The following is a 230,686-nucleotide window of genomic DNA, read 5'->3' as shown; positions in this document are numbered from 1 at the left end:
TGCGTGCATCATGATGCTGGGGCACTCGGTGCCGCTGTTCCTGGACAGGTATGGGTACGGAGACTTCAAGCCCTTCAAGAAATGGGCTGTAACGCCATTCGTATGAGCCATAATCCACCCGCTCCGAATTTACTCGATTTATGCGACCGGATGGGATTTCTCGTCATTGATGAAGCGTTTGACGAGTGGGAAGGCGTCAAACACAAATGGTCCACGGGGCACAATGTTTACCCGCCTAAGCATTTCGGTTACTATGAGGAATTCCCTCAATGGGGTGAGGTGGACATAAAGGAAATGGTTTTGCGGGATAGGAACCATCCCTCCATCATTTTATGGAGTATTGGAAACGAAGTGGATTACCCCAATGACCCTTACTGCCACCCGTATTTTCAAACGATGACGGGCAATAACGATGCCAATAAACCTGCGGCTGAACGCGAATATGATCCGAATAAACCGCAAAGTGATAGATTGACCACGATTGCCAAAAATCTTGTGCGCTATGTGAAAGAGTGCGATACAACTAGACCCGTCACTGCCGCTCTGGCTTTTCCAGAACTAGCGAATTTGATTGGCTATGCGGATACGTTAGATGTGGTGGGCTACAATTACAAGGAGCATCTCTACGAGGAGGCACGGCAGCAATATCCGAATCGTGTTACATTTGGCAGTGAAAATGGCGCTAGTCTAGAGGCATGGCTTGCTGTCAGGGACAATGATGCGATCTGTGCGCAGTTTATTTGGACAGGAATCGATTATATGGGCGAGGCGAAAGGCTGGCCTATTCGCGCATCGCAAGCTGGGTTCATGGATCTTGCCGGCTTTAAAAAAGCCAGCTACTATTTCCGTAAAAGCCTATGGAGTCAGGAGCCCATGGTGTTCCTTGCAGCTGCAGGTAAAGAAGATCCCGCGTATTCAGGTAACAAAAGGTGGCATGGCGGCGCTCCCCATTGGAATTGGAAACAGGGCGAGCAGCTAGATGTGATCTGTTATACAAATTGTGAAGAAGCGGAGCTTTTCCTCAATGAAAGATCGCTCGGAAGCAAGCGGCTCAATGATTCACCACAAGGCTATCTAGCTTGGGAAGTGGGTTTTGAAGAAGGCACCTTACGAGTTGCGAGCAAAAGCAATGACGGCACCCTAACCACCTTTGCATTGCAAACGGTCGCAAAACCAGAAAAACTGGCCATGCGCGTAGATGCTACTGAATTAAGTGCTAATGGACAGGATGTTGCTCATGTTGAGATTGAGATCACAGACAGCCATGGTAAGCACGTTTATCTGGCAGAGGATCTCATCAAGCTATCTATCGAGGGTCCTGGTGACATTATTGGCTTAGAAAACGGCGATGTACAGGATGTAGAGCCGTATAGCTCTACATTTAGAAAAGCCTATCATGGCAAGCTGCTTGCCTATGTTAGAGCTCGCACCGCGCCTGGCCAGATCATCGTGAGAGCAGATGCGCAAGGCTTAACATCAGCTCAGTTCATCATTGCTGTGAAATAGAAGATGATAAATGAGGGGGGGCCCACGATACACTTTAGCATCTTTGACCATTTACGTTTACTCGTAACTATTCTGCCTCTGTAAGTGTGTTTTTCACTGTTACAGCACGGTGAGCAGGCGATTCAGGCCCATATGCAAAACACAAAGGAGCTAAGCGCAAACACGCCTCTTAGCTCCTTTTCAATTCCCTTATATACGCGGTTTCTTCACACGAGGTCCCCACCAATTCCATTTGCCAAGAATGACCATTAGTGCTGGTACAAGCACCAACCTGATCACCGTCGCATCGATAAAAATGGCAGCTGCAATACCCAGACCTAATTGCTTCACACCAACAACGTCTCCGAATGCAAAAGGCAATGTGACCGCAATCATAATAGCGGCGGCGGAGTTGATAATCTTACTTATTGACCCTAAACCGACAAGCACAGATCGCTCATTATCTTGCGTCCGCTGATACTCCTCATAGATGCGCGAAACTAAGAAAACGCCGTAATCCATCGAGATCCCAAACGCCAGTCCAAAGATAAACACAGGAATCATAATGGCAATCCTGCTCGGTTCTAAGCCGAAATGCCCCTGCTCAAATAGCCACGTTAGAATCCCAAAAGAGGCGCCTAAGCTCAACAGGTTCATTAGGATTGTCTTCAAGGGAATGAGAATCGAACGGAAAGCGATGAATAAGACCGCATAATTAGATACGAGTATGAACAGCAGCACATCTGGTAAATGATCATAAATATCATCGAAAATCTCCTGCTGATACTTCGCTTCCCCGCCTAGAAGAAAGGGAAGTTCGGCTGATTCTCCTTCTCTTTCCCAACGTTTCAGCCAATCCCTCACTTGTTGGGAGGAGGCTTCACCTTTTAATCGAACTTGAACGAGCATTTCATTCTCATGTACAAATGCTTGAAGGATTTGCTCGTATTTCGCTCGTGCAGTTCGGTTTTTGGTTAAGGCATACAGTTGATCATAAGGCACTCGCATTCTTGCAAAAACAGAATCTACCCTTTCAACGAGTGGTTCCTTCTCTAATTTTTGTATGAGCAAGGAGGCGTTCTTCCAATCACTCTGGGTCAGTAAACCTGTTCTTCCAGTGGCAAGCAGATAGACTTCTGAACTTGTTTCACTACCGAAATGGGTTTGATAAGCCTCAAAGGCTTCTCGGGAAGCATAGCCCTCCGGTAAAGAGGTTGCGTTTGGAATCGCCACTTGCATCTTCGTTAGTGGCAGAAAACAACACATGAGGATGCAAGCCGCGAGTAAAGACATGTGGACGGGCCTTCTCATCACAAATCGGGCTATGCCAAACCATATATTTCTCCTACTTTTTGTCGTATACAGAGGTCTACGTTCAGCTCGAATGGCAGGCCACCACAAGGTCAGAAGTGCTGGTACTAAGGTTAGCGTTAGCCATACAGAAACAGCTACAACGGTCATTGCGCCTAAAGCTACGGTCGAAAATATCGGAAGCGGAATGAGCAAAATGCCCATAAGGCCTAAGAAAACACTAAGCGCCGAGAATAAGACGGCTCTTCCCGCTGTTGACATCGTGATTAGGATGGCTTGTCCCACAGGGTGCAGATGAATTTCTTCGCGAAATCGACTAACCATCATCAAGGCAAAATCGATGCTAAGAGCCAGCCCCACCATCGGAATAACATTCAATACAAAGTTAGATAAATCGATTCTTGTTCCCAATCCGTACATGATCCCCATCGTGCTTCCAACGCCAATAATACCAACGAGTATTGGGATCAGAGCCGAAGTCATGCCGCCAAAAGCAAGCCAAAGAATTAGAAAAGCCGCTGGGATGCCTAAGCTTTCCGCGTTTCTCAAATCAAGCTGACTCGCTCGATTTACATCTTCTTGCACAACAGACTTCCCTGTTAATTTCACCGACATCTCTCTATGCTTCGGCAAACGTGTTTGAAGCTCGTTCAGTACGGATTGCATCTCATGTGGACTTTGCTGGAATCCAAGCAGCGCGTAAGCATAATCTCCGTGAAACATCCCCTCTCTTTCGAGGGGAGATACGATTTCTTTCAACCCTTGTATGCCGCGCAAAGATAACAAATCTTGCTGAATGTACCGCTCAAATTGCCGGGGGTCTATCTTGTTATTTTTCTCAAATACAAGAATGATAGGATTTGCTGGAATATGAAAATCAGAGGCTAATGTTTCTTGAACTTTGGCAAAAGCACCGTCCGAGATTAAACCGTGATCCTTCAAAACGGTAGGGAGCTTGGGGGCGTAGAACCCTAAACAGAGGAAGAACATGACCCAGATGAGGAGGATGATTTTGGGATATCGAAGGGAAATCATGGCAAGTTTATGCAAGGTCATGACTCCCTTCTCAAAACTCGGCTTCGTTTAGCCTTGTCGCTCGAACAAATTTATCTGCTAATCTAGGTGTGTACCTAGCTGCAGCAAACATCATGCGTGGTAAATACGGCACAGTCAACATTCCCTGCAACAAATGGCCCCACATCAAGGGTCCCTTGAATTCCCGGTGAATGGCTTGCGTATACGCCTGCTCCCACTCTACTAGGGTGATGTCACCCTTTAGATACCGAGATGCCAACGGCGCACATAGCGCTGCTGACCGCAGCGCCATCGACATCCCATCTCCACAGAGTGGTGGTAACATCATGGCGGCATCCCCTAGACATGGCATCTCATACCAGGCCATGGGTTTGCGTGTCAGTTTTACTGGCGCAACAGCCACTTGTGTCCCAGGAACAGGTTGTGCAGTCGATAGCCGCTCAGACAGCTTACCATGCCTGGCACAGGCCGCTTCGATCAAACCGAGAATGGATTTCTCAGCATGCGGAAACTTTCCTCGCTCCAGCAAGGCTGCCAAATTCACCCGCCCATCTTCAATCGGCGATAGGCCCAGGTAACCGCCTTCAAAGAAGTAGAGCTCTACAACCCCGCCCATGTCTACCCCTTCATAATGTGATTTCACTCCTAGATGCGCCGCTTGAGTGGATCTAACATCGCTTGTATGTTGATTATGAAATGGGGGAAGGCCAGTTCCGCCGCAAGCAGCAATAACAGCCCGCACTTGATAGGCATGTACGTCCCCATGCTGTTTGGTTTCAATGAGGTATCCCTGCTCACTTGGTTTCACTGAAGTCACCGTTGTTTCTGTCTGCACCTGGACACCTGAGCGCAAAGCCGCATGGTGAAGAACGGCATCAAGCTGGAATCGGCTTACTCCCCATGCTGTTCCAGGAAGAGTGATTTGCAGTGGCTTTCCCCGACTTAGGATCAAGCTTGTCCGCAGGATCGTACAAGGCTTTAGGGATGCCACTGCTTCACGCAGTCCAAGCTTTTTTAGCATCGTAAGGGATTCTGGGGATAGAAACTCCCCGCAAACCTTATGCCTTGGGAATGCCTTACGATCGAACAAAACGGTATTCCAGCCGTGATCAGCTAAGGACTTGGCCATCACACTGCCTGCGATACCTGCACCAATAACGGCGACATCATAGCTATGAGTCATCATGCCTGCTCCCTTTTTGCAATCACAACAGCATACCGGAACAAAGGTCTCCAAGAGACCAACATATCAGAGATTCCCAGAGATTTACGGAGGTCTGCCCAATCCCCAGCACGGAAGCCTTTTGCTACCGACAAAGGCCCATCATTCAAAATATAACGATTCTTGGATATGATGCGAGCTGTAACCCACACAGCCGCCCAAGCGATCCAATGCCGATGAATATCATTAATAACGATACCTAACCGAGAGGCTTTCAGCATACAGTCCACTACCTGAGGAAGCTCCGTATTCGTAAAATGATGCACAAATTGCGTGCCGGTCGTGATATCGACCCCATTTTCCGGAAGCTGAAATAAACTGCTTCGCATCACACGCACACGCGGTTCGGAGTGGAATAGCTCTCGTGCCTCGGCACAAGCTTCCTCGGTTATATCAACCAGCGTTATGCTAAGTGCTACCCCATGCTCATCCGCCCAGCGTAAGAGCTGCCGATTGACATCTCCCGAGCCAGAGCCTACATCAAGAATCGATAAAGTCTTCGGTTTGCCTGCTTGCAGCCACAAGTGCTTAAAGCCAAATAACGTCGGCCCTGCAGCACCGAAAATACGATTAAGCAGGCGCAAATGCTGCAAAGCTTGCCGAAGCTCGGGGCCTCCTGACGAGAAGTCATCCATTAATTCATGCTGATCTGCGCGTTGTTTGAGCCGTTTAAACATACGATTCATCTAACTTCGTTTCCTGCATGGCGGCGATGCCTTGATAGGTGAATTGAATCATTTCACACGTAAGTCCTGGTCCGAAGGCAAGGGATATCCCGCTTGTCGGTCCTGCTTTGCGTTTCACCAGTTCCTGCCTTGTTTCTTCTAACACGAAAAGAATCGTTGCCGAGGACATATTCCCATAGTCGCGCAAAACAGTCCGACTAGGCCTCGTTTCATCCGCAGTTAAGCCGTAAGCCTCCTCCAACGCATCAATAATCCCTTTCCCTCCTGGATGAATCGCCCAAAGCTCCGGCTTAGGGCCTCCACCAATTAGATGCTCTACTTGTGCGGGGATCCAAGTCCCAATCAATTTAGGGATATTTGGCGACAGATACAGATCAAAGCCGTGATTTCCTACATCCCATTTCATTTCATCCGCGCAATCTTGTAAGAGAATCGAATGATCGTTCCCTAATTGGAAAATGGGTTTATGCAGATCACTAGAAACACCAACCACACAAGCGGAAGCACCATCTCCGAAAAAGGAAGCTCCAAATAACGCTTCACGATCACTTGATGGCTGAATGTGCAGCGTACATAGTTCCACACAGACGACTAATATGTTGGCTGTCGGATTATTCGAAGCAATTTGACGGGATAAGCATACGGCTTTCAATCCAGCAGCGCAGCCGAGGAAATTGAAAGGAATCCGATTCACATTGGCAGCTAGTCCCAATTGATGCGTCAATGCGGCATCCAGTCCAGGGAGAAACTGTCCTGTACAGCTTACGGTGATCAGATGCGTAATGTCAGACACGTCAACATGAGCATCACGAAGCGCTTTCTCAGCCGCCTGTAAGGCTAAGGGCACAGACTCACGCTTGTACGTCGTCATCCGATCCGAAGTAGATGGCGCTTGGTGATTGGTCTGTGAAAAGTACCGGCAATTCTCGGCCGTTTCCAGCAGATTCGGTTCACAAGTATATCTGGTTTCTACGCCACATTGCTTGAAAATTTTCTTAGCCCAACGGGCGGAGTTGGGGTTGTCACGCAATGCTTCCGTTAATCGCCCAGAGGTATCGGCTTGATCCAGACGGAATTCAGGCACAGCGGTGCCTATTCCAAGAATTGCAATGATCTCATCTTCTCGTTTCATTTCGACTACGCAACCCCTTCACTCCCATATTTCTTAGTTGGACATACATATCACTTTACACATATGTATTCAAGGGCGGCAGCGGATATGAGAAAATTTCCCATGACAGGATAAAAGATATCAATATTGCCTTTTTGCAGACTACTATCAACAAAAAAAGCCTTGCAGCAGCAAGACTTCTTTCATTTCATTTAGTTATTAATATAACGTTCGAAGATGGCACCGAAATCCTTAACCTTCAACTCCGTATGCTTAGCTTTCAACCAATTGTAAGTAGATTCGTTAATCGCATCGAATTGGGTAACCGGAGAAGTTGTTTGTGTTGAGATACGACCTGTGGCTTCCTTGGCAACAGCTACGCTTTGCTTGGCGTATTCAAACAATTCCTCATTATGCGCGACTGTCTCCGAAATTTTAATCAAAGCTTTATACAAGTCTTTGATTTGTTCAATTTGCTTCTTATCTACATCAATGGAGAAGTTCGTATGACCGATAATGAACTTGATCTCAACGTCAAGATCGATTGTTCCTGCCGTCTCCATATACACTTCGGATATGGCATGTGTATGGTAGCTGTAACGCTTCAGCACTCGCTTAGAGCTAATGGCACTATCTCCGTCCAAATGAATGAGGGCAAGATTGGTAAAGCAGTATTCGTCCTTCTTGGACTTGATGATGAAGAAGATTTTCTCGCCATCCTCATGCATGACATAATCATCAGAATCGACTTTATCAAAATCTGCTGGACTAATTACTTTGCCGATATCGCTTAAGCCTAATGCATCTGCTGCAAACTTTTTGAACACGTGAATCATCCTCTCACTGATTGAAATGAATGTAGACTAATCCCATTATACGTTATGGGTAGAATTTACATAAGTAGCAAATTGTTAGCCATTCTAACGCTTCTCTTTTTGACGGAATCTACCAGGGGGCACCTTTTTCTCCATGAGAAATATACGTGAGAAATAATGAACCGAAGAAAACCCTGTCATCTCAGCAATTTCTTTGATGGGTAAATCGCTGCTTAGCAAGAGATGGGCCGCTTGGCGAATACGTTCACTCCGAATGAAATTGGTGAAGCTCTCATGAATTCCCTCCGAGAATAGGCGTGAAAGATGACGCTCCGACACGCTCAAATAGTTGGCAACATCTTTGAGTTGGAGTGCTTGGGAGAGATTATCGCGAATATAAAGCTTGGCTCGCCGCATCAAGACATGTGTACTTTTATGACGAATGACTGGCGACTTCGTTAGTGTCCCGAATACAGCTGGAAAGGACACCAGTAAGGCATAAGCCACAGAATGTACAGCCGCATAAGGTAAACTTCCATGGCCATCGCGGATCAGAAGCGACAACCATAATTGAACCGTTGGCTGATCTTCAGCCTCATAGAGGATGACTTCCCCCTGCATGGCGAGATCGTGATATGCCTCGCGTATCGTATCCTCACTTATGCTCTCGTCTAATTCAAATGCGATATATACAATGTTCAACCCTTTTTCCGTACGAATTTGGTGGGTAATTCCTGGTTTTGAGCAAAAAAGTGTACCTGCACGAAGTGGATAGATCGTGTCTTCCTCTGAATATTGCCCTTCTCCATCCAAAACGTAACAGATCTCGAAAAAGGAATGCTTATGAGGTTGATTGTCATACAAACAAGGATTAACACCCCAATAATGCACTTTAAAGACAGCCTCCGCTCCTTGGATGACCGTTAAGGCTTCATTCAACATCAAAAATGTTTCCTTATACTGATACATGAGCTTCACCTTTCGGAAAAAATGGCCTTATTGTGCAAAAGTATGTCCTCTGTTGAAAAAGATTACACCGACGCTATCTCCTATAATTATAAATAGAAAGCGGTTTAATGAGCAACCACAAAATGGAGGCATGGAACCATGATACAATCCAAAGATGTTGATTTTTACAAAGAAAATGGTTATTTGCTAGTCAAAGGGGTATTTAACGAAGGGGAAGTTGCTGAGATGAGAGAAGCTGTGGATAAAATTATTCAGCGTGCAGCACTCGCGAAAGCAGATAGTAATGCAACCTGGCAAGGTGACTATCTGCCTGCTGAAGAGCTGAAAAAGCTCGTTCTCAAAGGATTTCATGATGTGCATTATCACGATTCTGCCTTCATGCGAGCCGTCATTCATCCGAATATGGTAGCGGTTTTGAGACAAATCATCGGGCCCAACGTTCAGCTTCATCATTCGAAAATGCTAGTTAAACCGCCAGAAAACGGTGCTGCCTTCCCGATGCATCAAGATTATCCCTATTTCCCGCATGAGAAGCATACGATGTTAGCGGCAAGCGTTCACTTGGATCGCGCGGATGAAGAGAATGGCTGTCTGTGCGTTATTCCAGGCTCTCATAATGCGGGAAGCTTACCCCATGTCGGCACCTACTACCTGAATCACAAAGAATATCCAATTCATATGGGAACACCTTGTGAAGCGGAAGCAGGCGATGTCTTATTCTTTAATTATTTAACCATTCATGGATCTTCCTCAAATAAAAGTACAAGAACGAGAAGAAATGTGTTGTTTCAATATCGGGAGGCTAGTGATTTCCCAATTAATCAGGATCACTTTGACTGGGGCATGGGGTTAATGGTCAGCGGTGAGAATCCTAATTTCAAGAAAGTGAAACCGAACTTCCACATTATCAAAGAAGCTTAATGCATGAAAGAATGGGTTGTCCCCTACTTGCGGGACAGCCCCTTTGCATCTAGGTAACTACACTAACTTGCATGGTGAACTTTTTATGCTCAAAGGGACCAATCGAACCCGCTGAGCCGTTGCAAATAGCCTCTTCAATGCCATAGGTAGGGTAACCTGCAAATGGCTCAAGCCCAATATTATAATGCCTTCCATACCACGGATAGCTTGTGGTCGCGCCAAACTCCTGCCAGTACCATAGATAGGGAAGCGTCCTAGCGTCCCATTCTACTTTCATGCCCAATCCCTTGTGTCCGTTAACGATCGAATACCACCCGTTATTGCCGAAACCAGTCAAATAAACGATATCGGAAGGCGTCCCTTTCGGAGGAAGCTGCGATAAATCAACAATCTCACCAAGTTCATTACATGCAAGCGGCCATTCATATTCATTCCCACGTTTTACACGACCCGATGGATTTTTGCTCGCATCTTCTGTGATTATGCGCACCCCAGCTGGCATATGTATGAGACAGTTTTCATCTAGAAAGGGTTTACCCAAAGCGATATGCTGTCCCCACATATACCGTTGTGAATAACCGCTTAAATTTTCCACTTCTTCTTCGATATACAGCTTCGCATCCCCACTTACAAGTGACATCGTTTTTGATATTGAGAAAGGTACTTTCTTTGTCCGAACACTGAATCTAACTGTAATTCTCTCCGCCCTATCCTCGACGATTTCATAATGCCAAGGCATGTGTGCGACTTCGCCGTGCTGGCCGAACTGAGCTCCCTCATAGCTGCTCGAAGAACCGCCATTAGGAAATACTTCCTGCCACCCGCCAGGGTAATAATCAATGAATGCCGCGATCGGATCATCTGAAGTGGATAAGTAACTGTTCGGATTTTGCACGCCATTCTCGGTCAACCACATGAAGTCCATATCGATTGGTTTATATAAGAATTCGAAGATTTCAGTGCCTTTATCCACCAAGATGGAGATGCGCAAGAGTTCATTTTCAATGACAACCGTACGCATTCCGTAATAACTAAACCCATCCCGAATGCGACAGCCATAATTTCGCTGAGGACGATAAGGATTCAAAGTTGGTCACCTTCCTCTTCAAAATAAAGACCGCTGCATTAATCAAGCAACGGTCTTCTTCGTTCTAGATTTACTTACGTTAGTTGACTCCAACCTTATCTTCCCTTACATAAGATGTCTGGTTCCATAGTGTACGATATTCTAGTTGATGACCCGAACGCCAAGCATCCAGATAGAAAGGTACTGTGAAGAATTCGTAATGCCAGGTTGAACTAAACTGCTGCCTTGTTATCGTTCTGGAAGCGAGGACTGCCCCTCCATCACTAGCATCGACGACTTCCAAGGTGACAACGTCTAAATTATCCGCATTGTTGTTGTCGACCATCAATTTCCAAACTACCGTATTTTCACCAACATTCGTAACTGTCGTGTAAGGCCCGTATTGCATGTAGTTTGGCGAATCCAAGCCCGTGTCTGCCGACCAACCATCCGCATCCGCCCTGCCAATGACATGCCCCAGACTTTCAGCTTCCCAAGAATTCGTGATCCCACCGTTCAATTCATTCGCGATGCGAGCACGTCTCGTATGATTGTCTGATGAGCCGCCGCCTGGTACAACGCCACGGTAATAAATATAAGGTACCCCGCTAACTGTGATGAAAGCTGGACCGTCATTACCGTAATAATTTTGAGTTTGGGGCAAAATTGGATTTTGCGAATATTTGCTCCAGCTGATCAAATTCGAGGAACGGGCCAAGCCGCTAGACCATTTGGCCGAGCCAAAAGGCGCATCTGTACTGCCTTCATATACCATGTAGTAATATCCGTTCTCATAGATGATGTCCCGTTTACCAACAGTACCAGAATCCCAACCGTTGCTGGATGTGTCAAGGATTGGATTGGCAGCGTTCCTGCTTAAGCTAGTTAACGAGGTTCCCGTCGCAACTCCGACACGGCAGTCCGTCCAGTCGTATCCGTGATAGAACAAATACCAGGTTGATCCGACCTTATAAAGACTTGGTGTGCCAACATTCGCGGATTCCCAGCCAGAAGTATTGTGCGTAAGTATGCGTCCCTGCCTAGTAAAACTCGTTCCGTTCGTGGAAGTGGCGAGTCCTATATCGCCCGCTGATCCGTTACCCGTTCCTTCATATACCAGATAGAAGGTTCCATTGTCGTACCAGATACCGGGGAAGCTGGCCATGTTGTCGTCCCATTGTCCGGAAGAGCCTACATCTAGCACAAGACCTTGATCCGTCCAGCTCGTGCCATTCGTAGATTTGGCTAAACCGATTCCCAATTTTCCAGATCCATTGAGTTTAATGTAATAAGCCCAGATTGTTCCGCTGATCGTAACTGTAGATATATAATGCATATCAAAGCTAGCACCCATGTTGTTATTCGTTTTATCCAGTTTCGCGAACGCCTCGTTCGCATTGAACATCGTACTAACGGAAGCTGTATAACTACTGTTTGTGGCGAAGGATGCGGAACTTACTCCGAATAGTAGTGTGACTATGAGCAGCAGGATCGTTACTGACCTTCCGAACCGAAACCGAACCTTCATGAAATCACCCTCCTAATGAATTTAAAATGAAATCTGGATGCTGATAATTTGCTTGGCCTTCGCTGCTACGGATACGACATCCTCTGTGAATGACGCCTGCGTTTGCAATTCTTCATCCAAATTAACGTAATGTGCGCTTACTACTTTACGATCAAACGTGATTGATCCCTCCACATATTCGTCCGAGATGTTGAAGAGACGGATCACATAGCTATCGTTCCGTTCCTCGGACACTTTGATGGCGCTTACGATAAGCTCAGCTGAGCTTACTTGAAGAAATGAATGGCTAAGTGATAAATCAGCTTCGCGCCGCTGCAATGATTCATACACGACTTTTCCTAGTTTTCTGTCGACAGAACGAATTCCCGCCACGAATTGCTGATGTTCATGCCAAAGGCGACTTGTATGTGACTCGGTTACGGCAAATGGGCTGATCGCGTAATGAAATTCTAGCTCTGTGAGAAGCTGGCCACCGTCCCCGCCATCCGAGAGAACTTCTTTGCCTGTGCTGCGAAATAACGTCAGAGCAACCGTTCTCAGTTCATCGTTGCGTACTGCTGCTTCATACAACCCTTTGCTGTAGATCGCCAAACCACATCTGCCATCATCGATGGTAAGGATACCTTGATGCGGAACCACGTCTCGCGCCTTTTCCATATAGCCCGTATAGTCCGGTGGCTGAATGTTTCTTTTCACATAATCAAAAGGTGTACTCGTGTAAAAATGCTCGGTTTGCAGCCCTGAAGGAAACAACAGCCGTAGGCGGTGATCGCGCGCGCGATTGTTAATCACAGTTCGGCATCGGAGAATCGGATCATTCTTCCGTAATTCTAGAAAAGTCGTGACCTCCATCGCGACTACAACTTCACTTCTTCTCGTTTCCTGAGGATGAATGGCATGGGGAATGCTTATCGAAGTGCGGATACGAATACGTGTCTGCAGCGGTCCGTCATAGACAACCGATATCTGTGCGCTCGAACCGTAGGATGTAAATACTTCATTCGTTACCGGGCTCACATGATTCCAACCCTCACCAATATCGGCCTCATCCTCAAGCAGCAGCAGGCCGGAATAACACCGTCCCGTCTGAACATCCGTTACATCAATGGTGCCGTTCGGAAGGACTGCCACTCGCAATCGCCCATTTTCCCATGTATTGGCGGTCATCCTCATGAATCCAAGTAAACGTACGGGAGCCGTTAAAGTAGGTGCATGGTAGTCACCAGGACCAGGGTTGGTTAACGGCTTCTTCTGGGTTACATAGACCGCATATCCATAAGACGGAACCTGGGCTTGGAAAGCTATACGGCACCGATCCACTTGCTCCGAATAAGGAATATCCCGATACGGCCTCCACATGCGCGTACTATTTTTGCTCAGCTCCAGCAGCTGATAAGGAATCTCATTTCCTTCATGGTCATATAAACGGAAAGAAGTGCCGCCCAAGTGAAACATCGTCGCGACTGCGTCTGACAGGGTAGGTATGGCGAACTCGACTTCTATGACGCCATCTATTGGGCTCTGAGAAGCGTTAAATACCGTGATAATTTGATCTCCGTCGATATCAGATAACCCGTGATGATTGGATATAAAAAGGAGCTGCTCTCTAACCATTCCTTCGGCGATGAGTCTGCTCTGATCAAAGCGATACAACATATCGCGATGCACTTGATCGATCGAACAACCGCATATGGAATCATGCGGATGATTCTGAATCAAGTACTCCCAAGCTTTCGCTAGTAAAGTTTTGGGATAAGATCGCCCTTTCAGCGCTGTGAATACGCCCCACGGTTCGGCCCATTTCTCAAGGAGCACTTCACAAGCCTGATTATTCATTTTCAAATGAATCCGCGAAGAAAGCACATTAGCAAGCACCCAATTATTTACACCGTTAAACCCAGGTGATCTTTGCTCGCCTTGATAAATTCGGAGTTCACCAATTTCCCCACGTAAAGCACTGACATACTCTGCTAAGGAACAATGTTCGAACTTGGCATCCAAGTCAGCCTCATTTAGCGTTTCCAGTATCCATGGAAGCTGGGGTTCAATCTCGATATGATCAACCCCGTCAAACCCAGCAATGATAGAGGTTGTAGCACGTTTGGATTTGTAGTCCAACATCGCTTTTGCCCGCGTGATCAACTCCTCGCGATCATACTGAAATTCCCGATCCGCAAACGGCCACCGGATAAAAAAGTAAAAGTCCCCGTAAGAACGATCCTCATCAAGTTTAAGCCCCAATACCCGGCTGCCGTCAGCACCCTCCCACCACATCTCCGACGCGTCAGCATCACCATAAAATCCACGGAATAATACAGCGTTATTAATCTCGAAGCCTTGCAAGATTTGTGGAAACTGACTATTGTGACCAAAAATATCGGTGATATACCCGGATTTCATCGGCTGGACGCCGAAAGAGCGTGATCGGCGATGACCAATTTGCAAATTTCGTATCAAAGACTCCCCACTGACAAGAAATTCATCCGGCATGACATACCAAGGACCAATGCTAATTCGACCGTCCTGGATAAGCTTGAGAAGCCTCTCTCGATTCTCTGGTCTTATGTCTAAGTAATCGTCCAAAACAATCGTCTGACCGTCCATCATAAAATGGCGATAGGCTCCATCTTGCTCCATCTTATCAATGAGCTCGTCAATCAAATAAATAAGACGTATGCGATAGCCTTGGAAATCCTGATACCATTCGCGATCCCAATGGGTGTGAGAAATTACATAGACCTTTTCAATTTTTTGAGGCATATCGCTCGATCTCCTTTATACAAAATCAGACGGACATTCCGCCACCAATCTCAGATTGTCCGCCTGATTCCTGTTCGTGCCATGCCTATTTTTTACTAGCCATAAATGCATCCAGCTGTTTCTGAACTTCAGCTATCGCTTTATCAATGCCAGCCTGTTTCATTTTTTCTTTGAATTGCGGTAACACTTTATCTACATCGGCAGTACCGCTTTTTAAGACCGTTCCATATTCAGCAAATACGCTATCTAGCGAAGCAACCTCTGTTTTAATTGGGCTTGTATCGAAGAGGAAGCCCATCGCAGGGAATCTCAATGTCACATCTTTATCATAGTCTTTATAAGCTTCAAAGAACCCCTTCACATCCGTGCCTTTGGACTTCATAAATTTCGGGTTTTGCCAGATCCATTCAAACGGCAAGTAAGGAGGTTTAGCAGGATCAACACCAGCAGGGAAGTTCACCGCACCGTCTTTGATGACATAATGTTTGCCCTCAACACCCAATGTTAAGAGGTCATAGTTTTGCTGATTCTTCTGGAACCAGTTAAGGAACGCCACCGCTCTCTCAATATTCTTGCTTCCTGCAGCAATACTTTGGTAGTTCCAGGTTGTCACCTCTTGGAAAACCTTAGGCGTGATCTGAATTCTAACGAACTCGACTTGTGCACCTGGAATAGCGGATACAGTCCTCGCATTGATATTGTACTCAGGTAGATCTCCTATTACGGAAGCTGCTTTACCTGCGGCAAAAGCTGCCCGAAAATCCTTGATGGATAGAACATCCTTCGAGATATACCCCTTATTGAACAGTTCCCTGTGGAAATCCAGACCTTTTTTGTAAGCAGGCGTTTCCAGCATATTCTCAGCCTTCATGGTGTTCATATCGATTCCAACACCGCTCGGCAATCCACGAACAAATACTTCTTTGAAATTTAAATCAAAGGAGGTGTTGCCCTGGCTAAGCGGTATGATTTCAGGATTGTTTTTCTTTACTGCTGCGTAGAAGGCTAACATATCATCTAATGTCTTGATCGCCGGCAACCCGTATTTCTCTCTTAAATCTTTTCTAATCGTGAAAGTAGCATAGCCGGCAGCCGTACCGATCTGAGCGGCTGGCACACCGTAGGTTTTCCCCTTCACTTGAACGACTGGCCAGTAGTAATCAGGAATATTCGCTTTTAGATCCTTACCTACCTTAGCGATGGCATCGTCAAGAGCTGCGACGGAATTGGAGCTGATCAATTGAGCAAGCAGCTCTGGATGTGTCCAGAGAATATCTACGTTTTCACCTGTCGAAGTCATCACTTTGACTTTTGTTGCATAATCGCCCCATGGCACGTACGTATAATTGAGTTTCACATTCAGCTCATCTTTGACTGCTTTTTCAATCGCTGCATTGACAGTCGTTTGATCTGGCTGCGGATCTCCAGGGAATACAATGTTTAATGTAACTGGTTCAATTGGCTTTGCTGTTGCGACAGGCGTGTCTGTCGCTTTCGCTACCGTGCTGGCGGCAGGCGTAGCTGGTGCAGGAGTGGATTCAGACGAATTGGAAGAACAGGCTGCAAGTGTGGCCATCGTAGTAATCATCATCGTGGAAACCAATATCTTGGAACCTTTCGTTTTTTGTCCTGACATGTTTTGAACCTCCCATTTTTTATTGGATCGAGACGACATAGGGATCTTTGATCGGAGATCAAAGTCTCACCATAATTTATATAAACGGTGGTTAACCGCATATATCGAATCTCCGAACTAACCTTTTACGCCGCCAACCGTTAAGCCCTTGATAAAATATTTTTGCACAAAAGGGTAAACAAAGATGATCGGCCCGATTGTCACAATCGTAATCGCCATTTTGATCGACTCTGCCGGTACAGCTGAAGCCGCATACGTGCTTCCAACACCTCCAGATGAGATATACTGCATACTGGATAAGACCATGCGCAGCAAGTACTGTACGGGATATAGCTTCTGATCGTTAATCAACAGAAGTGGAAGCCACCAATCATTCCAATATTGCAGTGCATAGAACAATCCGACCGTCATAACGCCAGGCAAGGCAAGCGGGAATACGATTTTGAACAAAATGTTGACTTCATTAGCACCGTCTATTCTTGCTGATTCCAACATCGCATCATCAATCGTCGAGAAAAAGTTCCTCAGCAGAAACATGTTCCATGCGTTCACCGTATAGGGCAAAATGAGACCCCAAATCGTATCGCCAAGATGCAAATACTTCGTCGTAACGATATACCATGGTACCAGCCCCCCGTTGAAAAGAATCGTAAAGAAGACCATGAACGATAAGCTGTTCCGAAATTTCAATTCTTTTCTGGACAGTGAATACGCAAGTAATCCCGTTATGACCATACTGAAAGCGGTACCAATTACAGTTACAAAAATGGTCACCCAATACGCCTTCCCTATCGATGAGTTTCCCGAGAAAATGTATGCGTATGCCTTTAAGGAAAATACATGAGGGAGAATGCTGTAACCATGCAACTGCAAATATTTCTCATCCGTTATGGAGCCAGAGAACATGATGAAGAAAGGAATGACGCAGAGCAAGGCAAGCAATGATAGAAACGTATACGCTGCGTACGTCACAATTTTATCCTGCACATAGTTATTTTTCATGCACAATCTCCTAAACGTAGTTAGAATAATGAGCCTTCACTTCTGTACTTTTTGACTAATGCATTGAATCCTAGAACCAGGATAAATCCTACCACGGATTGATATAGCCCCGCCGCTGAGGACATGCCTGCGTCACCAATGGTTCGTAAGGAGCGATAGACGAACGTATCAATGACATCCGTTGTCGCATACAGACTCGCATTATCACCAACAAGCGCATAGATCATCCCAAAATCTCCGTAAAAGATCCTCCCGACTGACAACAGCACCATGATCGTTATGGTCGGTGAAATAACTGGCAGCGTAATATACCGAATTTGTTGTAATTTCGTAGCGCCATCCAAGGCTGCGGATTCAAAATACTCCGTATTCACGCCCGTTATTGCGGCAATGTAGATCACAGTCAGAAATCCTGCATACTTCCAAATTGAAAATAAAACCAGAATTCCCGGCCATAAATCGGCGCGCTGACCCCAAGCTACCTCGGGAATATGGAGATATGCAAGAATACTATTGAGCAGACCACCTTCCGAAGCAAACAAGTTGTAGGCAAAAACACTGACGACGATCCATGAGATGAAATATGGTAAAAAGATAAAGGACTGCGTCACTTTTTTGAACAACTTGGAACTGACTTCATTGAGGAACAGCGCTGTGACTATGGCGATTGCTTGTTGAAAAAAGATAAACATGGCATTCAAAAATACCGTGTTCCATGTAACTCGAAGCACTTTATCGCTGCTGAATAGGAATTTAAAATTATCAAACCCCACCCATTTACTGCCCATGATGCCCAAATTTACTTTGTAATCCTTAAATGCAACGATGATGCCGGCCATAGGTAGATAAGCAAACAAGATGAAGTACAACAACCCAGGCAACATAAACAGATATAACACTTTGTTTTTTGAAATATCGAGCAGCAATTCAATCGCGATGAATTTTCTCTTTCTGATGTAGCTCTCCACCTTTCTCCGGCCTCGTGTTGCTTGGCTGTTTACACCGTTAGTCTATAAGCATTTGAGCAAATGTTGAAGTTAAAAGAGTATACATGGTTTATATTTGCATACTTCTACGCCGATAAATTGCATACCAGGGTTGCTAAATCATAGCTTTTAGACTTTTTGTTTATTTCGATATTCGCTCGGGGACATTCCGGTATGTTTTTTGAATAACGTGACGAAATAGGACGGGTTGTTAAAACCGACTTTAATGCCGACTTCTTTGATGGCGATTTGATCTTGTTCCAAATAAGTCTTTGACTTATTTAATCTTAATTCCGTGATGTATTCGGAGAAGGATTGGTTAAATAACTCTTTAAAGAGCCGCCCAAAATACATCGGATTATAGTCAAATCGATTCGCAACCAACTCCACGGACAGCTCCGTATTGGCGTAGCAGCCTTCAACGAAACTTCGTATCCGCTCTAGGAGATCAGAATTAAGGTGCTTTCTTTTCTCCTTAATTCGTTGCATGTCATGAAGAATATATGGAGCAAACCAAAGCTTCATCTGCTCTAAGGTCTCCAATTTCCTCAGTTTGCTAACTGCATTGTTAAAGTTTGTTAGGAGGTCATCTTTTACATCATGGATCGAAAGCTCCGTCGTAATAAACACCGTAAGCAAGAGATGATTGACCGATAGCTTAATTAATTCGAATTGGCATTCTTTAAAAGCATTAAAAATATCATCCAGTGCTCCCCCAATTAGTTCTTCCTTACCTAACTTAATGGCATCCAAGAGCGTTTTTAACTGCTGCTGCGGATACTCAAATTCCTGTTTGAAATTTGCAAAGACCGTTTCATACGTTAGAATGCTGCCTAAGCCGTACACAATTCGATAATCTGCGGCTTCTAACGCTGCTTGATAGGAGGCATGATAATTCGCCCAATCATTCACGAATGTCCCCCATGCTGCTGTGACGGAGGTATCCATCGATTGTTTGAACTGTTCTTGCAGCCTCGACAATAAACCCGCGAGAATTTGTTTATCGTTGAAAGCGTTGTCATTATTGATTAACAGGACAACATCTTTGTTGATTTCAAGGGATTCATAGGCATAATACGGGTGCATAAGCTCATATACCAAATTCAGTAAACTTCGCCTCATTTGTTTGTGAATATCTTCAGAAAACTCTTCGACTTCTAAAATAGTTGCATCAAATAGCTCATCAATTCGAAGGATCAGGATGCTCGTACCCTTATATAAATCAACACGCAATGAAAATTCGTGTTCGCTGGAAGGGTGCGGCTCCTTTACTCCCGTGAGGACCTCTCTTAAATAATCGACTTTCAGATTGTTCTTCGATTTCTCTTTCATTTGCTCTAATGTTTCAACAAGTCCGCGTAACGGCGATGAAAGCTTCCCGCTCACAAACAATGCGGCTATTCCGCTTAAAGCAAATAAGATCAAACTTATCCAAATCACAGTGTTTCTAAGTTTGCTAATACTGGTGACCGCTGCTTGATACGGGACAACATGAAGAAAATGCCAACCCAGTTTCTGAGAGAAACTATGTGTTACCAATACTTTCTCACCACTTGAGCTAATATCAACAAAACTGTTTGTACCCGACTCGGTCAGCATCTTCTGGATGGAGCCTACTGTGGAGTAGTCCTTCAAAAATTCGCCGCCAGTCGGATCCGAAATAACCGTGCCGTCTGAATCTACAATGAGAATATTACCCTGATCTAGCCTATCATCCGGATTAATGCCTTTACGAACTGCTTCTTCTTTCACATTTACAATTAGCGCATTGAGAATGGCATTGGTTGTTTTATCTCGATTGTAGTAAAAAATGGAATACACATTTTCTTCTTTATTCTTGCTAGAAATCAGTTTTAATTTTCGGGGTACAAGCCGGATTTTCGTTTTGGGATCGGAGTTTTTCAACATTTCTATTGCTTCGTTATCGATATTCGGGTAGTCACTTGTCAAAAATGAAGCATTATTCCCATTGTAGATACCGATCGAATAAATACTTTCATTGATGAAGATGATGTCGCTCAGCTTTTTCAAAGAATTATTTTCAACAATCGGATCACTCACAGCCGTATTCATTTGTTGAATGATCGGATATTCGAAGGAAAGCTGTGCGGATACTTGCATGGCTTGATTCATCAGATACTCGGTAGAATTCTGGCCTTGCATCAGTGTCCGTTCGGAGAGCTCATTAATTTGGCGAATAGCGCTGTTTGAAAAAATGTGAAACAACCAAATTGAAATACCTGCTATTGCAAGCGTTAACAAGAGAAGACATGCAAAGAAAAACTTGGCAAACATTGTTTTGACAGGAAACCTAGTTTGAATGACCATGACACCCCCGCCTTATATCTAAAAATTTTCTATCTCATCTTCTTTTTACCACATAAGAATTTATGAGTTTCCGGTACTCGGAAGAACAAATTCTTAGTGGTAAACAATGAATAAGCCGTTAACTCTTGCTGCAGCAAAGTTGACGGCTTTTCCTAAGAAGATCATGGGATTTAAATACTTGTCATAATGTTCACTGTTTCTTCCTTGAAGGCGTCTTCTAACCCCTGATCAGGAAATTGGTCCGTAATAATACGGTCTATAGCCTTTATGCTTGCGAAGGAGAACAAGTCCTGCCTTCCAAACTTGGAATGATCCATCACAATATTCACTTCGGATGACTGCTGGATCGCAAGACGCTTGATCTCCGTCTCGTGCATATTGGAGTTACTGAAGCCATGCTTCAAGCTCACGCCTGTTGTTCCAATAAATGCCCTGTTAAATGCCATTTTCTCCAAGGCCTCCGTTGCAACTGGTCCTACAAGTGTTGAGGTTTGGCCCATCAGCATGCCGCCAATAACGATCGTCGAAATCTGCTTTCCTTGCAGCTCCGCAGCAATGTTGAGTGCATTCGTCACAACCGTAATATGCTGGTTCACCTGGATAAACCTAGCTACCTGGAGCGTTGTTGATCCGCCATCAAGAAAGATAGACTCCCCAGGCTGAATCAGCTGCGCGGCAAGTTTGCCAATCCTTATTTTTTCTTCAATAAAGACGCCGGACCGTTCGTTCAGCGTAATATCATTGCCGACTAATATCGCGCCGCCGAATGTTCGCTTAATGTACCCACCTTGTTCCAACTTCTCCATATCTCGGCGCAGAGTCATCTCTGTGACCTCGAACATTTCTTTTAATTCGGCCATTTTGACTTCACCATCGACAGCCATCCGATCCAGAATTTGTTGCTGTCGTTGATTAATTGGGTTATGCATGTTGAAAGCCTCCGTGTTAGTTCTGATCTTACTAGTCTTCTTCAATACGCGGCATCCGCTCAATTCGCGGATCGGTGAATAGGTCAAACTCATCTCGACTGGTGCTGGAAAATTCAGAAACAACCGCACCCTGGTCCCCTGCTTGAAACCAATGTTTAATGCCGGGCTCAATGGTATACTGCTCACCTGGAAGTAATTCAATTTCGTGAAATACCGTAAAGTAAGCCTCACTTCCGGCAGGGATTTCTGCTTTAATTACAACAGGTGCTTCACCCTCCACATATAACCAAACGCTTCCTGAGCGGCAGCGAAACGTTTCCATTTTACCGGGATCATTCCCTACTGGAGGATGTAGATGCTCTGGGCAGGTCTGCCTAGGGAACAAGACTAATTCCTTCGCGCAATATCGGTCTGTATTTACATAGGTAACTAACTCAAGACCCTGAACTTCCAATTGCTCTAGCCCGAAACCTGCTACTTCAATGCCCCGAATTTCATCCTCCGTCAACACAATTCCGCTTAACTTCAATAGGTGCGCCGTGCGCTCCTGCGCTTGACGAATTTGGCTTCTTTTCATGGATTATCGGCTCCTCTGGCATTTTTTATGGTGCGGCCCGATCCATACGAGCTGCTCATTCATGACCCAATTAGGTAAATCCAACTTCATCTCATGTTTAGCCCAACCGTTATTTATTCGTTCCCAAACCTCTGAACCCGTTCGAATTCCGCTTAACGCATCTGCCTGCTCCACATTGCAAGCACCTACACCTACTGCGGTTTGCAGGATATGTTCAAGCTTCATTCCCTTCATAAGACTATATAAAAAACCTGCAATCGTGCAATCACCAGCTCCTGTTGTGCCAACAACATCAACTTGATAACAGGATGAAATGACTTCGTTATCCAACCAATTCTCACGCATATCTTCCGAAGGTGAACATCTTCCCATTGCGGACAGACGAGCTTCGTCCCCAGTCGTACGAACATACAGTCCATGCTCGCCTAACTTTAGTCCGACGATTGCTACGCCCATTGCCAACAGTTCCTCCGCTACCTCAGAAAGAAAGTCTCCTGTAGCATAAGGAAGCAAATCACCTGAGTCTGATTCACGCATCCAAACTTCATAACGATCCCGATGAAGCATATAAACAATCTCTTCAAAGCTGGGCAGAAACACATCCACATAGGGAAGCGCTTTGGTTAATATCGTACGCCAATCTGCGCGCCCTGCATCGGATGCAGGGTCAGGCTTTGCCATATCAAGGGATACTGTCACCCCATTGCTCTTAACCATTTTCAGCAAAAAAGCCAGCTCATCACCATTATTCTGATACATGCTGCGCATCAAAGGCGGATACCCAAAATGGAATAACCGAGCAGCTTCAAGCTGATCTACGTGAAGGTCAACTGCTGCATACGTATCGTTAGCTCCCGTCGAATGCAGAAAGATCCGGTCGGTCTGCGGCGGACTAATGACAATGGAATAAGAACTATTTTCACCAGGAGCTATGATCATGCCCGTTGCTAATGATGGATTGTGCCCGCCAAGAATCGATAGTATAGCTTCACCAAATAAATCATTGCCCACTTTACCCATTAGACTAACAGTACTGCCAAGGCGATAAAGCGCTATCCCCGTATTGGAAACAGCGCCTCCTGTCGAGATCACCGCCTTGCCAACATCAACAAGCTTACCCGGTACAAATAACGCATCCAAAGCTATATGCTGGCCACGAATCGTTGGGATAATATCCAAACAAATATGTCCGGCTACAATCACTTCCGCTTGGCTCTGCCTGGACAAGTTTAGTTCCTCCAGTCAATGGGTATCGTTTGACCTGTTCGATGGGATGCCAATGACGCTGTAAAAATGATATGGCTATCCCCCGCTTCCTCCGGAGTAGCGCAGTAAAACGGTTGTTGAATCGCCTTATTGTGAACCAGCTCATCGCAGAACGCTGCCCACATTTGGAGAATAGAATCAGAGAAGCCAAATTCGAAAATGCCCCCTGTAATCGTAGCGTAGGCTGATTTATATGGCGCATCTGCCACATGCCAAGCTTGAACGCCTCCTGGTGTATAGGGTAAGTATGCTACCTGCTTGGGATTTTTCGTCGTAAATTCGGCAGAAAATGCCGTTCCCGTAATACGAATAAACCAAGTATTGGCATGGCCTGGCGCAATTCGTTTCGTAGACAGGACCATAGGAAACTGCTGGCTTTCCGTCTGAACATCACAGGCGAGAATGGCATTATCCCACGTTTCACATGGCACCATAACTCCATTCCCGTCAGGTCGGTTAGGTACAATTTTGGACAAGAGCGCTCTCACTGATTGGGGCTTCCAACCAAACCGCAATGGCAAATGCAGGACATGCATGCCTAAATCTCCCATACATCCATATTCGCCATTCGTAGCGATTCGCCTTTTCCAATTAATCGTTTTAGTTGGGTCCAAATCACTAGAATGCCAAAAGCCAGCCTCTACCTCAATGATTCGTCCGAATTTATTTTCTTGCACCCATGCCGCAATTTGCTGCGCTCCCGGGAAAAATGGAAATTCCGAAGAGCATCTAACGATAACATGCGGATTCTCTTGAATAGCTTGCTGGATAAGAGAATTCGCCTCTTGATCTATACCGAACGGCTTCTCCCCTAGCAGATGTTTGCCAGCTTCGATAATATCGATATAAATTTGAGCATGCAGATTATGCGGAACGGCACAGTAAATCGCATCCACATTCGGATTAGCCAGTAACTCTTTATAGTCCGAATAAGCAGCTTCCACGCTGGGGACATTCTCTTGAAACCACTGGGTAGCGGAAGCGTTTGCATCACATACAGCTATGATGCTTGGCGCAAAATCTACCTGTGTCAAATGACACCAACGTGCAGCTGCGCTTGCGAATTCCTTGCCCATGAGTCCACAGCCAATAACACCAAAGCGAATGATCGTTTTCGACATGCGTACATCCTCCTTATGGATGAGTTGGCTACATTTAGATGGACAACTGGGCAAGTGCTTGCTCGGCTGTTGCACCATGATGAACAATGGACATTAAGGCCTTGGTCATGCCAGCAGGATTCGGATGTTGAATGACATTACGCCCATATACAATTCCCGAAGCGCCTTGCCTCATCAATTCAACCGTACGCGTCATGATTTCTTCATCACTTGCTCGGCCACCCCCGCGGACTAATACAGGTATACCTGAAGCAATCTCAATGACGCGGGCATATTCCTCAACGTGATCGCATGGATCTGCTTTAATAACATCTGCCCCAAGCTCAACCGCCTGCCTAACTAGTGGGAGAATTTTATTGATATCTCCATCTACCATATAACCACCCTTTGCTTCGTTCGCCAACATGACAAGGGGTTCTACCATCAAAGGCATGGCATACTTTTCACATTCCGTTTTGAGGAGGGAAACGTTCTGAACACATTGATAATGAAGCTCTGGCTGATTCGGCAATAAAAGTAAATTGACGCAAACCGATACGGCATCCATGCGAACGGCTTGCTCGATAGCCTGATGAATGAGTTCACTAAACACAAAACGAGGAAGAACATTTCCGTAGATGTTAGCTGCGTCAGTACGAAGAACAAGCCCTGGCTTATGCCCGCCTGGAATCGATTGGAGATGTCTAGCTTGACCAATACTGAGCTGAATACAATTCGGTCCTGCTTCTACAATCGTTTCAATCGCTTGCTTCACGTTTTCAATACCTGACAAGAAACTAATTTCGTTAAAAAAGCCATGATCAATCGCAACATCAAAGCATTTGCCCTGCTTGCTGAACATTCGGTTAAGTCTAGGTTTTAATGACATCTTAACGTTTCACCTCACTCGTTTTAATGTTATTTTATAACAATAAATGTTCGTTTACAACATAAATTAAATTACTTTGCAACAAAAAATAAGGAGATAGTTACACAGCAACCTGCTCCTTTTTTTTGAATTATAAACCCGCTCGGCAATTTGCATGAAAAACAAAAAAAGCCCTACGTGTTCATGTAGGGCTTTCGTTAATTGAGGTTGACGTTTCCCTTACCATGTCTATTTCACCATGGAGAAATGTCGCTTACTTTACAATAATGAGGACCGCTTTAGGTGGGAGTGTAGCTTCATTTTCAATGAAATTCCCGGAAATTAAATCCGTCCCTTTCAAGTCCCCAAGCGCAATCGTAGTAGCTTGATCATTATGATTCAAGATAAAGACGAATGACTCATTCTGTTCATTGATCCGTGTAGAAACCTCAACCCCAGGTACAGGTGGGATTGGTGCAGTAATCCCTCTATCTTGGCACAAATTGCCAAGCAAACCTTGTAGGAAGGCTGGCTCTGGACTGGAAGTTACGTACCAAGCTTGACCCGCTCCGTATTTGTTTACAGTCAGCGCAGGCATGCCTTGATAGAAATCCTTGCCATAAACAGCTTTCACTTCAGCGCCTTCAGCATGGATTAAATCGCACAGGATCCCGCATTGGTAGCTGCCATTCAAGCTGCCCCATTGCTCATTTAGCTGAATTTGGTTGCTCTGATCGGGAAATAGCGCATCGATTTCCTCTGCCCAAATACCTAGAACATTACGCAGCTCACCTGGATAACCACCGAGGGTTACGCGATCATGCTCATTGACGATACCGCTGAAGAAGGTCGTAAGAAAGGTACCACCGGCATGAACGAACTCTTCCACTCGTTTCGCGTATCCCGTTTTCACCATATACAGAACGGGTGCAATGACGATATCATAGCCCGTGAGATCCGTATCCGTACCGATGAGATCAACTTGAATATTTTGCTGGAACAGGGCGTCATAATATTTATGAACTTCATCTACATATTTCAGGTCGATTGTCGGACCGCTTGAGAGTTCAACCGCCCAGCGGTTTTCCCAATCGAAAACAATGGCGACACGCGCTTTCACTCTTGCGTCCAGTAACTTATCAGATAAACGCACCAGCTCATGCCCTAACTCCGCGCACTCACGGAATACTCGTGTATGTTCATGTCCAACATGCTCAATGACTGCCCCATGGAACTTCTCACATGCGCCTGCTGATCGGCGAAGCTGGAAGAATAGAATGGTATCCGCGCCACGAGCAACCGCTTGATAGCTCCAAAGCTTCATAACACCAGGACGTTTCAACGAGTTATACTTCTGCCAGTTCTGTTGACTTGGTGTTTGTTCCATCAGCATGAAAGGTTGACCGTCCTTTAATCCACGCATCAGGTCATGCGTCATGGATGTCAGACTGACCGGCGTATCCAAGGAAGGATAGTTGTCCCATGAGATCACATCCAAATAGGGCGCCCATTTGAAATAGTCTAATGGTTTGTAAAGTCCCATCAAATTCGTTGTTATTGGCAGCTGAGGGGAATGCCGTCTGATCGCGTTATACTCCAATTTATAGCAATCTAGTAAACTATCAGACATGAATCGGCGATAATCTATTGAAATAGATTGAAAAAACGAACGATCGCCGGGCTCTTCCTCTGAAAGCGCATTAGGCGGAACGATTTCTTCCCAATCGTAAAAGGTATGACCCCAGAACCCAGTATACCAAGCTTTGTTTAACTGTTCTAACGTCGTATATCGTTCTTGCAGCCAAGTGCGAAATGCCCCAGCGCAATTATCACAATAACAATACCCACCATATTCATTCGATACGTGCCAAATTAGAACAGCCTCATGATCTTTATAGCGCTCCGCTAATTTCTCTGCTATTCGCTCCGAATAGGTGCGATAAGTTGGACTATTGGGACAAGAGTTGTGTCTCTTGCCAAATTTATGTTTACGTCCTTCAAAATCCACACGACAAACGTCCGGATATTTCCTTGCCATCCATGCAGGGTGAGCTCCCGTACTCGTAGCTAAACAAATATAGGTTCCATTCGCATGGAGACGATCAATGATGTCATCCAGCCAAGTAAAATCGTAGGTATCTTCATTCGGTTGTGACAATGCCCACGAGAATACATTGATCGTCGCAACATCAATTCCCGCAAGGTTAAACATGCGTAAATCCTCATCCATAACTTCTTTATCCCATTGCTCTGGATTGTAATCTCCACCGTACCAAATTTTTGGCAGCTTAGTATGTATCACGATTCGCACCTCTTCGTTTAAATTCATATAAGAATAAGTACATTATATTGGATTCGTTTTCATGTTAAAATATAATATAATTGCAATCTCATATAAGAAAATGGAACAGGATGATTCGTTATGCACACCCGATTTCTTTTAACGCCTAGTACGGCCCAGCCCTACCCCATATTCATAGATAGCATCGGTCATCACGAAGATCAGGAGAAGCTCAACAGAAAGGCAGGCTTCCCATACTATCATTGGCTGCAAACCTTTTCAGGCGAAGGGGAATTTGAAATGGGTAACAGGAAAGTCCGTTTATCGAGAGGCTCTGGTGTCCTCTTGCTGCCTGGTGTACCGCACGCTTATTATGCAGTCACAGATACCTGGTGCACACAGTATGTCACGTTCGGAGGCAACAGTGTGCATACGATCTTAAGCACATTAGATATGCTGGAATCTGCCGTCTTCCGTTGGGATGAGGAAGGCCCTTTAAACCTAGCGCTTAGCCATATTTTGAACAAGCTTGAGACGCAAGCCGATTATTCCGGCTATGATGCTTCCGCAGATTTATACCATTTCTTGATTCAGATTAAAAAGCACGCACAAATCAACAATCGTACCTCGATTACGAATCAAATGCTTCATTTACAGCCGCTAACGGACTGGTTAGAAGATCACTATCCGAATCCGGATATCGGGATCGAAAAGATGGCGGCAGTCCTTGCGATTACACCACGACATTTGAATACGTTGTTTCAGCATGCTTTCGGTCTTTCTCCGTATGCCTATCTCATCATGATACGACTTCGCAAATCCAAAGAGATGCTGCTAGCCGACAGACATCAAGCCATTAGAGAGATTGCCGCGCGTGTAGGTTTTCGGGATACGAGCCATTTTATTGCCAGCTTCCGCAAACAAATTGGCCTTACACCAGAACGATTTAGAGAGTTGAATTAAGGGCTGCGTGGCGGAATCTGAGCGGGCTTTGGCGGTGATATCTGCGTGATGGCGCATGGTGGCGGTCAAACGATACGTAACTCAGCCTAATTGAGCGAATACCGGCAAGGCTGCCCTACTTACTGGAAAACCTCCAGTTAATTTTCCAGTTTCAGCTTGTTATTTCGTAATAAATGGAATATGTACATGTAATTCTTGGCATACTTCCGTTTTCGAGGATATCCATTGAAAATAACTGTATTTTTTACATTTATTCAATCTAAAGATAGAAATCAAGCGAAATTACCTGTATGTTTTACAGCTAATACGTTTTCACTTTCACCTCACGCAGAAAAAGGGATCGTCGGATTGTCATTAGGCGGATGAAGCAATTGTTCCCATATTTTTGACATAAAAACCTCCGAAAGTAGTTGTAGGCGAAAGGCAACATCGCGTCACTTTTCACTCACTTTACCTACTCCGGAGGTTCTCTTCAATCTACAATTCTTTGTTCAATTAACATGCATGCCGATCCTATTGGTGAACCTTCCGATAATCCCCCGGCGTTGTGCCAATCATTTTCTTAAAAGCGCGAATGAAAGACATTTGATGTAAGTATCCTACGCGTTCCGAAATTTCTTGGATAGGCAGAGGTGTCGTTCTTAGCAATTCCTTGGCATACTCCATCCGTATTTGGCAGAGATAAACGACGAACTTCTCACCGAAATCCTCTTTAAAAATCGTACTAAGACTGGACGAATTCATGTTGAATTGTTCACTTAGGCTCGATAAAGATAAATCCGGATCACTGAAATTAGCTTCAATATAATCTTTTACTTTTTGCACGACACCGTGATTGCCCTTGCTGACACGAATCGCTTCCATCTTTTTCGCACAAGAAGAGATCGTTTCCAAATAAAAAGATTCCAGTTCATCCAGTGTTTCTAACGTCTCCATATTCTCATCCCAAGGTGTCCGGAATTCCCGATTCCACAATTCTTGATACTCAGGAGGCAGCTCCATCATTTCACGATAGAAATAATAGTTCATGTAACTAAGAATGCCGCTTATCTCTTCTTTCGGAAGCAAAAGACGACGTAAACCCTCAAATAGCAGCTTCAGCTGCTCCTGCCACCCATCGTTGCCGACTCGAAAAGCTTGAGCAATTGTCCGCACATACTGCAGGTAAACGTATAGATCATCATGCGACAACAGCTCGATTTCCCAATGGCCGATCACCCGATTGCTGCCGAGCGCCGACTTATAGTCCAGCGCCCTTGCCGACGATTCATAGGACTGGGAGATCGCCTGAACATCATGTACCGTAAAGCCCAAACCGAATGTCACGGTCAGCTTCAAATTATTCTGCATCCATTGACGGACTTGATCCGTTAGCGTCAAAATCATCGACTCCAGTGGAATCTCTTGCTGCTCTTCAAGAAAAATAATACACAACCGATGATTCGTGACCCATTCCTGCCAAATGCGCAGACCACAGGCTTCTGCCGATTCTTCCACTACTTTTTTCAAAATATACTTAAAAAGCCCCTGATCCTCACGGGAATACCCACTAATAAACTCGGTATATTTATCAATTTCGACGATGCTGACGGCGGCACTTCCCAATTGCTTCATGCCAAGATCCATCATTTCGTTATTCCAATCTGCCTGAACTAGCTGGCGACTCCCATCAATAATCTCGTGGAATAACTGAATTCGGCGATACTTCTGATTCACGAGACTCTGATTTTGATACTCCTGACTAACTTCAATGATGTTGCTCAATGTGTAATCAATATAACTAAGCTCATCGACCGTCGGACCTTGTATCGGATGCTCTTTATGCACCTGATTGTATTTTTCAATTCGTGACATAATCGTTTCAATTGGCTTGTAGTTTTTACGGGTAATATACACAATCCAGCCTATCGCTAGCAGCAGCCCTAGGAATCCAACAATAAACCAACCGCTCTTCATATAGTTAAAAATATTACCCAACTCTTCCTTCTTAAGCGAGCTCGTATACATCCAGCCTGTATAGTTGGATATGATCGTAATATCATTAACCTTCGGATCCTTGCCATTTTGCTCGAAAATCATCTGCCCTTGACTATCTTTAAGTGCAATCTGATTCACTTCTGATATGCCGTATTTACTTAGAAACTCTTGAATGGCGCCCACTTTCACATTAATTACGAGCATGGCGATCCCTTTACTTTGCAAAGGAATACCTTTGGCAATGGAGATGACGGTACCTTCCAAATTCCCATCTTTAAACATCCGATAGGGACGGGGAAGACTCCAGCTATCTAGTTCAGGATTATTTATATGACTTTCTATAAATGGCTTATCTGCAAATTGCTCTATATTCAGCTTTGTTTTATCACTAAGGACCGTCCCATCACCCGCCCGATACAAGTAGGCAGAATCAATCCACGGATTGGTAGCGGTTAGACTCTGAAGCAACTGAGAAAGCTCGATGAAGAAGACTGTATCACTTTGCATCCCTGCGAAGGTCGTTATTTTCATATTGCGCGTTATCGATTCCAGCATCATCATTTCAATAGAGTTCAGCGACATGTCGATGCTGCTCTGAATATTTTGCACATACACGCCACTGGATTTCAGGGCTTCTTTGCGGGACAAATCATTGAGCTGAACGACTCCGATAAATATGAATAAACAAACGATAAGAATAAGCACAGGCACATAGGAAAGTAGCAAGCGATGGAACCAATTTCTTCTCAAGTTGGGCTCTCTCCTTCATGATAAGAGGGTGTTTATCTTACCATTCTATCCCCGATGTGATGATGGAGCAATATACAACCTTTCGCGTAGTTAACATGTGGCTGGCTCGCAACCTTCTAAGTCAATTTTTTCGACATAGCCGACGCTTTTCAACTACGCATCAGCTTCATAACGAAAATCTGAACTCATTCCGCCCCTCTTTCAAGGCATAACTTTCATCGCCCCAAACCAACGTGCCGGGCAAACCATGGGGTAGTGCAACTTCGACGAGCCAATGGCATCCCTGGCACTCCACTTTCGCTTCGATAAAGCCATTCGGGTGCGGAAGCTTTCCCTGCAGACACGTTAAAGATCCTGGCTGCGGACGAATCACGACCGATGTAAAACCCATCGATGCCGGGCGAATGCCAAGCAAGTTAGTGTAGAGATGGTAGATCGGATGAGCGCCCCAAGCATGACAGTCCGAACGCGTCGAATCTAGGAAAACTTCCGGCGTCGTCTTAAGACCATTCGCCTCCATACCGAACCAAGGCTCGAGTCTGCCCAGCAGTGTATCAATTCGACCGTCAGACGCTAGAGCTTCGAACGTATAATGATCGAAATAAACACTTGTGCGCATCAAGTCGGTAGCCGTCTTCAGTAATTCAGGTACGAGGCGACAGTTCACTCCGGGTGAAATCGACTCACATAATAACGAAAGTACCTGAGGATGCTCCGAATAATACTGATGGCCGGTATCGTCCGCAAATAGCCCTCTCTCCTCATTCCAAAACAGTTGCTGGGCCACGTTGCTCAATTCTTTTGCCAACCGTCTGGCACGTGATTCCAGTTCTGTTTCACCCAAGTAGGCTTCAAGCTTGGCGACCAGCTCCAACGTATGAATCATCTGCAGATTGTAGGCCGCATTCAACCGATCTGCTCCATGCGGCGGGGTACCCGAGCTCCATGCATCCGAAGGCGCAGTCTGCCAGTCCAAGAAGTTCCATGAAACAGGCAGCTTTACCGCCCCATTCGACGAACGATTTTGCAATAACCGATCCAACTCATCCCGGACGCTGCTCATCATGAAACGAATCCATTCCGAATCTCCTCTCCACAGGGCATAATCGTAGACCATCGCCACCCACCACAAGGAGAAGGAGGCAATATGTTTTCCGCCTTGATCCGGGTAAGCACAGTTCACAAGTCCAAGATGGTTGTTTCGGGAAGCTCGGAACATGTCCAGCGCTTTGCGCGGTAATCGATCGTCGAGCGTGCTCACATAGGTAATAAGCGACTGAATGCGTGTGTCCCCCACATACATGAGCTGCTCCCAGTAAGGGCAATCCATGTACGTTTCATGTGCACACATTTGCAGCGTCCTGAAAGACGGGGGAACGATTTGATTTAAGCGTTCGTCACTACAATTAATTGAACCTTCCATTTCCAAGGGATATCTCGTCTCCAGCAGTCTAAAATCATTAAAGTAAAGCGCTTCGCTTTCCGTTTCCACGATCAGCTCGCCATAACGTCCCGCATGCCACCACAGCGTATCAAAACTTCGGCCGGGCCCTCCATCCGGACGAAAAGTATCGCCGATACCTTTGAACCATTTGCCCTCAATCTCGTTCCGATTCGTCTTGCGTCTGCCTTCCGCATCATCATATAAGGATTCCTCCCAGTGAAGTCGAATGACAGCACATTTCCCACCCGATACAACAAGCTCAGGATAGAAACAATAATAATCACCTAAATCGATAATGATCCGTCTTCGGGTATAGGCTGGAATGTACATCGGTTGTCCTGTAAGTAAATCATGCCAACTGTCATGCTCATCTAGGACATCGCGACTTGCGTCGATCGGTTGTCCCTCTGATTCTAGGCTACCGGCTTGCTCAACAAACCGAACAGCGTGCGGCGTAAAACGAACCTCTTGCATCGCAGGCAAGGTAGCAGGGCTCATAAGACGCTGTACCGACGTAAAATGATAATTATCCGTCCTGTGATAGACTTTCTCACTCGATTGTACCGGAAGCCAACCGTCGCCTCCCCCGGACATGGCATCCCAATCAAAGGTTACACCGTCTATATCCAGCTTTGCGCCAGTACCGATACCGGAGTGCGTTGGAATAAACCGATAGCCCGGCATTGGTTTCGCTTCCCACTGAGCAACCCCGGTACCCATTAATGGTGCGAGAGCTTCATCATCCGGGCTTAGCAGAAAGCCTGGCTGCACGCTGACCTGCGCCCACGGCTTATGCTTACCAATCGCCCAGCAGCGCGCAATCCATTGATGTTCTCCTGCCGGAATCTCGATTTCATACGTCTCGTAAAACCAATTGGAGCGATCTCCGCGTTCGCTGCCCCCGCCTATTTTTTTTTCATCCAGAAACAGCTCATACCTTTCGTCGCCTGATACGTGTACCCTTAAACGCAGAGCTTCACTTAAAGTGAACTTGCAACGATAAACGATGACAAAGGGAGGTTTACCGGCCTCGCTGCATGTCACCCAACGGCATGGCCAACCCGTAGCCTGTTCCCACGGTTTTTGGGTTTGATTTTGTTCAATTTGTCCACTATAGGGTAAGTCAGAAAGCAATACGCGCAATCAGAACACTTCCTTCATTATCGGATATCATTCAAAACGTATAGTTCGATATTGCGGATATTCATCTCTTCCAACGTAGCTGCCGGCTTCGTGCTGCCCGCTCAGGTTTAACATACCGAGTTTGCTACACCTCATCAATCTACATTTCTTTGCAGGATTAACATGCATGCGTGATAAACAAAGAAACCTGAGGTATCCTCAGGCTCCTTTGTTGCAAATTATGGATTATAGCTCACCTTGGCATCATCAACGCTCATCGAGCTTGCGTTGCCGCCAATGGCTGAACCCAGCCTATCGACCTTGGTCAGACCCGTATAGCGATAGTTCCACTGTGAGCCACGCAGCTCGCCATTCACGTAGACATCGAACTTCTTCGTTGCTGTGTTGATGATGACTTTTAGACGGTAAGATTCCCCGTTCGTGATCGAGGTCAGCACGTTCGTTTGGGTACCACCGTTATAGCCCCAGATTCTGCCGTTCTGCATGATGAGATGGGCGGCAATGTTGCTCGAAGTGAGACTGCTGTCAGATATGACTAAGGCATTTTTCCAGTTGTTGTCATCAGCGGTTACAGTCGCTTCTGCGATGACCGTGCTGTTTGCTGGTGCGGTAAACCCCTGATAGGCTTCGGCTTTGCCGGAAGTGGACGTTGTTGTCAGTTTAACCGCTTTGTTCGATCCGCTCACCGTCTGTACCACTCCCGTATTCCCCGTGATGCCGCCGTTGTCGAATACCCAACCGCCTTGCCCATTCAGATTGCCGAGCGTCATGCTGTTAAAGTTCTCATCAAGCAAGCTCGTTAAAGTAAGTGGCTTATAGGATACTTTCACATCGTCTACGCTCATCGAGCTGGCATTGCCTGCGATGGAGGTAGAGAACTTGTCGAGCACGGTCACGCCCGAGAATCGATAATTCCAACCCGAGGCGAGCAGTGCATCGTTGACGTAGACGTCGTATTTTTTACTTGACGCATTCATCACGATCTTCAGGCGATAAGGCTGGCCATTGCTGATTCCTGTTAAGACATCCGTTTTGGTGCTGCCGTTGTAGCCCCAAATTTTGCCGCTTTGCATGACCAATTGAGCCGCTACGTTATTGGCAGTTAAGCTGTTGTCCGCGATGATTAAAGCATTTTTCCAATTGCTGTCATCAGCCGTCACAGTAGCTTCGGCAGTGATGTACCCGCCTTGAGGCGCATTAAACAGTCGGTAAGCTTCGGCACCTCCGCTTGTTGAGCCTGTCGTTACTTTCAGCGATTTGTCCCCGCTCACGCCATTCTCCTTCTGCACAACAACGGCATTCTCAGCCACGCCTGCGTTATTGAAAATCCAGCCATTTTGACCGGTCAGCGCGCCAGGCAGCATGTCGTCAAAATCTTCGTTTACCGTGTAGCCGGCAATCGGAACGCCAGTAGGCGTTGCAAAAAACGCCTTGATGCTTTTACCGCCAGCACCATTCACATTGACTGTGAGGGTAGTCGTACCGCCGCTCGTGCTGGTTGTTATGCGTGAATCTTTATAAGCAACCGGCCCCAGATTTTGCGCAAGCGTAAGTTGAATGGTGCCCGTATTAGCCAAAGTGGGGTCGGACACGGAAACTTCCGTTCCGTTCTCGGTTGTACGGACCATGACGGATGCCTTCTTGTTGCTGGTGACACCGCTCACTGTTTTCGAAGCATCATTCCAGAAGTTAATACCTAGAATGCCAAGTGCATTTTCTTGCACTGCCTGTGCAGCGGTTGAATTCTCAATCACCGTAATGTCCGGGTTAGCTGCATACGTATCCAACTGCCCGCTGGACTTACCTGGCAGCAGTACATAAGCATACCCAGCATTTGTCGGATTCGTGCCGTGATCGAACCACAAATTCATAAAATTGCGTGTATAGTTCGTCGTGTATTCCGTACCTGTATAGTACTGATTAACGCTCGACCATGAATCTGTTCGCACCTCGCGCACTCCCTTGATTGTCGCCGCTGTCGGGAAATAGTAACCAACATCCGAACCTGGTACATTCCCGGCCAAGTGAATCTTATTCACGCCAGTCATGGTTTCAGTCCAACTTAACTCCGTTGATTTTGTGGTACCGTTTACAGTAAGCCCATTGTTGCCGCTGCTGTTAAGCTTACGATTTTCGACGATGGATTCCACAACTTTGTTGTCTGTAGACGTAATACCAGCACCAAGACTCACAATCTCATCATCAAACATGAACCATGATTTCTTCGCTGTCAGTGTGGCGCTATTAGCTGTGTACTGCATACCTGTGATCCCGTATTGTCCGGATATTTCCGTGCCTCCGACCCAAGAATTCGGATTTTTGGCATTCGCTGCTGCTGTCGTGTTCTGATTAACTGTCGTGCCAGGTAAACGATAGCTGTTTACGGTAGGCCAGTAAGAATCCTTATACTGCGTCAAATCGGAATCATAGAGATAAGTCATCCCGTCCCCAGTATGCCAGCCTTTTAAGTTCTCATTATTAACAATTTCAAAATTCCCGATTTTATTGGATGACATACTGATGCCAAAAGCAAATCCTGGTCTATGGTGGATGGTCCTAGCCATATTCGGGTATTGTTTGTTAATGACAAGCGCATCTCTCGTAGTAACGGATGGATCGCTCATGATTTGTTTCGTTTGCACGATAGAGCTGATCATAACCAAATCGGCATACTTGGTAGGAGACGTTGCGTCCGTCATCCATTTTTTAATCATCGATTTATACGCTGCACGATCGTCAGCGGATGGAGCGGACAAAGCCATCCTTGCCACGGAAGCTCCAAGCGCTCCCATTGACGTTAACCCCATATCATCGCTGGCTTTTCTTGCAATGTTTCGTCCTCTGACCATATCAACCATGGAGGTATTATAAAATAGCGGTTCAAAGGCATCATAAACCCATTGATAAATATGATCCACATCTGGATCCGTAATGTCCCAGGTAGAACCTGCTACGATATACATGACCTTCGTCAAATTATCAATTAAGCTTATGCCATATCCACCGTTGTAAGGAATTAATGCGGTATGTTGAAGAAACGATCCATCGCTATACATGCCCTCACCGGAAGTCACATAATCAAATACCGAACTAAGTTGGTCCCTGCCTTCGATAATTTTGGCGCTGTTCTTAACAATAATCCCGCTTGTAATTTTAATGTTGCAAGCCCATACGCGATTAGCTCCGGTCAGCCCAGCTCCCCAAGTAAGGGCTTGATAATCGATGACAGCGTGCCAATTGTTAATCTGTGTCGAACTTAAACTAGAATAAATCCATGTCGTAATGTTATTAATACTGAGTGGCGAAGAGATTTGCCAATCAAACCAATTGTCATAGCCTCTAAACGGTACGCTAGTGTTATATCGGTTCGTGTACATCCAATCCATGGCACTTTTAATATCGGCTAGCAAAGTTGCGTTGTTCTGAAGCGTTGAACCTCTAGTAACATAAGCCAGCGTCATTGCTTCTAACCGTTGGTAGCTTCCGGAAACATGCTCCGATTCCGTTGTTGTTGCCATGTCACTCCATAGGTAGGTTCTTCCTGCGCTCTTATTCATCGTATCCCAGTTTGTCTGAGCAAGCGTCGTAATATTGGTGATCTTTCCGCTGATGTCTGGATCAACCGGATCGTACGTCGGGCCACCAGTGGTAAAATTATAAATTTTCGATCTCAATGTGTCATACTCATCTGCGGCATAGGCAGGGTTCATTGGCAGTGCAATTAGGTTAACAATCATAGCTAGAACCAATAAAAGCGCTTTCAATAAACGGAATTTATTAAACATTAATAATCCCCTTTCTGTTGTAAAAAAAAAAATGCTTCCCTCCCGAACATATTTGCTGCAGGAAGGAAGCGCATGATGAATGACTTAGTTGAATTCCCTATTTCTTATTTCGTCAACAATTTATAGTAATCTTTTGTGAAGATAACGTCTTTTTTGTTATCTGTATAGGCTTTTGTATAGAAGTCATCGACTTTCTTACCGCCGCCTTTGTCCCAAGCATCTTGTGCATCTTTCATCGCTTGATCAACCGTATAACCTGTTCCACCAACAACTGCTTTTGTATAAATATTCGTTAGTGTATTCTTCAACGTGTTTTTAATGACCGTCAAATCATCCGTCAATGTAATTGGAAGTACGATTTCTGACGTTGTTGGGCGATCCGGTGTGATATAAGCCGCTCTACCTTGTTTAATCAGCTCGATATACGCTTTATCATTCGGCTTCGAAGGATCCAATTGGTTCGTATAATCCACACATTTGCCCATTGTACCTGTTTGAGACATCATTTGGAAATCGCCATTCCAAGTTAATTCTTTCTTGTTTTTCTCAGCATCTATTGGTTTCGGACAACCATCTACCATCTTATAATGAACGCCTTCAATTCCATACATTAACGTCTGTTGAACTTCTGGTGTCATTAGCCAGTCGACATATTTCACAACGGCTTCTACGTTTTTGGCTGTTGCATTAATAGCAGATGTAAATTGCATAGGTACAGCACCTGCAGGTGAGAATTGACCAAATTCAGACTTCGGAAGCGGTAAAATCGTTACTTTTGCATCCGGATTATTTTTGATCAGCGTATTGTAGACTTCAAATCCTTTAGCACCTTCTAACACATCTGAACCATAAATGCCAAGCTTGCCATTTACCCAATCTTGCTGCATTTTAGCACCATTTTTATCTGTGAAAGTGTCTTTATCTACAGTACCCGCATCATATAGAGCTTTCTTAAACGCGAGATCTGCCTTTGGACGATCCCATGTCCGTACATATTGATCATTGTTCAGATGATAGGACGTGATCATCGGTAATGTCTCATCACTTGCTTGCCCTAATTGGAAGAAATAGTCCACATCGTAGAACGTCGAACCCAGAGTATCCTTCTTGCCATTACCATCAGGATCCTGCTCTGTGAACGCTTTGGCTACTTGGAGATATTCTTCTGTAGTTTTTGGCATTGGAAGCTTCAATTTATCCAACCAATCCTGACGAATCATCACATAATGGTTGGCTGAAAATGGCAAAGTGCGACCGAAAAAGAACGTTTTGCCATTAAATCTCGTTAATTTCTGTAAAGTCTCATTGCCTGTGATTACCTTCTTGTAATTCGTGGAATACTTCGAAATGGCATCATCAATCGGAATAATTTGCCCTTTGGACGCCAAATCCTTCATATAGGGATTCGAGAATTCCATGATTAAGTCAGGAGCTTGACCAGCAGCGAATAGGACGTTCCACTTCTCCGAAGAGTTCGTACGTGGAACAGGGATAAACTCAACTTGCACGGGTGCATTCTCATTAATCCACTTTGTCCAGCGATTATTCGTTATCGTTCCTTCCCCTTCAGGTACATTGTTTCTATCATAAATAGAAACCGTAATTTTCGGCTTAGGTCCTGCTGGTTTCGCACTTGCGGCAGCCGTGCTTGCAGCGCCTGGCGTCGTTGTTGCACTATCTGTCTTTTCTTTATCCGATGCACAAGCCGCAAGTAGCGTCGTGCTTGAGATTGCCAAAGCTAAGGTAATGGATGCCGCTTTCTTTTTGCTAATTCTGTTCATATAAATAAGTCACCCCTCAAGTTATGTACGTGCAGTTTTAAGATAACCCCGATGAATACATCTACTTGTAAACTAAAGACTATCATGTTTAGCGCTTCACATCACCCCCTTCAAAAATTTACCATTATCCTTTCACAGCGCCGATCATAACACCCTTGACGAAAAATCGTTGCAAGAATGGATATACGATCAACATCGGTAATGTCATCACAATGACACCTGCCGCTTTAACACCTTCCGGCGTAATCATTGCGGCCATTTCTGGCTGTGTTTGTGTCAATTCCTGCATCAAGCTTTGATTCTGAATCATTTGTTGAATGAGTACCGCTAAATTCAGCTTTTCGGAATCATTGATATAAATAAGCACATTCATGAAAGCGTTCCAGTGTCCGACCCCATAGAACAGGGATAATGCAGCTAAGACTGGCAATGACAATGGCAACACGATTTGAATGATCAAGCGCCATTCGGAACATCCATCAATACGCGAAGCCTCCTCCAACTCTTCCGGTAATCCTTCAAAAAAGCTTCTCAAAACCAAGAGATTCCACACCGTAATCAAACCAGGCAGCCACAGAGCGCCGTAACTATTGATGAGCCCCAATTTTTGGACTAGTAAATACGTAGGAATGAGACCCGCTGAGAAGATCATGGTGAAAATAATAGCAAATGAATAGAAATTGCGTCCGATAAAATAACGCTTTGACAAGGGGTATGCAGCTAGGATTGTGAATACCATGTTCAGGAATGTCCCTACCACAGTAATAATCACACTATTGGTAAAATCCTTGATGATTGGGCTTTCCTTGAACAGCGCCTTATAGCCATCAAAGCTCAAGTTAACAGGCCAAAAGCTAACCGTTCCTGACATTAACGCATGCTTATCACTAAGTGACAGCGCTAAAATATGAACGATAGGTAACAAACAACTGAGACCAATGATCAGTAAAACTATATAGTTGAGGGCGTAAAATACCTTCTCTCCTCGTGTATGTTTCATAAGCTTCTCCTTCTTAACGTTTGTCAGTGCGTTATGTGCTCGCCTACCATAAGCCTTGTCCGAAGCTGCGTGCAATGCGATTGGCTGCAAGCACCAAGATTAAACCAACCAAGGATTCAAACAATCCCATTGCTGTCGCAAGACTGAAATTCGCCTGCTGAATACCGATTTTGTACATAAAGGTACTAATAACCTCGGAGATTTCAGAGACGGCGTTATTCTGTAGGACAAATACTTGATCAAACCCTAATTCCATCAGATGTCCAATCTTCAGAATCAACATAATAATGATGGTTGGCAGAAGCGCAGGCAATGTAATACGTATGGTTTGCTGCCATTTATTGGCCCCATCAATGCTCGATGCTTCATATAAGCTTTGGTCAATGGCTGTCAGTGCAGCGAGATAAATAATCGCGTTCCAACCAGCTTCCTTCCACACACCCGACGCCAGAAAGATGGCAATCCAGGAATACTCTTTATATAAGAACGGATATGTCTCCCCAAAAATCCTTTCAATCAGATGATTGAGTGTACCTGTGCTTTGCGAAAAGACGGTAACAACAATGCCGCCAACAATGACCCAGTTGAGAAAATGCGGCAGATAGACCAGCGTCTGTACCAACCGTTTAAACCGAATCTTCCAAACTTCATTTAACAGCAGAGCTAATATTATAGGCATGGGGAAACCAATGATGATGCTTAACCCACTTAATTTTAAGGTGTTCCACACGATTCCAAAAATTTGCTTAGTCTGAAAAATCATTCTAAAGCTATCCAAGCCTGCCCAAGGGCTGCCCCAGATCCCTTTAATGAAGCTGTACTTCTTAAAGGCAATGACGAGTCCCGTCATCGGGTAGTATTTAAATATAAGGAAGAAAAGGATGACAGGCACAAACATGATGTATAACGGAATGTTCTGTTTTAATACGCGTTTGCCGTACTTCCTTACTAGCCAATTACTTTTGTTTTTTTCTGTACTCGCCTTCTGATTAACCATCGCTGATGTTGAAGGAGGGAGTGTCTGACTCATCGGTGTCACTTCCTTGCTCTGTAATTTGAACTCATCGTACCTGCTCATCCGTCATCCGTACAATATACATGATTTCGATCAGTTAACAGGCTTATATATCGCGGATTTTTGCTGTCTGATATACACTTTTTCTTGGGATATACATGCGTATAATGCTTGCTATATTAGGCTTTGGATGCTCCTATTTCCCAGAAAGAAGAATGTCCTTGCAGTTTCGCCAATGCTTCCATGTAATAGTAATCACCGTAGATGAGCGGCTTATTGATATTCTGATTCATCGGCACGTTGCCGGTACCTGAGAGCAAGATTGCTTCTTCGGAATCATCTGCCGAATAATGGTTTGCTAAGGACTGCAAGATCGCACACGCTTGTTCCATATAAAAGAGTGCCCGATCTCTATCGCATACTCCTGCAAGATCGAGAAGTCCGCTTGCCGCAATCGCTGCGGCACTCGTATCGCGCGATGCCCCCTCGAAGGTAGGCAATCGGAAGTCCCAATACGGCACCTTATCCTCGGGTAAGTGTGCTAGGAAGAAAGAGGCTGCATGCTCCGCTGCTGCCAGTAAGTCGGCACGGCTGGTATGGCGGTAGCTGAGCACCGAGCCATAGATTGACCATGCCGAACCACGTGCCCATGCGGACTCTTCCGCATAGCCTTGGCCACCGAGAGCGCCGGTGCGTTCACCCGTCTCTGGGTCAAAGCAGACAATATGATACGCGGAGCCATCCTCGCGAATAAACTGCTTGGCTGCCATTCCGGCGTGCGCCTCTGCGATATGCTTAAAGCGAGGGTCGTTTGTTTGTTGCGACGCCCAGTAGAGCAGCGGCAAATTCATCATGCAATCGATGATCGCCCACCCTACGCGTTCTGGGCTGTTCCACGCTCGGATGAAGCTTCCCTTGATGTTGAATCGCCCCGCCAGATGACTGGCAATCTTCATAGCTCGGCGTTTGGACTGCTCGTTGCCTGTGAGGTGCCAATTCGCTATCGAAGTTAGCGTCCACATGAAGCCCATATCATGATCTAGGGGCTCATAGGCCTCGATTACCGCATCCATTTGTGTTTCACAACGCTCTGCCAAGAGACGTAATTGTTCATCTTGGTGATCTTGATAAATGAGCCATAAGATCCCTGGCCAGAAGCCAGCTGTCCAGTAATGTGGTGAGGTCAATTGAAATTGTCCCTCATTCGATCCGTGAGGAAATGCTGCACCTACTCGCAGGCTCGTGTTCTTTACTTTACGGACACCTTGTTCCCAGGCGTCTCTTATCCATTGTTCTTGTGTCATTCTCTGTCCACTCCCTCCGTTGAATGTCCCAAGCATATCTACATCGAACAGTTGGCTCAATATACATGTTTTCGTTGGGTTAACAGGATTGGTGTGAGCTTGCTGACTCCATCATTTTGGAACAGCTCCTTTCGTAAAGGAATCCGAAATTCTGTGGAACATATACTCGTCCTATCCCTAGACAATAATAAACGGGAGACCTCTTTCTTTTGAGCCTCCCGAATCAAAGTCAAACCAAGCTATACACTTTCGTCCATAGTCTCAATACGCTGAAAATTTATAGATGGATATTTGCTTGTAAATCTGACCTGGGAGCAATTCAGTACTAGGGAAATTAGGATGATTAGGCGAGTCAGGAAAATGTTGGGTTTCCAAACAAAGCCCGGCATATTGGTTATAAGCTATGCCACCCTTCCCGATTTCACTTCCATCCAGATCATTTCCTGAATAAAACTGCACAGCTGGCTGTGTGGTATAGACCTCCATCAGCCGGCCCGAATTTGGTTCAAAGACGCTTGCTGCCTTAACCATAGCGGCACCGCTTGGATTCAGGACATAATTAAAATCATAACCACCTCTTGCATACTCCATCTGTGGATCTTTGGCGTGGATCCGTGCACCGATAGCTATCGGGTTCCGAAAGTCAAGCGGTGTACCAGCAACACTTTGAATTTGCCCTGTCGGAATGAGATCTGGCTTAATCGGCGTAAACCGATCGGCATGAATCGTAAGCACATGACCAAGAATATTCCCGTTGCCCGCGCCTGCCAAGTTGTAATAATTATGATGGGACAGATTTACAACGGTCTTCTTATCTGTCATAGCTGCATAATCAATGATGAGCTCATTGTTGTCTGTCAGCGTATAAATAAGTTTTACACCAAGATTAGCTGGGAACCCCTCTTCACCATCTCTGCTCGTGTAGTATAGTGCAACTCCAACTGCGTCATCGTGGTAGACCTCTTCTGATGCCCAAACCCTTTTATTAAATCCCCTTTTTCCGCCGTGAAGCGTATTTGGTGGTTCATTAACGGATAGCCGATAGGTCACACCGTCTAGCATGAATTGCCCCTTTGCAATGCGATTTGCATATCGTCCAATGGCCGACCCGAAGTATGGTTTATTCCCGGTTCGCAGGAACTCTTCCAACGTCCCATAACCAAGGAGGACATCTGCCATTGCACCGCCCCGATCCGGTACTTTGAGGGTCAGCATAATCCCGCCGTAAGTCATGATGGAGGCTTGCATGCCGTGTTTATTGGTTAATGTATAGAGATATACCTGTTCACCCTCAGGGGTTTCCCCGAAATATTGCTTGGATATGCTGCCGAAAGCCATATTCGTCTGAGCGGGTAAATGAGGCACTTCTTTGCATATTTTCTCAAGCGGTCGCATATATCCGTACACAGGTTCTGCTCCATGGGGTGACGCGGCCCAATTCACTGCATTCGCAATAACCCGCAAAATATATTTGTTGTTATAGGTAGGGTATTCTTCGTGTCCTGGCCGGAAGTAAAAAATTTTCCCAAGTCCACGCCTATAGGTACAGCCGCTGCGAAATACTTCTCCTCCTTGAAACCAGCTGACAAATACAAGCTCCTCGGGAGCAGGGATATCAAAAAACTCTCCATACATCTCTTCCGAATGCAATTCGATAAATTCGCCAATTCCTTCTGTAATCGGGTGAGAAGGGTCGACAACCCACAACCTTTCCCGCTCTGCAACTGTTCGCCATTTCAAATCACATGATGTCCCCATTAATTTTCGGAAAATTTTCGAACGATGGCCAGAATGAAGTACGATGAGACCCATGCCTTGCAATACCCTTGCTTGAATTCTATCGACGATCTCATCCGATACCACATCATGAGCCAGATGCCCCCACCAAATCAATACATCCGTATGGTTAAGCACCTCCGTCGTTAATCCGTGCTCCAACTGATCCAAGGTTGCTGTTTGAATTCGAAATCCGTACGGTCCAATACCAGCAGATATCGCTTGATGAATTCCTTTTGGATAAATGAGGGCTACTTGCGGGTCTGTTCTCTCATGAATAAATTCATTCCATATGGTAACTCGGATCGGTTTCATCTCAAACATCTGTCCGCTGCCAATCCTTACTTTCATCCTTTCATCCCTCCATTTTTCATATACCACGTTATTAATTTAAGTATTGGGAGCATATATGTTATTTAGAAGGAAGTGATTATATTGAAGATCTATATTGCCGATCGCGGGGATACCCTTATTAAAATTTCTCAAAAATTCCAGGTAGGATTACTGCAAATGATGTCGGTTAATCCACATATCGCAAGGCCCGATACCATTATCACAGGTGAGCGCGTTAACCTTCCTTCCATGACCATGCCTGAAGCCGAAAACCGAATCTTTACGGAATTTTGCCCGCCTCTGCCAGAGTCGGATTTTCTTCGCGAGTGGATTCCCCTCACTTCCGCAGAACAAATGGCTCAAATCGAATACGATGTGCTTATTGTGGGGACAGGAGCCGGTGGAGCAGCTGCCCTATGGCGGTTGGCGGAACAGTGGGGGGACAACGGAAAGAAGATTGGCATCGTGGACAGAGGAGACAGTTACCTGCCAACCAATGCAATGAATATAGCAACTATAAATGGCGATAACTTTAGAATTTTAAGACCCTACCAAATAACTTATCCGATTGGAGATCGGCTCCCGCAATATCCCGGCGCAAAGCTTATTTATGCTTTAGGCGGACGAACCTTGCTCTGGGGGGCGATCACTCCGCGCATGTCTGATCACGTCATAGCCAAATGGCCGGTTTCCATCCAAGAAATGAATTTTTATTACAATATCGCTGAAGAATTGATGAGCGTCACCCGCTCTTATACGAAAGATTCGTCGATTACCCAAATCCTGCTCAAGCGTCTTCGGGAAAACGGTTTTTACAATGCAGCAGATATTCCAGTCGCCGCCGATCTGGATCAAACCAGATTCGGTAAAATTCATTCAAACGTTTTTTACAGTTCCATTGTTGCTTTGGCGAGAGCATTAGCTCGACGTCCTTTTGATTTGGCCGTTAATACGTATGCTACAGAAGTGGTAACGGATGGTGGCAAAGCAGTCGGAGTTCGTGTGATGACCCCAGATAAGAAATCCCATTTCATTAAGGCGAAAACGGTCGTTTTATCGGCAAGTGCATTACAAACCCCTCGGATATTGCTTAACTCTAAGATTCCAGGAAAAGCAATCGGCCGTTATCTCATTAACCATTCGTACTTGATTGCCACAGCAAGCGTAAATACCCGAGGATTCTCTGAGCCGCTAGGTGTATTGGGTATTATCATTCCGGAGCTTATGGGGCAACCCTATCAGCTTCAATTACAAGGACCGGAACAATTTTTTAATTATCAATACGAACAAAAGCCGATCAAGGACATATGGAAAATCAGCTTTTTCGGCGCTTCCGGCGAGGTGGAATCACGTTACGAAAACAGAGTGTACGTGGATCCGAGCAGTCGAGACGAATACGGTGTACCAGAAATACAAGTCAATTTCGCATATAGTGAAAAGGATGAAGCGGTTATTCGACAGATGTCGATAGCCTTACAACAAGCTGCCAGCGTTATGAAGTTGGACCTGGCAACCACCAAGAACGGTGTTCCCGAGATTTGCTTAATGCCGATCGGAACCGATAACCACGAGTCAGGAACATGCAGGATGGGGGATGACCCGAATACTTCCGCCACGAACAGATACGGACAAATTCACGGCGTATCTGGCCTTTACATAGCGGACAGCAGCGTGCTGCCCTCCATCGGTGCAGCGAATACTACCTTAAGCATTATGGCTATGGCGATTCGGACAGCGGATTACATTATTAAGTCGCTACAAGAGTAAGCAGCGATGCTGGAATAAGAGGAGTCCACGTCTTTCCAGGCGCTACGGCGTTAACACGGATTCCTCTCTTGATAAGCGATAACGCTATTGAGCGGGTAAAGGAGGCAACTGCTCTCTTCGTCGCGGAATAATCGATTAATTCTTCAACGTACGCTCAAGCTGTTCGGTGGCATTATTGATCAGAATATCAATGCTTCCCAGCTCGGTCAAAGTCATCATCTCCATGCTCATTCAAATAAACGACAACGATATCCGCGCCCTCCTTGACAAAAAGATAGGCAATTGCACGTCCAATACTGCTGTCTCCCCCCGTAATAATCGCCACTTTATTTCGTAATTTTCCGTTTCCGATATGATTGGGGTCTTCAGTTCACCATAGCTATTTTGCATAATGAACGTCTCCACTAGCATTAGTTCCCTACAGATTATTCTTCGTTGCGCCAATGGGTGATAGCCTAAAAATTTTACAGTAATGCCCTTCCTGCGAATTACTTTCCAGTATTTTGGGGAAAATAATACAATTCTCAAGGAAGGACTTGTCTCATGAACCTATTCAAAAGGCTTACTCAAAGACGTTATCGTGACAATACGCCTTTGCATACCGTTCAGAATGAACCGGTTTCTACAATTACCCCTGTGTCTCAACGAGCACTTGCAGATGTTGATGATACTGCTATCTCTGAACATTTATTGGACAACTTGGTGAGAGTGAAGTCCGTTTTCAATCACTGCAGCGACATTGTCATCCTGGAGTGGCGCTACGGTCCACAAATGAAGTATGCCGCATTCTCCGTCTATTCGGACTCACTGATTCAGAAAAAAGAACATAACTTCTTTAAAGAATCGCTTCAGGATCTGATCACACAAGAAATTGGACCGGGAACGATGGTTACTCCAGACGATATTGACTATTTTTTCAGCCATCATGTCGCATCAGCGCAAAGTGCCTCATTAATTGAAGATTTTAATGAGGCCATAAATAACGTATTATTTGGCAGTCTGATCATTTTCTTTGACCAATGGAACAAAGCCCTAAGTTATCACGCCATAGGTCTTGAAACCAGACAAGTTACTGAATCGGTCACTGAACCGGTCGTTCAAGGACCTCGCGAAAGCACCGTTGAAAATTTATCAAAAAATTTAGGCATGCTGCGACTTAGGTTAAAGACCCCGGATTTTAAAATTGAAATGCTACCCGTCTCAGGGCAAACGAAAACGAGAGTTGCCTATGGATATTTGGAGGGAACGGTCAATCCGGACATGTTAGCCGAATTTCAAAGGAGAATGACTCGTCTTCAAGGCAAAGAAATATTAGAAACCTCGTATATCGAGGAAGCTATTGAAGATTCAACGTACTCTCCTTTTCCTCAATACCGTTACACCGAAAGACCAGATGTAGCCGTTGCCTCCTTACTAGAAGGGAAAATTGTCGTGTTGGTTGAAGGGACAGGATCCATGCTGATTTGTCCCGGTTTGTTAGCCGAATTGCTGCAATCCAGCGAAGATTATTATCAAAGAACCGTGGTTGCGAGTCTTATCCGTATATTGCGATTCGCAGCCTTATTTATTGCCGTGGGTTTGCCCAGTGTATATATTGCTTTATCCACTTTTCATCCAGAATTGATTCCGACCGTTCTCCTGCTCGCCCTTATTAATTCCCGTGAAGGGATTCCATTCCCCGCTGTCTTCGAAGCATTCATTATGGAATTTTTCTTTGAACTGCTTCGGGAGGCCGGAATTCGTCTGCCGCGTCCAGTCGGATCAGCGGTGAGCATTGTAGGTGCGCTTGTAATCGGAGAAGGGGCCATCAATGCCGGCATCGCATCCCCGATTATGGTAATCACGGTTGCCCTAAGCGGCATTGCATCTTTTGCCGTACCCCAATATAACATGGCCATAGCACTGCGTATTTTACGGTTCCCTGTCATGCTATTCGCAGCAGCGTTGGGCATATTCGGCATATTAATCGCATTCATGCTCATTTGGCTTCACTTGGCGAATTTACGCTCTTTAGGCCAACCTTATCTAGGCTCGCTCGCTCCTTTTAGACCAGCACAAATGAAGGATACGCTCATTCGTGCACCCCTTCGTATATTAATGCGCTCACCGCGAAACCCTCGTTAAGGCATCCTTGGAAACTATCCAACTCGTAAAACAGGAGTGAACAAACATCATGAAAAGGCAGATATGGATATTGTTCATAAGCTTATCGGCACTTTTCGTCTTGACCGGCTGCTGGGATCGGGCTGAGCTTCCTGAGAAAGGGTTTGTGATGGGGATTGCTTTGGATAAAGCCGGAAATGGGGATATTTCGCTGACTACTCAAGTATTTAAGCCAACCCAGGGTCTTGGTTCGATTGGCGGTAAATCGACCAATGAAAGCTATGCCAATGTGACGACAGTCGCGGCTACCCTTCCCAGAGCCATTCGGGATATTCCCATTAATCTCGGTCGCAAAACCCAATGGAGTCATACCCGTCTGATTATTATCGGAGAAGAGCTTGCTCGTGAACAGGAGATATTCCCTTTACTCGAATTTTTTTATCGGGATCACGAGCCCCGGCTGACAGTTTCCATCATGATCACACAAGGAAGAGCTGACAAATATTTGAATATTAAGCCGATCATCGAGAATACGATAAGTCAACAATTATTTCAAAGCGAAAAATCATCTGCATATACCAGCGGCAAAACAATAGATACCAATTTGCTGAAACTGGGTCTGCAAATGAAAAGCGAGGTCGGTAATGCTACAGTTCCCTATCTGTATTTATCCAAAGATGGAAAGACAGTCACGAACATTGCTGGTGTTGCCATGCTTAAAAAAGGGAAATATGTGGGTAAAATGGAACCATCTAACGTAGAAATGGTACAAATGCTTCTTAACAAATATAGAAGTGGGATGATTGAAGTCCCCTGTCAGAATCCGTCCAAGCCCAAACAGAGCAATGAAGTCATTGAAATCATCTCCCTCAGAAGTAAATGGCAGCCTACTGTGATGAATGAGGATTCGCTGAAAGTTCAAGTTAAGGTTAACGCAGAAATAGCTCTCATGGAATTGTCCTGCTCTAACCTGGAAGCGGTAGATGATGAAATAAAGTTTGCCAAACAAGTGGAGGAGACGATCAAACAACGAATTGAAGAAACAACTCGTTGGTTAAAAAAAAATAAATTCGATGCCATCGGCCTGGGCAACAAAATTTATCAAAAAAAACCGACTTTGTGGAAGGAATGGAAACCGCAATGGGATGACCGCTTTGCAACCACTCAGTTTGATATCTCAGTTGATGTTAAGGTCATCAACAGCGGAACATCCATCGGCAATCCAATTTTCCAAAAATAGAAGGGACAAGACCAATGTCGATCAAGATCTTCCTGCTGCTTATGATTTACGCGACTTTTTCAATGGCAGATATACCGAGACTTAAAAAGCTGACCAGTCGCGAGATCATTGCTTATTCCGCAATGCTGCTGATTTCTCTTTATCTCGGCATTAGTTATGTATTTAACCTGAAATGGCCTTTTCTGGAAGAAGCCGCCGCTGTACTCATTAGTGATCCTGCCCGTCGCATTGTTGAATTTTTAAAGGTTCCCTCTTAACTAATCGAAATCGCAACTGCGGGGGTGTAGTGATGAAAGCCAAGGAACAGATTAGCTCCTCACAAATGGTAGTCTTATTTTTTTCGTTCATGACGGGATCTTCCATCGTAAATATCCCAGGACCCCTAATCGGCTACGCCAAAAACGGAGCATGGATGTCCCTTCTCCTCTCCATAACTGCTGGCGTATTGTTCCTATCCTGCATTCTATTTTTGTACCAAAAATTTCCAGATCTTACTTTCATAGAAACCAGCAAGGCTTTAATCGGCAAATGGATGACAATCCTTCTTTTTATTCCCTTCATTTCGTTTCAATTCCACATGACATCTGGAATTGTCCTCGATATTGGGTTGTTTATGACAAGTTCCATGTTGCGCGAAACCCCGTTGTATCTATTTGTACTTACTGTATTTGTTGTCATCGCTCTAACCGTACGTTCAGGGATTGAGACGATCGCCCGAATGCTCTTTGTTCCTATGGCGTTGGTCCTCAGTTTCGTCATTCTTATTCTTGTATTATCTTCCAATAATTATCAGGTTGATCATCTTCTCCCTATCCTGCCGGATGGCATCAAGCCAGTCCTTCTTGGTGCATATTTCTCATATGGTTTCCCCTATGTCGAACTTGTGCTTATGGCTATGCTGCTTCCTTACGTGCGTAAAGAAGATCGGCCACATGTAAAGAAAGGCATGTATTTCGCCTTATTTTTGAATGGTTTTTTTTTAATAGCCGTAACGCTCAGTACCATACTGGTGTTCGGTCCAATGGCTGGCGAACGAAAATATTCGATGTTCGAGGTCGCCCGAATCATTGACCTGCTTGAAGTCATTCAAAGAATTGAGTCTCTGATCGGCATCTCCTTGATCATGACTTCTTTTATAAAAGCAACGATCACCCTCTTGATATTGAATTTGACACTCACGAAATTTTTCGGTCTTCGCGACGATCGAATCCTTGTCTTTCCTCTTGCGCTAATCTGCTTTCTCTTTTCTCTGCATCAAATTGAAAATGGAGCCACCCCTTGGATTTATGCGGTCTCCGTCATTCATGCGTTATGGGCCACTTACTCTTATTTGTTGCCGTTACTTGTCGTTACTGCAGCAGCAGCAATAAGAAAAAAGGTTAAATCACCAATACCCTCACAAACAGAGCACGATGAGTTAACCTAATATTACCGCTACATCACGGAAGGCGATGCTCATCTCCTTCGACTCAACTCATTTTTATGACAGTGAACGCATTAAAATAAATTGTTTTGCTAGAAAATGCGGGGTATACGGCATATCCTTTCGAAGCCAAGCAACAATCGTTCCGATCAAGGCTGAAGATCCATACCAAATGGCAATGTCCTTTTGAATACCTGCTTTAGCTAAAATGGATTCATCCCCCATTTTCTCTATTCTTGCCGTTATCAATTCCGTTAACAGTCTTAACATACGTTCTGTAAAGATTGGAGTACGTCTCGAGGCGAGTACGACTTTATAAAACTTAGGATGTTCTGCAAAATGTTCGAGCAATTTCACCAACATCGGCCAGTCTTCTTTAGTAGAATCCTGACAAGCCGAAGCATTGTTCAAAATTCGATTAACGTCCTCGATCATTTCATCCGCCATCTTCTCCAGCATATCCGGAATGTCTCGATAATGCAGATAAAAGGTAACACGGTTAATGGTGGCGCGCTCTGCCATGCGATTGACCGATATTTTCTCGATGTCCATCTCCTGAAGTAATTCGACAAAAGCATCTTTAAGCAATTGACGTGTTCGGAGGATCCGAGGATCTATACGGGGTATTCGATTATCCATGCATTCAAATTCCTTTTCTATTACGTATTAAGTACATCAACATGAGTGATTACTTTATTCTAATACACACTTCGCAAAGTATACTACAATATGTAAATTTAATCCAATGAGCACTTTAGTAACACGAATTCGTAAGCTTACATGACATGTAAATTTTGATTGCCCAAATGGCTCGAATAAGGTAAAACTATACTAATAAACTTTTTTATTATATTTGAAATGCGAAGGTGGATGACAGTGTGTTAGTTCAAGTGGACAATGAAGTAGCTGCAAGAGAATATGTACATGGCATTTACGAAACCGTAGTCAAACGTAATCCGAATGAAACTGAGTTCCATCAAGCTGTTAAAGAGATTATCGAATCTTTAATTCCTGTTCTCTCGAAGCAGCCGAAGTACATGAAACACGGAATTCTTGAGCGGCTCGTGGAGCCAGAGCGTTTAATCACGTTCCGAGTACCCTGGGTAAATGACCAAGGAATTACGCAAGTGAATCGCGGTTTCCGTGTGCAATTTAACGGTGCAATTGGCCCCTACAAGGGTGGTTTGCGTTTTCATCCTTCCGTTAACGCTAGCATTATCAAATTTCTTGGATTTGAGCAAACACTCAAGAACTCCCTTACTGGCCAGCCGATCGGTGGCGGTAAAGGTGGCTCCGATTTCGATCCCAAAGGAAAATCAGATAATGAAATTATGCGATTTACACAAAGTTTCATGACTGAGCTTTATAAATATATTGGGCCGGACACTGACGTGCCAGCTGGAGACATTGGTGTAGGTGCGCGCGAAATTGGTTATATGTTCGGTCAGTATAAGCGAATTAGCGGTGCTCACGAGTCTGGTGTGTTAACGGGGAAAGGCATTATCTATGGCGGCAGTTTAGGCCGTACAGAGGCGACTGGTTATGGCTGTGTTTACTTTGTAAATGAGATGCTGAAATCTAAGGGCCTTAGCTTCGAGGGAAGCACAGTCGTCGTTTCCGGATCCGGCAATGTGGCTACCTATTCCATTGAAAAAGCAGTACAATTAGGCGCTAAGGTCATTGCTTGCAGCGATTCCAATGGTTATATCCATGATAAAAACGGAATCTGTCTCGAGACTGTTAGACGTCTGAAGGAAGTTGAGCGGACGAGAATCAGTGAGTATGTGAAGGAACATCCGACTGCGACTTATCATGAAGGTTGTCACGGCATATGGTCCATTCCATGCGACATTGCGCTCCCTAGTGCAACACAGAACGAGATCAATGAGGAGTCGGCAAGACTTCTTGTAAGTAATGGGGTAAAAGCCGTAGGGGAAGGCGCGAATATGCCATCTACTTTAGAAGCGATTGATGTATTCCTGCAGGCTGGCGTTTTGTTTGGGCCAGCCAAAGCAGCGAATGCAGGCGGTGTTGCCGTTTCCGCACTAGAAATGTCGCAAAACAGCATGAGATACTCCTGGCAGTTCCATGAGGTGGACGATAAGCTCCATACGATTATGAAAAATATATACAGAAGCGCCGTCCAAGCTGCTGAGGAATATGGCCATCCCGGCAATCTCGTAGTTGGCGCCAATATTGCAGGCTTTACCAAAGTGGCCGACGCCATGATCGCTCAAGGTGTCGTTTAAGACGCCAAAAGCCGCTTAAAACTAATAATGGAGCTAAGCATGTTCAAGCCGCTTAGCTCCTTTTTCATCCAAATATTATTCCTTTATGCCAGTTGAAATCCGATTCGATGTCGCCCAACCACAGCCCCTAAGCTGTTAAGAATTTCATCCGGGCACAACTCCCGGAGTCGCTCAATTGTAGTTCCATCTTCGTATCCAATTTGTGAAAGAATGGCGGCCACGATATACGCCCACTTATCTTCGCTCCCATCTGCAACCTTTAGAGCAAAAGCCAATCCCTCTCGTTTCAGCGCAAAGCCGTATATGCCTTTGGCTCCGCCTTTCGCAACAATATTCGCGTCCCGGAGCAACGCTGGACAGATGAGCCCCGTCCCTGATACCCAATCCGGGCAGGCATTCATTGCGGTGGTCAGGTCCCGTGCAGCAGCAGAAGTAGCAGCATCCTCCATGATTTCGGGATGTGCGAGCCTCTGAAATGCTTGCGCCACATGATACAAAGGCATCGCGTAAACAGGAAGACCGCAGCCGTCTATGCCGAGCTGTAAGCGATCCCTGTTAAGCCCCGCCATTTCGCATATGATCGCACGCAACTCCTGCTGCAGCGGATGGTCGTCCTTTTCATAGCCTTGAAGTGGATATCCCTCTGCCTGACATACCGCAAGCAAGCATAAGTGCTTCCCTGAACAGTTGTGATAGAGTTTCCTTTCCAGATGACCATCATGCAGCAGCCGATAATGACTTGGCGTATGCAAGGGATAGGATGCCCCGCAAACCAATTGCCCTTCATTTAAACTAAGCTTATCTAGCAATGCTTCTAAAGTGTTCACATGAAATGACTGTCCTCGATGAGATGCTGTCAGAACAGCCTGTTCCTCCAACGTTAGGCCATATTTCTTATGAAGTTGTCTGCGAAAAAAGGGGATCGCCTGGAAAGGCTTTGCCGCCGATCGTAAATACGTGACATGGTATGAATCGCCTACCTGATATCGAATGTTACCTTGCAGGTCGATCCCAACCACATGTCCCCAAAATTCACATTCCACTAGATGCCCACGCCTTTCTTCTACAAGCAATGCCGCATTCGTCATTCGTAGCTTAGTACCTCCCTATGCCTCATGCCTCCTGCCACAACCGCCTTGTATTGTCCATCGCGATCTTCGAGGCTTCCCTGCATTCCTCCATACCTTCAAATTCAATGGTAAGATAACCATTGTACCCGGAATCCTTAATGAGCTTCATGATTCGACGCATGTCGATATCTCCTTGACCAACAATCGCTCCTCTTAGATAGTTGCCATTCGCCGTTGTAAACCATGCGCCTTCGCCGGGATGCTCATCATACGGTCTGAAATAAAAATCCTTCACATGGATAAGTGACGCATAGGGTAAATTTTTACGCACACCGATAAGCGGCTGCTCATCTACACACATGAAATTGCCAATATCCAATGTCGTCTTGAAATTAGGGCGATTTACCTCCGTTAGAACGCGCTGTACACGATCGCTTGCCTGTACGCTGAAGCCGTGGTTTTCTATGGTCGTCGTAATCCCATATTGGGAAGCATAATCGGCTATGATGCGGCTCCCTCTTACCATCGCGTGTAAATTCGCTTCGAACCATTGAAGTGTCATCTTTTCAGGCGGTAAAGTAAAGGCAGTCACATCATGCCGCATATGTGTCATGCCAAGGCTTTTGACCAAATCAACATGCTGCTTGACTCGCTCTATCTCAGCTTCGAAAGCCTCTTCCGTCTCCTGGACGAAGTCGGCCGGCATCGAATAGTTGGATAGTTCGATACCTGTTTCCTTAGCCTTCTCACGAACTGCAGCTGCTAGCTCGGGTTTATCGATAAGTGTAAAGCCATAGGGGACGATTTCCATATGCTCGCCGCCGTGATCCGAAATCCACTGAATGACGTCTAAGACTGTCATCTCCCCAGTTTTTAATGCACCCAGCAAGCTATATGTGCTAAGACCGATTTTCAATGCTTATTCACCTCTGCCACTTATTCGATTTCCAGTGCGATCACAGTATCCACGTCATCTGGGAGCTCGGCGCCGGTCAAATGAATGAATGCCCCGCTTTCGGTATCCGAATAATGTTCTGCCATCCATGGTGTGGAAACCTTAAGTTCTGAGCCGTCCGCGAGGAGTCTCGCCTTTTTGATTTTCCCCTTTAGCCCCTGGAAATAAATCGGTCCGATGCCGCGATCAAATACGTGGGCATATAACATATTCCCATTTTGCGTATAGCGTCCCCATTCTGGCTTCAGAAGCGAGGATGCTCCGCATCCATAAATGCTTTCGCCATTACGCCGCATCCATTCACCAACCGACGTCAATATTTGAATGGACTCAGTTGGAATTTCTCCTCTTGCATCTGGCCCGACATTTAGAAGCATATTGCCGTTCTTACTGATGCATTCGACTAAAGCTCGCACAACCTGCTTGGGTGATTTGTAGGCATAATCCTTCGCATGATAGCCCCAGTTGTCGTTAAGCGTAATACAGGCCTCCCATGGTACGTTTAGTCCGTTTTCGTCGACAATACCGCCGGGAGGAACGATTTGTTCAGGGGAATAAAAGTCGCCAGCATACACCTCAGGTTCTGACTTTTTAATATCTCCGCCAAGCCGGTTATCAATAATAATGTCTGGTTGCAAGGACCGAATCATGTTAACAAGCTCAGTTGCCCTCCACTTCTCACCCGTCATATCGTCGTAAGAGAAATCGAACCACATTACATCAATTTTACCATAATTTGTAAGTAATTCTTTCACTTGTGCATGTAAATAATCCACATATCGCTCGAATTGGATAGAACGGTTTTCATAAGCTCCATTGTCTCTCATCGGATGAATGCGATCCCCATAGGCAGGATAATCATCGTGATACCAATCGATTAGTGAATAATAGAAACCGACCTTCAGTCCCTCTTGGCGAAATGCTTCCACATATTCCTTGATCAAATCCCGCTGCGCAGGTGTGTTCGTCGCTTTGTACGCCGTAAACTCGCTGTCAAATAGACAGAAGCCATCATGATGCTTTGTCGTTAGGACAGCGTACTGCTGTCCCGCCGCCTTTGCTGCTCTCGCCCAAGCCCGCGGATCATAGCGGTCTGGTCGAAACTCTCGGAAGTACGGTTCGTACTCCTCATTACTCAGCTTCTCGACACTTCGGACCCACTCCCCTCTAGCGGGGATTGCATACAATCCCCAGTGAATAAACATGCCGAAACGTGCTTCCCGGAACCAGTCTGTTCGCTCCCAACGCTTGTTCATGTTTTCCCTCCAATTTCGAGAATCGTTACCTGCAATCACTTTTTATACACTTTATCGTAGGCATCCTGATAGATTTTGATGAATTGATCCATACCGGAATCTTTCAGACCTTTCACGTAAGCGTCCCAATCTTTGTCAATGCTTTTGGCTCCCATGATGAACTGCAGCATAGACTGTTTGACGTAATCTGTAATAATCGGCTTCAATTGTTTAACTTGATTAGCCTGATCGTTCGTCAAGAAAATATCCGTAGGGAATTCTTCTTTCGGTTGGTGTCCTTCATACAATTCTTTGGTAGCTTTGTACAGACGGGTTTCCAAACCATCCATCGTATAGATGTCCTGACTAGCTGCATAGGCAGTTTCTCGATATTCGGAGGAACGAAGGCCCGGTCCCATTTGATTCCAATGGTCATTTTGCACCTGACCTACACCATAAGTCGTTTCTTTCACCTTAAACTTGGCTGCGGTTCCGCGTGTGTTTTTATCATTCGCATCCGCTTTCACCCAGTTGCGACCTTCTTCCCCAAAGTTGGACATTGTCGTGCCCTCATCTGTGTACAGATAATCGGCTAGACGAATTGCTGCTTCCGGATTTTTGTTTTTATTCGTCACGGCAAACACCGAGTTCCCAATGCCAATGTAGTGAGCCGCGAACGATGCTCCGTCTGGACCCGTAAGCGGCGCAATCGGATCATAGTCCTTGTGGCGCGTTGCCGTTGGCGAGGCATCTGTGAATTCGCCGAACCAGCCTGCTGGAATCGCGCCGGCGATCGCTGGACCAGGACTATTCCCTTTTTGAGAAAGCGCATCCGATTTCTGCGTAAAAGCTTCCTTATCAATCAAGCCTTCCGCATACAATTTGTTCAAGAATTGCAGACCTTTTTTGAAGCCTGGTTGGTCGACTGACGTTGCCAGCTTGCCACCGTTCATCATGAAATAATTGTTGTCCGCATTGAAATAGACGAACGAGTTCATAACGAATGTCTCAATATCCGTATGCCAACCGGTCGGTGAACCCGTGAACGCAATTTCATCTGCTTTGCCATTCCCATTCGGATCCTTTTCCTTAAACGCTTTGAGCATATTGTAGAAATCATCGGTCGTCTTTGGTGCGCTAAGGCCGAGCTTTTGCAACCACTTCGTATTCACCCACATTTTGGCAGAAAACTGGCAGTGATAGCATTCATTCACGGAAGGTATCGCATAAATGTTGCCGTCCGGCGCAGTGATCGCTTTCTCCAAATACGGAATGTCTTTGAATGCTTTCTTAATATTCGGTGCGTATTGATCGATTAACTTATTTAACGGGAGAAGTACGCCTTGTTGACCGTAAAGGAGCTGTTCCTCTTTCGTTAAATTACCTTGCATGAAAATATCAGGATAGTCGCCACTAGCAAGTAGCAGCTGTTTTTTCTCATTCAAAGCCGCTGTTTCGCCGGGCACAAGCTGCCAGTTCAAATGAATATTCGTCTTTCCTTCCAAATATTTGGTAAACCAATTCGAATTCAAATCGGCAATGTTTGCAGATTGTGGCGCGAAAGCACTCATTGTAATTTTATTTTTAGTAATAGGAAAGCCAGTAGCGTTAAGTTCTTTTCCACCGCCTGAGCTTCCAGCCTCTGTAGGACTAGCACTACCCTGTGGGTCATCATTATTGGACGTGCAGCCCACTACAGGCAAAGTTATGAATAAAATCAGGACCGCCGATAACCAAGTTTTTCTGGTTCCTTTACTAACCATGCGCAAACCCTCCTTGTTTTTCATAGACATTCAATTTCCATATGGTTAAAACCTGGTCAAATCCCCGGCATCCCTCCCCTCAATGTGTAACTGGATTCAACCTTTCAGAGAACCAATTAGTAGTCCTTTCACAAAATGCTTTTGTACAAAAGGATATAACATGAGAACAGGCGCACTCGCTACGACGATTAGTGAATATTTAAGAAGTTCCTTTAAGCCTTGCCGATCTGCTAGTTCTTTAACATCCTTTATCATCGTTGGATCAATGGAGTTCAGGATTAGAATGTTTCGTAAAATAAGCTGCAAAGGATACAATTCAGCTGATTTCAAGAAAATTAACGCTTCAAAATAGGAGTTCCAATAGCCAATGGCATACATAAGCACGAGAACGGCAATGATCGGTTTGGACAGCGGGATGACAATTCGGAGTAGGAACTTAAAATCGCTGCATCCATCCAAATGTGCCGCCTCCGTTAGTTCCGAAGGAATAGATGTTTGGAAAAACGTCCTCGCCAGAATAACTTGCCAAACCGATATGGCACCAGGAATAATCATTGCCCATCTCGTGTCCAGCAACCCCATTCCTTTGACTGTCAAATAATAGGGAATCAAGCCCCCGTTGAACAGCATTGTAAAAATAAACAGTGCTGTGATGACATTGCGTCCATAAAAGTTTTTGCGTGAAAGTGGGTAAGCCGCTGTTATCGTCAACGTCACGCTAATCAGTGTCCCGAAGAATAGATAGAACAAAGAGTTCCCGTAACCCGTCAAGATTTGCGGATTCTGAAATACGGCTTTGTACCCTCGAAGGGTAGGCTCAACAGGGAACAACCACACTTTGCCTGAGATCACAGCTGACGATGAGCTGAATGATGAACTAATGATATAAATGAGCGGATACGCCACAATGATTAAACAAATGACCAGAAAGACATAGACAAAGAACAAGTACATTCTGTCGACACTATTTTCAAGAATGCGTGTTGGTGCCTTTCTCGCTTTGAGAAGCACGGTTTGCTCGGAATTAACCATATCATTTGCCTCCTACCACAAGCTTGTCTCGGAATTTTTCTTGGCCACATAGTTGACCACAATGAGCAGCAATAAATTGACAACCGAATTAAAAAGTCCGACAGCTGCAGAGAAACTGAAGTTCGCTCCGACCAATCCCATTTTGTAAACATACGTAGATATGACCTCTGACGCTCCAACATTAATCGCATTTTGCATCAGATACACCTTTTCGAATCCAACGTTCATGATTTGACCAGCATTCAGAATGAGTAAAATCACCGCCGTCGGCATAAGGCTCGGCAAATCGATATTTATCATCCGTTGAAACCGTGACGCACCGTCTACTTTCGCCGCCTCATACAAATGCGGGTCTACCCCTGCCAGAGCGGCAATGTATATGACCGAGGCATATCCTGTAAACTGCCATACGTCCGAAAGGACATAAACGGTTTTGAAATACGCCGGCTTTGACATGATATTCTCCGCTGGAAAACCAAACTTATCAGCTAAGAGATGAACGAAGCCGAGCTGTGGTGAAAGGAACAGCATAATGATCGAGACCATGATAACCGTAGAAATGAAATACGGGGCAAAGGTGACTAACTGTACAGTCCTTTTAAAGATCCCGTTTTTCAGTTCATTCAAAGCTAGAGCAAGTATGATCGGTGCCGGAAAGCCGACAAGAAGTGAGTAAAGACTGAGCAATGCCGTATTTTTGATCACCCTCCAAAAAATGGGCAGATGGAAAAAGTCAACAAAATGCTTGAAACCGATCCAATCACTTCCCCATATTCCTTTCGTGACCATAAAGTTTTTAAAAGCGATTTGTACGCCAACCATCGGTATGTATTTAAAAATGATCAAATAAACAAGTGACGGCAGAATAATCAGATAGAGTTGCCAGTTTTTCTTTACCATTTTAAGTGCTATACTCATGGTACTCCCCCTCGATGCAGTGACTATCCGCTTGTATTAAGCGCTTACAAATCCAATAATAACGAAATATGTCTCATAATTATAGGGATCATTTTTAAGCAGGTAGTGTCCGTTTATAAGGTGGTGATCCGTGAAAATGAAGCCTGCTTTCAACTATCAGAATTTGTCGATTGTGAAAAAAATGGCAATAGGCTACATCTTCATCATCTTCATTCCGATTATTTCATTCGGCTTATTCCTTTATAACCAAAACTACAATAGCTTTCTCGAAGAATATGCGCAAGGCAGACAAAAAATTGTGAATCAAGTCCTTAATAACGTCAACGTAAGTACGGTACAGATCGAATCTGCGTATCAGCTATTCCAAAATAATTCGAACACGATTGCCTATTTAAGCGGGAACTATCGAAGCGATTTTGAGCAAGTTTCCAATTTTTTAACCTACATCAGACCTTTGTTTTCTTATATTTTGTCATCTAATCGAATGATCGATGGGATGACCATTTACATGGAGCAGCAGAACGGTATGATTTTCCGACCAGAAATGGCCAAAATGAACGAGTTCAAGCTGGATGAGAGCATTAAAAAGCTTCCACTAGGTGTAGGTAAATGGATTACGTTTACTAATGGCTCGGATCAAAACCTCAATCTTCATTATTTCCACAAAATTGGAAACCGGAATTTTGAGCAGGACATCGGTCTTCTCGATATCAAGGTAACCTCAAATTTCATTAAACCATTATTGGAATCGCTTAATTTGAACAGTAAAAGTAATTTATATGTGCTTGATCAGGATTATCAGGTCATTTCGCATATTGAAAAGATCCCCTTATCCCAAGATTCAGAGAAGGCCTTACTTGCCCAAGCTGTTGTGCCAAATGCAAAATACTCGTATCACACGGTTAATGGAAATAAAATGCTGATTGAATCGTTTTATGCTGACAGTCTTAAGCTGCAGTTTGTGATGATGGAACAAGTAGACACCGTCTTTATTGGAATCAAAAAAAATAAGTATATTCTCCTAATGATCGTCGCCCTGCTATTATTACTTCTTTCCGGCATCTACTATTTGATCGCCAGTTCGATTACGAAACGCATTCTGAAACTTTCAAAACATATGCGGCAGGTTGACGAAAATCATTTCCCTATCTATCGCGGGGAGATTAATAAAGACGAAGTCGGACATCTGACCTCCTCTTATAATGCAATGATCAGACGCATGGATGAGTTGGTTAATACCGTGCATCGTTCGGAAATGCTGCGTAAGGAATCGGCCTATCTCATGATGCAAGCACAAATCAAGCCTCATTTTCTATACAATACGCTTGAGTCAATTCGCATGATCGCAGAAGCCAACGATGACCCCGAAGCAGCTGAGATGTCCTATACGCTAGGCAAGCTATTCCGCTACAGCCTATCTGGAGCGAAAAACGAGACTTCGCTGCGAGAAGAAGTGGAAAATGTCAAAGACTATATCAAAATCCAACAAATTAGATTAGCTGACCGCCTGAAAGTAACGTTTGAGATCGACGCGGCTATCGATAATTTTCAATGTCCCCACTATATGCTGCAGCCGATCATTGAAAATAGCATCGTTCATGGGATTGCAAATGTAAGAAAACAAGGCTCACTTTCGATACGCATTTGGGAAGACGCTGCATTCATGTTCATTACCGTTGTTGATTCTGGTACTGGTATTGAGAAAGAACGACTTGTACTCATCCAAGGGGTGTTAAACGGCACCATGGATGTCCATCGTTTGCAGAAGGATGGCGGAGGTCTCGGAATTATGAATGTAAACGAACGTGTAAAAATGTTTTTTGGCGAACGTTCAGGTATTCAACTGGAGAGTCAGCATAATGAGGGGACGACATGTATACTCAAGTTAGCTAAGGGGGCAACGGCATGAGGTTGATGGTAGTCGATGATGAACCTATCATCTTAAATGGGATTATCCGTATGATTGAGAAAGCGCATACACCATTTATCGAGATCATAGGTGCTGCTGACGGCATTGATGCAATGAATAAGCTAGCGACCTTTCAGCCAGATTTGATCCTTACCGATATTCATATGCCTGAAAAGGACGGACTCACGCTGATTAAGGAAATACAAGCTCTAAACCTTTGCAGCCGCTTCGTGATCTTAACTGGCTATGGCGATTTTGCTTATGCCAGACAAGCGCTTCGTTATCAAGTCATCGACTATTTGTTGAAGCCGATTAACAAGGATGAGCTCATCAGCTTACTAGGAAGAATCGGGAGAACCATTCAGGAGGAACAAAAGCAAATCATCGAGCATGACCTACTTCTGCTTAAAGAACATATCCTATTCAATACGCAGTTGGAAGACTTGCCGCTTAAACCTGAACAGTTGTACACCCTGCTTCCTGATCCTTATACAACAATAATCGTATTCCAAGCAAATGAACATGAACCTATTTTGACGGCCGATCGACTCGCTGGCATCGAACCCATTTTGGCACGTATTTTCCAGATTACGTATATCGTTCAATCTCGATTTTTGCGGCAAACGATCATGATTGCGAATAGTGTCCATTGCCCAACAGATGAAGATCTACAGCTTGCATGTGACGAGTTGTTCGATACTGCTAGAAAGCAAGACAGCGGATTTTGTATTGGGGTCAGCATTAAAAAGAACGATAACGCGCATATACGCGATTTGTATATTGAGGCAATGGCAGCGATGTTATTCAATCGGTACTTTTCTTCCAGCAGATTAACTATCTATCAACCAGAGTCAGAAAACATACATCATCACTTTGAGCATCTTGTACAATACATTGAGCATTCAATTGACAAGCAGCTTAATTTCGAACAGATTGAAAAGGATGTGCAGTCCATACTGCCTCATTTCCCAGGCAATACGGAAGGTAATAACAAGCTTCGGGAGCAGTTTCTTATTTGCATTGGTGTTTACTTGCAAAGTGTTGGTCTAACACCTGAAACTATCTGGGGTGAACATGCAGCAACCAAGCTATTTGTATCGAACAATACGTTACATGCAGATATCCAGATCTCGGAGATCATCGCTCAGCTCATTCAATATACCCGCTCCACTGAGCAAAGCCAACCGAATTTACTTACAATTGATAAAATAGTCGCTTTCGTGGAACAAAATTACAAACAGGATTTATCGCTCGATGCGGTTGCCGATCATGTGCAAATGCACCCCAATTACATCAGCATGTTGTTTCGTAAAGAGATGGGACTAACTTTCCTTCACTACTTGCATACCTTTCGACTTACCAAAGCCAAACAAATCATGCAAGAGAATCCGGAATGGCCGATCAACACGATTGCGGAGCTAGTTGGTTACGAAAACCCTCGGCATTTTTTCAAGGTTTTCAAAAAATTCGAGAACATTACACCTGGGCAATACAGGCTTGAAAGTGCTTCTTTTTGAAGTTCGGTTCGACCAAAGCTCCCAGATTCACTGAAATGGGGACAGATCTCAAATGGATCTGTCCCCTAATTTGTCCAAACTATTCATTTACATGCCAAGCACCCTCAGCTTCCCCTCGACCTCTTCGATCTTCAGGAAAAGTGGACGCTCATTCGGCGTTTGATTCGGCGTGTGGACAGCCAACATCAAGCTTCCGTCGAATGCATGGAACAGCATCCCATGTCCACCATCGCTCCGAAAGAGCGCCTCTTCCTCCTGCACCCAAGGGCCCAGCACGGTCCCTGAGACTGACGTAGCAACTCCCAGTGCATACGTGTTGTTAATAAAACTTGCCCACAACATCAGCAACACGCCTTCAGCTGTTCGATACAGCGATGGCCCATCGGTCACATAGTTGTCTTGTCTTGGATAACGAGCATGCTGAAACGCCGTTGGCCATGAAGCTTGCGATGCGGAAAAGAGCACGACGGGCTCACCGATTGTTCCCCTAAGATCCTTAGTCATTCTTACAGCGCACACCTGACCGTCCGCAACCTGCTGCCATTCCCGGCAAAATACGATCCACGGCAATCCCTCTTCATCGATGAACAATGTCCCGTCCAGCGAGCACCAATCCTTCGGCGTGACAGGACCCTCACTGTGCGGCGTAAAAGGTCCTAGCAGACTGTCACTTGCCAGCACCGCTGTCCCCAACAAATTATTGTCCTTCCGCCGGAAGGTCGCAAACATATAATAGCGGTCCTCATATGGGTACACCTCAGGTGCCCAAAAATTGTTCTCGGAATAGAAATCCGCTCCTGGTCTAAACACAGCATACGGTCCTTCCCACTCCAGCAGATCCCGTCCTACATAGACATTAAATCCAGTCCCTTTGCCCCAAATATTCGTATCCGTACTGCCGAACAGATAGTATAATCCTTCCCCTTTTACAGGAACAACGAAGGGATCTCGAATCTGTAGATCACTATTTTTTATCATCGCCATACCTACTCGCCTCCCCTATTACCGATATGTTGGATAAATAACGCCTATATCGCGCACACTAGTAAACTGTCCCTTCACGAACTCAACCTGCTCATTTCCCTTCACGTGAAGCGGAATCTCTTGACCCTCATACTGAACGGTACCCTCAATGGTCCGAACACTCATGCCAATGATGGCTTTCAATTGGCCATTACGGTCCGTCACTGCCCTTGTCCCGAAAGGGATCTGCATATAAGCCTCTCCATTGCGATATATCGTTCCACCGTCTCTCGTTGTGACGAATTCGAATGTGACCCCATCGACGATTCGACTGTAACCCATCTCTGCTGCCATAACCTCGCCATGATCCTGCGGATACGGCACCAGAGCAGTGAACCAAAGCTCTCCATCTGGCCTTGGCAAAATTCCACACATCCGCTCAACGAAGTCTAGCAGACACAAAATAGCTGGTGAATAGGACTCCGTATAGCCCTCTTTCCCTGTCCAAGGGCTTACCGTTTGGGCAAAGCGCGTCATCTGTGCCAATGCTGTAATAATCGGGTTCAGCACCCAGGTAAGCTCCACATAGCGATGATGATGTTCGAAGGCATGCGGCGTACGGATCAAGCTCAAGAAATTCGACGTGCCAGCCCATGTATTGTAGTTCGAGAATGGATCGAAGCGCGGATCGTCCATAGCAACGGATGTAAATGGATATTTGGCGAAAAATTTGCTTGTATTGAGCAAATACTTCCGCAGCGATGCTGCAAAAAACTCCCCATCGCCTACCTCACAGGCAAGCACACGCAACAAGACATCAGACTGAACGCGAACCCATTCGTTATTCCGATCTACATCATAGAAGAAGGAATCCACTTCATCGAAACAATGATCGAACAAGCTGTCCAAGCTCATCTCTGCCTTTGCTTTCCACTCCACTGCCGCTTGCTCATCCCCCAGCTCCTGTGCCATACGCGATAAATAGAGACGCTGACAGTACACATTCGCCGTCAAATCCGGCGCTAAGAATGGCAAAGTCGGTGAATCAGGATTATACTGCCGAGCATCGTCCAGATGGGCAGAATCCGGCACGTGCCAGAATCGCGGGGACAAGTCGTGTCCCGTATCAAACGTGCAAAATGCCTCGACACAGCCCGTTTGACGTGTATCGCGATACGTCGTAAGCCATTCGTCATGACGTACCATGGCCTCATACATTTTCCGCAAAAACGCTTGGTTCTTCCCGTTCAACTCGTAATGGTTCCACACGCTTCTGGCCAGCGGGGTCACCATTTGAATTTGCCGATAGGCGGGGCCGTTCTCCGTCACTTTATAAGGCAGCTGACCGTCTTCCTTCTGGTAATCTGCGAACAGCTGGAAGGTATCCTCCGATACGGTCGGCAGGAACCGCGACAGCAGTTCATTGTTGATCGTCCCCGTGCTTTCCATCCAGCAGCCCAGATAAATGCCACCCTCGTGCAGTACAGGCGCATCCCCCATCGTAGGTACGATGCAATCGAACAGCTTGCTCAGCCCATTGTAATACGTCTCCTCCAATCGCCCGCCTGTCGAAGCAAACTTCACACCGGCATCAAGCCACTCTTTCCGCACATCATGATCTGTTGCTTTTTTCAGCTGACCTAACTGCGCCTCCACAGAAATCCAGCGAAGCCGATCTATCATGTTCTCACCCATATAAGTAGTCCCCCTTTAATAAAAATGGACTGCCTTAGGCAGCCCACTCTGTTAACCTTTCACACTGCCCATGACTAGGCCCTTCATGAAATACTTCTGTAAGAATGGATAGAATACCAATATTGGCATTGCCGCTAGGAATACTTGCGCCGCCTTGAACGTACGATCGGAAACCTCTGACATGTACAACTCAGTTGACGAAAGCGTACTAGAATCAGGATTGACAATAATCGTTTGCAAATAGCTCTGCAGCGGATAATTCGAAGGCGAGTTCATGTAAATCAAACCGTCGAACCACGAATTCCAATGCATGACCACGGTAAATAAGGTGATAGTTGCCAAGGCCGGCTTAGACAATGGAATGTACATGCTCCAAAGCACCTTCCAATGACCCGCTCCATCAATGTACGCAGCTTCTTCAATTTCCTTGGGTAAATTCCTGAAAAAGTTCAACAGCAAAATCATATTAAAGACATGCACAGCTCCGGGAAGCACTAGCGCCCAAATGGTGTCCAGCAAGCCGAGTGCTTTCATCGTCATATAGCTAGGAATTAATCCGCCATGGAAAAGCATCGTTATGATGAAGAACCACGCGTATACATTCCTTGCACGAAGCGTCGTTGTTTCTTTAGAAAGCGGATAGGCAATCAAGATCGTAATCACCATATTAATCGCATAACCGAGCACTACTCTTTGTACAGAAACATATAATCCTTCAAGAAACTCCTTCTTCGTTAACGCATGTTTATACGAGGCAATCGTGAAATCCACGGGCCAGAGCTTGACGAAACCACCAGCCGCAGCGCTGCTTGAGCTGAAAGAGACAGCTAGCACGTTAATCAGCGGCAATAGACATAGGAACGCTATTAAACCAAGCAATATATAGTTAACTAACAGAAATACTTTTCTGCTCGTTGTCACTTTCTGCATAACCTTTCCCCCTTGCTTTAAAATATCCGATAACCCGTATACCGATTGGCAAGCTTATTCGAAATCACAATCAAGATGAAAGCAATAACGGATTTAAACAATCCTACCGCCGTCGCTACGCCATATTGCGCATCAACCAAGCCGATCCGGTAAACCATCGTATCAATAATATCTCCTGTACTGTAGACCATCGGACTGTACAGATTGAACACCTGATCGAAACCAGCGTTCAATACATTCCCTAAGCTTAGAACAGTCATCAGCGTGACAATAGGCAGCATACCGGGGATTGTAACGTGGAGCGTCTGCTTCCAACGATTCGCTCCATCCACAACCGCAGCTTCATATAAGGACTGATCTATAGCCGTGAGGGCAGCTAAATAAACGATCGTGCTATATCCGAATTCCTTCCAAGTGTCTGAAGCGACAAGTGTAAAAGGAAACCAGTTTTCGTTGCCAAGGAAAAAAATAGGTTTGATGCCCAGCAAGCCAAGCATCTGATTCACAATGCCGCCTGAAGGCGAGAGAATATCAATTAATATGCCTCCCAGGATGACCCAGGACAGAAAATAAGGAAAATAAATAATCGTTTGTATCGTACGTTTGAATGCCGTGCTTATGACCTCATTTAAAAGAAGAGCAAAGATAACTGGAACAATTAAGTGAACGATGATCTTCATGACAGCAATGAAAACCGTATTCCATACTACACTCGAAAAATTGGGCATCTCCAACATATAGCGGAAATTATCGAGTCCAATCCATTTGGAATGAAAGATTCCTTTGGACGGTACAAATTTTTGAAAAGCAATGACGATCCCAGCGATTGGTACATAGCTAAAGATAATCGTAAGAATGACACCAGGTAATAGCATAAGATGCAAAGGAATTTCCTGCAGTTTTTTATTCATTTCCGTTTGTACTCCTCTCCGTTTGCATGTAAGGACAAATAACGAAGGGGAAAGCAGTGTACGACCGCTTCCCCCTAAGCTCCAATCTCGTATTAAGCCGTCAACTTCTTATTTACTTTTTGCGTACCATTCGTTGACTTCTTTCGTAATCTGATCGCCGCCAAGCTTTTTCCAGTCTTCTACGAATTTATCAAACGTATCGATGGATTGGCCCATAATAATCTTCGTAAATACTTCCTCTTCCAGCTTCAGAAGCGATGCATTCTTCTCAACCATGGTAGGTGTCGCTGCACCGTAGAAAGCATCTAACATATAGTTATCGTCTTTCACGTACTTGCTGATGACGTCGAAGCTGCTCGGCGTCCCGAATACGCGCTCCGTACCCCAATTCGCATTGTTACCTTTACGGTAGTCTACAATTTTGTCGTAGTAGCCCTTCTCTTCCGTCGTCAGTTTGGACGGATCGTTCGAAGCAATCGCACTAAGCGTGTTGTTATGTGCGCTCAAGTTTTTATTCGCAGGCTCTGGATTCATCAGGCTATAGAGGTAGACAGGAACATTCGTAGGGCTGAAGCTCATCTCTGGTTTTGGCTTCTTACTCTCGTCATAACCATCCATCGCGAAGTTGAGAAGCTTAATAATCGCTTCCGGATTCTTGCTCTTCTTGCTAACTGCGTAATAACGTTGAATCGGCATTTTACCGATTGGTGTTGCCTTCTTATCATCAACAGACACCAGCGGGATCGCTTTCCAATCTGCTTTCGGATCGTTATCGATGTTCTTCTGAATGATCGACAATGGCGCAGACATGCTGCCGTAGAAGATACCGACTTTGCCGCCGACAACGGATTCCGTTACCTTCGCCCGGTCTTTAACACCGAATTCCTTATCGAGCAAACCTTGTGCGTACATATCTTGGAGCTGCTTAAGCGCAGTCTTCACTTCTGGCTGAATACTTCCATAGACAAGCTGTTTACCGGATGAATCCTTCACCCATTTACCAGCATAAGCATGGAAGCCGGAGAAGAAGCCCGTTGTTCCGAAATGAGTATCTGCTAAGAACGACTTCGTGAAGGCCATCCCGAATGTATCATCTTTGCCGTTGCCGTCTGGATCTTTCTTTGTGAATGCCTCAGCAACCGCCAAAACTTCCTTCATCGACTTCGGCTCCGTAAGTCCAAGTTTCGTTAACCAATCCGCACGTACATACAAGAGCGGTAATCCGTCGATGGCCGACGATGTCTGTGGAATCGCCATCAATTTACCGCCGATTTTGGCTGTATCGAAGGCTTTCTGATCCTGTTGCAGAATACTCTTCGCCATCGGTGAGGCATATTTGTCATACAGCTCCGTCAAGTCATAGAGCATATCATTATCAGCCAAATCCGTGAGTTGCTTGTTTTTCAGCCACATAACATCCGGAAGATCCCCGGCAGCAATCGCTACATTCAGCTTTTGATCGAATTGCTCGACAGGTACTGTCCATTGATATTTCAAGTTAATGTTTAGGTCATTTTGATAAGCTTTTGTATAAATATTATTCTCGATCGTGTCGCCATTTTCATACTTATAAGTGGCTTCTGTGTAGCGCCATGCTGTAATATCCACTGGTTTCTCATACTTCGCCATTAAGTTCGCGTTAGGCGTTGCAGAAGCATTAGGTGCCGCCGTTGCATTACTATCTTTCGATCCCTCTGAGCTACAAGCTGAGAGCACCAATAGTCCTGCCGCCGAGAGAATAACCGCCGTTTTCACTTTATCTCTTTGTCTCATGTGAACCTCCCCGAATGATCTAAATATACTAGAGTTGCTACATCTCTAATGGTAATGCGCAATCAATCGGCATTCAATATTCATGTCTTTACATTTGAATCACTTGTTTACTTGTTGAATATCGAGGTCCGATACTCCAGTGGAGTCATATGCGTAATCTTGCGAAAATATCTCGTAAAGTTCGTCGCCGTTCCATAACCGACTTGCTCAGCGACCTCTTGAATTTTGATATTCGGATTCTCCAGAAGACTCTTGGCTCTTGTCATACGGGTTGAAGAAATATAATCGGATAAATTGCTTCCTGTTACCTGTTTAAATAGTCGCGACAAATAGGACGGATTGAAATACACTAATTCCGCTAATTTCACCAGCGAAATCTCATCTGGATTATGAAGGTTATCCTTAATATGCTTCTGAATCAAGGAAATAATAGCATTTGCCCTTCGCTCCTCCTCTTGATTCTGAAGGTTGAACAGAATGTCTTCCACACGGGCTAGATACTCAAAAGCCATCGTCCATGACTCATGCTCCCCTGGTTGCATAAGCTTGTGTAGCCCGATCTGCGTCGCAACCATTTCAACCAAATTCCAACGATTCATATAGGATAAGAAAACCAATCCGATGGAATAATAAAGCTCTTGCGCAGGTACATCATGCATACTGTCGATATCTTTAAGCGAGTCGGCACAGGCAAGCAGCGTCTTGCTGAACTCCATCCGTTGTCCATGTTCTAATTGATCAGCGAGCTGCTCCAATTTGGCATGTCGGATCTGCGACTTATCCCGGTGGCTCCCATCCGACTGCTGGAGCTCATGCTCCACCATTTGCTTGTCCAGCAGCAGCATGCCGCTGCCCTGACCAATGCGATAATTCATCAGCATGGTTAGTGTGGCGAACCGTTCTGCTGCGTCGGCCCACGCCACCGTGCTATCATCAACTACAAAGGACAATAACTCACCGACAGACTCGCGACAGGCCGCCTGCACCAACTCCAAATTCCCTTTTACGAATGTGAAGGTTCTTTCCCATCCATTCATCTCCAAGTTATCCCCGAGCGGCTGAATCAGCCAAATCAGATCCATATGCTCATTCACCGCATCGACAAAAGAAACGTGCGAAGACAAATATTGCTCAGCGATCAGTTTGATCCTGTAGAGCTGCCGTGACTTTTCCGTATACGTCGTCCGATTGGATAAGCTGTTTATTCTTCCGAGCATGATGAGAATAGGCCGATCCGCTTGAAGGGGTATGGCTAGTTCATCAAATTGTTCTTGATGAATCTCTTTTACGTCGAGCTGTTCATTCAGAATTCGCTTCACATAATCGTTTTGAAGCATCCCTCGCATGTTATCCAATTGCTCTTGGGCTATTTTCAGCAACGACTGAGCCCTTAGCTCCGTTTCAATCTCAGCCACTGCATGCTCCACCATCTGAATGACTTTCTCGTATCCTTCGGTCTTTAGTAAATAACTGACCTTTTCATACTGAATAGCCGAGTAAATATAGGAAAATTCATTGTATCCTGTGAGAAAAATGACCCGGCATTGCGGCCATCTCTCGCGAATCTTCTCTAAGAGCTGCAAGCCATCCAGTCCTGGCATACGAATGTCGGTGAGCACGATATCAAAGCGCGTCCGATCGAATTGCCGAACTGCCTCCATGCCCGAATAAGCTTTATACACATCCAACTCCAGCTGTGGGATGGACTGAAGTACTTCGTATAACCCGTCTGCAATAATCATCTCATCGTCTACAACCAGTACCCTGTACATTTAAACGCCTCCGTTCGTGTGATCAATAACAATTGTTACCTTCATACCGCCCCATTCACTTCGCTCCACAAATAGACCGCTAGACAGTCCAAACTTCAAACGAATTCGTTGGTGAATATTCAAAATACCGGTCGTCTCCAACCCTTCTTGATTGGATAATGCCTCGTTGAGTAACGCTATTCGTTCATCATCAAGCTCCTCACCGTTATCTTCAATGATCATCTGAATCTCGTTCTCAACCTTAAGGAGACGCACTCGCAAAATGCCTTTCTCGGGCTTCCTTTCCAGACCATGTTCAAAAGCATTCTCAATGATTGGCTGTAAAATCAACCTCGGCACCATGACGTGTCCAATATTTTCAGGCAAATCATCGAATTCGACTCGAAGCCGATTCGAAAATCGCATCGTTTGAATTTCGGCATATACTTTAGCGTGATTGACTTCTTTCCAGAGCGGCACCTCATCTGCGCTATTTCGTGTGACGAATTGAAAATACTCACCCAACTGATTCGTAAATTGCTCAAGATTCTCGTAATCTCCAAGGCGTGCCATCGTGCTTAGTATAAATAGGTTATTGTAAAGAAAGTGCGGGTTAATCTGCGATTGAAGCTGCTTCAATTCCGCTTTCTGAGTTAAAATTTGCTGTTTATACACCTGATCAATTAAGGATTTCAAATTCCCTAGCATCACATTAAACCGTTTATAAATGTACTGGAACTCATCATTAATCGCATGCTCGATCCGAACATCGAAATCGCCATGCTCGATTTTACGGAAAGCTTTGACAAGCTTGTCCAGCGGTTTGTGAATGTATTTATACACATATAAAGAGTAAATAACAATAATAACGAGGGCTACAGCTGCTAATAATAAAAACCAACTTCTATACTTCTGGAGCGGTTGAAACACAGCGTTTTCGGGCACATATTTGCTCAAAACGGCGCCAAAAAAGTCAGATGAGGTGTAGACGGCCAAATAATGCTTGTCATGAATGACGAGTTTCTGGGCATTGCCAATATTCGCGTTATTGGACATATGGGCAGAAATTTCCTTATCGAATGCCGCATCATGACTTGTTGTGATGACAAACTGTGAGCTATTGAAAATCAATCCCTCATCAGGGGAGTTAATCATTAATTTCAAATGTTCCTCCAGCTTTTCCTTCGACAGCTCGATAGCCACAATGAATAGCGGGCCTCTTTTACTGCTAGGCGTAGAGAAGGGATAAACGGCGCTTAGATACATTCTGCCATCCACATTCATAACCTGCGAATCCAGCGTCAATGGAATATTCCTCAATCTTTCAAATTCTTGTTGATTAAAAGAGGAAATCGTCAGTGCTGAAACATTTTTTTGAATAGCCGGAATGTAAGCGTACACATCTTTGATATATGTCGAACTGTTGCGAATCGCATTAAGTCGTTGCTGAAGTCTTAGAATGCTCTGCATTTTCTCAATATCATTCAGTGAATCGGGAATAGCTCCTAATGCATTTAAATTATCATCGCTTAACACATCGTACTGCAACGTTTGAATGCGTCTGAACTCCTCCTCCAACCCGCTGAAATACCCCGATACTTGCGAGATCATGGATTTGGATATTTCGTCCTGCAACGTTCGGATCCCCCAATTATAAATAATCATACTGAGGAGATAGAGCGGTAGCAGAATGCAAATAAACGAAAGAATCAATCTTCTGAGGGCATTTTTCTTCCAAGGATGCCTCGTTAGATTCAGATTCATAGTATTCCCTCCCATGTGTGAAAAAATTATCCACTTCCATATTCATTCGGATCCTATGTAAGACTACCCGAAAGTTAGTTTAGTAGCAATACTAACATGAACCGTACCAACTTAGAAGTGAACAATTCATACCGTTAAGCCTCTATGCAGTATAACCATTCATTCGTCTAAGCATGAAGACAAGAAAAAACACCTTCTCTTAAGAGAAGGTGCCTTCTTCATTTTATATCCGTAGCTGGCTCAATCAATCGATGACGATACCATTGATCCCCCTTGAAGCGCCAAAGGAATATAAGCCCACGAACGCCCCACTCAATATTCATCGCTAACCATACACCAATAATGCCCATATGTAACATGATGCCAAGCACATAGCCCAGAACGACCCGGAACAACCACATAGACAGCATCGAAGTCACGGATGTGAATTTGGAATCGCCCGCAGCTCGAAGTGCTGCTGGCAAGAGGAAGCTGATTGGCCAGAGTGGGATCTGCGCAATCGCATTGATCAACACAATGATGAAAAGTTCCCGAACGATATCATCCGGTGGATGGAATAAGCTGATCAGCGGCTTGAACAACGGAAGGAGGATCAGTGCCATCAGGAAGAGTGTAAACGACGCAAGCCAGAGAAACGATTTGGCGAATTTGCGAGCGTCTTTCACATTTTGCCCCCCCATACATTGCCCAATCACAGTTACCGTTGTTAGCGATAACGCGGCAGCCGGAATCTGCAACACACCTGCGAGCGTACCGCCAATCGCATTCGTCGCCATGGCATGCGTACCAAGACTCACGATAAACACTTGCGTTACAATTTTACCGCCATTAAAGAACATCTGCTCCGCCGCAAATGGAAGCCCGATAAATAAAATTTTCTTCATCATCGCCACATTCACATGTAGTAAATCGTACAATCGAATCCTAAAATTCGTATCTAATTTCACCACATACAGCACGGCTACGAATGCCGCCAAAAATCTGGACACATTCACAGCGATAATCAACCCGTGCACTCCCATATGCAAGAAATGGATACATATCACATTCAAAAGGACATACGATAGATTCATGATTAAAGAGAGTTTCAAAGAGGTACGGGACTTTCCGATCCCTCTTAAAGCACCGCAAACGGCCTCTACAATGGCAATCCCCACATAAGATACGCTGCTCCCTATCAGATAGGTCTTGGCATAAGCGAACACTTCCGGAGAGGCTGTCCCAAACAGAAGCGTTAATACGGGAGAATGAAACACAATCATTAACAAGCTAATACCAAGCGCGAATGCCGACACCAAGGAAATGGAGCTCGTTGCAGCTTTGGCTACCATGGGTTCATTGCCGCTTCCTTTATACTGGGCGACCACAACCGTTCCACCTGTCGAGACGGCTACGAATACGCTGATTAGAAATATGTGGAGCGAATCAATCATACTTACTGCGCTAACTGCGGCAACACCTGACGAACTAATCATGGCAATGTTCACCAAGTTAAGTCCGACAAGGAAGGACTGATCAATCAGAATCGGTATATACAAAGCAATAATCTGTTGATAATCCATCACTTTACCGGAGAAAAACTTATGCATAAAAGCTTTTCGTCTCAAGCTTAATGCAGTTCCCATCACATCATCTTCTTTTTCGTTATATTTATCATGCTGATTACTTCAGTGATATCATTACCCAACCTGCTCCTCTAGTGCGGATTCACACATGGCTAATGGCAGGCGAAGTGTGATTCGAGTTCCCATTTGATAGCCACTCTCAAAGAGAAATTGTGATTCACTGCCGTAGTACATTTTCATCCGAGCAACGACATTTCGCAGCCCGAATAGATCCTTTTCCTTTTTAATATCCGTAGAACTGCCCTCACCAGCTTGCTTAGACGCTTCCTCCAATTTGCCGCAAATATAATTGAGCCTATCTGGACTGACGCCCACTCCGTTGTCGCACACTTCTAAGACGAGATGATTTCCATCCACATAAGAAGCAATGGCAAGCTCTCCGCCTCCACTCTGTTTCTCCAAACCGTGCAGCACGGCATTTTCCACCAAAGGCTGCAGGAGGAGCTTCAGAACATGATAGTGCGCGCTTTCCTCAGCAATGTCGAAGCGCACCGTAAAATGATCAAGGAATCGCAGCTGCTGCACTTTAATATAGTATTTCAGATGCTCGATCGTTTCCTTGACTGTGAATGTCTCGTTCCCTTTATTCAGGCTTAACCGGAAAAATTTCGATAGGTTCAATACCATTTCACTGATTTCATCGGCCTCATAGTTTTTGGCCGTCCAATAAATCGAATCCAATGTATTGTATAGGAAATGGGGATTTATTTGAGATTGCAAAAATTTCAGTTCCATTTTGGATAATAACAGCTGTTTCTCATAGTGATCTCGGATAAGCGTTTTCTGATTCTCCGCCATACGGTTGAAGGATTCGATCACATAGCCCAATTCGTCTATCCGCGTATCTTCCAGTTGAATGGTGAAATTACCTGTGCGGAGCTGTTTCATCCCATAGGCCAGCTTCCGCAGCGGTGCGGATATCCCTCTATAGATAATCCATGAAGCCCAGATAGCCAATACCAAGCTGACAACTAGAATCCCATACGAGAATACTTTCAACGCGTCGGTATGACTCCGAATTTCCCACAAAGGCTGCTCCATCATCAGCGTCCATCCCGATAACTTCGACTTCACGCTGATCGTTACCATCTCCGTACCGGTCTGTGGTGATTTACGAATCGTTCTTACCTTGTCCACTTTTTCCCACACTTGGGTATTTACATTTCCACCTGTACCCGTTATCGATCTTCCTTCGTTATCGAACAGGTAAATATTAGCATTTTCTGAAGGCAGCAGCGGCTTCGCCAGCTCGATTAAAGCGCTCTTTTTCACCGAAAGGACGAGCAAGTTCGGATTCATTAATGTACGGTTATACGGATCCATGGTCCGAATCAAATGCACACTGTCAGCATCGAAGTAAGATTCACCTGCCTGCGGTGTAAAAAAAATCGTTCCCCCATTGGCCTCCATGAGATTCTGATACCACTCCTGCTTCTCTGCTCCACCTGGCAGTTTTCCTCCACCGAATTTCGTGGAAATGACCGTGCGTGAAGGCATGTGGATGATCGTTATTTGGTCGATAATAAGATTGACCGTTGTCATACTCGTGATCTGATCCATCACCTGAGCAAAGTGAACGAAGGATTGCTTCTCTGGCTCTTGACCGACGGACTGCAATGTGGCATTCACGTTCATATCGAACGCGATCAAAGAGGAAAGCTGCTCAATATTCTGCAACGTCAGGTCAATATAATCCGTCATTGTATGCAGCGCTCCTTGCGTCCGCTCTCCCGTCTGCACTTCCAATATCGACTGCGATTTGGCAATGGCAAACAGACTAAAACCAGCTAACGGAAGCAGAATAAGTAAAAAATACCAGGTTAACCGAACTTGGATGTAACCAGCTAGCAATTTGCGAATTTTAGGAAAGATCTCTTTGGTCAATTCGGCAACCTCCATTCTGACCGACCACACTCCGACAGCTTGTCGGATTCTTACCAACTATTTGCTGGTTTCTCGCCACCACTCGTTCACTTCCCCAGTTATTTCATCACCGCCGGCTTCCTTCCACTTTTTCACAAAAGTATCAAATTCCTCAATAGGGCTGAGGCCCGCAATAATTCGCGTAAATGTTTCCTCTTGCAGCTTAGATAGCTTAACTTGATGTTTGCCCATCGCAGGTGTTGGCGGCCCATTAAACTGATCTTCCATCAGATTATGTTCAATCCGCTGCAGGTTGTCATATAGACGGAACTGTTCGCCAAGTGCCTCCAGTCGATCTCTTGTTACTGTCGGATCTGCCATATCCGCCAATGCGCCATAGATGCCACGATAGCCGTGCTTCGCGTGTTCATCAAAACGAATAGACAGCTTCCCGTTCACCCGCGTCCAAATTTCGTTTTCAAAACCGAGCTTTAAGCTTGTCTGACCTGGCCCTGCGACGAAATCTAGAAACTTAACGACAGACTCTGCCTTCTCACTTTTGCTGGGAACAACATTGTAGGAACGGACGATGGACGTGCTATAGACGCCATGTTTGCCGCCAGGTCCGGTCGGAAATTCAAGCGGAATCCACTCGGCTTTCGGATCTTTCTTACGATTTGCTGCAATATGTGAACGAGTGTCGGACCATGCTGCTGAGAACAGGCCCACTCGCCCACTCACAATTTTTTCACCAAGTACATCAATTTTATTGAGCGGGAATTCGGGATCCAATATGCCTTCATCGTACAACCCACGAAGATAGAGAAGAGCATCTTTCATTTCTGGGAGGATTCCCGCATAAACCAACTTTCCGTCACGTTCATACCAGGCTTTCATTTGTACGCCAAAAGCACCGAGAAAAGGCGACGTTCTACGCAGCCGCTCTAGAATCGATACGCCATAGGTATCCTTTTTCCCGTTTCCATCCGGATCTCTTTCTGCAAAAGCCTTCATCACCGCCGTATACTCTTCGATCGTCCTCGGAGGCTGCAGACCGAGCTTATCCAACCAGTCTTTTCTGGCATATACAATTTCGGTTCCCTTAACTTCGTTCAAACTTGGTATCGCGTAGATCTTGCCATTCACCGATACATTGTCCCAAGCTTCCTTCGGAATCTTGGCTTTAAGATTTGCCCCGTATTTCTCGATATAGTCATTCAAAGGCGTAAGCGCTTTTTGATTTACAAAATGAATAAACCAAGAAGGATCACTTGTATTCAACAAATCCGGGGGCTCGCCGGACGCCATGATGACGTTTAACTTTTCATCATATCCATTCAACGGAGGGAGCGTTACATTAACCTGAACACCAATGTTCTTTTCAATATAGCTAAGATAGGGATTATGATTCTCATCCATCCCTTCTGGAAAGTTCATACCTAGGCTGTTCGCGACGATTCGTATCGCTGGTTCGTTTGCCGTATCCACCTTATTTCCTTCGTTTATGTCCAAATTCGGAAAGCCGCAGCCTGCAGTTGAACAGCATGCGAGAATGACCAGAATAGCCGTTTTCATTCTTTTCATCAATCCACCACTCCTTCAGACTTAAGCAAAACGACAATTAATCAGCTAGTATTTTCTTCAGCAAAGGGGTGAGTCCATCTGCCATTCGCAAAAAGCCGAGATCCGTCGGATGAACACCATCTACCGTACATTCGTGAGCATCTTCACCAAGCAAATTGGATCCATCGTAAAAATAAATGTTAGCATCGCCATTCTCTTGCAGCTGTTTGACCGTTCGCATCTGAACTTGTTTGCGGTCTTCTTTTTCCTGCAGCAATTGCGCTTGAAACCTTTCTTTCGCATAGGTGATGCGCGAAACTACCAAAATCGGTATCAACGCGTGTTTATTGCGGTATATGCAAATGAATTCTGGCAGCGTCGCTTGTAGATTTTCTGTGGAAACGCAGTTGGCTTCATAGTCCAAGACGAGACATGCGGGATCCGGTATTTCTGCTAGAATATGCGCAAGCTCCGGCTCACCTTTCCCGTTCCCAGAGAAGCCTAAGTTCAGAAATTCTCTATTTATACGCCTTGATACGATATTCGTATATGCCATACCGGGTCGTGAGGCACAGCCTCCCTGCGTGATGGATGTACCATAGATAATGACCTTTTCATTCCTATCATAGGCAGCAGGAGGTCCGATTTGAGCGGCTGGATCCAAACCGATCCATACTTCCTCTACACCTTGGTAAAGTGGAAAGTTCAACGTAATGCTTCGATAGTCTTGCTCCATATTCGTAAACAACATACTTTCATATTCCGTTTGTTTGGCATCATAGAGGGTTGTGCCGTAATACAGCTGCTCCCCTGGAGCTCCGATGTAACAGTCAAACCCACATTGCCCCGTTGCTGGCATGTGATACATATTCGCAGCCCCGGACAGCTTCACTTTGATTGCTAGCGAGGCTGTATTCGTTGTGAAGCGTATTTGCCCGCCAGCTGTGCAGTTGGCCAAGCTATTTACCGCTTCTGGCAGTATCCAAGCCGGATTTGCCGGTAGTCTGCGGTAAAGCTTCTCTTCGTTCAGCCAGCCAAAGCCTGCCAGATGAAATGGCTGTTCCAGCGGTGAATACCAATTGAAAGATGGGGTGGCCGATTGTGGTATTCGCATATTCGCATCCAACTTCACAGGGTTGACCGGTTTTTGCTCATTAGGCATCAGGAATTCCTCCAATAGTACTTGTTTCAATGAATCTTCGCCCTCTATTCCGCAATCCCTTTTTTTTCGCAGCCAATGGGTTATTAAAGTACCAAAAGAAGTCATGGTCCTCCGCTGTGGCTCTTTCACAGCTGTATTACAATAGGAATAACCTGTGAACGCATACAGGCGAATTGGTAAAAGGAGGGACTATCTGCATTGGTGGCCACGAACAAAACACCCATTATGCATGAATACCATGCTGATATCGTCGTGATCGGCGGTGGTACCGGTGGCTGCGCAGCAGCTCTTGCCGCTGCCAAATCTGGAAAAAAGGTAATCATGACCGAGGAAACCGACTGGATCGGCGGACAATTAACGAGTCAAGCCGTTCCGCCAGATGAACATCCGTGGATCGAACAATTTGGTTGCACGCGCAGTTATCGGCAGTTTCGCGAAGGCGTGCGTGAGTATTACCGCCGCCATTTCCCGCTCACTTCGGGGGCGCGTTCACGAACGCTGCTTAATCCCGGTAATGGCGGCGTTTCACGGTTATGTCATGAACCGCGAGCTGCTTTGGCTGTCTTACAGGAAATGTTGGCTCCATACGTCAACAGCGGGAGGTTACAGATTCTAACTCGTCATCGCCTAGAATCGGTATCCGTGGATGGGGATGATGTCCGTTCCATCTCGGTTCGTAATCTGATGAGCGGCGATCAAGTGACGTTAGCAGCCGCTTATTTCCTCGACGCCACGGAGTGTGGCGATGTTCTACCTCTAGCTGGTGCGGAGTATGTGACAGGGGCTGAGTCAAAAAGCGATACTGGAGAGCCGCATGCTGTAGATGGCGACGCGCTGCCGCAGGACATGCAGGGCTTTACTTACTGCTTCGCGATGGATTACATCGAAGGTGAAGATCACACGATTGCGCGTCCCGAGCGATACGACTTCTGGAAGGAATACAAAGCGGAATTCTGGCCTGATCGACTGCTCAGCTGGTCTGGTGTCCGCCCTCATACGCTGGAGACTGTTTCCTATGAACTGTTTGAAGGTACTGAAAAGTACTCTTTGTTCTTCTACCGACGCATCATTGATAGCAAGAACTTCGAGGATGGCTTTTATCCGGGTGACATTACACTCGTCAACTGGCCGCAGAATGACTACTGGCTTGGTTCGATTATCGATGTCACCGATGAAGACAGAGATCGAAGCCTCTGGGATGCTAAACAGCTCAGTCTATCGCTGCTCTATTGGCTGCAAACGGAAGCGCCGCGTCCTGATGGCGGCCAAGGCTACCCTGGACTTCGCCTACGCAAGGATATCGTCGGTACAGAGGACGGACTGGCTATGTATCCGTACATACGGGAGTCACGCAGAATCAAAGCTGAATTCACCGTCTTGGAGCAGCATGTGAGCACAGCCTGCCGACCTGATGGTAAAGCTGAACAATTCCCTGATTCTATTGGTATCGGCTGTTACCGCATAGATCTGCATCCGAGCACGGGCAACCGTCATTATATAGATATCTCTTCCTTGCCGTTCCAAATTCCACTGGGAAGCCTAATTCCTATCCGTATGAATAATTTGCTTCCAGCTTGCAAAAATCTTGGCGTTACGCACATCACGAACGGCTGTTACCGTCTTCATCCGGTCGAATGGAACATTGGCGAAGCAGCCGGGTTTCTGGCTAGTCGCTGCTTGGATCGCGGAATTAAGCCTCGTGAGGTACGTAACAAGGAATCTGAACTTCGCGTGTTCCAACAAATGCTTGAAAGCTACGGAATCGAGCTATCCTGGCCCGCGATTCGTCCCGTTTAATGTTAACCATTCTAAAGATGAGGTGTCTGTAGATGAGTAAAATACGTATTGGCGTTATTGGCGCAGGTTCCATTTCCGAAATGCATTTGAAATCCTATCACAATAATCCGGATGCCGAGCTTTATGCCATCTGTGATTTGAATGAGGAACGTGCAAAAGCAAAAGCTGAAAAATACGGAATTAGACATATCCATACGGACTATAAGAAACTGCTAGCTGATGAGGCTGTAGACGCGATTAGCATCTGTACGTGGAACAATAGCCATGCCCAAATATCCATTGCCGCTCTGGAAGCTGGTAAAAACGTGCTCACCGAAAAACCGCTCTGTACATCGGTAAACGAAGCGCTTGCTGTAGAGGATGCTGTACGACGTACGGGCAAAACGCTTCAGGTCGGTTTCGTTCGCCGTTACGCTTCGAATACCCGCATCATCAAATCGTTCCTAGATAACAACGAGCTCGGTGAAATTTACTATGCGAAGGCATCGTGTATTCGTCGTTTGGGCAACCCAGGCGGCTGGTTTTCAGATGTAGAGCGTTCTGGCGGCGGCCCGCTGATCGATGTAGGGGTGCACGTCATTGACCTTTGCTGGTATTTAATGGGCCGTCCTAAGGTGAAATCCATTTCTGGTAATACGTACAAAAAACTTGGTAATCGTGCTAATGTGAAGAATTTGGCTTTTTACAAAGCTGCCGATTATGACCCCACTCATAATACGGTCGAGGACTTAGCCAATGCGTTAATTCGATTCGAGAACGGCGCATCCATTCTAGTTGATGTCAGCTTTACGCTTCATGCGAAGGAAGATGAATTGACAGTGAAGCTGTTTGGGGAAAAAGGTGGAGCTGAATTAGAGCCGCAGCTATCCATCATTACGGAGAAGTACGATACGATTTTGAACCAAACCCCGCAGATCAATAACTTGAGCTTCGATTTTGTTGCCGGCTTTCAGGATGAAATCAATTATTTTATTGAAGTATGTCAAGGTAAGAAGGAAACCATTTCACCCGTACAGGATGGGGTTGAAATGATGAAAATTCTTTGCGGCGTCTATGAGTCTAGCGAAAAAGGTGAAGAAATCCGCTTCTAGGGAAGGAATGTGAAACCAGTTGAACAAATCGAAATGGCTAATCATGACCTTATTGATTACATTACTCGCTTCCACTTGGTCCATAACCGCATCTGCGGCACTCAGCCCCACCGATTTCATTGAAGTAGAAGCGGCTCCCGTCGATATCACCATTGATATCGAGGGTCCGCGTAAGCAAATAAATGCCGTAGATACGGATATGAGTAGAATCACCGATTATGTCGCTTTATTCACCACGGAATTTGCAACATCCATTACGGTTGGTACAACTTCCGTCGGCGTTGTCGTCGATGCGACAAATCATGTCACTCGGGTTGTCAATCCATCCGTTAACGGTGGTGTGCCCGTCTGGACAGGACCTACAACCTTGACGATCCCGCAAGGCGGCTTTATCCTTGTGGCGAATGATGACAGTTGGGCGAATAAAACCTATAAACAGTATCTCGCCAAAAATTTCAAGGTCGGTGATCTCATTAAGCTGCGTAAAAATGGCGAAGTGATCCCCGTCTCAGCACTAATGACGGGTCAAGGACTCCAAGCGCGTCTTAAATTGGACAATGACGATTGGTTTACGGTAACTACGCCGAAGACAACGGTTTCCGGCAAGCTGGAAAACTTGGAATCTGGCGTCGCCTATGCAATTCGTGTTAATCAAACTTCGGTTGCTATGCAAGCGAACGGCACCTTCCAGAGCGAGATTAACCTCACAGAGGGTGTGAATTATTTAGATGTTATTGCCTCCAAGAACGGCGTAGAAAACGATCGTAAGACGCTCGTTGTGTTTTACAAAAAACAAACTAGCGCGGCCAAGGAAGTCGTCCTCTGGGTCGACCAAGGTACGAATATTTTCAAACTGCAAACGCCTGAGAACATCCGGGATATGCTAACCAAGGCTAAGGATGCTGGCGTTACAGCTGTAGCGCTTGATGTCAAAGGCGTCGAAGGCTTCGCCAACTATAAGAAGAACGATTTGACGGGTCGTCCGCACATCTCACAAATGACAGCTCCAACACGTGCAGGTGCTAATCCGAATTTGGATATGCTGGAGGAGTTCATCAAATACGGTCATCTGCTTGGGATCAAAATCCACGCAGCCTTCAACGTTTTTGCTGAAGGCTCGCCTGCACACAACGAATACGGGCTGCTGAATCAGCATCTGGATTGGGAAGAACATGTGTACCGTCCTGAGGATAATGGTCAAATTCTGAGGCTGCGTGAAAGCAAGTATTATACATCGGGCAAGTCCCTCGTTGCTTTTGTTAATCCAGCCAATGATGATGTAAGAGCCTTCGAGTTGAAAAACATGGAAGAAGTGATCAAGAACTACGATGTAGACGGTGTTGTGCTGGACCGGACCCGTTATGACAACGAAACAGCCGACTTCAGTCCGTTGACGCGCACGAAGTTTGAGGCGTTTCTCGCCGCACGGGGTAAGCAGTTAACGAATTGGCCTGCGGATGTTTTCAGCTACGTGAACAATGCTCGCCAAGCGGGTCCGCTCATCAATGACTGGTGGGAGTTCCGCTCGCTAACGATCAAAACATTTACAGATGATGTCCGTTTACTAACCGATCGTTACTCCGCATTAAAAGGTCATAAGGTCTATTCTTCTGCTTATGTGGGTTCCTGGTTTGAATCCTATTACTTGAACGGCGTCCATTGGGGCAGCCCTAATTTCAAGTACGACAGCCGTTTGCAACTGCCGGATGACAGCCTTTATACCGACTCCTATGCGCAAACCGGATATTCGGGTAATATCGATTTCCTCATGATTGGTACGTATCAAACGACACAAAAGGAGATCGAACACCATATTACCTTGGGTAATATCGTAACAAACGGTGAAGTCCCGATGTACGCTAGTATTGCTTTGGCGAACATCCAAGACCCTCCGTTACAGCGTTCCGTGTTCCAGGCAGGCTTGTCGCAATCGAACGGCCTCATGCTATTCGACCTTTCACAAGTCAACTGGTCTGTTGTGAAGGCATCGCTTCATAACGTAGAATACGTTAAGGATTATCAAATAGGCTCCAGTGTACCTGGCAATCCAGCGTCATTCCTTGAAGCTGATCTCTATAATGTGAGCCGAAACGAGAATAATCTCAACATTTATTCGGATGCCTTCGGTCAAACAACAGCCACCAGCACGTTCGGCGTGGAGGCCATCGTGGACAGCTCCGGCAAAGTGACGAAGGTCGTTAACCAACAACAGGCGCTTAGCTGGGTATGGACCAATATCTCGCCGAATAACAGTATCATTCCGCAAGGCGGCTTCGTGATCTCTGCTCTTGATGCTTCCGGCGTACGTACGAGAAGACAGTTGGTCGCTAGAACCTACAAGGTTGGTGACGATGTACGTTCGGCTGTGCTGCGAGGGTATCTAGATTACGCGAACACGAGTACAGCGCTCCGTAACCTGGAGATCAAAGGTGAGGTCGAAGTCATTGGACCGGGGACGGCACGTGTGCTTCTGAACGGCGTACCCGCTGAGGTGTCCAGTAACGGAGTCTTTATCGGAAGTGTCCCGCTCACAATCGGTGTTAATCCTGTACAAATTTCCGTCTATGTAGACGATCGCAAAACGAATGAGAAAACCGTAAACATCACGCGTACTGCACCCGTCCTAACCGGTATCGAGCTTGACTCAACTGCCTATCGTCTTGTAGCAGGTGATACGCATGCATCCGTTACAACCGCCGTTTACTCGGATCAAACAAGCGTCGTTGTCGCTGGGGCTTCGTACAATTCCAGCGATCCATCCGTAGCAACCGTTGCTGCAGATGGAACGGTTACCGCATTGAAAGCAGGTACCACTGAAGTTACAGCTACCTATGAAGGCAAAACCGCGAAGTCCGTTGTAACTGTCGTGGATGTGGCAAGTCTCAGCTTCGATGAGAGCAAACATAGTCTAGTCAAAGGTGAATCCTTCCGGGCACCGGTTAAAGCCACTTACTCCGATGGCGCAGTCGCCTATCTCGCCCAAGACGTGACGTACAGCTCTTCGCACGATGATGTGGCTTCAATCACTTCGGATGGCACCATTACAGCTGTGAAGTCAGGTTCTGCTACCATCACAGCCTCCTATCGAGGCAAGCAGGCGGATATCAAGATTAAAGTATTCAACAGTCATAAAGAGAAAAGTGAAGATTTAACAACGGATGAAGCCTTGACTGAGCAAAATCCACCTTCAGGTGAAGCAAGCCCTGATGATCACGAGTTAGTCGATTTTATCGACTAACTCCACAAGCATTGTCACTTTTTCCAAAGTCGAATTTCCCGCGTCTTGTTGATCATTTCCCGTCCAAAAAAAAGATCCGGCTCCCCCCATATGGAGGAGCTGGATCTTTTTCTTATTTAGGCAGCTGCAGCCATTGATATGGCGTTTTCGCTGCCTTCATGCCAACATCTAGAATTGTAGCTATAGCTATCGTTTCCGCTTGTAATACGGGTGGCATTCCTGAATCGAAGAACCCGACTAGATTCTCAATAAAAGCCCCGAAGAAGTCCGACTCAATCTTGAGAAACTTCGATGTCCCCGCTTCATAGCTGAGTGCCATGTTAAACGGGCATTCCCAGCCGTAAAGGTTTATCGTCGCTTGGCGACCATCTGCATATCCGATAAGCAGTGAAGGTGTCTTGTCTGTTCCCGTCCACATTACGCGTCTGACATCCGTCCCCATCAATGAGACGATGGACTCCACCTGATGGATGGCATAATTGTCAAACTTCCCAGGCCCTAAGCTGTTGATGGACTCGATCCCCTGCTTTTCACTTCCCGCATACTCCGCCGCAAACCTTAACGCCGAGGTCGAATACATCGGGGTTCTGTGCTTATCAGCGAGCTCAAACATTCGTAATGCAGCAGCTCGATCAGGAGCAAACGTTTTATCAATATAAGTTGGCTTGCCCGACTGCAAAGCATGTCTAGAAAGCTCCTCGTGATACTCGGGATGATCCGGCGAAAGAACAACCAAATAATCACTCTTCTCGACGACCTCCTCAATAGAATCAAGCAGTTGGACCCCCTTCTTCTGGCTCCATTCCGCGTTGCTAAGCTTTCCATCCACGTTAGTCTTTCCATAAGCATACGCAACCTGTATACGTCCATTCGTCGCCTTATCAATCCAGTCTGGGTATTTCTCCGCATGCCATTCATCCAGAAAATAATCGATAAACCCAATCTTCCTCATCTCGAATTCCACTCCCTCTAGGAATTAAAACCCCCACGGCATAACCGCAGGGGATTTCGCTACTACTTTTTGTTTGCAGCGTACCACTCATTGGCCGCTTTGGTCATTTCTTCTCCGCCATCTGCTTTCCATTGTGCTAAAAACTTATCATAGTTTTCGAGCGGTTCTGCACCCGTGATGTATTTCAAGAACGTGTCTTCCATCAGCTTTTGCAGCTTCAAGTTGTATTTACCGATCGCTTCAAGCGGTGGTGCAAAAGCTAGCGGATCAAGAACAATGCTGCCTTTGGCTGCTTCTTGAATCTTATTAAAGGAATCCGTTAAGATCGGATCTTTGCGAACACGAGCTTGCCAGTAAATTGGGTAATTTTTCTCATCCACCCCTGTTAAGAAAGTTGATGCATTGTTGTATTCATCATTGAATTTAGGCAGAATCGGAAAGTAATTGCCGTTTTCCATCTTATAGTGAACGCCCTCTTTACCAATCGCTGCTTCTTTGAAAATATCTTTATCCAGCTTAAGATCCAAATATTTAATAATGTCTTCTTTGTTATCAGCCCATTTCGGGATGCCTACATAGAAGCTGATTCCCGCGCTGCCCATAACTTGGACTTTGCCATCATCCCCTTTGAGGTAAGGAAAGCTGCCAATTTTGGCATTTGGTGAGTTTTTCAATAGGGCATTTTGTACGGTTGGCGCGTTAAAATAAGCATTTGAAATGATCGCCGCTTTACCACTTGTGAAATTCTCGATTACTTTATTCGCTTGGTTCAGCGACCATTCCTGATCGATCAATTTCTCTGTGTACAGCTTTTTCATGAATTCCAAATATTTCTTCATATTTGGATTCTCAATGGCATTCACCAATTTACCATTGACATCCTGCCAGCCAGTTGTTGCGTTAGATTGAACCATAGGTATGCCAAATGTCGGAAGTACCTCAGGAAGAAGCGGACTTTTCCCCCCAGATAAACCCATCACATTTTTCTTTTCTTTCAGCGTTTTCAAAACTGTATACAATTCATCACGCGTCGTAGGTGCTTTCAATCCGAGTTCATCCATCCAATCCTGACGGACGATTAATTGTGTATTAACAATTGTGCCTGATCCTGTTTGTGGAATGCCGAAAATTTTACCGTTCAGCTTCGCTCCATTCCAGGAGGTTTGTGAGATTACATTTTTCATATTCGTACCATATTTATTTACCAGCTCATCAATCGGCTCAAGCGCTCCAGAGGCAGCAAGCTTGGAATATTGCGGTCCGCTGAGAAGCATGTAGGCATACTTTTCTTTGTTCGCCATCAACAAATTCAGCTTATCATCTGGATTTTCGACTGGCAGCATATCGTAGGTCACTTTGTAGCCCGTTTTTTCGTTCAGGAACTTTGCCACAACTTCCGTATTCGGATCGAATCGCGCATATTGCAGCAATGCTTTGAATTCTGGTTTCGGCTTATTAGCTTCTACGGTTGCAACAGGAGCGGTAGAAGCAGCCGGCGTTGTAGAACTGCTAGTGGTCTGAGTACTTCCACCACAAGCTGTAATCGCCGCTGCCATCGTCGTGATGGACATGAGAACTAACATTTTTTTTACCATGTAAGAGCCTCCCTATTTTTCCTTTGAGTATGGATCGTGCAATATACCAAATGTCATGGAACCATTGTAGAGCTGGCCCACCACCACCCTTCAATATTTACCCGTGCATTTAGCCCTTTACAGAACCGACCAAAACACCTTTAACAAAATATTTTTGTAGAAATGGATACACACAAATAATTGGAAGTGTGGCAAGAATGATCGATGCTGCCTGAATAGACTGCGGTGAAACGTTCAACGAGGCATCGACATTCGTCCGCATGAACGTATCTGTGGAGGAGACGAACAATTCTTTTAAATATAGCTGCAAAGGCTTCAAATCGGCCGAGTTGATATAGATCAATGAAGTAAAATAATCATTCCAGAACGTAACGGCATAGAACAAAGCGATCGTCGCGAGTACGGGCATGGATAGCGGTAAAATAATACGTAGAAGTATCGTCATGTTGCTAGCCCCATCCATTTTCGCCGATTCTTCAAGGCTGTCAGGCAGACTTTCGAAGTAGCTTTTGACAATAAGCATGTTGTACACGTTTATCATGAATGGCAGGAACAGTACAGGCAGCTTATCAATGAGATGGAGCTTGTGCATAAGCAGATACGTCGGGATCAACCCACCGCTGAATAGCATCGTAAACAAATACATGATGATAAAAAATTTGCGCCACCGCAGTCTTGGTTTAGAAAGCGGATATGCGGCAAGCGTCGTCATGAACAGCGCGATGAGTGAGCCAACCACTGTGACTGTTATGGAAATCACGAACGCGCTAAGAAACAATGAGTTGCTTGCTACATACGTATAGGTACCTATTTGAAAATCGATTGGAATGAGATTAACCATCCCCGAAACGACTGCAGCCTCACTGCTAAGCGATTTCGCGATGAGATTAATAAATGGAAAGACGGTCGACAAGCCCAGTAGAATAAAGAACAGGTGATTGATCACTGTGAAAATTTTCTCGCCGAGCGATGATGGGATTCCCGAAGACCTTCGGGCAATTTTTGGTTTCAGCATGTTTTGTATACTCATCTACGTTCCTCCCTTACCAAATGCCTCGTCCAAAAAACTTTCGCGCCAGCCCGTTGCCTGTAAGAATTAAAATAAATGCAACAACGGACTCGAATACCCCTACAGCGGTTGAGAAACTATAATCCTGTTCGCCGAGTCCGATTCGATACACATAGGTGCCAATTACGTCAGCGACGTTGTAAACGCTGGGATTATACATGACGAGAATTTGTTCTGTTCCTGCCTCCAGCACGTAGCCTAGACGAAGAATGAACATAAGTAAAATGATCGGAATTAGGCCAGGCAGTGTAATATGTATAATTTGTCTCCATTTATTAGCGCCATCTATCTTAGCAGCTTCATACAAACCGGGATCAATTCCAGCTAAAGCAGCGAGATAAATGATCGTATTCCATCCCGTTTCTTTCCAGCCTGCCGTACCAATGAGTACAGAACGGAAAATCTGACTGTCTAAGAAAAAACGGATGGGCTCGCCGCCCATAGCCACGATTATTTTATTCACGATACCGCCGTTCGTGGAGAGAAGATCAATGAATAATCCGCTGACGATAACCCAGGATAAGAAGTGAGGCAAGTAGACAACCGTTTGTATGCTTCGCTTAAAAGCGATATTTTTTAACTCATTGAGTAAAATAGCGATCACAATCGGTAGTGGAAAGAGAAATAAGATTTTGTAGATGGAAATAAACAACGTATTCTGAAATACCTGCAAAAAACTGGCTGACGAAATCAATTTATCGAAATGCTTCATTCCAACCCATGGACTAGCGGACATCCCCTCGAAAATATTGAAATCCTTGAACGCAATAATTATCCCGTACATCGGCGTGTACTTGAACAGCAGGAGAAATGCGATGCCAGGAATGAGTGCGAGATACAAATCCCAATCTTTCCTGACATCGATCCACAATTGACGCATATATCTCTTTTTAACATTTTTATTCAAAGATAGGACAGTTTCCTTAGCAGTGGTCGTTTCTCTCAAGGTGCCTCCCCCTTCATACTGTCTTTCTAAACTTAGTTTATCATCACCCGTTTTTTTGCGAATTAGAGGAATATTACTTGTTTTGGTACTTTCATAACTTCTCGCTGGAGAAAATGAAAAAAACCTTCCCGAGGTTGCTCGAGAAGGCTGCCGAACGGCTTATATGGCGATCAGTTTCGTATTTCCCCTGGTGTAACGCCCCAATATTTGCGGAATACTCTTGTAAAATAACTTACATCCCTGTACCCGACGCCCGATGCGGCATCGTACACGCGTGAGCCTTCCTGCAGGATTACTTTGGCCCGTTCCATTTTCCGTTCCATCACATAGGTGGAAAAGGCTTTCCCCGTCTCCTGTTTGAAAAGACGGCTTAGATAGGAAGAGTTCACATACATCCTGTCTGCGACAGCATGCAGCGTCATTTCCTGATCTATCTCATTTTCCACAAGACTTAATATCGTCTTGATCATACCATGGCTCGTCGATTTCCGCCTTTGACCGGCATAAGCTAAATAGGACTTTATCATTCGCTGTAGCCAGAAAAGGATCTGCTCCTTCGAGGCCAGTTCTGAATGGTTATGAAAATAAACATAATCCTCGCCAGCTACTTCTCGCACAGGCCAGCCCTGCTTTTGGATCATTCCAATAAATAAGCAGGTGAAATATAGGATATGCTCCCGAATATCATCAACGGTTTCTGCTTTCGCCATCCCACCGTTCCATAGAGCCGTTAACGTTTCAATGGACTTCTCACTATCCCCCGTTTCAAGGGCGATTTCCAGCGTTTTCTCAAGGTTAGGCTGAAACGTCAGCTCAGGCTCTCTCCCTTGCTCTGCCCGGTATGGGATCGCCAAATCATGACCAAGCACGATTCGATCCTGCAATGCGCGTACCGCTTGTACGTAGAGCTTGTTCATCTCTGATAAGCCGCCAGTCATACCGCTGATTCCAGCACTTGCACTAAGCTTGAGGCAGCTTTTCACCGTGAACAGCAGCTTTTCGGTCAAAGCATTGATTTTTTGCAGAGCAATTCTAGGTTCCTCATCACTTGCAAGCTGAAAAATGATAACCGTACAGCCAGCAAAATTGGTAGACACCCAGCAGAGCGTAGACGATAAGGCTTCCTTCACAATACTACTAAGCGAAAATTGGAGCAGTGACATATCTTTCCTGCTAAAACGGTGTTCGGACTCCGAGATCGGGTCCATATCGACGACAGCAACCGCGTACATGGCATCTTTTTGCAAATCCAATTGTAGATCCCGACATCTCTGGTCGATCTCCCATGGTTCATATTTCCCATTTAACATGCCTTGAAAGAATTCATTGACCAATTGAGGAAGGTGCTGCTTCCACTTCAGCTTTAGCTCGTCCTCGTTATGACGCTGCTCAAGCTCGCTTTTCAACCTCTCCGCTGCTTCGAGCACCGTTTCCAATATTTCCTCATCGCCTGCTGGTTTCAACAAATATTTCATAACACCGAGCCCCAACGCCTCTTGCGCGTACGTGAAATCATCATGTCCGCTAAGCACAATGATCTTCAACAATGGATCGGCTTGACGAAGGTGTCTGGCTAATGTTAGCCCATCCATCTCTGGCATCTGCAGGTCCAATAGGATGATATCAGGTTTTTTACGGTCGATAATACGTAGAGCTTCCGCTCCATTACCAGCCTGGCCTACGACCTCGATACCATGCTTCTCCCAAGGAATATTGTTGGCTAGCGCATTTCTGAGACGGATTTCATCTTCCACAATTAATAAATTCATGATAGGGACCCCCGCTCGTTTTCAATTCACGTAACTTGCTTAATCCGTGAGTAGCTTAGAAGCTCTTGAACTTTAGTTAACGTGTTCGATATTTGCAACACAACTGAGGGATGGATCGTCTCCTCTTCTCTCGCTTTTAACAAAAATTGCTTGCCTGTTTCGACCATCTTATCCAGTCCGGCATACAACGCTTCCCCTTCTTCTCTATGCAATAGATCAAGGAACAAGCCCAACCTGTCTACGAGTTCAATCGCCACTTTCTCAGTAACCGCCTTACGTGGCAGGTAAACTTGCTCTACGTCTAATTTCACTGCTTTCAATGCTGCTTGTATCGCTAGAAGCGGATACATGCCAGTAGAAATGGCGTCGTTCCGCCACGGCCCCTTTCGCAGCGCACGAATCGTTTCATCCGTCGCTTGGCCAAAGGCAAATATGACGGTTCCCTCGTCAATATCACGCGCAGCAAGTACCTGATCTACGGTTTCCTGCGCCCCTAAATTAGCGTACATCGGGTAGATCCCGCTGTATACCAGGTTGCCTGAGAGAAGCTCGTTTTTATGTAATTGAACGGATGGTCGAACCTCAGAGGCATTTGCATAATAAGCCTGCGGGATAACAACATCGACATGCTGCGACCAGTTGCCAATTTTATCAGACTCCGCTCCTGGTTCAGGTGCAGCTGATACAATTACATTCGGGGAGATCCGCTTGATCTCCTTGTACAGCCCCGCTACAAAATGATCCTCGATTCGCTCGAGCCACTTCGTCCAAGTTATCCAAAGTTCTGTCTGCCGCTCTGGATGAATATGGAGCGGATCCATGCCATGTTCACGTTGAAAAGTTTCACGGGCATATGTGCTGAAGCAATAGCAGTCCTCCCAGTCATCATTCGTATGTGGAAACCTCATAAAGTCCAGGTTGATACCCGCAACTCCGTAGTTCGTAATCATCTCTTTTACAATATCTTGTAGATACTGGCGAACAGCAGGATTCGTAATATCGAGCCAAAAGTAACCGGTACCCAGCTGAGGCATCGGCTTCTCGGAATCCGATTGTCTTCGCGAAAGGGCAGACCATTCCGGATAGGCTCGAAGTACTGGACCTCCCGTAGGGTCGACACCGACCATGAAGCCATCCAACCAAGCGTGTACAGCGATCCCCCGTTTCTCGCCCTCCTGAACGAAAGCCTCCAAAGGGTCCCAGCCTCGAAAAGCAGGATGCTGCGCCTCTATCTGTTTAGCCGCTGCCGTGGAGCTTGGATAAATCGTATACCCCCATAGCCAAGTCTCCAGATATAACTCATTGAAGCCAGCAGCATTCATGCGCTCTAAAGTGCGGCTTACTTCCTCACGGCTATGTTCTGTAGGACGATACCAGACACCACGGGCTTCTGCTGACCTACTCGGTAGCGCACATAGATAGCCATCCATGGCTTCCATGGAGGCAAGCTTGGCCTTGCTCATGCTTCCTTCCGCGTCGGCAGACTGAAGCATGAGCGCTTCTTCCAGCAGTCGATCTGCACTTGCCAAATGTTTCCTAGCCAAATCAAAAGGTGCGTTGATGTAGCTTTCCCAATTCTCCTTCATGATCCTTTTCGCATCGGTAATCTGCTTTTCCACCAAATCCAAATACTTGGCGGGTTCCTGCTCAGTCATTGGCAAACTCCCCTTTTCATGGGTTTGGAATTGAAAATACCATATAGATGAAAAGCTTCATAGGGGACAGTGATTACTTTCTTTGGTAGATTAATGTGGAAAAAGGAATAGAAGAGACGGATGTCCCTACATAACGGACATTAGGACATAAACAACATCCTTATGAACATTGTCTTATGAATCGAATCTCTCTAGAATGTAACTTATTCACACCATTAGGAGGTTCAAAGATGAGTTATTCAGCTAGTACATCCAGATATGATTCAATGACTTATAACCGGAGTGGTCGCAGCGGCCTGTTACTGCCAGCCATTTCGTTGGGACTTTGGCATAATTTCGGCGGGATTGACACGTTTGAGAATGGCAGAACGATGCTTAAGAGAGCGTTTGATTTGGGGATTACCCACTTCGATTTAGCGAATAATTACGGGCCACCGCCTGGTTCAGCAGAAGAAATGTTCGGGAAGATGCTCAAGGGTGATCTCGCTGCCTATCGAGACGAACTTATCATTTCGACAAAAGCGGGATACTATATGTGGCCGGGGCCTTATGGGGAATGGGGTTCCAAGAAGAACTTGATTGCCAGCTTAGATCAAAGCTTGAAGCGGATGCAAGTGGACTATGTCGACATCTTTTATCATCACCGTCCAGATCCGAATACACCGCTTGAAGAAACGATGGCTGCACTGCATCAAATCGTTCAACAAGGCAAAGCGCTTTACGTTGGTATTTCTAACTATAAGCCTGAAGAAGCGAAAGAAGCCTCCCGTATCTTGAAGCGACTTGGGACGCCTTGTGTGATTCATCAACCAAGTTATTCCATGATGAACCGTTGGATTGAGGATGGCCTTCAGGATGTGTTGGAAGAAGAAGGCATCGGTTCGATTGCCTTTTCACCGTTGTTCAAAGGAATTCTTACCGACCGTTATTTGAACGGTATCGCTCCGGATTCACGAGCTGCAAGCTCCAGCGTATTCCTTAAAGAATCCGATATTAATGAAGAAAGAATTTCGAAGGTCAGACAATTAAACACACTCGCAGCTGAACGTGGCCAGAAAATGTCACAGATGGCACTAGCATGGGTGTTGCGCGGTGGTCGTGTCACATCAGCTCTTATCGGTGCGAGCAAAGTCAGTCAAATTGAAGATGCGGTTGAAGCATTGAAGGTTCCTGCGTTTACCCAAGAGGAATTAGACCAAATCGATAAGATCCTGAACGCATAAAAGCTCAACTTTCTTGATTATCAAGCATTCTTTGATGTCTGATTCCGAAATTGTTTAGGGGATACGCCCTTGACTCTCTTAAACATTTTGGAGAAGATCAATTGATCTTGATATCCTACCGAGTTCGCAATTTCCCCTATGGCATAGTTGCTCTTCTCCAGTAATTCACTTGCTTTATTCATTCGATATTGCAGGAGATATTGCTGGGGAGGCAGCCCTGTCGCCTCTTTGAAAATAGCTGAAAAATATTTGCGATCCAGCTTAAGAAGTGCAGCAAGCCCCTCGATTGAAATAGGCTCATTATAATGAGCATGAATAAACTCCATACTTTGAATCATATAGCTATCCCATTTATTAGGAAGAACCTCCCCAACCGAAGAGGCGGGAGCCGCTTCAAGGAGTGCCGTCATAAATTCATACAAGGTGACTTTAAGCTGTAAGTCAGCACTATTCGCACGGGCATTAGCCTCCGTTAATTGTTCATACATGGTCGGCATGACTTTCCAATCCATTGGAAAAACGGGCTGCTCTGGCGATAATCTAGTACGAGATAAGATGGATTCCACCTGCGCCCCTTGAAAGCCAATCCATGAATACGTCCAAGGCTCTGCCTCATCCGCTTCATAATAGCTAATCACATGCGGATAAATAAGAAATCCCTGCCCCGGATTCAGCTGATGTGTCTCATTTCCGATACGGACAAGTCCTTTTCCTTTATGGATAAAATGAATCTTGTACATATCACGAACCCCTGGCCCTACGGTATGACCGGGTTTACAATCCTCTTTGCCCCAATACAGCAAATGTAGATCCGGATCCTTCCGATATAAACGTTCCTGATTGTACTGAAAGATCGCCATTCGTCATCATCGCCTCCTCTTGTGTACAGACATTATACCATAAAGAGATCATCCATTTATCTTGGCACCATGAGAAAGCGTAAATAAGACAGCTTGCTCTCGATCCATTCGCATGCACGTGATGGTGAATGTTTTGAAATCTACCCCCGCCATTTGAGCACCTCTTACATCTGTGTCTTGCAGCTTGGCTTTCGCGAAGATCGCCATGGTTAGATCACAATCTCTCAAATCAGCCCTTTCTAAATTGCTACCCGAGAAGTCAGCTTCATGAAAATTAACCCCGCGCAAATCTTGTCTAACTAATCGACTATGCCTTAAATTCGTGTAAGACCAATCCCCTCGGTCAATCGTGATTCCATCTAAATTCGCGTTCGAGAAATCCGATCCCATCATTTTACAGTTATCGAATTTGGTAACAAACAGATTGGCACCGCTAAAGCTGCAATTTTCAAACGCGGATTCTTTATGTAGGGAGCCATTTAATGAAGCTCCGCGAAAGTCACACGCAATGAAGCGACAGTTACTGGTATTGATTTCCTCTAAAGAACCGTTCGCAAACGAGCATCCATCAAAAGTGCAGCTGATCAGCTCGCCGTATCTCAAATCTTGTGTGCCAAAGTTAACACCTGAATAAGTCTGATTCATTTGCTGAAACATGAGATGCCTCCTAGGTTTGGTTATTTTAATATAGCACATGGCAGTCAAGTACCCGCATATCATCAAATGATAGTCAACTGTTTTATTTTTTATGAGAAAAAGCGCCATCCTGGCTTCAATAAGAAGCTTTCGATGTCGCTTTCTTTATTTGGTATTGGTGACTACAGCACTACGCGTTTCTATAGTCTCGTGGATTCATTCCTGTATCTCTGGAGAAAATACGCGAGAAGTAGAAAGAGTCGGTAAAGCCGCAGTCTTCTGCGATTTGTTTAAGTGGTAGTTTCGTACTTTTCAACAAGAATTTCGCCCGATCCAGCCTGATTTTGGTCACATATTCAATCAAATTTAATCCCGTATGCTTTTTAAAAGTAATGGTTAAATAACCTGGAGATAACGAGACATAATCCGTAATTATTTCCCGGGTGATATTATCTTGATAGTTGGTTCGAATATAAGCTGAAGCCTAACTGATCCGCCTTTTCGCGGTATTGACCTGGCGTAGAGCTGCGAGCAAGTGATTCTTGCCTATTCCGCATCTGTAACCATGTTTTTCATCGTTACAGAGCTGACGGCTAGCGAGTCTGACTCAGAATCCATTCTCGTCAGCGTACCTTCCCCAATGTGGACTACGCCCATCCATATCGTTGAAGCCGTAATCGTCGGACAAAGACCAAGAACTGAGCAGTTGCCCGGATTTCTCCGCCACCTGCGGATCAGCAGCGAGTGCGGCTATCCCCTGAGCAACGAAGTAAGGGGTCTCGGACTGTAGGAAATGGATGTCCTGCTCCGCAGCATCCCGCCAATTCTCCTCCTGCACCCCAAAATGCTCCAACATCGCTTCCGAACGAAGGAAGCCCGGCGTTACCGCAAGTGCTGTCACACCGTAAGGTTTCAAATCTGCCGCCATCCCCTGTGCCAAATGGGAAACTCCGATTTTGGCCAAACTATAATACAAATTACCCCGGTAGTGATAGCCAACGCCATCTGTAATTTCTACAATAAGCCCAGACTTGCGTTCGACCATCAAAGGAGCTGCATAGTAGGCTGTCATGATATGAGAGAGGACCGCTTGTCGCTGAATCAACAACCCGTCTGCGAGTGAGGACTCCCAGAAGCCTTTGCCCCATTCGGTAAGCGGGTCCCCTCCCCAGAGATCATTGACTAGAATATCCAGCCGCCCCTGCTGCTCGCTTTTAATTCGATTGAACAGCGCCACAACTTCCTCTTCCTTCGTATGATCTACGCAGACAGCGATGCCTTCGCCCCCTGCTTGCGATACAAGTTCCGCAGTTTCTTCAATCGTTTCCGGTCGGTTCATCGGTGATCGCTTCGCCCTCGTGGAACGTCCTGTCACATAAACCGTTGCTCCAGCTCTGCCGAGTTCGACCGCAATCGCGCGCCCCGCCCCTCTAGTCGCTCCTGCGACCAATGCGATTTGATTGCGCAATGGTTGATTTTTCGTTGTCATGGAACCAACTCCTTCAAATACATGATAGTAGACTGTAATAACTTAACTTTGGTATCATCATACTTTTAGTATCATGTCACCTGTTGTCATATATGTATGTTAGAATCAAACTACATGAGGAGGTTTGCAGATGAGAGCGGATCGGTTATTGCAAATTATGATGCTGTTGCAAACTCGCGGCGGCATGACAACTCGAGAGTTTGCCACGAGACTGGAAGTCTCGGAACGGACAATTCATCGGGATATGGAAGCGTTAAGCACAGCGGGAGTTCCCGTCTATGCGGAACGTGGAGCTGCAGGTGGATGGCGGCTTATGGAGGGGTATCGAGCGGATTGGGCAGGGCTGCACAAAGACGAGTTACTGGCACTACTGGCTGCTGAGCCCCATCGGCATTTAACCGATTTGGGATTCGGAGATGCTTATGAAACAGCGGTGTTGAAAGTGCTGGCATCGCTATCTCCTTCGTTGCGACGCGATGCCGATTATATGCGACAACGGGTTTATGTGGATGCAGCAGGCTGGCATCAAAATATCGAAGAATTACCGTGTCTGTCCCTCCTACAGGAAGCTGTGTGGGAAGACCGAAAACTGCGATTGCTATACGCCTCAGGCGGCGACTCCGCAGCAAGCGAACGCATCCTGAGCCCTCTCGGTCTTGTCCTCAAGGGTTCACTCTGGTATCTCGTTGCTGTTGGCGTTGAGCAGGAACCCCGCACCTATCGTGTTTCACGAATCCAGGATGCTACCTTATTGGATGAGCCGGTGGTGCGCCCGGATCACTTCAACCTCGCTGCTTATTGGCAACGTTCGGTCGACCTGTTCCGCAGCGGACTTCCACACTATGCGGCTCATGCACTTGTGCATCCGAGCGTCTCTACTCGGCTCGAGCAGACCCGCTTCGTTCGCGTAGCAGCATGGTACGAGGAACACGAAGACGAAACCAGCTCGGCAAGTGCCAATGTTCCCGTGATCTGGCGCAAAGCAGAGCTGGAGTTCAACACGCTGAGCTCCGCATGCGAAATTCTGCTTGGCTTCGGAACAATGGTCCGTGTCTTGGAACCATTAGAGCTCTGCGAAGCACTGCTTGAGGCAGCAAACAACATTACTTCTATGTATAGTGGCAAATAATTCCCTCGAGCTACCATAATTCCTTTTTTTCTTCTTTTGCAAAAGTATACTTGCCGCGTTGTGTCCCTATGCCTTTCGCTTAACGTATCGCACAACCCTGGAAATTGCTGCATAAATCGTGAAGGTAGTCACAGCAATGACGGGAAACAAGTATGGATCTATATGCATCACGGTGAAGTAAGAATCGTGATATTGAAAATCTTCTGGCGACTCCTGCAAACTACTGAGATGGATACTAACAACAATTGCGAAGTACGCCATGACCGGTACAAACAAGGATACAAGTATCCCGGCAACCACGCTCTTCCTACTCATTCCAACCTTTTCCTTTCCTCTTCTCCCCATCGCAGCGCTTTCTCAACCAAGTGATTTATGCGGTTTTCCTTCACTTGTTGGTATTGATCATTCGGATAGGACGCTAATATATCCAGCTTGAGTTGACCGTATTTTTCAGCTTCAGATGGATGTTGCATCAAATAGGCTTTAAAATCCAAATAGGTTAGTGTCCTTGAGTCCCCCTGCTGGTAAATATGAACGTGATGTGTTCGTTGAATATCCCCTTTGGAGAAGTACCTTCTATTCGGAATGCCGTTCTCCCCTCTTACTCGGTATCCCGCGCTGATCATTTGCTCGTTACATACATTCACTTGCTCGATGCTTTTTACGATGATCAAAATGTCGATAATGGGTTTAGCATAACCTATTGCGGGCACCGAGGTACTTCCAACATGATGTATGGCAACAATTTCTGATTGAAAAATATCCTGTAAAACTTTAGACTCCATCTCAAATTGTAGGTTCCATTCTTTTGTCCAAGCAGCAATCGCCCATTGCCTCTTCAATCGTTTACTCCTCCCACATGCAAGCGATTCACGTCCACGCCTTATTAAACAGTCTTGTCTTCTTTTTGATAGGTTACCGTTCCGAAATTGCCGCATATATCAAGAAATAGGCCATTCATATCAAAGATTTCTTTATCTTCTTCTAAATAAGCAAGGACCTTTCTTCTTAACGATGTGTCTGGTTTAGCATCCTTCACCTCGGTCAATTCATTAAATACGAAATTCCATAAAAAACGCACCGAACCCGCTGTCGGATAGAGATAGAACTGCTCTTGGAATCTAACGATATTGCTGGTAGGCGGTAACATTTCCCGAAGTTGTGGCGTGAAAAGCCATGTATGGCAGGCCATACCTTTATATTGGACTTCCGGAAAATAGGTTGCATAAAATTCCTTGGCTTGTATGTAGGTTTGTTTGATTTGTTCCATATCAAAAGCCGTATCTCTCGGGATATGAATCTCAAGCAAAGTATCATCCTTGTCCAATACTTTTTCCCATTCATCCCTCATAAGCTTCACGGGTTCGTTTAAACCTTTGCCATCAGGCGTAATTGGATTTCCAATGAAATAATCTTCCGTTTCCTCATATTCCGTCACAAAACCATCGGTTGTCTTCTCTTTATTACAAACACCTTGCTTATCACCATTTGCTCTTAACTCCATGCCTGCACTGCATAACAGCAACAAACGATCTTCTTTCGCATTGTAAAAGCCTTTAACGATCCCAGAGAAATTCGTTGCAATAAACTGCATGCCACCAATCCGAAACATTCTGGCCTCTAGATGCCTCCAGATCCAACTGAAATTTCTAATGGCATAATATCCTACTAAATTGTAGGCATTTTGAACCCATACCCCGATATCCCTTAAGGTTTCTACAAATAACTCTTCACTCAGTCCTCTTTCGGCATACTTCTGCTCGGCAAGAGGCAGTCTTTGCAGTGCTGCATGCAGATAAAACAAGGAAGCCGAATTTCCGAGCACTTCTTCCACATAAGCATCTATAGCCAGCGGTTCCCAAACGGTCGTCCAATAGCCACTTTCAATATTTTTCTTATAAAATTCCATGTAGATATCCAAAAGTTTTGGATCATTATTTATTTGATCGGTGATATTCATCAAGATTTCAGTTGCGCCTTCGGGCATCAAAATTTTCCGGCAATACTGCTGTGTAATTTCTTTTGATAATAACAAAAATTCCATTCCTAATACTCCCCTTCAAATTAAACAGATGCTACCAAAACAATTATAACCTATTGTCTAACAGATAGTACTTCTGTTCACATATTCAGCGCCGCGAGACTTTCCGCTTGCATGAACTCTTTTTACGCAGGAACTGGCTATAATACCGCTAAAACTTGATTTTTATGATGATTGTCGTGATCGTTAAATTCGTGAATGATGTACAATAATGAATAAGGTGTGCCGGTGTGCGGGCAATTTACTATTCCATTCACGGTAACATGTTTAGCAACAATATCGGTCTCAGCTAACAAAATGTCAACCAGCTTAAGACGCGTTTGCTTGAATTCATCGAGCAAGCGGTCTTTAGAATTCCCCGTTTTGGCATATTCATAAGCTAATCTGTTGAACGAATCGAAATCCGGAAACGTCATACCTTCACCATTTGTAATTGCTGGGATAATCGTCGAGATTAAGTAAGAATCCCAGTTCTGAAGATGCGAAACGATTTCTCCTATGGATGCTTTTCCTTCAGCAATAGGCTGTAACCACTTACTCTCGGGGACTTCGCGTAATGTATCTGTCCAATTTGTGAATTCTTTATACCGAAGAATCGTACTTGTACCCAATCTAATCATATTGGAATCTCCCATTTCATTATGAAATTTTACCATATTCCAATAATAACGAATACACGTTCGTAAGTGAAGGTGTAATTTTAATATATGCTTATCCCTCAAATACTTGGAATCTTAACGATCACCGTAGTGCCGTGACCAATCTCACTTTCAATCCCTACCCCATAACCTTGTCCAAACAGCAGTTGAATTCTGTTATTTATATTGGAAATCCCGATACTATTCCCGACAAAACTGTTTTCCACTCTCTCCGAATAGGCCATATTCAGTTTCGCTTTCATACTTTCGAGGCCATCTTTACCTATCCCTTTTCCAGAATCCGATATTTGAAAACAGACATCGCCATTCGCATCAATATGTCCGCTCACACGAAGATGTCCTCCGGCGTCCATACTTTCAAGTCCGTGATAAACGGAATTTTCAACAATAGGCTGCAAGATCATTTTAGGTGTTTTCATTTCCAAAATCTTGTCATCCACATTTATTTCCATATCAAACTTGTTTTCATATCGAATTGAGATAATTTTCAGATAGGCCTGGATACATTGAATTTCTTCACTGATCATCACAAGATCGTCTTTTTTAATACTATATCGAAATATCTTTGACATGGATGAAGTAATCAGCGCTATTATACTCGCTAGAATTTTTAATAAAATGTATTAATTTAAATTAATTTTGTAATAAATTAACTTTTGAAAATTTGAATAATAAGAAGCGTCAAAGAGCCTCTACCATGCTGCCATGGTGGGGGCTCTTGTATTTCGGACACTTTCATACCGCATTATTCTGAAAAGTCCACATAGAATGGATGATTCGCTTCATCTAAACACAACGCTATTCTCTGCCTGAAATTTAGAAAAGTCACCATCTCTAATGCGATTTCGATTGGGAAAAAGCCTACTTCTAGAGACTCGGAACTCGTTGTTAACTCTCCTCCGACCGGTCTCCCTAGAAACAACGTGTTACAAATAGACTGCGTTACATTTTGAAAAACTCCACAAAATTTTGTTACTTCTATATCGATACCGCTCTCTTCCTTTGTTTCTCTGATCGCTGCATGTTTCAACGATTCACCTTCCTCAACCACGCCACCTGGCATTTCCCAACCTCGTTCAGGACCTCTAATTAATAAAATTTCATTGTGCTCATTAAGTACAATTGCTGCTGCAGAAAGAAAATGTTTTGGCGTCATCGCTGCGTCCTCCTAGATTTACCAATCATCAAAATACCCGATATGAGGTACATAACTGATGTAATTCCAAACATTTTAAATATACTCGGGGTCATTGCGGTATATAGACTAATTGGAAGTGACCAAATAAATGCAATAAACAGAAGGGAATGCCTTTTAATAACGGACGCTAACAAAGCTACACAAGCTGGAATAAAAAGCGTAAGTAAAGTAATGAACAAAACGTCATTTTCGACACGCTCATGGGTGTAAGGATTGAATAAAGCGAATATGATCCAAAGTATCATTGAACCAATTGAAGCGAATAAACCAATGAGCTTCGTTAACTTATTTGAGTTCATAGTTTTTATCCCCTTATTTAAAGTATTGGTCAAATCTACCGTTGTCCTTGATAATCAAAGTTCATAAAATGGAATGCTGTATTTCCGTGATATATTTCTAGCAAGGGTGGTTTTACCGCTTCCGATTCACAACATACATAATTAGGTATCCTAGAGCAACTATTCCTGTACTTGCTAGACAAACTAGCACGGCCAGAACGGTTATTGTTCGAGTAATTACGTAATAAGCAAACAATCCTATTAAAAATGTTTGGACTAATTTACTCATCATTTTTCTCACATAACAACAGCTCCACTCCTACAAAACAATCATTCTTTGGTAAACTTCTTATCCATATATTTCAAGTAAAATATAACTCCTGCTCTATCTATACTCGAGCTTTCTTTTCACACTATTAAAATTTCTAGATTATCCCAATAATCCCTCCCTACATAAAGTTAAATCCACAGTCGTTTCTCATAAACGGAAAATTGGAGTCAATATAAGCATTTATTTGCCCACATTATGCAAAGAAAACGGTTTCGTCATCCCTCAAAATAAAGAAGAGATTCATATTGAGAAGTATCGAAGGAGTTCCATCCCCATGACGAATCCGAAGAAGCTAAATTTGTTTTCTATTACATGGCCTTTATTTATTGAGTCGTCACTTCTCGTGTTTATGCGAACCTCTGATACGTTCATTGTCAGTCATGTGTCAGATGAAGCCGTTGCTGCGGTTGGTGTGAGCAACCAGCTCATTATTTTTTTATTCTTGCTGCTACAAGTGGTTTCAACCGGTACAGCCATCGTCATTTCGCAATATTTGGGCGCGAATAAAATTAGAGATGTCAAGAAGTTTGCCGCTGGAGCCATCTCACTTAATTGCATATTCGGCTTCATGATAAGCCTGTGTATTGTTTGCTTTAGCAAACAGTTGCTTCAGCCCTTCGGCTTGGAACCAGAGACACTGGAGCAGGCGCGTATATTCCTATCGATCGTTGGCAGTGCCTTATTTATTCAAGCCATTAATTTAACCATAGCAGCGATAACGCAAGTGCACGGTTATACCAGATATACAATGACAGTCAGCTTAGGAATCAATCTCGTAAATTTGACCGGCAGTATTTTATTTATTTTCGGTCCTTTCGGTTTTCCAAAGCTCGGTGTCCCTGGCGTCGCCATATCGGCCGTATTCAGCCAATTACTCGGACTGTTTGTTTATAGCCTGATTTTAACAAAAATCGTCCGATTAAACTTATCCTTTAGCGACTTTTACAAAACAAGATTTGCAGAAATAAAAAAAATATTAACCATCGGGATTCCCACTGCCGGGAGCCAGCTCATCTACTCGATCAGTCAATTGATGACGACATATTTTATCACACAGCTGGGCGCAGAGATGCTTTCCACACGGATTTATACACAAAATATAATGACGTTCATTATGGTGCTGGCCATTTCCTTGGGACGTGGGACGCAAATCATCATTGGTCGATTAGTGGGTGCAGGTGAAAAGGAAGAAGCTTACAGGCAATTATTTCGTAGTTTGATACTTAGTTTATTGCTTTCTCTTGCCGCGGTTACGTTGACCGTTTTATTCAGAAAACAATTGATCGGCATGTTCACAGACAACGTCGAAATCATCGCATTAGGGGCTTTTTTATTGACCTACGGTTTCCTCCTAGAGCCTGTTCGCTGTTTGAATATTGTTATTGGAGAAGCCCTTCGAGCTACTGGTGACGCGAGATTTATTCTCTTAATCGGCTCATGTGTCATGTTGGGGCTGTGTGTCCCGCTAACTTATTGGGTAGGTGTCCATCTGGGGTACGGGTTGATAGGTATGTGGTGCGTGTTCATCATGGACGAAGCGGTCAGGGGACTTCTGTTATTATTCCGTTGGCGAAGCAGAGCATGGGAGAAAAAAGTGTTGGTAAGCCGAGAAGAAATGGCTTAGTTTGGGCTGAAAGTAGTGGACTGGCAAGGCTCCATCCTATAAGTTCCATATTAGCCTTACTTGTTGAACCAAACTAGCTTGACTTAACGTAGCGGTTTTTTTATTTGGATGAATAAACGGATTGATCATTTGGAATCGTATTATAGGATGTAAATCTATCGCCACTAAGGGAGGGAACTACAATGGCTAAGCCAGACAATCGCGAAGATAACCCAGCTCGTATTCAGAATGCCATCGATAATACAATGGCCAATCTAAAAGAAGCTGAGGATTACTTGGATGAACATGCGGATGAAATTTCTGCTGTAGACAAAGAGAGTATTGAATCCAAAAATGCTCGCCGCAAAGAGAGCATCAAGGGATTTATCGAGGAGAAAAAAGACGAATCCAACGCTCAAGAGTAACAAATTCCCCACTTAATGAAAAAGTACCCCTTAGTAGATATCGGAAAACCATTCTGTTTCAACCGAAATCTGCTATGGGGTGCTTTCAATGTGTTAAAAACTCGTCAAAGATGCCTCGGAACTGATCAGCAACTGATTCAGTGCCTTCCTCCAGCTCTTCGCAGCTGAAATAATAACGGTGATGGGACTCATCCGTATCCAACATATCTGATAAAAGCCCGCTAAAGCCACGCGTTCTGCGATCAAATTCCAAGAGAACTTCAACTCCGTTTTCATCCGGGTAAAATACAAGCTCCAGCTCCTCAACGGAGCTGCGATACTCGCCATTTTGATAAGGGACAAACTCAAAATTTTGAATAAACGGCAAGTGATAATCACGCTGCGGATAGTACTCATTCTCTGCTTTACGTAAATGAAAGCCCAGTTCCTCCAGCGCTTCAAAAATAACGGAAGTGTACGGATGAGCCAACACTTCAATATCATCACGATCTGATGGATCAACCGCGTTGTCCACATCCATGCCTGTAGAAATCCAGATCGGGCTTACGCCAATCGAAATCGGTGTCTCATGCGGTAGCAGGAAATGAAAAGGAATTTCGATCGATTCTCCTGGTTCAAAAACAAAACTTTCCCCCAACAGGATGTTGGCTATCACAACGGTTTCTGTGTGCATACGATTCGAATCGCTAGTATCGGGCTTGAGGTATTCAGTCATAAGTTGAAAATAGACTTTGTCTACTTTCTGCTCTACACTGCCGCCCTTGGCAATAATGACGCCCTCAACCAGCTCGCCCGGAACGAAGGCCTCCGTATGGAACTGCGTATCGAATTCAATGTTTCCGATCCCTACTTTAGCCATCATTTTCTTGAAAAAAGACATATTCGTTCCTCTCCCTCATCACTATTTAAAAGATCACAAATTCAAGCCTAGAATGTACGTTCGTTTGTAAGCCTCCACCTCGTTCTCCATTCCCAACTAATTCAGCGCATTCGCTCCATTATCCTGCACGTTACTTCAACGATTTCAATTCTAATATTTTTGTGGTAAACACCTCAATTTACCTTTGGATCATGCAGGAAATCGAACTTCACCAATAGAATAAGCTTAGCAGTGGAAGGTGATAAACAGTGACTAGAGATAATCTTCCGTCTGATCATCAACTGATAATCGACGCTAAAAGCGGTGACTTCGATGCATTTCGCATAATCGTACAGCGCTATTCAAATGCCCTACTTTCTGTTGCGTATAGCGTAATTGGGGACTTTCATGAAGCTCAAGATGTTGCACAGGAAGCATTTCTTAAATGTTACAACAATCTACATACATTAAAAGAACCAACTCGACTTGGCAGTTGGCTCTACTCTATTGCCTATCGAACAAGTCTAGACTATCTAAAAAAGAAAAAGGCGACTCTCACGTATATCGAAACAACTGCGAAAAAATCGGATAACGTTGATTCATGGCTTGAACAGCACGTCATTCAAGAATCCATTTGGCGTGCCTTGCAAACATTGGAGAAAAAAAGTAAATCCGCTATTATTCTGCATTATTTAAGTGATTGGTCGATGAAGGAAATCAGTCTGTTTCTGGATCTTTCCATAGCAGCCGTGGAAAGTCGCATTCGTCGCGCTCGAGAAACACTGAAGCTCCACCTTACGGACGATTTCGAATCTTATTTCCACCCATTCCGATTGGAAAGTGATTTCGAGCAAACGGTTTGTGAACAAGTGTTGAGGAGAGCAGGACATTTCTATGTTCCAGTCACCAATAAAAAACAAACAACAGACTGGTTCTTCGATCACTTTCATTTAAGGAATAGTATCCATGGCAATCTGAAACTGGAATCAGGTCATGAATTGTATTTTCTTGAATGCCAAAATCATTCCCCAAAAAAGATACCTCTCTTAACTTTTTTAGTAGCTAACGCAAATGATTTATGGTTAACTCTAAAAAACAATGGTGTCCATACCGAACCCATAGAAGAGAACGACTTATTCGGAAAGCTGTTTGTATTTTATGACCCTGATGGGAACAAATTTAATGCTGTAGAAAATAAATAAAATATTATCATCGCTTGCGACGGATGTGATTCGTTTGAATCGTCTATATGTTGAAACTAATAAACAATAAAACAAGAGGTGAGATCATCGATGGCAGAAAAAGAATTTCCAGAATTACAGAACCAGCAGATCGCGCAAAAACCTATGTTAAAGAAGGTTCTCTGCAACTACTTGCCCGTATCTAATCTGGAGTTTTCCACAAAATGGTATGCGGAAATGTTTAGTTTACAGGTGAGGAAACGCGAACCAGATGGGGCAATCTTAATCCTAGGTGACGGACAATGGTTATTCTTACTGGAAACAATGGAAAAGAAACCAGCAAACTTCCTCACTGCACAATGGGATGGAGCAGAGTACGAAATGTTCTCATTAACATTTGAAGTTGAAAATATTGTCGAGCTTCATAAGAAACTTCGCGACAATAGCGTCAATCTTGAGCCACTGGTTGACCATGACGGCTGTGGTCTGCAGTTTAAATTCAAAGACCCAGACGGAAACAAGTTTAATGTGTGGCAAGACCCTGCATCCGCATAAACGATGACAAGCTCTCCCCTTTTTAGGTGAAGAGCTTGTCTTTTTACATTACCGCTAAACTGCCCTCAAGCTTTGGTTACTTTGTATATCGTTAATTATATACCTTAAATTCATAGGCCGAAGCACTTCCGCCACTGTAGCTTGAGCCCGTTACGGTAATCCTGACATACCTGTAAGCTGCATTAAAGTTATCGGTTGTCAGACCTTGCGTTGTATTGCTCGTTCTGTCAAGGATGGTCGTATACGTCACATCATCATTGCTGCCCTCTATCTTGTACTGGTATGACCTAGGATAGGTGGTGCTGTTGTACCAGTAGCTTTCAAGCTTTGTAAGCGTCATGCTGCTGCTGAGATCGACTTTCCACCATTGCGGGTACGTGTTAGTCACTGCTGCCCAGCGGGTCGAGGTCGTGTTACCATCATTAGCATTACTGATATCATTTCCTGTTTGCAGCGAACTTGCTGTAGCAGTTTTGCTCTGTGAAACCAGTTGTCCTGTTGGATTTGCATCTCCGAATACATTAAATTCGTAGGCAGAGGCACTTCCTCCGCTGTAACTGGAGCCTGTTACGGTAACTCTGACATACCTATACGTTCCAGTGATCGTATCTGACGTTAAGCCTTGTGTTGTATTACTCAAACGGTCGAGTATGGTTGTATAAGTCACATCGTCATTGCTGCCTTCGATTTTATACTGATATGATCTAGGATAGGTTGTGCTGTTGTACCAGTGGCTATCGAGCTTTGTCAGCGACATGCTGCTGCCTAGGTCAACTTTCCACCACTGCGGGTACGTGTTGGTTACGGCTGCCCATCGCGTGGATGAAGTGTTCCCGTCATTGGCAAAACTTACGTCATTGCCCGTTTGGAAGGAGCTTGCGGTCGTTGTCTTGCCCGTTGAAACAATACCAGTACTTGTCGTGGCACTTACAAGTGAACTCCAAATGCTGGAGCCTTGACCGTTCTTGGCTCTTACCACGTACGTATGCGTGGAGCCTGCCGTAAGTCCTGTATGTGAATAAGGGCTGCTTACATTACTTACTAATGTGCCATCTACTAATAGATCGTAGCCCGTTGCACCTGACACATTACTCCAGCTAACATTCACTTGTGACGCATTCACTGGGATTGCCGTCAATCCTGTTGGCACCGCTGGTACATTTGGATTAGATGCAACTGGGTTGATGCTCATCGCTTGCGGGTTACTTGCGCCAAACTTAATACTCTGTATTTTTGCTTGACCTGACGTAAACTCGACACCAAGCGCACTTGCTCGGTTGACCAGGCGATAGGTCGTGAGGCCATTTACACTGGTATTCGTTGCTGCTGCAATGGTTGGAGCAGAAGAAGATGGAGTGAGATACGCTGGTGTTGCATTTCCGACAGGCAAAAGATACCATTGGTCACTGCCGCTTGCAGCGCCATTTCCACCATTTCCGCTCGGATTGGCATTCGCATCCGCTGCACCTGTGGTCACGTTCGCTCCCATCGCTCGCGTCGCAGGAGCAGTTGATCCTGCTACCTTTAAATACTTACCTGTAGATGTGTTCTGTAAGCGGTAGAACCCGCTATTTTTGGACGTATCAAATTCATCTGGAACAGGAACGAATTGCCACTGTCCCGAAGTGCCATCCTGAAGAGTAGCTCCACCTATGTTGATCGTATAGGCTGTGCTCGGTGAAATGGCCGAACCATTCTGGTCTTTTGGTGCATTATAAGCGGAATAGTATGTTTGCCCTGCAGTCGGAACCGGTGTCGAATAATTTTTCTGTGAGCCCGATAAATCGGAAATCGTTCGGAAGGAATAGCCACTGACTTGTTGATTGGTCAAACTGCCTGTGTCGAGTTGAGACAAATAGCTGCCAACCGTAGAAGGAAGTTTACCCACAACTTTGAATGTGTCCGGTTTGCCTAGATCATCTGTCTCGTAAACGTACCCGTCATAACCGACTGAGCGATATTTGCCACTATAAGCATTATAGGAAAAGGCATTTTGATATTGCGTATTCACTGGCAGGAATAGTCGTTGCGTCGCTGTATTTTTGAATACGGCGTTGCCGCTTGACCCAGCTTGAATAGAAGTCAAATATCCCGTCGAGTTGTTTTCCTGGTCAATCCAAACTTGGCTGTTCTTAATGTAAATGGTCATTGTAGCATCCAGCGCTGGATCTGAGTAGGAAACAGAAGGAATGCTGGTTCCGCTTGCATTTTTAATCGTCCCATTGGTCTTATTGGCCGTATAAGTGTTCCCTGCGAGATCTTGGAAGGAGAAATCTCCGCTGCTTGTTAGTTTCGTATAGGTAATGTTCAAGGCTGAACCGTCCATACCCGTACCTGATAAAGTCAGACTGTCTGTCGCTGGCGTATAATTCACAGTCAGATTATGGTCACTGCCAGCCCCCATAGGACTGCCTATCCAGCCTGCATAACCTTTCAATGCGGATCGGGTCCAAGTCCCGTTATACCAAACATCCCATGAGCCTTCCGCCATTTTGGCACTGATCGGAGAGCGGGCAAGACTGAAGTAGGTAAGAATGTTGCTGTATCCAGGTTTCCAATTAATGTGATTGTTATAGAGCGCATAGAAGTAACCGTTTACATTGTCGACAAAAAAACGAGTGCCGGCTACACCATACGACCAAGTCGTGCCGGGAAAGTTCGAACTGGTTGCGGCTTCATTACTATCGTTCCATGGTGAAGTGGCGACTTGCCCAATTAACTGCCAGGTAGCTCCCTTATCTGTCGAGTAGGTGGCCAGAACACGATTGTTGTGGATACCCGTGCCAATCCTCTCATTGTTCGTCGGGTTATTCGTTGCAAATGGCGAGAATTGATATTCATCGTTGATCAGCGCATACCAGTAGCCCGTATCCGGGTCAATCCAGACGCCAATACCATCATTATGGTCATCTTGGTAAGGAGTTGGAATGCCATAGACTTCGTCTATCTTATAATTGAAGGTTCCCGGTCGATTCCAATACGAATTATAAATGGTTGTCGTGCCCCAATTGGTGTTCAGGGTCCCCATGTCTGTATTTGTGTTGTATTTGATCCACGAACCTCCACTGTCCGATGCCGAGTAATCGGCAAGTGAATACATCCAGTGAAAATCGCCGTCTTTGTCGACGAACGCAGAGCCTGCAATATCAGCTTTGCCGGCAGTAAGGCTTGGCACTGCTGTATTTTGTACATACGTTGGGAATTTCTCCGTTGCAGCCGAAACCGAATGTCCCCCACCTAATGCTTGCACGGTTAGGACGGTCAAAATAGCAAGTGATCTTGTCAATATCGCTCTCTTTGTATGACGCATACCAATACCTCCATGTTTCGTATTTGTTGTAACCTCTTCACCAACTTCATTCAATACCTAAATAACTCACCCCCTTTCCATGAGTGCTTCTATAAATACGTATAGTTTTTATTGATAATTAGCGCATTCACTCTCCACTGAGAGCCTTGGCATGTGCTGAATCGTATCTTCACATATCCGTCCTTTCGCTGTGTGACTGGCAGTATTTCCGTTATAAATTCACCAGACTTCAATATGCCCTCAGGTTTCCACGCACTCTGACCAACAATCTCAACTGTCGTATAGGAGGATTCCTCTTTATCCCCTGATACGAAAAGCAAATCGTACCTCCCCCTCGGCAGCTCCACATTGAACGTCGCCTCGCTGCTTCCACCGATAAAGTCCCTGCGCAGCTCGTCTGGCTCTCCTCGATCCGCTGCAACAAGACCTTCCGCGCTCTCCCACCCGATTCCTGAATATGGTGTAAACATCGTCTCGAGTGTTATTAAGCGAAAAGTTTGACCAAGGACACCTTCCCTATGTACCTGTCTTGGCAGCGCTTTGTCATACTTTTTATGTAACACGTGCGACTCCAAGCCAAAATCGAACCGGTAAGCAGCCAGTCTCGACTCTCGGGAATTGCCAGCATAATAATCAAACGTGAAATGGTCGAGCGTCCTGAAATGCTGTGTATCTTGGTTTTTACCAAGGAAGACGCGCCGATGCGTATGTGCTTCATGAACAAGTGGATACGTTCTTTGCACGGGGATTCGATCAAGCTTGAAGTCCTGCGTCAAGGATTCCATATAGGGATAAATCGCATATTCCCCGTTCTTCTCCGTCTCAAACAACATACGACCATTCTCCTCAAGATAATTCACTTGGCTCCAGGAGTCGCCAACTTTCCGGGAAACTAACACCGTTTCACTCCCCTGAAATGGGTTGCGAATCACAGCCCTCGAGCCTGCCTTACTGCGGATCGTAACCCAAGTTGTGCGACCATTCTTTAACTCAGCACTAACCTCGAAAGCTCCTACAGCCAATAAACCTTGAAACGAGCAATCGCTCCATTTCTCATATGTCCTGATCTTGTTCGCCACATCATGGTCGTACTGGCCAATCGACAGCTCTTGCTCAGACTCACCAGAAGGCAGCGCCGGAAACACAACGATTACGCCGTCATAGCTTTGAAGCAGCATTTCGTTCACGGCAGCGACCATTTCACCGGATGCTTCCATCATGAATGGATGGTATAACGGTTCATTCGTGATGTTGCAGTAATTCATCCAGCGTTCCGTTTCTTCTGCAAACAAACCATTACTTCTGAGCGACAAGTCGATGCCTTGTTCATACAGCAGCCTAATCGCCGTGTTACCCTTACCAAGTCTTGCGGCGGCACAGGAAAGCCAACCGAATTGAAACATCCCGAATTCCGTCTGATTCGCAGCATAACGCAGCGTATTTTCTGCCCTTTTTCTCACGCAAGGATCACTATTTTTATCTACTTCTCCAATCGGATAAATCGGCATAAGAAGCGAAGGATGTCGCAAATGCAAGTCAACAGGTGCCCATTCCGAATCCAGCAAAACATCCCCATATTGATTGGACATTGCGGTCGGATACGATGCCAAGTTAGTCACTAGATGCATCCATTTGAGCTGATCGGCCTCCGCTTCGCCGAGCAGCTTGTTGGATTCAATGGCGATCTTGAACATATATTTGACGGTGGCAAGGCTGCAAGTTGAGTTTCGAGTCAATGGTCCCTGTTCCGGCGAAATATCTGGAAATAGCTCATATCGACCTGATTTCGGATTCATCTGCAAATAGCCTTCGAAAAATCGAGCAATCTGCTTAAACAGCGGATATGCCTCTTCCCTTAAGAAATCAATGTCCATCTTGTATCGATAATAGTTCCACAGGAATTGCGCGCACCAAGGCCAAATGCTTACATATAACGCATGCGGATAATCCCCGGCGATGCCATCCAACCCATAAAACTGCTTCGACATTCGCTCGGCAAGGTGAACGTAGGAGAGCAGTCCCTCATTGAACGCTTCCGCGACTTCAAGATGATTAGCCGTATAAAGCGGCCAAAATGCCGCTTGAATGTTGACGTCCCAATACCACATACTGCCCCACTTCGTAGGCTGTTTAATATCCCACAAGCCATTCAATCCGCACGCTTGCTCACGCATTCTGCCGCCTTTGCCGCTGCTGCAGGCGATGGCGTATAGATTGATATACCAGAGATCTTCGAGCATCTGATCCGGCAAAGTGATGGAAGAACGAGACCAGAAGCTCTGCCAATGCAATTGATGATGCGTAATCCTGTCACTTATATGGGATGACGCCTTATTCAGTCTCATCAGAGCGGTAGACAGCAGTTCCTTGGTTTCCTCCTCCGTTACCACCGTTGTCAGCAGCGTCAGTTTGGCATCTGCATCCTGGAGGGCAATTCGAAGACTATCACTAGCGCTGATGTCAACACTCCCTTTTGCTCCGACGAGCCTCATCATCACGATGAATGAGAACGGATCGTATTGCTCCTTATCCTCACCATCGGGATAGAACGCTCCTTGGTAGTAAAACGTCGTCTCATCCAGTTGATGATACAATACCTTCATATCCACATATCTTCTTACGGGAACCGACATCGCAATGGATGGTAACAGAGACGTATTCGTCTGACTAATTTCAGTGATGACATAATCGCCATCTTGGGCAATCAACGTGCTCACAGCAAGTCGATCCTTCCCCTTTTCCATCCGTAACTGAACAATCGCTCTTTCAATATCAAGCCCAAGGGAATAATCATCAGGTTCTCTGAGCTCCTCAGAAGGAAAAAGGTGAATTTCGCCAGTCGGATAATGGGAGGCTCCGCCAGAAGGCTTGCCATATTTTCGATACATACTGCTTGGGGATAACGCATCACCATATAGATATATGGGGTCCTGCTCGGGATTGCGATACCGCTCTACTGCTAGCTTTCTCAACTCGTCAAATGTACGTCCATATTGAAGCGAGAAATCGTCACCTTCACCATTTCGATACTTTTGGCTATAACGATGAAGCTTCTGATAGTAAACTTCATAATGATTGAGCGCTAGTGTCAGCTTGTTATCCTCAAAATACGCCATACCGCCAAAATGTCCATTTCCGATCGGTAAAGCCTCGTTCCAGCTGCTCGGAGCATTCTCGAATGTAACGCTTCGCATAGGTACCTCTCCTTACTCCTTAATCGCCCCAATCAACACGCCTTGGACAAAATACTTCTGAAGAAACGGATATAGACAAATGATCGGTAGTGTCGAGACCATAATCGCCGCATACTTAATGGTTTCTCCGATCGCATATTTATCGTCGCCTCCACCAGCCATCATGGAATCCGTATTGTTGGAAATCAGAATTTCACGCAGCACAAGCTGGAGAGGATAAGCTTCACGATTCCGTAAATAGACCAGCGCATTAAAATAGGAATTCCAATGCCCAACCGCATACCACAAGATCATGACTGCGATAACCGGCATTGACAGGGGAATGACGATTCGGAATAGGATCTTCCAATCGCCTGCGCCATCCATTCTAGCGGATTCTTCCAAGCTGACGGGGATCCCTTGAAAGGAAGTACGCATGATAATCATATTGAACGTATTGATCGCACCTGGAATGAGAATAGCCCACATGGTATTCATCATGCCGAGATCGTTCACGAGCAAGTAACTCGGAATGAGTCCACCGTGAAACACCATGGTCACGACGATAAAGAACATGATGATATTTTTAAAATAAAGATTCGGTCTCGACAATACATAGGCACCTATCGCTGTCATGAACAGGTTAATTGCTGTACCCAGCACAACGTAGACAAGTGTATTCTGATACCCTTTCATGATCATTGGGTTCTCGAAAACGGCTTTGTATGCCCCGAGATCAAAGCCAGCCGGTCTGAGCATCAGACCGCGATGCTGCAGCAATGACGTCGCATCACTAAAGGAAGCGAGTGCTACGTACAGGAATGGATAGAGGGTGACCGCGCAAAGTACGAGCATCACTAGCGTATTCAAGTAGCCAAATGTTCGCTCTCCACTGGTTAGTTTCATGTGTAATTCTCCTTACCACAGTTTGTTCTCGCTGATCCTTTTGACAAAGCTATTGGCGGCTACGATCAGAACAAAGCTGATCACCGAGTTGAATAGCCCAACAGCTGCTGTGAAGCTATAGCTTGCCTCTAATACCCCTTTGCGATAGACATAAGTCGAAATAACATCCGCAGTTCCGTAAGTAAGCGGATTATAAAGCAAAAGCACCTTTTCACTGCCGACCGTCAGCATATTTCCCATTTGCAAAATAAACAAAATCACAATCGTCGGCATGATGCCCGGAATGGTAATATGCAGTGTTTGCTTCCAGCGGTTTGCGCCATCCATCCTGGCCGCCTCATACAGCGTCGGGTCAATTGTGGCCATCGCCGCCAAATACACGATAGATCCCCAACCGATGCCTTGCCATATGCCAGACGAAACGAACAGAAAGCGAAACCAGGCTTCCTTTTGTAAAAAATCAATCGATTCGATACCAAAAGTACCCATAATTTGATTAATGAGACCATTCCGACTTAAAAAATCAATCATCATTCCCGATACAACCACGATCGAAATGAAATGCGGCAAATAGGAGATGGACTGTACAACCCGTTTAAACACGCTATGGCGAATTTCGTTAAGCAGCAACGCCAGAATGATAGCGGCCGGGAAACCGAACAGCAGGTCATAAATGTTTATCAAAATCGTATTTTTAATTAATCTCCAGAAGTAAATACCGTTAAAAAAGCTTTCGAAATGTTTCAATCCGACCCATGGACTACCCAAAATCCCTTTCGCTGGCGAGAAATCTTTAAAAGCAATTTGCAATCCGTACATTGGTCCATAATGAAATATGAGGTAATACGCAATAACGGGAAGAGCCATCATATAAATGGACCAATGCCGTTTCAAATCCCCACGTATGGTTTGTAGGACTGTCGGATCGCGATAGGATTTCGTTGTCGTCACAGCATGTTTAGCCTTACCATTTGCGGTACTTTGCCTCATCGTCACCCTAGCCTTTCTTTCTAGTTTCTATAAAGAAATCAGGGGATAAACCGGATTCATCCCCCTCAAACTCTTCCTTAACGTTTATTGAACCGTTCGAGTGCTCCTTGCTGGATTTTAATCGCTTCGTCAATTCCCATACCCTGAATCTTTTTCACATACTGATCAAAATTGCCGATCGGTTCAACGCCCATGATGAATTTCAAGAGCATCTCATCTTGATACGTTTGGATGTCGGTCACGATGGAAGCGAATTTGCTGCTTTCATCCTGTGTCGGCGATACAAGAGGGATTTTACGCTCAGCCGTTGGCTTCGACCAGATTTCCAATGCTTTCTTCTGCTGTGGTAAAGCCAGATATTGCAATTGGAAATTATCGCTAAGTACGAAAGGGGCACTCCATGTTGCGCGATTATACTTCGCAATGGATTGTTGAATGCTGGTTCCTGCTGGCGGATTCAAAATATCCGGAAGGAAGGTTGCTTTACCGTTCTCCATTTTGTAGCTAGTGCCTTCTACCCCATAGTTGAACAGCAGGTCGCCTTTTTCACCGTAAGCATAATCAAGCCATTTTACCGTTTCGATCGGGTTTTTGTTGACTGACGAGATGGCGGCTCCAACACCGTTAAAAGCAAAATCCTTTTGACCCCAAATCGCTTTGTCCCCAGCCTTCAAGACAGGGTAAGGTGCAGCCTCCAAATCGAATTTTGGATCCTTATCCTTCATAAGACCAGCAAACTTACCGATGCCTCCCCCATTGAAGGAAGCCGTTGCTCCCAAGAGATTGGTCGTCATTTTGTTATCCAATAATTTATCATTAGGTGCTGCGAAATCTTTATCCAGCAAGCCTTCCTTGTACCATTTATTCATGGTTGTCAGGAATTCTTTGTATTCAGGCTGTATCGGCCCATACTTCACTTTGCCGCCATCTTGATAGAAGCTGTAGTTAATGCCCCAAGCTCCGAGGAAAGGCGCATCCGTTGCAAACAGATTTTTATCCAAATAAATGGGAATCTCATCCGCTTTGCCATTGCCATTCGGATCCTTTTCTTTAAACGCTTTCAATACCGTGTACCATTCGTCGATGGTTGTCGGCATCTTCAAACCTAGCTTATCTAGCCAATCCTGGCGAATGGATGGACCGAAGAACACCCTAACTTTGTCATCTCCGCGTAAGAAGGGAAACGCATATATGCTGCCTTCATCCGTTGAGATTTGCTTTTTCCAGTCTGGATGAGCCGCAAGCAGCTTCGTGAGGTTCGGTGCATACTTGTCGATGAGATCGTTTAGTTTAATGATTTTCTTATCTAAAATCGCTTTTTCTGGTCCGCCAGGATAACGAATAACCGCACCGCTTGTCGTTCCCCAACTCGCTTCTATCACATCTGGAAGTTCGTTTGTCGCAATCATTAAGTTGAATTGCTCTTGCGCTTGAGGAACCTCGAGTGGTGGATGCTGGAATTCAACTTTTACACCAGTTGTTTTCTCAAGCTCCTTATACATCCCCATTTCAGCGTATGTTTTCATCTGAGATGAGGCTGCTGAGTGATTCGCTACCCAGTACGTTAATTTCGTCAACTTCGGCGGCTGTGTGTTAGTAGCTGACTGCGGCGTTGCCGATGAACTACTGCTTCCCGTATCCTCACCGCAAGCCGCTACCGAAACCGCCAGTACAGACATCAATACAACAGATCCTACTTGCTTCAACCTTTTCTTCATTCTTCTAGCCTCCCTTTATTTGAGTAACGCTAAGCTTGCTTGGTACCGATCGTTCGTCATCCAGCACCTGTTTCCAAGTATGCTTCTCCTGCTCCAGCATGCCTACTGCCTAGTTCTCATTTTCGTTGTATTTTCATAAGAAATACGGGCTAGAAGAGAAATGATCAGTCCGTCTTAGAAATCGTCAGTAGCCGCCCTGAATAACAAAATAAACGGCTACGCCGTCCTCTAAACGTATCAAAGTGTTTATGAGGACATATAGCCGCCTTATCACGTGAAACACAAACATTATTTTTCCACAAACACTTCTATCAAAAGGGATTTCAAACGGTATTGGTGTCGTTTGTAGATTTGGAGGGACACGTAGGCTACACATTTGTTTTAACTGGAAAACATACAGCTATTTACGAGAAATTTCTTTGAAAACTCGATTTAACTGTAAAATATGTAGTTAAATTCACATTTCTTCGGTCATATTGGCTAACTGTATAAAATTAACTGTAGCTTCTCCATTTATTAAGCATTTGCTCGGAAAATCCCGAAATATAACTGTATAAAATCCATCTATTTGCCTCTGGCGCACCGTATATTTACGATACTTCCAGCCCTATCGAGGCCATTCAAGAATGAGCGACCGCGTTTAGAAGTGGAGAGACTTTGATCTCCGACCAAAGACCCCTATATATGGTAGGTTTTACCACCAATATTCAATCAGTTTTCGGAAACCGAAAACGTATACTTTCTTATGTGGTAAAGTAGCCCCAAGAGGCTGCCTTTTATGTATCTGCACCAATGATTTCCGGTAGCATCGTCTCCCGGTATTTCCCTGGTGTTACACCCTCCAGCTTCTTAAATGCTCGAATGAAGACGACATCATTGTTGTAGCCGATCTTTTGGGCGATCTGGACGATCGTTAATTCTTTGTTCTCCATTAACTGCTTGCCTTGTTGAATTCGTTTATGCGTGATGTAATCCAATAGGTTCTGCCCTTGATGCTTTTTGAAAAACGTGGAGAGGTATTGCGGTGTCATCTGGATACGTTCCGCAATTTGCGCAACTCCAAGATTGGAATCGCCAAGGTTCTCATGGACTATTCCGATGATCTCCTGCAGCCTCTGCGTACTATGATCGGATCGATCCCAAGTAAACGAGCGAGTCAACGTCTCATAAAGCTCTTTGGTTTTGGTATACATGCCCTGCGCAGTTGGGTAACTGAATACTTCCTTGATCGGATCGAAATCTGAGCCCAGCACCTCATCCTGATTCGTATTGGTGGAGTTCATAATTTTCAAGAACGTACTTATCACGTTGAAAAACAGGCATCTGCCCAACTCAGGCGTAATATGACTGGAATCAAAATTCATCGAATAGATTTTATCCAACAGTTTAACCACATTCTCGGTATCCCCGCTGCGAACAAAGTTAATGAGCTGAATCTCAATTTCAAGTGGATAATAATAATGCTGCTTAACATCGAGAATGTCTTGGAAATAAATCGTTGCATGTTTACCCAGAATCAACCTATATTCAAGTGCCGCTAGTGCTTCAGGATACGAATCGCGAATAGCTTTTGGACCTGAATGTACTCCGCCGACTGCGATTGTCATACCAATTTGGAATCTTTGTGAAGTAATGCTGAAGAGCGATTCCGCGATTTCTCGAATATCCGATTCGGCGAATTTCTCCCGATTGGGTGTTAGGTTAATGAGAAGTACAATGCGATCTCGGTCGAGTTCAACCGAAAATCCTTTATGATTAAGCGCAATCAGATCCGTGCCAATATTCGAAATAATAAACCTAGCATGTGCCCATTGCTGTTCATCTTCTTCCGCTAAGTCATGAATATCCTCGATTTTGACAATCAGGACTGCAAAACAGTCGCTCGTAAAGGCTAGATTCATAAACTGAAGAGAATCTCCGTTTTCAACCGATATGTCCACATCCATGCGACCATTCAACAGACGAGACAAGTAATTGGCTTGGATAAACGGAATTTGTTGCGCTAAGGTCATACGCAAGTTCTTCTCTTCATGGATAGAGCCTTCAACAGTTTGCCGTATAAACTCGTATTCGTTCGAGGAAGGACGCATGATCATTTCTTTTCCGCGCATAATAGCATTAACCGTTTTTTGGAGAGGCTTGTACGTGCGATATGCACCGATGCTGACAGCTACTAATCCACAGATTAAGCAGAGAATAAAGAGACCGATCGACCAACTTTGAATTTGATTAACCTGCTGCATGAAAACGTCATTTGGCATGATAGATACATATTTCCAGCCTGCTTTTTGGGAGGATGTGACCGAAACGACTTGATCCACACTGCCTAGTCGGTAATCAAACGGACCCGTACTTTCTTGAATGCGCCCTAGCAAATCGGAAGGAAAGGGGCTTTCACTATTACTCATAATCGTTTTTCCTGCGTTATCAATAATATAAACGGAACTATGGTTGGCTGATTCCAGCTGTGCAAACAATTGTTTCACCTGGTCGACGTCAATCAACACAGTAAAATTACCGAGATTTTGGGATTGAGAATGAATCGGAAGTGATTGTATATAGGTGATAACGTCCTTCGGTGCTTGATCTAGGCCATTGGATAAGGAATTCACCGGCAGGTAGTCCACGCTGTGCAACTTGTCCATCAACTGGCGCCAACCCTCATAAGACATATTCTTATAAGCGTAGTAGATGGAATAGAACGTCCGCGAGTCTGTTACTAAGTCCGATTTGACAATGGTATCGCTGCTAGCAAAATACACGTAGTAATCGAGGATAAAATTGCTAGTCATACTGTGATACTTACTCATCTTGTCCCGCATGAATTGAATAAACTCATATTTATCTACATCACTCGAGTTGGCAGGGATTCGAAGCATATAATCCAGCTTCGGATCAAACACCACCTGACGCATTAATTTATCCACTTCTGATAATTTGTTATCGAGGGACAGTTTCAGCTGCTCCAGCATAGCCACATTGGACCTTGTCGTGCTCCTCTCCAAGCTCTGTTCCACCTTGGCGTACAGAAAAAGCCCCATTGCAAGCGGTATCAAAAGGATAAATAAGTTGGAGGCAATTATCGTAGAAAGTGCACTTTTGCGGCTATTGACAAGGCGTAAAATAAAAGGCATTTTCAAAACAAGATCACCGTCCATTCCGTAATCGAATTTACTAGAAATTGTATCTTCTCTTCATCAAAGTTGCAATATAACTTTATAAAAGAAACTGCAAGGGCAACTGCTGATTCACAACGTTTCAATCTTGCCCATTAGAATTCAACAGGCTGCCGACGATGTCGGCAGCCTGGACAGTAGGTTGATGAAGGATGACCAGTTAGCCAACATGTCGCTAAACGGTCCGATTCCCGTGTTTATTATCTCTTTACATAATGCAAACAGTGCACTAGCCATTAGGAGTGAGTACCTGAATATTGATTGTAGTGGTAGGATAGCGCCCACTCGCATTTACAATTCTAACCCCAAAGATCAATTTCCCGATTGTCCCGCCGAACAGAACTACGCAAGTGATCATAGTTCCCCTCCTATTTGCCTTCCACCTTAAAATCAAGTATTCGTATACATCTCCTGAAAATAGGCGACTACGACTTCGCGGAATTCCTGAGCGGCCCGGGAAATGTACCGACTTCGGTGCCATAATAAAGCAATTTCCCGTACCAATTCATGATCTTCTATGTGTAGATAGGCGATCTGTTCACGTGAGTTCCTTGCTGAGCTCGGTAGGAAGGCTATGCCGATCTCGGCTTCAACGAGTGTGCTTAATCTTGCAGGTTCATTCCCCTCATACACATACTTTGGTGCAAATCCAACCGAATGGCATACGGAGTCTACTAAATCGCGGGTGCCATAACCTTTCTTCACACCAACAAACCATTCATTCCTAAGCTCGGTTAAGGAAACACTGCTTCTACCTGCCAGTCGATGCCCCAAAGGAACCGCTAAGAGGATCGGGTCCATGCACACGATTTGACATTCTATGTCTTCCCCTTGAACAGGCGGTGAGGACAAGCAAAAATCGACTTCGCCTCGATGAAGAAGCGTCACCATTTCCTGCGTGGACAGCATTTGTACATGAAATTGGAGATGGGGGCGCTTTTTCCTGAACGCTCGAAGGATATTGGGCAAGGTGCTTGCGGCAGTAACAGCCAATTCGAGGGCACCATGTTCCGGACTGGATAAATCACTGAGCTCCTGCTTCCCCTGTTCCAATTCAAATAAAGCCCTTTCGGCACGCTGAAGGAATTTGCTTCCGAACTCATTTAATCGGAGCTTCCTTCCGATTCGATCGAATAGTGGAACCCCTAGGTCCTCTTCCAAACGTTGTATCGTTTTGCTTAGGGATGATTGTGTAACATGTAAGCTTTGTGCGGCCTCAGTCATATGTTCCAATCGAGCAACCGTGATGAAATATTGCAATTGAAGTAGTTCCATTTTACACCACCGCCTCCGACTCATTCCTTCCAATCAATGAAATCATAACATAAAAGTCATTGGAATAAATAATGAATTTCAAGTACGATGGCATCAGTAAACAGGGGGTGTCAGACATGAATAATCGCAGCAAATGGTTGTTGATTTCAGTAGGTTTGGGGGTGTTGCTAAACCCATTAAATTCTTCGATGATTGCCGTTGCTATGGCAAGGCTGCAAAATGTGTACCAACTTGCATTCACAGAGGTGTCCTGGATCATATTTGTATTCTACTTGGCAAGTGCTGTTGCACAGCCTGTCATGGGAAAGGCCAGTGATTTATTCGGTCGTAAAAAGATATTTCTTGCTGGGCTGGTTATCGCCTTCATTGCTTCATTATTAGCCCCGCTATCGCCATACTTTGGGTTGCTTCTTGTATTCCGCATTATACAAGCGATAGGAACAAGCATGATGGTTGCGGTTGGCATGGCCATTGTGCGGGTTCATATTACAGAGAAACAAGCGATTGCTCTATCTGTCATGTCCATATTCCTATCCGGAGCTGCAGCATTTGGCCCTTTCATTGGCGGGATTTTGATTCACTGGTGGGATTGGCAGGCTATCTTCCTCGTCAATATTCCGTTCGTAGTGGCGAGCTATCTACTCGCCTGGAGGTTCATTCCAAATGACCAACAAACAACACCCCTTACACACAAGCTATCCTTTCGAAAATGGTTGGCGTTGATCGATACATCCGGCATTCTATTGTTCACAGTGGGGCTGGTTGGGCTGCTCGTTGGACTGCTGTCAGCCAAATCCGCTGGGCATATCTCCATGAAGCATGTCTTTGTGGGTCTGATTGGCCTAGTTTCACTGGGGGCTTTCGTACGACATGAGTTAAGAACGGCAACTCCCTTTATTCCTTTGCGCACATTCGCCAAATATCCGGCACTGACGAGGGTCAATATCGAATTCATGCTCGTTAACGTACTATTTTACTCGCTCTTTTTCGGATTACCGTCTTATTTGCAGATGGTACGACATGTCAGTGAGTTCCACACGGGGCTTCTCATGCTAAGCCTAGGCTTATGTTCACTTATCGTATCTCCCCTAGCAGGTCGATGGATTGATAAATCAGGACCTCGACCAGCCTTGCTACTTTCCGCAATCCTGATGACACTTGGGTCCATATGGATCGTAACATGGCATCCAACTTCTTCGATGATCAGTGTGTGTTTGGTTTTAGCCGCGTTCGGGGTTAGCAACGGGTTGAACAATGTCGGGATGCAAGCCGCTATGTTCCATAGCTCACCGAAAGAAATCATCGGGGTAGCCTCTGGATTGTTCAATACATCAAGATACCTGGGAACCATTCTCTCTTCCTTATTGATCAGCATTGTCATGGGGGATGCATTCAGCGCGGGTGGTTTACGAATACTCGGGATTATTCTCACGGTCATTGCCATGTGTCTACTATTCTTGAATCGGAGACGCTTGGCCTCCCCACCACGTGAAGCATCCCTGAATTCTTAAATCAGCCATAATGCTGCTCATTTTTACTTAACGCAAGGTATATTTTGGATGCCGCAAGATGATAATAAATGAGAAACGGTTGCTTCTTATCTTATTCGTTTCATTCCAATAGTTCCTTAGGGTTTACGGAGGGCTTGTTTATGAAACTAAAGTTAGATAACATTAATTCTTCCATTAGCATTAATTTGCAAAAAATCCAACAAATTTTCTCAAACTGTGATTCTTTAGTTATACGTAAATTCACAGGAGAAAAAGGAACTATACACGCTTGCATCATCTACTTAGATGTCCTTATCGATGAAAAAAGTTTGAATCAACATATCATTCGTAAAATTAACGAAGACATGCGTCACATGTCGAAACTTACTTGTGAATCCATACTAGAAACGATTTACTCACTTGGTACTATTCATGTAATGTCAGATATTGATAATATCGTAAGTTTGATTACAGATGCTGGTTTTGTAGTATTAATTGAAGGTCATACTGAAGCTTATGGTATGTTACTTCCAGGATATGAGACTCGTTCTATCGAAGAACCGAAAATCGAGATCAATGTTCGTGGTCCAAGAGAGAGCTTTACGGAAGATCTACATAAAAATTTGAGTATGGTGTATAGGAAGCTTAAGACGCCAGACCTAAAATCACAATTGTACGTTCTTGGACAGAAAAGCAACACAAAAGTCATGATTTTATATCTTGAAAACCTTGTCGATTTAGATATTCTTACTGCTCTACAACATAAACTTGAATCCATTCAATTGGATTTTCTAATTGCTAACACTCAAATTGAGGAGTTGATTCAGGGGAGTACGTTCTCCCCCTTTCCTCAGCTTGTCACAACTGAAAGACCAGATAGAGTGGCTACAGCTCTATCTAGGGGTAAAATAGGAATTATAACGGATGGTACACCAATTGCTTTACTTACACCATCCACTTTTTTTGAAATGCTGCACCCCAGTGAAGATCTTTATGAAAGATTCTATTTCGCAAACTTTTTGCGGATCATTCGTCTGATCAGTCTGTTTCTATCTTTGTTTGGACCTTCCTTATATATCGCCTTGACGACCTTTCATCTCGAGATGATTCCCACCCCATTAATGATGACTTTTATTTCCTCAAAAGCAGGTATTCCATTCCCTACTTTTGTGGAAGCTCTCCTCATGGAAACATCCTTCGAGCTTCTGCGAGAAGCCAGTCTTCGTCTTCCCCGTGCTGTTGGACAATCAGTTAGCATTGTCGGTGCACTTATTATAGGGGAAGCTGCTGTACAGTCTGGCATCGTATCCCGTCCAATGGTGATTGTAGTTGCAATGACAGGAATTGCCTCCTTTGCTATCCCATCCTTTAGTACGGCTATCGCGTTACGTATGCTTCGTTTCCCTGTCATGCTTTTTACAGCTTATTGTGGTGTGTTTGGACTCTCGTTGTCCTTGTTCATACTTATCTTACATCTATGTTCTTTACAATCCTTTGGTGTCCCTTTTTTAGCGGTCACCAATGATGGTAGCAGCTTAAGAAGTAATATCATGAAGTATGTACTCCTTCCAGTCAGATACAGATCTAACATGAAGGGTAAAAACAAAATGACAGGTACTTCTCACAACAAGGAAGGACTACTTTTAGAGGATGTTGAGCAGAATTATGAAAAGGACTAACATATATTTGATTTTGTTTTTTATGTCCTTATTCCTAGTGGGATGTACACAGGATAGGATAGAAATTAGCGATATAGCTTTAGTTACAGCAACGGGGATAGATTATGATCTAGATAAGAATAGGTATGTATTTACTGCGTATTGCTTGCTTCCATCAGCAAAAAGTACCGATAAATCGAGTGGACTTTCTGAGTGGGTTGCAAGTGCAACCGGCATCTCTATTTTGGATTCTGCCAAAAATTTACGAAGCCGCGCAGGCAAAACATTGACTTGGCAGCACAATAAATTTATTCTCGTTGGCGAAAATGCAGCACGTCATTCTTTGTATGAAATACTGGATTTCATAACAAGGAATCGGCAAGTCCGGCTTACCAGTTATCTTTTTATTAATGATGGCAATGCTGCAGACATATTAAACTTAAAATCGGAAACTGGAGATTTACTTTTTAACGATTTGCAGGGAAAAGTTCGAAATGAAAAAGAGTGGGGAAAAAGTATTAGTCAGATCATACAAGATGTTGCCAATTGGAGTATTAATCCATACAGAGGCTACGTTGTAGGTAGGTTGAGTACTTCGAAGCAAAGTAAATCTAGTGAGGTTCTATATTTTAACGGTGCTGCAGTAATAAACAAGGATAAAATGACGGATTGGTTGAAGGGATCCGATGTGCTAGTTGTTCACTTATTGGCAGAGAAAAAGAAATGGAACAGCCTAATTTTCAACGAAACTATTCCTTATAAATCTAATAAAGTGACATTATTTTTTAAAGTTAAAAAGAAATTCATCCAAAGCAATTTCGTTGACGGTAAACCCAGCATCGATATTAATTTAGATTTAACTTCAACAATAGGAGAAATGACTGAACCTCTACCGTTTGCTAATCCGGATACAATCGATCAACTAGAGCAAGAGGCTGCCAAGGTCATGGAAAAGTTGATCCAGAAAAGCTTGAATCACCTACAAAAAGAGTTGAAAGTAGACGTTCTAGGATTCTCTGAGCTATTTAAACAACATCATCCCTATGAATGGAATCGGATAAAAAATAACTGGAATGAGATTTACCCAACAATTCCGATCCAGACAAATGTTCATGTTGCCATTGAAAAAATAGGATTGATTCAAAATCTAGGAGAAAATGGATATGTTGAATAGTATCATCTGTGTACTGGCTATAGGTTATGGCATCAAACAATTCCTATATTTACGAAAGCAAACAAATAATCACGATGCGATAGCAATACTTCTGCTCTCCACAGTTATTGTAGGTTACTGTATTCCGATAGGACACTACACCCTGCCAACAGTGGAGTCCCTCTACACCAAATTGTTTAAATCAGTCTCGGATTATATGTTAGGACAATTAAAAGTAAGTTAGGAGTCGTCATGAAGTCAGTTAAAATAACTTATGTCCAGTTTGGGTTTTTATTATTCAGCTATTTGTCTGGCTTCTCCACTCTGTTTTTGAACGAAGCTAAGTTATTAAAACAAGATGTTTGGATTTCCTATACCATAGGGACTACCCTTGCCATTATTATGATGCAGTTGATGTGCTATATACAGAAGCAGTACCCTAACTTAAAAATGGTTGAGATTTTTGATAACCTAGTAGGAAGCAAGCTGGCAAAATTATTTATTAGTATTTATCTACTCTACATTCTTGAAATTCAGACGGCAGCCTGTCGGGCTTTATCGTTCTTTTATACGACAGTTGTTCTTCCAAATTTACCATCTAACCAAATCATGCTATTTATTATCTTATGTACGACATATGCCACATTCCTAGGTCTTGGTACGATAGTTCGGTCCACACAAGTGATTATGCCCTTCTTTTTAGTGGGCATTGCAATCATTTGTTTATTTATTATAAGAGAATTGGAAACCAATCCTTTCCTGCCCCAGTTTCAACATCATATTTTGGAAATTGTCTACGGTGGTTGGCTTTCCTTCTATTTTCCGTTTGGAAAATCTATCGTTTTTGTTTTTATCCTCTATCGTGTGAAGAATTTGGATAAGATATTCACAATTAGCTTAAGTGCCTTAGTTCTCTCATTTCTCTATTTATTACTAGCGACTTATTTAACATTAGGTTCGCTTGGACTAGATTTGGCAGGAACAATTATGTTCCCCTTTTTCTCGTCTATTCAAATGGTTAAATTCGGAGAATATTTGGAAAGAATTGAGATCATCATCATCGGTATTTGGACCATATTTACCTTATTCGAAATTGTCGTTCTCCAACATATTTTTATCAAGTTGCTCGCTCATACACTACAATTAAAAAATACGCGAAATTTTATTCTCCCAGTTGGGCTTTTATTTTTTGCGATGACACAAAAAAGCTTTATCCGTATGAGCGACCTTTATCTTTATAACACTACAATTGCGCTGGTTTCTTCCCTACTTCCGACTGCGATTATTCCCATCTTATTAGTTTTTTTAACCTTGATGAGAAAGCGCAAGCGAATATAGCGTATCCCGCGGTATATATTGGACAATATTCTTGGCGTGGTTCGGCCAACGAATCCTATAGGGACAATATTCTTGTCACCCGACAGAACAGCACAAAAGGTTTACCCACTATGTCCTTCAACATAGCTGGCAAACCTTTGCCCTACTTAAGAAGCTGCAGTTTCAATTCTTTCACATTGCCTGTATACCCTTCTGGGATACGAACATCAACAGACACATTTGCCGGATAACTGACGGAAAGTTCCATCGTTTTACTAGCTTCATTCACTGTCCAGGACACGTCGATTCGTCCCCCTGCGGGATGCGGAACGCTTCCTTTCGCCCATGTCAATCCACTCGGTGCTGGCGCTACTTCAACCTCTGACCATCCCGGTGCAAGGCTTCTCACCCCCAGCACTTCTCTGCCTAAGAAATAGGCGGGAGCGGACGACCAAGCATGACAGTGACTCCGAGTAAGCATATCCGGATTCGCACGATTTTCAAGGAAATTCGGATACTGTTCCCAACATGTTGTCGCCCCATGGCGAATCATCATCCCATAGTTATGGCGAATATCCGCTAACATGAGATCGACTTCACCCAATTTCGCAAGTGCTTCATAATAGAAGAACGACATAAACGGACTGCCAATTTGAACAAAATGAGACGGAGGCGTCACAAGGTAGTTGTCGATTTTCTGTTTTCGCTCGCCTTTTGCTACGCCAGTTAAGGAGGCAACCACCTGTGTTTGCATACTTAGCACGTCTGAGCGTCTCCCATCCGCGTGGATGCAATCGATATACGCCATTGCATCCTGATTCCACAAATGGTTGTTGATGGCTGTTTCGAGTTGCAGTGCCGCATCTTCGAATACAGCAACTCCCTGCTGGTCGCCCGAGATGAGCGCCATGCGTGCGCCAACTCTTAACGTATGCGCCAGAAACATATTCTGATGTGTGACGATGCCGTCATTCGGCTGATCAATCGGCGACCAGTCGAGTAAATTCCAACCTTTGATCGCAAAGAGACCTTGATCATTGATGTTCGCCAAATAATGCTCGAGTGTAAATCGGATATGTCCGTACATCTCAGAAGCAAATGCTTCATCTGCAGTCTGCTCGTAGTATTCTGCACAAGCAATCGCCCAGAAGAACGTCCAATTAGGGATTACACTGCTCCACCCGCTAGGCACTTGGTCCGCGAACAACGGGGTTTGATGCTTAGAACCCGGGACAAGCCTTAAGCAGCGTTTGAGAATATCTTGTACGCCATATAGATAGTTACTTACCAATGCTTCATTCCGGCTATCCCCAACCCAGAATACCTGCTCATAAGCGGGACAATCTACGAAGGTATCCTCCATACACACCTTCGTTGTGTGGCGGGATATTTCCCATATATCATTCAAGAGTTCGTCCGAACACGTGAATTGCCCCACTTCTGCAACGGGATAATTACTCTGAATCATCGTGACGTTGTAGAGTTTGATCGGCTGCTTAGCTCCTCGTACAGTCATGGAAACATATCGAAAACCTCGCCGAATCGGTGTTTCATAGCGCTGGCGGCCAGACTTGCACACATAGCGGAGCGTATGGTCAAGTCCAAACATATCTTGTCTGTACTCACCTGCCATATACTCGAAGCCATACCAATCTAAGATATCACCCTCATTCGCTTCCACCTCGAAGGCCAAATAACCGGAATATTCCTTCCCTAAATCAAACAGCACTTCCGTATCGTATCCTTCGAATACTGGTACACTAGCTGCTTCAGCGTTTGGAATGATGGCATTTTGCAGCTGCGATGGGACTACGTAGCGAATGTTTTCTTTTCTCCACACACTTAGCGCAAATACATCCACCTCTGATACATACCTCGGATTTACAGGTTGAATCCAATCCTTGTACATGACGAAATCGTCCACAGTTCTCACGTTGTCGTGGAACTCTAGGTAGATCGGATGATCCGACTCCAAGGCACGAACACGTTGGTGATCGATTAACTCGACGACATCGAAAGGTCCGATTCTGAGCCAAGCTGATTCCGCATTTTCTCGATAGTTAGCAGGCGCCTGGAAGGATACAACTTGATCTTCCTCTGCGTATAAGCCTATCTGTAGCTTGCCTGTATGAATATGACTAGACACATCAATCAGGAGCAGATTATCTCCTGCCTGAAGATCAACATCCACATATCGTTCTGGCGCCGAGCCGTAGATCCGATTACCCTCAATCCACTCCCCGTTTAACGATAGTGCTTTTAAACATTCTCCGCTTTGAAGGAATCCAATTGTCACTTTACCAGCCTTGCTAGACACAAGGGATGTCGCAGTATAACCGATAAATTGAATGCGATTCGCGTGAACCTCGCTTCCGTCTATCCAAGCATTTCGGACGTCTAATGTTGCGGTAACTTGAAACGTCTTAATCTTCGCGAGGGATTCGACTCGAACCGGCGTAATGGTTTCTTCCGTCAAGAGTGGGATGTCGCGTGGTTTCACCACCGTCCATGGTTCCATGCCGACAGGTCCAAGTACGACCGATTGCATCCAGTTTGCAGGGTCATATTGCTGCTGCATCCATGACGAATCCCAGAGATTTGCATCGATATATTCGGCAAAAGCATGTTGACAGGATGCTCTCGAAGCACGTGGATGATGTCCCACATGCCTAGACGTATGCCATGTTGCATCTGTCGCTGCTAGAACATTTCCCTCGGAATCGTTCAATTCCGCTAGTAAGCCCCCGCGGCCTCTTAGGTAGTAGAAGGTTGAAACACCGAAATGCATCACTAGAACAGCTACGGTGTTCAATTCGCCTGGTTTTAGCAAATGACCGATTTCATACGTATCGTAGGCCAACTCGAAAGGCCAAGAACGAACCGGCCCTCTTCCTACCTGCGTGCCATTTATTGTGAGTACATATCTCGAATCCGCTGTAATTCTCAGCGAAGCTCTAGGATTCCCCCCCTCGCAGTGCGGAACTTCGAACGATTTTCGAAAACATCTCCATTCATTCCGCGGACTTTCTTCCCCATCTCCCCAAATCCACTGGGCTTGCCAATTCGTCATTGTCATCGCGTTAGCGTCCTCCTTATGTTCCTACCTCTTCCTCTAATTATAAAAAAAGAGATGAGCAATGTTATTGGTTGATTACGACATCCGCTAGGTATATGATGACATTATCCTAAACCAAGTAAGGGAGTTTCTATGCGCAGACCTGATATGCTCGTTGAGAAAGGCGAAGAGTTTTTTGAGAATGGATTTGCTATATTCGTCAATAAGGTTTACGAACATTTCGATCTCCCAGAGCATGTGCATGATTTCTATGAAATCAGCTATGTGTGGGAGGGAAGCGGCTTTCACTATATCGGAGATCAGACGATCCGCGTTAGCAAAGGCGATTTATTTTTCATTCCGATTGGCATTTCCCATATTTTTCGTCCCTCCTCTCCCCACCCGAATAAGCCGCTGCGGATAGGCAATTGCATCTTCGACGCATCGCTTTTTCATTTTCTTACCTCTATACTGCCAGAGCAGTACAACATGTACAGGTTCAACGAACTGGTTACGCATGGCGGTCAATGGCTGCAAATGAGAGAACAATCGGGGGAGTTCGAACAAGTGATGTCATCTCTATTAATTGAGTTCCAACAGAAGCGGACTGGCTACGAAACCATGATGTGCGGGCTCCTACTCCAGCTGCTCATCGTCATGGAACGCGCCATAGAGCGCAAAGAAGCTTCATCCTCTCCCATGCAAAACAGAATGGATGCTGTTCTGCGGTCGATTCGAAGCCAATTAGCTGACAAAATTACCCTATCCAGCCTTGCTGATGAGGTGGGTATTGGATCAAGGCAATTACAACGTATAATTACGGAACACACAGGTGAGTCCTTTTCGGAGCTGATTGCCCATGAGCGAATCAACCAAAGCTGCCGGCTATTGGCGGATCCATCTAATCGCGACCTACCTATTACGGATATCGCCGCAGCCGTTGGGATTCAGGATCCGAAAAGGTTCTACCGCTTGTTTAAAGAGAAGACAGGTGTAACACCGGCTGCGTATCGCAGGAGGATTTAAATGTGACTCTTTTCCCTATTCCGAATGCTATACCTCCATTTCAAACTCGCACGATTTCAACAAGCCATAGTCCAAAAGATCAAATTCATTAGCCAATGGCTGTCCAAATATGGGAGAGTTTTTCCAATTACCAGGCCAAGCTTTATTCCTAGGTTTATCTGGATCAAAATGAGGACCGAGCAAGTTTTTAAACGAGCCATTTACCCGGATCAGGACTTCATTCTCTTGGTCTTGCGCAAGGTATCGCGTAATATCAAGTATGTTATTTTGGTCAAACCCGATCAAACCCGCTTTCGTTCCATTCACCTTCACACTAGCGATGGTTCCCTGCCAATCTGGCAATATCAGTCTTGTTGGTCTGACTTTCGAAGGAACACGTACCGAATACCGATAGGTTACGGCCGATCCATAGAATGGATAGCCCTGATCTTTCCATGAACCAACAGTTAGCTTCCGCTTGGCCCCAATTGCCCATTTCCCCTCGCGTTCCACCACAGAGAAATCCCCTGTCAGATAGACGGCTTCAATTTCCATGAAGATGGAGAAGGGTTTTGCTTCCAAGCGGATGACGTTGTCTCCTGGGCGGATCGCTTCACGTATGGAGCCTTGACCCATGTGGTGATCGAGCCAACACGTTCCAGCATGCAGAGAAATTGGCACATCATTCACGCTGATCGTATATAACTCTGGACGTTCCACAATCAAGCCAATGAAGCTCGGCAATTCATCCTCACAGACATGGAATTTATAGGATACAGTAAAGCCTGATCTTTCATCAAAAGAACCTTCACGATCAAGAAGCCTTCTCTTGAATTGAATACTATTATCCCATGGGTTCATCGGAAAACCGTGATGTTCAAACGCCAATCTTGAAGCTTGGGCCGTGTATATATCGGAATAGCACTTCGATCCTATTGTCAAATCACAATAAAAGATAGGGAGCATATTCTCTCTCTCCGCTGTCACATCCATAAGGACATGAAAGGGATCAACATATGAACTTTTCAATGAAACTTCCGATATTCTTTCAGGCTCTTCCACACTTTCAGATCCCTTTATGACACGAAAGAGTAGACTGCCCGATCCCTGTAAACATACAGGAATTTCTAATTTGCCTTTCACAACCTGACCAACCCGTTCCTCCATTTGCCCAGTCAGCGGATCCCAGATCTCTCCGTACGTACCTTGCACCTGAATGATGTCCTCAATAACGACTGCCGAACTATTTACGATAAAATACAGTGTACTTCCATCTTCCATTTCTCTAAGCAACTGTGCTATGGAACTTCGTTCTGTTACGCCAGACTTCCAAGAGATTCTAGGCTCTAGTACGTTACGAATCGTCAGATCAGCAGTTGAATAATCCGTTACTTTTAACCAGCTTTCTGTCAACAAACGTAGGTCCGCTGAAGGGATAGGCAAACCATCCTGCCTTTGGACTTGCTCATTCAGTGCAATAACCTTTCCATGTCCAGCCGCATATTGCTGTAAAAGTCGAACCGTACTCGCTTTCAAGTTCGTCATTGCAGGTGGAACGATGATGATATCATACGTCCGATTTGCTACAGTCACTCGATTGCCAGTCACGGATCCATGACGCTCCAGAATATACTCGTCGCCCCAATCATAATCCCATCCGCAATCCGAGAGCCGCTGGGCTAACTCCAATGTTCGTTCAATGCCTAACCGGTACGTGTCATGATCATTCAAATTTTTCGGATTCATCAAATACGATGATGTCGTTGGATTCAGTACGAGAATGCGATTCTCGGTCTTCCCTTTTGACAGCACCGAAGACAAGCGCCCGAAATAATCATTGAGGTCGCCTAGCTCTTCCCACCACGATTGGCGCCAATCGAAGGATTGCGGATGATCACGTTTACGAGCACCGACAATGGTCGAGTACGTCAGATGCGGGTTCAAGAAGTTAATGCCATGCACATACAGCCAATCCCCAATGCGTTTATAATCCTCAAAAGTAGAATCCCAGCCTCCGGCTCCGAATGCCTCGCAAAGAACTCGCTGGCGATCGAATTGATTAGCCGCACTGTGTGCTTCACGGATGCCAATCATAAGCTGTTTCGTATTATTTTCAAGGAATGAAGGACTCGTCTCTGTGCTGTTCGCTTTATGCAAAAACGTCATCAACATATCAATCGCAGGCCAATGCATATATTCGTACATCGACATGACGGAAGGTGAGGACCGATTAAAGGGATGAGGCCAGTTATGCTCTAAATAATGTCCAGTGTAGGCAATTTGGTTACGTTCGCACCATTCGGATATCGGCTGAACGGAATTGGCCGTCCATAACGCATGCATCGTTGCATAATAGTCGTACCTCACCTGCTCCGCATCCCTTGCTTGCGATTGCCACGTGACGTCTCGGAACAGGAAGGGCAAATAATCCAGCAGATCATAGTGATTTCTTCTTTCAAATTCGGCAGCAAACCAGAAGCTGAATGGCAAGAACCGATCTCCATGTTGAAATAGGTTGCCTGGCGATATTTCAGGTTCATCCGTGAACAACGCAGGTATCACATTGCCGAACCTGTCTCCAAACCGCGCCCGATATTGCTCATGCGTCGTCTGAAGGAAACGCTCCGTCACCTCGGGACGCAACAAGTCAACGTAAGCGAAACCACCTAGCCAACTATTCGTCTCCGGTGTTCCAAGCTCAAATACCCAGAACTTGTCACCATGTAATTCCCAGTCTTGGATAGGAAGCAGTGTCACATCCTTGAGAATCTCCCACTCCTCCGCTGCACCGCGTTCTCTCATGGCAAAAACACGCATAGGCTTACCTGGACGATTGAGCATCGGGGACGTTAAATGGTGTAGGGTAGATAATTCTTCCCGACTATATGCATTGAACAGCACACAATTGGCTAAGCAATCCGGAAGTTCAGAGGAAACATGTCCACCCGCAAACCCAGATGGATAAGAATTCTCATCGTAGATATATAACTTCAATCCTAGAAGTTCGGCTTCTTCAAGGGCAATCCCCCAGAGTTCAAACCACTCCTCAGATAAATATTCCGTTACCAGTCCAGGTCGCGGATGCACGAAAGCCCCGCCAAACCCGCGATCAGCCATTTCTCGAAGCTGTACACGTATGCGATCCGGCTCCATTTTATCGTTCCATACCCATAGTGGCGCAGGTCGATAGTCATTTGACGGTTTATTAAAATGAGTTTTCAAGTCTTCTGCTTTATCTAATTGCATTCGTTACACGCTCCTTGACAACCTTATTTACACGGTTATCTTAGCAAAGCTTATTTCCGATGTATTTGTCCTTTTGCCGCTAAGCATTTGTACTTTTCACAGATTTTTTGTTTTATAATGAGAGACGAGGAGATGAACCACGATGGGCACACGTCAACATCCTAATTTACATGCACTTGGCGATCTAGTTGGCTTACAACCAACGGTTAATTATGCCGAGCATTTGAATCAAGTAAATCTCGCTTCTTGGGGACCACGAACCATACCAGACTACCAAATACTTTTTGTCATAGAGGGCAAAGTAGAACTGCGAATAGGTACGCGTCGGCTCGTCTTACAAGCTGGTGACAGCTGCCTGTACGGCCCTCATAGTCCGCATCAGATCACAACCTTAATAGAGAATACCTCTTTCTATAGCGTTCATTTTCAGTGGCATGCAGATTCTGTGGATCCTCTTCACCCTGCTCATGACATTCGTGAGGTCTCACCCGAGTGTGCGCTTCAAGAACCAACTACATACACACTAGATCTATGGGATGCCAATGTGATCCATTTCCCCCCCATATTTCGGATCCCTTCACTCGGTCCCTTGTTCCTGCCGATCGTCGATGAATATAGGGAACAACAACCAGGCTACTCCTTGCTGTTACGCGCACATCTGATCGTTTTGTTAACGACCCTTGCTCGCTCACAAATCGTCCAACAAACACAAATGGAACGCAAAAAAATTGCACCTGCACTGGAAGCCATTTCCGCTAGTCCACACCAAAGCTGGACGGTTCAGGAATTAGCCCACCTATGCGGGTACAATCCGACTTACTTTGCCGATCTCTTCCGTGATCTGACTGGACAAGCGCCTAAAGTCTACTTATTACAAGTACGTACCCTTAAAGCCAAACAGCTGCTGCTTTCCGGCGCAAAGCATGCTGATATCGCGGAAGCACTAGGCTACGGGAGTGTCCACTACTTCTCAAGAAATTTCAAAGAAAGTACAGGACTCACGCCTTCACAATTTCGGATGACGACGGAAAGGTAGTTCTCTTTCTGTCGCACTTGCTTCACAAATCTAGCTTCATGACCTCCGATTGATATTTCAACGGGGTCTTACCGAGATTTCGTTTGAACATTTTACAAAAGTAGGACGTATTAGGAAAACCAATTGTATCCCTCACCGGAATAAGGAGCATGCCGCCCCCATATTCCGACTAGGAGACAACCGGATGTTGCTCCGCTTACTGTGAGTTACCATCAGGCTGCACGAAACGTTGCATCCTCTTAGGTCATCCCAATAGTCTGCTTTACTTTCACCCATTGCCCCTTTGTAAAACTATCCAATATGGCTTCAGTAATCAACATAGAGCAGTGCCCATCCTCAAAGGTCGCAAAGTTAGCCTGCTCCGATAGCGGGTCTTTCCCTTCCCTTAGGAAAGAATAGAAGTGTAACATCATATGCTTGATCGTGTCTGGCCAGCCTTCGTTATGCCCCCCAGAATGATGGATGGTTGAACGTGCTTCTTGTAAAAAGAGGGCTGGGTCAGCCAATAGCACTTCATTAGCTTGGTCTCGATGGCCGATCCACAACTTTTCGGCTTCTTCTTGGTTCCAAAATGCAGATTTTTTGCTGCCGTTTAGCTCAAAGCTAAGCTTATTCTTTCTTCCTGCACTCACTTGTGAAACGGAAAAGACTCCTTTGGCGCCATCATCAAAGCGAAGTAAAACAGATGCATAGTCTTCCGTTACAATCGTGTCATCCTCATAGTCAACCGCTGTTTCCCCTTGAGAAGCATATGTCGTTACTTGGTGAATAGGTTTTTTCCTTATAGGAATGACCGTTGCCAAATCGGCAAATACTTCAACTACTTTTTTACCTGTGACATACTGAATGGTATCGCACCAGTGAGAGCCAATATCTGCAACAGCTCTAGATGCACCGCCAATTTCTGGAGCAAGTCGCCAATTATAGTCCGTTTCATAAAGCAACCAGTCCTGCAGATAACTGCCATGAATAAGATGAATATGCCCCAGATCATCCCTTTGAATCATAGAGGCAAGCTGCCGTAGAATTGGGAATTGTCTATAATTGAAATTGACACCATGTACAATACCCTTGGATTTCGCTAGAGCCACTAGCTCCACAGACTCTACACTTGAGATCGCCAGGGGCTTCTCTGACAAAATATGTTTGCCAGCTAAGATAGCCTCCTTATTAATTTGAAAATGAAGATAATTAGGCGTGCAGTTGTGTACAACCTCAATGTCCGGATCCTGTAGCAGTTCTCGATAATCTCCGTAAGCTTTTGGAATGCCTAACCGATGAGCTTTCTTCTCGGCTGAAGCGAGATTAGATTCCGCAATAGCCACAACTTCTACGAATCCCAGCCTTCTTATCGCTTCGATATGAGCAGGTCCGATAAATCCTGTTCCAATAATGCCTACAGTAATTTTTCGCATATGTTCCTCCTTCCAGCAGATAATACCCCTAAATCTAAACGTTTAGATTTCATTTCGCGATAACGCATCTAAAATCATTTTAAAAATAGCAAGATCTTGCTTATAATCTTCTGGGGTCGTCTTTGGTGTTAAGTCCTGCGTGATAACTTCGTACAGGTACTTCAGCTCTAAAGTGTACGAATCTGTCCAGGTAGGGCGAATCACAGATTCAATATAAGCTTCACCAACCGTTTCATGCACATGAAGCTTCGTCGGGAGATGGCGAATATAGGGCGTATCGTATTGAACACGGACTGATTTATTCGTCGCATACACTTCTACATGAGCATCGAATCGTCCCTGATTGTCAGTTCCCGTTTCGAAAGTAACCGCAAACTGATCATAATCGAAGATAGCCGTCAAAAATAAACTGCCATTGTTCGTTACTTTAGCCCCAACGATCCCCCGGGGCATACCAAGTGCTTCACGCATGGCGGAAAGATCATGGCTAGATAAACCGCAAAGTAGGCGATATAATTGACCATTTGGCGATTCCGCGTCTACCCCCGTCGCTTCTTTCACTAATTTTTCACTTCTATGTCGCTTATCCGCTTTCAACGCTTCAGGAATATCATCAAAGGAAACGACATGACTTGTTGGCTTAACGAATAAGCGATTGGGTCCAATGATATCCCTTACTCTCGCATATTGGATATGGTCGAAACCGCCTATTTGCTTTACCGCTTCCACGAAAGAAGCCGCGTACCTTCGCATATAGCCAATCATGATTTTCACACCATTGCGGTGTTGGGCTTCAATAATTGCGTCAGCTTCGCTCTCCGTCAAACACATCGGCTTCTCGATCAACACATGCTTCTTATGATTGGCAGCTGCAATCGCACATTCTGCATGGTATTCATCACTATTCAACACGAAAACAAGATCCAGATCCGGTTGCTTGACCAGCTCGGCAGCGTCCGTGTACAGGTTTTCTACGTTATATTTTTCACCTAAATGAGCAACTAGCTTTGGGGAAATGTCGCATAAGGCTGCGATGCGGAACTGCTCAGGAAGCGTTTCTAGTACGGGTAAATGAATCACTTGCGCGACTTCTCCTAGACCGATAATGCCAACGTTTAACGTTTTAACTGCCATACGTATCGCTCTCCTTAGGGATATTGGAATATTAATGTAAATCTAAACGTTTAGATTTCGAGATGAAAGCGATACAGTTAGTTCTTGTATCCGCCTTTTGGGGAGATGCTGCTTTCGCGAACGACCACAGCCATCGGGAATGTAATTTTTTTAGCGATGGATTGCACGTTGGATTGTTCAATTTGGTCGATGAGTGCTGCAACAGCTGAGCCTGCCATTTCACTAATCGGTTGCTTAACTGTCGTTATAGCTGGACTATAGAGTGCAGCCATAGAAATATCATCAAACCCTGCGACAGCAACGTCATGAGGAACTTGAAGTCCCGACTCCTGCAGCGCTTTGATCGCACCAATGGCAATCAGATCATTCGCACCAAATAAAGCCGTGAATTCACACTTATCCGCAACGAGCTGCTTCAGTGAATGATAGCCATACTGACTGAAATTGTGTATCTCCTCGGTTTTCCCGCTTCTCACAAGCGCTTCATCGACAGGTATTCCTGCGATGGCTAACGCATTCCGATAGCCCAACTCGCGTCCAATTCCCGTTGATATAGAACCGATGTAGGCAATTTTCGTGTGGCCTTCTTGAATGAGATGTTCAACCACTTCTCTAGAACTGGTCAAATTATCTCCCCACACGGAAGTGACATCCTTATGAATCGGTGCAATCGAAACGAGTGCAATCCCACGCTCCATAAACATCCGAATATAACGATCATCATGATCACTCACAATTTTCCCGCCTAGAATAACTCCATCCACGTTTCTTTCAAGCAGCGAGTTGATCGTAAGTTCAGCCGACTTCATCCCTGCCGTGCAAATCATCAGGGTATAACCCCGCAGAATAAGTTCTTCTTGAATTTGTTCTGCAAGCTGCGCCCAGTACTCATTCGTAAGCAGCGGTATGATCAAGCCAACCGTCCTTGTCTTCTTGTTGATCATCGTTCGCGCAGCTTGGTCTGGGACATAATTCAATTTCTGAATGGCTAGCAGAACGCGTTCTTTTGTATTCTTCTTCACCTTATCGATCCCATTGACAACGAAAGAAACCGTGGCGGTAGATACCTTCGCCTCTCTGGCTACATCCTTGATGGTAGCTTTCATTCACTTACACCTCAACAAATTCTAAACGTTTAGATTATGGTCGCACATTCTCCGTTTGAAGTCAATGATGAGTTTATCAGAATTTGGAAAGTGGCTACCACAGAATTGTATGCCCCTACGCGCTGCAAGGGTGAAACACACGCTACAGTGGCGGCAATGAGACAGAATCGAATGTCCGAATGGTCAAAGATGCTAAAGTCAAGAGGCGAGTTCGATGGGAAAGGTTGTACTTTCGCATTTTTGCATGATTCTCAGCTGTATGCATTGAATGAAAATTCTTCCAATCGGGTAGGTTAAGGCATGCAGGAGGTGTGAAAGATTGGAATCAGATCTAACAAAACCGGAGTTATCCCCAGTACCCATATGGAGATGCAAAGATAACGACTGCAAAGCATGGATACGTGAGGAACTCGCCACTTCTTCATCACCAGAATGCCCATTGTGCAAAAGCAGCATGTTGAAAAGCATCAGGCATTTGCCGAAGTTGGTGAAAAAAAACTCGCGTAAAAAAAAGTAAAAAAGAAATCCGAACTTATGACCTTAACCATAGGTTCGGATTTCGCTTGTTCAATACTTATTTGTGATCAATAAATTAGGAATCTGGCTCTCGACATTCACAGGTGTTCCCTATTATTCGTCTGCATGAAACCCGTACAACCGCCAAGGTTTGTGTCCGCCAAAGTACCGTACAACCTTGTCCTCTCCTCCGACCGGACGTACAGTGAAATCAGGAACCTCTCCACCCGGATAGAGTACAGCCTCTTCACCTTTCTCCAATGCCAGTGTTAGTTCATCCTTAATCACGGTTTCTCCAGCCGCTCGGACCGCGCCGTCCACGCCAATGATGTCCCAACGAATTCTTCCTTGCCAACCCGTCTTGATTAGACAAGGTTCTCCTGCCAAGCTCTTCACCCTGATCCACTGTGTGGCACCATCCTTGCGGACAGCGCTGACCAAGAAGGCGCCTTCCCCTCGCAAGTCATGGAAGGCCAGCTCTGTCCACGCTTCCGGCACAGCTGGAAATACCCGCAGCTTACCGCCCCAGCTCTGAAGCAGCATATCCTGGATCGATTCCGCACCGGCCAGCGGCGTTTCGATCACCGGTCCCGCTTCCTTATACATCGTATTCGGCTTGATGATGAGCAGCAGCGATTGCAGAAGCCGCATCGCCTCATCTCCCCATCCAAGTACTGCGGCAATCGAGGCCGCTCCGGTCATACTGAAGCCGCGCAGGTCGCCTTCTTTCGCTAACCAATGACGCAGAGAAGTTGCGATTAAAGCCCGCTCTTCCTCCGCTTCTCCGCTGATCAGATGCAGCGGAAAAATCGCCAGCAAGTGACTAAAGTGACGATGCCCGTAGGCAAGCGGCATTTCGTGACCAACCATAAAGCCAGTCTCATCGACAGGCAGCGGAACCAAACGCGCCAGAATGTTTTCCCATTTCGGATTGAGCGGATCGCTAATGCTCAACCTCTTGCATATCGCAAGCAAGGTCTCACAGCCCCAGCGCAGCAAGGAAAGATCATAATGGCAGTCCGGCACCGTCGTCCGCATGAACGAGCCATATTCGGGAGATATCGTCGGAGGCAGATGCAAGCAACCGTCCTCTCCCTCCTCCAGCAGATGGATATAATAATTCACACTCCGCTTGAGAATCGGAAATAACACTTCCTCCAACATGCCATCATCCATGGTATATCGGTAGTGCCGCCACACGTTATGACAAATCCACGTTAAATTGCCAATCTCATCCTCTACATTCGTCTGCAAGTCGAAGCTGCAGCTTCGTCCTAAACCAGCCGAATCGTGCTGGAAGGGTTCAGGCACATTGCGAATCAGCTGGTTCTGATTCGCATACAACGAACGAATAAGTGATTCTCCCATCTCCAAACGATTGGCCGTATAAACCGGTGAATAACTCATCTGTACATTCATATTGAACCAGACACCTGGCCATGGCGTCGATGTAAGCCAAGGACCCTGATTATCAATCAAGGGTTTGTCTACTCTCGTAGCGGCAGCCAGCTTATACATCTGTATCCAGTAAAAGCTTTCCAAACGGCCATCCGGCAGCGAAATGAAGCTTTGCTGATAATAGCGGTGCCACCATGCCCGGTGAGCTTGCACCCACGCTTCAAAATTCGTTGTCGAAGCCTGCGCCACCGCCTCCACAGCCTCAGCCTTTGCCGTTTCACAATGTCCCCTGGCAATGGACAACCAGCAGATTCGGCGATTCGGCGAAACTTGCACTTCCTTCCAAGCGGTTACGCAGCCATCTTCGCCCGAATACCGCTGTGTACACACGCGTATGCCATCTTCATCTTCCATATACGCTACTTCCGTTTGCGGCACATATTGATTTAAATTCACGCCGTCTGCGTTCTTCAGAACAGGATCGACGTCCGGAAAGGGGTACCATACACAGCGAGCGCCACTTTCCCCTGCTGTAGTCTCGATCTCAACGGCGATCACCGGATCGAGACTGTGAACGAGTGAGCGAAGCTTGACCTCGCCGCTTGTTGTCGTCAGCGTCGCCTGCAGTTCAGCGTTCCACAAACTAATCCGCATCTGCGTGGGATGATAAATCTTCCCTTCCAATTCCAGATCCAGTTCACCAAGCGGAACGCGTGGCGGGAATCCTGGTTTGTCCATTCGGATTGCCGTCACATCCGTGCGCCCGATTACCATGCGAAGCACATGCCGCTTACTCGCATGCTCTTCACCGTAAACCATCGTGCCGAGCAAGCCATTGCCGAGGAAAGCTCCTTCATCCCAGCTCACTGGCTTGACGACCCACTCCATATCGTTGTCTGCCATATAACGTTCCCAATCGACATCTACATGTACAGCCGAGTTGTTGCTTGCTTTCACGGCTAACTTCCTCCTTTAGCCTTTAACGGCTCCGATCAGTGCACCTTTGACGAAATATTTTTGTAAAAAGGGATATACGAACAAAATTGGAACCGTAGCGACGATAATCGTCGCATATTTCAAGGTAGCGGCAAGCATGGCAGCATCTTCGTCGGAAGCGCCTGAATTGGCACTGGCCTCCCCTTGGAGCAAAATTCCCCGCAACACGAGTTGCAATGGATAAAGCGAACGCTCCTGCAAGAAAATCATCGCATTAAACCAAGAATTCCAATGACCTACGCCGTAATACAACAGCATGACAGCGATAACGGGCATCGAGAGCGGAAGCACAATCCGAAATAGAATAACGAAGTCGTTTGCTCCATCGATTTTGGCCGATTCCTCCAACGCATCTGGGATCGCCTCGAATGCCGTCTTCATCAGAATCAGATTAAATGTATTGATGGCAGTCGGAATAATAAGCGACCATAAGGAATCGATTAATCCCACACCTTTGACCGTCAAGTAAAGGGGGATCAACCCACCGCTAAAGAACATGGTAAAAATAATAAACAGCATAAGCGGCTTGCGATACTGCAAGCTCTTGCGTGAAAGGGCGTAAGCCCCGAACGCAGTGAGCGTAATGTTCAGCACTAGGCCCATTAATACGACAAACAGTGTATTGCCGTAGCCTTTCACAATCATGGGATTGCGGAATACATTCGTATAAGCATCAAGCGAGAAACCGAGAGGACGCCATAACATGCCCTTGTAGCCCATCAGGCTTCCTGCGTCACTAACAGAAGCAAATAGCACATAAATAAGTGGATATACGGTAAGCAGCATCATTAAAATCAGCAGCAAAATATTGATCGTATCAAAACATATTTCTGAAAAGCTCCTCTTGTTTATCATCCTCATGCACACTCCTTTACCACAAGCTTGTATCGTTGAATTTGCGGCTCAACCAGTTGGAGGAAATGAGCAAGGCAAAGTTGATGACCGAGTTAAACAAGCCCACCGCTGAACTGTAACTATAATTGAAGTCCTGCAGACCAACGCGGTACACATAGGAAGAAATGACGTCAGCCGTCTCATAAGTGCCCGGATTGTATAGCAAAATAATTTTCTCAAACCCGACATTCATCATCTTGCCAATATCGAGAATAAGCAAAATAATGATGATTGGCATAATCCCTGGCAGCGTGACGTGTGTCATTTGTTTCCATCGACCAGCGCCATCGATTCTGGCTGCCTCGTACTGCTCTTGATCGATTCCGGTTAAAGCCGCCAAAAAAATAATCGTGCCCCAACCAATATTTTGCCAGATGCCGGAAGAAACATAGACTGTACGGAACAGACTAGGCTCAAGTAAGAAAGTTGACCGTTCTCCACCGAAGAAGGCAATGATATCGTTGATGACACCGTCGCTAGTCGTAAAATCTTTTAAAATCCCGCAAATGACAATTAAGGAAATAAAATGCGGCATATAAGTCACGGTTTGCACAATTCTTTTAAAGAAAGCATGCCTTAATTCATTCAGCAGAAGGGCCAAAATAATAGGCGCCGGAAACCCGAATAACAACTGGTAGAAGCTGATCAGAACCGTATTCTTAATCGTTCGCCAGAAATAGGCTCCATTAAAGAAATTAACAAAATGCTCAAATCCGACCCAATCACTCCCCCAAATACCTATTCTTGGAGAGTAATCCTTGAAAGCAATCAGGGCGCCATACATCGGCGCATAATGAAAGACGACATAATACAGCAGAACCGGAAGCAACATCACATAAAGCAGTTTGTTTTTACATATATCCAGCAGTAGCCCGAAACGAAATACTTTTCGTTTGTCTTCATTGGCTGTAATCGGCTTCGTTTTGGAAATCATGGTGTTCATCGCATCACCTTCTCCTGCCACGGCCCTATTCTTGCGGAAGGTTAGAATAGTCCTTTCTTCCTCCCGCAAGAATTGCCGTAAACTAATTATCGCTTATTGTATCGATCCAGCGCTTGTTGATAAATTTGGGTCACCTTGTCGATTCCCATTTCATTAATCCGTTTGACATAGTCATCGAATTTGCTGATCGGCTCTTTGCCCATGACAAATTTCACGAACATTTCTTCTTTATAGCTCGTAATCGCTGTACTCAATTTTGCCAGCTCTTTGCTTTCTTCTGTTGTCGGCGTCAAGAAAGGAGGCATCACATGCTTAGCAGCGTCCGTTTGCTCCCAAATATTGACAGCGTCATCTTGCTCTTTGTACGTATTGAAGCTCTTCCGGCTGTCACCCAAGAACGGACCGTTCGGCTTCGTATACTGGGATACCATTTGCTGCAGGCTGAATTTCGGATCTTTGGTGATTTTATCAGTAAACGTAGGCACGCCATTGTTCATCGTATAACTTTCGCCTTCAATACCGAAGTTGAAGAGTAATGCGCCCTTCTCGCCAAACGCATAATCCATCCACTTGACAGCCAGCTCCGCATGTTTGGAATCCCCTGCAACAGCTTTACTTACAGCTGGATTGTATTTAAAGTCACGTTGACCGATGAAAGCACGTTCGCCTTTGTTCAACGTCGGGTATGGAGCAGCTACTAGCTGGTAGTTCGGGTTCGTCTTCTTGCCCGTATCCATCCATTTACCCACAGCGCTGAGTAAGCCAACTGTCGCTCCGGAAGCGTTGCTCAGTAATTTCGTATCCTGCGATTTGGAATCCGTATTCAACGCGAAATCCTTATCCAGCAAACCTTCCGCATACCATTTGTTCAGCAGAGTCAAAGCATCTTTGAATTGAGGGTCGATCGGCCCGTATTTCACCTTGCCTTGATCATCAACGTAGAAACGGTTGGCTGTTTTATAAGCGCCAATGAAGGCATCCTGGATATTCAATTCATTGCTGTATTGAGCGGTCAAAGCTGCGGAAGCTCCTTTTTTCTCCTTAAACGCTTTCAATACGGTGTACCATTCATCAATTGTTGTAGGCACTTTGAGGTTCATCTCATCCAGCCAGTCTTTGCGAAGCATCGGTCCGCGGAAAACCAGGCCATTGTCCGGACGAATCATTGGAAAAGCGTAGTAGGTGCCGTTATCCGTTTTAATCATTTTGTCCAGCTCTTTATCCTGTTGCAACAGCTTCTTCAAATTAGGCGCATTCTTATCGATCAAGTCGTTAAGAGGTAAGATGACCTTGTCGGCTATCGCCTTCTCCGGTCCACCTGGATACGCCGCCGTTCCGCCGCCGCCCCAATTGTATTCAATCACATCCGGTAGATTGTTCGAAGCGATTAGCAAGTTGAATTGTTCCTTCGATTGACCATCAGCAGGATGCGTATACTTGACCTTAACGCCGGTTTCGCTCTCCAATCGCTTGCCAAACGGGGAATCGCCAAGGTTAGGAAATAACGTTGTCAAGTTCGGGTTAATTTGCTCCCAAGATGTTAGTGTTTCTTGCGTAGCAATTGGATATTTGCCTGCTGCGGCAGTTGGTGCTGTCGTTGTAGTAGCTCCCGTTTCACTTGGAGACTTCGTTGCCTCTTTGGAACATGCGGCGAACATACTGGAAGCGACCACAACGCTAAGTGCCAGGCTAATGGATTTTCTTTTTGATCGACTGCTCATGTGGAATCCCCCTCATATTGTCTAGTGCGATTGATTTCGTTGCAGCACTGTACCTTCAGTATGGCTCGTAAAGCACCCTTTTGAATATCGTCAAAACTGCAAATCACTATTTAAAATCCGTAGAATGCAATCATCAGAATCCAAAATCACTGTGCAAATAATGAAAAGTCGCGCAAGCAAGCTTGTACGACTCCACGTTTAACGATAACGTATCACTTTAGTTCTTTGTATTTCCCTGGTGTAATGCCTTCAAACTTCTTAAAGGTCCGATTAAACGTATTGATATCTGCATACCCAACCTTGCGCGCAATCTCCATAATGGAGAGCGATTGTTCGCTTAGCAGCTTCTTGGCCTCTTCCAACCGTGTTCGACTTATAAAGTCAAGCAGTGCATCGCCGGTTTGTGCCTTAAATTGTTTGGATAAATAGGAAGGTGTAATTCCGAACTTCTCTCCAATCATCGAAATGTTCAAATTATCTTCCGCGTAATTGGCTTTCACAAATGAAATTACAAGCTCGCCAAGCGGACTGTACTCCTGTTTACGCTCAGCTTGGATAGACTGGCAGACCTGTCCAAGAATCGAGAGGATTTCCCCTTTCATTTCTTTCATCGTTTCGCATCCGAAAAGTCGTTCCACTGGATGAAACTGTTCAATAAAGGATGCTTTATTACCTTGCGAGCCAATTTCATTCATCGTTTTCAACATCGTGCTAGCCAAATCAAACATGAGACACTTGCCGAGTGGGACGGACAACACCGCATTAGATGCATTTGTTTCTATAATTTGCTCAATGATGGAGCTCGACTTCTCATAATCGCCTGTTTTGACAAAATTAATCAATTGCTGCTCCACATGCAACGGGTAATAATAATTTCCGGCCTGGTGGGCAGCTTCGGAACTCGGTAATTCATCGTATCTAATGATTGCTCCCCCTCCGACAACAAGTCTATAAGCCATCGCCGACAGCGCTTCTTGATAAGCCCCGGCAATTCCTAACAGCTCGGTATGAATCCCGCTGATGGACACCGTCAAATGGACATGGAAATGGTCAAGCAAGAACAATTTCACCTGCTCGGCAACCTGCCGCAGCTCCTCTGGGTCCTGCCCCGTGTCAAAATTAAAAATACATGCCTGCATGTCATCAATTTCAGTTACGAAACCTCGATGCTGGCTGCCGATCACTTCTTCCACCACATTCATCAGGATGAACTGCATCAACTTCACTTTCTGTGGATCTACCGTGACATCATCTTGAAATTTGCCAAAATGATCGATGTGGAACAAGAGTACAGCAAAATGAGGTGAGGACAGCCGAATATCGTGCGCTGAGAGCGATTCATGTACAGGAATGTCCTGCTCGAGATTTCCCTTTAGTAGCCCCTGTAGAAAATGAGAGCGAATGGCATCGCGGTGCTGATGCAAACGGCGATCAACCTGCTCTTTCTCTGCGAATGTATTATTCAGCGCATCTTGCAGGAAGCCATACTCATTCGTTCCCTCGGCAAATGAAATCCCTGCTTTCATTGAGAAGCTGCGGATAAGGAGATTAATCGGATTGTAATTTTTGCGAAGGAACAAGAAAGTGACCACTCCGCCTAGCAGAAGGCTGAGTAAAATGCTAGCATACACGAGCCTTTTCATGTATCTCATCTTGTCGTCAAAGCGCTCAGCAGGAATCATCGACATGTATTTCCAACCTGTCCTAGCTGAGGTGGTATAGGATACAGCGACCTGCTCCCCGGCTACATCCCCGTAGAAGAGTCCATTTTCACCAGTAAATTTGTCATAGGTAAGAAATTGCGGCCTTTGCTCAAGACCACTAGAAGCAACAAGTCGGTTTTCTTTATCCAGCAGCGCAACAGATGTCGCTTCAGATGGCGGAAGATTGGCAAGCAGTTTCGTATCTTTCATCACGAACAGAAGCACTGCTCCTGGCTGATCGCGATTCGCCAATGAAACCGATTTGGCAAATAAAACAGCTTTGTACGAATTGTCATTCTCTTTCATCGTCACTGGCATATAGGCCTGGACATAGCGATCGTCTAGAAACGACTTCCAAGCATCATAACCTCTCAGGGTTTGTCCGTCTAACATCTGAAACAATTGTCGGCCGTCCGTCCGATTACGAGTCGATATGACCGTATCGCTATTTTTGTAATACAGATAAATTTGTTCAATGAACTCATTCGCTGTCTGGTACACCCGCAAATCATTCGAAATGGTTACTAAATCGTAATAATCGTTATCCGAAAGCGGCAGTGAGGTATTGATAAACGCATTTACCTGCTTATTGAGGGAAATTTCCAGACTTAATCGCTCAATACCTCCCAAACTGTTATCTATCGCCAATTCCATCTGCTTCAATGCGTTCGTGTTGGCACGATTTACTTCCGATTCGACCACATGCCATGAAGCCGCGTATAGAATTCCGCTTATGATGATTGGGACGAGCAGCACGGAAATATAAGAAGTAAACCAAGTAAACATTACGCTGCGTTTATTAAACCGGATCCGATTAAACTTCATTAGCACTAACCCCTTATCCCCATTTGTAACTGTTTTCATATATTATAGCGAAAATAGAGGAACCCGTCTCGGATTTAAGTCCCTCATATCCAAAGCAGCGGCTGCTTAATGGCCATATTCCGCCGCAGTTCATCTTCTTTTGGCTTTTGATCTAATTTATACCATAACGCAAGAACCCTTTCAGCATCATAAGCCAACCCTGCAAGCAGTAAAAATGACATAGCTACAGGCCATTGCGCATCATATTCGACATCTCGGCCATAGGGCCACGTTTGCTTATTTTCTATATAGGGTAATAAAAAGTTGATCCCTTTCTCTATACCTCTGCCATCTGACAGCTGAAATTTCCACAAATTATCGTTAGGCGTGGAAAGAAGATGCGTAAGCGTAACGAAATTATCGAGTGTAAAAAGAGAGTAGGCATAGGGCTTCGTACGGGACAATTCCCGCGGAAAACTGCCATCTGTGGCCATCTGTTCGACCAGTAGTTTGGTCTTGTATTGTTCTCTGCACCAATCCAGCATCGTATGTTGACCGGTCAACCGTGCGAATGCGGCCGCCTGCACATACCAGCATACCCCATGATTGTTTGGTTCGTTTCTCTCTTCTACCCCTTGCGGATGCTCATTCATCCATTTCAAGTAATCCGCGAACCATGCGGAAACATTTTGTAGGACGAGAGAATCTCCTACAGGCATGTGACTGCGTTGTAGTATCTGAATAGCTGCCGCCACATCAATCAAATGCAGCGTATCGATCACACCGATCCCTCTCCCATCACAGACGCCAGGCACTGCTTGCGCATAAAGCAGATGCGGGTTCATTCGTGTGCGCTCATTGACGAAAAATGCATCTAGCAGCCGAACGGCGTGGGAAGCGTAATGTTGCTCACCCGTTATCCGATACGCGGCAGCCAGACAAGCAACCCGAGATCGCATACGTCTAAGGAGGATCCGATGTGCATGAAAATTATCTGGATTACTTTCACCATCTCGGCGCACATACGGCAGTCCATCAGGCGTATCGGGATTTGGCCACCAGTAATCACCATTTGAATAATAGTCATGAGCGCTTCCCGGGCTATGCGGGGCTATCTCATCCGTAATCTGTACAGGAAGAGTCGTCAGGCAGGCATCAGCCTGTTGGATTATCGCGGTCAGATCAACATATAAACTCCAATGTTCTTTATTTAGTTGACTAAAATGTTCCATATTTATTGGCTCCCTTCCTATATGCAAACAAAGCACTAAATGCAGCAGGCCAGATCCCGAAAAATACGGGATGCCAGGCCTACTGCATATATCAAAACAACCTTATAGATCCAATAACCGCATAATAATCGTTACCGCTTCCGCCCTCGTTGCCTCAGCTAACGGCTCAAATGTATTTTGCTCACGTCCGGTTACAAGCCCCAAGGAAACGGCTTGCGAAATGGCCGGTAATGCCCAAGCTGGAATTTGAGAAATGTCGCTAAACGTGACTTGAGATGACATGCCCCCTTGTTGGGAATAAGCTCTTATCAGCATAGCAACCATTTCTGTTCGGTTGATCTCTTTATTTGGCCGCAAGGACTCGTCTTCATAGCCTTGAAGAATGCCCGCTTTCAGCGCTGCCCCCAATTCACCGACAGCCCAAGCTGGAATATCTGCTTCATCGGCAAACTTCGTCGTTGACGTTTCAGCCTTCAAACCAAGAGCTCGAACCAGCATAGCTGCAAATTGCATTCTCGTCATGGGCTCGTCAGGCTTGAAGCTGCCATCCGCGTAACCGTTCACGATACCTTTGGCAGCAGCGCGAGAGATAACCTCTGACGCCCAATGATTCGGCACATCGGCGAATGATTCCTGCGCCGGTACAGATGCGGAAGGATCTGTCGGTACGACAGGCGGTTTGCTCGGTTCCGGTATCGGCTTCGGCGTTGGCGTTGGTGTCGGCGTTGGTACAGACACCGGGGTAGCACCCGATGAGGAATCCGATGAAGACGAACCACTTGCCGCTGGTCGTTGTGCCAGTATCGTGTATGTTTTATGTACACCGGAAGGCATTGTCACATCCAGCAGAACTACACTGCCGCTTGCGGCAATGGCGAGCGGTCTGCTCTCGCTGCCGCTGAGAACAGATTGCAGCGTACCACCGTCAACACTCACTTGAATTGTCGCCCTCTGAACGATGGAAGTCGGCGTCAATTTCAAGCTGTTAATCCCCGTTGGGACCGTCACCGTGTAGTAAGTGATCTCCGAACTAAATGCCGGTGTGATTGTCAGATTCGAGCTGATTTGAAGGTTGCTTAAAGCTGGCTTCTCCTCTTCCACCGGCACATTCCGTCCTGCTGCTGGCCCAACATCGGCCGACGTTAGCGGCCGTTGTGTTAACACACTCGCAGGCACATACTCATCCGCACCGACGTCAACCGTATTGGTCCGTCGTTGACCGTCCATATCATCCGGCGGTAGGTACGGACCTTGTGCTGCGTCGACCGCTGAACTAAATGGCGATAAGCGGATCAGTCCATCGATGCCACGAATCAACTTCAAATCACCTTTGTACGTTGCGCTTACAACAGTCGCAGTTGCTGACACAGCCGCAAGACCGTCGGTCATGTTGCCAACATAATTGGGTCTGCCGTCGGTTATATCTTTTTCATTGAATATGGTTCCCGCATTGCTGAAAATCACATTGTTATACACTTGCGTCCCCTTCGGCTCAAATGTCCGTTTGGCCATTTTCAGCGCAGAGGCTTTGCTGGCTAAATTGACAATCGTATTGTTAAATATCTGCACGTTATATTGCCGCCAATGTCCGCGCAGCAACTCCTGCTGTCTTTCCAGTGACAAGCTCCTAAGCGGAGCAACATCATTCGCGCCCGTCCCCCAGCGGATCATCGGATTCGCAGTACCATCCGGCCCGGCATCCTCCGTACCGCCATCGATTTGAATGGCGTCGTCGGTCAAGCCTTCCATGTAATTGTTATAAATTTGATGATCATTCCCATAAATGCGGAAGCCACTCGTTCCGACTTTCTTGCCATCCGCAATGATGTAATTGCCATAGAAGCTGTTGCGGTGACCGTGACGAGCCACCATGCCCCCGTAGGAATTCAGAATCGTGTTGTACCGAATCGTATTGTCGCTGCTTTTCACCGACACGATCTCATCTTCGCCGTTCAAGCCATCGAACAAATTGTACTGCACGGTCACATGGCCGGGCACCAGAGACAATCCCGAGAGTCCGAGACGAATCGCTTCCATCCCATTGGTGACCCGCGGACCCATATCGTGGAAATGATTGTACTCAATCACGTCGTATTGCGAAACCATATCTTTACCGTCGTACGTAATTGCAGCGCCAAAACCGGTCTTCGGCCCAATATCATTGTAAGCAATTCGGTTGCGACTGCCGTTGCCCTCTACCCGAATATAGTGCCGGTCCGTCCCGCCGTCCGTAAGCAGTGTTGAGCCCGGTGTATGCGATGTTTCCCCTGTGTACACGAGGCCATCAGGATCATATGTACTGCCATAACGGCAGCTGTTCTCCATGCCGATGACGCACCAGATGACCTTATTCACACTGTTCTCAACCTTGGTAAAACGGTATTTCTGCCCCGTTTCATCTAAGGCAAACGTGTTCCGCAGGATGGAGACATTGTTGGTGTCATACAGCTCCACACCAGGGTGCAGCCCTTTCAATGAGTTTAAAATATCTTCGGAAACACCTCGGCTTCGCAACGAATCCTCACTATTCTCCGCCCCGCCGCCGGAATGGAACGTAAGCCCTTCCACGCTGACGTAGCTGGCATTGTGGATATACATATAGCTGTCCCCAGCGATAATCGCCTTCCCTTGCTCCGCTGCCATCACCCGAATCGGTTGTGCAGCCGTTCCTTTCTTATCCTTAATGATGAATGGTCCTTGCTGCTGATAAGTGCCATTCTGCAATTCAATCATCGTGCCTGGAGCAGCTTGATCGAGCGCAGTCTGCAACTCGCTAGCCGTATTGACACGAACAACCTGAACCGGCGGCAGCGGCTCTACTGGCTTATCCCCCGCTTGCGGCGGCCCAGTTGGCCCCGTCGGCTCATTTATTTCAGGCGGTGTTCCCGTGTAAAGCTCAAATTCGGTTATACTATTCCAACTGCTTGAGCTCCCTGACGCACTATTCCCATATCCAACCAACCGTAAATAACGGAAGGATCCAGGTTGACTCAGCACATAGGGCTGCAAAATACTGTCACCTACACGAAGTGCTCTGCTGCTTTGTTTGGGCAGCAAAACCGTTGATTGCTGGAAATCCGCCTGATTTGAGCCTAAAATTTCAAAGGAAGAAACCCGGTCGATCGCATTCAGATAAGCAATGTTCAGATACGTAACTGTCTCCGGCTGCCCCATATCAAACTGCAGCCACTCCCCTTGTCCTGAAGCCGACCAACGAACATCGGTATCCCAAATCCCGTCCACGACATTGGCCGGAATATTCGTTGTGTTCGGTTGGTACGAACTGGCGGTCACCGTGGTAGCGTTCATCGGAATGCGGCCGTTCGTTCCTTTGGCCGACAACCGATACGCTTGCAAGGCATACGTATTGATCGAACTGCCGCTGGAAACGTTCACCTTCATTTTGTTAATCCCTGGCGTCAGGGCAATCTGGTTCATATCGACAACCGGCTGGTTCACCACCGCGTTGTTCGTCAGCGTCGCATCCACTGAAATCCCTGCGTCCGCATGCGAATCCAAGCGGATCGTGTCGGTATTCTCAGGTACCGTCACCTCATATCCGTCTAGCTTGGACGGTAAGAAAGATGGCGTCATAACCAGATGCTGACTACCCGCCCAAACGTCCAAGGTGGATAGCTGAATATCCGGCAATTTCTCTGCAAAGGTAAAATACGAACCGTCGGTAAGCACCGCATCCGCTGCATAGTAAGTCTCCCCATGCAGGCTAACCTGGGTTAAAGGCAGAGACACGGCATCGCTGAAATCACCGCTGCTGCTCGTTAACAACAGTCCGCCTGACGGAAGCAGCCCTTGCGGAAATGCCACCTGTACAGCGCCAACAATACCGGTGTTATGAGCCTTCCAAGTTCGCGTCGATCGCTTGAAGCCCGTGCCATAAGGAACAGAAGGCACAGTGCTCTCATTATCTCCCCAGAGCAGATACTGTTTATCGAGCATAGCTTGTTTCGCGCTAATAATGATCTGTGAAGCTGCCGGATCTTCGCTGCTTCGGCTCGTATCCAGAGCCAACGCGCCTTCCTCATCCCTGGCAATACCCGCAACGTTATTGCTGAATGCCGCATTAATCGTGGACGGCCACAGCACTTGCGGAGACACCCCTGCCGAGACGTAATCCTTCCCTTTCAGCGGCGTTCCGAATTTGAGGGCCATATATGTCTGCACTTGATTATGCTGTATAGTGGTCAGCGCACCATTAAATACAATCATTTCGCCCAATTGTCCATCGTAACCGGATCCTCCGCCGATTGCAGAGCCTAGAGACATCGGATTGCTCCCGACTCCGGTCATCGGAAGACGTTTCTGCGTCGAATTCGCGATCGTCTGACCGTCGAGCGTAACGGATTGATAAACGTTACTCGTCACATCCGGCTGCGAATCGAATTGAAATCCCCAATTGTTGAATTGACGAAGGGGGGCGCTATACCCGGTTGTAAGACGTGGATTGCCCGAGGCGACGTCCCCCGAATCCCACAGAACTTGGGAGTTAGGACTAGAGTAGAAAGGAATGTACGCCCCGAATCTCCCTTTTCCCTGTAATGTCTCATAAAAAATTTGCGACGTCTTGTTCGTCTCCGATAACCCACCGGCCATCACATAAACGCTTGCGCGCTCCACGACTTCGTTCTGAGCAAACAGCCCGTCCCTGTCTGCCAAGAGACTCCCTTTGCCTGCGCTGCCAGAACGTATAAATTGGACTGCAGGCTGGAAATTAAGCGACGGATTAGAGGAAACATACTTCGGATTTGCACGTGGACTACTGTCACCCACCGTCCCATCATTAATAAAATCATTCCCGTTCAGACTGCTGTCCTTCCAAACAGTTACTTCCCCGCTCCCATTCACGGTCATACTAGCCGGATCCGCTTTTAACCATAATTTCAGTAAACTCTCATCTACGCCCCCCGGCGTTCCTGCCACAGCACTATCGGCATGTGCTTTGGAGAAACCTGCAGGCAGTCCTCCTAAAGTTAAAGCGCTTACAAGCAGCAAGCTGACTATCCGTTTCGCATATACGCTTGATCCTTTCTTCAATTCACCATCACCTCTTCGTTATGATTGCGCTCTTCGGCAACAGGGCTGATTAGCGTACAAGCAATTACACTCATCATATGGAAACCCTTACACATAGGAAATCTTCAAAACGCAAACTCATCATCAAAATCTGGAATGGCACTGATCAATATGTAGAATGAACGTGCAAATTAGGGAATCGTTCCGTGCAGCGTATCCACTCATACAAGCTTTCTCACAAACATCACGCTTTCTTAACAGAGTTACGTATCACGAAAAGAAAAACCAGTTACCATCCGATTAGGGGATGGTAACTGGTTTTTGCAGGTGCAGCAAATCGCACACTCGTAGTTTTGGCTCAACAAATTAGTTCAAAACTTTCGGCTTGGTGATACCTCGATATAGACTTGCGGAATGAGCGTGAGATGCGGACGGACGTTGTTGGTGGAGTTAAAAGGGTTTTGAAGAGGCTGGCACACTACCAATTTGTATTAACTGGAAATTATACAGCTATTTACGAGGAATTTCCTCAAAAGTTAAATTTAAATGGAAAACATGTAGTTAAAACTGCCTATTTTTGTTTAGGTTGGGTGAAATTGTTAAAATTAACTACAGGTTCTCCATCTATTTTGCGTTTGAGCGGAAAATCAAAAGATTTAACTGTACAAAATCCATCTATTTACTGGGAGCACAGACGATTTACAAAACTTCCATCTGACCAAGTCACTATTCTTACTCAGCAATCTCTACTTCTACTTCTACTTCTACTTCTACTTCTACTTCTACTTCTACTTCTACTTCTACTCTACTTCTACTTCTACTTCTACTTCTACTTCTACTTCTACCTTTCCCTCTCTTTCACTTCTCTTTCTTCTCTTTCAACAATAACTCACTTAACTCTACTCACAACCAACATGTCACTCATCGTTTCGCCCGACCAAAAAGCCTTACGAAAAACTAAGGCTAATCTATTTTTCATTTCTCAAGTACCGCAAAAGGTACGGTAAGGACAGGCTGTTAGCTTAGCTGGACTGGCATAATCAACCTGTTCGGGGGAATATGCGAAGGGGTTTGCAAGAACCTCAAGCAGCCGCTCCATCACACTATAGTCTTCTTGTATGACAGCGGATGTTAATGCTTCTTCTACCCTGTGATTACGTGGGATTATAGCTGGATTATGATTCCTCATTAATTGATGTGAGTATGCTTTGGTTTCCTGCTGTCTACCTAATCTAGCCTGCCACAGTTCAAACCACTGCCTGAAATCCAATTTGTCATACATGAACGTATCCTCAGGCTTATCCAAAGTTAAAGCACGAAACGTATTCGTGTAATCCGCGCGATACATCTGCATCAAATTGAGTAGCCCTGTAATCAGTGATTCATCCTCATCTTCTTCCTTACTGATCCCCAGTTTGGACCTCATGCCCGCTAGCCAATTTGCGTGATACTGCACGAAAAATTGCGCAATCGCATCTTCGATTAGTTTGGCACCCTGCTTCTTATCTTCATGCAGCAAAGGTAAAAGTGTTTCAGCAAATCTAGTGAGATTCCATGCAGCCATTTCCGGTTGTCTACTATAAGCATAACGGCCCTCTGTGTCTCTTGAACTGAATACCGTCTCTGGATCATAAACATCCAAGAAGGCGCAAGGACCATAATCAATGGTTTCTCCACTGATGGCTATGTTATCTGTGTTCATTACTCCGTGAACAAACCCAACGAGTTGCCATTTAGCAATTAATAGCGCTTGCCTCTTAATCACCTCTTGAAGCAGTGCTAGATAGCGATTCTCCTCACCATCGGACTTTGGGAAATGTCTGGCTAATGTGTAATCAGCTAACGCTCGGAGCTCTTCCACTGTGCCAAACTGCGAAGCATATTGAAAGGTTGCAAACCGAATATGACTAGCGGCGACACGTGTTAGAATCGCACCCGGCTGTTCAGTATCACGCAGGAAGGATTCCCCTGTTGAAACAACGGCTAGACTTCGGGTTGTTGGAATCCCCAGCGCAAACATGGCTTCGCTTAAGATGTATTCGCGCAGCATCGGTCCAAGTCCCGCTCTCCCATCCAAATAGCGGGAGTATGGCGTTTTACCTGAACCTTTCAGCTGAATATCAACTCGTTCTCCTTGCGGAGTCAACTGCTCACCAAGGAGATGCGCTCTGCCATCCCCTAACATGTTAAAGGTTCCAAATTGATGCCCGGCATATGCCTGAGCAAGCGGTAGAGCTCCATCGGGAATCTCGTTGCCAGCAAATAGGGCTAGACTCTCGCTACTTTGCAACACCTCTTCATTCAACCCCAAGGTTGCTCCCAATGGAGCATTCAGTTTAACTAACCTCGGTGAGCTCACAGGAGTTGGATTGATCTTGGTATAAAAGAAATTAGGCAACCGTGAATAGCTGTTGTCGAAGTTCCATCCCGCATCTTTCCTTGCTTGTTTCTCTGACATCATGTCTCCCTCTCATGCAGCTTTACTACTACGATTTACAAAGGGTAATGGCAGGCTGTCCAGTGCCCTTCCCTAATTTGCAATAACTCAGGCTGATCTTCTTTACACTTTGCGGTTGCCGCTGGGCAGCGCGTGTGAAATCTGCAGCCAGACGGAGGATTCGCAGGAGAAGGGATTTCCCCTTCGATCTCGATCCACGCTCTCTTTTGAGTGGGATCCGTCGAGGGAATAGAAGAAAGCAGGCCCTTCGTGTAGGGATGAGAAGGATGGCGAAACAGCTCCTCACTAGGTGCGATTTCAACCAGCTTCCCCAAGTACATAACACCGATACGATCAGATAGATGGCGAACAATGTTTAAGCCATGGGCGATAAATAAGTAGGTCAATCCCAGTTTTTTCTGCAGATCCTGCATGAGATTTACAATTTGAGCCTGCACGGATACATCCAACGCAGATACGGCCTCATCCGCGAGGATAAACTTGGGATTGAGCGCGATGGCTCTAGCGATACCAATTCGCTGGCGTTGACCTCCCGAGAACTCATGAGGAAACCGATCATACATGGAACGATTCAGCCCTACTAACTCCAACAAGTCTTCCACTTTGGCCCGTTTCTCTGTCTTACTTAACGATTCATGGATATCAAAGGGTTCGCCAATAATATCGCCAACCTTCCAACGCGGGTTCACAGAACCGTACGGATCTTGGAAAATAACTTGCATGTCTCGGCGTACTTCTTGCATTTCATTGCTTGAAAGCTTAGATAAATCTTCTCCTTCGAAAAGAACCTCTCCCTCTGTTGCCCTCTCCAGCTGTAGCAGCACTCGGCCTAAGGTTGACTTGCCGCTGCCCGATTCACCGACTAAACCAAAGGTCTCCCCCTTCTTAATCGAGAAGGAGACATCTTCAACCGCGCGAATATAGGACTTCGAACGACTGAATGTTCCTTTCCCAATGGGGTAAAATTTGCTTAAGCCTTTCACCTCGAAGAGCGTCTCGCTAGCTGAAATCTGTTCCCCTAAGACATCGAAAGACCGTTGATCTGTCTTTGTATTTATCCTTGTATCTACAGCCCCTGCATGTTGCTGCCACTCTGCACGCTCAACTAATTCTTCCGAATACCAACATGCCGTAAGACGTTCATTCACGGAACGTAAGGGTGGACTGTCCTTCACACAGCGATCGGTCGCAAAAGGACACCTTGGATGAAATCGGCAACCCGATGGAAGATTCGATAAATGAGGAATCGACCCTTCAATAGAGAACAATCGGGATGACCGATTACTATCCATCGTTGTAATGGATCGAAGTAAGCCTCTCGTATACGGATGATGTGGTTGATTGAACAATTGCCCCACACTTGCTTGTTCAACGATTTGTCCGGCATACATCACAATGATTTTGTCTGCCATCTCTGCAGCAATTCCCAAATCATGTGTGATGAGAAGGATGGACATATTGAATTCTTCTTTAAGCTCCTGCAGCAGATGAAGAATCTGCGCCTGAATTGTTACATCAAGCGCAGTTGTTGGTTCATCCGCAATAAGCAGCTGTGGACTGCATGTGAGAGCCATAGCAATCATCGCTCGCTGCAGCATTCCGCCTGAAAGCTCGCCAGGATACTGGTTCATTCGGATTTCTGGCTCTGGAATGCCTACACGCTTTAATAAATATACAGCCCGCTCCCAAGCTTGTTCCCGATTTCCCTGTTTATGCTGGATAATCACTTCGGTAATTTGACTGCCAATGGTAAATACCGGATCGAAAGCCGCCATGGGCTCTTGGAATACCATAGCCATTTTTTTCCCTCGTAATGCCCGAAGATCTTTCTGTGACAACGTCGTCAAATCATCGCCATCGAGTACGATTTGACCACCGGAAATATGACCATTTTCATAATCGATTAAGCGCATGACGGATTTCGAAGTAACCGATTTACCACTGCCGGATTCTCCGACTAGACAGATGGTTTCGCCTACGCCTATTTTCAAAGAAACGTCTTGAATGGCCGTGAACGACCCTTTATTCGTTGTGAATTGTACACTTAAGTTATCAATCTCAAGCAGTTGCTTCAACTTGCGCCGCCTCCTAGCTATGCCCTTCTCTGCTTTGGATCTAGGGAATCACGTAGTTTATCTCCGATTAAATTAACGGATATGACGAACAACGTAATCGCGAGGCCTGGAAATGTACATATCCACCAAGCCACTGTGAGGTAACCTCGTCCTTGCGAGAGGAGGGATCCCCAATCAGGAATCTCTTTGAGCACGCCTAATCCAAGGAAACTTAGCCCAGCACCGACCAGAATGGATGCACCTAAACCGATCGTGGACATGACCAAGAGTGGCGACCAAGCATTGGTTAAAACATGGCGAAAAAATATACGCATGGAAGAAGCGCCTATAGACCGAGAGGCGGTAATGAAGGAGCGATTCTTTATGCTCAGAATCTGACCTCGCATGACCCTTGCGTATTGCGGAATGGATGCAGCTGCAACAGCAAAGATCAGATTAAATAAATGAGGGCCAAGAGCAGCAGCTATGGCTAATGCCAATAGAATGCCAGGAATCGTCATTAACACATCGATAATCCGCATGAAGATCGTGTCAATAACACCGCCGATGTATCCAGATAGCGCACCGATACTTCCTCCAATGATGCCTCCTGCGAGTACAGAGGAGAAACCAATAATGAGGGAATCACGACTGCCATAGACGACAAGACTGAATACATCTCTGCCAAAGTAGTCCGTTCCAAACAAATGTGCCTTGCTTGGCGCATGCATAATTTGATCAGTGAGCATCGCTGTAGGTGTATATGGAGCAATCCATTGTGGAAAAAGCGCACATCCAATAATAAACAAGGCCATGATTGCCGCTAGATAAACCAGAATTTCCGAAGCATTGAATGTTCTGGGTATCTTTGTGAATCGAAGATGCCACTTATGTCTCAGCCAAATCGTTCTTGTAGAAAGAACATCTTTCATAGTCACCCTCTCCTCTCCGCTATGCTTTCCTATCCGAATTATTGTGTTCGGCGAACCCGTGGATCTATAAATACATAAGAAATATCAACTAGCAAATTTACAGTGACATAAATAATTGCTGAAAAAAATACAACACCTTGCACAACAGGCAAGTCTTTGGACATAATAGCGTCCGCGAGAATTCGGCCAATCCCTTGTCTGGAGAAGACGGTTTCGATCACAACGGTACCCGCCATCAAATCTCCGATATGAATGCCAATGATCGTGACCGCCGGAATTAATGCATTGCGAAGCGCATGTCGATACATCACTAATCGTTCCGATAATCCTTTGGCACGCAGGGTCACAATGAAGTGCTCATTGATGACTTCGAGCATCGAGTTACGTACCATCCGAACGATAAATCCAGCTCCCACGAATCCGAGTGTGAGTGAAGGAAGGACAAGTGTGATGAATCCCTTTGACCCCATAGCTGGAAACCAGCCTAAAGATACTGAAAAGATGAGAATCAGCAGAATACCTGACCAGAACGTCGGCATGGATATACCGAACAACCCTACAATACGAGCTAACACATCGATCCATCGATTGCGGTGTACGGCCGAGAGAACCCCCAGCCCTACACCAATAATCGTGGAAATGAGTGTACTAGCTAATGTGAGTGCCAAAGTTGCTGGGAGATGCTTAAGAATTTTGGGCAACACAGGTTCACTGTTTAGTAATGATTTACCGAAATCGCCATGGATCATAGCCATGAAATAGTGACCGAATTGGACGTAGAAGGGTTCGTTCAACCCAAGCTGATGTCTTAAATTTGCAATCGCCTCTGGAGACATGGAGGAAGGATCAACCATAGAAAGCACGGGATCTCCCGGCAGCACATACAGAATACAGAATACAAGGATTAAGGAACCAAGAATGACCAGCAATGAAACTAGTAGCCGTTCCGTTAATATCCTGCTCATATCGATTAGCTCCCTACAGCATTATTTTTGTATAAACGTATCATTAAAGAGTGGATAACCTAGCGAGTCAAATTTCAACCCTTTTACAGTCTTGGATGCGGCTACCGTATAAGGGAACACATAAATAGGAATGATGACCGCATTATCGATAATGGATTTCTGTACTTGTTTGTACAGGTCTGCTCTCTTTTTATCATCAGGTTCGATCGCACCTTGTTCCAGCCACTTATCTACTTGTGGATCTGCAAGTCCTGGAAGAGTTGGTCGAGCTTTCGGATCACTCGTATGATAGAAAGCATAGAGCGCATTGGGATCTGAGTTCACCTGGCTATTCCCATAGATATCGTATTCACCCTTGGTATAAATAACATTCGCTATATCCTTTGTAATTTCTACTTCAACAACAATTCCCACTTGTTTCAATTGCTGCTGAATAATGACGGCAATATCATTTCGTTTCTCACGGTTAGGTGATCCATCTACATAATGCAGCGTAAGTTTCTTGCCGTCTTTTACACGAATACCATCTGTACCTTTGAGCCAACCGAGTTCATCCAGTAGTTTGTTCGCTTTCGCAATATCTGGTTTAATCCCATTTTCTAGTGAAGCATCATAACCGAATACACCGGGAGATAGTGGTGACCAGGCACGTGGATACGTTCCTAAATATAGTGTTTTGACAATCGCGTCCACATCAATCGCTGCTTGAAGCGCCTGTCTTGCCTTCACCTCACCCCATGGCGCTTTTCGTTGATTAATAAATAACGTATAGGGCAATCCATTGGTATTGACTTGGTGAACTTGGATACTGGCATCTGATTTCAACGAAACAATATTTTGCGGGGGAATCGTCTCGCCAGCAAGAACTTGCTTACTTTGAACACTTCCGATCCGAGTCGCTTCTTCCGGAACAATACTAAAGGTGATTTGATCCAAATATGATTTCCCTTTATTCTCTACTATTTCTGGCGCCCAGTTATATTCAGAACTTCGTTTAACTTGAATGGAAGCATTCTCTTCCCATTTCACAAATGAAAATGGACCTGATCCAACTGGATTTTTACCAAATTGATCCCCATATTTCTTAGCTGCTGTTGGTGATACAATCCCAAGTAAAGCTTGACTCAGGTTACCTAAAAATGCTCTGGATGGTGTCTCGAGATTGATTTTCACAGTGAACTCATCAATGACTTCCGCAGATTTATAGGGTTTAAGTAAAGCTACTGAATTAGCCGCTTTCGTTGCTGGATCGAGAATCCGATCATAATTATATTTCACAGCTTCTGCATTAAATGGCGTCCCATCTTGGAACTTTACGTCTTTACGTAATTTGAACGTGTAACTAAGCCCGTCAGGAGAAACCGTCCATTCGGTTGCCAGCCACGGTTTAATCGACCCATCAGGTAATTGAACAACCAAACTATCATAAATGGTGCGAAGCACCCTTACTGCTACGGCAAGGCCGCTGCGATGCGGATCTAGAGTATCAGGGGAAGTTGCCAGCGCATAGGTAAGCTCTCCGCCAACCACCGCCGTTTGTTTACCCTCTTGCTTTGGACTCACTGATTGTGAGGCATCCGAACTTCCTTTTTCTGCCGAACCACACCCCGTTAACACAAGTGCAATGGCTAACGACAGCGCACTAAACTTAATCCAACCTTTTGATCTATTCATGTCTAACTCTCCCCCTTGATTAATAAATCTAATTAGTTACTTACAGTCTCTTTCACATAGCGATTTGTTGGAAAAGGAAGACCCAAATTCCCTCTGAGCGTATCCGACTCATATTCCGTTCGATAAATACCACGTTCCTGTAGAATAGGAATGACCAAATCTACAAAATCGCTCAAACCATTCGGAACGCCCGATCCAACTATAAATCCGTCTGCTGCACCGCTCTCGTACCATTCTTGTATGCGATCTGCAACTTGTGTTGGGGTACCGATAAATAAAGGTCTTGGTGTTGCGGATTGCAGGGCCACTTGACGAAGGGTTAGCCCCTGTTCCTGCGCATTTTGTTTGATGCGATCCGTCGTACTTTGGAAGCTATTTTTACCCAAATCGCCTAAGTCGGGGAAAGGAGCATCCAAGTCATATTGTGTGAAATCATGATGTTCAAAGAAGCGGCCTAGATACGCAAGTGCTTCCCCAATCGTCACCAAGTTGGCTACTTCCTGGTATTTACGCTCTGCCTCTTCCTCTGTTTGGCCAATAATCGGACCAATCCCAGGCATAACGACAATCTCATCGGGATTTCTACCGAAGCCTACGGCTCTGCCTTTCACATCTTCATAAAAGCGTTTCGCATCCTCCACAGTTGGCTGACCAGTAAAGATCGCATCCGCTTCTTTGGCCGCTAAATTTTTCCCATCCTCTGATGATCCTGCTTGGAAAATGACCGGCCGGCCTTGCTTAGATCTACCGATATTAAGCGGTCCCTGTACGGAGAAAAATTCGCCCTTATGATCTAAACGATGCAGTTTATCCGGATCAAAGAATACTCCAGAATGTTTATCCCGTGTAAAAGCATCATCTTCCCATGAATCCCATAATCCTTTAGATACTTGTAGATATTCAGAAGCAATCCGATAGCGCTTAGGATGATCTGGATGTTCTTCCAGCTTCTTATTGTAGTTCAGCGCCGAGCCCTCCAGCGGTGATGTGACCACATTCCAACCTGCTCTGCCATCGCTAATATGATCAAGTGAGGAGAATTGTCTCGATACTGTGAAGGGTTCACTGTATGACGTAGATAGCGTACCTACCAGACCGATCTTAGAAGTTACGGAAGCGAGAGCGGATAAGATCGTAATCGGCTCAAACCGATTCAAGAAATGGGGAATCGACTTCTCATTGATGAACAATCCGTCAGCGATAAACAGTAAATCAAATTTGCCAGCTTCCGCTTTCTGTGCTTGTTCTTTGTAATACTTGAAATTCACACTGGCATCCACAATCGCATCCGGATGTTTCCATGATGACATATTGCCACCAACTCCATGAATGATAGCCCCAAGTTTTAGTTGTTTTTGTTTCGGCATCCTAATTCCTCCCTTTTTCAATTAACAATAATTCCTATTGGTTTAATCGGTATTAAGCTTTGTACTTACTGTATCACCGCTTTATGGGACGGTCAATCGTAGATAAAGATGTTCTATTGATGAATAGAATTGTTCTATGTAGCGGTTATTTTCCAATCGAATTCTTTCAATACATCCAGAAATAAGTGGGATACATCGAGGCTGGATTCTTTCAATGTAATGAGGATTGTACGCAAAGAGAGACCTCCCAATGCCTGAATATCAATAGGTACAAGATGTCCCTCTTTCACTTCTTGATGTACACACAGTTCCGGTAGAAAGGAAATACCCAAGCCTTTGGCCACAAGCTTCTTGGCTGTTTCCAAATTATCGATTTGATATTCGATTTGTGGAGGATGATCTAGTGTTGCAAAAAGCCGGTGGATCTTCACCCAATCCAGTGATCCGCACTCAAAGAAGACTAACGATTCGCGACCTACATCTTGTATAGTCAACGGTTTCTTTTTCACAAAAGGATGGCTAGGATGGACGAAAAGGCGAATAGGATCCTCGTAAAATCCCAAAATGTCTACATGTGGATGAGTCACATTTCGGACAAAACCGATATCGATTTCTTTATTCAGAAGCATCTCCAGAATAACCTCTGTCGGAGCCGTCGTTAATTTTATTTGCAGATGAGCATGTTTGCTTTTAATCCACGGAAGAATTTCAGGGATCATATAATTGGAAACAGATACGGTGCAACCGACTCTGAGTTCATTGTAATCCTTATTGACATGTTGAAGCTGCTGCTTCCCCTTCTTATAGGATTGAAGTATTTGCCCCGCAAAGGGAAGAAACTGCTTTCCTTTATCTGTCAGTGTAAAATTTCTACCTTCTCTCTCGAAGAGCAACGTGTTCAAATCACGTTCCAACGATTGAATTCGGGCTGTTACGGAAGGCTGAGATAAGAACAACGCGTCCGCTGCCTTGTTGAAACTGTTATAATGAATGACATAGACGAATGCTTCGATATTTTCAATATTCATTTAACCATGACTTCCTCTCCGACTTACCCATCATCAAGAACTACGAGAGTACGTTGTATGTAAAACTTCGTCCTGATTTTGTAAATAGGTAGATACCCCCTCGAACGCTTCCTGTGCATCGATACCTTCAAGTTGAAGAGCAATGGTTGATTGTTCTCGAAGTGACATACTCCAGGATACGATGCCTAATAGGCCTTTTGCATTTAACTTTTCCCCTTGTGCACCCAAATAAATCTGACTCGTATATTGATTAGCCATGGTCACAAAATTCAACACGCGGTCCAGAGTCCATGGTTGATCTAACGTAAATGTCCAATCTATTTTCATAAGAACTCCTCCTCTAAGCTATTATCCAAAAAAAAGAGACACAAACATCCTAAAAAGGATGAAGCATCTCCAGTTATCTGGTTGATTCCGATAATTCCGATTAATTTACTTGTATTTAAATTATAGTAAGTTAGACAACCTTTTGTCAACGGTAGCCGTAGAAAATATTCCATTTTTTTCTTTGCCGAAGATGTCCCTCATCCCAGCAGCTTCTGGTCAGTACGCCTAGTGTTGTCTACCTTCCTCATCCATGCAGCTCCAAGAAGGGTTACACCAGTCAGGAGGAATACGAATTGAATTCCAAGCCAGCCGCCGAATACCCCACCCAGCAAAGGACCAACCACAATGCCGAATTGACTTGACGATTGGTTTAAACTCACAGCTCTTCCACGGAAATCAGATTCTGCATATTTAACAATGAGCACATTCAGAGCTGGAAAAACAGCAGCAAAAAACAAGCCATAACTGAAACGAAGGATGCCAAAACCAATAAGCTGATGAACGCCAAGCTGCAGCAGATTGCCGATACCACCGCCTATCAACCCAATGAACAATACTTTTTCATAACCGATTCGACCGCCTATGATCCCCCAACGGGGACCCATAATGACCGTGGCAACGCCGACTGCTGAGAAAACAATCCCCGAGCTTAGGGTAGCTTTATCGATACTTCCACCGATTTGTACGACATAGAGTGTCAGCAGCGGCTCGAGAATCATCACGGAAGTAGAGACTAGTAAAGATAGCCCGAATATCCCCATTAATCTTCTGTTACGCGCGGCGTATTTAATATCCTGGATGATGCTTATACGAGCTACATCTTGTCGCTTGTGAACCTCCTTGACACCTACTAGCACGATCACAGCGGAAAGTAACGTAATAATGCCTGTTGCAATGAAACAAGCCCGTAAGCCCAACCAGTGACTCAACACGCCACCTACTAGCGGCCCGATAATTCCCCCGGCAGCCGTTGCCGTTGATATCACGCCGAGCGCGTATCCGACGTGCTTCTCCGGTGTATTCGTACCGACCAAAGCTATGGAAGCAGGGCCAAAGCCTGCCATAAGTCCTTGAAAAATCCGAACAAGAATGAATGTGAATAGATCATACACAAAATAATTGGCAAAATGAGCCAAGGCTAAACCGATACCTGAACGAATTAACATCGGTTTCTTCCCAAATTTATCAGCTAACGCCCCCCAAAAGGGCGCACATAAACCACTAATCAGAAAGCTAATGGAAATGGAAACACCTGACCACATTTCAAGCCTATTCTGAATACCTAGATCATTTTGCAAAAAGATAGGAAAGAACGGTACAGATAGGGTATACGCTATATGGTTAATAAATAAGCCCAGCCATAACATATGTAGATTGCGTCTCCAATAGCGATCCATTTGTTCCCCCTTTGATAACATCCAAGCATGAAAAGAACCTCACAGACGATGCTGTGAGGGGCATGGGGGCTATGATCAACTCACTAGCCGAGAATGGAACGGATGATGTGGATGATTGCGGTCTTTTCCAGATCACGTGCTTGTGGGCGCTGTTCCTTTAAATAATCAAATAACGCTTTCCTTACGTCTTCATCGACCTCGGAAAGTGCTTTTCCCTCGCCCTCCCATTCTGGGTGGGATATCCAAAACTCATCGATCCAATCGCGGTTTAAATACGTAATTTGGTAAGGTCGTTCTGAGAAAAACCCTAATTCCTCGCCCGCACCATTGAAAAACACATAGGTCGGAATATGATTCCGTCCATCTGCCTGTAAATAAGCGGCTGCAATATCTTGATTGTCTGGGTCTCGAAGTAAAATGTGCAGCTTTAATTTACCCGTCTCCTGTTCAATTTTGCCGAATAGCGGTAAATTTGCAATAACATCTCCACACCAGTCGTGCGCAAGTACAAGAACATCTATGTGCTCGGTAAGCCCTTCAAAATAAGCCAATTCCTGATCGGTCAATACATACCGTTCGAAATTTTCATGAAGTCTCTCCACATTTACTTTGGCGCTGCTAACAAATTGTTCGTACGTTAAGGCTTCCTGAAAGGCTTTCACCCTTCTTTCTCTCGAAATCCCTTCTGCTTTCTGAATGCTCATCGTGACATCCCTCCAGAAATGGTTTTCATACCGTTAAGCCCACCGGTGAATGGTTCCATACTGTACTTGGAATCTCTCGTCGCAAAATAGGTGCAACCTCGGTGGCAAATCGCTCCATCTGTTCACGCTGCTCCGCTTCGCTCAAGCCATCTACGCTGATACTCACAACTTGATGCCCATAGGCTTCATGATAGTTCAGGATCTTCTCGATCACTTGATCTGGACTGCCAATCAGGACAGGCCCATTCTTCACATTGTCCTCCAGATCTTTGAAAGGTGAGTTGTTGATCTGAGATGCCGCCGTTGCATGGAACGCATCGTAATAGGGACGAAAGCGACGGATTGCTTCTTCCGTGGTGTTAGCCAAATACAAGCTTCCAAAACCTGAGCCTACTATTGCATGTTGCGGATCATGACCATAAAAGGCTAAACGCTCACGATAATGATCGATTAACGCTTTGTATTTAGCCTGTGGATGGAATGTATTCGAGGAGAAAATCGGTTCACCATATTTCGCTGCCAACTCCGTTGACAATGTACTTGATGCGCTCCCATGCCATACAGGTATAGAAGGCTGAAAGGGTCTTGGCTGTGTCGTCACATTGTCTAATGGTGAACGATAGCGCCCCTGCCAGGTAACGTTCTCTTCCTTCCACAAACGCTTTAGGAGTGCATAACGTTCCGCGAGTGATTCCCACTGTTCCTCTTCGGTAATTCCAAAAAGGGGATAGTGACGAGGGTCGTTGCCTTTACCAATGATCAACTCAATTCTCCCACCTGAGAGATGATCGAGTGTAGCATAGTCCTCAGCAACACGCACCGGATCGAGTACGCTAAGAACAGTAACGGTTGTTAATAAGCGAATGCGTGATGTTCTGGCAGCAATCGCGGTTAGAACTACTGGCGGCGAAGATGAAATAAACGGTGCGCCATGCCGCTCCCCCACACCATAAGCATCAAAGCCTAGTTCTTCAGCAAAGACGGCCTGTTTCAGCACGTTCTCAAATTTCTGATGGGTCGTTAATATTTCCCCACTTACAGCGTTCGGTATATTCATCATTAGGCTAAATAAAGCAAACTTCAAGGTATACAATCCCCTCTCTACAGCAGGATCAAAATAGTGGAACTCTGTATTTATCTCCTTTTTCTGAATAGAGAATAGCTTCCGAGTTATATAAATCAACTTGCTTAAGAGGTGCTTGAATGTTCCCTAACGTTAGTTTATTGGTCTTTAATGCATGGAGCAAAGAAGGTATGTGTTTCTGATCAGTACCGATTAAATTCACGTTCACCGTTTCTTGATTGAATTGGATATTCGTTTTATTAAAATCAACCCAACGATCCACTTTATTTAAGCTTGCAAGTTTTAAAGAGTCCAATAATACGCCCATTACATATCCACTCCTTTAGGAAAATAAAAAAATAGCATGGATTCAATGATCCATGCTTCCGGATGACCAGTCAGCTTGTTAATTCCGATTAATTCAATGTGTTTTATAAGTTTTAAATTATCATTGTTTGACCGTATTGTCAACCCAGGCAAAGCGATTCCTTCTTAAAAGAAGGAAACACTCCCTGTTCCAACTATCCCCCTGCCTAGCTACTCGATTATGAATATATTAATAATAAGGAATTCATTTTCAAACAAAGCAATATAAATAAGAAAGACAACCCATTCGTACAATTTAAATGGCTTCGGTAAGCTGGATTATTGAAATCAACACTTATCCAACCCGTACAAAAAAGCCGTTGATTTTTGTCCCAGGTTTATTATATATTTAATTATAATAATTATTATTTAAAACTTAATTTAATTTGAATGGAGAGGTAAAAATGAGCTCTATGGATACTGCTAACTCAGGAAAATGCCCGTTCTCGCATGGAAGCGCTACAACTCACAAATCTAGTGGTACGACGAATAGAAACTGGTGGCCAAATCAGTTGAATTTGAATATTCTCCATCAACATGACCGTAAATCGAACCCTCTTGGCGACGATTTTGATTATGCCGAGGAATTCGGAAAATTAGACTACCAATCGCTTAAACAGGATCTTCGAGCTCTCATGACGGACAGTCAAGATTGGTGGCCAGCTGACTATGGACATTATGGTCCCTTCTTTATTCGTATGGCATGGCACTCCGCAGGCACATATCGCACAGGTGACGGCCGTGGAGGTGCGGGAACTGGCACTCAGCGTTTTGCTCCACTGAACAGCTGGCCTGATAACGGCAACCTCGATAAAGCTCGTCGACTACTGTGGCCTATTAAGCAAAAGTACGGCAACAAAATCTCTTGGGCAGACTTGTTCATTCTAACCGGTAATGTCGCTATTGAATCCATGGGCGGCAAAACATTTGGTTTCGGCGGCGGACGCGCGGATGTGTGGCACCCCGAAGAAGACATCTACTGGGGTGTAGAAACGGAGTGGCTGGGGGATAAGCGTTATACAGGTGATCGCGAGCTCGAGAATCCGCTTGCGGCCGTTCAGATGGGACTTATCTATGTGAATCCAGAAGGTCCGAACGGCAAACCAGATCCGCTTGCAAGCGCTCGTGACATCCGCGATACATTTAAACGGATGGGTATGAACGATGAAGAGACGGTTGCCCTCGTAGCCGGTGGACATACATTCGGTAAAGCACACGGTGCAGGTGATGCTGCGCATGTAGGTGCAGAACCGGAAGCAGCTGCTATTGAAGCACTAGGCTTAGGTTGGATCAGCACACACGGCTCAGGTAAAGGACGCGACACCATCACAAGCGGAATTGAAGGGGCTTGGACGGCGAATCCGACACAGTGGGATAATGGTTTCTTCGAACTCCTATTCGGATACGAATGGACACTTACGAAGAGCCCTGCTGGCGCACATCAGTGGACGCCAATCAATCCTGCTGAAGAGCATCTCGCACCAGACGCAGAAGATGCATCTATTCGTGTTAAGACGATCATGACTACCGCGGATATGGCACTGCGTTTGGATCCAGCGTACGAGAAAATTTCTCGTCGTTATTATGAGAATCCAGATGAATTTGCAGACGCGTTTGCTCGTGCATGGTTTAAACTTACGCACCGGGATATGGGGCCTCTTGCCAGATATCTGGGGCCGGAAGTTCCTGAAGAAGTTCTGATCTGGCAAGACGCTGTGCCGGCTGTTGAATACGCATTAACAGATTCAGACGTAGAAGATCTTAAAACAAAGATTCTAACGTCTGGCCTTACCGTCAGTGAACTCGTAACTACGGCTTGGGCTTCAGCCAGCACCTTCCGTGGTACGGACATGCGTGGCGGCGCCAACGGTGCTCGCATTCGGCTTGCCCCACAGAATGACTGGGAAGTGAATCAACCAGATCAACTTACCAAAGTGCTTACCATTCTAGAAGGCATTCAAGAAGACCTAGATATCGAAGTGAGCCTCGCTGATTTGATCGTACTCGGTGGCAGCGCAGCGGTGGAAAAAGCTGCACGTGATGCAGGTTTTGAAGTAACGGTTCCATTTACTCCTGGACGCGGTGATGCAACAGAAGAACAAACCGATGAAGAAAGCTTTGCCGTGCTGGAGCCGATCGCTGATGGTTTCCGCAATTATCAGAAGAAGCAATATCGTGTGAGCTCCGCGGAGCTTCTTGTAGATAAGGCACACCTGCTAAACCTGACTGCACCGGAAATGACTGCTCTTGTTGGCGGTATGCGTGTTCTAGGTACGAACTTCGGAGGCACCAAACATGGCGTATTCACTAATCGTGTAGGCACACTCACGAACGACTTCTTTGTTAACTTGCTCGATATGAGTGTACAGTGGAATCCTATAGGCGGAGATGTTTTTGAAGGACGTGATCGCAAAACGGGTAAAGTCATTCGTTCAGCAACGACAGTTGACCTCGTCTTCGGTTCAAACTCTGTTCTGCGTGCCATTGCGGAAGTTTATGCGCAAGATGATAATAAAGAAAAGTTCGTACGCGACTTCATAGCTAGCTGGGTCAAAGTAATGAATGCCGATCGCTACGATCTGAATAAATAACGTACTCTTATGTATGTATGAGGGTGTCCCAAACGTAACTATTGTTGAGGATCGATACATATCCACTCGTTGGGAAAGGTACTATTCGAATGAAAAAGGAGCTAAGCGGCTTGCACGTGCTTAGCTCCTTTGTTTTTGGCTTGCTCGCTCTACGGATTCGGACATCCACCAGCTATACCACATCCATAGCAACAGATAATCCTGCATAATCTCCAACTTGCTCACCTAATCCAGCTGGCACAATCTCACATACATTTAGGGACCAAGGTAAGGCTTCTTCTCTCAATGTGTTCATGACAATGGGCTCAAGCAACTCTTGCTGCCGCCCATAGATACTACCGATAACAATTCTTTCCGGATTGAGTACATCTACTAACATGGCAAGTCCCTGTCCTAATCGTCGACCTACCAGATTGTATATTTGCCGTGCCAAAGGATCCCCTTCTTGCGCAGCCTTGCCTACCGATTCAGCAGACAAACCGACCAAGTCGTTCATATGCTTACAGAAGGAAGGAGCCTTACCTTCTTGAATAGCTTTTATCGTCATCATTTGCGCGAGCTTCGCAATACCTCCGCCGCTGCAGAAACCTTCAAATGAGCCCTCCTTGCCATATCCCACTGGCCCTTCAGCTGCTAAACGGACATGCCCTACTTCACCGGCCATGTCATTCGTTCCACTATAAAGCTGTCCGTTAAGAATAAGCCCTGCCCCCATACCCGTACCGAAGGTAAGAAAAATCATGTTTCGACAGCCCTTCCCCGCGCCAAAACGCCACTCAGCTAACGCACAAGCATTCGCATCATTCTGTAATCCGACCGGAATGCCGAAACGTGCCCGAAAAGGAGTGACCACGTCAATCTGATCCCAGCCTGGCAAATTCGGAGGCGAAAGAATGAGTCCAGCCTGACTGTTTAACGGACCTCCGCAGCTGATGCCTAGCGCCGCAGGTGTCTGCTCAGGATGTCTAGACATTACTTTTTCCAGAACTGCTGCGATGTCATTCATGGCTACTTTCGGGTTATTTGGCGTAGGGAACTTTATTTTTTCCAAAATAACGACGCGATCTTGTTCCACAGCTCCTAAACTCACCGCACATTTTGTTCCACCAATATCGATCGCCGCCAGTATTGTCATGAGGGAAAGAACGCCTCCTCCAGCATCATGCATAATGCATGATAGATCGGCAGATGCCTCTCTTGGATATCCGGTGTTTTGTCCCAAGGCGCACATATGGTTACATCGCAAAGCGATTTCATTTTACCTCCACTTGAACCTGTAAAACCAATGGTTTTTAACCCTTGCACCCTTGCTACTTGCAAGGCTCGAAGTACATTCAGAGAGTTACCTGACGTACTAAAAGCAATTAATACATCGCCTGGACGTCCATAGCCATACACTTGCTGAGCAAAAATCATGTCCGGAGCAACGTCATTCGCATAAGCGCTAATCAAAGCTGTATGACTAATGAGTGAAATCGCTGGCAGCGCGCCTTGCAGCCTATCCGCAAGAGCAATTCCCTCTCCCGGAAATTCACGCTCAAATTGAGAGCTAACCAATGCGGGCAGTGGCCGACTGGACATAAATCCCTTCATCAATTCGCCAACAACATGCTCACAATCTGCTGCACTCCCACCATTTCCGCATAATAGCAGCTTACCACCTTGATGAAAGGCATGGTATAAAAGCTCATAACCCAATTCAATATCTGGCACGCAATCTATTAACTCGGGATAGCGAGTTGTCATTTGTTGCAAAATAGCATTCATTCAACATTGCCTCCTATTTTGTAATATATATACAACAAAATTCTGCCGTTCATCTCCTTCGTGAACCTATGAAAGCACCTTGAACAACAACGTACTTTTTCACAAAGGGATAAACAGTTTATTTGGTTAACATAGCAATAGTCTACTGATTTACTCTTGCGAGGGCCGTATTATAAATCGTTTCAATTTCAGTTGCGCCCTTTTCTTTACATTGTTGAATAAAGCTATCCCAATCATTCAATGCCCCATCATTGATAATGAATCTATCCATATTCACCGTTAAATGCGCATCTAATTGCGTGCGTAGCTGTTTAAGCCGTTCACGTTCTTCTTTATTAAATGGCGGATCGTTGACTTCTCTGAAATTAATACCATTCGCAAGATCATTAATTGCCTTTTCAGACCACTTAATGAGTTCCGGTGCGGAAGAGGGAACAAGCGGATGGTCGTCAGAATGAAGTGCTAAGCCAAGGTAACCGGTTCCAAGTGCAGATTGCATCGCCCTGAAAGGATCTTGTTTATCTTTAAACTTCGCTTGCGTCGCTTCAGTAATCTGATATTCGCCGCCAGCTAGTGTATAATCAACGTTTTCTACACCAAAGCTTGTCAGATTGGTTCCCTCGTCTCCATACATCCAGTCGATAAACTTGATAACTTCTTCGGGATTCTTCACTTTGGCGCTTATTGCGTACATTTCTCCAAGATGATCAAGTTGATATACGTTGTTGCGTTTAACACCCTTTGTACTTGCCATGACAGGTAACAATTCGAACTTAGCATTTGGATCACTAGCTTGAAGTGCTTTATTAAAGTTTGCACCAAAACCATTGTTATCTTGGTAGAAGAAAGATTTGCCCGTACTTAATTTTTCCACCCATGTTTGTGAGGTTGCTACGGAATAGTCTGGATCAAGAAGTTTTTCTTTATAGAGCTTATGAAGATAGGTAATCGCATCTTTAAATTCAGGTGAAAAAGGACCAAATTTATATTGCTTTGTCGCTTGCTCATAATAAACCTTCGTACCTGTAATATTGGTATATCCACTGCCAAAACCGAATGCAATTGGATTAATCAAATTTTCTGTTCCCGTTTTTCCATTTGCTGCACGGCTAGTAAAAGGGTACGAAGCTGGGTAAGCCTCCTTAAGCTTTTTAAGAACCTGATAGAGTTCATCATAGGTCGTTGGGGTCTTTAAGTTAAGCTTTGTCAATAGATCTACACGTATCATCGGAAGCTGACCCGACTGCAAGCTCCATTTGGTTGCGAGCGGAAAGCCATATAACTTGCCATCGACCTTTGTCTTATTGATTTCAGGCTTCTGTTTGATCAATTTTTGAAAATTCGGCATTTTATCCAGATACGGTGTGAGGTCAAGGAAAATATCTAAATCAGCGTAGTTCGAAAGATCATTTTGATTAACCATGATCACATCGGGAATTGAGTTTGTAGCAATTAGCGTTTTCTTCTTATCCTCATAATTACTTTGTGGAACACTTTGTAATTCAAGCTTCACATTTTTTCTTTTTTTAATTTCCTGAACAACGACCGAATTGACATCTAACGCTTGCGAAGAATGCTCATATCTCATCCATGAAAGCGTTATTTGTTTGGCAGAAACTGGTGATGTGCTTGCCGTACCTTTTGGCTTAACTGGGCTGCTACAACCTGCCAAAAAACTCCCCAATAAGGCCAATGAACAGCAGACGGTTAACAGGCCTTTTTTTTGAATAACCATGTTGTTCCTCCTTACTATTCTGGATTTGTTTCTGGCAATTTTATTTTATAAGCTAGTAGGCTCTCTTTGAAAGAACCAAAATAGTGTTTCATGAACCGTTATTCCACATTCATCGCAATGAGTCATTATTCCACTAGTTCCAACAGTCCATTCCAGCCTATTTCTGCTTTTTTCCATGGCTACTACGATATTCATTCGGAGAAATGCCTTCATACTTTTTGAACAAACGCAGAAAAGTGGTACGGCTGAATATGCCAATCTGATCGGCGATTTCACTAATTTTTAAATCTGTATGTGCTAACAATTCTCTCGCTTTAGCAATCCGAATAAGACTGATATAGTCCGAAATATTCGTCCCCGTCGATTCTTTAAACATTCTGGATACATACTTCGCGGACAGTCCAATTTCATTTGCAATCACTTCGAGATAAAGGTCCTTTTCATAATGCTTCTCAATATAATCGGTGATGAAGGTTACAACCGCACCTGATTTGCTTTCAGGCTTATATAACGTTTTAGCAATAATTTTATCGTAAAATTCGAGGATCAATTTCAATCTTCCATCAAACTCACTGGGTAAAAGCTCCTTTTGACTCAAAAAAGCATGTTCGTTCGCATCCAGAAAATCATAAACACTCAGTCGCTTTTCCGTAATATAGCGATTCCCCGTATTAAAGAACTCAACAAGCAAAGCCCCTAGAAAGTGATAGGAGACTCCCCTTTCTTTATTCAAGCTAATGATAGCTTCCAACTCTAGTTTCAACCCACCTATGTCACCTGATTTCAAAGCGTTTACAATTTTGTTCTCATCTAGAAATGAGTAATAGTAGTTTTGATCGATAACAAAATGATCCGCATCTAATATAACCATCTTGGATGAGTCTGTCCGTTTATCGATGGCTGTAATTGCATCACTATACGATTTCGAATAATCATCGATTTTATCGTATTTTTTTCCTAAACCAATAATTAATTCGCAATAAATCATGTCATAGGCAAAGGTCGTTTTAATCATCTCTAACGCTTGGTCTAGTTGCCCGCGGTCTTCCTCACTCTTCAAATTGACCATGCAAACATATAAGTAAGGCTCATATTCCGTCAAATAACAATTCACGTACTTCTTCATAATGCCCCAAAGCACATTTTTCATCTTTTCTAAAATCAATAACCGGTCTGCTTCCACAATCTCATAATAAAATCGATCCCTAAACTGAATCATGAAGCAGCAGCATAAATAACTCCCTGAGTTAAAATTGATTTCATTTAAAATTTGATTAACGGAATAATGCTGTGCACCTCGATATCCTTTAATTAAATTCGTGAAAAACTGCTCGAGAATTTCATCAGAAAATGTATTGATTTTAATATTGTCATCCCGATGCTGCTGTATCAATTGATTGACACTATTGCCGATCCTTTGAAGTTCGCTGCTGTGATGTGTATCATTGTTCCATTCATCCACTTTTTCAGTTTCTTGTAAAATATCTCGAATATTTTTGATCGGATTATATAAGCGAACACTAAATATAAAAGAGAAAGCTACGCCAATAATAAGTAAGCTAATGCATATCCAGATAATCAAATTAAAAATACTTGCAGACTCCTGGTTAAATGAGCTCACAGGGGTCATTGAAAAATACTTCCACCCAAAATCAGACGTCGTTTGAACTAGCCAGTTCTGCTCGTCACCAATCCGAATCGCCCTTTTACTTTGCTCCTCCGAAGAAAATCCAGCAATGATTTCCTGTTTCGCTTTCTCATTTATCCCACTGCTTTGCAGAATGATCTGATTGTTTTTATCCAATACAAGATAGTGTGTAGCCGCGAATATCGAGTTGTTTTGCAGTGTAGACATGATCGTAGGAATCGAAATCGTTGTCACCATCGTTGCCAAATGTCCATTTAAATATTGTGTCGTAATACTCGGTATGACCTCGCGGTAAGAATTCATATCAGCGTTGATCACTTTGGTAGGCTTCAATAATTCGAATAAGCTGCTTTGTTGTAAGCGTTTACGCCAGAAGTCTTTGTTATACTCATCAAATTTATAAAATTTGTCAAAGAAAATGTCAAAATTAACGATACCATCACTTAAATACACGCGTTTATCATCTACAAAAATAAATATATTATCAACAAAATGACTGATTGGATTCCGATTTCCCGCAATTGATCTCACAATCGATGGCATTTTGATTTTTTCTTCATCCGTAAGTAAAGAATCTGGTCGTAAATATTGTTGAATTGTTTCACTAAGCAGTAAGCTGTTATTCGTTGCCTGTGCCATACTTAAATAAATATCAATTGTTTTGGAAGATGCCATCAAATTATCAGTAAGTTTCTCAGAGGCATCCTTCTTAATCAATTGATCTGCGTTAAAATAGGAGATGATGCCAATAATGACAATTGGAATTAATAAGGAGGTGAAATAGAGCAGAATCTTAAAGAATAGCCTGTTCTTATCCAACGATTGCTTCAGATGTTTCCAATTCAAGTTTAGTCCCCCCATATATGATGCTAAGCAGCATCTCTACCTTCAAATGAATCTACATCCTCCGCTTCCCACAAATCCCAACACAGGAACTTTGTAACATTTATTCTCTATGTATAATTCGAATCACGCTATAGGAAATCCTTCCAACCTATGTGATTGTTATCTTTTTCCATTCAAAAACATGATAGCATGGGATCTGATAAGCGGCTAAGCATGAACGAAGGCCACATAAAATCGTCTACAACGTAGAACGAGTTTATGTGACCTAGAATGCGGAACGTTTTCAATTCATACGCTTCGATAACTCCTTGGATAGACGGTATAGCTGATCGACTTCCGCTTTGTTCGTGGCTGTAAACTCATCCTGATTTCGCGCACGCGAGCGATAATTCGAACTGATGCCTTCCTTCATCTGATAATACTTCGCGTTTATCGGATACAACTGCCGCTCAATAAATGAAGCTACACTCAGTACATCACTTAAGCGCTGCGCTTCTTCCGGCTGCTTTTCCCAATTATGGAGAAGCCACGCATAAAGGTCTGGATGAAAGTTAGCCATGACTCCACTGTATCCGTCAGCGCCAAGCTTCAATGTTTCCAGAAGCGTTGCTGAATTGGCATTGTAAAGCTTTAAAGATGAGCCTTTAATCGCTTTCAACTTTTCTTTGATCATCTCTACATCACAAGAAGTATCCTTCAAGAAGAAAAATCTTCCGGTATCCGCACACCACTTTAAGACAGAAGGTGTTAATAGACGCTTATATGGAAATGGACATTCATAGATACCAAATGCAATATGATCTGGCAGCTGTTCGATTAGCTTTTGAGCGTTAGCCTTCCACACGTCATCCGACTCATCCGCTCCTGCCAATCGGTTCGAAATCAGGATTACGGCCTCAACGCCTGTTTCTGAAATCGCTGTCAATTCTCGGGCCTGGTCTTCAAGCGAGTCGGAAATGTGTCCCGACGCAATAACGGGAATCCTTCCCGCTGCCTTCTCCACAACAAAAGCGGCAAGCTTCACACGCTCTTCCAAACTCAAAAAGAACATTTCGCTAGATTGGCATACAGCAAATAATCCATCAACCTTGTTTTGAATAAACCATTCAACCATGCGTCCCATCGCATCAAAATCAATTTCGCCAGACTCCTTGTATAAGGTAATCATGGTTGGCCATACGCCGTTAGGGTTATTAATTTTCATTTGACATCTCTCTCTCATTATTATTTTGCAATTCTACAAAATTCACTTCCTGGATGGGGTCGTGCTGATTTGCAGGTATAAAAAATGTTTTAATTTCACACTTGCCAAAGGTACTTCGCCAACTGCGATTTAAGACTGGCATGCTTAGATCTGTCTCCACTTCTCTTCCGAAAGCTTCATTACAGCGTAGAATCCAGCCATTCCCGTCTTCCGCTGGTTTAAAGGCCACAGCCACCACATTTTCAGCAGAAATCATAATTCCCTCAGAAAGTTGCGGTAAACTCCCTTCGTGGTACGTTTCCCATACTTGCTGCAACGGCGTATGCATTTCGTAGGCCTTTCTTACAACGCCGCTATCCTGCCACGATCCAGCATGAGGCGAGAGTATGTAAATAAACTCCTGCACACCTTGATCCATAAATTCCGATTGTTCATCACGTTCGCCAAAATGATCTGCAAAAATCGGACTTCGTACTACAGTCATTCTTAATTCATTCTCCAGCACATCGTAAGCGTATTTGGTATCGTTGATCAGAGATAGTCCGAATACTACTGATGATGGTTCAATTCCCTCCGCTGTACCAAGTTCATAACCAGATACATTCACCCACATTTGTCCGGGCACCTCGTTTCCATTCGTAGGACGTTCAATGAAGCCATACGGAATTTCAAACACGGCACGAGGCTGCTCGACATTGATTGGAAAGGCAAGCTTCAGCATCTTATGCTGTTCTCTCCAATCAAGCTTCACCTTGACATGCAACTCGGAACTGTCATGTAATAGGCTTATATCCTGACTAAGGATAGAATTTCCGAAATGACTAATTACCCTAATCGTCGCTCGCAGAGGACCCGTTTCAAGCACTTTCACCTCTGCGTTACAAAAGCGTCCCCATTCCTCACGATAATGTGTGAGACCGTGTCCCCATGTATCGCTGTGACTCTCATCCAAGACGATTGGCACCGCTCCGTCTCCAGCCAGTACTTCTCTACAACCATGAAGCTTGTCAATGACATGTCGGATATATCCAGTATCAGGATCGAGCTCAACGAAAAGCTTATTATTTTCTAAGAAACAACCCTCTGCCCGAGCGGCACCTTTTGGCTCCATCGGATCGCAAGCTTTATCCCGGTATACCCAAAACACCTGATAACCAAAAGCCGGAATTCGCCCCGTGATTAACGTATCCCATTTATCACTGGTATTTGTCCGTGATGCTCTGATCGATTGAATCGGCAAGGGATTGCCTGCAGCATCGGTCACGCCAGCCAGCTTCTTGTTAATCCCAATCGGCGCCTCCACTTCCCACGATAATGGGTTAAATACCACAAGAGGTGAACCAAGGTCATCTTGCTCCCAAAGCTGCCAGTCCTTCTCCTTGCTTAAGGATGTCACACCTGGTTTCATCGTATTAATCGACCAGGAAATCTTTTGAAGAGCAGCGTTTATTGCTTTTGCCCCGATGCTTAACGATTCACCATAAAATTCCTGAACATCGTCGTAAGCTTCCTTAATACTACAGCCGCCCATAATATCATGAAAATGATTGAACATGACGTTTTCCCAAGCCCGATTAAGTGCTTCAGACGGATATGGTAAACCTAGCGTCAAATTGGCTAGTGTAGCAAATTTCTCCGCTGTCAGCATCCGGTGCTCCACTCGGCGGTTCGTGGCCTTGGATTCCGAATGGGTTGAGTAACAACCGACTGCGTGCATCTGCATCTCATCCTTAATCACAGGGATATCCGGATCCATCTTCTTCATTGCTGCAAAATAATGATTCGGAGAGCTCAACTGAATATCGTCCAGATCTGGTCGCTTCTGGATCTCTTGAATGAGCTTAATATTCTCAATGGTCGGCCCCCCGCCATGATTACCAACGCCATAGAAAGACATGAAGGCATGACCGCTTGCTACGGCCACATTTCTGTGGGTTATGATCTTATCTTCCATGCCATTGCTCGCCCAATTGCCGTAGCTGTCGGCGAGCCTAAATGTCATAACACGGCTGCCATCTTCTGATTCCCACCAGAATAAATCGTGTGGTAACGTCTTCTCATGTGCCCCTGGACGCATGAAGACGTAGTAATCCATTCCGCCTTGCTTCAATAACTGTGGCATCATGCCATGATGACCGAAAGAATCTACATTGTAGCCTACCTTCGCCATTACACCGAATTTCTCCATAAAATATCGTTGTCCATATAAGCTATGCCTAGCAAATGATTCGCCTGATGGCAGATTGCAGTCCGGTTGAATCCACCAACCGCCTGTAATGACCCAGCGTCCTTCGGCAACCCGCTGCTTAATTTCGGCAAACATCTCGGGCGCATTCTCTTCCACCCATTTGTAATAAGCCGCGCAAGCACATGTAAATACAAAATCAGGGAACTCATTCAATCGATCCAAAGCGGAACGAAAAGTCGCTTTGATCTCCGCATACCCCTCCTGCCAGCGCCATAACCAAACCGGATCCAAATGAGCATTTCCAATTAAATGAAGCTTCGTTTCAACTGTCATGTTATCCCCCATCACGCATTTTGATAATTTTAAAGCCTCTATCCTTTTACAGATCCCAGCATGGCCCCTTGCACAAAATATTTTTGTACAAACGGGTAAATGACAAGCACGGGCAAGATGGCAACGAAGACACAGGCGTATTTAATATTTTCTGTCATGACGGCCAGCCCCGCTTCTGCAGCGCCAAGCTGTGCGGATTGTGAAGCCATATCTCCCGAAATTACGATATTACGTAAAATAATTTGCATCGGATACAGTTCCTTATCATTTAAGTAAATAAGTGCAGGGAAGAAGCTGTTCCAGTGAGCTACCGCGTAAAAAAGAAACATGGTAGCCATGACAGGCAAAGAGAGTGGCAGCACAATTTTCATGAAAACTCGAAATTCTCCGGCGCCGTCCATGATCGCAGATTCGTGCAGTGCTTCAGGAATATCTTCAAAAAATGTTCTCATCAGGATCATATTGAAAACATTGATCGCAGTCGGAATTAATATGGCCCAAACCGTATTGACCATGCCTAACGCATGAACCACCATATAACGCGGGATGAGACCACCGTCGAAGAACATGGTGAACACAACAAACAAAGCAAGAAATGAGCGCCCATACATATGCTTTCGCGACAAAGGATAGGCACAAAGAGCTGTCATCACCAGATTAATAAGCACACCAGCGGCCGTATAAAAAAAGGTGTTTGCGTAAGAACGCACAATGGCAGGATCATTAATAATGACACTATAGGCTTTAAAATTAATATCGATAGGTCGCCAAAACACTTCACCGCTGCTCGCCGATGACCCCGAGCTGATTGAAATGATTCCCATATAATAAAGCGGATATAGAGTAATAAAGATCATAGCCAGCATAAAAATGATGTTAATTGTATCGAAATAAGAAAACTTACGACTTTGCATCTCAATCCCCTCCGCTAGAACAATCTGGATCCATTTATTTTCTTGGCAATTTGATTTGCTGATACGACAAGCGCAAAGGCCAGTACAGATTGGAAAATACCTACAGCCGCTGCAAAGCTAAAGTCGCTGTCAATCAACCCTCGACGATAAACAAAGGTTTGAATCACATCTGCGGTCTCATACGTGGGACCACTGTACAATAATAAAATTTTCTCAAATCCGACCGAAAGCATTTTACCCACTGTCAAAAGCAGCATGATCGTGACGACAGTTGAAATCCCAGGCAGTGTAATGTGCAGCAATTTGCGCCAGCGATTGGCTCCGTCCATCGTCGCCGCCTCATACAGTTGCGGATCAATAGCAGTCAATGCCGCCAAATAAATAATGGAGTTCCAACCCAGATTTTGCCACACTTCAGATCCGACATAAATGGTTCGAAACCACTGCGGCATGGACATGAATGTCTTCGCTTCCCCGCCAAAAACCTTAATCACTTCATTGATGAGCCCATCAATAGAGAGGAAGTTAACCAGCATACCTACGACTACAACGGTAGACAGAAAGTGCGGAACATACGTGACGCTTTGAATAAACCTTTTGAAAAATTTTTGTTGCAGCTCGTTTAACAATAAAGCGAACACGAGAGAAGATGGGAAATAAAAAATGAGTGAATACACGTTGATGAGCACTGTATTGCGAACCACTTGCCAAAAATACGGATCCGTCAAAAATTGGCGGAAATACTTCATCCCAGCCCACGGGCTATGAAAGAAACCCTTGACGATCGAATAGTCTTCAAATGCCATCAAATTCCCAACCATAGGTACATAGTGAAAAATAACAAAATAGGCAAACGGTAATAGAAACATGAGATACAGTGGCATGCTCTTGCGTATATTTTTTTTAACCTCAACAACGGGTATATTTTTCTTAGTCTCAACAACTGGTGTCAAATATCTCCACTCCTCTCTTGAAAATAAAGGAACAGGCTGCCCTGTGTGTCTTAGCAACCTGCCCTCTTACTGCATGAGCTTCAAACGTTACTTCACGCGGGCTAAGGCATCGTTGTAAATTTTGACGATATCATCTGCACCTTTTGCTTTAAGTTGTTTAACGAAATTATCCCAATCATTAAGTGCACCGTCTGTCACAATAAATTTATCCATGTTTTGAGCCAAGTGAGCGTCAAGTTGTGTACGGATTTGTTTCAGCTTCTCGCGCTCTTCTTTGGTAAATGGAGGGTCGTTAACGAATTGCACATTTTCGCCTGCATCCAAAGCTTTAGATGCTTTCGTGTTCCACTCTAGCCACTCTTTGGAATTAAATGGTAATCCAGCGTGATCGTCATTGTTCAGAGCGAGTCCTAGGTAGCCCGTGCCATACTCCGATTGCAGGGCATAAATCGCACTTGGTTGTCTGTCCTTATACTTGTTGACCAAAGCGTCAGTCAATTTGTAAGTGCCATTTTCGCCAGTGAAATCTTCGCCTTTGATACCGAAGTTTGTCACTTCAATGCCTTCTGGGGAATAGAACCAATCCATGAATTGAGCAACTTGTTCAGGATTCTTAACTTTTGCGTTAATGACATACGATTCCGACAAGTGACCAAGTGCATAGATCAGGTTACGCTTTGCACCGCTCGGCGATGTCATCGTATCCAACATATCGAACTTCGCATTCGGATCCTTCTTCTGCAGATTAATATTAAACGTACTTGCGAAACCATTATTATCTTGGAAGTAGAAGGATTTTCCTGAGTTTAGCTTTTCTTGCCAAATTTGCGATGTAGCTGTCGCATAATCCGGATCAAGAAGCTTATCTTTGTAGAGTTTATTCAAGAATGTGATAGCACTTTTAAACTCCGGCATAGCTGGACCAAATTTGTATTGTTTATCTTTCGGCTCGTAGTATACTTTCGTTCCGTTAAAGGTTGTGTATCCGCTGCCAAATGCAAAGGAAATTGGATTGATTAGATTTTCTGTTCCTGTAAGTCCATTTGCAGCCCGGGCAGTAAATGGATAGGAATCCGGATTGGCTTCTTTCATTTTCTTCATCACTTGATATAATTCATCATACGTAGTTGGCTTTTTCAAACCTAGCTTATCAAGCAGATCCGTACGGATCATCGAAAGCTGGCCGCCAACTCCCTGCCAATTCGCTACAAGAGGGAATCCATAAAGCTTCCCGTCAATTTTGTTCTTATTGATTTCAGGCTGCTGGGAAATGACTTTCTTCAGATTTGGCATTTTGTCCAAATATGGAGTCAAATCAAGGAATGCTCCTGTGTCTGCAAAGTTCTGAATATCATCCTGTTTGACAAGCATCACATCAGGCAGGGTATTCGTTGCGATCAATGTTTTCTTTTTATCATCGTAGTTGCTTTGAGGAACACTTTGAAGATTTAGTTTGACATTTTTACGCTTTGCAATTTCCTGAACAGCTTTTGAATTGGTTACGATCGCTTGCGAAGCATGTTCGTACCTCATCCAAGTCAGCGTTAGTGGTTCAGCCGAAACAGGCGTGCTTGCCGTACCCGCAGTCGTTGCCGGTGCAGCCGAATTATTCGTTGAAGTTGTTGAACTGCTTCCACAACCGCTAAGCACACTTGATAGCACTAGTAATGAACCAGTTACTGCCATAATCCCCTTTTTTGATTTCATTGAATATATCCTCCCATGTAATTGGATTGCTTACACGAGGATCATAGCACACCATTTTTGAGCATTTGAATATCCGAATTGGCGTTTAAAGCACCGTTTCTCCGCTATTCGGATCATGATTCATTTCTCCGCTATGATGCAAAAAGTCATAATGGTCACGTGGACATCCCCTGGAAAACAAGAAGACCGCCCCCAGCTAGGGAAGCGGTCTTCTTGTTTTCCACCTTCATGTTCGGCTACTTGCTGCTAGCATTACCTGGCACAACAACGACTCTCGTTGTTGCAACAAAGCCGCCGTCCAGCGTTGTCGCAGTAATTTCCGCTTTCCCTTTACTTACACCAGTAACCAGACCTGTTAACTCATCTACCCTGGCAATACTGGAATTACTGGAACTCCACAAAATTGTTTTATTGCTTGCATTCGCAGGAGATACGATTGCAACAAGTTGTTCAGAGTTGCCTAAGCCTATTGCAACATTCTCCTTTTCAAGCTCCACCTTTTGCGCTGCAATCGCTGCCGGATCAACGTACAGATAGACTCTCAATGGTGCTTTGAAGAACGGCAGCATATCGCTTGTTACACCCTGCGGTAGCTTAGTCTCATCAACAACGCCGGTAAGGTTGCTAATTAAAGCATTAAGTTTATAATTCGCTTTAATAGCTGCAACATCCCAATTCACCGGCACATCAACCGAAGGAAGCACACCGTTCGCTGCCCCCGATTTATAGGAGGTATATGCTTTAACTGTAGATGGGAACAGGGCCTTAATCTCACTATCGGAAGCAGTACTGATATTGAAAGATGCAGGAACTGCAATTTCACGATCGAAGCTTTCATATTCTCTGATAATGTTTACAGGATCACCTTCCTTAATCCAGTCCTCGGTAATTCTGGAGAAGGCAATATTTTTATAGCTGGACAAGGATTGATTGTTGGAATCCTTATCAAGCGACGAGAAGAATCGGCTGAAGCTGATTAGGATATCTCCATTATCTGCTTGCGTTATAGCAGGGTAATGGTAGCTTCCCGTACTGCTTCTTGTATCCAGGGCAAGATGCCTTCTGTATTTCCACGTATTCCCTTCATCATCTGATAGTGCGACAGCCAACGTATTTCGGTTCGATTCCGTATCAACGTGAACGAATGCCCAATTACCATTCTTAAGCTGCAGAAGATCGTGCCCTACACCCGGATCCTGCAGTTCAGGAACGTCCTTGACCGTTGACCATGTCAATCCCTTGTCTTTAGACTCGGAAGCCACCACACGATAAGGTCTTGGACCATTGTCACGCATATAAGCTACAATCGTGCCGTCTTGTCTTTGAGCCATCGTGGCCTGAATGTTGGCGACACCTACAATAGGCTCACTCATCTCCCAACGAACCGAGTTATCCTCAAGAGGTTTGGAAGGATCATACTCTGTAAATGCCATAATGCTCATTTCCAACACATCCGAATACAGGGGCAGAATTAATCGCACTTTGCCGTTGCCAAGAGCTACCTCAAACGGCTTATCTTTGGTTTGCCAGCCGAGACGACGGGCGTATGGGTAACCTGAACGGTCTTGATAAATGACGTCCGCTACTGTCGGAGCATACAGATACTTCGTTGGGTCGCCGCCAATAAGCTGCATAGTCTGCGCGACCAGACCATCAAACTCAGCTTCATTGACTCTACGACTCATACCTGCTCCGCCATCTGCAACTGGTTTGAACAAATACTCTTTTTGCTCATCAAGCTTAGTTTTTATCGTATTCACAAAACCTTTTGCCAACTCAGGGCGCGCTACAACAGGCGCTGTCGCCCAAGAAGGTCTTGTTGCTGCTCCAGTTCTATCATCAAGTGACAAACTTATATTATCGTCTGGGCTGTTCGGATTGACGACACCGCCAATATTTTTACCGAGTTTAATCCCTACATTTTCAGAAAATGTCCAGTTAGGAGCTTTGTTGCCAACCTGTGAAAACTCATAGTTGCCTTTTTCGGCATAAGCATATCTAGGTTGGGAAGTTTGCCATCTGCCCGCTAATACGGGATACCAGAAAAACCAGAGACGGTCGCCGGAATCCACGTATACGACTGGATTAATATCAGCAATATCTTGTGCATTGGTCATTTCAAAGGGTGTCGTCCACGTTGTTCCACCATCCGCTGACCGTGCTCCCATAATTCGTGTCGTAGTCGCATCTCGTTCGCCATTTCCCTGAAACCATACACATAACAACTCTCCGCTTGGCAATTCTACAATACTGGACCCGTGTATGTGGTCTCCTGCAGCACCGTTATCCTTGATTGGATTGAAAATACTTACAGCTTTATCCGAATAGCTAAATGTTCCAGTAGGAGCAGCCAAGGCAGCAGGAACTATACTTGTTACAGAGATCGCCGCACAAACAGTCAGTGTAGTTAGTAACTTGAATTTCCCTTTCATCTACATTACTCCTTTCAATGGGTAATTTAGTTAACTTTAATAATGCATTTATAAATTGTTCCGTATTGGTTGCTTACAGCAGTGATCATTGCAGTTCCTGCTTTCAGTGCAGTCACGACCCCGGTCATGGAGTTAATTGTAGCTACAGCAGGCATATCTGAAGTCAAAGTCAGTGTGTTTATTGCTGCATCGGAAGATACCCCGCCTATCGTTAGGTTGTACTTAAGTGGCGTAGTTTCTCCTACGTTCAGTACAATTGTCGGCAAATGTGTAACACTGTCATTCGTCAGTGTAAGTCCAGCGCCGTAAGTTGCTGTCGTAACAGAATTAAATAACGTCCCAATCTCATTGCTTGCGATTTTAGAGAAGCCAATCGTTGGACCAGATGGCGTTTTATATGTGTAGTTCATCAACGCGTTCCCAACTTTGTCAACGACAACCGATGGATATTCATAGGTCTCACCATTGTTCATGCCATCCTTAATCATGATCGGCTTCCAAGTCAACCCTTCATCGGAAGAAAGCAATAAACTGAAAGAACTTCTATTACCGTCTTGCGTAGTCTTAACTGCACTTCGTGCGGTTTCTTGATTTGTAGCTATTAACCAGTCGCCATTTGGAAGCTTAGAAAGTTCAAAGCCGCCATCATTTTTCAAGTAAGGATCGACTCTCGGAACACTCCACGTTACCCCGTTATCGGTTGACTCTGAGTATGTCGTGTGCCATGCCATACGTCCGTTTCTGCCATCTAACTTACCGCTTCTAAAGTAACCGCGAATCGTGCCATCATTCTTTTGAATCAGTGAGCCTTGAATCGTACCTGAGCCCACAATAGGGTCACTAAATTTCCAGGTGATGCCGTGATCGTCGGTATATGCGCAAACTGAATTTGACAACGAATCCGAATACAACGGCAAAATTAATCGTTTGGTTACACCATCTGCAAGTGTTACTTCAATCGGTTTATTTTTCGTTTGCCATCCAAGTCTGCGGTAAATTGGCCCCCATGTGTTCACGTTATTATCTGCACCGGAAGCACGTTCAATTGAATTTTTAATAATTGGCGGCTCATATTTGGTATAACCACCAGTACCATTCGGAGTAAAGACTCCTGTGGTAAGCAGATTGACGACTTCAGCTGTTCTACCTTCATATACATCATCGTAAGGCTTTGCGGCATTCAAATATGTAATGTACTGATCGTATTTATTTCTCATCGAGACAACAAAGCTGTCTGTAATATAACGCGTAGCAGCGTCAAACTTTGAAGTTACGGGTACATACTTTGACGGATCCAGAGGACTATTAGCAGTCACTGAACTTGGTTTTACAAACTTAATATCAGCACCCTTGATGCCATAGGTCCATTGTCCATTTGAGTACTTACCTTCACCAACCATGCCATCGCCAACATTGGTATAGATTGGCTGTGGATAGTGCCACTTCGCGTTTCCGCCATTGCGAGTGTTATACTCATAGCTGCCCTTATCGGCATACATGAACTTCGTTTGCGTTGATACCCATTGTCCGTTATATATGACGCCGTAGAACAGCCAAAGTCTTTCTGTGCTATCTACAAAAAGAACCGGGTTGTTATCTGGGAAATCCCATGTATCATAAACAACAAATGGTTCTGTCCAAGTTTTCCCGCCATCCTTCGAGCGAGAACCGATCAGTTTGGTTAAATTCCCGTCTCTTTCGCCATTTCCGTTAAACCATACAGAGAAGAGCGTGCCATCTCGCAGTTCAACCATCGTAGAACCATGATTGGCAAGAGTGTCGACGGGCATCATTCTAGCATGGGTAATGCCTTCCGGCGCTGCTGCATCCGCAACTACAGAACTTAACATACTAAAAATTAACATTAGAGATAATAAGAGGCTTAAACGTTTCTTCTTCTTCAAACCGCTCACGTCCTTTCATAAATCCAACTTTTTTGTATACGCTTACATTGCAATCAGTGAATTCAACTACCTTTTATTCATTTCCGTATTTTTATTTCATAGATTAGATCCTCCCATGCCATTGGTTTGCCTTACAAAAGGATATTAGCACACCATTTTTGAGCATTTGAATAGCCAAATCGGCGTTTTATAGTACCGTTTATCCGCTTTTCGGACCGTGATTCATTTCTCCGCTATGATGCAAATAGCTACTAAACGTGTAATCCTTTACTTTTACAGTCCGTAATGCCGGATCGTCTTAAACTGCTCATCTGGAATAAAATAAATGGGCATCATCTCCAATATTTAGATAAACGTTGTCACGAAATACCCAAAAAATAAAAAAGGAGAACCTCTTAGGTCCCCCCCAAAAATTATTTACGCATCCAGTACATCAAGTATTCCATGAGAAAGACCCTCAATTCAACTCATCGTAACGGTCTAATATTTGTTTCGGTGAAGCAGTACCTACCCCGTCCAGCTTCCGAATGGAAACAGCAGCAGCCAAGTGAGAGAATGCTACCGCCATCGTTCCGCTGCAGCCTGCTCCCAATGCTGAGATCAAAGCTGCATTGAACGAATCTCCGGCTCCGGTGATATCAATGGGTGGCGCAACAGCTTCTGTCGGAACAAATGTACACAATTGATTTTCAATCCACATTGCACCTTTATCACCTAAAGTAATACAACATGGTTTGCCCACTTGATCCGACAATTGAAGCCCTGCTCTAACCATTTCGTGCTGACTTTCTTGTAGGAGGATGGAATTCTTATTTATACTTCGCAATACTTCGACTTCATTAGGTTTTACAATCAATCCACGAAATAAGCTAATTCTGTTGCGGCTATCGACGACAATCAGTTTCCCCTGGGCCGACCAATATTGCAATCTTTCCAATACTGCGGCATTCACAACCCCGTTATCAACTTGATCAATGACACCGATCACATCAACGTGGGCAGCCATCCGGTCCAGGTCCTCCAATAGCTGCAATGTCGAAGCTTCCGATAGTTCTGTCCGATTGACAAAGTCATGTCGGCTATCTTCCTGTCGGACCCCCTGCAAGCCATGTCGGATTGTTTTGCAATAAGTTGGTGTATAACGATGTTGATCTCTTTGAGAGTAAGAATAATCCACGTTATGCTCACTAAACTTATCCATTAACAGATTTCCTCGCCAATCATTTCCAAATACAGAGCAAATCGACACTTTTGCACAATTTAATTTGGTAAAATTAACAGCTACATTACCAGCTGCACCAGGAGAATGTTCCTCTTGGGTGATGGGCAGGTTATAATGGGGCGTTTCTCTGGACAACTCACTTATTGTCATGTCGGCATGCCAGTAGATGTCTAAACAGGCATCGCCGACAACGCCTACTCTCAAAGAAGAAATTCGCTGCAAAATATCAACTACTTGATTGCGTGTTAGTGAATGATCTCCTGGTGATATGAAAGGCTGATTATGGGGTATTTGCATTCCGATCGCAACCTTCTCCTTTCTTTCATTTACATGAATCCACAGAAGTTAAATTCCTCCATACAGCTGGAATTGTCTCTTGATGCAGACCTTCGAAATGATAACCTTTCCCTCCCAAGCTGGTAGGACGATGAATGATATTTTTTCGCGGTCTGTAATAATAATCCCAATCCTCATATCCGACCTTGCTATGATAATCTCCCAGTTGGACGATATCGAAATTGGCGGTAACAATACGTTGAACCGTATGGCCTAAGTTTCGGGAAATCGATAAGGCCTTCAGGAAAACTTCAGGTCCGGTAACCGTAGAGCCAAAGTTGAGAAATGCTCCACCATCTAGTCTGGAAACGGTATGTGCATACATATGAAAATCCCTGCCGCTTGCACCGCCCTGTGTCGCAAAATTCACATCAGGATGTTGCTGAATGGCATCCGTACCGATTGTAATATGAGTTGTGCATGGAATGCCCTGCTTCAAGCAAGCGAATAAGAGACTGCTGTCCCTATATGGGAATTGATCGTGCTCCACTTCCATTGCATGCATCAAGCTTTCCCCGTATCCCATCTTATTCCCATAGCCATATTCCAAAGCAGCATGAAGCCTACTGCCGGGTTCCTGCCACATGCCCAATTTCCCTTTTGCCAGGGAGTCCTCATCCAATTCCTCTGTATGACCAAATGCAGCCAGCTCAAAATCCTGAAATGCTGCGGCACCATTTAACGCCAGATGCGTGATGAATCCCTGTTGGATCAGATCGATAAGAAACAGATTCACTCCGCTTCCAATCACATTCCCACCCAGGTTGACCAGAATGGACTTCCCGCATAGCCGGATCGCTTTCAAGCTAGAAATAAATTCAGTAAAAGGCTGCTCTTCTTGACCCTTCCATTCTAACGGTTCTTCCTGTTCAGGCTTAAGTAATTGACCGAAGTGGAACCGATCAGAGCGCTCTGATACTGGAAATAACGTAAACTTAGCAGCATCAAGCTTGTTTGTGTATGTTAGAGGCTTAAAAGTTAGACCTAATTGCCTCTTACGCTCTAAGATTCGATGGAATAACTGAGGTATAGTAACCTGATGCAGCCCATGGAACAGCATTCCTTCTCCGCCGATCCCCACTAACCTCTCCACCATATTGCGGCGAGGACGGTAATAATAGTCTGGTTCTCTTTCAGAGGGTGTTGAATCGCCTTGCACCGGTACAATATCAAAGTTGGCAGCGACGATTCCGCTCATTGGCAGTTGTGCATTGCGGCAAAGACTTAGCGCTTTCAGGAAAATCTCTGGACCGGATATCGCTGAGCCGAAATTTAGAAACACACCGCCCTGCTCCATACCGGAAATCGACTGACACATCGTTTCAAAGTCTCTCCCGCTGGTAGCTCCAAGAGCCTGAAAATCAACACTGGGATGTTGATGAATGATATCCGTCCCAATCGAGATGTGACATGTATAAGGGACACCGGCCAACTGACATTGAACGAACACACAATCCTCGTAATGGGGAAATTGTTCCGGGTTCCGCTCTAGATATCGATATAAGCTCTCCCCATATCCTAATCCAGCATGCATTCCCTGTATAATCGCTTCATTTATAAACTTTCCTGTTTCCTCCCACATCCCGAAGGAACCGTCCTCAATCGAAGCGGCAACATCCTCTGAGGTTTCGCCAAGGAAAGCCAATTCAAAATCATGAATACTCGTTGCGCCGTTGCCGGACACATGGGTCAGAATGCCATGCCGTACCATCTCGATAATATAGCGTGACATGCCATTCTTAATGACATGAGCGCCCATTGACCAGACGACTGGCATCCCAGCAGCACGTGTTTGAACAATTTTCTCTACCAAAGTGTCGAATGCTTGTTCTGACATTGGATGCTTGGGCCATAACGCTGGCGTATCCGTATAGGGCTCTGCCATATTCTTAATCGTCACCAGATTCGTTCGCGTGTACACGGAGTTGGTCCGGATATTATCAAAAGAGAGCAAAGGTGCACGTTTCATTGCTTATTCCCTTCCTTCACTTCAAATTCCAGCCAGGAAAAGCTATCCTCCGCGATCTAATAAGAGGAGAATTTGTATTGCAGCAGGATCGATCGGTATTGCCGATATATGATGTCATCGGTAATCCAGCAGCCGCTACTACGTTACATACGATATGATCACCTCTCAATCGTCCTTCATATCGACAGGCCCAGAGCATTGAGCCACTGTTCTGCCTTAAGGAAGTCGCCTGTAATCCAATCCGCTCCAGCCTTCTCTAATCTCGCTCGTTTATCCGGATTTATCCCTTCTCTTCTTCGCTCGTCAGTTGCCAAGCCGATCGCGATAGCCCCTCGTTTTTTAGCTAGCCCGATCTCCACTTTTCCATCACCAATCACAGCCAGCTGCCGCCCTGACAACCCATTGTGCTCCATTAAGTCAACAAGCACTTTCTCTTTCGAGCACTCTGCCTTCCCGACAGGAGCTCCGACAATTTGTTTGAAATAATGGGAAATTCCAAGCACCTCCGCTTCCCTCACCACATCGGGATGGTCGGTTCCACTTGCTACATACATTTCAATGCCGCGCTGCTGTAGAAGATTAAGGAAAGCTAGCGAGCCCTTCATAAGAAAGTCCTCCGCTTGCAATCTACCTTGATCGAGTAACTCGACCTTCTCTTTTACCTGCAGCAGCAGCCGGCGATTATATTCGGCTTTATACTCCCATTCATCAAAAATTTGGGGGTTCCAAGCTTTACGGCGAACCGTCTCAGCCAACCAGCGCATTTGATAAATCGTCTGTATTCCCGTGGAATCCTCGATATAATCCATAATTTCTTGCTTGAGAGCACTTTCCTCTACTTCAGACAGCTTGACGTTACCCGTTATACATTCCTTCATAAAAGGAGCCATAACATCCTCCCAGCCTTCGCGAAGCGTGGACAATGTCCCATCAAAATCAAATAACACTGTGGTCAGCGCCGCCATCATGTCAGCCCTCCGTTTATTTGTTAAGTTACATCTTCATTTTGATTCTGAAGGTTTTGAGCTCATATGGCTTGAAGAATGCAGTAAAATGATCACTTTTCCCCTGGATAGCCTCGGCTTCCCGCTCCATCAAATTGACTTCCTCAACCATCTCAATGGCAAAATAGCTGCGGAAGTGCGCTTTCCCTCTTTTACCGCCATACTCATAACAACGAACGATCCAATCATCTGTGTCTTCTGCCCGCTTAATCGTATCCACTGATACGTGTTCGCATTCACAAGTGAAGAAGCTAAGTTTCTGTGGCAATCCTGCTGTACTCTGCTGATCCTTTGCAACTCTCATTGGAATGATCGGCGTATTCAATCGCTGTGCATACATTTGCGTGCCAGCAGTGAACCAATCTCCTGCATGCGGCAGCAGCGAGTAAGTGAAACTATGCTCCCCGATATCCGCAGCAGCATCTGGGCTGATCGCTGACTTTATCAAAGTCAACCGCATCGTTTGCTCGACCACATCATGACCATATTTGCAATCATTCAGCAAACTCACTCCATAATCCCTTTCCGATAGATCGATCCACCGCTGAGCACAGGTTTCAAAACGGGCATAATCCCAGCTGGTATTCCAGTGCGTTGGACGCTGTACATTCCCATATTGAATTTCATAAGTGGCTGTCGTCGATCGAATATTAACAGGAAAAGCAACCTTCAATAATTGCTGAGGCTCATGCCAGGACACCTCGGTAATGAAGTCAATTCGCGGATGAGTCGTATACAGCATCAGGTTCTGACGAATCTCCGAATTCCCATAGGTCCATACAAAACGAATGACAGCGCGCAGCGATCCGCATTCCACGACTTCGACCGACTTCAATTGCTCAATGTGTCGGGTTTTCTCCAAATAGAATATATCAATATCCCATGCATCATGATCTGCCGGTTTATCTTCATGCACATCCAGACGGTTGCCAACTTCTCCCTCGAGCAGGACATCACGATCGTTAACCTTGTCATATATCCGAGTCATCTGCCCATTGGAATTCCACTCCAGCTCATAAAATGGCGTAGATGCTCCTTTTCGTGAAGCGGTAATCGGCGTTTTCAGTTTGCTTTGCGCTGCTTTCTCGGGGATCTCAGAAGAACGTATGAACGTATATCCCATCGCTGGAATTTGTACTTCAATTAACGATTTAGACTCTTCCTCATCAATTTCGATCACTTCTTCCCTCGCCCAAGGAAGGGAATTAAACAGTAAATATCCGGCATGACCCTCGGTATTCACTGATTGGGTCAAACCTTTCATACTATCCATCAGCGGACCCTCAGCCAGTTGCTCCGCCTCCGCATATTCGACATGACAATCCTCATACACCTCGGCGATGGAGGATCCAGGGAGAATATCATGGAATTGATTACGAAGCACAATTTTCCAACTGTCAAACAGCGAGGCTTGCTGATATTGGGCGAACCCTGCTATAGTGCTGTAGAATGTAGACACCATCTCCGCATTGCGAAGCAAATTCTCCATGTGACGGTTCATCTTTTTATTATAAGCTTGGGAGGTATACGTCCCTCTGTGCAATTCAAGGTACAGCTCACCATCCCAACGATGAACGTAACGATCGGTAGTATTAACCTTCTCCTCCAACTCATTAAAAAATTCATCGGCACGTCCGGTCACCACCTTAGGCAAACCCGGCATATGCTCCAAACGTCTTCTCATCTCCAGCATCGTCCTTGTTGGTCCGCCGCCTCCGTCTCCATAACCGAAGGATAACAACAGTTCATTATTAATTTCCTTGTCGCGATAATCCCGCCATATTCCTGCTGTGGTTTGCGGAAGCACATGTCCATTATAGGTATAAAACTTCAGCATACTTGTAGGACTTCGGTACGGGTCGGGTGTCGTAATAAAATGCGTGAGGATCTCTGTACCATCTATGCCAGACCAATGGAACGTATCGTGAGGGAATCGATTGTATACGTTCCAGCTGATCTTCGTTGTCATAAAATAGCGTAAGCCAGCTTTTTTGAGTATTTGAGGCAAGGCCCAGCTGTATCCAAATACATCGGGAAGCCATAAATATTCACAGCGGGCACCAAACTTCTGCTCATAATATCTTTGACCGTAGACGAGCTGTCGAACCAATGATTCGCCTGAAGGAATATTACAATCCGATTCTAACCACATGGCCCCGCCGGCTTCCCAACGTCCTTCCTGAACTCGCTGTTCGATTTGCCCGAAAATCTCCGGATAGTCTTTCTCTAAATAATCATATAACTGAGGTTGGGTTTGCAGAAAAAAATATTCCGGAAATTGTTCCATAAAGCGCAGTACCGTCGAAAAAGAACGGGCCGCTTTCTCTCTTGTATGCTTCAATCTCCATAACCAAGCTACATCAATATGTGTGTGCCCAATACACCGAACAGTTACTTCATTTGTTTTAGGTATTTCCTGTAAATCCTCATGCAGCTTACGGTTAGCCTTACCAATGCTGCTGTAGAAATCAGGACTGCCCGGGTCACGCCAATCGATCAGAAGGAATGCCCTATCCAGTGCTTGCATAAGTCGTCCGTATTCGTAACCATTGCTGTCTAAAACCTGAAGAGTATGCCAAACTGCTAGCGACGTGTAGTACAAGTCATCCGCATCGATATCGAGTACAGCCAATGAGGAATGTTTAATTTCGTGCTCCAGATCACTGCGAATACCCGTATTGCCGTTTAATCCCGACCAAATTTTGAAAAGCAGCTCCAGCTTCTGCCCAACCAGCTCTTCCGGCATAAATACTTCCATGTGATTGCTGCCTACACCTTGGAAAGGCCTCCCATTCACATACAACAATGATTCAAACCCTGAGTTATGCCCCTCGCCTGTTTTTCCAAAATCGAATAACCCCAGGACCTTCTGACCAGCCCACTCGTTAGGTATCGTCACTTCAGCTCTCATCCATGCGGTAACATCTCTGCCTTTCCATCGGTTGCCCAAGGCTATTGAACCCCATTCGGTATCAGATGCCGGCATGCTGCCAATAACAGCTTCCACATCCACCCAAAAATCAAACCTAGGAATCTGCCTATGATTCTTGTACCGGTATTTCTCCAATTCCGTAATCCGTCTCTCCAACTTCTTCTCAGTCAGCAACATTGGATTCAAACTACTCAAGGTTATTCCTCCCGTACTTCATTATTTTTAGAGCATTCATTTAACGTCAACTGAGAGATATAAGTTATTAATTCATCCGCAATCCGCTCATGGCAGGGGTCAAACGGTAAAATCGGTTCTCTCACGTGTGGGGTTTCGTATATGCCTTGCCTGTATAGGAGTCGTTTAAAAAAATGGATGGACACATCCAGATGCTGATTCGCAAATGCCAAAACGGGCAGCAGCTGATAAAATATCCTTACAGCCTCTTCTCTTTTCCCTTCCGCGTACTTTCGGTATATCGTGGTATACACTTCATGCATACCAGTCGGCATAAAAGCATGAATCCCACGGTCCAATCCTTCAATAAACTGTGTCACGGCCCATCCTCCAGCAACATGCAGGCCGCCGCCCGTCGCTTCCAGGACCTGACTGTACTTTACACCAGCAGGAACCACTTCGATTTTATAGCTGCGGAAGGCCTCAATCTCGCGGAATAGCTTGGCGATTAGCGGCACAGGCACACCGAAACCAGAAGGATCCCAGTCTTGCAGCATCAAAAAGCCAGGATTAACACCGGCAATCACCCGCACATCCCGCTCGTATTGCTGATCATCCTGATACGGAATATTCACAAGGATTCCAGCACATCCAAGTCCGATAAATTGTTCTGCATACTTCAACCTTTCAACAGGAGAAGCCGCCGTTGCTCCTCCGATGACTGGAACACGGCCGCCTGCTTCCTCCACCACAACCTGAGTCATACGTAGCCTTTCCTCTGGTGTCAAGTGATATAGTTCAGCAGCCAGACCAGGCACAAGAAAGCCCACGACCCCCGCGTCCATTGCCAACCGGACATTTCGCCGCAGCGAAGCCTCGTCAAGCTCGTTCTGTATGGTGAACGGGGTGTTCAAAACCGTAATAATACCGCGCATGGTTAATGGATCCACAATTGCCTCACTCCTTGCTTTTAAAATGTCCTGTTCAAAGATTTTTGGATAGTGCAACCTCAGTATAAGCGCCTCGTCAAAGCGAGAACATCTCCAAATTGCCATATCGTGAACCATTTAGCTCCTCCAGGGTATGTGCCATTTTTCCGCTTATGTTTCATTTAACCACACGTACAAAAGAGGCTGCCTAATGGCAGCCCCTTTCGCTTGTTTGATTATTTTCCGAGAAGGTTTACTATGCGTATGAAGGTACGTTATGACTAGGCAAGAAGAACTCAAACTGAATTTTTCACTCTACAGGTGCTAGTGGATCTGACTGAATCGATAGACCAATACCAGCTACATCCGTTACATTCACACGGCGGACTTATAAGTATAATCACACCGAACGAGTGTATCACTTATTGGAGTAACTTTGACGCAACAAACGCAAGATCACTAATATCGATCTTATTATCGTTATTCATATCTGCAATCTTAGCTGCCGCCCAGTCTGTGCTATTGGAATTCTTACCGTAATAGTAAGCAACCATCGCAAGATCACCTACATTGATGCTTCCATCCTTGTTAAGGTCTGCAGACTTAACAACAGCTGCCTTGAAGGTATCGCTTGCATTGCCTAGTGCTGTTGCGGCACTGTCAACCTGGGACTGTGTCGCACTTTGGTTGTCTTTTACAGCTTTTGCTACAATGAGGGATGCACCGAATACATCCTTGGCTGCCTGCGGGTATTGACCTGCCGCTGTACCAACGACCGCTGCGTCATAAAAGCCCTGTGCACTCGTAATGGCTGTTATCAAAGCGGTCTTATCTACAACTACTCCAATACTGCCTACTGAAATGCTCTTACTGCCAAGCTCCGCTTGAATCACAGTTCCCTCTGGAGCCACACCAAGCTTTACCTGGGCAGCTGCAATTGTTCCGCTGGTATTCTGAACACCAGCCTTTACCTTGAAGGTTAGATTTAGAACCGGTGTACTGGCTCCAGATATCCCTCCCCCCGTATTAGCGGTGATGAGTCTCACTTTCCCAGCGGTGGCTTTATCCTCTGATACGATCTGGATGTTGTTTGCACCTGCCGCACTCACATAGTCAAATATGTTGGAATCATAAGATAAGGTGATGTCCTGGGCATAAACACTTTGTGTCACATTGTTCAGGCTAACTCCCACTGTAAAGCTGCTTCCAGGCTGCACACTGATGTCTGCTGAAATGGCAGCTGTAGGTACAAGCGGCTGAGGCCAAACAGGATCTGTGGTTGCATCGCTTGTGGTTACATATATCCGGTCTATGATTAAGCCAGATTCCCTTCCCCATAAGTTCAATTCATGCACACCAGCGGTAATATTCAATGGAGTGCCACCAGTTACAAGTGTACCCCCATTACTGAGATTGACCCATTTAAACTGACTGTTACTCACGTTCTGAATACCGTTAGAAGTGAATTTATACGTATTATCCAATCCAACGTGGACGGAGTCCGTTTGGAAACTATGACTCTTGGCAAGTATCCAGACATAGTAGGTTCCTGCAGTTGTAAAGTTGATCTTGTAATTCAGTCGGGAACCAGCAGCGAGGCTAGCAGCATCAGTACCTGGTGTGACAGCAATACCATCATCTGGACTAAATTGCATAGCTTTCGTGGACAATCCGTCAACAAGCGACCAGGTATGGCCATTTGCGGTGCCAAATACATAGGCATTGGCTGAGTTTGCTGCTGCAGCTTCTGCCTCAACGGCCACGATGGCTGGTGTATTAAAATTAATGGTATATACCGTAGCTTGTAAGCCTTCCCTGCTTACAGTCACCGTGGCCTTTCCGGGTACCGCCGATGCTTGTATAATCGTAACACTCGCGCCAAGATCATTTGAAGCAGCAGTAACTTGCGGCGGAACCGATCCTGCAGGAACATCTAGAGAATAGGTGTATGCACTTGGACTAAACCCATTCACTTGTGTATCGTTTACCTGGAGTGACTTCAAATTCGTATCAAAGTTTGAACCAACCAACTTGTCATCTAATTTGAAATAGTCGAAGTCAACGTAACCACCTGTTGTCTTTGTTGAATAATTGAATAAGGCAAATCGGTAGCCCATAAAATGAGGAAGTGTATATGACATTTGAAGTGTATTTCCTATGGATGACCAACGCTCACCGTCAAGACTGAAATAGAACTTTGCTTTATCTGTCCTATTCTTAAAGTCCAATTCAGTCCTTACATATACGGTGTTCTGAGTAAGGGGGACACTTGCTACTTCCACTGCTGACCCTGAACTTCCATTCACCATAACAACAGATTTTGTAGTGCCGGACATTTTAACACCGACAAACCCGTAGTTCTGTTGGAAGGCGGCAATTCCTGCATAATCCCCGTCTTTCATATGGCTAACATCGATAGCAATTGTTCCTGAACTTTCCGGTCCGAAGGTTCTTTGTGTAAGCGTATTTTTGGCATCAAGAATACTAGTGCTCGTTCTTCCGGTAGTGAGTCTTAGATACCCTGACCGATTGGTAAGAGACCAGAATCTATTATCAGGATTATGGTTCCATTGCCATACTAATGCCAGATTGGATCCATTGTAGTCATTTTCGCCACTAGCTACTTCTGTATGATAAGCACCAACTTTCTCATTTCTCTGATCAAAGTTATCTGATGAAACCCAGGATTTTGAAAGTGCAGCAGGAATCCCAGTGTCATTGACATCCCCGAATACAGGCCATCCATCCTGACTCCAAGTCATCGGCACAATGTAAGGTATACGTCCTACGGACCCATAATCCTGAAACAACATGCCGTACCATTTTCCGTCAGCCTCTTGAACAATCCCCCCCTGTGCTACACCAGCACTGTTGGAAGTACTACCCGATCTTAAAGCAATCTTTCCTTCATAAGTGCCATCTATTGTATCAGCCCTGTGTACTAATTCAGTACGAATGCTTCCTGATGGCCATGATATATTGAAGATGTAATATTTACCGTTAATTTTATGAATGTGCGAGCCTTCAGCTCCAAGACCACCGGATCCTCCGGGAGCGCTTGCATTTTGAATGATTGTTTTATTCATTCCGCCTGCTTTGATCGCTGTGGCATCTGAAGTAAGTTCAATAATCTTAATGGCTCCGCCGCCATATACCATATATACACGTCCGTCATCATCAAACAGCAATGACATATCATGATAAACACCACCGGCAAGCTCATACTTTTCCCATGTGCCCTTTTCTATGTCAGTGGTTTGAAAGATATACGTTTTACCCGTATCATTGGAGGCAAATACCACATAAAACTTGCCATTATTGTATCTTATGCTGCTTGCCCATGAGCCTTGCCCGTATATGTTCTGCCCATTCGAAAGCGTTTGTTTATCCGTAGACGCAAGAATATCATACACATAATTGACGATCTCCCAATTTACAAGATCCTTGGACTTCATGATAGGAACACCAGGATTCACGTGCATGGTAGTACTGGTCATATAATAAGTATCATTTACTCTGATCACATCAACATCCGGTACATCCGCCCATATTATTGGGTTCTTGGCAATTGGTGTATAAACGTCTGCATAGAAAGTTGTAACACTTTTCCCCTTAAGCATGGCTTGAAGTGAGCTTCCATTTACAGTGGTATCGCCTAAATTTGCAATATTCTCACTAGACGAAGTTCTATAAGTAGTAAACGATTTTACAGCTTTACCATTTACATTGAACGTTAATGCAGTGTCATTGTCATTGTCATTTATAGCTGTAATAACTAACTTTCCATTGGAAGGGTCTTTATACGCAGTTGTATATACACCCGTTGCTGGGGTTACATCCGAATTGACTCTTTTATAACCCGGCCTGATAAATCTGCTGTATTGACCAAGAGTAAACAATCTTTTATTCAAATCGTAACTTTTGACAGCACCATTATCATCCGTATGAAATGTAATTAGTGCGCCTTTGTCTCCAACAGAATTTACACTGTCTTTTGTGTTATTCCAAAGCCACCAGTAGTTAAACGCATTTACTTCTGCTACCGTCATATCCTTATGAATCATTTTCGCCCAATAGATACCGTCATTTATGGTTGGATCATTGAGTTCACCTATAGAAGCTTCTGTCACCCATAACTTTTTATTATAAAGCTTCGTTTGCGTCAACCACTTCGCTCCAAGATTTGGATCTTGTTGATTTACGGCATACTGGTGTACACCTACAATATCTACGCGATCCCTGCTATCGGCATCATTCAATGCTGGAACAGCCAGATCTTCGCTGAAATTTAACCCCTCTGGCATAATAAGCTTCGCAGTCACACCTTTTTGGGCAAAGGTAGGCTTTAGATAACCCTTTATAAAATTGTTAAAATCATCCCCAGTCCAACTGCTAGATTCATAATTCGGCGCCCAGTTTGGCTCATTTTGTATAGATATGGCTGAGATATCGATTCCCTTATTGGTCTTAAATCCAGTCACATAGTCAGCTAGGAAATCAGCATATGCCTGATATTTATCAGTTCTGAGCTTACCACCGATTTCTCCGAATGTTCCTGTGCTGCCAGTCTTCATAAACGGCGGAGGTGTCCAGGGAGTAGTGAAAAATTTGGTTACGTTATAATCAGTTTTTATTTTATTAAAAAGCCAGGTTGTACCATTAATATCCCAATTATTCCAATTCCATGTGCCTGATTCCGATACGATGTCATAAGGAAGCCTGTTTCTAACCATACTAAGACCTGCGCCATTAGAAGTACTAAAAAGCGCATCCAGTATTTCCTTCTGTGGTGGGTTTGCGAGATTTTGTACAATCCCTGTCGACCAGGCGTTGGATGCACCAAAGCCGTCGATTTCCTGCTTTTCAATATTATAATCAATATTAACTGTAGGTACAGCTGCAGCATTTGTACTCGTATTAAAACTAAGCATAGATGTTAATATCAGACTAAGACAAAGAGAAATTTTTAAAGTTGCTCTTGATTTAGCTTTTTCTTTCCCCATTTTTTACTTCCCTTCATAAAAAATAAATTTTTAATTAATTAACTAGAATCAGGCACGTTCAGCTTATCTGCAGCAAGAACCAGGATATTTTCACTTTTTAACGCATAAGCAATAAAAGATAACTCATAATCAGGAGAAAGCTTATTTTCTCTGATCAATCTGTCTTTCATCTTGCTCAACATGCCCTTTGCCCGTTTTGTATCGACTCTCTCCCAAACTGAGTATTGATGTTTCTCCTCAATCATCTGTATATTCATTACAATAATCTCCTTCTACAACATTTAATGTAAACACTTTCAAAACAACTTCTCATTCAACAATCCTTACTTTGAAGCCATGGGTCCAGTTGCTAGCAAGCATCGTGAACCCATTAACATCTCACCAAGGAATCTTTTTCAATTTAAAACCTAGTCATTCTACATAATAGGAATGCTGCCTGTGTTTATTAATCTCATTTCATTGCTTGAAAGAGTCTGTAGATTACTGTTGCAGCTTGTGCTCTCGTCGATTTTCCGTTTGGTTCGAAATAGCCCTCTACCGCTCCGTCCATTAAGCCTGCCTGTTTCACAGCCAAAACAGCATCCATGGCATATGCAGAGATCTGATCCTGATCAAGGAAATTCGAAGTTGTACCATTTGCTTGTACAGTTGTAGTACTAATCATCTTTGAAGCCCGATACATAAGCACCGCCATATCTTCGCGACTGATCTGGTCGTTCACACCGAAACTACCATCATCCTTGCCCTGCACGAGGCCTATCTTCTGTGCTGAAGCAATGGAACTGTAGTACCATGCACCTGGATCAACATCTGTAAACGCTGCAGTTGCAGAGGAATCCGCTAGATCGAAGAGTTGAATCAGCATCTTAACGAACTCTCCTCTTGTTACCTCCCCATCCGGATTAAATTGGCCCTCACTTCTACCGCTCACAACTTCACGAGCCGCTAAGCCAAGAACGGCCTCATTTGCCCATGTATAACCATTCATATCACTAAAGGAAACCTGAACATGATTAGCCGTGTACTTGCTGAAGTGAGTAGGTTGAAACTGAACTTTGCCTGTTTCGGTATTGTATTTTCCATTTCTAACAATTTCCAATTTACCATCTTCCGTTATATAGTAGATGACTACTTGATTATGCTTTTCATTAGGTGCCAATGTATACGGTACTTCTACTAGGACACTTTTCTTGTTAAATTTTGTGATTTTGCTACCATCTAAACTCAAATTAAAATCGTACACGACAGAACTTCCGACTTCTTCTCTTATATCCTGCGAAAGGTTGGCAGGGTCTACCTTGGCAATACTTAATTGCAAATTTGAAGTTTCCGACAGTGTGCTTTTCTCAAGAACATCCCGATTAATGGTAACCGTAGCAAGATCCGTCTCAACCTTTACCGTCTTTACGTCGCCTGATTCTGAACTGAGTTGTTGAAGCTGCTTCGCCGGCAGATTCAGTTGGATTTCCTTAACGTCAGAACCTGAGTTGACTTTAATCGTTACCGATTCATCTTTGGAATTTTTACCCGCTTCAAGTAGATCTTTTGATGCTACATCAATAGAAGCAACACCCTGATTAGCAGTCAATGTATCCAGTAACAAAACAGATGTACCTGAGGTGCCCGGCGATGGCGGAGTTTCTGTCCCTTGGGAGCCAGTTCCAGTTCCAGTGCCAGTTCCAGTGCCAGTGCCGGTGTTCGAATTATTAACCGACAACGTAATTCCGTTACCCATGTTCCCGTTGCTCTTTTCCAGCTGGCTATTGATAGGTGTCAAAGAACTTAAGGAGACGGAAGCTGTCCCTACTTTGGAAGCTTTAAACGAAAGTGTAAATAAATCCTTATCGCCGGTTAGTCCCAGCTTGTTTCCTGTTAACGTAAAAACCAGCAATATTTTGTTGTTTTGTACTTTAGGCGCAAGTACGTAAGCCTGATCACTCAGTCTGCTAGTATAGCCAGAATACTCTATTAACTGTTCATCATAAGTTAATTCTATCTCGGCAGCATACAAGTCTGTAAGGGCTTCGCCTGAAACGGCAATCGTAACGTTGTCTCCTAACTCGACACTAGTGGCCGAAGACCTCAATACAAATTCATCTGTTACTTGTGCTGCAGCTGATAAAGGTAATAGCGAGACAATGAGCATAATAGCTAGGAAGAAAAATTGAAATTTACGTTTCATGTTCACGATCCCTCATTTCAAGGTACGAATGGGAGACAACCGTCTCCCATCGCCTTCTCTTGGATTTAGTAGAAAAATAATTAACCGCGATGCCCATCCCTATAATGGACAACTCGTGTGGTATGTTTAACCCTAACGAATGAGCGGATCACTTATTCAAGCATCTTGGATGCCACATACGCAAGATCAATAATATCGATCTTATTATCGTTGTTCATATCAGCAATCTTGGCTGTTGCCCAGTCTGCGCCGGTGGAATTCTTACCGTAATTGTACGCTACCATCGCAAGATCACCCACATCGATGCCTCCACTGTTGTTGAGGTCTGCTGACTTAACAACGGCTGCCTTGAAGGCATCGCTTGCACTGCCCAGTACTGTTACGGCACTTTCAACCTGGGACTGTGTCGCGCTTTGGTTGTCTTTTACGGCTTTTGCTGCATTGAGGACAGCACCAAATGCATCCTTGGCTGCTTGCGGGTATTGACCAGCCGCTGTACCAACGACTGCAGCGTCATACAAGCTCTGTGCACTCGTAATAGCTGTTGTCAAAGCAGTCTTATTTACAACCACAACGGCTGCCTTGAAGCTATCACTTGCACTGACTAGTGCTGTTACGGCACTGTCAACCTGGGACTGTGTCGCACTTGCGCTGTCTCTTACAGCTTTTGCTGCAGTGAGGGCTGCACCGAATGCATCCATGGCTGCTTGTGGGTATTGACCGTTCGCTGTTCCTACGACTGCACCGTCATACAGGCTCTGTGCATCCGTAATAGCTGTTGTCAACGCTGTCTTAACCACTGCAATAGCGCCTACTGAAATGCTCTTACTGCCAAGAGCAGCATCAATCACGGTTCCTTCCGGAGCCACACCGAACTTTGCCTGTGTAGCTGCAATCGTTCCGCTGGTATTCTGAACACCAGCCTTTACCTTGAAGGTTAGATTCAGCACCGGTGTACTGACTCCAGATATCCCAACTCCGGTGTTGGCGGTCATGAGTCTAACTTTTCCAACAGTATCTTTGTTCTCTGACACGATCTGGATGTTGTTATTGGCACCTACCGCACTCACATAATCAAATACATTGGAATCATAAGATATGGTGATGTCCTGCGCATAAACACTTTGTGTCACGTTGTCCGCACTAACAGCCACTGTAAAGCTGCTTCCAGGCTGCACGCTGCTGTCTGCTGAAATCGTAGCTGTAGGTACTAGTGGCTGAGGCCAGACAGGGTCTGTGGTAGCGTTGCTTGTCGTTAAATAGATTCGGTCGATGGCAAGGCCGTCTTCTCTTCCCCAGAAGTTCAATTCATGTACGCCAGCAGTAACATTCAAAGTAGCTCCGCCAAACATACCGCCACTAGAACCACTGATATTCGCCCATTTATACTGAGGACCAAGAGTAAGACCCTCAATACCGTTAGTAGTGAATTTATACTGATTATCTAATCCAACGTGGATGGAGTCCGAATCGTAGCCAAGTGTCTTGACAAGTATCCAAACATTATAGGTTCCTGAAGTTGGAAAGTTGACTTTATATCCAAGTCTGGAATTGGCTGCAAGTGAAGCTGCATCCGTACCTGACGCAGTGAACACCGTATTAGGCCCGAAAAACATCGCTTTCGTGGACTGTCCATCAACAAGCGACCAAGTATGACCATTTATGGTGCCATATACATAGGCATTGACTGTGTTTTCTGCTGCTGTTTCTGCCTCAATGGCCACAACAGAAGGCGTATTGACAAGTACACTAATTTGCGATGTTGCAGCAGCGCCTAATGCTCCCTTAAAACTTACAGTAACATTTGCTGTTCCGCTTGCTTTAGCCGTTATAGTACCACCCGCAACTTCTGCAATAGCAGGACTTGGATTGGTATACGTTGCTGTTTTGGTTACATCTTCTGTGTGTCCATCCATATACTCCGCTGTTACTTTAAATGTTGCAGTTTTGCCAGAATCCAGCGTAACTGAACCATTGTCAATGGTAATCTTCTTCACCGTCAGTTCGCTGTTCAAGTCTTTTACAAGCATATTAAGCGTATCTGTTTTTCCGCCATAGCTTATGTCAATGCTTGTGGAGCCATAGCCCACCCCAGTGACAACTCCGTTGTTTACACTTACAAAACCGTTTTGTGCCGGTGTTGCAACGGCCTGAGCAGTAACATCTGTACTTGTTCCATCGGCGTATATAGCTGAAACCTTCATGTTAGCCTGATTGGTTCCGGAAACAATATCAATCTTTTGTTTATCAATGGATGCGTTGATTGCAACTAGATCATGAGCAGCTGTCTTTTGCTCGAATTGCCAAGAATCTACCTTGAAGAGATTACCTGTTGATGCTCCCGTGTATACCATATATACATCATGGATTCCTGTAGCACCAGAAACACTCGTTGTTTTTGTCTTCCAAACATCGTCTCCGCCTGTGTTGGAAATGGGAAGTGTCCCGATCAATGTGCCAGTAGCACTGTCAAGATGAAGCTCAATGTTTCCACCGCCCGAGCCACTTGCAACATTAGCTTTAAATGTTCCTGCGCCTGTAGCTCCAAAATCAACTTTGGATACCGCAGTCCAGTCCCCATCATTGATGTTGCTGACAGCCAGGTTTATACTGCTTACCATGCCTCCTGGCTGGGTAGTGGTTTCAGTGGATATTCCGCCATTCCAACCAATTGTTTCGGCCTCAACCCTTGTATAGGGATTCAAATTTTTGAGCTGCGGTACACCTGCGTAATCGCCAGTAATAGGATTGATAACCCCGTTTGCATCAAAACTTACCTTATTGATGTTTGTATTACGGTATCCATGCGGTTGCCCACCCATTTGTGGATACATACCGCTTTCAGCCATTGCCTTTGCAACGGTCTGCGCGTGGTAGGTAACATACCACTGGTTGTTGAATTCAAAAATCGCATGGTGGTTGTTACCTCCAGCACCAAAGAACGTAGCAGGGTTTGGCAGTATTGTTTTGACAAAGGTAAATGGCCCCATTGGGTTGTCACTTACCATATAGCCAATTGCTCCCGTAGGGATATCCGAAGGATGCCCGCTAGAGAAGTTAGTACAATAGGAGTAATAATACTTCCCGTTGTATTTGTGGATACCTGAATCCTCAAACAACCACGGTGGATTGATGCGCCCAAGCGTTCCGCCGCTTACACTCAAATCCAAACTGATCATATCCGCACCAAGCTTTGCAACACGTGCGGTTCCCGGGTCAGCATCTTTTCCTGTCGGAACACCGCCGCCGAAATACAAGTAACCGCTTCCATCATCGTCAACCAGTACCGCTGGGTCAAAAAGCCATGTGACATCACTAGCCCCAGGAGTACTTCTGCTTACCAATTGTTTTCCAATTGGATCTGTAAATGGGCCGATCGGACTATCCGCTGTGAGCACACCAATGCCGCTTCCATTATCCGCAAAATAAAGGAAGAACTTCTCCTTGCCATCTATCGTTTTATGTGCAGCCGCCGGCGCCCAGGAGTTGTTTGCCCATTTGGCCGCACCTTGCGCCCCTGCTGCAAGGATTTCCCCGTGGTCTGTCCAGTTCACCATATCATCGGACGAAACAACCGTAATCTTATTAATCTTACCGTATCCATTATCCTTAACTGTCCCGTCAGCATTGTACTCCAATACATCATTGGTCATGTAGACATAAACTCTGCCGTTATAAACCATGGCATAGGGATCGGCACCAAATTTTTGCGTAAATAGCGGATTGTTATTACCAGGTGTTTTCGCCAACGCTGGAGTGAGCGTCGAAGCTGCTGCCTGCTTCTCCATAACTGGGCTTAATGTGAATGCAAGAGTTAAAGCCATCGTCATCCCCAGCATTTTCTTCAATTTCTTCATAGAACAACCTCCACATTATTATTTGAATTTTCAATTAATTCTTGATTTGACTCCTCCTGATAGCACAAACCTTTTTCAGGACAGGGTAGCAATTGACTATTCCGTCTCGGGATGCCGCCATCTTAATCTACTTGTTCAATAACCTATGTATGATAACGGCTGCTTCCGCTCTTATTGCCGTATCATTTGGCTTGATCAAGCCATTGTAGCCCTGAATGATTCCTTCCTTGGCCAGTTGAGACAAGGGGCCTGCTGCATAAGCTGCTACCTCACTCGAATCACTAAAGTTACTTAAGTCTGAAACTGACTCGTCCAGCATTTTTCCGGCTATCTTCATTGCTCGTGCAGCCACCACCATCATATCCTGTCTGGATATGCTTAGCCTCGGCTCGAACAGGCTGTCGCTCGTTCCCTGAGCAATTCCCAGTTTCCTGGCTACCCCTACCTCTTTGTAATAATAGTCGGACTGTTCTACATCATTGAAATTGCCATCTACTTCTACATGAAGATATAAAGCTCTGACCAGCAAGCAAATGAAGTCTGCCCTGGTAATATTGTCCCCTGGGCTAAAGGTAGTAGCCGACGTTCCTTTGATGATTCCCGAAGATGCTAGCGCTTCGATCTCCGTATTTGCCCATTCATAGCCTGCGAGATCGTCGAAGGCCGTACCATAACTGTGTACAGTTGCAGTCAGACTTGGATCCAATGCCTTCACGGATAGCAGCTTAATATTGGCATTTCCCTGAGCCTTTCCTTTGAAGGCTATGGTACTCAGAGCTGATCTTCCTTGCTCTCCTGCCTTCTTTCCAACTTTTGTGAAGGCTATCGTCATTTTTCCGTTATCTACCTTCGGAGGTAGAAAAAAACCCTCCAACTTCGATTCCGCCTTAACCAATTCAACAACATCAGGATCAAACGTAATCACTGCTTCATATGCATAAAGGCCTTTTAAGTTATTTCCATTCACCGTAACTTCCAGCGCTTGATCAGGCAAAGCGTTTTCTGCACTTTTACTTAGTGTGAAGAGCGTATCCCCTTCTGCATATCCTACGCGGGGGAAACATGTAATTACCATCACTGCAATTAAATACATTACGAAAGTTAATTTCCCTTTTCTCATGTTAATCTCCTTAGAATGCACAATATCCCATCCCCGGACACACAGATAGTTAACTTATTCAATTATTTTTGTTGATCCATACGCAAAGTCAGTAAGATAAATTTTACAATCTTTCGGGAACTAAGACTCCTCTCGAATTCCATCTTTACTTCCATTTGATTACACTCCTTTTAGTCATTTGTAATTACCAAAATTACTGTGCTGTGATAATTACTGAGTTCAGTTTAACTTAAACACAATCATTTCAGAATGTAATTTTTTATTAGAAAAGTGAATATTTCTATGAATATACGATATAAATTCAACCAATAAGTGGATCGTATAATAGTGTACATTTACTGTAAAATAACAAACGTTTTACTTTTGGAATTCATCCCCATTCTTCCTTTAATAACTACGAGAAGCAATTTCTTTCTCTGCTGTCACTTGTGTAAATACATTTTCAGGGGTAACAATTCGTTTCGGCAAGGTGCTGCCTTTCACGATTTCTTTCACAGCTTGAATGAGATTAGGCCCTAGCAACGGATTACACTCAACCACTAAATTAATTTTACCTTCACTCATCTTCTCAAGTGCTTTCCTAGTGCCATCTACGGTGATGACCACAATATCTTTGCCCGGAACTAATCCATATTCTTCTATCGCCTCTAGTGCACCGAAGGTCATATCATCGTTATGGGAATATAACACACGAATGTCTCTTCCTTTTTCTTGCAAAAATTTCTTCATCACTTCTTTGCCTTTGGCAACAGTGAAATCTGCATTCTCACTCTTCAAGAATTGCAAATCACCACGCGAAGAAATGACGTCACGGAATCCCTTTCCCCGAGCAATGGATGGCGTTGATCCCTCTGTACCTTTTAATTCAACAATACCTATTGATTTATTCGATTTAGGAATTTTATCCAATAAATACTTTCCTGCTTTTCGACCTTCCTCATAAAAATCAGAACCAATGTAGGTCACATACAGCGATGGGTCAGTGACATCTACAAGCCGATCAATAATAATGACTGGAATTCCTGCTTGTTTAACTTCTTTCAGAATAGGCTCCCATCCCGTTTCTACAACAGGAGCTATGGCGATGACATCCACTTTCTTGCTAATAAACTCTCGGATCGCCTCAATTTGTTTACCCTGCGATTGCTCTGCATTTTGAAAGTTAAGCTCCACATCAGATTCGCTAGCAGAAATTTTAATGGATAAACTATTTGCAAGTCGCCATTGACTTTCAGAACCTAGCTGCGAGAAACCTAAGACTGGATTTTTACGTGTAGGCGTAGTTACAGTCGTGTCTTGGCTTTCTTCTCCAACCTTCCTAGTGGCTTCATCAACTTGAGCTTGCTCACAACCAAAGAAGCACATTAGAATGCTTATCGACACAAGCAGTTTGGTAAGCGCTAACAACATACTCTTCGGTCTACTCTTGTACATTTTATTCAAGTCCCCCTTGAAGATTATTCCGTGTGGAAATGAGACATATGTCGCTCTAATTGCCCTGATATGTGATTCAGTCTCGTAGAGACTTCCAACAGTTGCTCGCCGATTGTTAGCTGCGTTGAACAGAGTGATGCGACTTGCTCCGTCGAGGCTGATGACTCTTGTGATACAGCAGATACTTCGAATATAGCCTGACCAAGTACCGTTTGTACAGCGTTTAATTTATCTAAAGACAAGGTAACATCCGTAGAGCGTGTTAATAACTGCTCCATTTCTTCTTGAATTCGTGTAAATAATTTGAACACCTCAAAGACTTCCACATTCATATCTTGAAAGAATGGCAGTGCATCAGACATAGCCCCTACTGTTGATTCTACCTCTAGTAAGATAATATCGGTATATTGTCCCACTTGACCTATGGAGGCATTGGATCGTTCCGCTAGTTGGCGTATCTCATTCGCAATGACTTTAAAACTAGCTCCTGCGGCTCCAGCCCTGGTTGCTTCAATCGAAGCATTAAGTGATAATATCTTGGTTGAATTTGTGATCTCTCTCAAGATTTTCAGTATAGCACGAACAGAACTTGCAGATTCCTGGAGTCTGTTAACTCTGCCTGCTACAACTAGAAAACTAGCTTCGGTATCTCCTGCCTTACGCATTAGATTATGAACTGACCTACCACCAGTTTTACAAACCTCTTCTACCTCTTGAGCTGAACTTGCCATTTTATGTTGAAGCGAGAATACATCAGTTAAAGAAGCACTCATTTGTTCCATACGCGCAGCACCTTCCTCAGCATTCGTTGCCAAGTCAATAGCTCCACCCGCAATTTGATCTGTAGCTGCGTGTATTTCTCTTGCAGAGATAACCGTGTTTTCGGCTGCACTGCTCATACGCTTGCTAAATTCAGTGACTTCATTCACACTTTCTCTAGATTTCATGATAAGAGCTCCAATATTCTCCATCATCTGCTCGTATGCGAATTCTACTTGTCCAATTTCATCCTTCCTTTTCCGAATAGACAGTCTCCCCGTTAAATTGCCATCGGCAGCTAGTCTCATTAGCTTCACCATATGAGAGAGTGGCTTTCCAACCATGAATACAATCCAAAAACCAATTATCAAAGCAACAAGTATGTTCAAACCTATAAATAAATACGTCATCTTTTGAATTTTACTAACAGACTGGGTTAACTCAGCTAATGGGGCAATCGCAATGAATGACCAATTACTGACGGATGATTGGCGATATGCCAGCAAATTATTAATCCCACTCACGTTTTTATCTATGGAGCTGCCTGAAACTGTTGAATTCGCAGGTATGGAGATATCGTGAGTGTTCGATACCCTGTTATTGCTCAAAATAATCTTCCCAGATTGCGTTGTAATAAGCGTTTCCGCGCCATCACTAAGCTTAAAAGCATTAACCATCGTTTGTAATACTTTAGCTTCTATTTGAACGATTAAGATGAAATCCTCTGAGCCTACATTATTTTTACCCAGCAATCTCCCGTAAGCAAAGAGGGGTTTTGGTGAATCACCTAAGTACCCTTTTTCTTCAATGGGCATCCAGACGGGTTTACCGCTCGCACTACGAATAGTTTGAATCCAACTAGCCGTTCTTAGATCTGGAGTCAACCCTTCTCGTTGCGTACTTATGATTTCAAGGGACGTTTGAATGGGGATGAGAGTGATGTCCCTAATACTCTGATCCGATAATGCTAACTGGTCGAATACATCTCTCATTTCGGAAGTTCTTCGCTGCAATTCAGCCTTTCCAATCCCGCCGTTAGAAATTTGAAATAAATTTTTAGTAAATGTGCTATCACTAATTAGTTGATTCGATAAATCTATGTAAAACTGCTGCTTCATATCTAATTTCTCTCCCGCAGTTGTAACCAAATCCTGCGAGCTTTTTTTCATTTGATCAATGATTGCGTTTTCAGCAATACGGGAAGAAAATACACCCATACCTATGACAGAAACACCTAAAAAGCAGAAAAAAATGAGGAAAAGTTTAGTACCGATAGACCGACTTGGCCGTTGAAGTAGCATCCGTACGATGTTCATAACATTTGGCATGTAAGTTCCCCCAATTTACATATGAGAAAAACTTCTATCGAAGTCCTTCGAGGATGTGCGACCGCGTTTTAAAGGTTGTTTTTATCGCCAATTAGCAAGACGTTTTCGGCGACCGAAAACTTATACTTTCTAATGTGGTAAAAAGGGCATTACTCGACAACACATGTCAATTAATGCCCTTCCTTCAACTTTTACCTACGTTGTACCCAACGTCGTTGACTTAGCAAACGTTGTAAGATAATAAACATAAACAATAGAATGCCGATAACAATCTTCGTCCACCAAGAACTTAATGTCCCTTCGAAGCTAATAATGGTTTGAATAACACCTTGAATCATGACACCAAAGAAAGTACCTACAATGTATCCAACGCCTCCTGTGAGAAGTGTGCCTCCGATGACAACCGCTGCGATGGCATCCAATTCCATACCCATCGCGTGCAAGCCATAACCTGACAGCATGTAGAAAGTGAAGACCACACCTGCCAGTGCTGAGCAGAATCCACTGAAAGCATAAATGAGCATTTTGGTACGTCCGACCGGTAATCCCATCAATATGGAAGATTGCTCACTTCCACCTAATGCATACGTATTTCTGCCGAAACGCGTGTAATGTGCAATATAGAAGCCTAGAAACACAACCAACAAGGCAATGATGACACTAATCGAGACAAAGTTACCACCTGGTAAGCTGATCTTCGTTTGAGCCACACTTGTGTAGAAGCCATTATCGATGGTAATGGTATTAATACTAATGATGTAACACAATCCCCTAGCAAGGAACATCCCGGATAAGGTAACGATGAAGGGTTCAATCTTGAAGTAATGAATGATGGCCCCCATGCCCCAACCAAAAAGAGCACCGATTAACAATACCATTGGAATGACGAGGCCAGGCGGCCAACCCGCTTGGACTAAACTTGCTGAGATCATCGTCGTTAAGGCAATAACTGAACCGACCGATAAATCAATACCTCCCGATACAATGACAAATGTCATCCCAACAGCGGTTATTAGTAAGAAGGCATTATCAATAAGCAAATTCATTAACACTTGTAAGGAAAAGAATCCTGTATAGCGGAAAGAACCGATAGCGAACATGAGCACAAATAGTCCCATGGTCACAATGATAGGAATATGCTGTTTCTTAAGCATGCTGTTTGACCTCCCTCTCAGCCGGATAATGGCGCGTTTTCCAACGGAAGGCAATCGATTTACGGAAAGATTCCGATTGAATTAAACATACAATTAGAACTACGAAAGCTTTCACAACTAGCGTTATTTCAGGTGGTACACCAATCATATAGATCGTCGTCGTCAAGGTTTGAATGATCAACGCACCAACTAATGTTCCAGCCAAATAAAAGCGTCCACCTGTTAGTGCTGTTCCGCCAATCACGACAGCTAGGATCGCATCTAGTTCATACCATAATCCAGCATTATTGCCATCTGCACTTGAGACATTCGAGCTTAGAATCAGTCCCGCAATTGCGGCGCATAAGCTGCAGAACATATATACGAAGAACATAACCGTCTTCGATTTCACACCGGCAAGATTACTTGCTGTTGGCTTACAACCAACGGATTCAATAAATAATCCGAGTGCTGTTTTTCTTGTTAAGAGATATGCGATAAGGAATACAATCGCAACAATGAAGATGGAAAATGGAAGGGTCAATAGTGATCCTGCACCAATGAATTTATAATGGGGGTTCGAAATCGTAATAATTTGACCACTCGTTATTAATTGAGATACACCGCGTCCAGAAACCATCAAGATTAGCGTCGCGATAATCGGCTGCATGCCTATATTGGCAACTAGGAAACCATTCCAAATACCTAGAACAAGCGAAATTAACAACGCTGTCCCCACTGAAATAACGACATTCACTAAACTGCCATCCCCATCACTAATCATGAGGCACGCTATCGCTCCTGAAATGGCTACGACTGAACCTACGGAAAGATCCACCCCTTTCGTAGCTGCAATAACTAACGTCATACCAATGGATACAATCATTAGCGGAGATCCAAAGTTTAAGATATCAATTAGACTGCCGTAAAGATGACCGTCCCGCATTTTTATCGCAAAAAAATCAGGAGAGTAGATAAAGTTAAAAACTAATAATGCGCCTAAAAAAATTAGTGGCCAAAACAAATGATGTTTCACCATGTCGATTAACCTCCCGCAATTGCCTTCATGACATTTTTCTGACTGATCTCATCGCCAACCATTTCTTTCACTTTGTGACGATCTCGCAGTACGACGATTTTATGACTGACACGTAAAACTTCTTCAAGTTCGGATGAAATAAAGAGAACGGACATCCCTTTCTGTGCTAATGACAAAACTAATTTCTGAATTTCAGCTTTCGCTCCAATATCAATTCCTCTAGTAGGTTCATCTAAAATCAATAAACTTGGATCCGTGAGCAACCAACGAGCAAGCAATACTTTCTGTTGATTCCCGCCGCTTAAATTTTTAATTAGATGTTCAGGGTTAGGTGGGTTAATGTTTAATGCGCGAATATATTCATCTGCCATTTCATCCTGGCGTTTTCTTGAGATCGTTTTAAACCAGCCTTGAGATGCTTGAAGGGCTAGAATGATATTTTCTCGTACGGTCAAATCATCAATAATACCTTCTAATTTACGGTTCTCGGAGCAAAATGCGATACCTTGATCAATGGCTTGTCTTGGCGTATGAATCGCATCACTTGAACCTGCAATCGTCATTTCACCAGAATCAGCCTTATCTGCTGCAAAGAATAATCTAGCTAGTTCCGTTCTGCCTGAACCTAACAAGCCCGCTAGACCAACGATCTCTCCTTTATGAATCGTGAGATCAACAGGTTCAATGGAACCTTTCTTCCCAAAATCGGTTGCTTGGATGAATACTTCATGACTAATTTGATTAGCTGCATCACCTTTTGGCAACTCTTCCAGTAGCTCAAGGTCTTTACCAATCATCTTGGAAACCAGCTCTATACGAGGAAGATCTTTGGCTAAATATTCCCCAATAAACTCTCCATTGCGGAGTATGGTTATGCGATCTGAAATGTCGTAAACCTGATCCAAGAAATGAGTGACGAATAGAATCGCAAGTCCTTCATTTTTCAATCGGGTCATGACAGAGAATAGTTGTATAACCTCGCCCCTATCTAAACTGGAGGTTGGTTCATCTAGAATTAACACTTTGGCCGAAATACTTAAGGCTCTGGCAATCGCTACAAGTTGTTGAACAGCTACGGAATACACATGCAAGGGTTGTGTTACGTCGATTTCAAGATTCATTCTCTTTTTCAATAATTGCCCTGCATCTTCATTCATTTTTTTCCATAAAATACGACCGAAACGGCGTGGTTCACGCCCAATATAAATATTTTCTGCTACGGACAAATTCGAGCAGAGGTTAACCTCTTGGTAAACCGTACTAATACCTGCATTTTGCGCGTCAAGCGGGCTAAGAATTCGAATTGGCTGTTTATCCATCTCAACGATACCCTGATCAATGGAGTGAACACCTGTAAGTACTTTAATTAGTGTGGATTTACCTGCCCCATTTTCACCCATTAATGCATGAACTTCACCAGGGAACATTCTGAAATTAACGTTAGTTAACGCCTTAACACCCGGAAACTGCTTATGAATTCCGGTCATCTGCAATACCGGACCACCCTGTTTCATAATGCCACTCCTCTCCTATATGAACTAGAGCTACTCCATACTAGTAAGATGGAGCAGCTCTGCCCTTTTTATTTATGATAAATAAAGGCTGTAGACAATCTCTTAGTACTGACGGTTCGGCAATTCACGTTTCGCATCTTCCGAAGTAAATACGCCTTCTTTCGTAACAATACGTTTCGGCAGTTCTTTACCACTAAGTACATCTTTAGCAGCTTGCATCAATTGTCCGCCAAGAAGTGGGTTACACTCGACGATGAAGTTAATTTTCCCTTCGCTTGCCGCTACGAAGCCGTCTTTCACGCCATCAACCGAGATAATGATGATATCTTTACCTGGTTTAAGACCTGCTTCTTCAATCGCTTGAATAGCTCCTAGTGCCATATCATCGTTATGTGCATAGAGAACATTAATGTTCTTATTGGCTTTCAAGAATGCTTGCATAACCTCTTTACCTTTGGCACGTGTAAAATCACCCGTTTGTGAAGCAATGATTTTAAGATTTGGATTTGATTTAATAATTTCGCCAAACCCAGCTTTACGATCATTCGCAGGAGCAGAACCAGTAGTTCCTTGAAGCTCTACGATATTAACTGTTTCTTTCGCATCTTTATATTTGTCAACCAACCATTTCCCTGCGCTACGGCCTTCTTCCACGAAATCTGAACCAATGAATGTTCTGTAAAGGGAAGTATCCTTCGAATCTACAGCTCTATCCGTTAAGATAACTGGAATGCCAGCATCTTTCGCTTCTTTCAATACAGTATCCCAACCGGATTCAACTACCGGGGAGAACGCGATAACATCAACTTTTTGTTGGATATATGTACGAATTGATTTTATTTGATTTTCTTGTTTTTGTTGCGCATCGGAGAATTTCAATTCAATGCCTGCTTCTTTCGCAGAATCTTGAACGGATTTCGTATTCGCTGAACGCCATCCGCTCTCAGCACCTACTTGAGCAAAACCCATTGTGATTTTCTTGTCCGCTTTAGCTGTAGCTACTGCTGCTGTGCTTGGGCTTACCGCCGCTGCTGCAGTTGTGCTGCTAGCTGTCTTGCTTTCTCCTGAATTACCACAAGCTGCTGTGAACATCATCATTGCTGAAGCTACTAATACTACCCCTAGAGATCTTTTCATTTATATTTCCTCCCTTATTTCACCTGTTTGCTTCGGTGTAACTAAATTATAGGATACGAATTGTGCAAGGGTATACGGAGTTTCGTTGACACTTCTTATAAATTATTATTCACTTTTGGAGCTTCCAAAATAAAAACAGTACTTTTTTATTCAAAAAGTGTAGTTTTTTGTTTGATGATTGCGTTTTCAAAATGATTGATTCATAATTTACAATAAGCTTTCGACACTTCAGATCTAATGAAAGGTATTTGTACGATGGATATATATCGAAAAATAACTTCTAGCCTTCGGGCCAAACTTCTAACGATGTTTGTTATACTCACCTGTCTTCCATTAATTGTTGTAGGTCTCATTTCCTATCATAAATCGTACAATACCGTATTTAATAACAGCAAAGCTGCCACGATGATGCTTGCAACACAATTAGCCACGGACATTGATAATGTATTTACAGATACAAAGAAACTACTGGAACTCGAGAAAAATCCCAATGTTTTACATTTTCTCTTCTCGCAAACAGATTCAAATTTAGATGCGCGAGAGATTTTACAAACGATGTCTTCCTATAGACAGACGTATCAATATGATGGCGTGTTGAACATAACCATGATTAATCTATATGGCCGAGGGATTAGCGAGAGGAAAGGTGTCTTTCAACTTAATAAGAACGCATTACGAAATCCGCATTTTGACTATCTGATTCAAAATCCTGAAGCTGTCTTGAATATCCCGCCTGATGATCCTGCTTCGATAGATCCATTAGATGGGTTTCAATACAAAAAACATAATATTATATCTATCGTTTCCACCGTTAAACAACGCGTTACCCATGAAGTCATTGGATTCATTATTATTGATGTCGACGACAGTATTGTAAAAAAGTTTTGTGATAACGTCATTATAGGGAAAAGCGGCTTCTTCTATGTCGCAGACAACAAAGGGAATGCCATTTTCTTACCATCTAAAGGAAGCAACAATTTAAAATGGTTACAAAACAAAAATATTGCTTCCATAATTGGAAACAAAAATAAAGACTATGTGGATTCTTCGGAAGGTAAACCAGAATTCATTGTAACTTCCCCCTCTACGTCCACGGGTTGGAATATCGTTGGGGTGGTACCACTGCAAGAAATTGTGGAGGAAGCCAATTCGATTCGTCAACTCATTATCATTAGCGTTATGCTTAGCATCATATTTGCGATAACCTTGCATTTCTTTGTCTCTACTCGCTTGACTCGACCTGTTCGAATACTTAAAAATAAAATGCAACTCGCAGCATCTGGCTTTCTTGAAGCAAAAGTCGTTCTTACGGGTACAGATGAAATCTCCGATTTAGGAAACAGCTTTAATATTATGATTGGGAAAATTCGCACGTTGCTAGACCAGAGCATTAAAGAACAGCAAGAAATCAAGAAATCGGAGCTTAGAGCACTGCAAGCCCAAATTAACCCTCATTTCTTGTACAACACATTGGATTCCATACTTTGGCTGGCACAATCGGAGAAAAAGGATCAAGTTGTTCAGATGGTTATGGCTTTATCCAAACTGTTTCGAATCAGCTTAAGTAAAGGGAAGGATTGGATCACTTTTGAGAAGGAAATTGAACATCTCCAAAGCTATTTAACCATCCAACAGATGCGGTATCGGGATATTTTAGATTATGAAATTGCCATAGATTCAAGCTTGTATTCGTTACTTATCCTTAAAATGACCTTGCAACCCATTGTTGAAAATGCCCTTTATCATGGGCTTAAAAATAAGCGTGGCAAAGGGCTAATTCGAATTACAGCGAAGGTTGAGGATGAGAATAATTTCCTGATTGAGATTGAAGATAACGGTAAGGGTATTACAGAAGAACGTCTTCAACAACTTCGGCAGGATTTAATGGAACCACATACCCCCAAAGAAACTGGAAATGAAGTATCCGGAGGGTTCGGATTACACAATGTTCATAGACGAATTCGCTTATATTATGGAGAAGCTTATGGCGTACGGGTAGACAGCATTGAAGGTGAAGGAACGATTGTAAGCATTCGAATACCGTGTGATTGGGGATGATGTTGCATGAAAAAAATATTGCTCGTTGACGATGAAATTTTAATTAGGGAAATCATTCGTGATTGTATTGATTGGGAGAAGGAAGGGTTTATTTACTGTGGCGATGCATCAGATGGCGAGGTTGCACTACCGATTATAGAAAGAGTTCAGCCTGACATCTTAATTACGGATATTCTGATGCCTTTCATGAACGGGCTGGAACTAAGCAGCATTATGAGCAAGCAGTTTCCGGATATGAAGATCATCATTATTAGCGGCCACGCTGAGTTTGAATATGCAAGAACAGCGATGCAAATTGGTGTAGAAGAATACTGTTTGAAACCAATTAGCCCTAATGAGCTCTTGAAGGTTCTTCACAAAGTCAGTCAAGAAATTGATAAGGAACGAGACATACAATCACAGCTCCAACTACTTAAAGATAAAGAAAATGAACATAGTATCATTTCACAAGATAAGTTATTGAACGATCTCTGTAGTGGTTTCATGACAACTTCAGAGGTGATGCATCATAGCGCTTCTATTCAATTGAATATCATCGCTCATTATTATGTCGTAACTGTACTAGATTTACGCGAAACCGAGGCATATAAGCATAAAGACATGAACGCTATGTATGAACATGAGCGCTTACTTTTGGACAAGTGCATCCAATTGAAGGAGAAGTTTAAGCATTTGATGTTTCAACGTAGCCGTTCAGAATGCGTTTGGATTATTAAGAGCGACACTTTAGAGAATTTAAAACTTGAGTTACAGGTATTTCAGGATTTACAGAAAGAGATCTCCGAAGAGGCTCACTCGCTGCCCATTTCTATTGGTATAGGCAGTGTGCAAGATCGTCTTCAGAATGTACATCTATCCTTCCTAGATGCCATGGAAGATGCTCACTGGCGGAGGCTATCCCGTCAAAATCGAAATGTGCTAAGTGAGATGAAGACAGAAACCTTAGATCCTACTCTCTTTTTGGACCGTGGCGCCTTTATGGATTTTTTGAAGGTTGGGTCGCATAATAAATTAGTGAGCTTTGTCGCTGAATACGCTGCAGCATTAGTCGATATTAATTGGCATTCCTCTTCTATCGGCTTTTACATCTTAAATGACGTGACCATTGAAGCCTTCCGTTCCAATAAAGATATGTATCGACACCTTGCTGAACCAGAGAAGTCACTTCATCAATTCCAACAAATGATCAGTAATATACGGAGTTGGGAGGAAACCTGTGCTTATTTAATCAATTTGATCGAACAGTTCTGGAACTGGCGTTCTCGTATTTACGATAAATATAGCGATATGATTACGAAGGTCAAAGATTATATGCAATTGAATTTTGAGAAGGATAACTTCTCGTTACAAGATGCCGCCGAGTATGTCAATCTAAGTCCTAATTACTTGAGTAGAGTATTTAGCCAGGAAACTGGTCAAACCTTCATTGAGTTTTTGACCCAAATACGTATTCGCAAAGCGATGGATCTGCTTAAAAGCACGTCAGCGAAATCATATGAGATCGCTTTTTTAGTGGGCTATAATGACCCTCATTATTTCTCCAATTTATTCAAACGCTTAACCGGCATGACCCCCAAAGAATTTAGAAAGAATGGGACTGCTGGTGAAGCTCTCGATAGCACGAAGGGAGATTCTCTTCATGAGGATGACTAAATGGTTAACACTTGGAACGATGATGTTACTGGTGTTAACGGGATGTAAAGGTTCAACCCCTTCCGCTCCTGAAGTTTCTTACTCGACTTCAAGCTCGCCAGGTTCGACGATGTCTAACACGAAGCATGCTGATACGCTCACTTTTGGAATCATATATCCCATGACCCATCCTTTCTATGAAATGATTACCGATTCCATAGAGATTGCGAGTAAGTCTCATCCTATTCAATTAATTGTCAAAGCACCTGATGAAATTAATTTAGAGCAGCAAATGCGAATGATGGAAACCCTGATTACACAGAAGGTCAGTGGAATCGCCATAGATCCCATTGATCCTGTTGCTTTCGAGCCCTTAATTAATAAAGCCGTGCAAGCGGGTATTCCCGTTATTTGCTTCGAATCTGATGTGCCTGGCAGTAAGCGTTACTCCTTTATCGGAAGTGATCCACTTCAAGAAGGTACGCTCATGGGTCAAATGGTAGATCGGTTTCTTAAGGGCAGAGGAATGATCATGATCGAGGGTAGTATGTCGGGCTCTTCTCAAATACGCCAACGACTTCAGGGCTTAGAACAATATTTAAAACAAAACACCGAAATTCAAGTTCTCGAAAAGAAATATCATAACGGCGATAATGAGAAAGCTATTACAGATCTAGAATCCATGATCAATGAACATCCTCATTTTGACGCGCTCATCCCGCTCGATATCGTTTCGAGCTCAAGTGCAATCCTTGTTTGGAAATCCCAAGGATTAAAGCGATATGCGATGACATTCGGTATGACACCTGAAGTAAAAGAAGCCTTATTAAATGGTCAAATCCACGCTGTGATTTCCGAGAATGAACATCTATGGGGAAATATCATTATCGAACAACTCCTCGCCGCAGCTAAACATGCTGATTCAACGAGTTGGATCGACACTGGTTTTAAGGAGATTAAACAAAGCGATATGACGAATGACTATTAACGACAACTTTAAAAGCGCAAAAACAGCCTATTCTTGAATGAACAGGCTGTTTTTGCGCTTAAGGATTATCGCGGCAGTAGAAGCGGATATGATAACACTCGCTCTACCATCAAATTAAACTAATTCGTATGTGTCCCAAAAAATTGATAGGTTCCTTTCGGATACAAGTTCCATTGGAAAGGAAGATACGTACTGACCCCTCCGCCCATGGCTGGTTTACGTACAATCGTGCCACCGTTAGGCAAGAATGCATTAGCAGTCAGAGCTGTCGGATCACCTAGGACATCAATTGTATTCCCACTTGCGTCTTTGATAACATAGGCATTCACTGTGAAACTAGTAGGATTGTAGGCATCAATCTCATCGTTATAGTACCAAATTGGCATTACGTCAAAAGCATCATAAAAGATAGAACCGATATAAATATACAGTACATCCTTATCGATAACTCCAGCGAGTGATAATTTATCGATTTTCATCGTACCGTTCGCCTTCATATGCTTGTAGACCCATAGTTGGTATCCACCATAGCCGGCACTATTGGGGAGATTAGCTATCTCTAATGCAATCCGTCCATCTCCACCATCTACAAAGTCCGTAAAGAAGGGACCTAGATTATACACAACCGTTTTGAGCGCCCAGTCCGTTTTGGCAGTCATTGCGATATTCACCTTGCCCTGTGCATCTTTGAAAGCTCCACTTTCAACAGTGACATAATAGTCGGATTGATCCATCAGAGTCAGATGTTTAATCGTAGCAACAGTGTTGTTCATCGTCACTTTAGATATGTCTCCGGCATCAATTGTCTCAACAAGCGAGTCGTCCGATTTTTTATAAATCTTAATTTTCTTACCCGCTACACCAGTTATATTGGAATCAAATGTCATGGTTAAATCGCCGTTTTTATCCACATTGCTTGCACTGTTTGCAGGGCTGATACTTACTGTATTTAAAAATTCAGGTTCAACAGTTGCTGTAATCGTTGCATCAGGTGAAGTCAATGATCTACCTGCAGCCAAAGCTTCTGCTTTAATTGTCACACTGAAATTAGTGATATCTGTGTCAAAATCAGTACCATCATAATTTAGTGCAAGGTATACTTCATGATCATCTACTTTATCAGCACTAATAATGGTTAAACCGCTAGGTGCATGATTCAATACGAAGTCATTGATGGATAAACTATTTGGTGAATCCACTATCAAACCATCCTTAAATGTATCACCAACAATGACTAAATCAAGTATAGCCCCGCCTGTTACAACTAACTGATTCTCCGTAAACTCTTCGTAATTGGTTGAAGTAAGAGTACGTGTGTCCGGAGACCAAAAACTCCAACCAGTCGTTCCAACAAGTCCAGTAAACTTGTTACCAGTCGAATCTTCCAAAGCTTCACTATCGATATCAATATCATACTGCGTGAAGTCATCCAACCCCGGATTTTTAATGGTTAGCGTCTTCTCATTGATCGTTACATAGTCCGTATTACTGATATCATAACTAGCAATAGCGGTGCTATGATCGGAGGTTTTATAAACATGAATCATTTTACCAGGAACCGCTTGGATCTTCTCATTAAATTGCGCAGAGAAGTCAGCGCTCTTACTAACATCGCTAGCTTGATTGTTAGGTGTCAATTGAGAAACGACAGGCGGCGTGGTATCTGGTGTCGAGAAGCTCCAAGTCGCTGAGCTTGAGATACCTGCAAAAGCATTATTGGATAAATCAGCAAAAGCTCCGCTATCTAGTTTTAAGTAATAGGTGGTTTGATCCGAAAGGCCAGGATTGGTGATCGTGACCACATTCCCACTCACGCTTACCTTCGAACTATCCGTTGCCGAATACGTAGCTACAATAGAGTTATCTGAGTATGTCACGATACTTACGCTTTTACCGCTAACAGATTTCACGTCTTCGTTAAAGGTAATCTCAAGTGGCGCAGACAAGATGACATTTTTAGCCAAATTAACAGGTGAAAGCTGTGTTATTGTTGGTGCTGTCGTATCTGGTGTTGCAATTGCCCAATCTGTGTTCCCTATAATTCCTGAATACGGGTTACCCGTAGAATCGGTAAAAGCGCCCTCTTCTATTGTGATATAATAACTACCATTTTCTTCCAATCCCAAATCAGATAAAGTTACCAGATTGCCGGCTTTTGTCACATGGGCAGAATTAGCTGCATTGAAATCAATTACTTTTTCATTATCAGAAGTTTTGTAGATGGTTATCACTTTCGTTGCATCAGCCTCGACAGCTTCACTAAATGTTAGGGTTAGATCGGAATCCTTCGATACCGTAATTCCGTTTCTTAGCGGACTATAGGCTGTCACCGTTGGTGCAATGGTGTCTGGTGTCGCGAAATGCCAATTTGAAATGCCTCCTACAGCCGCAGCAGGGTTGCCTGCGAGATCTTGAAATGCTCCAGAAGCCACTTCAATATAGTAAGCATTGTCATTCTGCAAGCCCGGATTTAGGAGTACTACCTCATTATTCGTAATCATAACTTTTGAGGAATCGTCCGCATCAAGAGTGGCAACCTCGCTGTGCGTATTCGCATCATACACTTTGATTTGCTTGCCTGACACAGCTGTTACAGTTTCGTTAAAGCTAATATGGAAATCATCCGTCAGGTCGATATTCTGTCCGTTATTTAACGGATACAAGCTAGCAACTTCTGGAACAGTGACATCAGGCACGTCAAATGCCCATGCACTGTCATTCATTATCCCCGCAAATTCATTATCCGAAAGATCTGTAAATGCACCTGCTTCAACGAATGCATAATAGTTCTCCGATTCGGAGAAGTCTTCGTGTTGGATCGTTACTTCAGTACCTGTAATGGTTACTTTCGAAGTATCTTCGACAGAGATTGTTTCAAACTCCGTTTGATCGGCTTTATAAATCGTGATCGTTTTGCCAGCGACAGCTTTTACGGCTTCGTTAAAAGTAATTTTTAGTGCCGTATTTTTCATCACGTTCGAAGCAGCATTTACTGGTAGATATCCTGTCACTATTGGCGCTGTCGTATCCGGCGTAGTGAAGCTCCAGCTTATAGAACCGCTCAGACCAGCGTAAGGATTCCCCGCCAAATCTTGAATAGCCGCAGCGTCGACTTCGATATAGTATTCGGTAACATCCGCTAAACCAGGATTTACGATTTCAACGGTTTCACCTTGAATCTTCACTTTAGCTGCATTGGTAACGGCATACGTTTGAACGATGCTCTGATCTGCTTTTTTGCGTAGCGTTATATGGCCAGTACCTGCTTGGATGGGTTCGTTAAACACCATAACAAAATCAGACGACATAGCAGATTTGCTCATTTGTAACAATGGCTGCAATGGTTGATTAAGCTCAGGTGGCGTCGTATCTGGAACAGGATTAGGACTTGTCCAGACAACGGTGGCACCAAATTTAACACCTGTTTGCGCACTCGGAGTAACTTCAACAAACAAATATTCACCCACATCATCCGCCTGGACGGTGTATTGCTTCGAATGTGCGCCATCAATTAACGATTTGGATGAACCATCCTGTTTCTTCCCCCGATACCATTGATACGTATAAGTATCCGCTAAGTCACCTTCCACATCTTGATACTCCGGCATGATCTCCAGAACCTCGTTCAATTTAAGTTGACCGTCGACATGAGAAGCCGTTACTTGCGGTTTGTCATTAATTTCTTTGATATTCACAATAAATGTGCTGGCGACTGTACCCGATTTCCCTACATAATTCGTTAATAGAGCGGTGGCATCTTCCTTACTTACTTTCCCATCCCGATTAATATCCAACCGATTGATCTCAATTGGATCTGTAATCGGCGGAGTCGTATTCGCAATCTTCGTAATATAAAGAGCATCCGCAGAAGTGACATTTCCGTCGCCGTTCGTGTCCCCGATTCGAATGATATTAAATTGCAGCGTATCGATTGCAGTTGCTCTGCCTGCTTTTTCCGCTTTTAGTTCAATCGTAGCTGTTCCTGCCGAAAGCGCAGTTACTTTAAGCATACTTCCGTCGATTAGCGCGGATGCCGAGCTATCCTTAGAGGATGCGGTTAACGTCATGCCGCTTTCTGTTTGCAAATGAGTATGATTGCTGATGTCTATGGCTATCGTATTCCCATCTATAACGGAACTGCCGTTCAATTGTATCCAAGGAACATCTTTATTTACGACAGGTGTGGTCACTATGGCATTACCTGCTGCATGTGAGTGCTCCACACCAACTATTGGGCTAAGAGCTAGTACAGCGCTTAACGTAAGAAAGTGGCTTTTATGAGGCCGTGGTAATAATCGTTCCCACAAGTTTTTTTTCATATGTAACATTCCTTTCTAAGTTGTCATTACGATTAGGCGTTAATTAAACCTGCCTTTATTAACATCCGACGGATCATGGTTGCCGTTTCTGCGCGCGTAATATTCTCACTTGGTGCAAGCTTGTTATCTGCTCCTTGCGCAATGCCCTGCTTAACCGCTGACGCAATTGCCTGGCTTGCCCAGTCTGCAATTGTCGCTCCATCTGTAAATGAAGAGAGCGTTTCTATCGCAGCAGAAGCTGTCTTCACGTTCTCGAGATGCACGATCGACATGGCGCGATCAATTATGACCATCGCTTCGGCGCGCGTAATCTGACCATTCGGCATAAAGGTGCCATCGTCATACCCGCTAATCAATCCATATGATACGGCAGTCTTCACATCTTGCGCGTACCAATCCGCTGAGGATATATCAGAAAAGCTGATGTTCTGTGAATCTTTAGGACTATGGAGCCCTAGTGCCCGCAGCATGATCGTTGTAAATTCAGCTCGTGTTATGGAACGGTCTGGACTGAATTGATCCTCCGATGAACCTTGAACGATTAATCTGGATGCTAGATCATTCACATCCACTTTGCTCCAGTGCGTGGTTACATCTTGGAAGGATTTTGGATTCCAAATGACAGAATACGTGCTATTCGTTAAACTTTTGATATCTGCGAAGTACGTCTCATTTTCTTTCCGAATTTTGGTTGGTACATGCGTCAAGCTTCCATCCTCGTTAGCCACGACGCCTGTCGTCATTTTGGCAGGATCCACGCCCTCCGGCAAAACAAGTGATCGTACAACATAATCATTGAATTGATGTACGATCACCTTCTTGTCTCCATAGCTAGCCTCCAGTACAAAATCTACGGGTTTGGCAATAAGCTCAAAATGGCCCGAACGAGCCGCCGATTCTACGCCCCCCGTCTGATCCAATGGTGTTTCTGCGATTTTCAGGCTTATTTTGATATCTTCCAGCGCAATATCCTTACCAATGGCGTTCGAGATATTATCGATACGAATTTGCGATGCAGGCAGCGTGTACGTAGCCAAATCGGTTTGGATTTCAACAGAAGCTTCTTTACCTTCCATCGCTTTAACCAGCTTGCCGTTTAATTCACCAATAACGATATTTGCTTTCGTGCTATGAATAGGCAGCATTAATTTCTTTATCGTATTTGCTTCAATTAATTCTGTTACTTTCTTGTTATCTACCGTTATTGTCGTTACCACTTGATTGTTAATTGTCGTTGTTGCAGCTGATGCTGATTTCTCTTGGAGCTTACCATCTATATACACAAGTACATCCGTCGGCGGGGAAGCATTTTCAGACTTGTGGTATGCGGATAATCTGCCTCTCACGAATTTAACCTCACGTTGATGGGGCATATTATCTATAAACTTACCGTCAGTGAAAGATAAACTTTCTTTGTTTTCTTGATCAACGATTTGAAATTCACTTGCTGTCGCCTCGCTTTTTGCTTCAACGACTATTTCAAATAGAACCTTTTCTTCCGTTATTGGGTGTTCGTGTTCCACATTTGTCCCCGTAGTCATATCAATCCAGGCTGTTCGGATCCAACCAGCATCATTATCGAAGCTGGCCTGAAAGCATCCCTCTTCGGAGTTAAGACATCCACTCAGAACCGTGCCACCATATTTCGGATTGATCTCTTTAATCTTAAAGACCTTGGGATCAAAATCAATCTGCATGTTATATGACGCAATTTCACCATTTGGTGTAACCTTAATCGGAATCGAT

155 protein-coding genes and 3 pseudogenes (2 of these 158 cut by a window edge) are annotated in these 230,686 nt (G+C 44.7%); 32 read left to right on the top strand and 126 right to left on the bottom strand.

Translation table 11 applies throughout. The features are described 5' to 3' along the window. On the top strand, positions 1–1,506 hold the 3' portion of the coding sequence (locus ACSQ8P_RS13045) for a glycoside hydrolase family 2 TIM barrel-domain containing protein (RefSeq protein ID WP_436235576.1). The gene continues 882 nt to the left of window position 1, outside the view; only the last 1,506 of its 2,388 coding nucleotides appear in the window; its start codon lies beyond the left edge, outside the window; its stop codon occupies positions 1,504–1,506. Positions 1,507–1,695: 189 nt separating this feature from the next. Here ACSQ8P_RS13045 and ACSQ8P_RS13040 read toward each other — a convergent pair whose 3' ends face one another. The 6 genes from ACSQ8P_RS13040 to ACSQ8P_RS13015 all read right to left on the bottom strand — a co-directional run bounded on the left by ACSQ8P_RS13040 (position 1,696) and on the right by ACSQ8P_RS13015 (position 8,607). Further along, the gene (locus ACSQ8P_RS13040; protein WP_436235575.1) at positions 1,696–3,852 is read right to left on the bottom strand and encodes an MMPL family transporter; all 2,157 of its coding nucleotides are present in this window, start codon (positions 3,850–3,852) and stop codon (positions 1,696–1,698) included. 10 nt (positions 3,853–3,862) lie between these two features. Next, entirely contained in the window at positions 3,863–5,014 is a 1,152-nt protein-coding gene (locus ACSQ8P_RS13035) for an NAD(P)/FAD-dependent oxidoreductase (protein WP_436235574.1), read from the bottom strand. Further along, a complete protein-coding gene (locus ACSQ8P_RS13030) occupies positions 5,014–5,730 on the bottom strand; it encodes a methyltransferase domain-containing protein (protein WP_436239516.1) in 717 nt (238 codons plus the stop codon). The genes ACSQ8P_RS13035 and ACSQ8P_RS13030 overlap by 1 nt, the downstream gene beginning before the upstream one ends. Beyond that, positions 5,723–6,871, bottom strand: a complete 1,149-nt coding sequence (locus ACSQ8P_RS13025) for a type III polyketide synthase (RefSeq protein WP_436235573.1) — start codon at positions 6,869–6,871, stop codon at positions 5,723–5,725. Before ACSQ8P_RS13025 ends, ACSQ8P_RS13030 begins: the two co-directional genes overlap by 8 nt. Before the next feature lie 191 nt (positions 6,872–7,062). Next, positions 7,063–7,677 carry a PH domain-containing protein gene (locus ACSQ8P_RS13020; RefSeq protein ID WP_436235572.1) on the bottom strand — a complete coding sequence of 205 codons (615 nt, stop codon included), beginning with the start codon at positions 7,675–7,677 and terminating at the stop codon, positions 7,063–7,065. Positions 7,678–7,770: 93 nt separating this feature from the next. Next, positions 7,771–8,607 (bottom strand): helix-turn-helix domain-containing protein, encoded by an 837-nt coding sequence (locus ACSQ8P_RS13015; RefSeq protein ID WP_436235571.1) that lies wholly within the window; start codon positions 8,605–8,607, stop codon positions 7,771–7,773. Between the two features lie 165 nt (positions 8,608–8,772). Between ACSQ8P_RS13015 and ACSQ8P_RS13010 the strand changes: the two genes are divergently transcribed. Next, entirely contained in the window at positions 8,773–9,555 is a 783-nt protein-coding gene (locus tag ACSQ8P_RS13010; RefSeq protein ID WP_436235570.1) for a phytanoyl-CoA dioxygenase family protein, read from the top strand. Between the two features lie 49 nt (positions 9,556–9,604). Here the strand turns inward: ACSQ8P_RS13010 and ACSQ8P_RS13005 are convergent, their stop codons facing one another. From ACSQ8P_RS13005 to ACSQ8P_RS12945, 13 genes are all read right to left on the bottom strand, one after another. Continuing rightward, the gene (locus tag ACSQ8P_RS13005) at positions 9,605–10,642 is read right to left on the bottom strand and encodes a DUF4432 family protein (RefSeq protein ID WP_436235569.1); all 1,038 of its coding nucleotides are present in this window, start codon (positions 10,640–10,642) and stop codon (positions 9,605–9,607) included. Positions 10,643–10,721: 79 nt separating this feature from the next. Then, a complete protein-coding gene (locus tag ACSQ8P_RS13000; RefSeq protein ID WP_436235568.1) occupies positions 10,722–12,149 on the bottom strand; it encodes a hypothetical protein in 1,428 nt (475 codons plus the stop codon). A gap of 21 nt (positions 12,150–12,170) precedes the next feature. Continuing rightward, positions 12,171–14,909, bottom strand: a complete 2,739-nt coding sequence (locus tag ACSQ8P_RS12995) for an alpha-mannosidase (protein ID WP_436235567.1) — start codon at positions 14,907–14,909, stop codon at positions 12,171–12,173. Between the two features lie 85 nt (positions 14,910–14,994). Further along, a complete protein-coding gene (locus ACSQ8P_RS12990) occupies positions 14,995–16,545 on the bottom strand; it encodes an ABC transporter substrate-binding protein (RefSeq protein WP_436235566.1) in 1,551 nt (516 codons plus the stop codon). Between the two features lie 117 nt (positions 16,546–16,662). After that, positions 16,663–17,547, bottom strand: a complete 885-nt coding sequence (locus ACSQ8P_RS12985; protein ID WP_436235565.1) for a carbohydrate ABC transporter permease — start codon at positions 17,545–17,547, stop codon at positions 16,663–16,665. 20 nt (positions 17,548–17,567) lie between these two features. Then, positions 17,568–18,515: an ABC transporter permease gene (locus ACSQ8P_RS12980; RefSeq protein ID WP_436235564.1), complete on the bottom strand. Its 948-nt coding sequence runs from the start codon at positions 18,513–18,515 to the stop codon at positions 17,568–17,570. Between the two features lie 147 nt (positions 18,516–18,662). Next, entirely contained in the window at positions 18,663–20,861 is a 2,199-nt protein-coding gene (locus ACSQ8P_RS12975) for an AraC family transcriptional regulator (RefSeq protein ID WP_436235563.1), read from the bottom strand. Positions 20,862–21,031: 170 nt separating this feature from the next. Continuing rightward, positions 21,032–21,790, bottom strand: coding sequence for a DeoR/GlpR family DNA-binding transcription regulator (locus tag ACSQ8P_RS12970; protein WP_436235562.1), 759 nt, complete (start codon positions 21,788–21,790; stop codon positions 21,032–21,034). Positions 21,791–21,821: 31 nt separating this feature from the next. Further along, positions 21,822–22,367, bottom strand: a complete 546-nt coding sequence (locus ACSQ8P_RS12965) for a D-lyxose/D-mannose family sugar isomerase (RefSeq protein ID WP_436235561.1) — start codon at positions 22,365–22,367, stop codon at positions 21,822–21,824. 3 nt (positions 22,368–22,370) lie between these two features. After that, positions 22,371–23,594: a carbohydrate kinase family protein gene (locus ACSQ8P_RS12960; protein ID WP_436235560.1), complete on the bottom strand. Its 1,224-nt coding sequence runs from the start codon at positions 23,592–23,594 to the stop codon at positions 22,371–22,373. A gap of 2 nt (positions 23,595–23,596) precedes the next feature. After that, the gene (locus ACSQ8P_RS12955; RefSeq protein WP_436235559.1) at positions 23,597–24,754 is read right to left on the bottom strand and encodes a Gfo/Idh/MocA family protein; all 1,158 of its coding nucleotides are present in this window, start codon (positions 24,752–24,754) and stop codon (positions 23,597–23,599) included. A 34-nt stretch (positions 24,755–24,788) separates the two neighbouring features. Beyond that, positions 24,789–25,622 (bottom strand): class I fructose-bisphosphate aldolase, encoded by an 834-nt coding sequence (locus ACSQ8P_RS12950; protein WP_436235558.1) that lies wholly within the window; start codon positions 25,620–25,622, stop codon positions 24,789–24,791. 253 nt (positions 25,623–25,875) lie between these two features. Further along, entirely contained in the window at positions 25,876–27,903 is a 2,028-nt protein-coding gene (locus ACSQ8P_RS12945; protein WP_436235557.1) for a beta-galactosidase, read from the bottom strand. 120 nt (positions 27,904–28,023) lie between these two features. Between ACSQ8P_RS12945 and ACSQ8P_RS12940 the strand changes: the two genes are divergently transcribed. Further along, positions 28,024–28,845 (top strand): AraC family transcriptional regulator, encoded by an 822-nt coding sequence (locus ACSQ8P_RS12940; RefSeq protein WP_436235556.1) that lies wholly within the window; start codon positions 28,024–28,026, stop codon positions 28,843–28,845. Positions 28,846–29,358: 513 nt separating this feature from the next. Here ACSQ8P_RS12940 and ACSQ8P_RS12935 read toward each other — a convergent pair. The 9 genes and pseudogenes from ACSQ8P_RS12935 to ACSQ8P_RS12895 form a co-directional block, all read right to left on the bottom strand. Then, entirely contained in the window at positions 29,359–31,572 is a 2,214-nt protein-coding gene (locus ACSQ8P_RS12935; protein ID WP_436235555.1) for an AraC family transcriptional regulator, read from the bottom strand. A gap of 166 nt (positions 31,573–31,738) precedes the next feature. Then, on the bottom strand, positions 31,739–34,159 hold the full coding sequence (locus ACSQ8P_RS12930) for an alpha-L-rhamnosidase C-terminal domain-containing protein (protein WP_436235554.1): 2,421 nt from the start codon (positions 34,157–34,159) through the stop codon (positions 31,739–31,741). A gap of 218 nt (positions 34,160–34,377) precedes the next feature. Next, positions 34,378–37,944 (bottom strand): polysaccharide lyase 8 family protein, encoded by a 3,567-nt coding sequence (locus ACSQ8P_RS12925; protein ID WP_436235553.1) that lies wholly within the window; start codon positions 37,942–37,944, stop codon positions 34,378–34,380. A 104-nt stretch (positions 37,945–38,048) separates the two neighbouring features. Continuing rightward, positions 38,049–39,725, bottom strand: coding sequence for an extracellular solute-binding protein (locus ACSQ8P_RS12920; protein ID WP_436235552.1), 1,677 nt, complete (start codon positions 39,723–39,725; stop codon positions 38,049–38,051). Between the two features lie 124 nt (positions 39,726–39,849). Beyond that, the gene (locus ACSQ8P_RS12915) at positions 39,850–40,725 is read right to left on the bottom strand and encodes a carbohydrate ABC transporter permease (RefSeq protein WP_436235551.1); all 876 of its coding nucleotides are present in this window, start codon (positions 40,723–40,725) and stop codon (positions 39,850–39,852) included. 43 nt (positions 40,726–40,768) lie between these two features. Continuing rightward, positions 40,769–41,803, bottom strand: coding sequence for an ABC transporter permease (locus ACSQ8P_RS12910; RefSeq protein ID WP_436235550.1), 1,035 nt, complete (start codon positions 41,801–41,803; stop codon positions 40,769–40,771). Positions 41,804–41,919: 116 nt separating this feature from the next. After that, positions 41,920–43,044, bottom strand: a complete 1,125-nt coding sequence (locus ACSQ8P_RS12905; RefSeq protein WP_436235549.1) for a glycoside hydrolase family 88 protein — start codon at positions 43,042–43,044, stop codon at positions 41,920–41,922. Positions 43,045–43,305: 261 nt separating this feature from the next. Beyond that, positions 43,306–44,334, bottom strand: a pseudogene (locus ACSQ8P_RS12900) (aldose epimerase family protein); the annotation flags it as partial. Between the two features lie 84 nt (positions 44,335–44,418). Beyond that, positions 44,419–45,171: pseudogene (locus tag ACSQ8P_RS12895) on the bottom strand (ThuA domain-containing protein); the annotation flags it as partial. 75 nt (positions 45,172–45,246) lie between these two features. Between ACSQ8P_RS12895 and ACSQ8P_RS12890 the strand changes: the two are divergent. Continuing rightward, positions 45,247–46,920: a GMC oxidoreductase gene (locus tag ACSQ8P_RS12890; protein ID WP_436235548.1), complete on the top strand. Its 1,674-nt coding sequence runs from the start codon at positions 45,247–45,249 to the stop codon at positions 46,918–46,920. 4 nt (positions 46,921–46,924) lie between these two features. Here the strand turns inward: ACSQ8P_RS12890 and ACSQ8P_RS12885 are convergent. Beyond that, a pseudogene (locus ACSQ8P_RS12885) lies at positions 46,925–47,287 on the bottom strand (SDR family NAD(P)-dependent oxidoreductase); the annotation flags it as partial. A gap of 176 nt (positions 47,288–47,463) precedes the next feature. Between ACSQ8P_RS12885 and ACSQ8P_RS12880 the strand changes: the two are divergent. Genes ACSQ8P_RS12880 through ACSQ8P_RS12865 form a run of 4 tightly spaced genes read left to right on the top strand, consistent with a single transcriptional unit; the run spans position 47,464 to position 51,689 of the window. Next, positions 47,464–49,044, top strand: coding sequence for a spore germination protein (locus ACSQ8P_RS12880; RefSeq protein WP_436235547.1), 1,581 nt, complete (start codon positions 47,464–47,466; stop codon positions 49,042–49,044). Positions 49,045–49,093: 49 nt separating this feature from the next. Then, positions 49,094–50,263, top strand: a complete 1,170-nt coding sequence (locus tag ACSQ8P_RS12875; protein ID WP_436235546.1) for a Ger(x)C family spore germination protein — start codon at positions 49,094–49,096, stop codon at positions 50,261–50,263. A 14-nt stretch (positions 50,264–50,277) separates the two neighbouring features. Next, a complete protein-coding gene (locus ACSQ8P_RS12870) occupies positions 50,278–50,520 on the top strand; it encodes a hypothetical protein (protein WP_436235545.1) in 243 nt (80 codons plus the stop codon). A gap of 32 nt (positions 50,521–50,552) precedes the next feature. Beyond that, on the top strand, positions 50,553–51,689 hold the full coding sequence (locus tag ACSQ8P_RS12865) for a GerAB/ArcD/ProY family transporter (RefSeq protein ID WP_436235544.1): 1,137 nt from the start codon (positions 50,553–50,555) through the stop codon (positions 51,687–51,689). 54 nt (positions 51,690–51,743) lie between these two features. On the opposite strand, the gene ACSQ8P_RS12860 is transcribed toward ACSQ8P_RS12865, so the two are convergent. Further along, positions 51,744–52,325, bottom strand: coding sequence for a TetR-like C-terminal domain-containing protein (locus tag ACSQ8P_RS12860; RefSeq protein ID WP_436235543.1), 582 nt, complete (start codon positions 52,323–52,325; stop codon positions 51,744–51,746). A 239-nt stretch (positions 52,326–52,564) separates the two neighbouring features. On the opposite strand from ACSQ8P_RS12860, the gene gdhA reads away from it, so the two are divergent. Beyond that, a complete protein-coding gene (gene gdhA, locus ACSQ8P_RS12855) occupies positions 52,565–53,935 on the top strand; it encodes an NADP-specific glutamate dehydrogenase (RefSeq protein WP_436235542.1) in 1,371 nt (456 codons plus the stop codon). An 83-nt stretch (positions 53,936–54,018) separates the two neighbouring features. Here gdhA and ACSQ8P_RS12850 read toward each other — a convergent pair whose 3' ends face one another. From ACSQ8P_RS12850 to ACSQ8P_RS12825, 6 genes are all read right to left on the bottom strand, one after another. Further along, complete coding sequence (locus ACSQ8P_RS12850) at positions 54,019–55,023, bottom strand: asparaginase (protein ID WP_436235541.1); 1,005 nt, start codon at positions 55,021–55,023, stop codon at positions 54,019–54,021. 25 nt (positions 55,024–55,048) lie between these two features. Next, positions 55,049–55,921, bottom strand: a complete 873-nt coding sequence (locus tag ACSQ8P_RS12845) for a sugar phosphate isomerase/epimerase family protein (RefSeq protein WP_436235540.1) — start codon at positions 55,919–55,921, stop codon at positions 55,049–55,051. Positions 55,922–55,941: 20 nt separating this feature from the next. Then, positions 55,942–57,216, bottom strand: a complete 1,275-nt coding sequence (locus ACSQ8P_RS12840; protein ID WP_436235539.1) for an alpha-L-fucosidase — start codon at positions 57,214–57,216, stop codon at positions 55,942–55,944. A 35-nt stretch (positions 57,217–57,251) separates the two neighbouring features. Continuing rightward, the gene (locus ACSQ8P_RS12835) at positions 57,252–58,958 is read right to left on the bottom strand and encodes an ABC transporter substrate-binding protein (protein ID WP_436235538.1); all 1,707 of its coding nucleotides are present in this window, start codon (positions 58,956–58,958) and stop codon (positions 57,252–57,254) included. A gap of 96 nt (positions 58,959–59,054) precedes the next feature. Next, positions 59,055–59,990, bottom strand: a complete 936-nt coding sequence (locus ACSQ8P_RS12830; protein WP_436235537.1) for a carbohydrate ABC transporter permease — start codon at positions 59,988–59,990, stop codon at positions 59,055–59,057. Between the two features lie 12 nt (positions 59,991–60,002). Beyond that, on the bottom strand, positions 60,003–60,908 hold the full coding sequence (locus ACSQ8P_RS12825; protein ID WP_173115096.1) for an ABC transporter permease: 906 nt from the start codon (positions 60,906–60,908) through the stop codon (positions 60,003–60,005). Positions 60,909–61,044: 136 nt separating this feature from the next. On the opposite strand from ACSQ8P_RS12825, the gene ACSQ8P_RS12820 reads away from it, so the two are divergent. Both ACSQ8P_RS12820 and ACSQ8P_RS12815 read left to right on the top strand, forming a co-directional pair. Then, positions 61,045–62,817, top strand: coding sequence for a sensor histidine kinase (locus ACSQ8P_RS12820; protein WP_436239515.1), 1,773 nt, complete (start codon positions 61,045–61,047; stop codon positions 62,815–62,817). Next, positions 62,814–64,334, top strand: a complete 1,521-nt coding sequence (locus ACSQ8P_RS12815; RefSeq protein WP_436235536.1) for a response regulator transcription factor — start codon at positions 62,814–62,816, stop codon at positions 64,332–64,334. The genes ACSQ8P_RS12820 and ACSQ8P_RS12815 overlap by 4 nt, the downstream gene beginning before the upstream one ends. Positions 64,335–64,421: 87 nt before the next feature. On the opposite strand, the gene ACSQ8P_RS12810 is transcribed toward ACSQ8P_RS12815, so the two are convergent. From ACSQ8P_RS12810 to ACSQ8P_RS12760, 11 genes are all read right to left on the bottom strand, one after another. Continuing rightward, on the bottom strand, positions 64,422–65,312 hold the full coding sequence (locus ACSQ8P_RS12810) for a glycoside hydrolase family 43 protein (RefSeq protein ID WP_436239514.1): 891 nt from the start codon (positions 65,310–65,312) through the stop codon (positions 64,422–64,424). 24 nt (positions 65,313–65,336) lie between these two features. Next, entirely contained in the window at positions 65,337–66,992 is a 1,656-nt protein-coding gene (locus tag ACSQ8P_RS12805; RefSeq protein ID WP_436235535.1) for an MGH1-like glycoside hydrolase domain-containing protein, read from the bottom strand. A 51-nt stretch (positions 66,993–67,043) separates the two neighbouring features. Continuing rightward, positions 67,044–67,922 carry a carbohydrate ABC transporter permease gene (locus ACSQ8P_RS12800; protein ID WP_436235534.1) on the bottom strand — a complete coding sequence of 293 codons (879 nt, stop codon included), beginning with the start codon at positions 67,920–67,922 and terminating at the stop codon, positions 67,044–67,046. Positions 67,923–67,939: 17 nt separating this feature from the next. Then, complete coding sequence (locus ACSQ8P_RS12795) at positions 67,940–68,833, bottom strand: ABC transporter permease (protein WP_436235533.1); 894 nt, start codon at positions 68,831–68,833, stop codon at positions 67,940–67,942. A 108-nt stretch (positions 68,834–68,941) separates the two neighbouring features. Further along, complete coding sequence (locus tag ACSQ8P_RS12790) at positions 68,942–70,606, bottom strand: extracellular solute-binding protein (protein ID WP_436235532.1); 1,665 nt, start codon at positions 70,604–70,606, stop codon at positions 68,942–68,944. A gap of 107 nt (positions 70,607–70,713) precedes the next feature. Beyond that, positions 70,714–72,378 (bottom strand): response regulator transcription factor, encoded by a 1,665-nt coding sequence (locus ACSQ8P_RS12785; protein WP_436235531.1) that lies wholly within the window; start codon positions 72,376–72,378, stop codon positions 70,714–70,716. Beyond that, the gene (locus tag ACSQ8P_RS12780; RefSeq protein ID WP_436235530.1) at positions 72,379–74,121 is read right to left on the bottom strand and encodes a sensor histidine kinase; all 1,743 of its coding nucleotides are present in this window, start codon (positions 74,119–74,121) and stop codon (positions 72,379–72,381) included. It abuts the gene before it with no gap. A gap of 218 nt (positions 74,122–74,339) precedes the next feature. Next, positions 74,340–75,749, bottom strand: coding sequence for an MATE family efflux transporter (locus ACSQ8P_RS12775; protein ID WP_436235529.1), 1,410 nt, complete (start codon positions 75,747–75,749; stop codon positions 74,340–74,342). Between the two features lie 51 nt (positions 75,750–75,800). After that, on the bottom strand, positions 75,801–77,630 hold the full coding sequence (locus tag ACSQ8P_RS12770) for a cache domain-containing sensor histidine kinase (RefSeq protein WP_436235528.1): 1,830 nt from the start codon (positions 77,628–77,630) through the stop codon (positions 75,801–75,803). Between the two features lie 57 nt (positions 77,631–77,687). Beyond that, entirely contained in the window at positions 77,688–79,193 is a 1,506-nt protein-coding gene (locus tag ACSQ8P_RS12765; RefSeq protein ID WP_436235527.1) for an extracellular solute-binding protein, read from the bottom strand. A gap of 37 nt (positions 79,194–79,230) precedes the next feature. Then, the gene (locus ACSQ8P_RS12760) at positions 79,231–80,334 is read right to left on the bottom strand and encodes an SGNH/GDSL hydrolase family protein (protein ID WP_436235526.1); all 1,104 of its coding nucleotides are present in this window, start codon (positions 80,332–80,334) and stop codon (positions 79,231–79,233) included. Positions 80,335–80,559: 225 nt separating this feature from the next. Between ACSQ8P_RS12760 and ACSQ8P_RS12755 the strand changes: the two genes are divergently transcribed. Genes ACSQ8P_RS12755 through ACSQ8P_RS12745 form a run of 3 tightly spaced genes read left to right on the top strand, consistent with a single transcriptional unit; the run spans position 80,560 to position 86,460 of the window. Beyond that, positions 80,560–82,131 (top strand): FAD-dependent oxidoreductase, encoded by a 1,572-nt coding sequence (locus ACSQ8P_RS12755; RefSeq protein WP_436239513.1) that lies wholly within the window; start codon positions 80,560–80,562, stop codon positions 82,129–82,131. 32 nt (positions 82,132–82,163) lie between these two features. Beyond that, entirely contained in the window at positions 82,164–83,222 is a 1,059-nt protein-coding gene (locus ACSQ8P_RS12750) for a Gfo/Idh/MocA family protein (protein ID WP_436235525.1), read from the top strand. A 43-nt stretch (positions 83,223–83,265) separates the two neighbouring features. After that, entirely contained in the window at positions 83,266–86,460 is a 3,195-nt protein-coding gene (locus tag ACSQ8P_RS12745; RefSeq protein WP_436235524.1) for an Ig-like domain-containing protein, read from the top strand. A gap of 112 nt (positions 86,461–86,572) precedes the next feature. Here ACSQ8P_RS12745 and ACSQ8P_RS12740 read toward each other — a convergent pair whose 3' ends face one another. From ACSQ8P_RS12740 to ACSQ8P_RS12715, 6 genes are all read right to left on the bottom strand, one after another. Further along, positions 86,573–87,412 (bottom strand): Gfo/Idh/MocA family oxidoreductase, encoded by an 840-nt coding sequence (locus ACSQ8P_RS12740; RefSeq protein WP_436235523.1) that lies wholly within the window; start codon positions 87,410–87,412, stop codon positions 86,573–86,575. A gap of 62 nt (positions 87,413–87,474) precedes the next feature. Further along, positions 87,475–89,007, bottom strand: coding sequence for an extracellular solute-binding protein (locus ACSQ8P_RS12735; protein WP_436235522.1), 1,533 nt, complete (start codon positions 89,005–89,007; stop codon positions 87,475–87,477). Between the two features lie 109 nt (positions 89,008–89,116). Further along, complete coding sequence (locus ACSQ8P_RS12730) at positions 89,117–90,037, bottom strand: carbohydrate ABC transporter permease (RefSeq protein WP_436235521.1); 921 nt, start codon at positions 90,035–90,037, stop codon at positions 89,117–89,119. A gap of 13 nt (positions 90,038–90,050) precedes the next feature. Further along, positions 90,051–90,956: an ABC transporter permease gene (locus tag ACSQ8P_RS12725; RefSeq protein ID WP_436239512.1), complete on the bottom strand. Its 906-nt coding sequence runs from the start codon at positions 90,954–90,956 to the stop codon at positions 90,051–90,053. 236 nt (positions 90,957–91,192) lie between these two features. Next, on the bottom strand, positions 91,193–92,791 hold the full coding sequence (locus ACSQ8P_RS12720; protein ID WP_436235520.1) for a response regulator: 1,599 nt from the start codon (positions 92,789–92,791) through the stop codon (positions 91,193–91,195). 26 nt (positions 92,792–92,817) lie between these two features. Beyond that, entirely contained in the window at positions 92,818–94,446 is a 1,629-nt protein-coding gene (locus ACSQ8P_RS12715) for a glycoside hydrolase family 10 protein (RefSeq protein WP_436235519.1), read from the bottom strand. A gap of 230 nt (positions 94,447–94,676) precedes the next feature. Here ACSQ8P_RS12715 and ACSQ8P_RS12710 point away from each other — a divergent pair, with 230 nt between their 5' ends. Beyond that, positions 94,677–95,669, top strand: a complete 993-nt coding sequence (locus ACSQ8P_RS12710) for an aldo/keto reductase (RefSeq protein ID WP_436235518.1) — start codon at positions 94,677–94,679, stop codon at positions 95,667–95,669. A 20-nt stretch (positions 95,670–95,689) separates the two neighbouring features. Here ACSQ8P_RS12710 and ACSQ8P_RS12705 read toward each other — a convergent pair whose 3' ends face one another. From ACSQ8P_RS12705 to ACSQ8P_RS12690, 4 genes are all read right to left on the bottom strand, one after another. Next, positions 95,690–96,529 carry an AraC family transcriptional regulator gene (locus tag ACSQ8P_RS12705; RefSeq protein ID WP_436235517.1) on the bottom strand — a complete coding sequence of 280 codons (840 nt, stop codon included), beginning with the start codon at positions 96,527–96,529 and terminating at the stop codon, positions 95,690–95,692. Between the two features lie 48 nt (positions 96,530–96,577). Beyond that, on the bottom strand, positions 96,578–97,186 hold the full coding sequence (locus tag ACSQ8P_RS12700; RefSeq protein ID WP_436235516.1) for a pentapeptide repeat-containing protein: 609 nt from the start codon (positions 97,184–97,186) through the stop codon (positions 96,578–96,580). 169 nt (positions 97,187–97,355) lie between these two features. Next, entirely contained in the window at positions 97,356–97,598 is a 243-nt protein-coding gene (locus ACSQ8P_RS12695; RefSeq protein WP_436239511.1) for a helix-turn-helix transcriptional regulator, read from the bottom strand. Between the two features lie 174 nt (positions 97,599–97,772). Continuing rightward, positions 97,773–98,654: an SDR family oxidoreductase gene (locus ACSQ8P_RS12690; RefSeq protein ID WP_436235515.1), complete on the bottom strand. Its 882-nt coding sequence runs from the start codon at positions 98,652–98,654 to the stop codon at positions 97,773–97,775. A 130-nt stretch (positions 98,655–98,784) separates the two neighbouring features. On the opposite strand from ACSQ8P_RS12690, the gene ACSQ8P_RS12685 reads away from it, so the two are divergent. Next, positions 98,785–99,783 (top strand): helix-turn-helix transcriptional regulator, encoded by a 999-nt coding sequence (locus ACSQ8P_RS12685; protein ID WP_436235514.1) that lies wholly within the window; start codon positions 98,785–98,787, stop codon positions 99,781–99,783. A 66-nt stretch (positions 99,784–99,849) separates the two neighbouring features. On the opposite strand, the gene ACSQ8P_RS12680 is transcribed toward ACSQ8P_RS12685, so the two are convergent. From ACSQ8P_RS12680 to ACSQ8P_RS12650, 7 genes are all read right to left on the bottom strand, one after another. Next, on the bottom strand, positions 99,850–100,098 hold the full coding sequence (locus ACSQ8P_RS12680) for a hypothetical protein (protein ID WP_436235513.1): 249 nt from the start codon (positions 100,096–100,098) through the stop codon (positions 99,850–99,852). Next, positions 100,095–100,625 carry a GrpB family protein gene (locus tag ACSQ8P_RS12675; RefSeq protein ID WP_436235512.1) on the bottom strand — a complete coding sequence of 177 codons (531 nt, stop codon included), beginning with the start codon at positions 100,623–100,625 and terminating at the stop codon, positions 100,095–100,097. Before ACSQ8P_RS12675 ends, ACSQ8P_RS12680 begins: the two co-directional genes overlap by 4 nt. 44 nt (positions 100,626–100,669) lie before the next feature. After that, positions 100,670–101,827 (bottom strand): acyltransferase domain-containing protein, encoded by a 1,158-nt coding sequence (locus ACSQ8P_RS12670; RefSeq protein ID WP_436235511.1) that lies wholly within the window; start codon positions 101,825–101,827, stop codon positions 100,670–100,672. A 137-nt stretch (positions 101,828–101,964) separates the two neighbouring features. Then, the gene (locus ACSQ8P_RS12665) at positions 101,965–102,444 is read right to left on the bottom strand and encodes a DinB family protein (protein ID WP_436235510.1); all 480 of its coding nucleotides are present in this window, start codon (positions 102,442–102,444) and stop codon (positions 101,965–101,967) included. Positions 102,445–102,542: 98 nt separating this feature from the next. Next, the gene (locus tag ACSQ8P_RS12660; protein WP_436235509.1) at positions 102,543–103,055 is read right to left on the bottom strand and encodes a sensor histidine kinase; all 513 of its coding nucleotides are present in this window, start codon (positions 103,053–103,055) and stop codon (positions 102,543–102,545) included. A gap of 173 nt (positions 103,056–103,228) precedes the next feature. Beyond that, positions 103,229–103,639, bottom strand: a complete 411-nt coding sequence (locus tag ACSQ8P_RS12655) for an NUDIX hydrolase (RefSeq protein WP_436235508.1) — start codon at positions 103,637–103,639, stop codon at positions 103,229–103,231. Further along, a complete protein-coding gene (locus ACSQ8P_RS12650; RefSeq protein WP_436235507.1) occupies positions 103,636–103,980 on the bottom strand; it encodes a hypothetical protein in 345 nt (114 codons plus the stop codon). Before ACSQ8P_RS12650 ends, ACSQ8P_RS12655 begins: the two co-directional genes overlap by 4 nt. A gap of 584 nt (positions 103,981–104,564) precedes the next feature. Between ACSQ8P_RS12650 and ACSQ8P_RS12645 the strand changes: the two genes are divergently transcribed. Both ACSQ8P_RS12645 and tlp read left to right on the top strand, forming a co-directional pair. After that, positions 104,565–105,914, top strand: coding sequence for an MATE family efflux transporter (locus tag ACSQ8P_RS12645; protein WP_436235506.1), 1,350 nt, complete (start codon positions 104,565–104,567; stop codon positions 105,912–105,914). Between the two features lie 182 nt (positions 105,915–106,096). Next, positions 106,097–106,318: a small acid-soluble spore protein Tlp gene (gene tlp, locus ACSQ8P_RS12640; RefSeq protein WP_436235505.1), complete on the top strand. Its 222-nt coding sequence runs from the start codon at positions 106,097–106,099 to the stop codon at positions 106,316–106,318. A gap of 85 nt (positions 106,319–106,403) precedes the next feature. On the opposite strand, the gene ACSQ8P_RS12635 is transcribed toward tlp, so the two are convergent. Beyond that, a complete protein-coding gene (locus ACSQ8P_RS12635; protein ID WP_436235504.1) occupies positions 106,404–107,198 on the bottom strand; it encodes a sporulation protein in 795 nt (264 codons plus the stop codon). Positions 107,199–107,446: 248 nt separating this feature from the next. Between ACSQ8P_RS12635 and ACSQ8P_RS12630 the strand changes: the two genes are divergently transcribed. Both ACSQ8P_RS12630 and ACSQ8P_RS12625 read left to right on the top strand, forming a co-directional pair. After that, positions 107,447–108,379: a sigma-70 family RNA polymerase sigma factor gene (locus ACSQ8P_RS12630; RefSeq protein WP_436235503.1), complete on the top strand. Its 933-nt coding sequence runs from the start codon at positions 107,447–107,449 to the stop codon at positions 108,377–108,379. Positions 108,380–108,469: 90 nt separating this feature from the next. Continuing rightward, positions 108,470–108,913, top strand: a complete 444-nt coding sequence (locus tag ACSQ8P_RS12625; protein WP_436235502.1) for a VOC family protein — start codon at positions 108,470–108,472, stop codon at positions 108,911–108,913. A 91-nt stretch (positions 108,914–109,004) separates the two neighbouring features. Here the strand turns inward: ACSQ8P_RS12625 and ACSQ8P_RS12620 are convergent, their stop codons facing one another. From ACSQ8P_RS12620 to ACSQ8P_RS12585, 8 genes are all read right to left on the bottom strand, one after another. Then, on the bottom strand, positions 109,005–112,223 hold the full coding sequence (locus ACSQ8P_RS12620) for a galactose-binding domain-containing protein (RefSeq protein ID WP_436235501.1): 3,219 nt from the start codon (positions 112,221–112,223) through the stop codon (positions 109,005–109,007). An 89-nt stretch (positions 112,224–112,312) separates the two neighbouring features. Beyond that, positions 112,313–115,417, bottom strand: coding sequence for a glycosyl hydrolase family 95 catalytic domain-containing protein (locus ACSQ8P_RS12615; protein ID WP_436235500.1), 3,105 nt, complete (start codon positions 115,415–115,417; stop codon positions 112,313–112,315). Between the two features lie 12 nt (positions 115,418–115,429). Then, complete coding sequence (locus ACSQ8P_RS12610; protein WP_436235499.1) at positions 115,430–116,302, bottom strand: carbohydrate ABC transporter permease; 873 nt, start codon at positions 116,300–116,302, stop codon at positions 115,430–115,432. 12 nt (positions 116,303–116,314) lie between these two features. Next, positions 116,315–117,292 carry an ABC transporter permease gene (locus ACSQ8P_RS12605; RefSeq protein WP_436235498.1) on the bottom strand — a complete coding sequence of 326 codons (978 nt, stop codon included), beginning with the start codon at positions 117,290–117,292 and terminating at the stop codon, positions 116,315–116,317. A 77-nt stretch (positions 117,293–117,369) separates the two neighbouring features. Further along, the gene (locus ACSQ8P_RS12600) at positions 117,370–119,010 is read right to left on the bottom strand and encodes an extracellular solute-binding protein (RefSeq protein WP_436235497.1); all 1,641 of its coding nucleotides are present in this window, start codon (positions 119,008–119,010) and stop codon (positions 117,370–117,372) included. A gap of 776 nt (positions 119,011–119,786) precedes the next feature. Beyond that, complete coding sequence (locus ACSQ8P_RS12595) at positions 119,787–122,168, bottom strand: helix-turn-helix domain-containing protein (protein ID WP_436235496.1); 2,382 nt, start codon at positions 122,166–122,168, stop codon at positions 119,787–119,789. Positions 122,169–122,415: 247 nt separating this feature from the next. Then, complete coding sequence (locus tag ACSQ8P_RS12590; RefSeq protein ID WP_436235495.1) at positions 122,416–122,544, bottom strand: hypothetical protein; 129 nt, start codon at positions 122,542–122,544, stop codon at positions 122,416–122,418. Positions 122,545–122,576: 32 nt separating this feature from the next. Next, positions 122,577–123,461 (bottom strand): LysR family transcriptional regulator, encoded by an 885-nt coding sequence (locus tag ACSQ8P_RS12585; protein WP_436235494.1) that lies wholly within the window; start codon positions 123,459–123,461, stop codon positions 122,577–122,579. Positions 123,462–123,577: 116 nt separating this feature from the next. Between ACSQ8P_RS12585 and ACSQ8P_RS12580 the strand changes: the two genes are divergently transcribed. The 5 genes from ACSQ8P_RS12580 (at position 123,578) to ACSQ8P_RS12560 (ending at position 129,100) form a co-directional block, all read left to right on the top strand. Continuing rightward, positions 123,578–124,972: an MFS transporter gene (locus tag ACSQ8P_RS12580; RefSeq protein WP_436235493.1), complete on the top strand. Its 1,395-nt coding sequence runs from the start codon at positions 123,578–123,580 to the stop codon at positions 124,970–124,972. A gap of 140 nt (positions 124,973–125,112) precedes the next feature. After that, positions 125,113–126,630, top strand: coding sequence for a spore germination protein (locus tag ACSQ8P_RS12575; protein ID WP_436235492.1), 1,518 nt, complete (start codon positions 125,113–125,115; stop codon positions 126,628–126,630). Next, positions 126,617–127,783: a Ger(x)C family spore germination protein gene (locus ACSQ8P_RS12570; protein ID WP_436235491.1), complete on the top strand. Its 1,167-nt coding sequence runs from the start codon at positions 126,617–126,619 to the stop codon at positions 127,781–127,783. Before ACSQ8P_RS12575 ends, ACSQ8P_RS12570 begins: the two co-directional genes overlap by 14 nt. After that, on the top strand, positions 127,773–128,006 hold the full coding sequence (locus ACSQ8P_RS12565) for a hypothetical protein (protein ID WP_436235490.1): 234 nt from the start codon (positions 127,773–127,775) through the stop codon (positions 128,004–128,006). The genes ACSQ8P_RS12570 and ACSQ8P_RS12565 overlap by 11 nt, the downstream gene beginning before the upstream one ends. Before the next feature lie 8 nt (positions 128,007–128,014). Next, positions 128,015–129,100, top strand: coding sequence for a GerAB/ArcD/ProY family transporter (locus ACSQ8P_RS12560; RefSeq protein WP_436235489.1), 1,086 nt, complete (start codon positions 128,015–128,017; stop codon positions 129,098–129,100). Between the two features lie 142 nt (positions 129,101–129,242). On the opposite strand, the gene ACSQ8P_RS12555 is transcribed toward ACSQ8P_RS12560, so the two are convergent. Beyond that, positions 129,243–132,155 carry a family 78 glycoside hydrolase catalytic domain gene (locus ACSQ8P_RS12555; RefSeq protein WP_436235488.1) on the bottom strand — a complete coding sequence of 971 codons (2,913 nt, stop codon included), beginning with the start codon at positions 132,153–132,155 and terminating at the stop codon, positions 129,243–129,245. A 132-nt stretch (positions 132,156–132,287) separates the two neighbouring features. Between ACSQ8P_RS12555 and ACSQ8P_RS12550 the strand changes: the two genes are divergently transcribed. Then, positions 132,288–133,160, top strand: coding sequence for a helix-turn-helix domain-containing protein (locus ACSQ8P_RS12550; RefSeq protein WP_436235487.1), 873 nt, complete (start codon positions 132,288–132,290; stop codon positions 133,158–133,160). A gap of 27 nt (positions 133,161–133,187) precedes the next feature. Here ACSQ8P_RS12550 and ACSQ8P_RS12545 read toward each other — a convergent pair whose 3' ends face one another. After that, complete coding sequence (locus tag ACSQ8P_RS12545) at positions 133,188–136,385, bottom strand: glycosyl hydrolase (RefSeq protein WP_436235486.1); 3,198 nt, start codon at positions 136,383–136,385, stop codon at positions 133,188–133,190. Between the two features lie 142 nt (positions 136,386–136,527). Between ACSQ8P_RS12545 and ACSQ8P_RS12540 the strand changes: the two genes are divergently transcribed. Next, positions 136,528–137,421 (top strand): helix-turn-helix domain-containing protein, encoded by an 894-nt coding sequence (locus ACSQ8P_RS12540; RefSeq protein ID WP_436235485.1) that lies wholly within the window; start codon positions 136,528–136,530, stop codon positions 137,419–137,421. Positions 137,422–137,660: 239 nt separating this feature from the next. On the opposite strand, the gene ACSQ8P_RS12535 is transcribed toward ACSQ8P_RS12540, so the two are convergent. The 3 genes from ACSQ8P_RS12535 to ACSQ8P_RS12525 all read right to left on the bottom strand — a co-directional run bounded on the left by ACSQ8P_RS12535 (position 137,661) and on the right by ACSQ8P_RS12525 (position 141,076). Beyond that, complete coding sequence (locus ACSQ8P_RS12535) at positions 137,661–138,836, bottom strand: Gfo/Idh/MocA family protein (protein WP_436235484.1); 1,176 nt, start codon at positions 138,834–138,836, stop codon at positions 137,661–137,663. A 42-nt stretch (positions 138,837–138,878) separates the two neighbouring features. Next, complete coding sequence (locus tag ACSQ8P_RS12530) at positions 138,879–139,970, bottom strand: Gfo/Idh/MocA family protein (protein WP_436235483.1); 1,092 nt, start codon at positions 139,968–139,970, stop codon at positions 138,879–138,881. Between the two features lie 77 nt (positions 139,971–140,047). Then, positions 140,048–141,076 carry a LacI family DNA-binding transcriptional regulator gene (locus ACSQ8P_RS12525; RefSeq protein WP_436235482.1) on the bottom strand — a complete coding sequence of 343 codons (1,029 nt, stop codon included), beginning with the start codon at positions 141,074–141,076 and terminating at the stop codon, positions 140,048–140,050. 319 nt (positions 141,077–141,395) lie between these two features. On the opposite strand from ACSQ8P_RS12525, the gene ACSQ8P_RS12520 reads away from it, so the two are divergent. Further along, on the top strand, positions 141,396–141,593 hold the full coding sequence (locus ACSQ8P_RS12520; protein WP_436235481.1) for a cold-inducible protein YdjO-related protein: 198 nt from the start codon (positions 141,396–141,398) through the stop codon (positions 141,591–141,593). A gap of 113 nt (positions 141,594–141,706) precedes the next feature. Here the strand turns inward: ACSQ8P_RS12520 and ACSQ8P_RS12515 are convergent, their stop codons facing one another. The 19 genes from ACSQ8P_RS12515 to ACSQ8P_RS12425 form a co-directional block, all read right to left on the bottom strand. Next, a complete protein-coding gene (locus ACSQ8P_RS12515) occupies positions 141,707–143,947 on the bottom strand; it encodes a glycosyl hydrolase family 95 catalytic domain-containing protein (RefSeq protein WP_436235480.1) in 2,241 nt (746 codons plus the stop codon). Between the two features lie 15 nt (positions 143,948–143,962). After that, the gene (locus ACSQ8P_RS12510) at positions 143,963–144,841 is read right to left on the bottom strand and encodes a carbohydrate ABC transporter permease (RefSeq protein WP_436235479.1); all 879 of its coding nucleotides are present in this window, start codon (positions 144,839–144,841) and stop codon (positions 143,963–143,965) included. 16 nt (positions 144,842–144,857) lie between these two features. Beyond that, positions 144,858–145,823: an ABC transporter permease gene (locus ACSQ8P_RS12505; protein ID WP_436235478.1), complete on the bottom strand. Its 966-nt coding sequence runs from the start codon at positions 145,821–145,823 to the stop codon at positions 144,858–144,860. A gap of 86 nt (positions 145,824–145,909) precedes the next feature. Continuing rightward, the gene (locus ACSQ8P_RS12500) at positions 145,910–147,544 is read right to left on the bottom strand and encodes an extracellular solute-binding protein (protein ID WP_436235477.1); all 1,635 of its coding nucleotides are present in this window, start codon (positions 147,542–147,544) and stop codon (positions 145,910–145,912) included. Positions 147,545–147,756: 212 nt separating this feature from the next. Then, complete coding sequence (locus ACSQ8P_RS12495; RefSeq protein ID WP_436235476.1) at positions 147,757–150,072, bottom strand: helix-turn-helix domain-containing protein; 2,316 nt, start codon at positions 150,070–150,072, stop codon at positions 147,757–147,759. Between the two features lie 83 nt (positions 150,073–150,155). Next, a complete protein-coding gene (locus tag ACSQ8P_RS12490; protein WP_436235475.1) occupies positions 150,156–151,283 on the bottom strand; it encodes an alginate lyase family protein in 1,128 nt (375 codons plus the stop codon). A 102-nt stretch (positions 151,284–151,385) separates the two neighbouring features. Beyond that, positions 151,386–156,335 (bottom strand): S-layer homology domain-containing protein, encoded by a 4,950-nt coding sequence (locus ACSQ8P_RS12485; RefSeq protein WP_436235474.1) that lies wholly within the window; start codon positions 156,333–156,335, stop codon positions 151,386–151,388. A 961-nt stretch (positions 156,336–157,296) separates the two neighbouring features. After that, positions 157,297–158,772, bottom strand: coding sequence for a protein adenylyltransferase SelO (locus ACSQ8P_RS12480; RefSeq protein ID WP_436235473.1), 1,476 nt, complete (start codon positions 158,770–158,772; stop codon positions 157,297–157,299). 35 nt (positions 158,773–158,807) lie between these two features. Next, a complete protein-coding gene (locus tag ACSQ8P_RS12475) occupies positions 158,808–160,847 on the bottom strand; it encodes a dipeptide ABC transporter ATP-binding protein (RefSeq protein WP_436235472.1) in 2,040 nt (679 codons plus the stop codon). A 17-nt stretch (positions 160,848–160,864) separates the two neighbouring features. After that, positions 160,865–161,758 (bottom strand): ABC transporter permease, encoded by an 894-nt coding sequence (locus tag ACSQ8P_RS12470; protein WP_436235471.1) that lies wholly within the window; start codon positions 161,756–161,758, stop codon positions 160,865–160,867. 38 nt (positions 161,759–161,796) lie between these two features. After that, positions 161,797–162,723 (bottom strand): ABC transporter permease, encoded by a 927-nt coding sequence (locus ACSQ8P_RS12465; RefSeq protein ID WP_436235470.1) that lies wholly within the window; start codon positions 162,721–162,723, stop codon positions 161,797–161,799. Positions 162,724–162,744: 21 nt separating this feature from the next. Next, complete coding sequence (locus tag ACSQ8P_RS12460; RefSeq protein WP_436235469.1) at positions 162,745–164,397, bottom strand: ABC transporter substrate-binding protein; 1,653 nt, start codon at positions 164,395–164,397, stop codon at positions 162,745–162,747. Between the two features lie 32 nt (positions 164,398–164,429). Continuing rightward, positions 164,430–165,764: an LLM class flavin-dependent oxidoreductase gene (locus ACSQ8P_RS12455; RefSeq protein ID WP_436235468.1), complete on the bottom strand. Its 1,335-nt coding sequence runs from the start codon at positions 165,762–165,764 to the stop codon at positions 164,430–164,432. 134 nt (positions 165,765–165,898) lie between these two features. Continuing rightward, positions 165,899–166,792 carry a LysR family transcriptional regulator gene (locus ACSQ8P_RS12450; protein WP_436235467.1) on the bottom strand — a complete coding sequence of 298 codons (894 nt, stop codon included), beginning with the start codon at positions 166,790–166,792 and terminating at the stop codon, positions 165,899–165,901. 33 nt (positions 166,793–166,825) lie between these two features. Next, positions 166,826–167,119, bottom strand: coding sequence for an HPr family phosphocarrier protein (locus tag ACSQ8P_RS12445; protein WP_436235466.1), 294 nt, complete (start codon positions 167,117–167,119; stop codon positions 166,826–166,828). 197 nt (positions 167,120–167,316) lie between these two features. Further along, complete coding sequence (locus tag ACSQ8P_RS12440; protein ID WP_436235465.1) at positions 167,317–168,516, bottom strand: MFS transporter; 1,200 nt, start codon at positions 168,514–168,516, stop codon at positions 167,317–167,319. Between the two features lie 83 nt (positions 168,517–168,599). Continuing rightward, complete coding sequence (locus ACSQ8P_RS12435; protein ID WP_436235464.1) at positions 168,600–169,220, bottom strand: thioredoxin family protein; 621 nt, start codon at positions 169,218–169,220, stop codon at positions 168,600–168,602. A 25-nt stretch (positions 169,221–169,245) separates the two neighbouring features. Beyond that, positions 169,246–170,304: an LLM class flavin-dependent oxidoreductase gene (locus ACSQ8P_RS12430; RefSeq protein ID WP_436235463.1), complete on the bottom strand. Its 1,059-nt coding sequence runs from the start codon at positions 170,302–170,304 to the stop codon at positions 169,246–169,248. A 28-nt stretch (positions 170,305–170,332) separates the two neighbouring features. Next, on the bottom strand, positions 170,333–170,611 hold the full coding sequence (locus ACSQ8P_RS12425; protein WP_436235462.1) for a hypothetical protein: 279 nt from the start codon (positions 170,609–170,611) through the stop codon (positions 170,333–170,335). Between the two features lie 442 nt (positions 170,612–171,053). Here ACSQ8P_RS12425 and katG point away from each other — a divergent pair, with 442 nt between their 5' ends. Next, positions 171,054–173,240 (top strand): catalase/peroxidase HPI, encoded by a 2,187-nt coding sequence (gene katG / locus ACSQ8P_RS12420; protein ID WP_436235461.1) that lies wholly within the window; start codon positions 171,054–171,056, stop codon positions 173,238–173,240. 172 nt (positions 173,241–173,412) lie between these two features. On the opposite strand, the gene ACSQ8P_RS12415 is transcribed toward katG, so the two are convergent. The 27 genes from ACSQ8P_RS12415 to ACSQ8P_RS12285 all read right to left on the bottom strand — a co-directional run bounded on the left by ACSQ8P_RS12415 (position 173,413) and on the right by ACSQ8P_RS12285 (position 219,943). Further along, positions 173,413–174,375 (bottom strand): ROK family protein, encoded by a 963-nt coding sequence (locus tag ACSQ8P_RS12415; RefSeq protein WP_436235460.1) that lies wholly within the window; start codon positions 174,373–174,375, stop codon positions 173,413–173,415. Continuing rightward, positions 174,372–175,007 (bottom strand): D-sedoheptulose-7-phosphate isomerase, encoded by a 636-nt coding sequence (locus ACSQ8P_RS12410; RefSeq protein WP_436235459.1) that lies wholly within the window; start codon positions 175,005–175,007, stop codon positions 174,372–174,374. The genes ACSQ8P_RS12415 and ACSQ8P_RS12410 overlap by 4 nt, the downstream gene beginning before the upstream one ends. A 142-nt stretch (positions 175,008–175,149) precedes the next feature. Then, positions 175,150–176,742 (bottom strand): extracellular solute-binding protein, encoded by a 1,593-nt coding sequence (locus ACSQ8P_RS12405; protein ID WP_436235458.1) that lies wholly within the window; start codon positions 176,740–176,742, stop codon positions 175,150–175,152. Positions 176,743–176,899: 157 nt separating this feature from the next. Further along, positions 176,900–179,236, bottom strand: coding sequence for a helix-turn-helix transcriptional regulator (locus ACSQ8P_RS12400; protein ID WP_436235457.1), 2,337 nt, complete (start codon positions 179,234–179,236; stop codon positions 176,900–176,902). Positions 179,237–179,519: 283 nt separating this feature from the next. Beyond that, on the bottom strand, positions 179,520–180,440 hold the full coding sequence (locus tag ACSQ8P_RS12395) for a dihydrodipicolinate synthase family protein (protein WP_436235456.1): 921 nt from the start codon (positions 180,438–180,440) through the stop codon (positions 179,520–179,522). Further along, entirely contained in the window at positions 180,430–182,961 is a 2,532-nt protein-coding gene (locus ACSQ8P_RS12390; protein ID WP_436235455.1) for an alpha-mannosidase, read from the bottom strand. The genes ACSQ8P_RS12395 and ACSQ8P_RS12390 overlap by 11 nt, the downstream gene beginning before the upstream one ends. Positions 182,962–182,999: 38 nt before the next feature. After that, positions 183,000–183,875, bottom strand: coding sequence for a carbohydrate ABC transporter permease (locus ACSQ8P_RS12385; RefSeq protein WP_436235454.1), 876 nt, complete (start codon positions 183,873–183,875; stop codon positions 183,000–183,002). Between the two features lie 14 nt (positions 183,876–183,889). Beyond that, a complete protein-coding gene (locus tag ACSQ8P_RS12380; protein WP_436235453.1) occupies positions 183,890–184,828 on the bottom strand; it encodes an ABC transporter permease in 939 nt (312 codons plus the stop codon). An 87-nt stretch (positions 184,829–184,915) separates the two neighbouring features. Next, positions 184,916–186,535, bottom strand: a complete 1,620-nt coding sequence (locus ACSQ8P_RS12375; protein ID WP_436235452.1) for an extracellular solute-binding protein — start codon at positions 186,533–186,535, stop codon at positions 184,916–184,918. A 236-nt stretch (positions 186,536–186,771) separates the two neighbouring features. Beyond that, the gene (locus ACSQ8P_RS12370; protein ID WP_436235451.1) at positions 186,772–188,967 is read right to left on the bottom strand and encodes an exo-alpha-sialidase; all 2,196 of its coding nucleotides are present in this window, start codon (positions 188,965–188,967) and stop codon (positions 186,772–186,774) included. Between the two features lie 26 nt (positions 188,968–188,993). Next, positions 188,994–190,832 carry an exo-alpha-sialidase gene (locus tag ACSQ8P_RS12365; RefSeq protein WP_436235450.1) on the bottom strand — a complete coding sequence of 613 codons (1,839 nt, stop codon included), beginning with the start codon at positions 190,830–190,832 and terminating at the stop codon, positions 188,994–188,996. Between the two features lie 496 nt (positions 190,833–191,328). Further along, positions 191,329–192,390, bottom strand: coding sequence for a bifunctional heptose 7-phosphate kinase/heptose 1-phosphate adenyltransferase (locus ACSQ8P_RS12360; protein ID WP_436235449.1), 1,062 nt, complete (start codon positions 192,388–192,390; stop codon positions 191,329–191,331). A gap of 25 nt (positions 192,391–192,415) precedes the next feature. Further along, positions 192,416–194,398, bottom strand: coding sequence for a hypothetical protein (locus ACSQ8P_RS12355; RefSeq protein WP_436235448.1), 1,983 nt, complete (start codon positions 194,396–194,398; stop codon positions 192,416–192,418). A 176-nt stretch (positions 194,399–194,574) separates the two neighbouring features. Beyond that, positions 194,575–195,366 carry an HAD family hydrolase gene (locus tag ACSQ8P_RS12350; RefSeq protein WP_436235447.1) on the bottom strand — a complete coding sequence of 264 codons (792 nt, stop codon included), beginning with the start codon at positions 195,364–195,366 and terminating at the stop codon, positions 194,575–194,577. 25 nt (positions 195,367–195,391) lie between these two features. Continuing rightward, positions 195,392–198,529 carry an alpha-mannosidase gene (locus ACSQ8P_RS12345; protein ID WP_436235446.1) on the bottom strand — a complete coding sequence of 1,046 codons (3,138 nt, stop codon included), beginning with the start codon at positions 198,527–198,529 and terminating at the stop codon, positions 195,392–195,394. A 2-nt stretch (positions 198,530–198,531) separates the two neighbouring features. Beyond that, a complete protein-coding gene (locus ACSQ8P_RS12340) occupies positions 198,532–199,458 on the bottom strand; it encodes a dihydrodipicolinate synthase family protein (protein WP_436235445.1) in 927 nt (308 codons plus the stop codon). Positions 199,459–199,859: 401 nt separating this feature from the next. Then, complete coding sequence (locus ACSQ8P_RS12335; protein ID WP_436235444.1) at positions 199,860–204,440, bottom strand: family 43 glycosylhydrolase; 4,581 nt, start codon at positions 204,438–204,440, stop codon at positions 199,860–199,862. Between the two features lie 38 nt (positions 204,441–204,478). Then, complete coding sequence (locus tag ACSQ8P_RS12330) at positions 204,479–204,697, bottom strand: hypothetical protein (RefSeq protein WP_436235443.1); 219 nt, start codon at positions 204,695–204,697, stop codon at positions 204,479–204,481. A 194-nt stretch (positions 204,698–204,891) separates the two neighbouring features. Next, a complete protein-coding gene (locus ACSQ8P_RS12325; RefSeq protein WP_436235442.1) occupies positions 204,892–206,622 on the bottom strand; it encodes an S-layer homology domain-containing protein in 1,731 nt (576 codons plus the stop codon). A 152-nt stretch (positions 206,623–206,774) separates the two neighbouring features. Continuing rightward, positions 206,775–210,479 (bottom strand): carbohydrate-binding protein, encoded by a 3,705-nt coding sequence (locus ACSQ8P_RS12320; protein ID WP_436235441.1) that lies wholly within the window; start codon positions 210,477–210,479, stop codon positions 206,775–206,777. A 127-nt stretch (positions 210,480–210,606) separates the two neighbouring features. Further along, a complete protein-coding gene (locus ACSQ8P_RS12315; protein WP_436235440.1) occupies positions 210,607–211,599 on the bottom strand; it encodes an S-layer homology domain-containing protein in 993 nt (330 codons plus the stop codon). 387 nt (positions 211,600–211,986) lie between these two features. After that, a complete protein-coding gene (locus tag ACSQ8P_RS12310; protein ID WP_436235439.1) occupies positions 211,987–213,033 on the bottom strand; it encodes an ABC transporter substrate-binding protein in 1,047 nt (348 codons plus the stop codon). A gap of 23 nt (positions 213,034–213,056) precedes the next feature. After that, the gene (locus ACSQ8P_RS12305; RefSeq protein ID WP_436235438.1) at positions 213,057–215,120 is read right to left on the bottom strand and encodes a methyl-accepting chemotaxis protein; all 2,064 of its coding nucleotides are present in this window, start codon (positions 215,118–215,120) and stop codon (positions 213,057–213,059) included. Between the two features lie 191 nt (positions 215,121–215,311). Continuing rightward, positions 215,312–216,274 (bottom strand): galactofuranose ABC transporter, permease protein YjfF, encoded by a 963-nt coding sequence (yjfF, locus tag ACSQ8P_RS12300; RefSeq protein ID WP_436235437.1) that lies wholly within the window; start codon positions 216,272–216,274, stop codon positions 215,312–215,314. Next, on the bottom strand, positions 216,267–217,292 hold the full coding sequence (locus ACSQ8P_RS12295) for an ABC transporter permease (protein ID WP_436235436.1): 1,026 nt from the start codon (positions 217,290–217,292) through the stop codon (positions 216,267–216,269). The genes yjfF and ACSQ8P_RS12295 overlap by 8 nt, the downstream gene beginning before the upstream one ends. 5 nt (positions 217,293–217,297) lie before the next feature. Continuing rightward, positions 217,298–218,806, bottom strand: a complete 1,509-nt coding sequence (locus ACSQ8P_RS12290; protein ID WP_436235435.1) for a sugar ABC transporter ATP-binding protein — start codon at positions 218,804–218,806, stop codon at positions 217,298–217,300. Between the two features lie 102 nt (positions 218,807–218,908). Beyond that, positions 218,909–219,943, bottom strand: coding sequence for an ABC transporter substrate-binding protein (locus ACSQ8P_RS12285; RefSeq protein ID WP_436235434.1), 1,035 nt, complete (start codon positions 219,941–219,943; stop codon positions 218,909–218,911). A gap of 255 nt (positions 219,944–220,198) precedes the next feature. Here ACSQ8P_RS12285 and ACSQ8P_RS12280 point away from each other — a divergent pair, with 255 nt between their 5' ends. The 3 genes from ACSQ8P_RS12280 to ACSQ8P_RS12270 are packed head-to-tail and all read left to right on the top strand — an operon-like array spanning position 220,199 to position 224,621. Continuing rightward, positions 220,199–222,001: a cache domain-containing sensor histidine kinase gene (locus tag ACSQ8P_RS12280; protein ID WP_436235433.1), complete on the top strand. Its 1,803-nt coding sequence runs from the start codon at positions 220,199–220,201 to the stop codon at positions 221,999–222,001. A 6-nt stretch (positions 222,002–222,007) separates the two neighbouring features. Further along, complete coding sequence (locus ACSQ8P_RS12275; RefSeq protein WP_436235432.1) at positions 222,008–223,654, top strand: response regulator; 1,647 nt, start codon at positions 222,008–222,010, stop codon at positions 223,652–223,654. Further along, positions 223,641–224,621: a sugar ABC transporter substrate-binding protein gene (locus tag ACSQ8P_RS12270; protein WP_436235431.1), complete on the top strand. Its 981-nt coding sequence runs from the start codon at positions 223,641–223,643 to the stop codon at positions 224,619–224,621. Before ACSQ8P_RS12275 ends, ACSQ8P_RS12270 begins: the two co-directional genes overlap by 14 nt. A gap of 119 nt (positions 224,622–224,740) precedes the next feature. On the opposite strand, the gene ACSQ8P_RS12265 is transcribed toward ACSQ8P_RS12270, so the two are convergent. Further along, positions 224,741–228,940 carry an Ig-like domain-containing protein gene (locus ACSQ8P_RS12265; protein WP_436235430.1) on the bottom strand — a complete coding sequence of 1,400 codons (4,200 nt, stop codon included), beginning with the start codon at positions 228,938–228,940 and terminating at the stop codon, positions 224,741–224,743. A gap of 32 nt (positions 228,941–228,972) precedes the next feature. After that, positions 228,973–230,686, bottom strand: the 3' portion of a protein-coding gene (locus tag ACSQ8P_RS12260) for an S-layer homology domain-containing protein (RefSeq protein ID WP_436235429.1). It continues 164 nt past the right edge of the window; only the last 1,714 of its 1,878 coding nucleotides appear in the window; its start codon lies off the right edge, out of view — the gene reads right to left on this strand; it ends in the stop codon at positions 228,973–228,975.

Origin of the sequence: Paenibacillus sp. LjRoot153, assembly GCF_964253085.1 — a bacterium.
In the GTDB taxonomy this organism is placed as follows: domain Bacteria; phylum Bacillota; class Bacilli; order Paenibacillales; family NBRC-103111; genus Paenibacillus_E.
This window is presented reverse-complemented; position numbering and strand designations above follow the sequence as displayed.

Coding starts and splice junctions, on each gene's coding strand:
- ACSQ8P_RS13040 (WP_436235575.1), bottom strand. CDS start 3,852: ATGACCTTGCATAAACTTGCCATGATTTCCCTTCGATATCCCAAAATC.
- ACSQ8P_RS13035 (WP_436235574.1), bottom strand. CDS start 5,014: ATGACTCATAGCTATGATGTCGCCGTTATTGGTGCAGGTATCGCAGGC.
- ACSQ8P_RS13030 (WP_436239516.1), bottom strand. CDS start 5,730: ATGTTTAAACGGCTCAAACAACGCGCAGATCAGCATGAATTAATGGAT.
- ACSQ8P_RS13025 (WP_436235573.1), bottom strand. CDS start 6,871: ATGAAACGAGAAGATGAGATCATTGCAATTCTTGGAATAGGCACCGCT.
- ACSQ8P_RS13015 (WP_436235571.1), bottom strand. CDS start 8,607: ATGTTGAATGAAGCCTTAACGGTCATCCAAGGAGCGGAGGCTGTCTTT.
- ACSQ8P_RS13010 (WP_436235570.1), top strand. CDS start 8,773: ATGATACAATCCAAAGATGTTGATTTTTACAAAGAAAATGGTTATTTG.
- ACSQ8P_RS13000 (WP_436235568.1), bottom strand. CDS start 12,149: ATGAAGGTTCGGTTTCGGTTCGGAAGGTCAGTAACGATCCTGCTGCTC.
- ACSQ8P_RS12995 (WP_436235567.1), bottom strand. CDS start 14,909: ATGCCTCAAAAAATTGAAAAGGTCTATGTAATTTCTCACACCCATTGG.
- ACSQ8P_RS12990 (WP_436235566.1), bottom strand. CDS start 16,545: ATGTCAGGACAAAAAACGAAAGGTTCCAAGATATTGGTTTCCACGATG.
- ACSQ8P_RS12985 (WP_436235565.1), bottom strand. CDS start 17,547: ATGAAAAATAACTATGTGCAGGATAAAATTGTGACGTACGCAGCGTAT.
- ACSQ8P_RS12975 (WP_436235563.1), bottom strand. CDS start 20,861: ATGGTCATTCAAACTAGGTTTCCTGTCAAAACAATGTTTGCCAAGTTT.
- ACSQ8P_RS12970 (WP_436235562.1), bottom strand. CDS start 21,790: ATGCATAACCCAATTAATCAACGACAGCAACAAATTCTGGATCGGATG.
- ACSQ8P_RS12965 (WP_436235561.1), bottom strand. CDS start 22,367: ATGAAAAGAAGCCAAATTCGTCAAGCGCAGGAGCGCACGGCGCACCTA.
- ACSQ8P_RS12955 (WP_436235559.1), bottom strand. CDS start 24,754: ATGTCGAAAACGATCATTCGCTTTGGTGTTATTGGCTGTGGACTCATG.
- ACSQ8P_RS12950 (WP_436235558.1), bottom strand. CDS start 25,622: ATGTCATTAAAACCTAGACTTAACCGAATGTTCAGCAAGCAGGGCAAA.
- ACSQ8P_RS12940 (WP_436235556.1), top strand. CDS start 28,024: ATGCACACCCGATTTCTTTTAACGCCTAGTACGGCCCAGCCCTACCCC.
- ACSQ8P_RS12925 (WP_436235553.1), bottom strand. CDS start 37,944: ATGTTTAATAAATTCCGTTTATTGAAAGCGCTTTTATTGGTTCTAGCT.
- ACSQ8P_RS12920 (WP_436235552.1), bottom strand. CDS start 39,725: ATGAACAGAATTAGCAAAAAGAAAGCGGCATCCATTACCTTAGCTTTG.
- ACSQ8P_RS12915 (WP_436235551.1), bottom strand. CDS start 40,725: ATGAAACATACACGAGGAGAGAAGGTATTTTACGCCCTCAACTATATA.
- ACSQ8P_RS12910 (WP_436235550.1), bottom strand. CDS start 41,803: ATGAGCAGGTACGATGAGTTCAAATTACAGAGCAAGGAAGTGACACCG.
- ACSQ8P_RS12905 (WP_436235549.1), bottom strand. CDS start 43,044: ATGACACAAGAACAATGGATAAGAGACGCCTGGGAACAAGGTGTCCGT.
- ACSQ8P_RS12880 (WP_436235547.1), top strand. CDS start 47,464: ATGAACCTATTCAAAAGGCTTACTCAAAGACGTTATCGTGACAATACG.
- ACSQ8P_RS12875 (WP_436235546.1), top strand. CDS start 49,094: ATGAAAAGGCAGATATGGATATTGTTCATAAGCTTATCGGCACTTTTC.
- ACSQ8P_RS12870 (WP_436235545.1), top strand. CDS start 50,278: ATGTCGATCAAGATCTTCCTGCTGCTTATGATTTACGCGACTTTTTCA.
- ACSQ8P_RS12865 (WP_436235544.1), top strand. CDS start 50,553: ATGAAAGCCAAGGAACAGATTAGCTCCTCACAAATGGTAGTCTTATTT.
- ACSQ8P_RS12860 (WP_436235543.1), bottom strand. CDS start 52,325: ATGGATAATCGAATACCCCGTATAGATCCTCGGATCCTCCGAACACGT.
- ACSQ8P_RS12850 (WP_436235541.1), bottom strand. CDS start 55,023: ATGACGAATGCGGCATTGCTTGTAGAAGAAAGGCGTGGGCATCTAGTG.
- ACSQ8P_RS12840 (WP_436235539.1), bottom strand. CDS start 57,216: ATGAACAAGCGTTGGGAGCGAACAGACTGGTTCCGGGAAGCACGTTTC.
- ACSQ8P_RS12835 (WP_436235538.1), bottom strand. CDS start 58,958: ATGGTTAGTAAAGGAACCAGAAAAACTTGGTTATCGGCGGTCCTGATT.
- ACSQ8P_RS12830 (WP_436235537.1), bottom strand. CDS start 59,990: ATGGTTAATTCCGAGCAAACCGTGCTTCTCAAAGCGAGAAAGGCACCA.
- ACSQ8P_RS12825 (WP_173115096.1), bottom strand. CDS start 60,908: ATGAGTATAGCACTTAAAATGGTAAAGAAAAACTGGCAACTCTATCTG.
- ACSQ8P_RS12820 (WP_436239515.1), top strand. CDS start 61,045: ATGAAGCCTGCTTTCAACTATCAGAATTTGTCGATTGTGAAAAAAATG.
- ACSQ8P_RS12815 (WP_436235536.1), top strand. CDS start 62,814: ATGAGGTTGATGGTAGTCGATGATGAACCTATCATCTTAAATGGGATT.
- ACSQ8P_RS12810 (WP_436239514.1), bottom strand. CDS start 65,312: ATGATAAAAAATAGTGATCTACAGATTCGAGATCCCTTCGTTGTTCCT.
- ACSQ8P_RS12805 (WP_436235535.1), bottom strand. CDS start 66,992: ATGGGTGAGAACATGATAGATCGGCTTCGCTGGATTTCTGTGGAGGCG.
- ACSQ8P_RS12800 (WP_436235534.1), bottom strand. CDS start 67,922: ATGCAGAAAGTGACAACGAGCAGAAAAGTATTTCTGTTAGTTAACTAT.
- ACSQ8P_RS12795 (WP_436235533.1), bottom strand. CDS start 68,833: ATGAATAAAAAACTGCAGGAAATTCCTTTGCATCTTATGCTATTACCT.
- ACSQ8P_RS12790 (WP_436235532.1), bottom strand. CDS start 70,606: ATGAGACAAAGAGATAAAGTGAAAACGGCGGTTATTCTCTCGGCGGCA.
- ACSQ8P_RS12785 (WP_436235531.1), bottom strand. CDS start 72,378: ATGTACAGGGTACTGGTTGTAGACGATGAGATGATTATTGCAGACGGG.
- ACSQ8P_RS12780 (WP_436235530.1), bottom strand. CDS start 74,121: ATGAATCTGAATCTAACGAGGCATCCTTGGAAGAAAAATGCCCTCAGA.
- ACSQ8P_RS12765 (WP_436235527.1), bottom strand. CDS start 79,193: ATGAAAAGAATGAAAACGGCTATTCTGGTCATTCTCGCATGCTGTTCA.
- ACSQ8P_RS12760 (WP_436235526.1), bottom strand. CDS start 80,334: ATGCCTAATGAGCAAAAACCGGTCAACCCTGTGAAGTTGGATGCGAAT.
- ACSQ8P_RS12755 (WP_436239513.1), top strand. CDS start 80,560: ATGCATGAATACCATGCTGATATCGTCGTGATCGGCGGTGGTACCGGT.
- ACSQ8P_RS12750 (WP_436235525.1), top strand. CDS start 82,164: ATGAGTAAAATACGTATTGGCGTTATTGGCGCAGGTTCCATTTCCGAA.
- ACSQ8P_RS12745 (WP_436235524.1), top strand. CDS start 83,266: ATGACCTTATTGATTACATTACTCGCTTCCACTTGGTCCATAACCGCA.
- ACSQ8P_RS12740 (WP_436235523.1), bottom strand. CDS start 87,412: ATGAGGAAGATTGGGTTTATCGATTATTTTCTGGATGAATGGCATGCG.
- ACSQ8P_RS12735 (WP_436235522.1), bottom strand. CDS start 89,007: ATGGTAAAAAAAATGTTAGTTCTCATGTCCATCACGACGATGGCAGCG.
- ACSQ8P_RS12730 (WP_436235521.1), bottom strand. CDS start 90,037: ATGAGTATACAAAACATGCTGAAACCAAAAATTGCCCGAAGGTCTTCG.
- ACSQ8P_RS12725 (WP_436239512.1), bottom strand. CDS start 90,956: ATGCGTCAATTGTGGATCGATGTCAGGAAAGATTGGGATTTGTATCTC.
- ACSQ8P_RS12720 (WP_436235520.1), bottom strand. CDS start 92,791: ATGAATTTATTAATTGTGGAAGATGAAATCCGTCTCAGAAATGCGCTA.
- ACSQ8P_RS12715 (WP_436235519.1), bottom strand. CDS start 94,446: ATGACTGAGCAGGAACCCGCCAAGTATTTGGATTTGGTGGAAAAGCAG.
- ACSQ8P_RS12710 (WP_436235518.1), top strand. CDS start 94,677: ATGAGTTATTCAGCTAGTACATCCAGATATGATTCAATGACTTATAAC.
- ACSQ8P_RS12705 (WP_436235517.1), bottom strand. CDS start 96,529: ATGGCGATCTTTCAGTACAATCAGGAACGTTTATATCGGAAGGATCCG.
- ACSQ8P_RS12700 (WP_436235516.1), bottom strand. CDS start 97,186: ATGTTTCAGCAAATGAATCAGACTTATTCAGGTGTTAACTTTGGCACA.
- ACSQ8P_RS12690 (WP_436235515.1), bottom strand. CDS start 98,654: ATGACAACGAAAAATCAACCATTGCGCAATCAAATCGCATTGGTCGCA.
- ACSQ8P_RS12685 (WP_436235514.1), top strand. CDS start 98,785: ATGAGAGCGGATCGGTTATTGCAAATTATGATGCTGTTGCAAACTCGC.
- ACSQ8P_RS12680 (WP_436235513.1), bottom strand. CDS start 100,098: ATGAGTAGGAAGAGCGTGGTTGCCGGGATACTTGTATCCTTGTTTGTA.
- ACSQ8P_RS12670 (WP_436235511.1), bottom strand. CDS start 101,827: ATGGAATTTTTGTTATTATCAAAAGAAATTACACAGCAGTATTGCCGG.
- ACSQ8P_RS12665 (WP_436235510.1), bottom strand. CDS start 102,444: ATGATTAGATTGGGTACAAGTACGATTCTTCGGTATAAAGAATTCACA.
- ACSQ8P_RS12660 (WP_436235509.1), bottom strand. CDS start 103,055: ATGTCAAAGATATTTCGATATAGTATTAAAAAAGACGATCTTGTGATG.
- ACSQ8P_RS12655 (WP_436235508.1), bottom strand. CDS start 103,639: ATGACGCCAAAACATTTTCTTTCTGCAGCAGCAATTGTACTTAATGAG.
- ACSQ8P_RS12650 (WP_436235507.1), bottom strand. CDS start 103,980: ATGAACTCAAATAAGTTAACGAAGCTCATTGGTTTATTCGCTTCAATT.
- ACSQ8P_RS12645 (WP_436235506.1), top strand. CDS start 104,565: ATGACGAATCCGAAGAAGCTAAATTTGTTTTCTATTACATGGCCTTTA.
- tlp (WP_436235505.1), top strand. CDS start 106,097: ATGGCTAAGCCAGACAATCGCGAAGATAACCCAGCTCGTATTCAGAAT.
- ACSQ8P_RS12635 (WP_436235504.1), bottom strand. CDS start 107,198: ATGTCTTTTTTCAAGAAAATGATGGCTAAAGTAGGGATCGGAAACATT.
- ACSQ8P_RS12625 (WP_436235502.1), top strand. CDS start 108,470: ATGGCAGAAAAAGAATTTCCAGAATTACAGAACCAGCAGATCGCGCAA.
- ACSQ8P_RS12620 (WP_436235501.1), bottom strand. CDS start 112,223: ATGCGTCATACAAAGAGAGCGATATTGACAAGATCACTTGCTATTTTG.
- ACSQ8P_RS12615 (WP_436235500.1), bottom strand. CDS start 115,417: ATGCGAAGCGTTACATTCGAGAATGCTCCGAGCAGCTGGAACGAGGCT.
- ACSQ8P_RS12610 (WP_436235499.1), bottom strand. CDS start 116,302: ATGAAACTAACCAGTGGAGAGCGAACATTTGGCTACTTGAATACGCTA.
- ACSQ8P_RS12605 (WP_436235498.1), bottom strand. CDS start 117,292: ATGAGGCAAAGTACCGCAAATGGTAAGGCTAAACATGCTGTGACGACA.
- ACSQ8P_RS12600 (WP_436235497.1), bottom strand. CDS start 119,010: ATGAAGAAAAGGTTGAAGCAAGTAGGATCTGTTGTATTGATGTCTGTA.
- ACSQ8P_RS12595 (WP_436235496.1), bottom strand. CDS start 122,168: ATGGACGGTGATCTTGTTTTGAAAATGCCTTTTATTTTACGCCTTGTC.
- ACSQ8P_RS12590 (WP_436235495.1), bottom strand. CDS start 122,544: ATGATCACTTGCGTAGTTCTGTTCGGCGGGACAATCGGGAAATTGATC.
- ACSQ8P_RS12585 (WP_436235494.1), bottom strand. CDS start 123,461: ATGGAACTACTTCAATTGCAATATTTCATCACGGTTGCTCGATTGGAA.
- ACSQ8P_RS12580 (WP_436235493.1), top strand. CDS start 123,578: ATGAATAATCGCAGCAAATGGTTGTTGATTTCAGTAGGTTTGGGGGTG.
- ACSQ8P_RS12575 (WP_436235492.1), top strand. CDS start 125,113: ATGAAACTAAAGTTAGATAACATTAATTCTTCCATTAGCATTAATTTG.
- ACSQ8P_RS12570 (WP_436235491.1), top strand. CDS start 126,617: ATGAAAAGGACTAACATATATTTGATTTTGTTTTTTATGTCCTTATTC.
- ACSQ8P_RS12565 (WP_436235490.1), top strand. CDS start 127,773: ATGTTGAATAGTATCATCTGTGTACTGGCTATAGGTTATGGCATCAAA.
- ACSQ8P_RS12560 (WP_436235489.1), top strand. CDS start 128,015: ATGAAGTCAGTTAAAATAACTTATGTCCAGTTTGGGTTTTTATTATTC.
- ACSQ8P_RS12555 (WP_436235488.1), bottom strand. CDS start 132,155: ATGACAATGACGAATTGGCAAGCCCAGTGGATTTGGGGAGATGGGGAA.
- ACSQ8P_RS12550 (WP_436235487.1), top strand. CDS start 132,288: ATGCGCAGACCTGATATGCTCGTTGAGAAAGGCGAAGAGTTTTTTGAG.
- ACSQ8P_RS12545 (WP_436235486.1), bottom strand. CDS start 136,385: ATGCAATTAGATAAAGCAGAAGACTTGAAAACTCATTTTAATAAACCG.
- ACSQ8P_RS12540 (WP_436235485.1), top strand. CDS start 136,528: ATGGGCACACGTCAACATCCTAATTTACATGCACTTGGCGATCTAGTT.
- ACSQ8P_RS12535 (WP_436235484.1), bottom strand. CDS start 138,836: ATGCGAAAAATTACTGTAGGCATTATTGGAACAGGATTTATCGGACCT.
- ACSQ8P_RS12530 (WP_436235483.1), bottom strand. CDS start 139,970: ATGGCAGTTAAAACGTTAAACGTTGGCATTATCGGTCTAGGAGAAGTC.
- ACSQ8P_RS12525 (WP_436235482.1), bottom strand. CDS start 141,076: ATGAAAGCTACCATCAAGGATGTAGCCAGAGAGGCGAAGGTATCTACC.
- ACSQ8P_RS12510 (WP_436235479.1), bottom strand. CDS start 144,841: ATGATAAACAAGAGGAGCTTTTCAGAAATATGTTTTGATACGATCAAT.
- ACSQ8P_RS12505 (WP_436235478.1), bottom strand. CDS start 145,823: ATGAACACCATGATTTCCAAAACGAAGCCGATTACAGCCAATGAAGAC.
- ACSQ8P_RS12500 (WP_436235477.1), bottom strand. CDS start 147,544: ATGAGCAGTCGATCAAAAAGAAAATCCATTAGCCTGGCACTTAGCGTT.
- ACSQ8P_RS12495 (WP_436235476.1), bottom strand. CDS start 150,072: ATGAAGTTTAATCGGATCCGGTTTAATAAACGCAGCGTAATGTTTACT.
- ACSQ8P_RS12490 (WP_436235475.1), bottom strand. CDS start 151,283: ATGGAACATTTTAGTCAACTAAATAAAGAACATTGGAGTTTATATGTT.
- ACSQ8P_RS12480 (WP_436235473.1), bottom strand. CDS start 158,772: ATGTCAGAGAAACAAGCAAGGAAAGATGCGGGATGGAACTTCGACAAC.
- ACSQ8P_RS12470 (WP_436235471.1), bottom strand. CDS start 161,758: ATGAAAGATGTTCTTTCTACAAGAACGATTTGGCTGAGACATAAGTGG.
- ACSQ8P_RS12465 (WP_436235470.1), bottom strand. CDS start 162,723: ATGAGCAGGATATTAACGGAACGGCTACTAGTTTCATTGCTGGTCATT.
- ACSQ8P_RS12460 (WP_436235469.1), bottom strand. CDS start 164,397: ATGAATAGATCAAAAGGTTGGATTAAGTTTAGTGCGCTGTCGTTAGCC.
- ACSQ8P_RS12455 (WP_436235468.1), bottom strand. CDS start 165,764: ATGCCGAAACAAAAACAACTAAAACTTGGGGCTATCATTCATGGAGTT.
- ACSQ8P_RS12450 (WP_436235467.1), bottom strand. CDS start 166,792: ATGAATATTGAAAATATCGAAGCATTCGTCTATGTCATTCATTATAAC.
- ACSQ8P_RS12445 (WP_436235466.1), bottom strand. CDS start 167,119: ATGAAAATAGATTGGACATTTACGTTAGATCAACCATGGACTCTGGAC.
- ACSQ8P_RS12440 (WP_436235465.1), bottom strand. CDS start 168,516: ATGGATCGCTATTGGAGACGCAATCTACATATGTTATGGCTGGGCTTA.
- ACSQ8P_RS12435 (WP_436235464.1), bottom strand. CDS start 169,220: ATGAGCATTCAGAAAGCAGAAGGGATTTCGAGAGAAAGAAGGGTGAAA.
- ACSQ8P_RS12425 (WP_436235462.1), bottom strand. CDS start 170,611: ATGGGCGTATTATTGGACTCTTTAAAACTTGCAAGCTTAAATAAAGTG.
- katG (WP_436235461.1), top strand. CDS start 171,054: ATGAGCTCTATGGATACTGCTAACTCAGGAAAATGCCCGTTCTCGCAT.
- ACSQ8P_RS12415 (WP_436235460.1), bottom strand. CDS start 174,375: ATGACAATACTGGCGGCGATCGATATTGGTGGAACAAAATGTGCGGTG.
- ACSQ8P_RS12410 (WP_436235459.1), bottom strand. CDS start 175,007: ATGAATGCTATTTTGCAACAAATGACAACTCGCTATCCCGAGTTAATA.
- ACSQ8P_RS12405 (WP_436235458.1), bottom strand. CDS start 176,742: ATGGTTATTCAAAAAAAAGGCCTGTTAACCGTCTGCTGTTCATTGGCC.
- ACSQ8P_RS12395 (WP_436235456.1), bottom strand. CDS start 180,440: ATGAAAATTAATAACCCTAACGGCGTATGGCCAACCATGATTACCTTA.
- ACSQ8P_RS12390 (WP_436235455.1), bottom strand. CDS start 182,961: ATGACAGTTGAAACGAAGCTTCATTTAATTGGAAATGCTCATTTGGAT.
- ACSQ8P_RS12385 (WP_436235454.1), bottom strand. CDS start 183,875: ATGCAAAGTCGTAAGTTTTCTTATTTCGATACAATTAACATCATTTTT.
- ACSQ8P_RS12375 (WP_436235452.1), bottom strand. CDS start 186,535: ATGAAATCAAAAAAGGGGATTATGGCAGTAACTGGTTCATTACTAGTG.
- ACSQ8P_RS12370 (WP_436235451.1), bottom strand. CDS start 188,967: ATGAAAGGGAAATTCAAGTTACTAACTACACTGACTGTTTGTGCGGCG.
- ACSQ8P_RS12365 (WP_436235450.1), bottom strand. CDS start 190,832: ATGTTAATTTTTAGTATGTTAAGTTCTGTAGTTGCGGATGCAGCAGCG.
- ACSQ8P_RS12360 (WP_436235449.1), bottom strand. CDS start 192,390: ATGCAAATACCCCATAATCAGCCTTTCATATCACCAGGAGATCATTCA.
- ACSQ8P_RS12355 (WP_436235448.1), bottom strand. CDS start 194,398: ATGAAACGTGCACCTTTGCTCTCTTTTGATAATATCCGGACCAACTCC.
- ACSQ8P_RS12350 (WP_436235447.1), bottom strand. CDS start 195,366: ATGATGGCGGCGCTGACCACAGTGTTATTTGATTTTGATGGGACATTG.
- ACSQ8P_RS12335 (WP_436235444.1), bottom strand. CDS start 204,440: ATGGGGAAAGAAAAAGCTAAATCAAGAGCAACTTTAAAAATTTCTCTT.
- ACSQ8P_RS12330 (WP_436235443.1), bottom strand. CDS start 204,697: ATGAATATACAGATGATTGAGGAGAAACATCAATACTCAGTTTGGGAG.
- ACSQ8P_RS12325 (WP_436235442.1), bottom strand. CDS start 206,622: ATGAAACGTAAATTTCAATTTTTCTTCCTAGCTATTATGCTCATTGTC.
- ACSQ8P_RS12320 (WP_436235441.1), bottom strand. CDS start 210,479: ATGAAGAAATTGAAGAAAATGCTGGGGATGACGATGGCTTTAACTCTT.
- ACSQ8P_RS12315 (WP_436235440.1), bottom strand. CDS start 211,599: ATGAGAAAAGGGAAATTAACTTTCGTAATGTATTTAATTGCAGTGATG.
- ACSQ8P_RS12310 (WP_436235439.1), bottom strand. CDS start 213,033: ATGTACAAGAGTAGACCGAAGAGTATGTTGTTAGCGCTTACCAAACTG.
- ACSQ8P_RS12305 (WP_436235438.1), bottom strand. CDS start 215,120: ATGCCAAATGTTATGAACATCGTACGGATGCTACTTCAACGGCCAAGT.
- yjfF (WP_436235437.1), bottom strand. CDS start 216,274: ATGCTTAAGAAACAGCATATTCCTATCATTGTGACCATGGGACTATTT.
- ACSQ8P_RS12295 (WP_436235436.1), bottom strand. CDS start 217,292: ATGGTGAAACATCATTTGTTTTGGCCACTAATTTTTTTAGGCGCATTA.
- ACSQ8P_RS12290 (WP_436235435.1), bottom strand. CDS start 218,806: ATGAAACAGGGTGGTCCGGTATTGCAGATGACCGGAATTCATAAGCAG.
- ACSQ8P_RS12285 (WP_436235434.1), bottom strand. CDS start 219,943: ATGAAAAGATCTCTAGGGGTAGTATTAGTAGCTTCAGCAATGATGATG.
- ACSQ8P_RS12280 (WP_436235433.1), top strand. CDS start 220,199: ATGGATATATATCGAAAAATAACTTCTAGCCTTCGGGCCAAACTTCTA.
- ACSQ8P_RS12275 (WP_436235432.1), top strand. CDS start 222,008: ATGAAAAAAATATTGCTCGTTGACGATGAAATTTTAATTAGGGAAATC.
- ACSQ8P_RS12270 (WP_436235431.1), top strand. CDS start 223,641: ATGAGGATGACTAAATGGTTAACACTTGGAACGATGATGTTACTGGTG.
- ACSQ8P_RS12265 (WP_436235430.1), bottom strand. CDS start 228,940: ATGAAAAAAAACTTGTGGGAACGATTATTACCACGGCCTCATAAAAGC.